149 protein-coding genes and 1 pseudogene (1 of these 150 running past the window's edge) are annotated in these 170,216 nt (G+C 63.6%); 71 read left to right on the forward strand and 79 right to left on the reverse strand.

All coding sequences use genetic code 11. The features are described from left to right. Both KIO74_RS10190 and KIO74_RS10195 read left to right on the forward strand, forming a co-directional pair. On the forward strand, nt 1-682 hold the 3' portion of the coding sequence (locus KIO74_RS10190; protein WP_213331888.1) for a DUF4214 domain-containing protein. Its footprint begins 1,415 nt before the window's first position; 682 of the gene's 2,097 nt are visible here — the last part of the coding sequence; its start codon lies beyond the left edge, outside the window; its stop codon occupies nt 680-682. An 82-nt stretch (nt 683-764) separates the two neighbouring features. Beyond that, nucleotides 765-1,166: a nuclear transport factor 2 family protein gene (locus KIO74_RS10195; protein ID WP_213331889.1), complete on the forward strand. Its 402-nt coding sequence runs from the start codon at nt 765-767 to the stop codon at nt 1,164-1,166. A 296-nt stretch (nt 1,167-1,462) separates the two neighbouring features. Here KIO74_RS10195 and KIO74_RS10200 read toward each other — a convergent pair whose 3' ends face one another. The 4 genes from KIO74_RS10200 to KIO74_RS10215 all read right to left on the reverse strand — a co-directional run bounded on the left by KIO74_RS10200 (nt 1,463) and on the right by KIO74_RS10215 (nt 4,874). Further along, the gene (locus KIO74_RS10200; RefSeq protein ID WP_213331890.1) at nt 1,463-2,137 is read right to left on the reverse strand and encodes a DUF4286 family protein; all 675 of its coding nucleotides are present in this window, start codon (nt 2,135-2,137) and stop codon (nt 1,463-1,465) included. 10 nt (nt 2,138-2,147) lie between these two features. Continuing rightward, entirely contained in the window at nt 2,148-2,897 is a 750-nt protein-coding gene (locus tag KIO74_RS10205; RefSeq protein ID WP_213334836.1) for an SDR family NAD(P)-dependent oxidoreductase, read from the reverse strand. Nucleotides 2,898-2,967: 70 nt separating this feature from the next. Then, entirely contained in the window at nt 2,968-3,957 is a 990-nt protein-coding gene (locus tag KIO74_RS10210; protein ID WP_213331891.1) for an ABC transporter substrate-binding protein, read from the reverse strand. Nucleotides 3,958-4,097: 140 nt separating this feature from the next. Then, nucleotides 4,098-4,874 (reverse strand): ABC transporter permease, encoded by a 777-nt coding sequence (locus tag KIO74_RS10215; RefSeq protein ID WP_249730935.1) that lies wholly within the window; start codon nt 4,872-4,874, stop codon nt 4,098-4,100. 166 nt (nt 4,875-5,040) lie between these two features. On the opposite strand from KIO74_RS10215, the gene KIO74_RS10220 reads away from it, so the two are divergent. The 3 genes from KIO74_RS10220 to msrB all read left to right on the forward strand — a co-directional run bounded on the left by KIO74_RS10220 (nt 5,041) and on the right by msrB (nt 7,450). Continuing rightward, nucleotides 5,041-5,886 (forward strand): ABC transporter ATP-binding protein, encoded by an 846-nt coding sequence (locus KIO74_RS10220; RefSeq protein ID WP_213331892.1) that lies wholly within the window; start codon nt 5,041-5,043, stop codon nt 5,884-5,886. Between the two features lie 2 nt (nt 5,887-5,888). Next, nucleotides 5,889-6,710 carry an IclR family transcriptional regulator gene (locus tag KIO74_RS10225; protein WP_213331893.1) on the forward strand — a complete coding sequence of 274 codons (822 nt, stop codon included), beginning with the start codon at nt 5,889-5,891 and terminating at the stop codon, nt 6,708-6,710. A 326-nt stretch (nt 6,711-7,036) separates the two neighbouring features. Next, on the forward strand, nt 7,037-7,450 hold the full coding sequence (gene msrB / locus KIO74_RS10230) for a peptide-methionine (R)-S-oxide reductase MsrB (RefSeq protein ID WP_213331894.1): 414 nt from the start codon (nt 7,037-7,039) through the stop codon (nt 7,448-7,450). A gap of 58 nt (nt 7,451-7,508) precedes the next feature. Here msrB and KIO74_RS10235 read toward each other — a convergent pair whose 3' ends face one another. From KIO74_RS10235 to KIO74_RS10245, 3 genes are all read right to left on the reverse strand, one after another. Next, the gene (locus tag KIO74_RS10235; protein WP_213331895.1) at nt 7,509-10,085 is read right to left on the reverse strand and encodes a DUF4214 domain-containing protein; all 2,577 of its coding nucleotides are present in this window, start codon (nt 10,083-10,085) and stop codon (nt 7,509-7,511) included. A gap of 247 nt (nt 10,086-10,332) precedes the next feature. After that, entirely contained in the window at nt 10,333-11,520 is a 1,188-nt protein-coding gene (locus KIO74_RS10240) for a mandelate racemase/muconate lactonizing enzyme family protein (protein ID WP_213331896.1), read from the reverse strand. Between the two features lie 23 nt (nt 11,521-11,543). Next, on the reverse strand, nt 11,544-12,269 hold the full coding sequence (locus KIO74_RS10245; protein WP_291979462.1) for a GntR family transcriptional regulator: 726 nt from the start codon (nt 12,267-12,269) through the stop codon (nt 11,544-11,546). 115 nt (nt 12,270-12,384) lie between these two features. Between KIO74_RS10245 and KIO74_RS10250 the strand changes: the two genes are divergently transcribed. The 8 genes from KIO74_RS10250 to KIO74_RS10285 all read left to right on the forward strand — a co-directional run bounded on the left by KIO74_RS10250 (nt 12,385) and on the right by KIO74_RS10285 (nt 22,242). Continuing rightward, nucleotides 12,385-13,422: a succinylglutamate desuccinylase/aspartoacylase family protein gene (locus tag KIO74_RS10250; protein WP_213331898.1), complete on the forward strand. Its 1,038-nt coding sequence runs from the start codon at nt 12,385-12,387 to the stop codon at nt 13,420-13,422. Between the two features lie 41 nt (nt 13,423-13,463). After that, nucleotides 13,464-15,002 (forward strand): ABC transporter substrate-binding protein, encoded by a 1,539-nt coding sequence (locus KIO74_RS10255; RefSeq protein ID WP_213331899.1) that lies wholly within the window; start codon nt 13,464-13,466, stop codon nt 15,000-15,002. Nucleotides 15,003-15,309: 307 nt separating this feature from the next. Next, nucleotides 15,310-16,254: an ABC transporter permease gene (locus KIO74_RS10260; protein ID WP_213331900.1), complete on the forward strand. Its 945-nt coding sequence runs from the start codon at nt 15,310-15,312 to the stop codon at nt 16,252-16,254. Continuing rightward, nucleotides 16,254-17,126, forward strand: a complete 873-nt coding sequence (locus KIO74_RS10265; RefSeq protein WP_213331901.1) for an ABC transporter permease — start codon at nt 16,254-16,256, stop codon at nt 17,124-17,126. The genes KIO74_RS10260 and KIO74_RS10265 overlap by 1 nt, the downstream gene beginning before the upstream one ends. Nucleotides 17,127-17,180: 54 nt before the next feature. Beyond that, a complete protein-coding gene (locus KIO74_RS10270; protein WP_213331902.1) occupies nt 17,181-18,683 on the forward strand; it encodes a M81 family metallopeptidase in 1,503 nt (500 codons plus the stop codon). Further along, the gene (locus KIO74_RS10275) at nt 18,680-19,858 is read left to right on the forward strand and encodes a mandelate racemase/muconate lactonizing enzyme family protein (protein WP_291979466.1); all 1,179 of its coding nucleotides are present in this window, start codon (nt 18,680-18,682) and stop codon (nt 19,856-19,858) included. Before KIO74_RS10270 ends, KIO74_RS10275 begins: the two co-directional genes overlap by 4 nt. Before the next feature lie 311 nt (nt 19,859-20,169). Next, nucleotides 20,170-20,472, forward strand: a complete 303-nt coding sequence (locus KIO74_RS10280; protein WP_249730936.1) for a helix-turn-helix transcriptional regulator — start codon at nt 20,170-20,172, stop codon at nt 20,470-20,472. Between the two features lie 174 nt (nt 20,473-20,646). Continuing rightward, a complete protein-coding gene (locus KIO74_RS10285) occupies nt 20,647-22,242 on the forward strand; it encodes an ankyrin repeat domain-containing protein (RefSeq protein ID WP_213331903.1) in 1,596 nt (531 codons plus the stop codon). A gap of 177 nt (nt 22,243-22,419) precedes the next feature. Here the strand turns inward: KIO74_RS10285 and KIO74_RS10290 are convergent, their stop codons facing one another. From KIO74_RS10290 to KIO74_RS10315, 6 genes are all read right to left on the reverse strand, one after another. Further along, nucleotides 22,420-23,259, reverse strand: a complete 840-nt coding sequence (locus KIO74_RS10290; protein ID WP_213331904.1) for an amino acid ABC transporter substrate-binding protein — start codon at nt 23,257-23,259, stop codon at nt 22,420-22,422. A gap of 164 nt (nt 23,260-23,423) precedes the next feature. Then, complete coding sequence (locus tag KIO74_RS10295; RefSeq protein WP_213331905.1) at nt 23,424-24,485, reverse strand: ABC transporter ATP-binding protein; 1,062 nt, start codon at nt 24,483-24,485, stop codon at nt 23,424-23,426. Nucleotides 24,486-24,488: 3 nt separating this feature from the next. Then, nucleotides 24,489-25,280 (reverse strand): ABC transporter permease, encoded by a 792-nt coding sequence (locus tag KIO74_RS10300; protein WP_213331906.1) that lies wholly within the window; start codon nt 25,278-25,280, stop codon nt 24,489-24,491. 70 nt (nt 25,281-25,350) lie between these two features. Then, complete coding sequence (locus tag KIO74_RS32210) at nt 25,351-26,250, reverse strand: ABC transporter permease (protein WP_213331907.1); 900 nt, start codon at nt 26,248-26,250, stop codon at nt 25,351-25,353. After that, on the reverse strand, nt 26,247-27,290 hold the full coding sequence (locus tag KIO74_RS10310; protein WP_213331908.1) for an ABC transporter substrate-binding protein: 1,044 nt from the start codon (nt 27,288-27,290) through the stop codon (nt 26,247-26,249). Before KIO74_RS10310 ends, KIO74_RS32210 begins: the two co-directional genes overlap by 4 nt. Nucleotides 27,291-27,343: 53 nt before the next feature. Further along, nucleotides 27,344-28,315, reverse strand: a complete 972-nt coding sequence (locus KIO74_RS10315) for a succinylglutamate desuccinylase/aspartoacylase family protein (protein ID WP_213331909.1) — start codon at nt 28,313-28,315, stop codon at nt 27,344-27,346. 190 nt (nt 28,316-28,505) lie between these two features. Between KIO74_RS10315 and KIO74_RS10320 the strand changes: the two genes are divergently transcribed. The 7 genes from KIO74_RS10320 to KIO74_RS10350 all read left to right on the forward strand — a co-directional run bounded on the left by KIO74_RS10320 (nt 28,506) and on the right by KIO74_RS10350 (nt 34,827). After that, entirely contained in the window at nt 28,506-29,270 is a 765-nt protein-coding gene (locus KIO74_RS10320; protein WP_213331910.1) for an IclR family transcriptional regulator, read from the forward strand. Beyond that, nucleotides 29,267-30,181 (forward strand): LysR family transcriptional regulator, encoded by a 915-nt coding sequence (locus KIO74_RS10325; RefSeq protein WP_213331911.1) that lies wholly within the window; start codon nt 29,267-29,269, stop codon nt 30,179-30,181. The genes KIO74_RS10320 and KIO74_RS10325 overlap by 4 nt, the downstream gene beginning before the upstream one ends. 143 nt (nt 30,182-30,324) lie before the next feature. Beyond that, on the forward strand, nt 30,325-30,804 hold the full coding sequence (locus KIO74_RS10330) for a DUF3830 family protein (protein WP_213331912.1): 480 nt from the start codon (nt 30,325-30,327) through the stop codon (nt 30,802-30,804). A 162-nt stretch (nt 30,805-30,966) separates the two neighbouring features. Next, the gene (locus KIO74_RS10335; protein ID WP_213331913.1) at nt 30,967-32,025 is read left to right on the forward strand and encodes an ABC transporter substrate-binding protein; all 1,059 of its coding nucleotides are present in this window, start codon (nt 30,967-30,969) and stop codon (nt 32,023-32,025) included. Between the two features lie 13 nt (nt 32,026-32,038). Then, the gene (locus KIO74_RS10340) at nt 32,039-32,935 is read left to right on the forward strand and encodes an ABC transporter permease (protein ID WP_291958193.1); all 897 of its coding nucleotides are present in this window, start codon (nt 32,039-32,041) and stop codon (nt 32,933-32,935) included. Then, nucleotides 32,928-33,731, forward strand: a complete 804-nt coding sequence (locus KIO74_RS10345; protein ID WP_213331914.1) for an ABC transporter permease — start codon at nt 32,928-32,930, stop codon at nt 33,729-33,731. Before KIO74_RS10340 ends, KIO74_RS10345 begins: the two co-directional genes overlap by 8 nt. Before the next feature lies 1 nt (nt 33,732). Further along, nucleotides 33,733-34,827 carry an ABC transporter ATP-binding protein gene (locus KIO74_RS10350; RefSeq protein WP_213331915.1) on the forward strand — a complete coding sequence of 365 codons (1,095 nt, stop codon included), beginning with the start codon at nt 33,733-33,735 and terminating at the stop codon, nt 34,825-34,827. A gap of 141 nt (nt 34,828-34,968) precedes the next feature. Here KIO74_RS10350 and KIO74_RS10355 read toward each other — a convergent pair whose 3' ends face one another. After that, nucleotides 34,969-36,081, reverse strand: a complete 1,113-nt coding sequence (locus KIO74_RS10355; RefSeq protein ID WP_213331916.1) for an anhydro-N-acetylmuramic acid kinase — start codon at nt 36,079-36,081, stop codon at nt 34,969-34,971. A gap of 372 nt (nt 36,082-36,453) precedes the next feature. Here KIO74_RS10355 and KIO74_RS10360 point away from each other — a divergent pair, with 372 nt between their 5' ends. Next, nucleotides 36,454-37,599, forward strand: a complete 1,146-nt coding sequence (locus tag KIO74_RS10360) for an acyl-CoA dehydrogenase family protein (protein ID WP_213331917.1) — start codon at nt 36,454-36,456, stop codon at nt 37,597-37,599. 353 nt (nt 37,600-37,952) lie between these two features. Here KIO74_RS10360 and KIO74_RS10365 read toward each other — a convergent pair whose 3' ends face one another. The 5 genes from KIO74_RS10365 to KIO74_RS10385 all read right to left on the reverse strand — a co-directional run bounded on the left by KIO74_RS10365 (nt 37,953) and on the right by KIO74_RS10385 (nt 43,403). Next, nucleotides 37,953-38,318, reverse strand: a complete 366-nt coding sequence (locus KIO74_RS10365) for a hypothetical protein (protein ID WP_213331918.1) — start codon at nt 38,316-38,318, stop codon at nt 37,953-37,955. Between the two features lie 124 nt (nt 38,319-38,442). Beyond that, nucleotides 38,443-39,597 carry an MBL fold metallo-hydrolase gene (locus KIO74_RS10370; RefSeq protein WP_213331919.1) on the reverse strand — a complete coding sequence of 385 codons (1,155 nt, stop codon included), beginning with the start codon at nt 39,595-39,597 and terminating at the stop codon, nt 38,443-38,445. Continuing rightward, nucleotides 39,594-40,688: an ABC transporter ATP-binding protein gene (locus KIO74_RS10375; protein ID WP_213331920.1), complete on the reverse strand. Its 1,095-nt coding sequence runs from the start codon at nt 40,686-40,688 to the stop codon at nt 39,594-39,596. Before KIO74_RS10375 ends, KIO74_RS10370 begins: the two co-directional genes overlap by 4 nt. Next, a complete protein-coding gene (locus KIO74_RS10380; protein WP_213331921.1) occupies nt 40,676-42,382 on the reverse strand; it encodes an ABC transporter permease in 1,707 nt (568 codons plus the stop codon). Before KIO74_RS10380 ends, KIO74_RS10375 begins: the two co-directional genes overlap by 13 nt. A gap of 28 nt (nt 42,383-42,410) precedes the next feature. Next, nucleotides 42,411-43,403, reverse strand: a complete 993-nt coding sequence (locus KIO74_RS10385; RefSeq protein ID WP_213331922.1) for an ABC transporter substrate-binding protein — start codon at nt 43,401-43,403, stop codon at nt 42,411-42,413. Nucleotides 43,404-43,789: 386 nt separating this feature from the next. On the opposite strand from KIO74_RS10385, the gene KIO74_RS10390 reads away from it, so the two are divergent. From KIO74_RS10390 to KIO74_RS10410, 5 genes are all read left to right on the forward strand, one after another. Continuing rightward, nucleotides 43,790-45,127, forward strand: a complete 1,338-nt coding sequence (locus tag KIO74_RS10390) for an NAD(P)H-dependent oxidoreductase (RefSeq protein WP_249730937.1) — start codon at nt 43,790-43,792, stop codon at nt 45,125-45,127. 59 nt (nt 45,128-45,186) lie between these two features. After that, on the forward strand, nt 45,187-45,804 hold the full coding sequence (locus tag KIO74_RS10395; RefSeq protein WP_213331924.1) for a sigma-70 family RNA polymerase sigma factor: 618 nt from the start codon (nt 45,187-45,189) through the stop codon (nt 45,802-45,804). Continuing rightward, complete coding sequence (locus tag KIO74_RS10400) at nt 45,788-46,549, forward strand: anti-sigma factor family protein (protein WP_213331925.1); 762 nt, start codon at nt 45,788-45,790, stop codon at nt 46,547-46,549. Before KIO74_RS10395 ends, KIO74_RS10400 begins: the two co-directional genes overlap by 17 nt. 23 nt (nt 46,550-46,572) lie before the next feature. Next, nucleotides 46,573-47,289, forward strand: coding sequence for a Bax inhibitor-1/YccA family protein (locus tag KIO74_RS10405; RefSeq protein ID WP_213331926.1), 717 nt, complete (start codon nt 46,573-46,575; stop codon nt 47,287-47,289). Nucleotides 47,290-47,529: 240 nt separating this feature from the next. Beyond that, complete coding sequence (locus tag KIO74_RS10410; RefSeq protein ID WP_291979477.1) at nt 47,530-48,135, forward strand: exopolysaccharide biosynthesis protein; 606 nt, start codon at nt 47,530-47,532, stop codon at nt 48,133-48,135. Nucleotides 48,136-48,294: 159 nt separating this feature from the next. On the opposite strand, the gene KIO74_RS10415 is transcribed toward KIO74_RS10410, so the two are convergent. Further along, a complete protein-coding gene (locus tag KIO74_RS10415) occupies nt 48,295-48,957 on the reverse strand; it encodes a TerC family protein (protein ID WP_213331928.1) in 663 nt (220 codons plus the stop codon). A gap of 304 nt (nt 48,958-49,261) precedes the next feature. Further along, nucleotides 49,262-50,527, reverse strand: a complete 1,266-nt coding sequence (locus tag KIO74_RS10420; protein WP_249730938.1) for an alpha/beta hydrolase — start codon at nt 50,525-50,527, stop codon at nt 49,262-49,264. A 288-nt stretch (nt 50,528-50,815) separates the two neighbouring features. On the opposite strand from KIO74_RS10420, the gene KIO74_RS10425 reads away from it, so the two are divergent. Beyond that, nucleotides 50,816-51,871, forward strand: coding sequence for an alanine racemase (locus KIO74_RS10425; protein ID WP_213331930.1), 1,056 nt, complete (start codon nt 50,816-50,818; stop codon nt 51,869-51,871). A gap of 248 nt (nt 51,872-52,119) precedes the next feature. Here the strand turns inward: KIO74_RS10425 and KIO74_RS10430 are convergent, their stop codons facing one another. Further along, nucleotides 52,120-52,989, reverse strand: a complete 870-nt coding sequence (locus tag KIO74_RS10430) for an NAD(P)-dependent oxidoreductase (protein WP_213331931.1) — start codon at nt 52,987-52,989, stop codon at nt 52,120-52,122. A gap of 126 nt (nt 52,990-53,115) precedes the next feature. Beyond that, entirely contained in the window at nt 53,116-54,348 is a 1,233-nt protein-coding gene (gene zigA / locus KIO74_RS10435; protein ID WP_249730939.1) for a zinc metallochaperone GTPase ZigA, read from the reverse strand. Between the two features lie 270 nt (nt 54,349-54,618). Between zigA and KIO74_RS10440 the strand changes: the two genes are divergently transcribed. Further along, nucleotides 54,619-55,959 carry a hypothetical protein gene (locus KIO74_RS10440; protein WP_291979478.1) on the forward strand — a complete coding sequence of 447 codons (1,341 nt, stop codon included), beginning with the start codon at nt 54,619-54,621 and terminating at the stop codon, nt 55,957-55,959. Between the two features lie 74 nt (nt 55,960-56,033). Here KIO74_RS10440 and KIO74_RS10445 read toward each other — a convergent pair whose 3' ends face one another. Together KIO74_RS10445 and KIO74_RS10450 are read right to left on the reverse strand one after the other, a co-directional pair. Beyond that, entirely contained in the window at nt 56,034-56,591 is a 558-nt protein-coding gene (locus KIO74_RS10445) for a hypothetical protein (protein WP_213331932.1), read from the reverse strand. A 69-nt stretch (nt 56,592-56,660) separates the two neighbouring features. Next, on the reverse strand, nt 56,661-57,458 hold the full coding sequence (locus KIO74_RS10450) for an enoyl-CoA hydratase/isomerase family protein (RefSeq protein WP_213331933.1): 798 nt from the start codon (nt 57,456-57,458) through the stop codon (nt 56,661-56,663). 293 nt (nt 57,459-57,751) lie between these two features. Here KIO74_RS10450 and nagA point away from each other — a divergent pair, with 293 nt between their 5' ends. The 7 genes from nagA to KIO74_RS10485 all read left to right on the forward strand — a co-directional run bounded on the left by nagA (nt 57,752) and on the right by KIO74_RS10485 (nt 66,229). Continuing rightward, complete coding sequence (gene nagA / locus KIO74_RS10455) at nt 57,752-58,954, forward strand: N-acetylglucosamine-6-phosphate deacetylase (protein WP_213331934.1); 1,203 nt, start codon at nt 57,752-57,754, stop codon at nt 58,952-58,954. Nucleotides 58,955-59,079: 125 nt separating this feature from the next. Beyond that, the gene (locus tag KIO74_RS10460; protein ID WP_213331935.1) at nt 59,080-59,775 is read left to right on the forward strand and encodes an AIM24 family protein; all 696 of its coding nucleotides are present in this window, start codon (nt 59,080-59,082) and stop codon (nt 59,773-59,775) included. Beyond that, entirely contained in the window at nt 59,775-60,851 is a 1,077-nt protein-coding gene (locus KIO74_RS10465; RefSeq protein WP_213331936.1) for a hypothetical protein, read from the forward strand. Before KIO74_RS10460 ends, KIO74_RS10465 begins: the two co-directional genes overlap by 1 nt. Nucleotides 60,852-61,482: 631 nt before the next feature. Then, nucleotides 61,483-61,986, forward strand: coding sequence for a tripartite tricarboxylate transporter TctB family protein (locus KIO74_RS10470; protein ID WP_213331937.1), 504 nt, complete (start codon nt 61,483-61,485; stop codon nt 61,984-61,986). An 11-nt stretch (nt 61,987-61,997) separates the two neighbouring features. Further along, the gene (locus KIO74_RS10475) at nt 61,998-63,497 is read left to right on the forward strand and encodes a tripartite tricarboxylate transporter permease (protein ID WP_213331938.1); all 1,500 of its coding nucleotides are present in this window, start codon (nt 61,998-62,000) and stop codon (nt 63,495-63,497) included. A gap of 50 nt (nt 63,498-63,547) precedes the next feature. Next, entirely contained in the window at nt 63,548-64,546 is a 999-nt protein-coding gene (locus KIO74_RS10480; RefSeq protein WP_213331939.1) for a tripartite tricarboxylate transporter substrate binding protein BugD, read from the forward strand. 279 nt (nt 64,547-64,825) lie between these two features. Further along, on the forward strand, nt 64,826-66,229 hold the full coding sequence (locus KIO74_RS10485) for an amino acid permease (protein WP_213331940.1): 1,404 nt from the start codon (nt 64,826-64,828) through the stop codon (nt 66,227-66,229). Nucleotides 66,230-66,396: 167 nt separating this feature from the next. Here KIO74_RS10485 and KIO74_RS10490 read toward each other — a convergent pair whose 3' ends face one another. The 8 genes from KIO74_RS10490 to KIO74_RS10525 all read right to left on the reverse strand — a co-directional run bounded on the left by KIO74_RS10490 (nt 66,397) and on the right by KIO74_RS10525 (nt 75,604). Continuing rightward, nucleotides 66,397-67,560 (reverse strand): saccharopine dehydrogenase family protein, encoded by a 1,164-nt coding sequence (locus KIO74_RS10490; RefSeq protein ID WP_249730940.1) that lies wholly within the window; start codon nt 67,558-67,560, stop codon nt 66,397-66,399. A gap of 389 nt (nt 67,561-67,949) precedes the next feature. Further along, on the reverse strand, nt 67,950-68,723 hold the full coding sequence (locus KIO74_RS10495; protein ID WP_213331941.1) for a ferredoxin--NADP reductase: 774 nt from the start codon (nt 68,721-68,723) through the stop codon (nt 67,950-67,952). Between the two features lie 716 nt (nt 68,724-69,439). Beyond that, the gene (locus KIO74_RS10500; protein WP_249730941.1) at nt 69,440-70,537 is read right to left on the reverse strand and encodes a hypothetical protein; all 1,098 of its coding nucleotides are present in this window, start codon (nt 70,535-70,537) and stop codon (nt 69,440-69,442) included. Then, complete coding sequence (locus KIO74_RS10505; protein WP_213331942.1) at nt 70,534-71,670, reverse strand: DegT/DnrJ/EryC1/StrS family aminotransferase; 1,137 nt, start codon at nt 71,668-71,670, stop codon at nt 70,534-70,536. Before KIO74_RS10505 ends, KIO74_RS10500 begins: the two co-directional genes overlap by 4 nt. Further along, nucleotides 71,667-72,683 (reverse strand): NAD-dependent epimerase/dehydratase family protein, encoded by a 1,017-nt coding sequence (locus tag KIO74_RS10510; protein WP_249731254.1) that lies wholly within the window; start codon nt 72,681-72,683, stop codon nt 71,667-71,669. The genes KIO74_RS10505 and KIO74_RS10510 overlap by 4 nt, the downstream gene beginning before the upstream one ends. A 61-nt stretch (nt 72,684-72,744) precedes the next feature. Next, a complete protein-coding gene (locus KIO74_RS10515; protein ID WP_213331944.1) occupies nt 72,745-73,998 on the reverse strand; it encodes a DegT/DnrJ/EryC1/StrS family aminotransferase in 1,254 nt (417 codons plus the stop codon). Further along, a complete protein-coding gene (locus tag KIO74_RS10520) occupies nt 73,995-75,068 on the reverse strand; it encodes a Gfo/Idh/MocA family protein (protein WP_213331945.1) in 1,074 nt (357 codons plus the stop codon). The genes KIO74_RS10515 and KIO74_RS10520 overlap by 4 nt, the downstream gene beginning before the upstream one ends. Next, nucleotides 75,065-75,604, reverse strand: coding sequence for an acyltransferase (locus KIO74_RS10525; RefSeq protein ID WP_213331946.1), 540 nt, complete (start codon nt 75,602-75,604; stop codon nt 75,065-75,067). Before KIO74_RS10525 ends, KIO74_RS10520 begins: the two co-directional genes overlap by 4 nt. 304 nt (nt 75,605-75,908) lie before the next feature. Between KIO74_RS10525 and KIO74_RS10530 the strand changes: the two genes are divergently transcribed. The 3 genes from KIO74_RS10530 (at nt 75,909) to KIO74_RS10540 (ending at nt 79,818) form a co-directional block, all read left to right on the forward strand. Continuing rightward, nucleotides 75,909-77,186, forward strand: coding sequence for a glycosyltransferase family 4 protein (locus KIO74_RS10530; RefSeq protein WP_213331947.1), 1,278 nt, complete (start codon nt 75,909-75,911; stop codon nt 77,184-77,186). A 62-nt stretch (nt 77,187-77,248) separates the two neighbouring features. Continuing rightward, entirely contained in the window at nt 77,249-78,562 is a 1,314-nt protein-coding gene (locus KIO74_RS10535; RefSeq protein WP_249730942.1) for a glycosyltransferase family 4 protein, read from the forward strand. Further along, the gene (locus KIO74_RS10540; RefSeq protein ID WP_213331948.1) at nt 78,559-79,818 is read left to right on the forward strand and encodes a glycosyltransferase; all 1,260 of its coding nucleotides are present in this window, start codon (nt 78,559-78,561) and stop codon (nt 79,816-79,818) included. The genes KIO74_RS10535 and KIO74_RS10540 overlap by 4 nt, the downstream gene beginning before the upstream one ends. Here the strand turns inward: KIO74_RS10540 and KIO74_RS10545 are convergent. From KIO74_RS10545 to KIO74_RS10570, 6 genes are all read right to left on the reverse strand, one after another. Next, nucleotides 79,767-81,119, reverse strand: coding sequence for an O-antigen polymerase (locus tag KIO74_RS10545; protein ID WP_213331949.1), 1,353 nt, complete (start codon nt 81,117-81,119; stop codon nt 79,767-79,769). The genes KIO74_RS10540 and KIO74_RS10545 overlap by 52 nt on opposite strands. Next, nucleotides 81,116-81,889 (reverse strand): YdcF family protein, encoded by a 774-nt coding sequence (locus tag KIO74_RS10550; RefSeq protein ID WP_213331950.1) that lies wholly within the window; start codon nt 81,887-81,889, stop codon nt 81,116-81,118. The genes KIO74_RS10545 and KIO74_RS10550 overlap by 4 nt, the downstream gene beginning before the upstream one ends. Nucleotides 81,890-82,094: 205 nt before the next feature. Then, nucleotides 82,095-82,928, reverse strand: a complete 834-nt coding sequence (locus KIO74_RS10555; protein WP_213331951.1) for a glycosyltransferase family 2 protein — start codon at nt 82,926-82,928, stop codon at nt 82,095-82,097. Further along, nucleotides 82,925-83,566: an LbetaH domain-containing protein gene (locus KIO74_RS10560; RefSeq protein WP_249730943.1), complete on the reverse strand. Its 642-nt coding sequence runs from the start codon at nt 83,564-83,566 to the stop codon at nt 82,925-82,927. The genes KIO74_RS10555 and KIO74_RS10560 overlap by 4 nt, the downstream gene beginning before the upstream one ends. Then, a complete protein-coding gene (locus KIO74_RS10565; RefSeq protein ID WP_213331952.1) occupies nt 83,563-84,768 on the reverse strand; it encodes a glycosyltransferase family 4 protein in 1,206 nt (401 codons plus the stop codon). The genes KIO74_RS10560 and KIO74_RS10565 overlap by 4 nt, the downstream gene beginning before the upstream one ends. Beyond that, the gene (locus KIO74_RS10570; protein WP_213331953.1) at nt 84,765-85,898 is read right to left on the reverse strand and encodes an MraY family glycosyltransferase; all 1,134 of its coding nucleotides are present in this window, start codon (nt 85,896-85,898) and stop codon (nt 84,765-84,767) included. Before KIO74_RS10570 ends, KIO74_RS10565 begins: the two co-directional genes overlap by 4 nt. A 316-nt stretch (nt 85,899-86,214) precedes the next feature. On the opposite strand from KIO74_RS10570, the gene KIO74_RS10575 reads away from it, so the two are divergent. Both KIO74_RS10575 and KIO74_RS10580 read left to right on the forward strand, forming a co-directional pair. After that, nucleotides 86,215-87,702 (forward strand): lipopolysaccharide biosynthesis protein, encoded by a 1,488-nt coding sequence (locus tag KIO74_RS10575; RefSeq protein ID WP_213331954.1) that lies wholly within the window; start codon nt 86,215-86,217, stop codon nt 87,700-87,702. A 75-nt stretch (nt 87,703-87,777) separates the two neighbouring features. Continuing rightward, nucleotides 87,778-88,632 carry a glycosyltransferase gene (locus KIO74_RS10580; RefSeq protein ID WP_213331955.1) on the forward strand — a complete coding sequence of 285 codons (855 nt, stop codon included), beginning with the start codon at nt 87,778-87,780 and terminating at the stop codon, nt 88,630-88,632. On the opposite strand, the gene KIO74_RS10585 is transcribed toward KIO74_RS10580, so the two are convergent. After that, the gene (locus KIO74_RS10585; RefSeq protein ID WP_213331956.1) at nt 88,589-89,638 is read right to left on the reverse strand and encodes a glycosyltransferase family 2 protein; all 1,050 of its coding nucleotides are present in this window, start codon (nt 89,636-89,638) and stop codon (nt 88,589-88,591) included. The two genes, KIO74_RS10580 and KIO74_RS10585, sit on opposite strands and share 44 nt — an antisense overlap. 403 nt (nt 89,639-90,041) lie before the next feature. Here KIO74_RS10585 and KIO74_RS10590 point away from each other — a divergent pair, with 403 nt between their 5' ends. Further along, nucleotides 90,042-91,061 carry a GDP-L-fucose synthase family protein gene (locus tag KIO74_RS10590; RefSeq protein WP_283772156.1) on the forward strand — a complete coding sequence of 340 codons (1,020 nt, stop codon included), beginning with the start codon at nt 90,042-90,044 and terminating at the stop codon, nt 91,059-91,061. A gap of 130 nt (nt 91,062-91,191) precedes the next feature. Here KIO74_RS10590 and KIO74_RS10595 read toward each other — a convergent pair whose 3' ends face one another. The 3 genes and pseudogenes from KIO74_RS10595 to KIO74_RS10605 all read right to left on the reverse strand — a co-directional run. Next, nucleotides 91,192-92,454 carry a polysaccharide biosynthesis/export family protein gene (locus KIO74_RS10595; RefSeq protein WP_213331957.1) on the reverse strand — a complete coding sequence of 421 codons (1,263 nt, stop codon included), beginning with the start codon at nt 92,452-92,454 and terminating at the stop codon, nt 91,192-91,194. Further along, on the reverse strand, nt 92,451-94,748 hold the full coding sequence (locus KIO74_RS10600) for a GumC family protein (RefSeq protein WP_213331958.1): 2,298 nt from the start codon (nt 94,746-94,748) through the stop codon (nt 92,451-92,453). The genes KIO74_RS10595 and KIO74_RS10600 overlap by 4 nt, the downstream gene beginning before the upstream one ends. Nucleotides 94,749-94,791: 43 nt before the next feature. Next, nucleotides 94,792-94,992: pseudogene (locus KIO74_RS10605) on the reverse strand (response regulator transcription factor); the annotation flags it as partial. Between the two features lie 73 nt (nt 94,993-95,065). On the opposite strand from KIO74_RS10605, the gene KIO74_RS10610 reads away from it, so the two are divergent. After that, a complete protein-coding gene (locus KIO74_RS10610; protein WP_213331959.1) occupies nt 95,066-95,890 on the forward strand; it encodes an IS5 family transposase in 825 nt (274 codons plus the stop codon). Here KIO74_RS10610 and KIO74_RS10615 read toward each other — a convergent pair. Both KIO74_RS10615 and KIO74_RS10620 read right to left on the reverse strand, forming a co-directional pair. Beyond that, on the reverse strand, nt 95,806-96,495 hold the full coding sequence (locus KIO74_RS10615; protein ID WP_213331960.1) for a response regulator: 690 nt from the start codon (nt 96,493-96,495) through the stop codon (nt 95,806-95,808). The two genes, KIO74_RS10610 and KIO74_RS10615, sit on opposite strands and share 85 nt — an antisense overlap. A gap of 532 nt (nt 96,496-97,027) precedes the next feature. Then, the gene (locus tag KIO74_RS10620) at nt 97,028-97,498 is read right to left on the reverse strand and encodes a helix-turn-helix domain-containing protein (RefSeq protein ID WP_213331961.1); all 471 of its coding nucleotides are present in this window, start codon (nt 97,496-97,498) and stop codon (nt 97,028-97,030) included. 1,704 nt (nt 97,499-99,202) lie between these two features. On the opposite strand from KIO74_RS10620, the gene KIO74_RS10625 reads away from it, so the two are divergent. Continuing rightward, complete coding sequence (locus KIO74_RS10625) at nt 99,203-100,063, forward strand: aldo/keto reductase (protein WP_502762046.1); 861 nt, start codon at nt 99,203-99,205, stop codon at nt 100,061-100,063. A 17-nt stretch (nt 100,064-100,080) separates the two neighbouring features. On the opposite strand, the gene KIO74_RS10630 is transcribed toward KIO74_RS10625, so the two are convergent. Further along, nucleotides 100,081-100,545 carry an Lrp/AsnC family transcriptional regulator gene (locus KIO74_RS10630; RefSeq protein WP_213331962.1) on the reverse strand — a complete coding sequence of 155 codons (465 nt, stop codon included), beginning with the start codon at nt 100,543-100,545 and terminating at the stop codon, nt 100,081-100,083. A 133-nt stretch (nt 100,546-100,678) separates the two neighbouring features. Here KIO74_RS10630 and KIO74_RS10635 point away from each other — a divergent pair, with 133 nt between their 5' ends. Together KIO74_RS10635 and KIO74_RS10640 are read left to right on the forward strand one after the other, a co-directional pair. Then, a complete protein-coding gene (locus KIO74_RS10635; protein WP_213331963.1) occupies nt 100,679-103,072 on the forward strand; it encodes a thiamine pyrophosphate-binding protein in 2,394 nt (797 codons plus the stop codon). 173 nt (nt 103,073-103,245) lie between these two features. Continuing rightward, the gene (locus tag KIO74_RS10640; protein WP_213331964.1) at nt 103,246-104,187 is read left to right on the forward strand and encodes a PfkB family carbohydrate kinase; all 942 of its coding nucleotides are present in this window, start codon (nt 103,246-103,248) and stop codon (nt 104,185-104,187) included. 515 nt (nt 104,188-104,702) lie between these two features. Here KIO74_RS10640 and KIO74_RS10645 read toward each other — a convergent pair. The 5 genes from KIO74_RS10645 to KIO74_RS10665 all read right to left on the reverse strand — a co-directional run bounded on the left by KIO74_RS10645 (nt 104,703) and on the right by KIO74_RS10665 (nt 110,213). Beyond that, nucleotides 104,703-105,764 (reverse strand): Gfo/Idh/MocA family protein, encoded by a 1,062-nt coding sequence (locus KIO74_RS10645; protein ID WP_213331965.1) that lies wholly within the window; start codon nt 105,762-105,764, stop codon nt 104,703-104,705. Further along, nucleotides 105,757-106,911, reverse strand: coding sequence for an ABC transporter ATP-binding protein (locus KIO74_RS10650; RefSeq protein WP_213331966.1), 1,155 nt, complete (start codon nt 106,909-106,911; stop codon nt 105,757-105,759). Before KIO74_RS10650 ends, KIO74_RS10645 begins: the two co-directional genes overlap by 8 nt. Nucleotides 106,912-106,914: 3 nt before the next feature. Next, entirely contained in the window at nt 106,915-107,733 is an 819-nt protein-coding gene (locus KIO74_RS10655; protein ID WP_213331967.1) for an HpcH/HpaI aldolase family protein, read from the reverse strand. Between the two features lie 138 nt (nt 107,734-107,871). After that, nucleotides 107,872-109,083, reverse strand: a complete 1,212-nt coding sequence (locus KIO74_RS10660) for an amidohydrolase/deacetylase family metallohydrolase (protein WP_213331968.1) — start codon at nt 109,081-109,083, stop codon at nt 107,872-107,874. Between the two features lie 266 nt (nt 109,084-109,349). After that, nucleotides 109,350-110,213, reverse strand: coding sequence for an IclR family transcriptional regulator (locus KIO74_RS10665; protein WP_213331969.1), 864 nt, complete (start codon nt 110,211-110,213; stop codon nt 109,350-109,352). A 104-nt stretch (nt 110,214-110,317) separates the two neighbouring features. Between KIO74_RS10665 and KIO74_RS10670 the strand changes: the two genes are divergently transcribed. Continuing rightward, nucleotides 110,318-111,463 carry a mandelate racemase/muconate lactonizing enzyme family protein gene (locus tag KIO74_RS10670; protein ID WP_213331970.1) on the forward strand — a complete coding sequence of 382 codons (1,146 nt, stop codon included), beginning with the start codon at nt 110,318-110,320 and terminating at the stop codon, nt 111,461-111,463. Nucleotides 111,464-111,491: 28 nt separating this feature from the next. On the opposite strand, the gene KIO74_RS10675 is transcribed toward KIO74_RS10670, so the two are convergent. Together KIO74_RS10675 and araD are read right to left on the reverse strand one after the other, a co-directional pair. Beyond that, complete coding sequence (locus KIO74_RS10675) at nt 111,492-112,559, reverse strand: LacI family DNA-binding transcriptional regulator (RefSeq protein WP_213331971.1); 1,068 nt, start codon at nt 112,557-112,559, stop codon at nt 111,492-111,494. A 59-nt stretch (nt 112,560-112,618) separates the two neighbouring features. Next, nucleotides 112,619-114,343: an L-arabinonate dehydratase gene (araD, locus tag KIO74_RS10680; RefSeq protein ID WP_213331972.1), complete on the reverse strand. Its 1,725-nt coding sequence runs from the start codon at nt 114,341-114,343 to the stop codon at nt 112,619-112,621. Between the two features lie 440 nt (nt 114,344-114,783). Between araD and KIO74_RS10685 the strand changes: the two genes are divergently transcribed. The 4 genes from KIO74_RS10685 to KIO74_RS10700 all read left to right on the forward strand — a co-directional run bounded on the left by KIO74_RS10685 (nt 114,784) and on the right by KIO74_RS10700 (nt 118,284). Then, a complete protein-coding gene (locus KIO74_RS10685; RefSeq protein ID WP_213331973.1) occupies nt 114,784-116,034 on the forward strand; it encodes an ABC transporter substrate-binding protein in 1,251 nt (416 codons plus the stop codon). A gap of 85 nt (nt 116,035-116,119) precedes the next feature. After that, on the forward strand, nt 116,120-117,058 hold the full coding sequence (locus KIO74_RS10690; protein WP_213331974.1) for a carbohydrate ABC transporter permease: 939 nt from the start codon (nt 116,120-116,122) through the stop codon (nt 117,056-117,058). Beyond that, nucleotides 117,058-117,870, forward strand: a complete 813-nt coding sequence (locus KIO74_RS10695) for a carbohydrate ABC transporter permease (protein ID WP_213331975.1) — start codon at nt 117,058-117,060, stop codon at nt 117,868-117,870. The genes KIO74_RS10690 and KIO74_RS10695 overlap by 1 nt, the downstream gene beginning before the upstream one ends. Nucleotides 117,871-117,879: 9 nt before the next feature. After that, nucleotides 117,880-118,284, forward strand: coding sequence for a carboxypeptidase-like regulatory domain-containing protein (locus tag KIO74_RS10700; RefSeq protein ID WP_213331976.1), 405 nt, complete (start codon nt 117,880-117,882; stop codon nt 118,282-118,284). 1 nt (nt 118,285) lies between these two features. On the opposite strand, the gene KIO74_RS10705 is transcribed toward KIO74_RS10700, so the two are convergent. Together KIO74_RS10705 and KIO74_RS10710 are read right to left on the reverse strand one after the other, a co-directional pair. After that, nucleotides 118,286-119,179 (reverse strand): SMP-30/gluconolactonase/LRE family protein, encoded by an 894-nt coding sequence (locus KIO74_RS10705; RefSeq protein ID WP_213331977.1) that lies wholly within the window; start codon nt 119,177-119,179, stop codon nt 118,286-118,288. 4 nt (nt 119,180-119,183) lie between these two features. Then, a complete protein-coding gene (locus KIO74_RS10710; protein ID WP_213331978.1) occupies nt 119,184-119,855 on the reverse strand; it encodes an SDR family oxidoreductase in 672 nt (223 codons plus the stop codon). 323 nt (nt 119,856-120,178) lie between these two features. On the opposite strand from KIO74_RS10710, the gene KIO74_RS10715 reads away from it, so the two are divergent. Both KIO74_RS10715 and KIO74_RS10720 read left to right on the forward strand, forming a co-directional pair. Then, nucleotides 120,179-120,664, forward strand: a complete 486-nt coding sequence (locus tag KIO74_RS10715; RefSeq protein ID WP_213331979.1) for an SRPBCC family protein — start codon at nt 120,179-120,181, stop codon at nt 120,662-120,664. A 192-nt stretch (nt 120,665-120,856) separates the two neighbouring features. Beyond that, nucleotides 120,857-121,207 carry a cupin domain-containing protein gene (locus tag KIO74_RS10720; protein WP_213331980.1) on the forward strand — a complete coding sequence of 117 codons (351 nt, stop codon included), beginning with the start codon at nt 120,857-120,859 and terminating at the stop codon, nt 121,205-121,207. Between the two features lie 173 nt (nt 121,208-121,380). On the opposite strand, the gene KIO74_RS10725 is transcribed toward KIO74_RS10720, so the two are convergent. After that, the gene (locus tag KIO74_RS10725; RefSeq protein ID WP_213331981.1) at nt 121,381-121,737 is read right to left on the reverse strand and encodes a DUF488 domain-containing protein; all 357 of its coding nucleotides are present in this window, start codon (nt 121,735-121,737) and stop codon (nt 121,381-121,383) included. Between the two features lie 423 nt (nt 121,738-122,160). On the opposite strand from KIO74_RS10725, the gene KIO74_RS10730 reads away from it, so the two are divergent. Beyond that, nucleotides 122,161-122,865, forward strand: coding sequence for a glutathione S-transferase N-terminal domain-containing protein (locus tag KIO74_RS10730; protein WP_213331982.1), 705 nt, complete (start codon nt 122,161-122,163; stop codon nt 122,863-122,865). A 104-nt stretch (nt 122,866-122,969) separates the two neighbouring features. On the opposite strand, the gene KIO74_RS10735 is transcribed toward KIO74_RS10730, so the two are convergent. Then, on the reverse strand, nt 122,970-123,668 hold the full coding sequence (locus KIO74_RS10735; protein ID WP_213331983.1) for an RraA family protein: 699 nt from the start codon (nt 123,666-123,668) through the stop codon (nt 122,970-122,972). A 90-nt stretch (nt 123,669-123,758) separates the two neighbouring features. Next, complete coding sequence (locus KIO74_RS10740; RefSeq protein WP_213331984.1) at nt 123,759-125,321, reverse strand: ABC transporter substrate-binding protein; 1,563 nt, start codon at nt 125,319-125,321, stop codon at nt 123,759-123,761. A 293-nt stretch (nt 125,322-125,614) separates the two neighbouring features. On the opposite strand from KIO74_RS10740, the gene KIO74_RS10745 reads away from it, so the two are divergent. From KIO74_RS10745 to KIO74_RS10765, 5 genes are all read left to right on the forward strand, one after another. Then, nucleotides 125,615-126,352, forward strand: coding sequence for a FadR/GntR family transcriptional regulator (locus KIO74_RS10745; RefSeq protein ID WP_213331985.1), 738 nt, complete (start codon nt 125,615-125,617; stop codon nt 126,350-126,352). A gap of 3 nt (nt 126,353-126,355) precedes the next feature. Further along, complete coding sequence (locus tag KIO74_RS10750; protein WP_213331986.1) at nt 126,356-127,297, forward strand: ABC transporter permease; 942 nt, start codon at nt 126,356-126,358, stop codon at nt 127,295-127,297. 120 nt (nt 127,298-127,417) lie between these two features. After that, entirely contained in the window at nt 127,418-128,347 is a 930-nt protein-coding gene (locus KIO74_RS10755; RefSeq protein ID WP_213331987.1) for an ABC transporter permease, read from the forward strand. A 102-nt stretch (nt 128,348-128,449) separates the two neighbouring features. Then, nucleotides 128,450-129,640 (forward strand): enolase C-terminal domain-like protein, encoded by a 1,191-nt coding sequence (locus KIO74_RS10760; protein ID WP_213331988.1) that lies wholly within the window; start codon nt 128,450-128,452, stop codon nt 129,638-129,640. A gap of 25 nt (nt 129,641-129,665) precedes the next feature. Beyond that, entirely contained in the window at nt 129,666-130,430 is a 765-nt protein-coding gene (locus KIO74_RS10765; protein ID WP_213331989.1) for an RraA family protein, read from the forward strand. Between the two features lie 82 nt (nt 130,431-130,512). Here the strand turns inward: KIO74_RS10765 and KIO74_RS10770 are convergent, their stop codons facing one another. The 7 genes from KIO74_RS10770 to KIO74_RS10800 all read right to left on the reverse strand — a co-directional run bounded on the left by KIO74_RS10770 (nt 130,513) and on the right by KIO74_RS10800 (nt 136,910). Then, nucleotides 130,513-131,232 (reverse strand): GntR family transcriptional regulator, encoded by a 720-nt coding sequence (locus KIO74_RS10770; protein WP_213331990.1) that lies wholly within the window; start codon nt 131,230-131,232, stop codon nt 130,513-130,515. A gap of 304 nt (nt 131,233-131,536) precedes the next feature. Continuing rightward, the gene (locus tag KIO74_RS10775; RefSeq protein WP_213331991.1) at nt 131,537-132,277 is read right to left on the reverse strand and encodes an aspartate/glutamate racemase family protein; all 741 of its coding nucleotides are present in this window, start codon (nt 132,275-132,277) and stop codon (nt 131,537-131,539) included. Then, on the reverse strand, nt 132,278-133,000 hold the full coding sequence (locus tag KIO74_RS10780; protein ID WP_213331992.1) for an ABC transporter ATP-binding protein: 723 nt from the start codon (nt 132,998-133,000) through the stop codon (nt 132,278-132,280). Between the two features lie 3 nt (nt 133,001-133,003). Further along, nucleotides 133,004-133,783, reverse strand: a complete 780-nt coding sequence (locus KIO74_RS10785) for an ABC transporter ATP-binding protein (RefSeq protein WP_213331993.1) — start codon at nt 133,781-133,783, stop codon at nt 133,004-133,006. Further along, the gene (locus tag KIO74_RS10790; protein ID WP_213331994.1) at nt 133,780-134,763 is read right to left on the reverse strand and encodes a branched-chain amino acid ABC transporter permease; all 984 of its coding nucleotides are present in this window, start codon (nt 134,761-134,763) and stop codon (nt 133,780-133,782) included. Before KIO74_RS10790 ends, KIO74_RS10785 begins: the two co-directional genes overlap by 4 nt. Before the next feature lie 4 nt (nt 134,764-134,767). Further along, the gene (locus tag KIO74_RS10795; protein WP_213331995.1) at nt 134,768-135,634 is read right to left on the reverse strand and encodes a branched-chain amino acid ABC transporter permease; all 867 of its coding nucleotides are present in this window, start codon (nt 135,632-135,634) and stop codon (nt 134,768-134,770) included. Nucleotides 135,635-135,707: 73 nt separating this feature from the next. Further along, nucleotides 135,708-136,910: an ABC transporter substrate-binding protein gene (locus KIO74_RS10800; protein WP_213331996.1), complete on the reverse strand. Its 1,203-nt coding sequence runs from the start codon at nt 136,908-136,910 to the stop codon at nt 135,708-135,710. A 192-nt stretch (nt 136,911-137,102) separates the two neighbouring features. Here KIO74_RS10800 and KIO74_RS10805 point away from each other — a divergent pair, with 192 nt between their 5' ends. The 4 genes from KIO74_RS10805 (at nt 137,103) to msrC (ending at nt 140,317) form a co-directional block, all read left to right on the forward strand. Next, complete coding sequence (locus tag KIO74_RS10805) at nt 137,103-137,516, forward strand: DUF3830 family protein (RefSeq protein ID WP_213334906.1); 414 nt, start codon at nt 137,103-137,105, stop codon at nt 137,514-137,516. Between the two features lie 6 nt (nt 137,517-137,522). Next, nucleotides 137,523-138,782, forward strand: coding sequence for a Zn-dependent hydrolase (locus KIO74_RS10810; protein ID WP_213331997.1), 1,260 nt, complete (start codon nt 137,523-137,525; stop codon nt 138,780-138,782). After that, nucleotides 138,775-139,689, forward strand: a complete 915-nt coding sequence (puuE, locus tag KIO74_RS10815) for an allantoinase PuuE (protein WP_213331998.1) — start codon at nt 138,775-138,777, stop codon at nt 139,687-139,689. The genes KIO74_RS10810 and puuE overlap by 8 nt, the downstream gene beginning before the upstream one ends. 130 nt (nt 139,690-139,819) lie before the next feature. Beyond that, a complete protein-coding gene (msrC, locus tag KIO74_RS10820; RefSeq protein ID WP_213331999.1) occupies nt 139,820-140,317 on the forward strand; it encodes a free L-methionine (R)-S-oxide reductase MsrC in 498 nt (165 codons plus the stop codon). Nucleotides 140,318-140,328: 11 nt separating this feature from the next. Here msrC and KIO74_RS10825 read toward each other — a convergent pair whose 3' ends face one another. The 5 genes from KIO74_RS10825 to cobF form a co-directional block, all read right to left on the reverse strand. Further along, nucleotides 140,329-140,958: a GntR family transcriptional regulator gene (locus KIO74_RS10825; protein WP_249730945.1), complete on the reverse strand. Its 630-nt coding sequence runs from the start codon at nt 140,956-140,958 to the stop codon at nt 140,329-140,331. A 177-nt stretch (nt 140,959-141,135) separates the two neighbouring features. Further along, nucleotides 141,136-142,137 carry a 4-hydroxyproline epimerase gene (locus tag KIO74_RS10830; protein WP_213332001.1) on the reverse strand — a complete coding sequence of 334 codons (1,002 nt, stop codon included), beginning with the start codon at nt 142,135-142,137 and terminating at the stop codon, nt 141,136-141,138. Nucleotides 142,138-142,212: 75 nt separating this feature from the next. Beyond that, the gene (locus KIO74_RS10835) at nt 142,213-143,508 is read right to left on the reverse strand and encodes an NAD(P)/FAD-dependent oxidoreductase (RefSeq protein WP_213332002.1); all 1,296 of its coding nucleotides are present in this window, start codon (nt 143,506-143,508) and stop codon (nt 142,213-142,215) included. A gap of 22 nt (nt 143,509-143,530) precedes the next feature. After that, complete coding sequence (locus KIO74_RS10840) at nt 143,531-144,427, reverse strand: dihydrodipicolinate synthase family protein (RefSeq protein WP_213332003.1); 897 nt, start codon at nt 144,425-144,427, stop codon at nt 143,531-143,533. Between the two features lie 202 nt (nt 144,428-144,629). Continuing rightward, on the reverse strand, nt 144,630-145,391 hold the full coding sequence (gene cobF, locus KIO74_RS10845; RefSeq protein WP_213332004.1) for a precorrin-6A synthase (deacetylating): 762 nt from the start codon (nt 145,389-145,391) through the stop codon (nt 144,630-144,632). A 184-nt stretch (nt 145,392-145,575) separates the two neighbouring features. On the opposite strand from cobF, the gene KIO74_RS10850 reads away from it, so the two are divergent. Beyond that, the gene (locus KIO74_RS10850) at nt 145,576-146,742 is read left to right on the forward strand and encodes a mandelate racemase/muconate lactonizing enzyme family protein (protein WP_213332005.1); all 1,167 of its coding nucleotides are present in this window, start codon (nt 145,576-145,578) and stop codon (nt 146,740-146,742) included. Between the two features lie 55 nt (nt 146,743-146,797). On the opposite strand, the gene KIO74_RS10855 is transcribed toward KIO74_RS10850, so the two are convergent. Beyond that, nucleotides 146,798-150,280 (reverse strand): ATP-binding protein, encoded by a 3,483-nt coding sequence (locus tag KIO74_RS10855; protein ID WP_213332006.1) that lies wholly within the window; start codon nt 150,278-150,280, stop codon nt 146,798-146,800. Continuing rightward, nucleotides 150,277-151,548 carry a metallophosphoesterase family protein gene (locus KIO74_RS10860; protein WP_213332007.1) on the reverse strand — a complete coding sequence of 424 codons (1,272 nt, stop codon included), beginning with the start codon at nt 151,546-151,548 and terminating at the stop codon, nt 150,277-150,279. Before KIO74_RS10860 ends, KIO74_RS10855 begins: the two co-directional genes overlap by 4 nt. Before the next feature lie 244 nt (nt 151,549-151,792). Here KIO74_RS10860 and KIO74_RS10865 point away from each other — a divergent pair, with 244 nt between their 5' ends. The 3 genes from KIO74_RS10865 (at nt 151,793) to KIO74_RS10875 (ending at nt 154,119) form a co-directional block, all read left to right on the forward strand. Continuing rightward, the gene (locus tag KIO74_RS10865; protein WP_213334923.1) at nt 151,793-152,344 is read left to right on the forward strand and encodes a Ros/MucR family transcriptional regulator; all 552 of its coding nucleotides are present in this window, start codon (nt 151,793-151,795) and stop codon (nt 152,342-152,344) included. Beyond that, the gene (locus tag KIO74_RS10870; RefSeq protein WP_213332008.1) at nt 152,341-153,567 is read left to right on the forward strand and encodes an FAD-dependent oxidoreductase; all 1,227 of its coding nucleotides are present in this window, start codon (nt 152,341-152,343) and stop codon (nt 153,565-153,567) included. The genes KIO74_RS10865 and KIO74_RS10870 overlap by 4 nt, the downstream gene beginning before the upstream one ends. A 108-nt stretch (nt 153,568-153,675) precedes the next feature. Continuing rightward, a complete protein-coding gene (locus KIO74_RS10875) occupies nt 153,676-154,119 on the forward strand; it encodes a Fur family transcriptional regulator (protein ID WP_213332009.1) in 444 nt (147 codons plus the stop codon). A 79-nt stretch (nt 154,120-154,198) separates the two neighbouring features. Here KIO74_RS10875 and KIO74_RS10880 read toward each other — a convergent pair whose 3' ends face one another. From KIO74_RS10880 to KIO74_RS10900, 5 genes are all read right to left on the reverse strand, one after another. Then, on the reverse strand, nt 154,199-155,047 hold the full coding sequence (locus KIO74_RS10880; RefSeq protein ID WP_213332010.1) for a metal ABC transporter permease: 849 nt from the start codon (nt 155,045-155,047) through the stop codon (nt 154,199-154,201). Then, nucleotides 155,044-155,901, reverse strand: coding sequence for a metal ABC transporter permease (locus tag KIO74_RS10885; RefSeq protein ID WP_213332011.1), 858 nt, complete (start codon nt 155,899-155,901; stop codon nt 155,044-155,046). Before KIO74_RS10885 ends, KIO74_RS10880 begins: the two co-directional genes overlap by 4 nt. A gap of 3 nt (nt 155,902-155,904) precedes the next feature. After that, complete coding sequence (locus tag KIO74_RS10890; RefSeq protein WP_291979487.1) at nt 155,905-156,804, reverse strand: manganese/iron ABC transporter ATP-binding protein; 900 nt, start codon at nt 156,802-156,804, stop codon at nt 155,905-155,907. Next, nucleotides 156,801-157,709 carry a metal ABC transporter substrate-binding protein gene (locus tag KIO74_RS10895; protein WP_213332012.1) on the reverse strand — a complete coding sequence of 303 codons (909 nt, stop codon included), beginning with the start codon at nt 157,707-157,709 and terminating at the stop codon, nt 156,801-156,803. Before KIO74_RS10895 ends, KIO74_RS10890 begins: the two co-directional genes overlap by 4 nt. 380 nt (nt 157,710-158,089) lie before the next feature. Then, entirely contained in the window at nt 158,090-159,439 is a 1,350-nt protein-coding gene (locus tag KIO74_RS10900; protein ID WP_502762047.1) for an esterase-like activity of phytase family protein, read from the reverse strand. A 339-nt stretch (nt 159,440-159,778) separates the two neighbouring features. Between KIO74_RS10900 and KIO74_RS10905 the strand changes: the two genes are divergently transcribed. From KIO74_RS10905 to hutC, 4 genes are all read left to right on the forward strand, one after another. After that, the gene (locus KIO74_RS10905; RefSeq protein WP_213334928.1) at nt 159,779-160,420 is read left to right on the forward strand and encodes a TetR/AcrR family transcriptional regulator; all 642 of its coding nucleotides are present in this window, start codon (nt 159,779-159,781) and stop codon (nt 160,418-160,420) included. Beyond that, nucleotides 160,417-161,601 (forward strand): efflux RND transporter periplasmic adaptor subunit, encoded by a 1,185-nt coding sequence (locus KIO74_RS10910; protein WP_213332014.1) that lies wholly within the window; start codon nt 160,417-160,419, stop codon nt 161,599-161,601. The genes KIO74_RS10905 and KIO74_RS10910 overlap by 4 nt, the downstream gene beginning before the upstream one ends. A 12-nt stretch (nt 161,602-161,613) precedes the next feature. Further along, on the forward strand, nt 161,614-164,772 hold the full coding sequence (locus tag KIO74_RS10915) for a multidrug efflux RND transporter permease subunit (protein ID WP_213332015.1): 3,159 nt from the start codon (nt 161,614-161,616) through the stop codon (nt 164,770-164,772). A gap of 331 nt (nt 164,773-165,103) precedes the next feature. Beyond that, on the forward strand, nt 165,104-165,877 hold the full coding sequence (gene hutC / locus KIO74_RS10920; protein WP_213332016.1) for a histidine utilization transcriptional repressor HutC: 774 nt from the start codon (nt 165,104-165,106) through the stop codon (nt 165,875-165,877). 139 nt (nt 165,878-166,016) lie between these two features. On the opposite strand, the gene KIO74_RS10925 is transcribed toward hutC, so the two are convergent. Both KIO74_RS10925 and KIO74_RS10930 read right to left on the reverse strand, forming a co-directional pair. Beyond that, on the reverse strand, nt 166,017-167,060 hold the full coding sequence (locus tag KIO74_RS10925) for a Gfo/Idh/MocA family protein (RefSeq protein WP_213332017.1): 1,044 nt from the start codon (nt 167,058-167,060) through the stop codon (nt 166,017-166,019). Next, nucleotides 167,057-168,127 carry a Gfo/Idh/MocA family protein gene (locus KIO74_RS10930; protein WP_213332018.1) on the reverse strand — a complete coding sequence of 357 codons (1,071 nt, stop codon included), beginning with the start codon at nt 168,125-168,127 and terminating at the stop codon, nt 167,057-167,059. Before KIO74_RS10930 ends, KIO74_RS10925 begins: the two co-directional genes overlap by 4 nt. A 350-nt stretch (nt 168,128-168,477) precedes the next feature. On the opposite strand from KIO74_RS10930, the gene KIO74_RS10935 reads away from it, so the two are divergent. Continuing rightward, nucleotides 168,478-170,046 carry a hypothetical protein gene (locus KIO74_RS10935; RefSeq protein ID WP_213332019.1) on the forward strand — a complete coding sequence of 523 codons (1,569 nt, stop codon included), beginning with the start codon at nt 168,478-168,480 and terminating at the stop codon, nt 170,044-170,046. Nucleotides 170,047-170,216: the final 170 nt, after the last annotated feature.

Raw genomic sequence — 170,216 nt, forward strand, 5'->3', positions numbered from 1 at the left:
CAACTACGAGATGGACGCCACCATAGACAGCGCTGGATATGATCCAGATACTGGCCATCTATACCTTGGCCCCGGCCACACTCCGAACGATTTCAGCCTTGTCAGGAATGACTATGCGGGGATCGAGCTCGGCTTGAAGGCCCACTACATCGGAAGCGGTGAGACCGTCGTGCGCAGTGTCGATGCAAGCGGACGCGTGCAGTTCACCGTTGACGCGGGCAGCCAAGTCGCGGGTCTGCATGGAGCAACAGAGACACGCAATGACCTCGCGGCCTGGTCGATCGATTTTTCCATTTTGACCGGCCTGGATGGCCATGCCGGACAACTTGAAGATTATCGCTTCACGCTCCAGATCGACGTTGATCTGAGTTTCAGCCGCAGCTTCGTCGATCTTGACCTCGCCGGGGCGAGTGGCATGACCGATTGGCTGGATCAAGCTGGTATTGTCCGTCTTGCTGACGCCGATGGCGATAACCCTCAGCTGGCACAGGGCACCATCAATATCGGCTCCGACTTCATCTTGAGCGAGATCAACAAGATCGCCCAAGGCTTTTATGGCGCGCCTCCATACAATTTCACGCCCTATACGGACTTCGATTTTGTACTCTCGGCTTATACTGCGGATGGTGTTCTCGTAGGCACCAACCACATTACCGTTGACGTGGCAGCGCCTGCAGTCTGAGGATCCGACTGTGCCCGCTCTTATATTGTATTTTGCAGGCGAGATCTTACCAGCCTCATCATGGTGAAAGGTTCAGTTTGTCATGGTCACCCAGCCCACCCGTCTCACCCGTGACGACGCCATCGCGCTTCTGGAGCATTACTTCCGCCGCGTGGATGGGAAAGACATGGACGGGCTGATGGCCATCCTGACCGAGGACTGTCGGTTTCGCATCGAGACCGACCAGCTCGACCATATCGGGCGGGACGTCGGCGTGCGCGCGATGTTCGAGCGGCTCTTCAGCCGCTACGCGACGATCTGGCACGGTAACTTCTCTTGGGTGTTCGACGCGGAGGCCCAGCGTATCGCCTGCCAGCTCGATGTCATCAACACCGAGCCCTGCGGCCGCGAGCACCACAAGCACAACGCGTCGTTCTACCATCTCAAGGACGGCAAGATCGCGTTCGCAGGGATTTACATGAGTGGAACGAACGCGTTGGTCTAAGACCAATCGATATTCATTGCGTCCGGCGGGATTGAGGCTCAGGAACCTCGGTGTCATCCCGGAAGCCGCGCTGAACTCGGGTGTTGCCGAGCTCAGCTATTTTGGATGAACAAGTCGGGTAGACCCGACTTGTGCGCGGCTGTCCAGGATCCAGAAACCCGCCGCTTCAGCAAAATGGCGCCTTGTGCGAGGGCTGATGGCCACTCACGGACCGCATCGGTTCTGGATCCCGGGCCCGAGCTTGCGCTCGTCCCGGGATGACCGACGCGGGCGCCGAACCCGGCTCATCTTCTCCCTCAGCGGGAGAAATCCGTGAGGCAATATTCCAGGCGATAGAGACCACGCACCGGTTCCTCGATCGCACCGTGCGCGACGAGCCCGCCGTGGAGCAGATGGTCCGTGGCGGCATCCACCGCCGCAGTCTCGGATCCCTCGATCATGATGATCCAGTTCGGCACGCCGACCTCGCGTCCCTTCTTCTCCGCCGTCTCGATGCCGCTCGCCGCCGCATCGGCGATGCACAGATGCACGCCGGAAATCGCATAGTGGCCAGCTACTTCGCTGAGACGCTTCTGGATATATTCCGAAAGCGGCTCGCGTTTATCCGCTTCGGCATCGAAGCGCAGGGTCATCATCACACCGCCATCACCGATGCCCTTTGAAAAAACGGTCTCACAGACGCCGCGCGTGGTGTTGCGGAAGGCGGACGTCGCCTCCTTGGTCCACCGCGTAGGACTGTTCAGGCGCTCGAGATAGTCCTTGCCGACGAGAACGCCCGCATCCTCCGCCTCGTAAAGCGTGTAATAGGCGGGCTCGCCGTAGTAGGCCTCATAGCGCCGGCCGCGCAGGAAGCCGGGGATCCCGACCCGCTCGGGAATGTGCTCGCGGTTGTGCCACTCGATGAAATTGGCCTTCCCCTCCGGCAGGATATCGTTCCAAATCGCGACAACCGCGCGCCCCAGCAATGCCATGACATGTACCTCAGTAAGTCGCCCGGCCGCCTGACAGGTCGAAGACGGCGCCAGTGCTGAAACTGCATTCGTCGGAGGCAAGCCAGGCGATCATCGCCGCCACCTCGTCCGGTTGGAGAAAACGACGCATCGGAATGCGCGACAGGATATCCGCCAGCCGTTCCGGCGGCGCATCGATGCTCATCGCGGTGAGCGAAGCCGCCGGCGTGATGGCATTGACGAGGATGCCCTCCTCCGCCAGTTCCTTGCCGAGGCTCTTGGTCAATGCGACGAGGCCGGCCTTGGCGGCACTGTAGGCAGCAGCGTTGTGCATGCCCTCCTTCGCCTGGATGGACGCGACATTGATGATGCGCCCTCGCCGCTCCGCCTTGTCCTTCGACAGCATCAGCGGCACGACGGCGCGACAGACGTGGAAGGCGCCCATGAGATTGACATCGACGATCCGCCGGAACTCCTCGACCGGAATCTCCCAGGTTCGTCGGACTTCGCCAACGATGCCGGCGTTATTGACAAGGATGTCGGGGGCGCCGAAACGCTTGGCAAAATCAGCGGCCGCAGCCTCGACGCTCGCCGCGTCGGTGACGTCCACCGCCTGCGTGGCATGAGAAAGATCGTCGGCTCGCGCGAGCGAGGCGGGCAAGTCCCACAGCACCGGGATTGCCCCGCATCCCCCGAGACGCGCGGCGATGGCCTTGCCGAAACCACCCGTGCCGCCGGTGATGATGGCGACCCGTCCCGTCAAATCATACTGTGCGACCATCGCGCCGACCGTCATCCATTCCAGTTCATAGAGGTAATCCGCCGCGCTGGTGACGCGGCGGATGGTGTTGCTACTTCTTGACGAATTCGTTCGTGTAGAAGCTCTCGGGCGTCATGGTCGTCGACACGTCCTGATAGGACTTCATCAGGTCGAGCGTGCGCGTCCAGTCGGCCGGCGCCATTTCGCCGATTGGCAGGTTGGGCGCCTCAGGCGAGGGGATCAGGTTGATCGAGGCGAGGAGCTGAGCCTTCAGCAGCGCCTTGTCGGCCTCGGGGCGGGCCTTGATGGCGGCAGCGACCGCCGCATCGGGGTCGGCCTTGGCGGCTTCCATCGCCTTCACCGTGGCGCGGACGAAGCGCTGCACGAGGTCCTTCTTGTTCTCGATGGTGTTGTTGCTGGCGACGATCGTCAGCCCTTGCGTGTTCACACCGAGCTCGGCGAAGGAGAACACCTTCTGGTCGAGCCCGCGCTGCTCCAGGATGATGACCTGTCCCTCGAGGCCGGCCAGAATACCGTCGGAGCGCTTCTCGAGAATAGCCACGAGCTTGCCCGGACCATCGACATTCAGGATGCGCACCTTGCTGGGATCGATGCCGTTGTTCTTCCAGATGGCGGGAAGAAGCGCCATGGAAGCCTCGCCGGCGGTGGCGCCGATGGTCTTGCCCTCAACGTCCTTGATGGTCTTGACGCCAGAGTCCGCCCGGAACGACATGCCGTAGGGCGACGTGTTCATGATGCCGAGCACGGACTTGACCGGCGCGCCGCGTGTCGCGGCGGCGATCACGCTGCCGCCATCGGCCACACCAAAGGTATCGCCGCCCGTCGCAGTGACCTGCACTGCGCGCGCCGAGCCTTGTCCCTCACCGATGGTGAGGTTGATCTTCTCATCGTTATAGAAGCCCTTGTCGACGCCGTAGTAGAAGATCGAATGAACGCCGCTGAGCAGCCAGTTCAGACGCAGGCTCACCGCATCCTGGGCAGAGGCCGGCGAGGCAGCAACCGCTCCCATGCCCAAACCCATGGCCAGCGCGATGATCCCGCGCCGTGTGTGCTTCATCATCCCCATAACGTTATCTCCCTGAAATTATAAGCTATTACCTTGAAAGATCGACCGCCTGTCGGGTCGTAAATCCCGCACGCGTCGCGGACGTCACGCCGTTTCCACTTGCCAGATGCCGGCGGCGCGGGCCGTCAGCAGCCTCACACCCCGCTCTTTCCGACCGTGAAATCGTCGCGACGCTGCGAAACGTGCCACGGGATGGCCCACCGCTCGATGAGCTCCACGACGCCATAGAGAATGAGCCCGAGCAGGCTGAGCACGAGGATGACGGCGAAGGTCATGCTCGTATTGAGATTGCCGTTGTAGTTCAGCAGCAGATAGCCAAGGCCATTGTCCGACGCGACGAACTCGGCGACGACGGCCGCGGTCGCGGACAAGGCAGCCGCCACCTTGAAGCCCGCGAACAGAGAAGGCAGCGCGCTCGGCAGCTCGACCCGCCAGAAGATCTTGAGCCGGCTCGCCCGATAGGATTTCGCGAGATCATAAACGTCGCTCTCGATGGATTTGAAGGCGACGATCGAGTTCACGACGATCGGAAAGAACGACAGCAGGAAGACGAGCAGGACTTTCGACGGCAGACCGAAACCCACCCAGATGATGAAAAGGGGCGCGATCGCGATCTTCGGGATGATCTGCAGCACCACGAGCAAGGGATAGAAGATGCGCTCGAACAGGTGCGAATAGACCACGAGCAGCGCGAGCAGAACACCGAGCACGACCGCGACAAGGAAGCCGAGCACCATGGGCTGCATGGTGTAGTAGGAGGCCGGCAGCACAGCCGCATAGTTCCGGAAGAGGTCGTACAGCACCTTGCTCGGCGCCGGCAGGATGTATTCCGGTGTTTTGAAGATGCGGACCGCCAATTCCCACGCCAGGACGGCGCCGACGAGGCTCGCCACCGTCTGCAGCTGGCGCATCCAACCACCCATCGCTTTCAACTTTTTCCTCCCAAGTTTTTCCTCCCAAGCGCGCCGTTTCGTGATCGAAGGGCTTGACCTATTGCTGGAACATAGTTCTGTTTGGAACAACGTTCCGTCAAGTTATTTTTCGCGGCGCAAGGTCGCGACCAAGGGAGGATAGTGGATGAGCGATGCCAGCACGCGTGATGCCACGACGAGCGCTGATTCAGCCCCCGCGGGCAGGACCTATCGCCCGGGCGTCACGCTCGAGGGGGTTACGAAAACCTTCGGCACGGCAGGCGCCCCCGTTGTTGCGCTCGAACGCGTCGATCTCACTATCGGCGACGGTGAGTTCGTCGCCGTCGTCGGGCCTTCGGGCTGTGGCAAATCGACCATGCTGCGGCTGATTTCCCGTCTATCCCTGCCCACCACCGGCAAGATCACCGTTTTCGACGATACCTCGACCAAACCGCCCTCTGGCATGAGCATCGTATTCCAGAATCACGTCCTGCTCGCCTGGCGCACGATCCTGGAGAACGTACTTTTTCCCGCCGACATGGTGGGCCAGAGCAAGGCACCGCTGCGCGCCAAGGCCTTGGAGCTCCTGAAAAGCGTGGGGCTCGCCGATTTCGTCGAGCGCTATCCTCACGAACTGTCGGGCGGCATGAAGCAGCGCGCGTCGATCGCGCGCGCCCTGCTTCTACAGCCGCGTCTTCTCCTGATGGATGAGCCCTTCGGCGCGCTCGACGCGCTGACACGCGAACAGATGCGCGTCGATCTGGAAGCCCTCTGGCTGAAGCATCGGATGACCATTCTGTTCATCACCCATTCCATCGACGAGGCCGTCCTGCTGGCCGATCGGGTGATCGTGATGACGCCACGCCCCGGACGCATCGAGCGCATCATGGAGATCAACATGGCGCGTCCCCGCGGATTGGCGGCGCGCCGTGATCCGGAATTCCTCGAGAAGACCGAGGAAATCACCGAGATCTTCCTGTCACGCGGCGTGCTTCACGGCGAGGCCCATTAGCGATGACGGCGCTGTCTGGAAAAACAGGCCTCTGGAAATCCGGCTCGATCCAGGATATCGGCCGAGATCCCCCGAGCGGACCGGTCGACCGCGTGCTCGCGACACTGGAGCTTCTGGCGCTGGCGGAAGAGCCCATCCGACTGTCGGATATCGCCCACCGCCTGAATATCCCGAAGAGCGCCGCGCACCGCATCCTGACGTCTCTCGTGGACAATGGCTGGGCCGACCAGAGCCAGGAAAGCGAGTGCTATGGCCTGACGCTGCACATGGCCCTCATCGGCCAGCGTCTGCTCGCCCATCTCGATCCGACGAACCTGCGCCAGCCGATCCTCGACGATGTCGCACGGCGCACCAAGGAACTCGTGCGCCTGACCACCGTGCAAAACGAGACCTTGGTGTGGACGGCATCCTCACGCGGTCGCCGTTCCGGCCTTGTCTACGAGCCCGATATGGGCGAGCGCATCGTTCCCTTCGCGACGGCGAACGGGAAGGTTTGGCTCGCGACGCTCTCCGCGGAGGACGCGGCGCGAATCGCTATCGCCTCGGGCCTCGGCAAATGGGCGGATGCACCGCCGAACACCATTCGTAATCTGGCCGATCTCACGCGCGAACTCGACGAAACACGGAGCCGAGGCTACGGCCTTGCCCGCGAGGAAGCCGAGGTCGGCGTTGGCGCTGTCGCGGTTCCGATCTTCCGCGAGAGCGTGCTTGTCGGCTCCATGAGCGTCGCCGCGCCGATCTCCCGTCTCCCGCCCGAGCGCATCACGTCCCTCGTCGGGGTCCTACGCAAGGCGGCGGCCGACATGGCGCTCGCCTGGTCATGACCTTCGGTCATCGGCCGTCATGAAAGAAGAGCAGACCTGAGGAACGCGCGTTACCGTCTGGCTCAATCCATGTTGAACAGCAGCCGGAAGACAGCGACGAAGCCGACGACGACCAGGGGAAGGCCGAGATAGAGTTCCCATTTCATGGCAGACGTACCCTGCAAGGTAATAGGTAGCGCGAGCGATCCGCCCGTCGGGCCACTCTCATACGCCTCTCGCAGACTGTTACCATGGCGCGATCCGCCGCAGGAGTGGCCGTCATTGCCAATTCGACCTCGGCATCCCAGATTGAGGGCACTTATCGGCAGCGCGCGAGGAGACATTTCATGGCGAGCACGCATTTCCCTGTAACGCGGACGGAGGCCGAATGGCGGGCGATGTTGACGCCCGAGCAATACTATATCATGCGCAGCCATGGCACTGAGCGCCCCGGCAGCTGCGCCCTGCTTCATGAAAAGCGAGCCGGCACGTTTTCCTGCGTCGGTTGTGACCAGCCCCTGTTCGAATCGAGCCTCAAGTTCGAGAGCGGCACTGGCTGGCCCAGCTTCAACGATCCCGTGCCGGGCAGTGTGGAAACCACCGTCGACCACAGCCACGGGATGACGCGCACGGAAGTTCATTGCGCGCGCTGCGGCAGCCACCTCGGCCACGTCTTCGACGACGGCCCGCCCCCGACCTACCTGCGCTATTGCATCAACGGCGTTGCGCTCAAGTTCATGCCGGCTCACGCGAGCGTCTGACATAAAAAGCCCGGCGGATCGGTGATCCGCCGGGCTTTCTCTGTGAACGCGATCCAAGTCAGATCGAGAAACCGAGCCCGTCGGCCAGCGTGTTGACGTTGTCAGGCGTCAACCAGCGTGTGATGCCGACGATGTTGTGGAAATACCACGTCTCCGAATCGAACTGACGGATCTCCACACCGTTGGGATAGTAACGGCCGAGCGCGTCATAGGATTCGCTGCCGGTCGAATCGATCACGAAATTGCCGCCGCCGCCCACAAGCTGCGCATAGTCTCCCGTCCAGGTGATCGCATGGCTTGCCTGACCGGGGGTTGCGCTGCTCGGATCCGTATTCACCGGCGTGGGCGAAATATAGAGGATGTCGCCAGGCTGGAGATTGGCCTCCAGGAAGGCCTGGATCTCGGCATCGGTGGCCTGCCCGTCTTCGCCGTAGATATCCGTTGACAGGGCGACCCGCTCGGCCGTCAGGGTCTTGCCGAGCCAGGCCACGTCGACGGTGAGCTGATTGGCCTGGATCTGGGTATCCGAATTGATCCAGAAACCGAAGGCGAAGTTGTAGTACCAGCTCGTGAAGTCGGTGCAGTCCACACCCTGGGTGTGGAAGCCCGATACACTTGCGCCCCAGGCCACCTGCGGCAGCATCGCAGCGTCGGATCCGGGCTCATAGCTGTACCACGTCGGCGCGTGGTGGTGTTCGTAGGCGACGCCGTAATTTGTGAAAATCGAAGCCATCACACGCGCCTGGAACAGCTCCTGCAGCGTTTCCGTCGCGCCCTCAGGTAGGCTGAAGTCCGGCTTGAACAGGTCCGCCGGCATGGCGTCGGAATTCAACGCACCGGGAGTGCCCGGTCCCCACGAGCTGACGTCGGACGTGGCATCGGTAATGTATTTCGCGTTCCACGCCTCGGTCGCCGCGAGAGCTCCCTGGTAATGAGACTGGAAATCGGACGTCAGCGAGGCGAGTTCGTCGGACGAGACCGATCCGAAACTGACCACATAGGGCGACTCATAGGAGACCTGCGCCACCTGCACCAAGCCGTATTTGCTCCGGGTTGCCGAATTCTGCTCGATGGCGCCGGGCCCCCAGGGATTGGTCCATGCGGTCTCCCCATCGACCACATTGCTCGAATTATCGACAGCGACCCAGGCGCCGCTCGTGCTGTCGTAGCTCAGCAGCTGGACGTCGGTTCCGCCGAAGCCACCCGTGACGAGAATGGGGGATGCCGAACCTCCGGGAAGCACGGGGTTGGCGCCGGCATCGGCGGGTGGTTGCGGGAACATGAAGCCGCCACCGGCAAAGACGGGAAGGGTCGTGCCGTCCCACGGGATGGACTGCGTGCTGCCGTCCGCCAGGATCTGCACCGGATTGGCTTCCAGTGCGTTGGCATGCACGATGAGCGCACCGGGAACGCCTGCGCCGCGCAGCAGGGCATCCGTCGGGCCCACGATGGGCAGAGCCCATTGGTCCAGGCTCGCCGACGTCAGCCCGTTCGGGAACTGGATGATCGTCTGCTGCGCGCTGATCGCGGTGGGGACTACGCCGCCCGTGAAGTCTGCGCCATAGGGCTGAAGGACACGCGGCGTCCCGACGATCGACCCGTCCTCGGGGTTGATCGTGAAGACCGCGAGATTGGCGCCGGAGAGATCGCCGAGGATGATCTCGCCATAGCCGTTGCCGTCGGTGTCGCCCATGGCCGCCGCAAGCCCATGGCCGGCCACATACCAGTCGCCGAGGAGGCCCGTCGGTGTCACGTCGGTCGGGGCGCCGGTGCGGCCAGCGTTGAGCTGCAGAAGCTGAACCGGCGACGTTTCACCTGAGGCCGGCTCGGTCTGCGTGAGAAGAATTTCGGCGCGGCCATCCGCGTTGAGATCGCGCACGGCGACCGACATCCCACCGCCGTAGGTGCCGGAAAAGGCGGCGAACGAGGTGAAGGTCAGATTGGGCGCGCTATAGGTGGAGCCCGTGTAAGCGTAGTCGGCACCGCCGAACAGCACCTGCACCTGCCCGCCGCCATTCGCGTCGGGGGAGACGGCGATGATATCGTCGAAGCCATCACCATCGACGTCGCCGCTGGCAACCTCCACACCGCCGACGTTATCGGCACCGAAGGGCAGCCATGTCTGGAGGACCGCACCGTTGTTGCCGTCGAAGACCGTGACATAGGAGAGAGGCCCCGCCGCCGAACCGACAATGAGCTCGGGGACGCGATCGGCGTTGATGTCGCTCAGCGTCATCGTGCCAAGGGCGGCCGACACGCTCGCCGCTTCCGAAGAAGAGGCAAAGGCCACCCCCACTTGCGATGCCGGCATGCCGGACTGCATCGCGTTCAGCCAGAAGGTGAGCCCCGCCTGATCCGGCGCGCGGCCAAATGTATTCTGGTAGAGCGCCGTCAGAAATACCGTGTTGTCCGTGTCAACGCCCGGATGCTGCTGCTGGAACTCCGCGCTTTCGAAAAAGGCGTTGGAAATGTCGTCGATGGACGTTCCATCGTTGTACAGATCCATCCAGAACGAAAGCCCGGCGGCATCCGGATCACGCCCGACATAGACGTTGTAAAGCCGCGCCACCTGCTCAACCGCGAGGATACCCGCGGGCGTTGTCAAATCGATCACGCCACTATCTGAAGTCGCCATTTGTCCGCCCCTGCCCCTATGTTCCCTATAGGAACCAACGGAACAGTAGTGGCAGAACATGACAGCGCGTGCAGCAGGAAAACTGCGCTCGCTGCAATATTAAGGATGAAAACAGGTCGTTCGCCACAATGGTTAACAAAAACGAACGACAGTGGCCGTCGTTTTTATAGAGATACACTTGTCCGGCGCGGCTTCGGCCCTTTCATCGGAAGTGGAACGGCGGGGCGTCCGCCCCGCCGTCTTCATCTCAGGCGAACAATGGCCGCACGTCCGGCGTATATCGGCCGAGCTTCTCGCGATCGATGGTGACGCCGAGGCCGGGCAGATCGGGAATCGTCAGCCAGCCCTCCGAATCGAGCACGAAGGGCTCGGCGAGGATGCCGTCGACATAGGGGCTGCCACCAATGAACTCGACGAGATCCGCGCTGGGGAACGCCGAGGCCATCTGCAAATCCGCAGCCAGACCAAGCGCGGTGTTCCAGCCATGGCCGATGTATTTGACGCCGAAGTCATCCGCCATCCAGGCGATGCGGCGCTGTTCGGAGATGCCGCCGACTTTGGTGACGTCGGGCTGCACGATGTCGATGGCGCCACGGGTGAGCCAGGGTATGAAAGCCTGGCGTCGTGTGATGACCTCGCAGCCGGCGATAGGCACCGGTGAGCACCGGCGCAACTCCCAGTAATCGTCGATCGCATCGGGGCGTACCGGTTCCTCGAACCAGCCCACATCAAACTGCGCCAGCATCTCGGCCGTGCGCTTCGCCCATTTGAAACCGTGCGGCCATTGCGCATCGCTGGCGCCGGCATCCACGAAAAGCTTGGCCTTGTCGCCGGCGCCCTCGCGCGCGGCCCTGACGATCGCCTCGTCAAGGCGCGTATCGAGCGCCCGGCCGAAGGGGCCCCAGCCGATCTTGAAGGCCGTGAAGCCCTTGTCCCGATAGCTCGCGATGACATCACGCATCACGGCAGGCTCCTCCATCAGGAGCGAACAATAGGGCTGCACCCGACGTCGATAGCTGCCGCCGAGAAGCCGCCCCACGCTGAGGCCTGTCGCCTGGCCAAGAATGTCCCACAACGCGATGTCGATGCCGCTGATGGTGTGGGTCAGCGTGCCGCCGCGTCCCATCCAGAATGTGTTCTGGTGCAGCTTCTCGCTGACGAATTCAGGGCTGAGCGCATCCTCGCCGAGAAACAGCGGCTCCAGTACCTTGAGGCCCGCCTGCACAAGGCGGCCATCCGTGAACGAACTGCCGTAGCCCGTCACGCCCTGGTCCGTATGGACCGCGATGATCGCATGGATCGAGTCGTCCGGCCGGATCTCGGCCGACCAGCCGCCTTTCGGGCTTTCGCCGAACAGGGGGGCGGCCTCGATGCGGGTGATCCGAAAGGGCGGCAGAGCTGCCGGGCGCGCTGCGGGTGTGGAAGGCACGGGCATGGAACGAGACGTCTCCCTGTTGGTCACTGTTCTTCCCTCTCGGCACGCCGGCGGGCGATGATCGCCTCGTAATCCATGGCGTGGTTCATCACGGTGATATGGTCGTCCAGCGTCGCGCTGATCGCCGCGATATCGCCAGCCTCGAAGATCGCGAGCAGTTCCTGGTGCTCCTCGACCACGCCGAACATCGGTTTGCCGAAGGTCGCGAGACCGAAAATGATGGTGAACTGGCGGGCCAGCGTTTCCCACAGGTCCAGCGTCACGCTGTTGCCGCCCAACAAACAAAGCGCCCGATGGAACCTGGTATCGGCGACGGCGACACCATAGGCATCGCCACGCGCCGCCATCAACTCCATCTCGCCGACGGCGCTGCGCAGTAAATCGAGATGCGCGCCGCGATTGCGCCCGCCCGAGACGGCGCGCGCGGTGGCGCTGGCCTCGAGCGCAATGCGCGCCTCGATGAGGTCCGACACGCGCTCGTTGGTCACTGGCCGCAGACGAATACCCTTGTAGGGCTCGTTGATGACCACGCCCTGGCTCTCGAGAAGCCGCAGCGCCTCCCGCACGGGAACCCGGCTGACGCCGAGCTTCCGCGCGAGTTCCGCCTCGACGATGCGATCACCCGGCAGGATGAGGCCGGCCGACGCCCCCGCGATGATCGCTTCAATGGCGAGATCCACAAGGGTTTGCGGCTGCAGCCGCTGCCAATCCGCACCGGCTGCTTCAGCGGCCCGCGTCGGCTCAATCACTGCGCTCGTCCTCGTATGTTGCATCTTATCCTGGCGACCACCGTGTTCGATGAGCTCACTTGACTTATCGTAGAATCGTATACGATGATACGATTATAAGAGCAAGGAGGGCAATGTGGGGACTTCCACTGAAAGCCGCATTCGATGTGACATTGATCTCGACGCATCCGGGAGACAGGCGGGTTACCTGAGGGCGCCGCTTTCGCGGAATACCTCCGGATGGGGCACCGTCGAAATCCCGATCGTATCCGTCAAGAATGGCTCAGGACCGACCGTACTGTTCACGGGCGGCGTGCATGGTGATGAATATGAAGGCCAGATCGCGGTCTCCCGGCTGGCCCGGTCGCTCGATCCCAGCACGATTCAAGGCCGCGTCATCATGATTCCGGCACTCAATATGCCGGCCGTCATGAATGATACGCGACTGTCACCAGTTGATAATCGCGACATGAACCGGTGCTTTCCAGGTAATCCGCGCGGAACATTCTCGGAGATGCTTGCCCATTTCGTGGACGCGCTCCTTCTTCCGCATGTCGATATCTCGGTCGATCTACATACAGCCGGGCATTCGGGCGACTCGGCCCTGTCCACAAACATGCATTATGTAAAGGACGGCGCGCTCCGCGACCGCACCATGGCGGCGGCATCGGCGTTCGGCGCCCCTTACAACGTGGTATTCTGGGGCGTCGACGAAGGCGCGACCCTCACCTCATCGGTGGAGCGGCGCGGCATCCTCTCGCTTGGCACGGAGCTGGGCGGCTGGGGACGCGTGAATGTCGAGGGCGTGCGCATCGCCGACCGTGCGCTCACCAACATTCTCAAGCATTTCGAACTCATGGACGGTCAGCCGGACACCCGCCAGCGCGACGGCTCGCCGCGAACCCGCCACATGATGGTCCGCGACGCGGCCGGCTACAGCTTTGCCCCGGCGAACGGGCTTTTCGAGCCGCGTCATGTCGTGGGCGACGTCTGCAAGGCCGGCGACCTCGCCGGTCTCCTGCATTTCGTGGAAGATGTCGACCGGGCGCCCATCGAGGTTCGCTACAAGCTCGACGGTGTCCTGTGGATGTCGGCAGGGCCGGGCCGCGTGCAGCGAGGTGATGCGGTTGCGGTCCTGATGGAGGATTACGACGAAGCCCGCGCAGCAGCTTGACGTCATCAGCACAATAATACGACGAGAAGGGGAACAGAAACATGAGAAGGCGAAGCATTCTCGGGGCAGCCGCCGTGGCGGCCATGCTCATGTCTTTCCAGACACTGGCGGTCGCGCAGACGAAGGGGGGCGATATCGTCATCGGCATCAGCCAGGCGCCGCCGTCACTTGATGCGCAGATTACATCGGCGCAGGCGGCACGAAATGTAACCTTGCACATCTTCGAAACGCTCTATGCACGTGACGAAAACGCCAAGCCTGTTCCGGAACTGGCGGAAGGCGTGACGATTTCTCCCGATGGCAAGACCTATGTCTTCCCCATCCGCAAGGGCGTGAAGTTCCACAATGGCAAGGAGCTCGACGCCAACGACGTCGTGGCCTCCATCGAGCGCTACCGCAAGATGGGCGCCTCACCGGCGCTCGTCTCGGCAATCGAAAGCATCAAGGCGACAGGCCCCCACGAAGTCACCATCACGTTGAAGAATGTTCAGGCCACGTTCCTGGACAATCTCTCCTCGCCACGCGCGCCGATCGCCATCTATCCCGCCAGCGAAGCGGCCAAGGAAGCCGGCAAGATCGAGATTATCGGCACCGGTCCTTACAAGTTCGTCGAATACAAGCCCGACAGCCATGTGAAGATCGCGCGCTATGACGGCTATAGCCCGAACCCGAAGGGAACGGGGCGCGATGGCTTCGCGGGCAAGAAGGAGGCCTTCCTCGACACCGTCACCTTCCGCTTCATGCCGGAGGCCGGCGCGCGGACGGCGGCGCTCGAGTCAGGAGAAATCCAGTTCAATGAGACCGTCGACGGCCCGACGGCGAAGCGTCTCGCGGGAGACAAGCGCTTCACGGTCGAGAAGGTGGTGCCGTTCGGCCTGCAGGTGATCAAATTCAATCAGGGCGCCGCACCGGGCAACGACAAGAACTTCCGGCTGGCCGTGCAGGCGGCCCTGAATATGGAAGATATAATGAGTATTGCCTACTCTGATATCTACCAGATGGATCCAAGCTGGCTCTATCCGGGCTCGGCCTTCTATACGACCGCCGGCAGCGACAAGTATAACAAGGGAGACCTGGAAGCGGCCAAGGCACTCCTCGCGAAATCCGGCTACAAGGGCGAGAAGCTGACCTTCATTGTCGACAACCTGCGCGCGAATATCGACACCGCGACCGTGCTGCAGGAGCGGCTGAAGGACATCGGCGTCAATGTCGATATTTCGGTGGCGGACTGGCCGACGGTGTCGAAGATGGGCTTCACGCCGCAAGGCTGGACCTTCTGGACCCACGGCTTCGGCATCGAGCCCTATGAAGGCCCCGGCTCCGTCATGGCGCCATGGGTCAACGGCCTCTCGCAGCAGGCGAAAGATCCCGTCATCGACGAACTCGCGGTCGCCTTCAACGCCGAAATGGACGAAGGCAAACGCAAGGCCATCTTCGAGAAGTTCCAGGCCCATATGTATGACAACGCGGTCGCCATGAAGGCCGGAAACTACGGCGTGTTCCAGGCGAGCACGTCAAAGCTCAAGAACTTCAAGCCTTACCGCATCCCGCGGATGTGGGGCGTCTGGCTCGAGCCGTAGGACAGGTGGACATTCGGACGCCACCCGCGCCGGTCGTCCCGGGGCATCGCGTAGCGATGAGCCCGGGATCCATGAACCAACCGGGGCATCGCCTGGCGATGAGCCCGGGATCCATGAACCAAGGCGCAAGGCAAGAAGGCGCGTCGGGCCGACACTCCATTGATCAGCGTCGTGTTCATGGGTTCCGGGCTCAGGCCTGCGGCCTGCCCCGGAATGACCACGGTGGACCAACCACGGAGGTTCCGATGGCTTCGCCACGGCAACTGTCCACACCGCCCCAGGCGGCCGCACCGACCATGAGCATATCATGACAGCTTTTCTCATCCGGCGGCTTGCGGGGGCGTTCGTCGTCCTCGCGCTCGTCTCGCTGATGTCGTTCGCCCTGATCTGGCTCGTGCCGGGCGACACGGCGGCCGCCTTCCTCGACGCCTCCGCGACGCCGGAGCAGATCGCCAAGCTGCGGACCGCGCTGGGGCTCGACAAGCCTCTCCCGCTGCAGATGATGGAGTGGTACGGGCGCGTGCTCAGCGGCGACCTCGGGCAGTCCATCCTCCTCAACAGATCGGTCACGGGCGCGCTTCTGGAGCGCCTCCCCGTCACCCTCGCCCTTGCCGGCTTTGCCCTGGTGATCGCCGTTGTTGCCGGTATCGCCGCGGGCGTCGCCGCCGCCGTCTACCACAATCGCTGGCCGGACCAGGCGCTGATGACGACGGCGCTGCTTGGGCTGTCCATCCCGGACTTCTGGCTCGGTCTTGTCATGGTGCTTGTCTTCGCCGTCTCGCTCGGCTGGCTGCCGAGCGGCGGCTTCACGCCCTTCACCACAGATCCGCTGGGCTGGCTCAGGACGGTCATCCTGCCGGCTTTGACGCTGGGGCTCGTCCAGGTCGGGTTCATCGCGCGGATGGCGCGGGCCTCGATGCTGGAAACGCTCAACCAGGATTTCATCCGCACCGCCGACGCCAAGGGCCTGTCGCGCCTCGCCATCGTGCTGCGCCACGGCCTGCCGAACGCCATGATCCCCATCCTCACCGTCATCGGCATCGTCGCCGGCGCCTTGCTTGGAGGCACAGTCATCATTGAACAGGTCTTTTCCATACCCGGCATCGGCCGCCTGATCGTCGGGGCCATTGCCTCCCGTGACTTTCCTGTGCTGCAGGGTGGCCTGCTTTTTCTTGCCGTCGTCTATCTGTCCATCAATCTCATCGTCGATATCCTCTACGCGGTGGTTGACCCGCGGGTGAGGCTGTCCTGATGGCTGAGATCGCCGTGCCCATCGAGCGGCCGAGCCTCAGCCCGGGTCAGGCGAGCCTGCGCCGCCTGCTGCGCAGCCGCTCCTTCATGGCCGGCGCGGCGCTTGTTATCCTGATGGCGCTCGTCGCGATCTTCGCTGACGCCCTCGCGCCGTTCGATCCCCTGCGCAGCAACGCCCGCATGCGGCTGACCGCGCCCAACAGCGTCTACTGGTTCGGCACGGACCACTTCGGCCGCGACATCCTTTCACGCGTCATTTTTGGCGCGCGCATCTCGCTGGCGATCGGCGCCATGACAGTGGTGCTGACCGGTGTCGTCGGCACGGTGATCGGCGCAATATCGGGCTTCTTTCCTCGCCTGGACAATCCGATCATGCGCCTCATGGACGCCCTGATGGCCTTCCCGTCCATCGTGCTCGCCATGGTGGTGAGTGCCATTCTCGGCGCCTCGCTCACGAATGTGGTCATTGCGCTGTCCATCGCGACCATGCCGCACACGGCACGCATCGTCCGCGCCTCCGTGCTCGTCGGCCGGGAACTCGACTATGTGGACGCCGCGCGTTCGCTTGGCGTGGCCGAACTCACCATTCTGTTCCGCCATGTGCTGGTGAATGCCACGGGGCCGCTGATCGTGCGCCTGACCTATGTCTTCGCCATCGCGATCCTTGCCGAGGCCGCGCTCTCCTTCGTCGGCGCGGGGCCGCCGCCACCCTCGCCATCCTTCGGCGCCATCATCGCCCAGGGGCGCGATTTCATGCGCGAGGCGCCGTGGATTACCGTCTTCCCAGGCCTAGCCATCATCCTCTGTGTGCTTGGCCTCAATCTTCTCGGCGATGGTCTGCGTGATGCCTTTGATCCTCGCTCGAAACTCTGACGCGCCCGGCGCCAAGACGCCGACGCTTCCCGCCGCCTATCCCGGAGACCGGTCATGAAACGTATTCTTGTGGCTGACTGCAAACAGGAAATCTCCTCCTTCAACCCCCTGCCATCCGGCTATGAAAACTTCCATATCCGGCGTGGTGACGCGCTCTATGAGCAGCGCGGCACCAATCAGGAACTCGGCGGCGCCTTCGCCGTCTTCGAGGCCAGGCCCGACATCGAGATCGTGCCATCCATCGGCGCGCGGTCGGGGAGCGCCGGCATCCTCTCCGCCTCGGGCTGGAAGCGTCTCTCCCAGGAGGTTCTGGACGCCATCTTCGCCAAGCTCGACGGGATAGACGGCATCTATTTCTCGCTGCACGGCGCCATGGGCGCCGAAGGGGAACTTGATCCAGAGGGCCATCTTCTGGAGAAGCTGCGCGAACGCGTCGGCCCCGACATGCCGATCGTCATCTCACTCGACCTGCATGGCATCCTGACGGACCGCATGTTGCGGCAGGTCAACGGTTTCACGATCTACTGGACCTATCCGCATGTCGACTTCGCCGATACGGGCCGGCGCGCCGCGGAACTCCTCCTGAAGATCATGGACAACGACCTCAAGCCGGTGGCGGCGCGTGTCGTCATGCCCACGCTCGTGCGCGGCGACGAACTCATCACCAAGAGCGGTTGCTACGGGGACCTCCTGCGCGACTGTCGCCGGCTGGAAGAGGAAGGCAAGGCGCTCGCCGCCGGCATCATGATCGGCAACCCCTTCACCGACGTGCCCGAACTCTGTTCCCAGGTGCTGATCCTGACCGATGGCGATGCCGCCACCGCCGAGCGCGAGGCCGTGCGCCTCTCGGAGGAATTCTGGCCGCAGCGCTTCCGCATGCAGGGCAAGCTCATCAGCCTCGAGCGGGCGATCGCCCAGGCCAAGGCGATGCCGGGACCGCTGATCTTCACGGATGCCGCAGACGCCACATCCTCGGGCGCGTCGGGAGACAGCAACGCCATCATCGCGGCGCTCAGCGCCGCTGGCTACGGCAAAAAGGTCCTGGCGCCGATCGTCGACGAGAAAGCCGCAGCCGCCGCCCATGCCGCCGGCGTTGGCGCGACGATCGAGGTCACGCTCGGCGGCACAATCGATCCCGGGCGCTTCACCCCCATGCCGGTGAAGGCGCGGGTGAAACTCTTGTCGGATGGCGAGGCACAGCTCGAGACCATGAAGGCGCCGCTCTCGGCCGGCCCGACCGCGGTGCTCACCTTCGGCAATTTCACGGTGGTGGTGATGAGCCGCTCGGTCAGCCTGTTCGACAGGGCGATGTACTACGCCAACGGCCTCGACCCGCTTGACTTCGACCTGATCGTCGTGAAGTCACCGCACACCGAATATCACATGTTCGAGGAGTGGTGCGAGCATAACTTCAACATTGATGCGCCCGGCGCCACCTCAGCCAATCTCAAGAGTCTTGGACATACCATCTGCGCCCGGCCGATGTACCCGATGGAGCCGGATGTGACGTTCTCCCCGAAGCCTGTCATCTATAATCTCAAAGGACAAAGCACGTGACGACGATCGACGCCGTCGACTTTTTCTATCTCTCCATGCCCGAAGTCACCGACGAGGCGGATGGCAGCCAGGACGCGCTGCTCGTTCGCGTCGTGGCCGGAGGGCATGTCGGCTGGGGGGAATGCGAGGCGGCTCCCCTGCCCTCCATCGCCGCTTTCATCTGTCCGATGTCCCACGGCGTTTGCCGGCCCGTCGCCTTCTCCGTGCTGGGCAAGCGGCTCGAGAGCCCGGCCGACATCGCGCGCATCTCCGTCGACGTCGCCTATAACTCGATGGACCTGCTGCAGGCGCCCCATACGCTGTCCGGAGTCGAGATGGCCTTGTGGGACGCCCTCGGCAAGATGCGCGGCCAGCCGGTCTGGCGGATGCTCGGCTACGACACCGGCTATGCCAAGACGCCCTATGCGTCCGTGCTCTTCGGCGACACCGCGCAGGAGACCCTGGAGCGCGCGCGCGACGCCCGGGCGCGCAACTTCCGGGCCGCCAAGTTCGGCTGGGGGCCTATCGGCCGCGGCAGCGTCGAGGCGGACGCGGAGCATTTCGCCGCCGCCCGCGAGGGTCTTGGCCCGGATGGCCTGCTCCTCGTCGACACCGGCCAGATCTTTCTGGAGGATGTCGAGCGCGCGGCCGCCCGTCTTCCGGCCATGGAGCAGGCCGGCGTGCTTTGGTTCGAGGAGCCCTTCCAGGCAAGCGCCATCGACGCCTATGCGGCGCTGGCGCGGAAAGGCTCCAAGGTACGGCTCGCCGGCGGCGAAGGCGCCCATAACGTGCATATGGCCAAACAGCTCATCGACCATGGCGGCGTCGGCTATGTGCAGATCGACTGCGGGCGCATCGGCGGCATTGGCCCGTCCAAGGAAATCGCCGACCACGCGGTCGCCAAAGGCGTGACCTTTGTCAATCACACCTTCACGTCCCACCTCGCCTTGTCAGCCTCGATCCAGGCCTACGCGGGCCTGAAAGACCACATGATCGCGGAATATCCAGCCATGCCGAAACCGCTGGCGCTCGCCTTCACCGCCAACCACATCGAGCGTGATGCCAATGGCGAAATCCACGCCCCGGATGCCCCCGGCCTCGGCATCGACGTTTCGGCGGAGGGCGCGCGTCCCTATCTCCAGGATGTCGAGATCAAGGTGAACGGCAAGGTGCTCTACGCGACACCGGCGTTTTGAGGATAAAGCCCATCGCGCGCCGCCGGGATGAGCCGGGGAACCGCCGCCACCGATCCCTCCCCTTCAGGGGAGGGTGGCCTCGCGCCAGCGAGGTCGGGTGGGGGCCGCGAGGTCGGGAGTGATGCGTCGCCGGCCAAGCAGCCATCGTCCGGCGGAAGGATATCAAGTCGCCCCACCCGGCGCCTGCGGCGCCACCCTCCCCCGAGGGGGAGGGATCAGCGCGGTGTCCACGGGGGGTAGCATGACGGGTCAAAAACTTGCCCCTGTCAGCATTATGTGCAAATGTCACCATCCAGTGACAGGAGCATATCTTGCCTACATCTTTTTTGACGGGCGCGCAGCTTCGGGCCGCGCGCGCGTTACTGAACTGGACGGTACGTGATCTCGCCGACCGCGCTCAGGTTCATCGCAACACCATTTCCGCCTTCGAAAGCGAAAAGACCTTCCCCAACACATCGACACTCGCGGCACTCGTCCGTCCGCTGGAACAGGCAGGCATCGTTTTCATGGAGGACAATGCTCCAAGCCCGAGCGGGGGCGCGGGCGTGCGGTTCAAGGCCAAGCCCGCCGGCTGGCTCAGGCCCGAGGAACTCTCCGCCGAGAACGACGGCTGATCGATGAAGCAGCGTCTATCTTGACGGCAGGCCGCGCCGCTGTGCTATGAATGGCTTGCGTCTTCGGGGGCGCATCCCGGTCCACGGACAGAGTTGAACTCACCCCGTAGCGATGATGCCATCCGGCTTTTTCCGAACCCTCCCAGTGGACCATGGGGTTATCGCGGAGAAAGCATGATGCCGACTGAACGCTCCCCCTTGCCCGCCGAAGTGCCTGAAGAAGGCCATACCGCCGCCCGTCGCGAGCCGACTGGGGACCGCTTCGATATCGACTATCTCAAGAAGGCCGCAAAAGACCTCAAGCGCGCCGCGCGTGGCGGCGATGCCCTCGCCCTTGCGCGGCTGGCGGCTGTCTGCGGTGACAGCGCCGAGCCCAAGCTGTCCAACTGTCTCCACGTCATTGCCGTCGAGGCGGGTTTCGCGAGCTGGCCACGTCTGCGTCAGGACGTGGAGATCCGTCAGGCGAGCCTCAAGCAATTGCGAAGCACGCTCGGATCCGCCCTCTATCACGGCCGTCTGCGGCAAGCCGCGCGCGTTCTCGCGGAGGCCCCTGGCCTTGCCGATACGTCTCTCGCGTTGCAGCTCGCGCTTTATGACGAAGCGCGGATCAATGCCAGGCTCGACGCGGATCCCGGCGCGCTGCTGGCTCCGCAAGAGGGGGTACGCGGCGGTGATCCGGTCTTCGATTGCCTGCCACGCCTCGTGACATCCCAATATTTCCGCCTGCGCCCAGACCTGCTCGACGCGCAGATCCGGCTTGTCAGGCGGTTCATCGCGCTCGGCGCCGACCCCAACGCGCGCTACCACGAGCCCGATGAGAACACGCCCCTGCCGTTGCTCTATGGCGCGATGCGCATCGCCGGCAATCTCGCCGTCGCCGAAACCCTGCTGGAGGCCGGCGCGGACCCTAACGACAACGAATCCGCCTATCACGCCTGCGAGATGGAGACGCTGGACGGACTCAAGCTGTTGATCCGCTACGGCGTGCGCTTCCCCGGCACCAATGCGCTTTTCCGCATGCTCGATTTCGACAATCTGGAGGGCGCCGCACTCATCCTCGCCCATGGCGGCGATCCCAATGAAGGCCTGCCGCATTCGGGCAACGCGCTGCACCATGCCATCCGCCGGGGACGGGACGCGCGCTTTCTCGATCTGCTCCTGCGCCATGGTGTTGACGCGACGGCCCGCGCCAACGGCCGTTCGGCCTATGCACTCGCGGCGGTCCACGGCAATCGCTCCATGATGGACGGGCTGGCCGCACACGACCTCGCTGGCGACCTGAACATGGCGGAGCGCTTTCTTCTCGCCGTCCTGTCGGGCGATCGCCGCGAGGCGCTCGCGCGTTGGGCGGAAGAGCCGGATATCGTGTCGCGGTTGTCTCGGTCCGAGCAATGCATGCATGTGGAGCTCGCGCGGCAACGCGGCCGTCTCGATGTGCTGCGCCTGATGGATGACGTCGGGTTCGATCCGCGAGCCGTGGACCGGGAAGGCATCACCCCACTGCAATCCGCCGCCTGGTATGGCTTCAGCGACTATGTCGCCTTCTATCTCGAACGACCGCACGACCTCACGCACCGCAATGCTTATGGGGGTACGGCGCTGGACACGACGCTGCATGGCGCCAAGAACTGCCCGCAGCGACCGCGTGGCGATTATGCGGAGACCGTGCGCCTGCTGCTCTCGGCGGGCGCTCGGCTCGACCCGAAACAACCCTTCTCCGCGATGGATGACGACGTCATCGAAGCCTTCGAGGACCAGATGGAGGCGTAAGGCCCGCGCCGCGCGGATCCCTCTCCCATCGGGAGAGGGTTGGGGTGAGGGGGACACCATCTCCGGCCAGCGTCCCCTCACCCGCGCCTGCGGCGCGACCTCTCCCCATCGGGAGAGGTTAGGCGCGGCGATCGTTTCGTACCCTGACCCTGCTCAGAGTACGGACGCATGAGAAGGCTATTTCGGCACACCGTTGATGACGAACAACGCCTTGATGAATTGGTCGGGTGGAAAGCTCCCGAAGCTCCGCGCGTAGATCTTCTTGACGCGGTCGGTGCGGTAAAGCTCAGCCAACGTGGCATCGGCGAGCAAGCGCAACTTGTCGTCTCCGCGCGGAAGGGCGAGAGCGTAGGTCTCGAAGGTGAAATACTGGTCGGAAAGCTTCAACCCAGCGGGGTTCCTGCTGTTCAGCAGATGGTAGTTCAGGATACCACGGTCGGCGAAATAGGCGTCGATCTTGCCCTCTGTCAGTTGGCGCACGCCGGAGGGATGATCGGTCATCGGCACGATCTCGGCCTCGATCCCCAATTGCGCCAGGGTCGTGCGCAAGGTCTCCTCAGTCGTCGTGCCTTGCAGCGCGCCGATCTTCTTGCCGCGCAGGTCTTCCAGGCGATGCACGTCGTTGACCCGATGAAGAACTCCGGCGCCATCGATGAAAGTCGGCAGTGAGAAGTCAACGACAGCCCGGCGCGACATGGTCATCGACGTCGGATCACACAGAATATCGATCTTGCCGTCGCGGAGCGCCTCAAAGCGCGTCCTCGACGTCACTTCGATATAGTCGATCTTAAGTGAAGGGATGTTCTGGGCGTTCTTTACGCCGGTCGCGACTTCCCGGCAGAGATCAACGATATAGCCTGACGGATCGCCGTTCGCAGCCCGATAGGAATAGGGTGGCGCATCAGCGCGGAAGCCCAGTCGCAGCGAGCCGGTCTCGCGTACTCTTTCCAACGTATCCGCCGCGAAGGCCGCGGATGACATCGCCATGGACAATACGGCGATCAAAAGCGCTCGCATGTCTTACCCCCTCTTTCGTCACGGGGGCGCACGATAAGCTAGTTTTATGCTGAGCGTAACTCAGAGAAATTCCATCAGCGCATGGCTTCAATGATCACGATACCCTGCGACGTGGCCGTCCCGGAAAGAACGCATAACTCCAGCTTCCCGGGGACGGCAGTTGCTCACGCCGCGAACAGCGTCAGATCCTGGGCCTTGACGTTGAGATCAACGGACTTGCCGACTTCCAGGCCGGCGAGCTCGCGACCATGGCGTTCGACGAGCATGGTGCGGTCGCCGTCGCGCAACTTTACGAAAATATGCGCGGACGATCCCTGATAGGAGATCGTCTCGATCGTTCCGAGCCCGGCTTCCACCGCCGCGGGATGGATGGCGACGCATTCAGGGCGAACCATGACGGTCACGGGCTTGCCCTTGTCAAAGGCCTGGCCTTCCGCCGGCAGCACCGTGACGCCCAGGCCATGGCGAAGCGTGACGACATTGCCGTCGCGCGCCTCGACGGTCGCGGGCAGGAAGTTCGCACTGCCGATGAAGTCGGCGACGAATCGCGTCTTCGGCCGCTCGTAGATGTCGACCGCCGCGCCGATCTGCTCCACCGCGCCGCCGTTCATGACGGCGATGCGATCCGCGATGGCCATCGCCTCGTTCTGGTCGTGGGTCACGAAGATCGATGTCAGGCCGAGCTCGCGCTGGATGCGGCGCAGTTCCAGGCCCGTCGATTCACGCAGCTTGGCGTCGAGGTTGGAAAACGGCTCGTCGAGAAGCAGGATCGACGGGTTGATGACCAGCGCGCGGGCCACCGCGACACGCTGCTGCTGCCCGCCGGAGAGCTGACGCGGCAGGCGATCGGCAAGTCCAGTCAGCTGCATGGTCGCGATCATCCGGGCCACGCGCTGCTCCCTGTCGGCCGCCGGCACACCGCGACGGCGCAGCCCAAAGGCTATGTTCTCGGCAACCGTCATATGCGGAAAAAGCGCATAGTTCTGGAAGACGAGACCCGTATCACGCTTGTGCGGCGGCAGTCCCGTGAGATCCCGGCCACGCACCACGATGCGCCCCGCCGATGGCTTGATAAAGCCCGCGACCATCCGCAGCGTCGTGGTCTTGCCGCAGCCGGAAGGCCCCAGAAGCGCGACCATCTCGCCCTTCTCGATGGTGACGCTGAAGTCGCGCACCGCATGGGAGTTGCCGTAGACCTTGGCGAGGTTGTCGATAACGATTTCCATGGGTTAATCCCTGACGGCGCCGAAGATGTGATAGATGACCATCAGCGCCATGGTCAGCAGAACAAGCAGCCCCGACACTGCCGCGACCGATGGATCGAAGCCGAGCTGCACGGCCGAGTAGATCGTGACAGGCAATGTCGGCGCGGACGGCTCGGCGAGAAACAGCGCCAGCACGACTTCATCGAAGGACGTGATGAAGGCCATGACCGCGCCGGCGATGATGGCCGGACGCACGACCGGAAGGAGCACCATCAGGAAGCTCTGCAGGGGTGTCGCGCCGAGGTTCTGGGCCGCTTCCTCCAAGGTCCGGTCGAACCGCTGGAAGACCGGCAGGCTAACGCGGATGACATAGGGCGTGCAGACGATCACATGCGAGGCGACGAGCCGCGCGGTGCCCGTCAACAGGCCGGTCCGGGAGAAGAAGATCGACAATCCCACCGCCAGAACCAATGTCGGCAGGATCAGCGGCGACAGGAACAGGGCCTCGATGAACTTGCGCCCGCGAAATTCATAGCGCGTGAGGCCGTGCGCCGCGAGGATCCCGATGACCGTCGAGACGATGGCGGTGATCGTCGCGACCTTAAGGCTGGTAAAGAAGCTGCCGACATAGCGCATATCGCCAACGGCCGCCTGATACCACTTCAGCGTCAATCCTTGCGGCGGGAAGGAGAGATAGCCCGTGCTGCCGAGCGGCGCGACGACGATGACGAGGATCGGCAGCAGGAGATAGCAGAACGCGATGATGGTCAGCGTCAGGAGAAGCGCCCCGAAGGGCGATTTCAGATCGATCGTCATGACCGCGCCTCCATCTGCTCATGCCCCTCCAGAATCCGGCCATAGACCAGCGCCAGCACCAGATCGACGGTCATGACCGCGCCTCCGTCTGTCCACGCCCTTCCAGAACCCGGCCATAGACGAGCGCCAGCACCAGCACGAAAACGAGCAGGATGGACGACAGCGCCGCGGCGAAGGGCCAGTTCAGAAGCTCGATGGTCTGCTCATAGATCGCCGTCGACATCACATGCGCGCGCGCGCCGCCGACGAGGCTCGGCGTGGCGAAGGTGCTGATGGCGAGCGAGAAGACGAGAAGCGATCCCGCCAGGATGCCGCCGCGCGCCAGGCGGAAGGTCACCAGCCAGAGCGCAAGCGAGGGCCGCGCGCCAAGGCTCATGGCCGCAAGCTCAAGGTCGCGATCGATGGAGCGGAACACGCCATAGAGTGTCAGCACCATTAGCGGCAGCAGGACCTGCGCCAGGGCGATGACGACGCCGCTCATGGTGTACATGAGCTGGAACGGCGGCGAGGCGAGCCCAAGCGCCACGACCAGCTTGCTGATGAGGCCATCCCTGAAGAACAACACCATCCAGCCGAAGGAACGCACGACCGCGCTCACCAGCAGCGGGAAGGTGGTGATGACGAGCAGAAAGCCCGCCCAGCGGGATTGCATCCGCGCCAGAAGATAAGCGACCGGCAGACCGAGAACGAGTGTAATGACAGTCGTTATCACGCCGAGAAACAGCGTGCGGCCCAGCAGCTCCCAGTAATAGCTGTCACCGAGAAAACGTTGATAATGCGCAATCGACCACTGGTTGCCATCGACGAAACTCGTCGCCAGCAGCGAGAGCTGCGGCCAGATGAACAGGATGGCGTAAATGATGAAGCACGGCGCGAAGAGAAGCACGGGCACGTAAGGGATAAGGCGCGGCGACGAAGCCGCCGCGCCATGCGTGCCCGGCGCGTCGAGGACCGGGCGCGCCGCGGTCACCGGGCGATCTCGCGGTTCCAACGCTCCGTCCAGGCGGCGCGATTGGCGTTGATCTTCGCACGGTCGAGCTGCGCGAGCTGCTTGACGTCGGGAACCTCTTTAGCGAGTTCCGGCGGCAGCTTCGTGTTGACGTTGGAGGCCGTCCAGCGCATGCCCTCGGCGATGGCGATCTGTGCTTCCGGCTTCAGGAGATAGTCGATGGCGCCGTTGGCGACGTCGGCATTCTTGGCGCCCTTGGCGATGCAAGAGGTGATCGGGACGGCCGGGCTGCCCTCCTGCGGAGCCGCGAAAGCAACCGGAAGGCCGCTCTGGGCCGTCTTGAAGGCATTGCCGGTGTCATAGGGTATGATCCAGATATCGCCCTGGCCGAAGAGGCCCGGGAGATCGGACGCCGCCTTGAAGATCGTCTCGTTCTTCAGCTTCGCCATGGCCTCGAAGCCCGGATCGATATTGTCCTCGCCACCGCCGAAGGTCCGCGCGAGCATCACGAGGAAGTCCATGCCGAAGCCGTTGGTGATGGCGGGGAAAGCGATGTGCCCCTTGTATTCCGGCTTGAAGAAGTCCTTGTAGCTGGTCGGCGGCGTCGGGATCTTGTCCTTGTTGTAGACGATGCCCTCGGCGATCACGGCCCAGGTCACCCAGTGCCCGTCGGGATCCTTGAGGCCATCCGGCACATTGGCGAGGTTCGGGACCGACTTCAGCGGTTCGGTCAGCCCCTCGCTCTTGGCCTGGGCCTCCTGCCCGCCCGAGAACTGGTACATGTCGATCTGTGGGTTTCCGGCCTCGGCCTTCATGCGCGCGAGCGCCGCGGCGGACTGCATCGGGACCTGGGTGCTCTTGGCGCCCGAGGCCGCATCGAAAGGATCGAAAGCCGCCTTCTGGATGATGTCCATCGTCGAGCCGCCAAAGCCCGACGACAGAAGCTGGCGTCCTTTGAAGCCTCCGTCCTGCGCCTGCGCGAAGGACGGCAGCAGCGAGCCGGCGCCGACAGCGGCGAGCGCCGCCATGAACGCGCGACGGTCCAATTGATCCATACTCATTGCAAACCCCTGTGTTTTTCTATGTTGGATATCCCGGACACCATTCTTGGCCCTCAGGCCTCGCGCGTCCCGACGAGTTCGAAGACCTGGTCGCCGTTGTAGATCGGCATGTGCGGACGGCGGATGGAGCCAACCCAGGCCCGCTCGATCGGGCAATGCACCGCCTGAACCACGTCACCATAGAGGTCCACAATATCGGCGATATGCTGGCCGCGCACGACATCGTCGCCGGGCGCCACGAATGGCAGGAACAATCCGCCGCGGGTCGCCTTCATGTGGATGGCGTCAGCACCGAGCCGATAGCGATCGAGCTTCGGCGGCTCGCCCGGCAGCATCTTCATTTCCTTCAGGACACCAAAGATCGCCTGGGTCAGGCGGGCGATGTCCTCTTCCGTCACACGGGCGCCGCCGCCGCTCTCGACGATGAGCGCCGGCTTGCCGCGCTTGGTATAGGCAGCGAAATGCGCGCCCGCGAGCGAGGGCTCCAGCGAGTTCCAAACGTTGGGCGTACCCGTCGCATAGGCGAGCCGTTCAGAAGCCGCGCCCTGCGGAGAACCGTCATTGTGGAACAGAGTGTAGTGGCAGGTGATGGTGAGATCACCACCAGAATGCAGATCAAGCATCGCGTCGCCCGTGGCGAGCGAAACCTCGAGAAGCTTGTGGGCGAGCTGGTAGCTGTAATGCCCTTCCGCGTCACCGGGAAACACGCGGTTGAGATTATAACCGTCCTGGGGGGTGAGACGGTTATAGCCACGGAAGCCGAGCGGATTGGCGAGCATCAGGCACGCGACCGTGCCCTTGAGCTGGCTGAGATCAATGGTCTTCAAAAAACGTTGGATAGCGAGCGGACCCACAACCTCCGGACCGTGGATGCAGGCCTGCAGCCACAATACCGGCCCGGACTCGGCGCCAGATGCGATGACAACAGGCGAACGGATCGCGCCATCGGGATACTCACCCAGGTCCAGATGCCCACGCGTGATCTTGCCACGCTCGCCAATTGCTGTACCGACCACCGTGCTCATGCTGACCTGCTCACCTGAAAAAAGGAAATCACCTGATCATGCCGTTATTTCACGAGGCCCAGTGCGGACGGTCGCCAGGCTGTTGGGACGCACGTCCCATCGACACCGCCAACTCTCCTCGATTGACGATCTATCAAAACGCGATGTATCACATGTGTCAACATCGTTCGCCTGAATGGAACGATCAGCCATGAGCTCGCTTGAGAACGGTCTGAAAATCTTGTCACTCATCACTGAGGATCGCACCGTCCTGCGCGTCAGCGAAGTCTGCCGTGAGCTCGATATCCCTAAGGCGTCGGTATCCCGTCTCCTGCGGACACTGGCGGATTTTCATCTGCTCGAACGGGACGAACGCGACAGCAGCTATGTGGCCGGCGGTCTCACGCTCGATCTCGCGCGCGCCTATCTGGCGCGGCACGGCCTCATGGACCTTGTCGAGGAAGCCGTCGTTGCCCTCGTCGAGGAATTCGGCTTCACCGGCCACGCCGGCATCGTGGTCGGCGACGAGCGCGTCCTGCTGGTCGCGCGCCAAGGGTCTTTTCCGCTCCAGCACATCGCAGGGGTGTCGGAGCGCCGCCCGGCCTTCCAGTCGATCATCGGTCGCGCGATCCTGGCGCGCGCTCCCGACGCCGACATCCTGGCGCAGCTGCAGTATCAGACCGCCGATGAAGTGCGCCACGGGTTCAGCGGGCACCAGATACTCGCAGAAGTCAGCGAGATCCGGCGCACGCGCATATCGCATTCAATGAGCCTGAGGACCCCCGGCATCGGCTCGATAGGAGCGGCGGTTGCCGATCCCGGCCGTGGGGAGATCATGGGCTTTTGTCTGTCTTTCCCATCAGCCGCCACCGACGAAGCACTCCGCAAGCGTATGGCCGAGACCATTTACCGCCATGCGAGCGCCATCGGGACAAAGCTGCGCGACCCGCACTGGACGAGTGACCCGCCGCCATGAAACTGGCCAATTTCGAGACGTTCGTTCTGCTCTCGCGGTTACGCCACTTCGGACGTACCGCCGACCAGCTCCACACGACCCAGCCCGCCATCTCCTCACGCATCGCAGCGCTTGAGCAAGAGCTCGGCGTCCGCCTCATCGAACGCGAAGGGCGAAAGTTCCACCTGACGCCAGCCGGGCATGCCGCGCTGACGGTGATCGAGAAACTGCTCATCGACTATGAGCGCCTCAAGGTCTCCTTCGCCGACCCCGACCAGTTCGCGGTAACGCTGCGCATCGGCGCCATCGACGCCATCGTGCAGACATGGCTGCCGAGCTTCTACCAGAAATTGCGTGACGTTTTTCCCCGCGCGCAGATCGACATCATCGTCGATACCACGACCAATCTTCTCTCCGGCATGCGCGATGGCGAGATCGACCTGAACTTCTGCCTCGATCCGGTGCTTGAGGAAGGTTATCGCAGCTTCGTCGTCTGCACATATTCTATGTCCTGGGTTGCGAGCCCGAAGCTCGCCAAGGCCGGCCGCGTCTATTCGGTCGCCGAGCTCGGCGCGATGCCGCTCATCACCTTTCAGAGGCACACGCCGCCGTATCGCGCCATCGCGCCCTATTTTCAGGACGAAAGCGTACTGGCCTCGCAGCTGTCCTTCTCGAACTCGCTGACGACGATGATCCGCCTGACGATCGACGGCTTCGGCGTGGCAGCGGTTCCCACATTGTGCGTCGCCAAGGACATAGAAGCCGGGCTTCTCATTGACATGAACGTCGCGAAGCCTCTTCCACCAATGCAGTTTATCGCCAACTATCACCCCACGCCCGGTGGTGTATTGATGGAACGCGTTGTATCCCTTGCGAAAGAGACCGCGTCCGGCTTCTGCGCGTCGATCGATCCGGCAAAAGCGTGGGTTTGATAACGGCATTTTTGATAGATAATTTTTATCGCATAAATAGAGAACAACGATTGGACAACAGGCACGGCACGGAGCAGTTTTAATATCCAGTTAACGATTACGGCCGTCGCAATGACACGGTCGTGATACTGGGAGCCCGTTTCATGGCATCTAAGCGTTTCTACCTGACCTTTGTTGAAAAGAATGTCCGTGGCATCATCGAGCCCTATTGGGACAATGCGCCGGTGACCTGCGAGACGATCTGGAACGCGCTCGCCAAGCCCATCCGCGTGCCCGCTTCCCATGCCATGTTCGCTGGCCCCGAGATCATGACCGGCCTCCCGAAGGAGGCGCAGAATTTCGATCCGCGCGGCGTTCCCGCCGAAAACCAGACCTGTTTCCCTATCGCGGGCGAGTGCCTGTGGTTCTATCAGGCGCCTAACCTGATGAAGGGGCTGACCGACGAGTTCTGGGAAATCGGCATGTTCTACGATAACGGCGGCCGCATTTTCGGGCCGCTCGGCTGGACACCGTGCAACATCTTCGGCCGCATGACCGAGGGCCTCGAGGACGTTGCCGAGGCCTGCCGCTCCATCCGCGTGGAAGGCATCAAGACCGTCGAGATCGGCCGCATCGAAGGCTGAGACTGACGATTGCATCTGGAAGCCGGGAGCTGCGAAACTTAGCTCCTAAGCCATCTGAAGACCTTCCCGTCCCAACAACAGGCGACTTGCTCTTGTTGGGTTGGGTTGGCCCCACGCCATGCACATCTTGCCTGAACGATAAACGAGAGGGGATCTTCATCGATGTCAAAGATTGTAGCGACGAGACGCGCTGTCCTGAACGCGGGCCTTGGCCTCACGGTGGCCCTGGCCGCGAGCGGCGTGATCTCCCCGGCCGCGGCGCGCGAGAAGCTCGTCATCAACTCCTATGGCGGCGCCTACGAGCAAATCCATCGCAAGCTCGTCATCGAGCCGTTTTCGAAGAAATACGACGTCGACGTTCAGGTCATCACGGCCTACTCGGCCGATGCCCTGGCGCAGCTGCGAGCCCAGAAGGCCGCGCCGCAGTTCGATGTCATCCATTTTTCCGGCGGTCAGGAAGTCGTCGCCGCACGTGAGGGCCTGATCGCGCCGATCAAGCCGGACGAGCTCACTACCGCCAAGGAACTTTATCCCTTCGCCATCGAAGGCCTTTCCCGTGGCGAGGGACCTGTCCATGCGGTGGCCGCCATCGGCCTTCTGTACAACAAGGAGAAGGCGAAGAAGCCGGAGAAATGGGCCGACCTCTGGAACGCGGAGTACAAGGACCATATCGTCCTGACGGACCTGTCGAACAGCTACGGTCTCCTTGGCTTCCTGATGATCAACAAGGTCAAGGGCGGCGATATCACCAAGGCCGATCCGGGTTTTGATGCCGTCAAGACGCTGCTCGACAGCGCCGTTGTCGTCGCGACATCGCCGGAAATGCAGCAGAACTTCGCGCAGAACGATGCGTGGATAGCCCCTTATGCGCAGGACTATGCCTATACGCTGCGCAAGGCGGGGCTGCCGATCGAATTCGTGCAAGGCGCTGAAGGAACTCCGGCGGTCTATCTCACCGCCAATCTGGTCGCGAACCGGCCGAACCAGGACCTCGCGAAGAAATTCATCGATTTCTCGCTATCCGCGGAAGTCCAGGCCGGCTGGGCGCAGGAATTGCGCTACTCGCCGACCAATAAAGCCACGAAGCTCGACGAGACAGTGTCTAAGGAAGTGATCTATGGGCCGGATGCGGTCGCCGGCCTCGTCCGGTTCGATCCCGTCGCGGTGGATGCCAACCGCGCGGCGTTGGTCGAGCGCTGGAAGAAGTTGATTGCAAAGTAATGTGGACCGCCGCGTGAGCTCGTCCACAGACAACGGAGTTGTCGGCACGCCCACCCTCCCCCCTCAAGGTGTGTCGACACGCGTCCTCGGCGGTATCGCCGAGGACGCTACCCTATCCGCGCCGGGTGTCTTCCTCATCGTGCTCGCCTTCATCCTGCCCATCGGGCAGATGCTGCTGCTAAGCATCGAGAACGCCGGCGGCGGACTCACCTCTGAGCACTTCACCCGTTTCCTCGGCGATAGCTATTATCTCGGCATCGTCTGGCGCACCCTGCGCCTGTCCCTTCTCATCACCGTCATTGCCGCCGCCATCGGCTTTCCGCTCGCCTATGTGATGGCGCATGTCGGACCCCGGCTCAGGCTGTGGCTGATCGTCCTCGTCATTCTCCCGCTGATGACGAGCGTCGTGGTGCGCACTTTCGGCTGGATGGTGCTGCTCGGACGCGGTGGTCTCGTCCCCTTCACGCTCTGGAAGCTCGGCTTCGTCAATCGCAACTTTACCCTGATGCAAACGGAGAGCGCGATCGTCATCGGCATGGTTCAGGTGCTCCTGCCCTTCATGACGCTCTCCGTGCTCGGCGTCGTCATGAAGATCGACCGGCGGCTGGAAGAAGCGGCGCGCACCATGGGCGCGAGCTTCCTCGCGACGCTGCGCACTGTGGTTCTTCCGCTCGCGATGCCCGGCATCGTCGCCGGTTCCCTGCTCGTCTTTACGCTATCGGTGAGTTCCTTCATCACGCCCTCGCTGCTGGGCGGCGTGCGCCTGCCCGTTGTGGCCGGCTCGATCTACGAGGCGGCGACCAAGACGCTGGAATGGAACTTCGCGGCCGCGCAATCCGTCATCCTGCTCATCGGCGTGTTCCTGGTGCTCCTGCCTTATCTCAAGCTGACGGGGCGCCGGCATGGTTAGAGCCGTCCCGAGCACCGTGCGCATCACGGCCTTTCTTTTCGTCGTGCTGACGCTTGTCTTCGTGCTGGCGCCACTCGTCGTGGTGGCGGGGGTGTCAGTCTCGGAGAGCCAGTTCATCGCCTTCCCGCCAACCGGCTTCAGCCTGAGGTGGTACAGCGCCATCCTCACATCGGGCGCCTATCTCGGCGCGGCATGGACCAGCCTGAAGCTCGCCGTTCTCGTGACGATCTGCGCTACCATCATCGGCGCGGGCGCCGCGATCACGTTGCATCGCCGGCGTCTGCCAGGTGCGGCCCTGCTTGCGGGCCTCTTCCTGTCACCGCTCATCCTGCCGACCATCATCTTTGCCATCGGCCTCTTGATGCTGTGGAGCGCCACCTTCGGTCCGGTGTCGTTCACCGCGCTGTGGATCGGCCACACGGTGGTCGCCCTGCCCTATGTGGTGCGGACCACGCTCGCCGTGCTCGCCGAATCAGATCCCTTCCTGGAGGAGGCGGCGGCGACCATGGGCGCGCGGCGCTGGCAGCGGCTTGTCTTCGTGGTGCTGCCCCAGTGCCTGCCGGGGCTCGCCGCCGGCGCCTTCTTCGCCTTCAACATCTCCTTCGACGAAGCCGTCGTCGCGCTCTTCCTGCGCACCCCGGACCTCGTGACACTCCCCATCCAGATCTACAACCAGCTCGAGTTCAGTCCCGACCCCTCGGTCGCGGCCGTATCGACCCTGATGATCGGCGTGACCATTCTGCTGATCGTGGTGATCGACCGCCTGCTCGGCATTCAACGTTTCACTGGCGCCTAAGATGACCCCGACAGCCTCCGCTGATGCCTCCCTTGCCGCCTCTCCCGCGGTCAGCCTCGCCGGCATCGAGAAGACCTTCGGCCGCACCAAGATCCTTCACGGCATCTCGCTCGACATCCCGAAGGGCACGTTCCTCAGTCTGCTCGGCCCCTCCGGCTGCGGCAAGACCACGCTTCTGCGAATCGTCGCGGGCCTGGAAAGCGCGACCGTCGGCCAGGTCACCATCGCCGGCCGGGACGTGACCCGGCTGCCGCCGGAGGATCGGGACATCGCCATGATGTTCCAATCCTACGCGTTGATGCCGCATATGAACGTCCGTGAGAACGTGCGCTTCCCGCTCAGGATGCGCCGCCGGGGCTCGCGCGAGGAACAGGAGGCGCGCGTCACCGCGGCGCTGGAGACGGTGCAGCTCGGCCATCTCGCCGACCGCATGCCCCGCCAGCTCTCCGGCGGCCAGCAGCAGCGCGTGGCGCTCGCCCGCGCCATCGTCTCCGACCCCGCCGTCCTCCTGCTCGACGAGCCCTTGTCCAATCTCGACGCGCGCCTGCGCGAGGACATGCAGGTGGAACTCATCGAGTTGCACCGCCGGCTCGGCCTCACCACCATCTTCGTCACACACGATCAGGAGGAGGCGCTCAGCCTCTCAGATCACGTGGTCCTGATGAATGCCGGCCGCATCGAAGAACAAGGGCCGCCGCTCGCCATCTACGAGACGGCCGGCTCGCGCTTTGCCGCGAGCTTCATCGGCTCCGCCAATGTGGTGCCGGTCGAGGTCGAGACCGCGGGCGGCGTGGTGACGGCTCGGCTGCCAGACGGCAGCAGGCTCGCCGTGGAGGCGCCTGTCACCCAGGGCGCCAACCATCTGGCGCTGCGCCAGGAGGACCTGACGCTCGATGGCGAGGATGCAGCCCCCGTCGACGGCCGCTCCTTCGCCGCCACGGTCGAAACCCGCGTCTTCCTCGGCGCCCGCGTGCGCTATGTCCTGAGGGTCGGCAATATCAGCCTGAAGGCCCTGGCGGAGCCGGGCCGCCTCTATGAGGCCGGCGACCGCGTCCTTGTCACCATCCCGCCCGGCAAGGCACGTCTGGTGGCGTGAGGTGAGACGCCTCAAACGGTTGAGGAACAGAGCGTTAACCGTCATCCCGGAAACCGCAAAGCGGTTATCCGGGATCCATGGGTCAGCATAACCCCTAACATACCGATAGAACGTCATATTCATGACGCAGTGAACGTCCCCTCACGCGGCGCGGTGCAGTTCGCCACCGGGCATGGGATGCGGTACGCCGGTGGTGGTCGGCAGGCTGAGCGGCAATCCGCGGCGTGCTCGCACGGCGAGATAGGCGAAAGCCTCGGCCTCCAGAAGATCGCCGTGCCAGCCAACAGCCTCGACCGGCTCGACGGCAACGCCGAGATGCTCCCGCAAACGCCGCATGAGATGGGCGTTGTGGCGGCCACCGCCGGTAACCAGCCAGCGCGCCGGTGGCGCCGGCACGTGGCGAAGGCTGGCGACCACCGATTCCACGGTAAAGGCGGCGAGCGTCGCCGCCCCATCGGCATCGGAAAGGGTCTCCACTCCAGCCGCGCGACGATGAAAGTCGTTCCGATCCAGGGATTTCGGCGGCCTGCGGGCGAAGAAGGGATTTTCCATGAAAGCCGCGACGAGTGCCTCGTCGATGCGGCCTGACCTCGCCAGCGCACCTTCCTCGTCATAACTCAAGCCGCGCCGGCGCATCACGAAATCATCGAGAAGCGCGCTCGCCGGGCCGGTGTCGAAGGCAATCGCCATGTCGCCATCGAGATAGGTGACATTGGCGACCCCACCGAGATTGAGCACCATCAGCGGCTGCGCCAGGCCGGACGCGAGCGCGCGATGATAGAGCGGCGCGAAGGGCGCGCCCTCGCCTCCGGCTTCGACATCCGCATGGCGAAAGCGATTGACGGTGTCGATGCCGAGCCGGCGCGCCACCTCGGCGCCGAAGCCGAGCTGACGCGTGAACCGGAGGTCCGGCCGGTGATAGACGGTCTGGCCGTGAAGGCCGATCAGCGACACTGTGCGACGATCGATGCCGGCATGGCCCATGAAGGTCTCGATGGCCGCGATATGCGCGTCCGTCACCGCCTGTTCGAGATCGGCCAAGGGCTCTTTCAGTGCCCGCTCCGCCTCCGCCACGAGACCGACCAGGGCGCTGCGCACGTCATCGGGATAAGGAACGGTCAGTCCGGCGCCCGGCTCGACCTTGAGGTCACCGTCCGTGCGCACCACGGCGACGTCGATGCCATCCATCGAGGTCCCGCTGATGACGCCGATTGCCGTGACCACGTCCGTTCCGCCCAAATCCATCCCACCCATATCTGCGCTCCAGCCGATCGTTAGCCCTCGGTCACGCCGTCGTCCCCTGAGGATAAGCGAATCACGCACCGTCCGCGCCGCCGCAGTCCACCTCAGGGGTAGCGCAAGCCACGAGGCTGGCCAACGGCAATCAGCGTCATTCGCATTTCCGATCTGGCGACACGTGCACCAAGGCGCCGAATCTGAGCATAATCCCCGGAGACGACTCAGCGTGTGCCGCCTTTGGCCAGACCGGCAGAGGAGTGTGTGCGGCACACGTAGCATGGGGACGGAGAAGTCCTCCAAGCTGTTTGGACCATGATCGCCGCGCGCCGGTGCGGTTTCTGATGTAAGGACCGGGATGAAGCGGGATCTGTTGAGTAGGACGTAGCGATGACCGCAGTTTCGCCGAAGATCCAGCAACCCGCGCCGCCGCCCTCCATCGAGACCATAGCGCAGAGGCTGTCGCTGCAGGCCGCGCGCCGTGCCGAGGATCTCGATGACGACGAGACCTTTCCGGCCGAGGATATCGCGGGCCTCGTCGCCAGTGGGATGATGGCGGCGCCCCTGCCGGAAGCGCTTGGCGGGCGCGACCTAGGTATTGGACGCGCCGGTGTCCAGCAACTCGCGACGGTGCTCAGCCTGCTCGGACGGGGCAATCTCTCCGTCGGCCGTCTCTATGAGGGACATGTCCACGCGCTGAAGCTCATCCTCGCCTACGGCACCAAGGCGCAGCGCGAAGCCGTCGCTGCGGACGCGCACGCCGGCCATCTGTTCAGCCTGTGGACGGTCGACGGCAAGGAGTCCGTGCGCCTCGGCAATCCCACCACCGGCGGCAGGCTCGCGGGCGCCAAGACCCAGGCACCCGGGGCGGGCTACGTCACGCGGCCGCTGATCACCGCCCTGCGCAGTGATGGCAGGACGCAGCTCGTTCTGGCGCGCCTGCCGCTCGGCGCCCGCGCCAGCCTTGCCAGTTGGCGCGCCCACGGCATGCGGGCGACGGCCAGCGGAACGGTTGATTTCACGGGTTTCGAGATCGACCGCGCGGCCCTCGTCGGCGAGCCCGGGGCCTTTGGCCGTGAGCCCCTCCATTCAACCTCGGCCTGGCGCATCGCGGCCGTGCAACTCGGCGGCATCGAGGCCTTGTTCGACGCGATGCGTCTCAGCACCAAGCAATCCAAAGGACAGGAAGCTCCGCTCCATCTGGCGCGTATCGGCGAAGCCGCGATCGCTGTGGAGACCGCGCGGCTCTGGGTGCAACGCGCGGCGCTGATGGCGGAAAATCCCGAGGGTGACGCGGAGACGAAGGTCGCTTATGTCCAGCTCGCCCGCCTCGCCATGGAACGGGCTGGCCTCGACGTGATCGAGCATGCTCACCGCGCGGTCGGCCTTGCCGGCTTCATGCGGCCGCATGCGGTTGAGCGGTTGACCCGTGACCTCGAAACCTACCTTCGCCAACCCGATCCCGATGGAGCGTTGACCCGCGCCGCCACGCATATCATCGCCAAGGACACGCCCGCCACAGCCCTGTGGCGGTAGGTATGCGCGGCTGGGTCATGCTGGGACACCGCGCAGCGGTGGAGCGTTAATTAATAAGCTTCAACAGTCACTTAAACGGCACCGGCGTGTTCATGGATCCCCTTCGCGTCGCCGGGGATGACACGCGAGAGGCACCCACGCTGATCCCTCCCCTTCAGGCGAGGGTGGCCTCGCGCCAGCGAGGTCGGGTGGGGTCACGCGGCCGACAGAGATGCTCCGCCGGCCATGCAAGTATTGCCTCCTAGCGGCCGTATCAGATCAGAGCGCACCCCACCCGGCGCCTGCGGCGCCACCCTCCCCTGAAGGGGAGGGATCAGTGCGGCGCCCTCCCGCGGGACCGGCGGCGGCCGATCCTATCCCCGCTTGTCCTTGAGATAGTCGACCAGACCGACATGCGTGAACTGGTCGAATTCCTCGGCTGCCTCAGTGAAGCGGTCCTGCATGGCGAGGAGCGCTCGCACGAGCTGGGCCGATTCCTGCGGGACGCCGAGACGCATCCAGGCATCAATGGTGCGGATCGGCAGTCCCACCGCATGGCCGAAGGCATGAACCGAGGGATAGCCGAGGGCAAGCGCCGCCGCTTCGAGTTCGGCAGGGGCCATGCGCGGCTCCAGCGCATGGGCGTGGATACGATCAAGCACATGACGGATGTCGCGCGGTTGGAAACCGAAAGCACGGTCGACGATCCTTCCGAGATCAGGCGGAAAATGGCTGGGCATCGGTTGTTCCTTCCGCGTCGGGCCGTCGAGCCAAGCCGCGACAGACGGATTTGCTCGCGCTGGCCTGACCTGAGTTTAGCTGGCCTGGACCACGCGTTAAAGAGCGCTCAGCGCAAGGCTCCCGTTACAGCGTTATGAGATCGCCGGTGCGGGCTTCCGGATCAAGCGTCGGCAGGCGGCCGGCCATGGCGACGAGCCCGGACCGGTCGCAGGAATGGCCGAGGCTGAGGCGCGCGCCGCTCGCCGTGACGATGGCAAGGTTCTCAGACCATGTCGGATGCGTCGGCAGGCGCAGCCAGTCCGCCTGTCCGGCCTGGCGGATAGCATGCGCCGGGCTTGCCGCCGGCACATGTCCGGTGAACAGGATCGGCAACCCGTCCCCCGCGGCGCGCGGCAGATGATCCGCCGCCGGCCCGCCGAGGCCCATGGCATCGTGAGTCAGGAGTGGTCGATCGGGCCAGCTCTCGCCTTCACTCCAGTTGACGGCTTCTTCGAGCTTGCCGGCTAGCCCGGCCTGCAGCCCCGGCCAGAGCCAGCGCGCGTCGGCGATCTGGGCCTTGAGCGCATCGCGCAGGCCCGGCGCCAGAGCGAGCGGCGGAAGCAGGGCGAGCAGTTCGAGCGAGCGGCCGGAGAGCGGCACCGGCAGAAGGCAGCGCGGATGCGCGGCGACCCAGTCGACGACGGCTTCGGACCGCACGGCCGCTGGCACGTCATCATCGCCATAGGACGCGTCGAAGAGCACCACGTCGGCGGGCGGTGGCGCGTCATAGGCGAAAACGCTGCTCTTCGGCACGACGTCGCCGCAATAGAGCACCCGCTGCCCTTCTCCGGTGACGAGGCACCAGACGCCGCCGACCACATGGCCATTGCGCCCGGTGGTGATGGTAAGATCGCCGATCGCGAACGCCTCGCCCGGCACGATGAGCGAGATCGGCGCGGCCAGGGCGAGGGCCGCGTCAGTGGGTTCGGCATAGTCCCTGAGGCAGGCAGGCATATCGGCGCGCGTTTCAGCGGTCATCAGGATGCGTCCGCGAAAGCCGTGGCGAAGGCACCAGCCGAGGCCGCCGAGATGATCCTCGTGGGCGTGGGTGATGATGAGGGCATCGGCGGCGACCAGATCCGCCGGGCTGATGGCGGGATGGTAAGCGCGCTCCCAATCGGCGTCGCGGGGAGCATTGGTGTTGATGCCGACATCGATGATCAGGCGTGTCGACGCGCTCTCGATGCCGAGGCTGGTACGGCCTTTCTCGCCGAAACCGCCGTAGAGCCTGAGCTTCATACTGCCCCCCTCCCGCCCGTCGTCGGTATCGCCCAACCCTGTCCCGGCTTCACCGTGATGATGACGGCGTCGCCGATCTCGACGGTCGCCGGTTCCGGCACGTCGAGCGACAGGTTCGGACCGCCCTCGGCCTCCACCGCCGCCTCGACGCGAAACAGGCCGCCGCGATAGACGACACGGGTGACGCGGCAGGCGAGTCCATCGCCTCCCGCGTTCGCCAAGGTGAGATCCCCCGCGCGCACGCACAATTCGCCCTGCCCGGCCGCGCGCTGGTCACGGGCACAGCGCAGCACCAGCTCGCGGCCGAACAGGCGCGCCCGTGCCCGTCCCGCCCCTTCGGGGAGGATATTGGTGAGCGGCAACACCATGCCGTGGCCTATAAAGGAGGCCACCATGGCGTTGGCCGGCTCGCGGTAGAGTTCACTCGGTGTGGCGAGCTGCATGAGGCGCCCATGGTCGATCACCGCGATGCGGTCGGCAAGCGCCATGGCCTCCGCCTGATCATGGGTGATGTAGATCATCGTGTTGCCCGTGCGGCGGTGAAAGGCCGCGAACTCATCCTCCATGGCGGCGCGCAGGTGAACATCGAGATTGGCGAGCGGCTCGTCGAGCAGCACGAGTGATGGCGCCGCGACAAGGCAGCGGGCCAATGCCACGCGCTGGCGCTGGCCGCCGGAGAGGTTAGCGGGACGGCGATCCCCGAAGCCCACGAGATCGACGAGCGCCAGGGCCTCCTCCACGCGCCGGCCCCTCTCCGCCGGAGATACCCCGGCGACGCGCAGGCTGTAGCCGACATTCTCCGCGACGCTCATATGCGGCCACAGCGCATAATTCTGAAAGACGATGCCGACCCGGCGCAACTCCGTCGCGACATGGGCGGCGGGTGACGAAACCACGCGCTCGCCGATGCGGATCGTCCCGCCGGTCACCTCGTCAAAGCCGGCGATCAGGCGCAGCAACGTCGTCTTGCCGCAGCCCGAGGGTCCTAGCACGGCGATGAACTCGCCATCGGCCGCATCGAGGCTGACCCGGTCGAGCGCCTTGAACGGCCCGAAGTCCTTCGTGACGGTGTCTATGGTCAGTCGCGCCACGGCAGGACTCCAGGGGGGATACGCTTGGCGAAGACGAGCGTCGCCAGCATCAGGGCCAGCGTGACCAGCACGGTGAGCATGGCGACCGCCGCCGCGTAGTTGGAATCGCCCGCCTGCTCGAAGGAAAAGACGATGACGCCGAGTGTCTCGGAGCCGGATGACCACAACAGGGCCGAGACGGTGAGCTCATTGAAGGCCGTGAGGAAGACCAGCAACGCGCCCGCCGTCGCGGCCGGCGCAACGAGCGGGAAGATCACGGTGCGTAGCCGGTAGACGAGGCCGGCGCCGGCCACCTGCGCCGCCTCCTCCAGCGCGCGGTCCACCTGATGATAGCCCGACATGGCCGGGCGCAGGCCAAGCACGAGGAAGCGCGCGAGATAGGCGAAGAGGATGATCCAGACGGTGCCGTAGAGGCTCACGCCGAGGACGGGCAGCGGCTTGAGGAAGATCAGGATCGCCGCGATGGCCAGCACCACGCCCGGCAGGGCATAGGGTAGTTCCACGATGACGTTCAGCGCGCGCAGGATGGGAGAGCGCCGCCATACGAGGAAATAGCCGAGCGGCACGGACAGGAGCATGATGACGACCGCCGCGACGGCTGACAGCGAGAAGCTGTTGACGAAGGCGCGCTTGGCCGCCGCGTGCTCGAACAGCACGAAGGCATAGTTGGCGAGCGTCGCGGTGGTCGCATTGAGCGGCACACCGAACGCCGGCACCAGCGATGTCAGGAACAGCCCGACCATCGGCAGGACGAGCACGACAAGCGCGATCCCCCACAGCGCGGCCTCGACGGGAAGCCGCCAGCGCCCCAGCGGGAAAGGCCGCGCGGCGATGGATGTCGTGGTGATGCGGAAGTCACGCCGGCGCACCATGACGTCCTGCAAAAGTATACCCGCCATGGCGATGACGCCGATGAGCATGGACAGAACCGCCACCTCCGACAGGACTGACGGCCCGAGGCCCGAGAGGCGCTGATAGATCAGGGTTGGAAGAACGACATAGCGGCCGGGAATGCCGAGAAAGGCGGGGATGCCGAAATTGCCGATCGAGGAGACGAAGGCGAGCGCTGTGCCCGCGACCAGCCCCGGCGTCATCAGCGGCAGGATGATGGTGCGCAGGATGAAGAAGCGGCCGGCGCCGGCCGCCCGCGCGGCCTCGGTGAGTTCGCGCGGCAGGCTGCGCAGGCCGGCGCGCAGCGTCAGGAAGACGAGCGGCGCATATTGGATGCCGAGGAGCAGAATGATGCCCTCGCGCGAATAGAGGGGGTTGCGCGCGCCGATGGGCGGGGCAAGGCCAAGGAGCTTGAGCAGCGGGCTCGCCGGCCCGACCACCTGCAGCCAGGCGAGCGCGGTGACCTGCGGTGCGATCATCAGCGGCAGCACGAAGCACAGCACGAAGGCGTTGCGGCCGCGCATGTCGGTGAGCGCGACGACAAGGGCCACGACGCCGCCGAGGATCACGGCGATCACCGTGCCGCCAATGGCGGTTTCGAGGCTATGGAGGGTGGCGGTCCAGGTATTGGCGCTGTCGAGGGTGGCGGTGAGGGCCTTGAACGAGGGCACGCCGCCCGGCGCGAAGGCCTCAAACAGAAGCCGCGCCAGCGGCATCAGGGACAGGAGCCCGATGACGACGCAAAGCGCGGCGAAGAGAATGCGATCCTGGCGACGTCCCGAATTGTCCGCAACCAGGCTCATGAACGAAAAGCGCCTCTCCAGTTGCCGGTCAGCCGCCGAACATGTCGGCGAAGCGCTTCTTATCGGCTTCGGTCGTGGAGAGCACGGCCTGAATGTCGATCGGCATCAGCTTGATCTCGGTGCCCTCCGGCAGCCATGACGGATTTGGGATGCCTTCCTTGGCCGGGATGTAGCCCTGCGACACCGCGAGTTTCTGGCCATCGTCGGACAGGATGAAATCGATGAAGGCCTTGGCCGCCTCGGGGTTCTTGGTGGCCTTGAGGATGGCGACCGGCTCGGTGACGGCCGGGGCGCCCTCCTTCGGGAAGACGAACTCCACCGGCGAGCCCTTGGCCTTGGCATTGAGAGCCATGAAGTCGACAAGCACGCCATAGGCCTTTTCGCCGCCGGCGACGGACTTGAGCACGGCGCCGTTGCCACGGACAGTGACGGCGTCGTTCGTCTTCAAGCCATCGAAGAACTTCCAGCCCAGGTCGGGACGCGCGGCGAAAGCCGACAGCATGATCGCGGCGGCGCCCGAATAGAGCGGGCTCGGCGCGACGATCTGGCCCTTCAGCGCCGGATCGGCGAGATCGGTCCAGGAGGTCGGCTTCTTGGCGGCAGCCGTGTTGTAGGCGATGCCGGTCGTGATCAGCTTGGAGCCGAAATAGGTCTTGTCCTTGTCGAAAGAGCCCGCGCGAAGGCCATCGACCTTGGCCGCGTCATATTTCATGAGGCGATCGTCGCGCTTCAGGGCCTCCATGGAGACAGCATCAGCGATCAGCAGGACATCGGCGCCCGGTTGGCCACCGGCAAACTCGGCAGCGAGCTTGGACATCACCTCGACGGTGCCGGAGCGAAAAATGTCGACCTCGACATTCGGGTAGGCCTTCTTGAAGGCTTCAACCGTCTTGGCCGCGTCGGCATCCGGCTGCGACGTATAGAGCGTGATCTTGCCCGACTGGGCCGAGGCGGTTCCAAGGCCCAACGCCAGGGAGCAGACAGCGACGGCCGCGAACAGGGCCGGAAATCTCAGCGACATGGATATCTCCCGTCATGATCGTGCCGCCTTATACGGCGTTTCGCATTACAGTTTGGCGACAGTCATCAGCTTGTCATTCAAGCCAAGGTGAGAATGGGGATTGGCGCTGAAACAGCCCGGTGATCGTCAACACCTAGCGGGTTTATACGGCGGTCTCCAGACCAATCGGCGCGAGACGCTCATTTGCGCCGGCTGAACATGCAGCTTGCACGACACCGGCTTTGCGTTGCCCTGCCCGTCGTGCCATGGCTGTGCTAAGCACGCAGGCCAACAGGGCCCGTCGGTCCGCGGCTGCGGATCACGGCATGCACGGACAAGGTGCGGACGCATACAAGGTGTAGACGGCATACAAGGCTAGACGCATGGGAAGCGCCATGGGGAGTGTCATGATCACGGGCAGAGCGGGAAAGCAGGGCGGCAGCAACGCGGACCTCACGACGGATCTGGCGAGACGCCAGGCCGAGGGACGGCCTGTACGCGTTGGCCTGATCGGCGCCGGCGAAATGGGCACAGACATCGTAACCCAGGTCTCATTGATGCCCGGCATCGAGATCGCCGTACTCGCCGAGACGCGGACCGACCATGCCTGGCAGGCGCTCGACGTCGCGGGCCTTTCGCGCGACACGGCGCGGGCCGCCGACGGCAAGGGCGCCGTCGAGGATGCCATCCGCGCCGGCCGCATGGCCATCACCGGGGACGGCACGCTCGCCTGTACCGCCGACCAGGTGGACGTGATCATCGACGCGACCGGCAACCCCGGCGTCGGGGCCGAGCTCGCGATGACCGCCATGCGCCACGGCAAGCATGTGGTGATGATGAATGTAGAGGCCGACGTCACCGTCGGCGCTTCCCTGCGGCGCGCGGCCGAAGAGGCGGGCGTCCTCTATTCGCTGGGCGCCGGCGATGAGCCATCGGCCGCCATGGAACTCATCCGCTTCGCGCAGAGCCTCGGCTATCCGATCATCGCGGCGGGCAAGGGCAAGAACAACCCGCTCAAATTCGATGCGAAGCCCGCCGAATATGTCGAGGAGGCCACCCGCCGCAACATGAACCCACGCATGCTCGTGGAGTTCGTCGACGGCTCCAAGACGATGATCGAGATGGCGGCCATCGCCAACGCCACCGGCCTTGTGCCGGACAGGCCCGGCATGCATGGACCGGCCGCGACCGTGCCGGATCTCGCCAGGACGCTCATCCCCATCGAGGATGGTGGCGTCCTGTCGCGCACGGGCGTCGTCGATTACTCCGTTGGCAAGGGTGTCGCCCCCGGTGTGTTCGTGGTGGTGAAGGCTCCGCACCCGCGCATCCACGAGCGCATGCGCGACCTCAAGATGGGGGATGGGCCCTATTTCACCTTCATGCGCCCCTATCATCTCACGAGCCTCGAGGTGCCACTGACGGCCGCCTCGCTCGTGCTGCATCATCAGCCCCATATGGTGCCGCTGGAGCGGCCGGTGGCGGAAGTCGGCGCGCTCGCCAAGGAGGACCTCGCCCCGGGCGTCACACTCGGCAAGATCGGCGAGGATCACTATCGCGGCTGGATCACCACCGTCGGCGCCGCGCGCGAAGACCGTCTCCTGCCGGTCGGGCTCGCCGAACGCGCTGTCGTGACGCGAGCGATCAAGGCCGGTGAATACCTGACCTATGACAATTGCCGGCCGGACGAGACCATGGAGATCGTCAAGCTGCGTCGCCGTCAGGATGATCTGCTCGGCACAGGTTGAGGCCATTCCCTCGCCTCCCCGCAAAAAAAATCTCCGCCCCACGGGATTAGAAGGCGGGGATGCTTCGTATATGGGGCATGACGCGCGATACCAACCGCATGAACGTCCTCAGCCTGTTGCCGGCGCTCCGGCGCTATGCCCGCGCGCTCACGCGGGACGCGGCGAGCGCCGAGGACCTCGTGCATGACACGCTGGTCAAGGCTTACGAAAAGAAGGGCAGCTTCCGCCCGGGCCGTAACCTGCGCACGTGGCTTTTCTCCATCCTGCATAACCATTTCGTCGACGGATTGCGCAAGACCCGCGCCGACACCTTGCGCATCGCCGGCGCCGCCGAGACGGCCGAAACCGTCGTTCCACCCGTTCAGGAGCATTCCGTGCGCCTGGCGCAGGTGCGGCAGGCCTTCATGGCCTTGCCAGATGAACAGCGCATGGCGCTCCACCTCGTCGCCATCGAGGGTATGAGCTACCAGGAGGCCGCGATGACGCTCGGCATCCCCGTGGGCACGCTGATGTCGCGCCTCGGCCGGGCAAGGGCCACCCTGCGCGGTTTCGAGGAGGGCGAGCAGTCAGCGGACAAGGCCATCCCCTCCGAAGGCAAGAGCCGCGGCGCCCCGGCAACGCCGGGACGCACTGATCATCTGCGCGTAGTGGGAGGAACAGATGATTCGACCCATTGACCCGGTCACGACCTATGACCTCAACGCCTATGTGGACGGCCAGCTCGATATGCACCGCCGCATCGAGGTGGAGGATCATCTGGCGCGGCATCCCGAGACCGCCGCGCGGGTGATGGCCGACATGCGCACCCGCGACGAACTCCGTCTCGCCTTCGCGGAGCATTCCTCCCTGGCTCGGCCCCAGACCACGGAGACAGCACGACGACTGGAGCGAGGCCTCGCAAGGGCCCGGGCACTAAGCCGCCTGCGTCGCTTCGCGACCGCGGCCGTCATCGCCGCCGCAGGCTGGATTGCCCACGCCGAGGTCACCGGCTCGTCGAGCACGGCCGCCCCCATACCGGCGGCCTTCGTGGATGACGCGGTCAAGGCCCACCGGATCGAGGCCGCCCGGATGGCCATGGCGGCCGCTCCACCGACCGCGACCTATGATCCTGCCGCGATCCGCGCCTCGACGGCGCTCGCCATGCCGATCCTGCCGGCCGGCTGGCGCGTCCTCGATATCCAGATCCTTCCCGCCGCTGCCGGCTCCAGCGTCGAGATCGTCTTCGACGCCGAGGATCTCGGGCGTGTCTCGCTTTTCGCGGCACGCGCGGACAGCTTCGCCGTCGTCGCGCCGGCGACGGCCCAGCGCAACACCGAAACGGTCGCCTATTGGCAGATGGGTGACATGGCCTATGCGCTGACCGGCCCCGCTGACCGCGAACTCGTCGCGGCGGCGCGGACGCTGGCCAACGCCCTTTATTGATCGGTTACCAGGAGACAACCGGAATGAACCCCAATCCCGCATGGCAGACCGGCGCAACCCGCGCCGGTGGTGCGATTTTCGACGAGGGCCTTCGGCAGCACATGCTGCGGGTCTACAATTACATGTGCATCGGCCTGGTCCTGACGGGCATCGTGGCCTATGTGGTTGGCACGACGCCGGCCCTCTACGTGCCGATCTTCTCGAGCCCGCTGAAGTGGGTGGTGATGCTGGCGCCGCTGGCCTTCGTGTTCTTCTTCTCCTTCCGCATCGAGAAGATGTCGGCGGCCTCGGCGCAAATGGCCTTCTGGGCCTTCTGCGCGGTCATGGGCCTCTCGCTCGCCTCCGTGTTCCTGGTATTCACCGGCACGAGCATTGCCCGCACCTTCTTCATCACCGCCGCCATGTTCGGCGCGACGAGCCTCTATGGCTACACGACGAAGCGGGATCTCTCGCAGTTCGGTTCGTTCATGATCATGGGCCTGATCGGCGTGATCATCGCGAGCCTTGTGAACATCTTCCTGGCCTCGAGCGCCCTGCAGTTCGCCATCTCGGTGATCGGCGTGATCGTCTTCGTCGGCCTGACCGCTTGGGACACGCAGTCGATCAAAGAGCGTTACGCCGAGCACTTCAGCGATGAATCCCGGCAGAAGATGGCCGTTTTCGGCGCCTTCTCGCTCTACCTGAACTTCGTGAACCTGTTTCAGCTTCTGCTGCAGTTCACCGGCCAGCGCGAAGAATAAGCGACGCATGCCATGCGATGCCTCGGGATCGTCAAGATCCCGGGCTATCGTCCATATCGCTTATCCAAATAGCGTCCTTCGGGATTTTGGGAGGCACCGCACGTTCGGTGCCTTTTTTGTGGGCGCGCCGCTGGCCGCGCCGGAGCACCCTTTTTGATGCATGACCTACGCCAGGTACCCCGTGACGAGCCCCGCCACCTGGACAGGCTGGTCCCCGTGCCCTTGGCCACGGACGCGTCCGTGGACGACGAACCGGTCCGCCTGTCGACCATTCTTCAGGAGATTGCCCAGGATACGTCGCGGGATCGCATTTCGCTGCGCGACCTTCTCACCATCGGGCGGGATCGGGCCTTCGGCGCACTGCTCTTCATCTTCGCCGTGCCCAATGTCATGCCGGCGCCCCCGGGCTTGTCCGCGATCCTCGGTCTCCCGCTTTTGTTCCTCTCCGCGCAGCTGATGGTCGGCTATTCACACCCCTGGCTGCCGAAGATCATCGCGGAAAGGTCAATGCGGCGGCAGGACTTCGCGGTGCTGATGAACAAGCTCGCACCCTGGATCGCGCGCTCCGAGCGCCTGTTGAAGCCGCGCCTCAGTTTTTTCGCGATCACTGAACGGTTCATCGGCCTCATCGCGCTCTGCCTCGCCATCATCCTGTTTCTGCCTATTCCGCTCGGAAACATGCTGCCGGCGCTGGCGATCTGCTTCTTCGCGCTGGGCATTCTGGAGCGTGACGGCATAGCCGTGCTGCTCGGCTATGCGACGACCGTCGTGTCTGTCGTGGTGGTATCGGGCGTGATCTATGCGCTCGTCATGAGCGCGATCTTCATCATAAGGAACGCCTTCTGATCGGGCGCCCCTCCCGTTGCGGCCAGGCGACCAGCGGCTCGCCGGGCATCGATGCCGTCCTATGGCCTCCAAAAGAAAACGGCGACCCGGTTATCCCGGATCGCCGTAGTCGATCTCAGCGATAGCCTTCGGGGCAACTCACGCCGCCCGAGAACTTCATCAGGTTGCCGCGCCGTTGACCAGCGGCCAGACCTCGAGGGCGCCGCGATAGATCATCTCAAGCGCGACATAGAGGATGACGGCAAGGCCGACATAAGCGATCCAGCGGAAGCGCTGCAGGAGATTGGCGATGAAGCTCGCGGCCAGGCCCATGAGGGCGATCGACAGCGCCAGGCCAAAGACCAGCACGCCCGGATGCTCGCGCGCGGCACCCGCCACGGCCAGCACATTGTCGAGCGACATGGAGACGTCAGCGATGACGATCTGCCACGCGGCCTGAGCGAATGTCTTGCGCGGCGCGCCGCCAGCGACGGTGCCGTCGGCGTTGAGATCCGCGTCGGCGAGTGCCTCGGCGGCCGCTTCCTCCTCAACATGGGGCGTGCGAAGTTCGCGCCACATCTTCCAGCACACCCACAGAAGCAGGATGCCGCCCGCCAGCAGGAGGCCGACGACCTGCAGGAGCTGAGTTGTCAAACCCGCGAATATGATGCGCAGGACGGTTGCGGCGATGATGCCTATAAGGATCGCCTTGGCACGCTGATCTTTAGGAAGGCCGGCGGCGGCCAGGCCGATCACAATGGCATTGTCACCAGCAAGTACCAGGTCGATCATGATGACCTGGAGCAGTGCGGTTAGAGCTTCGCCCGTAAAGAACTCACTCATCAATGGTTGTCCTCTTTCGCCTTGCTGGAAAGAGTAGCCAAGGATGAGGACGGCATCGCCACCGCCTGCGATCCTCGAAGCCGGGCGGACAGGGAAAACCCTAAGCCCTCACTGCTTGATACGTCGCATGAGCTGATGACGAATGTCTCAGGCCACTCCGTTCCGATGTCCAGTCCGACATCACAGTCCGTTCACGAACTGCCAGAGGGGCCCGGCCTGGTGGCGCAGCTTTAACGCACCGCGCGACGACTCTCAAGGGCCGGTCGCGCTCACAACGGGCGTCTGACGGCGATCGAAGCCCGAACTACCGGTTTTGGTGCAAGGCGTCAGCGGGCGCCTTGGTGAGAAGTTCGCCTGTCGATTTCGTCGTGTCGGAGATATTGTCACCGAGCGATTGCATGTGATTGCCGTAGTTTTCCCGGGTGTTGGCGTCGAGGATGGCAACGGGGGCGGATATCACCAGTCCCGCAGCCGTGCCCACCGTCGCCGCTGCGCCCGCCGTCATGCCGATGATGTGGTCACCCAGCCCCGCGCGGGAATCGGTGATCGTCTGTCCGGATGCAAGCCGCTGGCCGATGAGTTGCACAACCTCGGGGCTTTCGGCGAATTTTCCGTGGTTGAGACTATCCGATCCCTGCAGCTTCGTCAGGTCGAGCACCGTGAACTTGTAATCGGCGAATTCCTGCTTGTAGGGATCAGCCTCGGGATTGACGGCTCCGAGGCGATTGACGCTGCCCCACACGCGCCGCGACACGGCGAGAGCCTTGTCGTCCTGCGAGACGAACAGGGTAAAATTGGGCCGAGGTTTGCCCATGTCCACCATCTGGCTGCGGAACACATCGACATCGATATCCGGCGCGGCCAGCATCACGTTGCGGATCTTCGACGGAATATGACCGTTGCGGATGGCCATCTGCCGCAACGCTTCAAGCGTGACCCAGTTGCCCATCGAATGCGCGAGGACAGAAATTTCCCCCACGGCCGGATCGCGCGCGAGCCACTGCAGCAGATTTTCCAGCGCGTTGCGCGAATAGTTGCTGCTCTCGCGGTCATAGCCATAGGCGAGGATGCTGCCACGCGACGGCCAGGTGAACAGGACCGGCGTCACGTCCATATTGGAATCATGGATGATCTGCGCGAAGCGATATACCGCGTCTTCAAAGCGGTTGTTGAAGCCGTGAATGAAGACGAGAACACGCCGCTTGGGCGTCTTCTTCACCGAGCGGCTGAACCAGGCGATGGCTTCTTTCTGCGTCAGCTGCTCGGCCTGCAGCGTCACGAAATCCGTGGCGGGATTGCCGGGCAGACGACGGGGCCATTGCACCTCGCCGACCTTGCGGGCGCTCTCAGGCGGAATAGACACGGTGATTTCGGCGAAGGAGGCCATCGTGCCACGTTCACCGGTGAACATCGTGCCGGGGTCATTCGCCGCCTGGCGGGTCGTGGCGACGATCATCGATACTTTGGAAGCGCCCGGCACCGTTTCAGCCACAGGCGCGAGCACACCTCTCGGGGTGCCACAGCCAGCGAGGGCGACAGCGAGGCCGACCACGACACACAGGCCACGCAATGTGGTGATCGCGCCCCGCCGCGCATGTATCGGGGCAGGATGTCTGCCAGCCTCTGCGCAAACGGAACCGGTTCGATTACGTGTTGACACAATGCTGGCTGGCCACATGGCGGGTCGCACTCCACTCGTCGTCGAACAACTCGCAGGTTGGGCTGCCGAGATCAAGCCGCAAAGCGGAGTGGTCTGCGTATCTTCGGAGATGTAGCATACATGCTGCAGGGGTAGAGCGCACGACGCGAGAAGAAGCACCAGCTCACTTAGCACCACCCCGCCCCGGGAGATGGCCTCATGAATTTTCAACCGCATGCCGACGATACACCCATGCCCGTCGTCGATCTCGCCATCGTCGAGGCCAATCTGAAGCGCATGCAGGCCTATTGCGATCAGCACGGGCTGAAGCTGAGGCCGCACATCAAGACGCACAAGATGCCGGGGCTCGCCAAATGGCAGATGGAACTCGGCGCGGTCGGCATCACCTGCCAAAAACTCGGCGAGGCCGAGATCATGATCGACGCCGGCATAACCGACATCCTGATTTCCTATCCGCTGATCGGCCCGGTCAAGGCCGCGCGCCTCGCGGCGCTCGCCCGCAAGGCGAAGCTCGCCGTCGTCGCGGACAGCACGCTCGCCATTGACACCGCGGCCGAGGCGGCTGACGCGCCGATCAGCGTGTTCATCGAATTCGAGAGCGGCGGCCGGCGCGCCGGCGTGGGCTCCCCCTCCGAGGCGCTTGAACTCGCGAAACGGATCGCAAGTGCCCCAGGCCTCATCTTCGGAGGTCTGATGACCTATCCGCTCGGCCCGGAGGCGGCCGCGTTCATCGCAGCGGCGCAATCCCTGTTCGCAGCCGAGGGGCTCGCCATACCAACCATTTCGGCGGGCGGCACGCCGCGGGCTTTCCATGCCCATGAGGTCCCCGGCGTCACGGAACTCCGGGTTGGCACGTATATCTACAACGACCGCAACACCGTCGGCCAAGGTGCGGCGACCTTGGATGACTGCGCTCTCCATATCGAGGCGACCGTAGTCAGCCGGCCGACGGCCGATCGCGCCATCATCGATGCCGGCTCGAAGACGCTTTCAAGCGATCTGACGCCCGGCGGGGCGGCACGCGGCTACGGGTTGATGCGCGACTATCCCGAGGCCGTCATTGCCAAGCTCAACGAAGAGCACGGCATTGTCGATCTCTCGGCCTGTGCCCGACGCCCCGAGATTGGTGAGACGGTGCGCATCATCCCGAACCACGTCTGCGTGGTGGTGAACCTGCACGACGAGATCCTGATGACACGGCCGGGCGCGCCTGACGTCCTGATGCCGGTGGACGCGCGGGGCCGGTCACGCTGACCCCCCGACCGTTCGCGTATGGACGTGCTCATCCCGGACGGCTGAAAAGCCCGAGCCCTCACCCTGTCCCTCTCCCGGATGGGAGAGGGAACGCTCGCGGTTGACCTCGCGTTCGGGTGAACAGGGCTGAGACGACAGGCCTGAAACCCGGTGTCATCCTCGGCGGCGCGCAGCGCCGGGAAAAGGATCCATGAACACCGACGATCCTTTAGTGTTCGTGGCCGGTTAACGCCTCGTTTCCTCGCTCGTCACTTCCCCTTCGTCAGACGGGTGATCAGGCTCGACGTATCCCAACGGCTGCCGCCATTCTTCTGGACCTCGCCATAGAACTGGTCGACGAGCGCCGTGGCGGGCAGCGTCGCGCCATTGCGCCGCGCCTCGGACAGGCAGATCGACAGGTCCTTGCGCATCCAGTCCACGGCGAAGCCGAAGTCGAACTTCCCCTGGTTCATGGTCTTGCCGCGATTTTCCATCTGCCAGGAACCAGCGGCACCCTTGGAAATCACGTCGAGCACCGCCTCGACGTCGAGACCGGCGCTCTGGGCGAAATGGACGCCCTCGGACAGGGCCTGCACAAGGCCGGCGATGCAGATCTGGTTGACCATCTTGGTCAACTGTCCCGCCCCTGCCGGACCCATGAGCCGTGACGCGCGGGCAAAGCTGAGAATGGCCGGCTCGGCACGCGCATAAACTTCCGCGTCGCCACCGCACATGACGGTGAGCACGCCGTTCTCGGCGCCGGCCTGGCCACCGGACACCGGCGCGTCGATGAAGCCGATCCCCTTTTCCGCAGCCTCGGCCGCTATTTCACGGGCGACATCGGCGGAGGCGGTCGTGTGGTCGACGAGGATTGCGCCGGCTCTCATGGCCGAGAGGGCCCCGTCCGCCCCGAGGATCACGGCGCGCAGGTCGTTGTCATTGCCGACGCAGCTCATGACGATGTCCTGGCCGGCGGCGGCTTCCGCCGGGGTCCTGCCGAGACGGCCGCCATGGACGGCCACCCAGGCCTCCGCCTTGGCGAGGGTGCGATTGTAGACGGTGACCTCATGGCCCTTCGCCGCCAGATGGCGCGCCATGGGCGAACCCATCACGCCGAGCCCCAAGAACGCGATCTTCATGCTGCACTCCCTCGCTGTGGCGACCGGCGGCATCGCGATGCGCGCGGCCATCGTTGCCCCATCACTCGACCATGGAGGCGCATCAGGTCAAGCGATGGTTTCGCGGCAGTGTTCAGGTGACAGTGTTCAGGGGACTTCGGCCTGCCCCCAGAACGGAAAGGGATCGCGCAGCCGCCGATAGACGGCCGGATCGAAGCGGATGGGATTGGCGGGCCCGACGAGGCAATCGTCGAGGGCGGCGCGAATGGCCGCTTCATCCATCCCCGTTCCGATGAAAACGAGCTCCTGGCGGCGATCGCCCCAGACCGGGCTCCAGTGGCGCGCGAGCAGCGTCTGCCAGTCCGGATGATCCGGCCAGTGCGCCTTCGGGATGGCGGCCCACCAGTGGCCCATGCCGGTCACGCGGGCAATCGCGCCCGCCAGCGAGAAATCCCCCACCCATTGCGGACGGGTCGCGAGCCAGAAATGGCCCTTGGCACGGATCAGCCCAGGCCAGGTGCTGTTGATGAAAGCGCTGAACTTGGCGGGATCGAACGGCCGGCGGGCCCGATAGGCAAAGCTCTGGATGCCGTATTCCTCGGTTTCCGGAACATGCTCTGCAAAGCCGTAGAGCTCCTTGTACCAGAGAGGATGTTGCTGGGCCTTGTCCTCGTCGAACAGGCCCGTGTTCAGCACGGCGTCGAGCGGCACCCGGCCGAAGTCCGTCTCGATGATGCGCGCGTCGGCATTCAGGGCCGTCACGACCTTGCGGACGAGCCCCAACTGGTCACGCGAGACCTCGGACTTCTTGTTGATCACGACGATATCGGCGAATTCGATCTGTTCGACGAGAAGATCAACCAGCGTGCGGTCGTCGTCCTCGCCGGCAGTCTCCCCGCGATCGCGCAGGAAGGCGTTGGAGCCGTAGTCCTTCAGCAGATGCGCGGCATCCACCACGGTGACCATGGTGTCGAGCCGCGCCACGTCCGAGAGGCTCTGTCCGTCTTCGTCGCGGAAGGAGAAGGTGCTCGCCACCGGCAGCGGTTCGGCGATCCCTGTCCCTTCGATGAGGAGATAGTCGAAACGGCCCTCCGCGCTCAGCCGGCGCACCTCCGCCAGAAGATCGTCGCGCAGCGTGCAGCAGATGCAGCCGTTGGTCATCTCGACCAGCCTCTCGTCAGTGCGCGAGAGACCGGCGCCGCCGTCTCGAACGAGATCGGCGTCGATATTCACCTCCGACATGTCATTGACGATGACCGCGACCTTCCGTCCTTCGCGATTGTTGAGCACATGGTTCAGAAGCGTGGTCTTGCCCGCGCCGAGGAAGCCGGACAGCACGGTGACGGGCAGACGTTGATCGTTCTCTGCAATCATTTTCATGGGTTCATTCTTGAGGTTCGGTCTTGAGGTTCGGTCTTGGGTTCGATCCAGGCTCGGATCAGGAATCGATGTTGGCCGTAATTGAAATGTTATATCATAACAATTTATAGCGGGGCGCCGCTTGAGGGTCAACGCCCGCGGCTGGCATGGGATCACGTCCCGCCTCAGCCGCATACCAAGGGGATGGGGCTACGCAGCTATTGACTCTAATGTAATGTTATAGTGTTACGTATGCACCCTTACCAAGGCATTCCCTTTCAGGAGACCATTGTGATCCGACCTGATGTTTCCGCGCCGCTGGCGACCACCGCCCTGGCTGTCGCCTTCGCCTGCGCCCTACCGGCGGGCGCCTTCGCGCATGATCATGCCGCCAAGCGGGGACGGCTCGTCTTTGCCGACCATGAAAAGCCGGTCGTCCGTGTGCTCGATCTCGACACCGGCGAGGTCACCCACAGCTTCGATTTGTCGAGGCCTAATCCCGTGTTCGCGACGGCTGAAGACCGGCGCCACGTGGTCATCAAGACAGGTGACGATGCGGGAACCGTTCGCATCCTCGACAATGGCCTCACCTTCGAATCCCATGGCGACCACGAGGACGTCGACAAGGGCGAGGTCAAACTGCTCGATCTGACGTTCAAGGGCGACCGCCCCGCCCATGTGGTCTCCGAGAACGATTGGCTTGCCGTATTCTACGACGGCCTCCGGCCCTGGGAGGCCAAGAGCAATGCCAAGGCCTATCTCGTACCGCTCGACTCTCTCGGCGAGACCAAGCCGGAGGTCGCGGAGTGGCTGGGCCCGGCACCGCAGCACGGCATCGCGATCCCGCTCGGCCAAGAGCAATGGCTCATCTCGGTGACGAAGCCGGCCTATGCCAAGGGCGACAACCAGAAGGTCTCCTCACGCCCGGACGGCTACGAGATCCTCGACCGGACGAAGGGCTGGGCCCGCATCGCCTCGTTCAATGACACGAGCGACCCCGCGAAATCCTGCAAGGAATTCCACGGCCATGCCTCGCTCGCCAACACCCATGTCTTCGGGTGCAACCAGGCAATCGCCGGGGACGAACGCGGAGACGGTGGCGTGCTGGTGATCGGCCAAACGGCGGACGGCAGTTGGGGCGCGCGCAAGATCGCCTATCCCGACGAGCGGCGCTCCAGCACCATCAAGGCAGCGGCCGGCGGACAATATATGGTCGCCAACTACGGCCTGAAATCGCCCTATGACGCTTTCCTGCGCATCGACCCCAAGGCCGCATCGCTCTCCAAGGCCGACATCTTCGCCGTACCCGGCGGGCAGCCGACCTGCCAGTATGAAATCAGTCCCGACGGACGCCGGGTGGTCAATCTGACCCAGGACGGCAAGCTCAGGGTCTATGACATCGCACCGGAGTGGAAGGAGATCGCGACATTCGATGCCGTCGCGGCCTTCGATTGCGCTTTCGGCGCGGCGACACCGGTTCCCAGTCTCGCAATCATCGGCAACAGCGCTTTCGTGAGCGACCCTGAAAACAGTCGCATCCGCGAGTTCCACCTGAACACACTGAAACAGGGCCTCGACATCCCCGTCGATGGCAAGCCCGCCAATCTCGCGGGCGGTGGTGGCGCTGGCTGATCCAGAAATGCCCGCGCAGGGCGAGCGCGGCTCAACCGCCACGCTCGTCCAACTCCCCCTCGCCGCCAGAGCAATCAGTTGATCGTCGGGTAGGGAATAAACGTTGTCTGGCCAGCCTCATTGTCATAGGCAGCGCCATAGAGACGCCCGCCGATCTGCCGTAGCGTCAGCTTGCCGGGGGCGGCTTTCGCGGCGGCGAGAAGCGCATCGATGGAAGGCGCGATCTCCTTGGGCGCGAGCGTCGGCTCCAAGGTGGCGACGATCGCGTGCAGGTAGGGCGCGACCTTTGCGCTGTCGCTCATGCACGCATCGGGCACCGTCAGCGAGAAGGTCAGAAGAACGCCACGGCGCGTGGTGTGCCCCTGTCCCTTCACGCAATCACCGCCGGTGAAAAAGACGAGCGACGACCCGTCGGGCGCCGCCATGTTCTTGTCCACCGCGAAGGCGAGCTTGGCGTTCGCCAGGGCGGGCTGGGCATTCAGCGACTTGAGGAAGGCTTCAGCGTTCAGGTTGAAGCCGTCGTCGGCACGCGCTCCAGAGGCCGGCAGGGTCGCCACCGCGAGCCCCGCCGCGAAGATTGCCACGCGACAGAACCCGGTCCACGGGCCAAGCACACGAAAAGACGACGCCATTACGCAACCTCTGGACGATTCCGAGCGAGCCATGCCGGCCCGACGGCCTGGCAGGAGCACAATACAGATTTAGCGATCCTTGAAAACCGCCGCCCGCTTCTCGACGAACGCGGCGCAGCCTTCCGCCGCATCCTCGCTCGAGGAGACAAGCCCGAAGAGCTCGGCCTCGATCCGCAAACCCTCGTCGAGCGAGACGGAAGCCCCCCGTTCCACGGCGGCGCGCGCGAGGCTCTGGGAGGAGAGGCTGAACCCCGTGAATTCGCCGGCAAAGGCAATCGCCGCGGAAACCACGTCCTCGCTCGCGACACGGTTGACGAGGCCGAACTTGTCGGCTTCCGCGGCATCGATGAACCGCCCGCTCATGATCAGCTCAAGCGCGCGGGCTTCGCCGATGAGGCGCGGCAAGCGTTGCGTGCCGCCGAAGCCGGGAAGGAGCCCGAGCTTGACTTCCGGCAGGCCCATCTTGGCCGATGCCAGCGCCACCCGGAAGGTGCAGGCGAGAGCCAGTTCAAAGCCGCCGCCGAAGGCGAAACCATTGATCGCCGCGATGGAGGGGACATTGAGGCGCCCGAGCCTGGCGAAGGTCGACTGGCCAAGCTCCGCCCGTTCCTTCATGGCGAGGGGCGACTGGGCAATGAATTCCTTGATATCGGCGCCGGCGCAGAAGGCCTTGGGGCCCGCGCCCGTGATGATGAGCGCACGCACGGCGTCATCCTTCGCCACCGTGTCGATCGCTTCGCCGAGCGCGCGGAGGACTTCGGCATTCAGCGCATTGAGAGCTTCAGGCCTGTTCAGCCGCAGAATAGCGCAGGATCCCTGATTGTCGCGTTCGACTACAGCCACACCGGCCTCCGTATTGTCTTGCATCTGGTGCCCACGTCCTATCACGGCCGGCAGGCAACGTCTCGATCTGACGCATCCACCACCTCGACGCGGCAGCTCACGATGGCTCGTGTGCCGAAGCATAGGCACCGGCCGTGAGAATATCATCACATCGCGAGCAATCACGCAGCCCGGCTGATCAATCGCAAAGCAATGGAACAGACATGGCCCGAGCACCATTGCTGTTCATTATGATCGAGCGCGAACACAGGGAGATGTTGACGCATTGACAGGGATCGCGCATCCACAGGTTGTTAACGATCGCGGAGCCATGACCCATGACGGACGTCCCAACGCGTTTTGCACTCTCGGGCGCTGACGTTTTCGACGGCCGAACCCGCCACCGCAAGCATGCGGTGATCGTCGATGAAGGCCGCATCCGCGCGATCGTGCCGGCGCGGGAACTGCCGGGGAATATCGAGGTCGTCCACGCCGATGGCGGCCTCGTCACCGCGGGTTTCATCGATCTGCAGGTCAATGGCGGCGGCGGCGTGCTGTTCAACAGCCAGCCGACCGTCGACGGCATTCGCGCTATCGTGGCCGCGCATGCCCGCATGGGCACGACCGCCCTGCTGCCCACCGTCATCACCGACCATCCCGAAGTCACATACGGCGCCATTACCGCTGTGCGCCAGGCCATCGCGCAGGGGGTCGAGGGGTGTCTCGGCATCCATATCGAGGGGCCCTTCATCGCGTCCGCGAAGAAAGGCGCCCACGACCCGGAGCTGATCCGGGATCTGAATGACGGCGAGTTGCTGCGCCTGACCCATACGGGCCTGCGCCATATCATGGTCACCCTGGCACCCGAGGCCGTGAACAGCCAGCAGATCGCCGCGCTCATCAAGGCGGGCGTGACGGTGTCGATCGGCCATAGCAATGCCACCTACGATCAGGCCATGACGCTGTTCCAGGCCGGCGCGCGCTGCGTCACCCATCTCTTCAACGCCATGAGCCAGTTCGGCAGCCGCGATCCCGGCATCGTCGGCGCCGCGCTCGCCAGCGAGCAGGTGTGGTGCGGGCTCATCGCCGACGGACACCACGTGCATCCCGCCACCATGAACACAGCCATGCAGGCCAAGCGTGGCCTGCCCTTCTTCCTGGTCAGCGACGCCATGCCGACGGCCGGCTCGTCCGAGGACAGCTTCCTCCTGAACGGTCGCGAGGTGAAGCGCGTGGGTGATCGCCTGACGCTGGAGGACGGCACGCTCGCCGGCTCGGATCTCGTCCTCGTCGACGCCGTGCGCTTCATGGCTGACACGGTCGGTGTCGCGCTGGAGGAAGCGTTGCGCATGGCCTCGCTCTATCCGGCGATGGCGCTCGGCTTGACAGCGGACTACGGCCGGCTTGTGCCCGGCCGGCGCGCCGACATGGTGCATCTGACGGAAGACCTGAATGTCGAGGGCGTCTGGGTGGGTGGCCAGCCCGTCGGCGCGGAGCGGCGCGAACCCTCACCCGATGCCGACGTCAGCTCGGCGGCATGAGGCCGGAGGGATTATGAGGTCTCGTGAAATCACGAGCCCTTCGGATTAATGATACAGACGTAATTCTGTTTATCGCGGCGCCGGTTTGTATAACCTGCCATCACCTCCACATGATGGGCCCCGCGATGCAGACAACGATTACCGGCACGACGCTTCCCGTTCTGCAAGTCAACCTCGAGGCTGGCGAGAAGATCATCGCCGCGCCTGACCAGCTCTCCTGGCTCGCGGGCCCGGTCAAGCTCACGACCACCACGGCGACCGCCGGCTCAAGCGGCTTCTGGGGGGCGATGGGACGGGCCTTGACGGGCGGCGGCCTGTTCATGACGGAATTCGAGGCGGAAGGAGGCGCGGGGCTTGTCGCCTTCACCGCCCAGATCCCCGGCAGCCTGCACGAGGTGCAGGTGGGCGGCGGCCGCTCCTATTTCATCCACCACCACGGCTTCCTCTGCGCCACGGCCGGCGTCGAGCTTGGCATCGGCTTCCAGCAATCACTCGGCGCCGGGGTCTTCGGCGGCGACGGCTTCACCCTGCAGAAGCTCTCGGGAACCTGCACGGCCTGGGTCGAGCTGGGTGGCGAGACGGTGATCTACGATCTCAAGGAGGGCGAGGGCCTGCAGGTCCATCCCGGCCATGTCGGCATGTTCGAGGATACCGTCAATTTCCAGCTGACGACCATCCACGGCGTCAAGAACGTGATGTTCGGCGGTGACGGGCTGTTTCTGGCGCAGCTCACCGGGCCGGGCAAGGTCTGGCTGCAAACGCTGACGGCCCCGAAACTAGCGCACGCGCTGGCCCATTACCTGCCCAAGGCCGAACGCTGATGCGTCTGTCACCACTCAGTTTCGCGGCCCTGATCGCGGCGTGTGTGCTGCCCGCGACGGCGATGGCCGAGCCGCGCTACACCGACGAGGGCCGCGGGACGTTCCTGCGGTTTCTCGATGCGCCGGCGGAGGACGAGCCCCTGCGCCGCTCGCCGACGCTGCATCTTTCCTTCGGCGGGCCCGACTATCGGGCCGTGATGGATACGGGTTCGACCGGCATCGTGGTCGCGGCGAGCCTCATTCCCAATATCGACAGCCTGCCGGTGGCCGCACCCGGCGAGCTGACCTACACCAGTTCCGGACGCATCATGCGCGGGGATTGGGTGATGACGCCCGTGAGGATCAGCGGCGTCGGCGGGGATGCCATCACCACCCGCCCCCTGCCCGTTCTCGCCGTGCGCCGGATCGACTGTTTTGAGAACGCGCGCGACTGCCAGCCGACGGATGATCCCCGCCACGTGGTCATGCTCGGCGTCGGCTTTTCGCGCGAAGGCGACCGGCAGAGCCAAAGCACGCCGGACAAGAACCCCTTCCTCAACCTGCCCGAAATGGGCGACGCCAACAAACCCGGCCGCCTTCGGCGCGGTTATGTGGTGACGCGCCTCGGCGTACATGTGGGGCTCACGCGCACCAACACGGAGGGCGAGTTTCGCTTCGTGAAGCTCGCCAGGAAAGATGATGGCAGCGACTGGGCGCCTATTCCGGGATGCATCGGCATCGGCGGCGGCGAGCCCGCCTGCGGCACGGCCCTGATCGATACAGGCGTTTCCAAGATGTACCTGACGGTGCCTCCGGACCGGGAAGCTGGCTTTGTCACCCGGGGCGACCATGGCCGCACGCTCGTGCCGGGGACCGAGGTCACGGTCAGCTTCAGCGCGCGCCCTTCCAATGAAGCGCCCAGCTATCTCTTCACCGCCGGAACGGACAGCGACCCGCTCGCGCCATCGCGAATCATACTGGTCGGTGGGAAGGATCGTCCGACCTTCGTGAACACGAGCGTCCACGCCCTCAACGGCTTCGACTATCTCTATGATGCCGATGAGGGTTATGTCGGCTTCCGGCGGCTGGGGCGGTAGGTGCCGGTCTGATTGGACCGTTTCGCCTTTCGTTGTCATGGCAGGCTTGTCCCGGCCATCCCGACAAGTGAGGCCGGCGCCTTTCCAGTCGGGATCCCCGGCACAAGCCGGGGATGACGCCAGTGGCTATTCGTTTCGCATCGGCAAGCGCCGCAAGGCAAGCCACTCCGCCGCACCCCTGCATAAATCAAGAATAGACCCGCGAATTCAATATCTTATGTAAAATCGCACAATCCCGACCGAGCCACACTTGCTTGAGGTACGGCCCAAGCGGGGGTGAAGGGCGGCGCGATCAGCGCGGCCGCGACGGCAGCAAGAAAAACGAAGCGATAGCAGAGCCACCGGCGCGTAGCCCGCCCTACAGGCCCTCTATTTAAAAGATGACCCGCCGCGCCGCACTTTCAACCGTCAGGCTGCGAAGGACGAAAGGAGCGCGCGGATGCGAGGGATGCAGCCCCACGGCATCAGCCAAAGGTCGAAGTGCATAATTCTCCAATCCGTTTAGATAGGATCAGAAGGAATTGTTATCTCTATCATTACGGTTGAACTTGGCCGGCATAGCCCGATAGTGTGTGCGATATGGGTGTAAAATAGAAACACGACTGGGAAACGGTCAAACCCAGGGGGGAAGATGGCTCATCACGAGGAACGCCCAGCAGCAGGGACAGCGCGTCACCTCATCCGTGGTCCTCAGAATTTTGCAGCTGGCTTAAGCCTGATCGGCATCGCGATCCTCGCATTCTGGGCTTCCAGCGACCTTACCCAGGGATCTCTCAGGGCCATGGGGCCAGGCATGTTGCCGCGCACCATCGCAACCCTTCTTGCGCTTTGCGGCCTCATCCTCGTCGCCATTTCCTTCGTGAAGGACGGAGAAGCGCTGGAGCGCTGGAATCTGCGCGGGCCCTTCTTCGTGTGCCTCGGTCTCCTCGCCTTCGCAGCCACGGTGAGAACCGTCGGCCTCGCCGTCGCCGGACCTCTGCTCGCCATCATCTCCGGCTTTGCCTCAGAGGAAACGCGCATCAAGGAGCTTATCGTCTTCGCGATCGCGATGACGGCCTTCTCGATCGGCCTGTTCAAATACGGGCTCAACCTGCCGATCCCGGTCTTCATCATTCCCGGCGTCATTTATTACTGAGGGCGCCGACCATGGACATCATCGCCAATCTCGCGCTTGGATTCTCGACGGCACTGACGTTCCAGAACATCGGGCTGTGCCTGCTTGGCTGCCTCATCGGCACGCTGGTCGGTGTGCTGCCGGGCGTCGGGCCGATCGCGACCATCACGATGCTGCTGCCGATCACCTTCGGCATCGATCCGGTCGGCGCGCTCATCATGCTGGCGGGCATCTATTACGGCGCCCAATACGGCGGTTCGACGACCGCCATTCTCGTCAACATCCCGGGTGAAGCGACCGCCGTCGTCACCACGCTCGATGGCCATGAAATGGCGAAGCAGGGCCGGGCCGGCACCGCGCTCGGCATTGCCGCCATCGGCTCCTTCTTCGCGGGCACGGTGGCGACGCTGGTGATCGCGGCCGTCGCCGTGCCGCTGACAAAGCTCGCACTCCTCTTCGGCCCCGCGGAATATTTCTCGCTGATGGTGATGGGCCTCGTCTTCGCGGTGGTGCTGGCGCGCGGCTCGGTGCTCAAGGCCATCGCCATGATCCTCGGGGGGCTGCTTCTCTCCACCGTCGGCACGGATCTCGAGACGGGCGAAGAGCGCATGACTTTCGGCTACGGCCCGCTCGCGGACGGTATCGACTTCGCCATTCTGGCCATGGGTATCTTCGGCTTCGCCGAGGTGTTGCGCAATCTGGAAGTGACCGAACATCGCGACGTCGTCCGCAAGGCGATCGGCCGGCTGCTGCCGTCGCTGGCGGAACTCAGGCAGTCGGCGCCGTCGATCCTGCGCGGCACCGTCATCGGCGGCACCCTTGGGATCTTGCCCGGCAACGGCGCGGTGCTCGGGCCCTTCGCCTCGTACTCGCTGGAAAAGAAAATCGCGAAGGAACCACGGCGCTTCGGCCGCGGCGCCATCGAGGGCGTGGCGGGGCCGGAATCCGCGAACAACGCCGGCGCGCAGACGTCGTTCATCCCACTGCTCACCCTCGGCATTCCGCCCAATGCCGTCATGGCGCTGATGGTGGGCGCCATGACTATTCACGGCATCGTGCCCGGCCCGCAGGTGATGACCCGCAACCCGAACATGTTCTGGGGCATGATCGCGTCGATGTGGATCGGCAACCTGATGCTGCTCATCATCAACCTGCCCCTGATCGGCCTGTGGGTAAAACTGCTCAAGGTGCCCTACCGCCTGATGTTTCCGGCGATCCTGATCTTCTCGAGCATCGGCGTCTATTCGATCAACAATTCGCCAGCCGACGTGGTCTTCACCGCTGTCTTCGCCATCATCGGCTACGGCATTCTCAAGCTGGGTTTTGAACCAGCGCCGCTGCTGCTCGGTTATGTCCTTGGCAAGCTGATGGAGGAAAACCTGCGGCGGGCGCTCATCATTTCCCGCGGCGACCTGATGACCTTCGTGGAGCGCCCGGTCAGCGCGGTCCTTCTTCTGATCGCGGTGGGGCTGCTCGTCGTGGCGGTTCTACCGTCCATCCGTAAAAGCCGGGACGAGGTCTTCACCGAGTAGCTCGCCGGATATCTGTTTGAATGAATTGCATGAATTGGGAGGATCATTCAATGAACAAGACCATTTCGAGGCGCCTTGTGACGGGCCTCGCGGCCGCCGCAACCGTTGCCGCAGGCCTTGGCCTGTCACTGGTAAGCGCCGCCGCGGCTTATCCCGATCGGCCCATCACCATGATCGTTCCCTTCGCGGCGGGAGGCCCGACGGATGTGATCGCGCGTATTGTTGCCGAGAACATGTCGAAGACGCTGGGCCAGCAGATCATCGTGGAAAACGTGGCCGGCGCCGGTGGCACCACGGGCAGCACGCGCGCCGCCCAGGCCGCGCCTGACGGCTATACCCTGGTCATGGGCCATATGGGCACCCACGGCGCCGCGCCCGCGCTCTATCCCAACCTGAAGTATGATCCGGCCAAGGATTTCGCACCCGTTGGCCTCGCGGCGGGAACGCCGATCCTCATCGTCGCGAAGAAGGACTTCCCCGCCAAGGACCTCAAGGAGTTCGTGGCCTATGTGAAGGCCAATGCCGACAAGGTCAATCAGGCCCACGCCGGCGTTGGCTCGGTGTCGCACAGCACCTGCACGCTGCTCGACGCGCAGCTCGGCATCAAGCCGACGCTGGTGCCTTACGGCGGCACGGGCCCGGCGCTGAACGACCTCGTCTCCGGTCAGGTCGATTTCATGTGCGACCAGATCGTGAACCTGGTGCCGCAGATCCAGGCCGGCACGATCAAGGCCTATGCCGTGGCCACGCCCGACCGCTCGCCGTCTCTGCCGGACGTCCCAACCACCAAGGAAGCCGGCCTGCCAGAATATCAGGTGAGCGCCTGGAACGCGATTTTCGCGCCGAAGGGCACGCCTGAGGACGTTATCGCGAAGCTGAACAACGCGCTCGTCGTGGCGCTGGATGACGAAAATACCCGCAAGCGTCTGCTCGACCTCGGCGGCGTCATCGCCGACAAGCCCGGCCGGTCACCGCAAGCGCTCCAGGATCTCGTCGTCAGCGAAGTGGCGCGGTGGACACCCGTGCTGAAGGGTGCCAACGCCAAGTAACGCCCTGCCGGTATCCAGATAGACATCCGGGTAACAGAGACTTGCTTCTGTTACCCGGAAAGAATACTGAATATTGAAATAAACCGCATTCATTCGCCGTTTCATCATATTTCGCGTGTGGCCACCCAATACTACTCCTAACGTGAAAAGAATTCCCGCTCCCGCGCACGCATCATTTGCCATACCATCTACATAAGAGACACGACCGTTTACCTATCCGCCATCGGTGGCTTCACCTATCGAGGGGGCTCGCACCCTATCCATAGCGGGAGACGACTGATGAGTGGAGCGCGGAACGGCGAGCCAGCCTATACGCGTGGCCTCAAGCCACGCCATATCAAGCTTATCTCCCTGGGAGGCGTCATCGGCGTCGGCCTCTTCCTCGGCTCCGGACGCGCCATCGCAAAGAACGGCCCCGGCCTGCTCGCGGCCTATGCCGTCGCGGGTTGCGCAATCTACTTCATCATGCGCGCGCTCGGCGAGCTCATCATGTACCGGCCGGTCTCCGGCGCCTTCGCAACCCATGCCAACGAATTTGTCGGTCGCTGGGCCGGCTTCGTCACGGGCTGGTCCTATTGGTTCGTCTGGGTGACGATGGGCATGGCGGAGATCACCGCCATCGCCTTGTTCGTGCGCTACTGGTATCCGGACGTGCCGCAATGGCTACCCGCGCTCATCACCCTGACCGTGCTCTATGCCACTAACCGCCTCACCGTGCGGACATTCGGCGAATTCGAGTTCTGGTTCGCGATCATCAAGATCGTCACGATCCTGGCGTTGATCGGCATCGGCATCGCGGCGCTCTTCTTCGGTGTCGGGCCCCTGGCGCAGCAGGCACGGCTCACCAATCTCTGGGCGGACGGAGGCTTCTTCCCCCTGGACATGCTGGGCTTTGCCGTCACCCTGCAGCTGGTCGTCTTCGCGTTTCAGGGCATCGAGATCATTGGTGTGACCTCGGGAGAGGCGGCCGAGCCTCAGCGCACGTTGCCGCGCGCGGTGAACAGCGTCATATGGCGGATCCTGTTCTTCTACATAGGGTCGCTCGCGATCATCATGGCCCTGATCCCCTGGACGGAATTCGCGCCGGATCAAAGCCCCTTCGTCGAGGTCTTCGCGAGGAGCGGCATTCCATCGGCCACAACGATCGTCTACCTCGTCATCATCAGCTCGGCTGCCTCGTCCTGCAACAGCGGCTTGTTTTCCACGGGTCGCATGCTGCACGCGCTCGCCCAGAACGGCCAGGCGCCGGCGGCGTTCGGACGGCTGAGCGCCAAGCATGTACCGGCGGCGGCCATCACCTTCTCCGCCGCCATCATGCTGATCGGCGTCCTGCTCAATTATCTCGTGCCGGGCCGCGTCTTCGTATGGATCACCAGCATCAGCACCATCGGCGGCATCTGGACATGGGGCATGATCATGTGGACGCATCTGCGCTGGCGCCAGGCGGTCGCGGAGGGGCGTGTGCAGGGCGTTGCCTTCCGTATGCCCGGCGCTCCCTATGTGAACTGGGCCGTGCTCGCCTTTCTGGGTCTCGTGTCGATTTTCCTCGCTCTCGACGACGATACGCGCGTGGCCTTGTATGTCCTGCCATTCTGGGCATTGGCCTTGTGGCTGGGCTATAACGCCGCGAGCGCCGCGCCGCCGGTCGAGGAGCCCGATGCCCCTGCGCCCAGCACGTCCTAGAGCATCTCCGGCGAACTCCAGTTCACCGAAAATACTCTAGGTTTTGTTTTTACGCATTTTCTTCATGCGAACCGGTTTCCTCTTCGCTCGAAAATGCTCTGAAGCGTGCTGATGACGGCAATCCGATTGGATCGCCCCAAACGGTCAGCTCCCGCGCAGCGAATGGATCAATTCGGATCCGATCCGCGCGCATGGCGCACCAGGAGTTGCCCGGCCGAGGTGCCAAGGAAATCCTCCAGGCGCGCGTCCTCCTGCTTCAGGAACCCGCGCGCCGGCAGCCGGCCGGTCAGGAACAACTCGATCATGGCGACACAACCGGCGGCTGTGGTGAGCTGGATGGCGCCGAACTCGGCCGTGCTCTCATAGCGGAGGATGATGCTGTCCTCCTCCATCCGGCCCCGGCGCTCACCGATCCCGGTCACGAAGATGATCACCACGTCATTGGGCGTGAAGGGCGCGGCACGTTCGAGGATACGGCGCAGCGTCGGCCGATCCTCGGCGAGCGCCAGCCCCTGCAGCAGCAGCTTCATGATTTCCGCATGGCCGGGGTAGCGTAGCGTCTTGTACGACATATCGTCGACCTGGCCTGCCAGCGTCTCCGTCAGGGTGCCGAGGCCGCCGGATGTATTGAACGCTTCGTAGGCGACTCCATCGATCAAGACGTTCTCCAGGCCGTCAAGCGCCGGGACGCGTGTGATCTGCCCCGCATGAATGATCTCGCACGGGTTGCAATACTCGTTGATAAGGCCATCGATCGACCAGGTTACGTTGTAACGCAAGGCGTTGGTAGGGTAGCGCGGCAGGGCGCCGACACGCATGCTCAGACTGTGCGGGCGCTCGAAACGCCGGGCCATTTCCGCGCCCAGCACGCAGATGAAACCTGGCGCTAGGCCGCATTGCGGCATCAGGGCGACAGGCGCCGAGGACGCGAGCGTGCGGATGAACGCGGTGGTCGCGACATCTTCGGTGAGGTCGAAGTAATGCGTGTCCGTCTCAACGGCCGCCTGGGCGATGCCCCTGTTGAGGGTGTAGGGCAAGGCGCTGACGACGATGTCCTGATCTTTCAGATGCCGCAGCAGAGCACCCCTGTCGGCTGCGTCGATGCAGGCGCGCTTCAATCTCTTGCCACGCACCAGCGCGAGCTGCGCTTCGCTGGCGTCGGCGATCATCACAGTATGCCCCGCCCCCGAGAGCATCGTCGCGATGGTCGTACCGATGTGGCCCGCGCCCAGCACCGTGATGCGCCGCGACGGCGTCACCGTGACCTGTGCCGGCATCGAACGCACAAGGGATTGGACAGGCTGGGATCGGACAGGCTGCTGGATGGTCATGGCCGCCCTCCCCCGATCAGTGGGAAGCGCCGTTGGCCCCAGGCCCGAACGCCAGATGGCCCTTTGTCCGCGATCATTCGCCCGTTCACTGTACGCATCCTCCTTACACACCGGGGTGAAAGAAGTCGCCTCGCAACCGGTCCGCGGAATGGAACGCGCCAAACAGCCGACTACCGGCCCGAAGCATAAGCCGCGATCACGCACCCATCGAGGCTTCCTTATTGGAGGTCCCGCTGGGAGCATGCGTTACAGGCATAAGGAATAAGCGAAGTCCGTAAAGGAACCCTGTCGGATCTCGCGGACAATCCGGCTCATGGACTAACGATGGCCATCATCGCCTGCGTCTCATCTTTCACCCAGCGCACCCATGGGCGAGGCGCGCCGCCCGCCTACTTCTGGGCGAAGGCCTTCTCGATGACATATTGCCCGGGCTCGCCGTGATTGCCCTCGATGAATCCCCGGCCGTCGAGAAACCGCTTGAGATCCGCCAGCATCTCGGGGCTGCCGCAGATCATGACGCGGTCATGCTCCGCGTCGAGGGGGGCGAGACCGAGATCCGCCTCGAGCTTGCCGGCCTCAAGCAACGCCGTGATGCGCCCCTGGTTGCGGAACGGCTCACGGGTCACTGTGGGATAGTAGAGCAGCTTCGCCGTCACGTCCTCGCCGACGAATTCATCGCCCGGCAGTTCATTCAGGATGCGATCCTGGAACGCGAGCTCCGTCACATACCGGCAACCATGCACGAGCACGACGCGCTCGAAACGCTGGTAGCTCTCCGGATCCTTGATGACGCTGAGGAAGGGCGCCAGGCCCGTGCCGGTAGCCAGCAGGTAGAGATTGCGGCCAGGCAGGAGATTGTCCTGAACCAGCGTGCCTGTCGGCTTACGGCCGACGATGATGCGATCACCCGGCTTCAGATGCTGGAGCCGCGAGGTGAGCGGGCCATCCGGCACCTTGATGGAATAGAACTCGAGACTTTCCTCGTAATTGGCGCTGGCGATGGAATAGGCGCGCAGCAGCGGCTTGCCGTTGACCGGCAGGCCGATCATCACGAACTGGCCATTGAGGAAGCGGAAACCGGAGTCCCGCGTCGTCGTGAAGCTGAACAGCGTCGGTGTCCAATGCTGAACCGAAAGAACCTCTTCCTCAAAGAAATTGCTCATCGTCTCCGTCGCATCCCGTCATGCCACACTGCGTGAGATAGGCATTCCATTGCCCGTTCTCAATCATCCTTCACCCGATCCCGAGGTGCCGCGAACAGGCCGCCTTCCCGAGACCGGACACCGTCTACCAAGCCGCGCCCCTCAGCCATGGCGCGCGCCCCTCCTTCAGACACTGCGGACGGACTGAGGAAGCAGGCGACAATCCACCAGATCCCCGCTCCCATCGCAGCGAAAACCATCTCGCCCATGGCGGAGGAGAAGGCTTTGATAATTTACATAAACTATAACATAAAAATAAAAAATCACATAATAAATTTGTATTATAGTCGCATTTGCGCCGCCCCGGTTGCCCGGCACCAACCCCAGTTTGATCACGAAAGACGAAAAAGCGTCTTGCGGGATGTGCGCGTTTCCACAGAGCGACGTCAATAATCCAGATAGGTGCGCGGGGAAAGTGGAAATGCTCCCTATCGCATTGCGCGACCGGGCGATTGTATTCGCGCGGCTGATCGACAGCACGAGCAGACCGATAAAATGCAATTGCGCCATCATCGATGGTGACAGAGTATCCGAACGCTCAAAATCGAATTGTTACAATAAAAAACCGGTCCGGTAAGGCGGCAGCTTGCTTGGCCCGCCCCGGACAGGTGAAACAATTGTCTTGAAATTTGATGTTCTTGTGAAGATGGCTGTCTTTTCGCGGATACGCCACCTCGTCACACTATTTGCGCGAAGCCGCCCGGCACGGCGCCACCCCCGCGCCTGACCCACTCGGCAGCGCGCAGGCCGCCTGTCTGAAGCCGTACGATGGGTTCCGGCCCGAGCGCGCTGAGGAGGATGCCCATATGCCCGGGTCGGGGCGCCTGGCGCGGCCAGACCGTGAACCCCGCGTCACAAAAGGCGGCCCGGTCGATATCACCCCAGAACTGGGCAATGCAGGCTTCCGGCGCGAACTCCGCGAGGCGGCGCGCATCATGCTCATCAAGCCGCATCGAGGCAGATGGCCGTAGCGCGACGACGACGGCATCCCAATCAGCGGCGAACATGTCGCTCACGTCCGGAAACAGCCACGCGAAGCTTTCGGCATCGGCCAGCCCCTGCAGGATGTAGAGCCCGAAAGGATTATCGCAGACGACGGCGACCCGGCTTCCCGCCAGCGTCACGCCCGTGTCGCGCAGCAGCGCGGCCGCGAGCGGTCCCAGAAAGGCGAAGACGTCGATGGCCGGATGGCGCTCGTTGACACCGACGACGGGGATCCCCCGCGACCGGCAGGCATCGAGCGCCATATCGTCCGGACGGAATTCCCAGGCCTCGAACATCAGCGCGATCACCGCTTCAGGCGGCAACCGCTCAATGAGGTTTACGCCAAGAGGCCGGAGGTGCCCGCTGTTCGTCACGATGTCGATGCCCTCGAGCCGCTCCTCCGGCACCTGGTCGAGCAGCGAGATCCGTCCCGAAACGCCAGCTGCCTGAGCGAGCGCTTCAACGGTCGCGTGCGCGACGCTGACCGGGCCGTGGCGGCTCGGACGGGCCACCGCATGCACCTCACGCGCCCCGGCCATGGCCGCGATCACCGGCGTCACCGCGTAGGCGCCCGTCGCCGCCTCCGTGAGGACGGAGAGGCCCGTCAGGTCGAGCCCCGTCGCTGCGATCGATTGCTGCATGAGCGCAACGAGCCGCGTTGGGAGGAACTCGGCCTCGGACTTGACCCCGAACTTGGCCGGAGGCGTGGCGAGATGCGGAGGCAACATCGTGTCCCCCAGCATCGGGACGTCGCTCACGGCGGCGGATATCGGGGAATGAATGCTGTTCATGACAAAACCTCCCGAAGCGAGGCTACGACCTCTTCCTGCATATCCACCGTCATCTGCGGAAACAGCGGCAGCAACACGCATTCATCGCGTGCCTGCTCGGACGCTGGCAGGGGCAGGCGTTGTGGCAGGTTTGCGTAGGCAGGCTCCATATGGATGCACATGATGCCGCGACGCGTGGCGATCTGGCGGTCGAGCATCGCCTGCATGACGTCACGCTGTTTGGCGCGAGCCGGCAGCCTGACGCAGTAGCTCTGCCAGTTGGAACGCGCCCAGCGCGGCTCGGCTGGCGGCCGCAACCCAGGAATGTCCTGGAGAAGCGCGCGATAAGTTTCCGCCAGCTCCCGCCTCCGCTGGATGATCCAGGGCAGGCGCTTCAACTGCTGACGGCCGATCGCGGCCTGCACGTCGGTCAGGCGGTAGTTGAAGCCGATCGTCGGATAGTCCTCGACGACCACCCGCGCGCTCTGGTGGCGCGCCGCATCCGGAATGCTCATGCCATGCTGGCGCCACAGCCTGAACAGCCGGTCCCATTCCGGATTGCGCGTCGTGATGACACCCCCGTCGCCCACCGTCAGCACCTTGCGCGGGTGGAGCGAGAAGCAGGCAATATCACCGTGGGGCGCGCCGATCGGCTGCCAACGGCCGCCAAGCTCGATCTCCGAGCCGATGGCACAGGCCGCGTCCTCGATCAGCGGCAGCCCATAGGCGCGGGCGATCGGGAGAAGCGCGGCGAGATCGCAGGGCATGCCCATCTGGTGCACGCAGAGGATGGCGCGCGTGCGCGGCGTGATGGCCCCGGCCACCGCGCCGGGATCCATCGTGAAGGTTTCGGGTAGAATATCCACGAAAACCGGTATCGCACCGCATTGCCTGATAGCGTTGGCGGAGGCGATGAAGGTGTGGCTGACGGTGACGACCTCATCCCCCTCCCCGACGCCGAGCGCCATAAGCGCCAGATGCAGCGCGACCGTGCAGTTGGAGACCGCGCAGGCGTGCGGCGCATCGACGAGCGCCGCGAATTCGGCCTCGAAAGCCGCGACTTCAGGCCCCTGCGTAAGCCACCCCGACAGCACGACCTCAGCCGCTGCTTCCGCCTCCGCGGGCCCCACCATAGGGATGACGAGTGGGATCATGATACGATCTCCGCCCTCCACGCCGGCATGGCGGACATGGCTACATGGGCCCGCGCGGCGGCGAGTGACACGCACTCCGGCTGCTCCTGCCACCAGTTCACCAGCTCGCGCATGCCTTGCGCCAGGGGAACGTGAGCGGAGAAGCCTATCGCCTGGCGTGCCGCTGTCGTGTCGGCCAGCCGGCGCGGTACGGGGTTGACCGCGCGCTCCGCCTCATGGACCGCGGTGAGGTCGGATTGGCGCATGACCGCCGCCAGGACCCCCGCGAGCTCGAGAAGGGACGTCTCCTTGCCCGTCCCGACATTCAAGGCCACGTCCGTCGCATCCGAGGCCGCCGCCAGAAGATTGGCGCGGGCGACGTCACGGACATGCACCATGTCCATCGTCTGCAGGCCGGAGCCGAAGATGACCGGCGGCTCGCCAGCCGCCAACCGCTCCATCCAGCGGATCAGCACTTCCGTGTAGCGGCCATGGATATCCATGCGCGGCCCATAGACGTTAAAATAGCGCAGGGCGACATAGTCGAGGCCGTACATGTCATGGTAGGAACGGAGCATTCCTTCGCCGAAGGCCTTGGCTGCGCCGTAAAGCGTGCGGTTGCCGTAGGGGTGCTGCCGCTCGGTCGTCGGGAAACTCTCAGCCAGACCATAGACCGATGCGGAGGATGCCATGACGATCTTGCGCGTGCCCATCTGCCGGCAGCGGTCGAGAAGATCGAAGGTCGCATCGACCATCACCTCCATCGCGAGCCGGGGTTCAGCCGCACAATGGGTGATGCGCAGCGCGGCCTGGTGAAAGACGGTGTCCACACCGGACAGAAGGCTCGCCATCAGCGCGCGGTCGCGAATATCGCCCTCGATCAGACGCACGCGGCCGGACGCGAGCGCCGAGGCCAGATTCTCGGGGCGCCCCCGGATCATGTTGTCGATGACGACGACCTCGCTGCAACCGACCTTCAGAAGTCCATCGACGATATGAGAGCCAACAAAGCCGGCACCACCGGTGACGAGCATGCGGTGGCCGGCAAGGACCTTACAGGCCTCGGACAGGCACTGGGTCGTGCCGTTTGGCGTGTCATGCGGAACGTCGTGCATCGCGAACCTCATCGATGGCCGGATCGCAATCCGGAAGGCCGGGTGGGACAAATGCGGCGGCGACACCGGGACGCGCGTCGTCACGCCTTTCGGCACCGCGTCTGCGGTCCTCAAACGCGGGCCGCCGTGATACGGCACAGGCACGGCCGACCGCCGAGATGACATGATCAATCTGCTCAGGCGTGAGTTCCGGATAGATCGGCAGTGAAAGCGTCTCGCGCGCCACGGCCTCGGCGATGGGAAAATCCCCTTCGCGATAGCCGAGGTCGGCGTAGGCAGGCTGCAGATGGACGGGACAGGGATAATGGATGCCTGTCGCCACGCCCTGTCGCTGGAGGGAAGCCGCCTGCCCATCACGCGCCGGCGAGCGGATCGCGAATACATGGTGGACATGATCGAGGCCCGCCCGCGCGGGCAGCACGATCTCCCCGGCAGCGACCCCCGCGAGCCCCAGCCGATAGGCATCTGCGACACGGCGGCGTTCCTCCGTCCAACGCGGAAGGTGGCGGAGCTTCACGTCGAGCAACGCGGCCTGAATCGCATCGAGGCGCAGGTTGTAGCCCTTGCGGATGTGGTTGTACTTGCCCGCCTGCCCCCAGTCGCGCAGGCAACGCACGGCATTCGCGAGATCAGGGCGATTGGTGACGACGGCGCCGCCTTCGCCGCAGGCCCCGAGATTCTTGCCGGGATAGAAGCTGAAGCAGCCGATATCGCCGAAAGCTCCGGCGCGGCGGCCATCCCTTTCCGCGCCGTGGGCCTGCGCCGCATCCTCGATGACGACAAGGCCGTGGCGCCGGGCAATGGCGACAATGGCTTCCATATCCGCGAGCCGCCCATGGAGATGAACGGGCATGATGGCGCGCGTGCGAGGCGTGATCGCCACCTCGATCCGCGCGGGATCGAGCGTCAGGCTATCCGGATCGACATCGACAAGCACGGGCCGCGCGCCGCAGTATTGGATCGCGGCGACAGTCGCCACGAACGTGAAGGGCGTCGTGATCACCTCATCCCCCGCCCCCACGCCGGCCGCTTCCAGCGCGAGATGGAGCGCCGCCGTACCACTGCTGACACCGACGGCCTCGGGGACTCCGCAAAAGGCAGCGAAATTGCGCTCGAAAGCCTCGACGGTGGGGCCGAGCACATAGCCGCCGCTCCGCAGGACCGCGACGGCGGCGCTTTCGAGCTCGGCGGCAATCGTCGCGTATTGCGCCTTCAGATCGAGGAGTGGGATCATGACACCCTCCTCAGCGGCACGAGATCGACCGGATGCCCGCGCTGATTGAGGGACTGGCTCGCGTATTCGAGATAGGAGACGATATTGAGCCCGACCGCGCCGCTTGTGAGCGGGACGCGATTGTTGGCGACGCAATCGACGAAATGCTCGATCTCGGTGACGAGCGCCTCCTTCACCGAGGTCTGCGGGGCCCACATGTCGCCGATCCGGTAGGACACGCGCGCGTCGTAGACCCGCTGTTGCTCGGCGCTGATATCGACGCCGCGATCATAGACTTTCACCTTCTCGCTCGGCTCCAGATCGTCATAGACGATCATGCGCTGGCTGCCGCCGATCAGCGTGCGCCGCACCTTGACCGGAGCGAGCCAGTTGACGTTCAGATGGGCGATGGTGCCGCGCGAGAAATAGAGCACGATATGCGCCATGTTCTCGCGATTGCCGTGCAGATGGTCGGCGCCGCAGGCCGAGATGGCCACGGGCACGTCATCAAGCAAGAAATTGATGATAGAGAGGTCATGGACGGCAAGATCCCAGATCACATTGACGTCTCTCTGGAAAAGACCGAGATTTATACGGGTCGAGTCATAGTAATAAACATCGCCAACGATGCCTTGTACGACAAGATCACGTATTTTCTGGACAGCGCCTGTATAGACGAAGGTGTGATCGACCATCAGAGTGAGATTGCGCCGGTCGGCTTCCTCGATGAGTGCCGCCCCCTGCGCCGAGGTCTCGGTCATCGGCTTTTCGACCAGCACATGTTTGCCGGCCCGCAGCGCGGTAAGCGCCATCTCGTAGTGCTGGCGGACGGGGGTCACGACCGCGACCGCGTCAACGGCCGGATCGGCGATGACATCATGCCAGTTCTTCCAGAGATTTGCGCCGGGGTACATGCGGCCAGCACGGGCGAGAGCGTCGCTGGAGGCGTCGCCAATGGCGGCGACGTGACAGCCATCGGTCGCCGCGATGCAGCGCGCGATATTCGGCCCCCAGTAACCATAGCCGATAACCCCGATGCCGATGCTGCCGCCCTGCGCCCGCCGTGTGGCGCGCGGATCATGACCCTTCATGCGTGCCTCCCGGCGACACGTGGAGCGTGAATAGTGTGGGGACGGACATCGCCGCCGCCCCTCTCCTTCTCCCGGGCATCGCCGATCACGCGCGCGGGAACCCCGACAACGATCGTGTGATCGGGCACATCGCGCGTCACCACCGCGCCGGCGCCGACGAGAGCCCCCTCGCCGATCGTGATGCCGCAGACGATTGTCGCATTGGAGCCAATGGAGGCGCGTCGGCGCACCAGCGTTCGCACGAGCTCCCAGTCATCGTCGGTTTGCAGGACGCCGGCCTCAGTCGTCGCGCGGGGATAGATGCCGTTGGTGAACATGACACCGTGGGCAATCATGACTTCGTCTTCGATCGTCACACCTTCACAGATGAAGGAATGAGACGAAATCTTGCAGCGCGATCCGATGACACTGCCCTTCTGGATCTCTACAAAAGGGCCGATCCGCGTCCCGGCTCCGATACGGCAACCATAGAGATTGACGAGATCCGGCTGGAATATCGTCACCCCCTCCCCCAGTTCGACATTGACGATAGCCATCAGCCCGTCTCCCATCCGCGCCGGCTTTCCCGCGGCGCCCAACGTCACAAGCTAGGCCGAACGTGGCCGTGATGGAGCCTCCGAAAGCGGCGGATCCGGCCCCGAGGAAAAGCGTTACAGACGACGGTGACTATGAGGCTGAACTGTCACCCGTGAGGCGTAGACGGCAGTGGTAGCGCGGTGAGGCTGTACCTCTTTTGCACGCCTTGCCGGCACCCCTCGCGGGCGAGGACAATCAGCGGTACCCGGCCGCGCGCTCATCCGCGTCCCGGCGAGAAAAACCGCGGAGCGTGGAGGTATCGCGATGCAGATCATCCTGGCCAACCGCTATTTCTTCCCCGACGAGTCGGCGACCAGCCGCATCGCGACCAGCCTCGCCCAGGGCCTTGCCGAACGGTCCGCGGCGGCGGCAACCGATAGCGTGCATGTGTTGGCGAGCCAGCGCGTCCACAACGACGTGAGCCAGACATTGGAAGCGGAGGGAGGGATCGGCCGCGTACGGATCCACCGTCTCGCCACCACGCGTTTTGGCCGCGACAGGCTGGTCGGCCGTATGCTGGATTATGCCACCTTCCACGTCAGCGTCTTTGCCGCCCTCCTCAGACATGTGAAGCGCGGCGATATCGCCATCATCTGCACGGACCCGCCGATGCTGTCCGTTACCGCCATGGCGGCCGTGCGCCTGAAGGGCGGGATCATGGTCAACTGGATCCTCGATCTCTTCCCCGAAATAGCCATGGACCTCGGGGTGCTCGGCCGCGAAGGGCTCGCGACCCGCGTCGCGTTATGGCTGCGGGATCTTTCACTGAAGACGGCCCACCGCAATGTGGTGCCGATCGAGCGGATGGCGATGCATCTCGCCGATCGCGGCATACCTGTATCGAGCCTCGCCATCATCCACCATTGGTCCGATGGCGAGGCAATCCAGCCGATCACACCCGGAGAAGGATCGCTCAGACGCGAATGGGGCCTGACGGGAAAATGCGTCGTCGGCTATTCCGGCAATCTCGGCCGCGCGCATGAATTCGACACGGTGCTGGCCACCGCCGAACGACTCAAGACACGGGACGACATCGTGTTCCTGTTCGTCGGTGGCGGCTTTCGGCGTGCCGCCGTCGAGGCCGAGGTGGCGCGGCGCGGCCTGACCAACGTCCTGTTCAAGCCCCTCCAGCCTCGCGAGCGGCTGACCGAATGCCTTGGCCTGCCCGACGTCCATCTCGTCACCCTGCTGCCATCGATGGAGCCCTATATCGTGCCGAGCAAGTTCTACGGCATAGCGGCGGCAGGCAGGCCCACGCTGTTCGTCGGGGATACCGACGGCGAGATCGCCCGCGTTCTTGCGAATGCGGACTGCGGCGCATCGGTCGCCATCGGAGACGTCGATGGGCTCGAGCGCGCCGTGCTCGACCTCGCGCAATCGCCCGAACGCAGGCGGGAGTGGGGCATCAATGCGCGCCGCGCGTATGACGAGCGCTTCAGCGAAGCGCGCGGCATCGCGGAGTGGCGCCATCTCGTCGATGCGCTGGCGCCCGCGCAGGCCCGCACAGACGCGCCAGCATTGTCACGCGGCTTGCCGACATGAACGCGCTGCCGCAAGCCCCATCGTCATCCGGGGAAAGCCACGGAACCGGCGAATGGCCGGCGATGCAACGTCTGCAGGAGAGCCTCAATGGTGCGAGGCAGGGCGGCCCGCGCGAGCGGCTCGGGCCCGTCGCCGTCGTCCAGCTCGGCGCGCGGATGCATTATGCCGTGCCGCGCATGCTGGCCGCGCAGGGAGAACTCGCGCGGCTCTATACTGACGTCACCGCGGTCCAGGGGTGGCCGCGCCTCGTCGGCCGCCTGCCTCGCCGCCTTCTGCCGGGCGCGGTGCGGCGCCTCACCGGGCGTGTGCCGGACGATATCGATCCGCGCCGGCTAACGACCTTTCCGGGCTTCGGCCTCGCCCTGTCGCTCCGGCGCCTTGGGGCACGGACGCCCGAGCGCGAGACGGCGGCCGCGCTGTGGGGCGGGCGGGCGCTGGCGCGCCGCGTCGCCGCCCATGGTTTCGGCGAGGCGGCCGGGCTTTACACGTTCTCCGGCGAAAGTCTCGATGTTCTCAAGGCCGCCCGCGCGGCTGGCCTCTGGACCGCCGTGGAACAGATCATCGCGCCGCGCGGCATCGTCGAACGGCTTATCGCGGAAGAGGAAACACGCTTTCCCGACTGGCAGGCGCCGGGCTCCGCGAACCGCCTCGCCCCGCAATTCGCCGCCCAGGAAATCGCGGAATGGCGCGTTGCGGATCTGGTGATCTGCGGCTCCGCCTTCGTGCGCGACGCTGTGATCGCCACCGGTGGCGACAGCGCACGGACCGTCGTTGTTCCCTACGGCGTTGATCAGCGCTTCGCCTTGCCCCCGCGCACGCCTCACGGCGGGCCTCTGCGTGTGCTCACGGTGGGAGGTATAGGTTTGCGAAAAGGCTCGCCCTATGTGCTAGAGGCCGCAAGGCAGCTCAAGGGGCGCATGACCTTCCGCATGGTCGGCCCCTGTGCGCTTGCCCCCGCCGCCAGACAGGCGCTCGCCCGTGAGGTCGAGCTCCCGGGGGCGGTTCCGCGCGCCGAAATCCAGAGCCACTACGCCTGGGCGGATGTTTTCCTGCTTCCCTCGATCTGCGAAGGCTCCGCCACCGCGACCTATGAGGCGCTGGCGGCGGGACTGCCCGTCGTGACCACCCCGAATGCCGGCAGCGTCGTACGCGACAATCTGGAGGGGCATGTCGTGCCGATCCGGGATGTGGATGCGATCGTCACCGCGTTGCTGAACCTCGCCGGCAATCCACGCCTGCGCCAGGAGATGTCGCGCGCCGCCCGCCTGCGGGCCACCGAGCACGATCTCGCCCATTACGGACGGCGCCTCCGATCGGCGCTCGCCCAGGCCCGTGCGCTCCACGACGCGCATCTCACATCCCGAGAACGACCATGAGCATGCCATCAATCGACGCGCTGACGACCGCATCCCCGGCTAGGGCCGTACCGCTGCCCGCGCCTTCCAGGCCGCTGAAAGCGGGGATGCTGCTTGGCTCGGTCGCACCGACGGCGGGCGGCGTCGCGGCTTGCGTCCAGGCACTTGGGCTCGCCTTGCAGGCGCCCGCGCTGTCCCACCACGTGGAAATTTTCTCCCTCGCCGATCATGACGGCAGCCTCGATCTCAGCGGCTGGGGCGCATTGGACGTCAAGCTGTCCAGGACCACGGGGCCGCGCGGCTTCGGCTACGCGCGCGGATTGTCCACCGCGATGGCCGCCGCCGATCTCGATGTTCTCCATGTCCATGGTTTGTGGATGTACCCTTCGGTCGCCGCACGCCGGTGGGGGGCCGCGCGGCACGCGCCTTACGTCGTCAGCCCGCACGGCATGCTGGACCCCTGGGCGCTCGCCAACAGTGGCTGGAAAAAGGAAATCGCGACGCGCCTCTATGAGCGCGCGCATCTCACCCATGCCGCCTGCATCCACGCGCTTTGCGACCCGGAGCTGGAGGCGATCCGCGCCTTCGGCCTGCGCAATCCAGTCTGTGTGATCCGCAATGGCGTTTCGCCCCTGACGGGCGACGCTGTGGCACGCCCGGCCTGGCGCGTGGCGCTGCCGGCCGATGCGCGCGTGCTCCTCTTTCTCGGGCGGTTGACGCCGAAGAAGGGGCTGACGAACCTCATCCGCGCCTGGAGCGCGTTCAAGCAGCGGGCTGGGACCAGGGCTTCGGCCTGGCATCTCGCGCTCGCCGGCTGGGGAGCCGACAGCTACGTGGCCGGCCTTCGGTCTCTAGCGGCCAATCTCGCGCTCGGCGCCAGTGTGCATTTCATCGGCCCGCAGCACGACGCGGCGAAAGAAGCAACCTTCGACGCCTCAGATGCCTTCATTCTGCCCTCGGTCAGCGAGGGGCTGCCAATGGCGATCCTGGAAGCCTGGCAACACGGCCTGCCGGTACTGATGACGCCGCAATGCAACCTGCCGGAAGGCGTTTCCCACGGCGCCGCCGTCGCGGTGATGCCCGATGTCGACAGCTTGACCGCAAGCCTTGCCGATCTTGCCGCATGGCCGCCGACGCGGCTCGCGGCCATGGGCAACGCCGGCCGCGCGCTGGTCGCCCAGCATTTCAGCTGGCCAGCCGTGGCGCAGGAATTTTCCGCCGTCTATCAATGGATCTGCAGGGGTGGCGACAGACCAGACTGCATCGATGTCTGGTGATCCCTCGGCGCAGCGGGCGAAATTTCATCCCTCAGGACTTCATCCCACCGCTGGCGTGCATAGAGCAAGGCCGGCAGGAGGAAGATCGCCAGTTGCACCCAGGCGGACACGATCCACTGCGTGAAATGGGAAAAGGTGTGCATCGCCGGCACGACCGACAGGAGATAGACGATCTCCGCTCCGGTGCTGCCGCCCATCGCGGCGCGGTAGACCGCGCGCATGGCAAAGGCGATCAGGAAGAACTTGAGGGCGCCGAAGTACCAGAAGGAAGCGAAGGCATCAGCCATGCCTGTCTCGGTACTTCCAAGCAGTGGATCATACTCCCGATCATAACGCTGATCCACGTCGATCATCAGCGCGCCCTTCAAGGCCTGGCCGACGAGCTGGGCGGGAACGAAGGTATAGACCAGCATGTTCCAGTGAAACGCACCATAATCGAAGTCACTGCTGCGGTCGGTGGCCGCGATACGCAGGACCGCATTGTGCATTTCCGGCCCGCCTCTTTCGAGAATCTGATCGAAATTCTCAACGATATCGATCTGAGCGAGGGACGCGACATCCGGAATACCTTCGCTCCGCGTCAGCTCGCGATAATCATGGGTCGATCCCAGCAGCAAGGTTCCCGCCACCAGCCCTGTCAACATCAGGAAGCGCGGCGCCGCCCAGCCCCGGTGGAACCATAGCGCCAATGCGATCAGCATCAGGAACTCCATGGCCTCACCGCGTTTGCCGGTGATGATGATGCGATCGAGATAGAGGAGGCTTCCACCCAGCACGATGGCCCATGCCCATGCCGAGGGGCGTCGCGCGAGGCAGATGAGGCCCAGCGCCAGGCCATAGGTCAACATCCGCGAAAAGAACAGGTACACCACGGGCAACCCGCTGATCGTGGTGCCCACCGTCACATCGCGCGGCAGCCGGCTCAGCTGGATATAGAAGGACGCGCCCATGAGGGACAAGACGCCAGCCGCTATCAGCAGCCTGCGCTCGTCGAAGGTCCAGTCGAGGAGCCGCATGGGCCTGCGGCAGGCCCACCAGCCCATCTGACACATGGCCAGACAGAGCCCCGTGAAAGCAATTGCCTTCGCATAGCCACCCGCCGGCAGGAAGCGATCCGTTGCGAGGCCGGGCAGTTGCGGGAGAATGAAGGCGAAGGTTATGGCCGCTGCCAGGAAGGGAAATTCATAGATCTTGCCCGGACGGGTCATCGCCGACAGCAGCATGGCAATGGTGATGACCGCGACAATCGCGGTCCACATCCAGTTGTCCCATAGCCATCCGGCCTCGCTATAGGCGCTCATGACAGCTCCTCCCACGCATCGACGTCGTCGAATCCCGCGATATCAACGCCATAGCGCAGCATGTACCAGGCGACCTTCACGTATTCGAGGAGGATGCGGCCGCTATCGGGATCCTCCACGAGACGCCAGGATGGCCATTCCGGCTCGACAGGCGACGACACGAAGGCCACCCGCGGCGCCACCGCCCGAAAACAAGCAAGCGCGCGCCTGCTGTGGAACCAGCTCGTGACGATGACAGCCCGGCGCACCCTGGCCTGGATCAGCATGGGAACGGAGAAGACGGCGTTTTCCCAGGTATTGCGCGAGTGACATTCCATCTGGATCACGCCCGGAGGAACTCCGCGATCGATCATCATCTGCCGGATGAACTGGCAGTCGCCATCGCCCGCTATGATCACCTGTGGCGCAACGCCAGCACGATAGAGCGATGCGCCCCGATAGGCGCGTCGCGGGCCGTCCCCGCCCAGCACCACAATAGCGTCGGCCCGGCCGGCATCGGAACGCACGGTCAGCAATCGCTCGGCCGCCAACAGCCCAAAGGCCGGAGCTGCGATCATCGCGGTCACGACAAGCGCGGCGACAAGGAGACCCGTACCCGGCGAAAAGCCCGAGCGACCGCGTAAGCTCGGCCGATCCGGGGACAGAACTGGCCGCCAGCGTAGCGGGCCTGCCGAGAACCACGCGAACGCGGGACGCGGAGGAACCGGATTCTGCTGCATCAAAGCATCCCCTCGGCCCGTCGGCGCGTTGACACCAGGTTCGATCGACATGCAGCGCTCCCCACGCGATACAACCGTCATCACCGGGCTTGTCCCGGTGATCCCGATAGGAAAGCCGCCTCGCTCAATCGGGATGGCCGGGACAAGCCCGGCCATGACAGCTGGGAACGCTGATTGTCGATTGACCCTAGAGCATTTCCAGTAAACTCCACTTCGCTCGAAAGGCCCGTGCAATCCCTCATACAGGCAAGCCGGTTCATACTGGCAGGCCTTGGCGCCGTCGGCGGATCTCCGCGATCTTGATCACGATCATGTATTCGTAGGCGACGAGCAGACGGCAGTAGACATAACCTGCCCAACCGTCGAGAAATCCGCGCCTGACAAAGTACATGTAAAGAAACCGCAAGGTCGGCCGGCAAGGCAGGCGGAAGGACAATTCCTTCATCGCGCGGCGGCGGCGCGGCGCCTCCCTGCTGAAGAGATCGCTCATCCGGAAGCTGCCCCGCTCAAGGCTCATCAGGGATTCGCGCGCTTCATGCCACGAGTAGCGATTGTGCTTCTCGTACCAGGCATTGAGCCCCTTGTTGAAGCTATAGTGGGTGAAGTGTCCCTTGAGCCGGCCAACAGGCCCATCGACGACGCAGACCGAATTGATCTCGCGCTCGAAATGCGCCTTTTCCGGCCTGACGAGGCGCATGACCCAGGTGGGATAGAGGCTGCTGTGCTTGAGCCACTGGCCCATGAAGATGACCTTGAAGCGCACGCGGAACCCCGCTTCCGGGCAGTCCGGGTCGGCCACCGCCGCCAGCATCTCATCACGCAGGTCCGGCGGGGTGATTTCATCCGCGTCGGGAATGTAAACCCATGGATACTTGAAGGGTATTTCCTTCAGCCCGTAAGTATGCTGCGTGTGCTCATTGTCATAGGCGCGTTGATAGACCCGCGCCCCCGCCGCTTTCGCGATCTCGACGGTGCGATCCGTGCTGAAGGAATCGAGCACCACGACATCATCGCTCCACGCAACAGACGCGAGACATGACGGCAGGATGTTTTCCTCGTTCAAAGTCAGGATGAGAACAGAAATGCTCATGTCGCTTGTCCCCTGCGCTCGGCGCTCCGATGACCCGCGTGAGTGACTGCCACGGCGGGACGTCGCATGCGGATGGCTCGCGCGGGGTTGCCGGCGACCACGGTCCACGGGGGCACCGGGCGGAAAGCCGAGGCCCGCGCTCCCACCACCGCCCCCTCACCGATGGTCACGCCTGGCCCGACAAAGGCATCGGCCGCGATCCAGGCGTGGGCACCTATGACGATGGGCGCCGTCACGAGCGGCATGTCGGGCGCGTCGATGTCATGGCTCGCCGCGCATAGGAAGCTGTACTGGCTCACCGTTGCATAGTCGCCGACTGAAATCAGATCAACCGCATAGCAGTCGACGCGATGGCTGAGGCTGGCGCAGGTGCCCATCGTGAGGTTCCAGGGCGCCCAGATGCGCACTGATGCATGGATGACGGCGCCGGGGCCGATCTCGGCGCCGAACAATCTGAGCAGCATCCGCCGCCAGGCATGGAACGGCTTGGGGCTTGGCCGGAACAACAGGAACCACACACAACCCCAGGCCAGCCGCGCGATCTTGTTGGTGCGGCTGTGCGGGCTCGGCCGGTAGGCGCCGCTCGCCCTGAGCGGGCGCGAGTCTTGGCCTTGAAGGATGTGCCGGGCGCTCATCATGACACGGCCCGCTCGCGCAGGACGCGCAGAACATTCTTGATCGGCGACGGCAGATAGCTGCGCAGGCCGGGCCTCAGTCCGCCCGCCATGCGCCAGTGATCGAAAGACAGGGGCTTCGCGATGGGAGGGCGATCATGGGCCAGCCGGCGGATCAGCGTGTGATAACGTGACGCCATCAGATCGGCACGGAACCGTTCATGGGCCGTCCAACATCCGGCGGCGGCCAGTCGATGCAGCAACGGACGATCCCTTTCGAGACACAGGATCCCCGCAACGGCGGCGCGCCAGTCCCCCACCGGGAACAGGAGGCCGTCGGCACCATCCGTGATGATGGAATCGGTGACCCCATGGATCCGCGCGACGACAGGCACGCAACCGCGCGCCATGGCCTCCACCGCGGTGATCATGAAGCCTTCGAAACGCGATGGCGCGAGCAGAATATCATGGGTCTTCATCAAGGCGTCCACAGCATCGGGCCCTACTTCGCCGGTGAAACGGACGCGCGCTCCCAGGGGCATCGCGAGCGCGCGCAGGCGCTCGGCGTCGGGGCCGGTGCCGGCGATCGTCAAGGTGATGTCAGCCGGAAGTGCTTCAAGGATCTGCGGCAGCCAGAACACACCCTTGGCGACATCCTCGATCCGCCCCAGCGACAAAAGCCGCAGCGGCGCATGCGCCACGAATGGGCGCACCGCGGGCAGATGTTCAGCGAGATCCGTGCCATTGGGAATGGCCACCGTGTGCCTGTCGTCGAAACCGTAGGATCTGACGAGATCGTCCCGAATGCGCGGCGACACGCCGACAGTTGCATGGACGTGATCACGGATGGCACGCGCGGCGGCATAGGTCGCGGGGGTGATATTGTGCACGATCATGATGCGAAGCATCGGCGCCGCGAGATAGCGCATGGCGTTGGTCTGCGCCCTGTCCGCGAGCACGCTGACGATCACGCCGTCGAAACCGCCCGCCTCCAGCGCGTTGACAAGCGCGCGGGCTTGCGCCTGCTCGCCATCAGTGGCCATGCCCGTGACGAAGCCATGGGCCAGTTCCGCCGCGAAGGCAGGGTCGCGGATCGCGCGATGCGCAGCCTCGCCGGTGCCTATCCAGCAGAGCTCCGTCCCGAACGGCGCGAGCTCGTCGCGCAGGAGCCGGTAGACCGTGTAGGTGCCGCCACGATGCGGGAAGCCGAAATAGGCGAGTTTCATGACAGACGCTTTCGCACAGGCTGCGATGACATCACCGGATCCGCCGCCGGAGTGGCCGCCCCGGCGTTGCGCCGCGCCACACGGTGCTCGTGGTGGCCGACGAAGAACACGTGCAGGCCCACTACCAGGACAAGGCCGAGAACCATCACATGTGTGGACATGCCGAGCCACACGCCCAGCATGCCGATACCGCCGAGCAGGAACGACACCATGACGATCGTGGTCGTGGCAGCACGTGCCGAAAGCCCCGCCTCCAGGAGAAGGTGATGCAGGTGGCGACGATCGCTTGCCATCGGGCTTTGCCCGACCATAAGGCGCCGAACGATCAGGCTCAGTGTATCGATAGCCGGCAAAGCACAGAGCCAGAGCCAAGCCGGCAGCGGCGCCAGACGGGCCGGGCCGGTGGCGGCGTCGATCGTCAGAAACGCGATGCTCGCGCCGAGCATGGTAGAGCCCGCGTCGCCCATGAAGACCCGCGCGCGGGCCTGCCAGGGATGGCGCAGATTGAACAGCAGAAATCCCGCCGTCACACATAGCAGCAGGAGCGGAAGCGTGGCGCTGCCCGCGTCCGAGAAGGCGCCGGCCACCGCCAGCCAGAAGAAGGCCGACGCCGCGACACCGCCGGCGAGGCCGTCCAGACCGTCGATCATGTTGAGGGCGTTGATCACGCCGACCATGAAAATGAGCGTGAACGGCATGGCGAAGATGCCAAGCTCCAGCGCCCGCTCGCCTCCGGGGCTCGCTCCGAGACCGAACCCGATGACATCGCCGAGATCCGTGATGAGATGGCTGCCGGGCGCGACGATGATCAGGGCGGCCGTAATCTGCACCGCGAGACGCAGCGGGGCGCGCAGGTTGAAACGGTCGTCCATGACGCCGAGGCCAACCAGGATCGCCAGTCCCGCCAGCAGCGGCCAGCGCGTCTCAAGAAGCCCGTCGACCAGACAAGCTGTGAGAAGCAGGGCGAGGAACATGGCGATGCCGCCAACAACCGGCACACCGCCATGATGCTGCTTGCGGCTATCCGGCTTGTCGATCAGCCCGAGCGGCCAAGCGACCGCCCTGAGCAGCAGGATCAAAACGATAGCCAGGAGGAAGGCGTTCATCAGATGTGTGGCGTGCAGCGGCATCTCGAACTCCGCAGCCCGATTGTTCCGGGCATGTCCGTTATTTCAACGGTACCCGGGGGCAGTTTGATTGGCGCCAATCTGGCGTTCATCCAATGTTAACGAACGCCCCGATCGCGGCGATTCAGGATTTCAGGTGACACGTCGGGCCGCGACTGCTGCCGTCGGAGGTATTGGCCCGCCAAAGGGCAGCGGCCATCGCCACACCCGTCGCCCCCCATCCCTCCTTTTTCGTAGCCTGGGCTCCACCTTCGGATGAGGTCAGCACGCGGGTGACATGGCGTAGGCTCTGATACCGCGTCTTATCCTCAGGTGGTCGATGACAGGTCTGCGCCGCTCATTCGCCTTCTCATTCATCGAGCGCTATGCCACGAGCCTGATCAACCTCGGGATGACGGCGGCGCTGGCCCGACTCGTCAGTCCCGACGAGATCGGTGTCTTCGTCATCGGCGGTACCATCATCCTGCTGGGAGAGATCCTGCGCGATTTCGGGGCGAGCTCCTATCTGATCCAGGCCCAGGCGATCACGGCGGAGGGAGTGCGGACGACGTTCACCGTGACCTTCGCCCTCTCCGCCTTGGTCATCGGGCTTGTGCTCGTGACGGCTCAGCCCATCGCGACCTTCTACGGCGACGCGCGGCTGGCCGTCGTGCTGAGGATCGCCGCGGCGGGCTTCATGCTTGGCGCCTTCATCAACCCGATCCTGTCGCTCCTGCGCCGCGAGATGGCCTTCGACAGGATCGCGCTCATCAACACCATCGGCGCCTGCGTGAACGGCGGGGCCGCCATCGGCCTTGCCACGGCGGGCTTCGGCTACCGTAGCCTTGCCCTGGCCTATGTGGCGTCGGCGGTCGCGATCCTGGCCGCCGCGCTGGCGTTCCGCCCCGTCATGACGACCTTCCGGCCCGGCCTGGCCGACTGGCGGCATGTCTTTGCCTTTGGGGGATACGCCAGCGCCACGGCTGTCATCAACAACCTGTATCTGGCCTGGCCGCAGCTGGTGCTCGCGCGCATTCTCGGCTTCGACGCCGTGGGTCTTTTCAGCCGCGCGACCATGCTCGTGCAGATGCCGGAACGCTCCCTGCTCTCGGCCTTGCAGCCCGTGCTGCTGCCCGCCTTTGCCCGCGAGGTGCGGGCGGGCGGCGAACTTTCCGGCGCCTATCTCCACGGCATCGCGCTCGCAACCGCCGTGCAATGGCCGTTCCTCGTTGGCCTCGCGATCCTGGCCGAGCCGGTCGTCGCCATAGTGCTCGGCCCGGCGTGGATGGGAGCGGCCCCCGTCGTCAGGCTCTTGGCGCTCGGCTCCCTCTCGCTGTTCGCGGCCTTCCTGACCTATCCCGTCCTGGTTGCGGTCGGACGCATCAGGGATACGTTGACGGCAAGCCTCATCGTGCTGCCGCCATCAGCTCTCGTCGTCACGCTCGCAGCATTCCACGGCCTCGACGCGGTTGCCGCGAGCCTCTTCGTCACCGGCCCCCTACAGATGGCCGTCAGCTTCATCGTGATCCGCAGACATGTGCCCTTCCCCTGGGGCGCCCTCATCGAAAAACTCACACGGAGCGCCATCGTGACGGCGGGCGCCAGCGTGGCCCCCCTTGCCATCGCGGTCGCCAATGGCTTCACGCCGCACCCTGGCGCTCTTGCCCTGGTGGGCGCCGTCGCCGGCAGCGCGATCGGCTGGCTGGCCGCGTTGTCCGCCATGCGGCACCCCCTCATGGACCTGCTGCCGTCCCCAAGGGCCATCGTTGGCGCCATGCGCACACGCCTGGAGCGGCTTCCGGTCAGGCTGAACCAGCTCACGGACTAGACGTGCCTTGGACGCCGCCCTCTTTCAACAACTCGGAGCACAGGCTCTGGCGCTTCGTTTCCATGGAGGTGTCATGTGTCAGCCCTGGTCGAGCCTTTTCCGACAATCACCATCGATCGGACGCGCCAGCTTGCGCATTTTCCCGAGGGGCGCCCTCTGGCCGATAGCCTGGGGGATTACCTCCGCAAGACCGAGGCGAGTATCGCGGGCCGGCCTGTCGCGGACATGGTGACGGCCATTGTGCCGGTCTACAACACCGATCCCGCGATGCTTCATGTCGCGCTGGATTCTCTTTTGGCGCAGACGATGCGCCCCGCCTACATCCTCTTGATCGATGACGGCAGCGACCGCCTGGACACCCGCGCTTATCTCGCCGCGATCGACGACAGCCTGCTGATCGATGTGCTCTACAACCCGCGCAATATCTCGCTCGGGCCCACGATGAACCGCGCCCTCGAGGCCTGCCCCACGCCCTTCGCGCTCAAGCTCGATTCCGATGATGTGGCGGATCCCGGTCTCCTGGCGGCCTTCTGCGATCACCTCGACGGGCAACCGGCTCCCGACGTGCTCGGCTGCCAGTTCACGGCCTTCGGGGAGAGCCATTTCACGACCCATCATCCCCGCAAGGTCACCCGCGCCCATGTCGTGCATTCGGCCGGCTACTGGTTCATGAACCACACGGGCGTCATCCTGAACCGGGACAGCGTGCGGGCCGTTGGGGGATACCGCGCGATGCGCGGCCTGCCGGAGGACTATGATCTCTGGATACGGATGATGCGCGCGGGGCACAACCGCTTCGTCAATCTGGACGAAAGCCTCGTCGCCTACCGCGACAGCCCCTCCGCGCTGCATCGCAACTTCCGGCGCGGCATCGGCCGGCTGCGGCTCATTGCGGCGAAGGCGAGCGCCCGGCTTTTGCCGCCGTTCTGAACGGCAGCGCCCTCGCCCATCCCGTCTCGCTGAAAAGTGCCGCCAACCGGCGACTTGCCTGCGGCGAGCGCAGGAGATGCCCCACAGGGGGCGCCACCAGCAGCGATGGTCGCAGACGGCAGGCGAAACGCACGAGGTCACGCCCGCTCGCGGGGTTGCCACGCCAGCGCTGCGCCTGGCCGGTCCAGAAGGCCTGTTCGGCGAGGTGGCGCAAGGCGAGTGCCCGCAGGCGCGGCGCATCCGGCAGCGAAGCGCCCGCCCCCGCGAAGAAGGTCTCGAAGGCGAGCTCCCTCTGCTCGCAATCCCGCAACAGCACATCATCGGCGTGCAGCGACATGTTCTCGCCATGGACGCCGCGAATGCCCTGGACCGCATGTGTTTCAGCGACATCGCCATGCATGGCGAACCGCAACCACATCTCCATGTCGCCGGAATGCGTCAGCTCCGCCCGATAGGGCCCAACGGCCTTTTGTGTCGCGCTGCGCAGGATGGCCGTGACGGTCACGACGGGGTTGAGGGCCGTGGAGCAGGCTTTCCGGATGAAGCGCTCTCCGGGCTCGACGCGCCAGCCATGGATCCGGTCGCTTCCCTGCGCCGCGAGCGCCGACCACAACGGCCGATGGTCAGCGCCGGAGGGGAGCTCACTCCAGCCCCCATAGGTCAAGACCACCTTCGGATTGGCTTCCATGATCGCGATCGCGCGTTTCAGAGCGCCGGGGGCGAGGAGATCATCAGCGCTGAGGAGCAGCATGTAAGGGGATTCGACCCAGTCGATCCCCTCGTTGTAGGTGGCGATATGGCCCTGATTGACCGGATGGATGATGACCGTGACACGCCGGTCGCGCCAGGCGATCGCCTCAGCGACAGCAGCGCTGTCGTCCGGCGAAGCATCGTCAATGATGAGGATACGAATATCGTCCAACCCCTGATCGACAATACTCGCGACGCACCGCTCCAGGAAATTGCCGTAGCGATAGCAAGGCACGATGATATCGACGATCGCCATGGCCGAGTTCCTCCTCATGCCCCGTTGAGCGGGCAATAACAGCGCTGCGGCGGCATGCCGCCCCGCGCCATCATCAACCGGCCGGCGGTTTCGTCCGAGTTATCTTTCGGAGAGCCGGCCCTCCCGCGGATACCGCCTTTCGGCGATGACATGATCCACCGTCCTGCAAAGGCCTGCCCCTCAGCCACGCCCTTGGCGGAAGGGGTGGCAATTGGCTGGAAGCCCTTTGCCACCTTCGGGCAAGGTGAAGCGGACCATGCGTCGCCCTAAGCTATGCAGCGACGATGGTACGCGGCATCCGGAGTAGCGGCGCACCATCGCGGCCTGGGTATGATACCACGGAGGCAGCGCAATGACCGCAGCAGACAGTGGCTTTTCGCATCGAGACACACCAAGCGACATCATGCATCCCCACGGCGATGCCATGGCGTTATCCGGCCGGCGCATTTTCGTCGCCGGTCACAGGGGCATGGTCGGATCGGCGCTGACGCGGCGCCTCGCCCGGGAGGACTGCAAGCTCCTGACGGTTGATCGCACGGAGCTCGACCTCACCCGTCAGGCCGATGTGGAAGACTGGATGCTCAAGAGGCGCCCGGACATCGTTCTCGTCGCCGCCGCGCGCGTAGGCGGGATCGTCGCCAATGCGACATTCCCTGCCGAGTTTCTCTATGACAACCTCATGATCGGCGCGAATGTCATATCCGCCGCCCGGCGCGCAGGCGTGAGCAAGCTGCTCTACCTCGGATCAAGCTGCATCTATCCGAAGCTCGCCGCGCAGCCCATCGCGGAGACCGCCCTGCTCACCGGCGCCCTCGAACCAACCAATGAAGCCTATGCCGTCGCCAAGATCGCCGGCCTCAAACTCGCCGAGGCCTATGCGCGCGAGTATGGCTGCCGCTTCATCACCGCCATGCCGACAAATCTCTACGGGCCGAACGACAATTTCGACTTGACGAGTTCGCATGTCATCCCCGCGCTGATGCGCAAGATTCATGAAGCCAGGGAAACGGGAAAGCCTGTTGTCGAGATCTGGGGCTCGGGTGCGCCGCGACGCGAGTTCCTTCACGTCGACGATCTCGCCGATGCCTGCATCTTCCTGCTGAAGGCCTATGAGGCGCCGGAACCGATCAATATTGGCTCAGGCATGGAAGTGACCATCCAGGAGCTCGCCGGCGCCATCGCCGAGGTTGTCGGCTACACCGGCTCATTCGCTTTCGATCCATCGAAGCCGGATGGCGCGCCACGCAAATTGCTCGACACGACACGCCTCAGAGATCTCGGCTGGACCCCGCGCATCGGCCTCGACGTCGGCCTGGCTGATGCCTACGGCCATTGGCGCGCGCATGAAGAGGCGCTCGCCTTCAGCTTGCCGCCCCTCTCTCCGCCCCTTCCTGCCGCGTCCGCGCAAAGGGCTGTGCGGTGATCGTTCCGCGACGGCTGTCACAAAATGGGCCCGGTCGCGGAAACGGCCGGGCCCATCCTCTTCCGGGGGCTGGCTTGGCCGCCGCCCCCTCCCCTCTTCCTTTGAAGCCCGCCCGGAACGAAAGCAGCGGCTATCGCGCCGCGAGATCGCGCGGCGGGGCATGGGGCATGGTTGCGCCTTCACTGACCCGTCCCGGGCCGGGCACATCGATACGGAGAATATCGCGCGGCGCGATGGCATCGAGTTCGCCGATTGGCCGCGTGACGTAGCGCCCCTCCTCCTGCCGGGTCACGCTATACTTCGTCGTGCGCCTGTCCGCGTCCCGCATGCTGCTCGCCTGTCCACGCAACTCGCCAAGGGCGGCCACGAGGGAGCCGATCCTCTCGTCACGGCGGGCGGTGCTGATGTCGAGCTCCGCGAGCATCGTCGCGTTGTCGCGCACCCACTGATCACGCAATTCGGCGATCTTCTGATCGACCTCGAGCTGGCGCTGATGCGCTCTGGCGAGGAACGAGCGCAGCTCCAATGCATTGCGGCGCGTGGCTGACAACTCCCGCTTCACCGCGAGAAGCCTCGGCTGGACGGCGAGCCCCTTGTCGTACAGGCCTTGCTGCGTCCCAACCTCCTGCTCCAGAAGGCGCAGTTCCTCATCGTGAAGCTTGATGCCCTCCTCGAGCGACGCGATTTCCTGGTCATAGCTGGCGCGTTGCGCGGCAAGCGCCTTGTTCTGCTCGGCGAGTATCGTGCGCCTGACGCGGAACAGGGACACCTCGTTGTCGACGACAGACTGGCGCGTGCCGGCAGCAACAAGCTCCCCGCCCGCGATCGCCTCCTTGCCATCGAACTCTTGGCCCGCGATTTCCGCGCGGACACGGGTCTTGCGCACCAGCTCCGACCAGCGCGCGATCCTGAGATCAACCAGTTCCTGTTCGGTGGAGATGATCTGCAGCATCACGGATTCGCTGCTGGCGACGCGCCGCTCACCGCCACCGAGCGCTACCAGTTCCAACACCGTCATGTCCGGCCTGTACTGATAGGGTCCGGGCTTGTCGACATTTCCGATGACGAAGACGGGCGCGTATTCGACAATCTCCACGCTCGGCAGGCCGCTGGACGGTATGCGTTCCGCGAGCGCCGCCGCAATCCTCCGGCCGATCTCGATCGTCGACAAGTTCGCCACGGCGACCTCGCCGACGAGCGGATAGCTGATGGTGCCCGCCGGGCTCACGCGAAAACGCCCCGATAGCTTGTCCTCGCCATAGACGACCACGTTGAGCGTGTCGCCAGCACCCGCGCGATAGCCGCCATCGCCGGCAGCATGGGCCGGAAGGCCGGCCTGAAAGCCGATACTCGCGATGCCCACCACGATGAGCCCCATGATCCGCCGGGTCATGACCTGTCGCTCCCAACCTTGACGACGGCCGGGACGACCGTCGCCGCGCGCGCCGCCGCCGGAGAGGGCCGCGCCACGAGCCCCGGCTGCGGGCGGCCATGGCGCCGCGCCGGGCCGGCTCCGTCCTCGCCATTGTCGGCCGTGGGATTGCTGCCGTATTGCGGCAGCAGGCGCGGGTCGATCCCGCCGAGCACGAGGCTCACCCGGTCCAGACCGCACAAGCTGAGCTCGCGCAGGCCTGCAACCACCTCACGCGTCCCTGTCCTGCCCCACCGGACGATGAACAGGGTCGCGTCGGCGAAACGGCCGACCAAGGCGGCCTCCGCCGCGCTGAGGACGGGGGGCGTGTCGATGAGCACGATGTCGTAGCGCTGCCTGAGCTCGGCGATGCAGGCGCCAACGGCCTCGGAGCCTAGCGCCGATTGTGGCAGCCCCTCCGTCAGCCCGGGCGCGATGAAATGGACGCTCGACTGACGATCCACCTGCGCGCAATCGGCCAGGGTCGCGCCGCCGCGCATCACATCCGCCAGACCGGGCACCAGCGTTCCCCGCAGCATGGCAGCGACCGCCGGACGATGCCAGTCCGCGTCGATGATGACGACCTGCTCGCCGCCGCGCGCGATGGACCGGGCGAGCGATACGCAGGTGGTGGTCTTGCCATCGCCCGTCGATGCCGATGTGACCATGATGACCTTCGCGTTTCCTGTCTGCGGCGACAGGCGCAACGTCGCCTGCAGTTTGGCAAAAGCTCTTTCATAGGACGAGCCAGGCGGCATGATGGGCGACGTCACCGTCCTGCGGCGCATTGCGGGCACAAGCGGGACCTGTGCGAGCACCTTGGTTCCCGTCGCCTGTTCAAGCGCGGCCGCGTTGCGCACGCGATCGTCGAGATGCTCCATCATCATCGCCAAGCCAAGGCCGAAGCCCAGCCCACCAAGCAACCCGAACACCAGCACGGGCAATCGCGCGGTCGAGGGACGACGCGGCGGCTCGGCGCGGGAGACCAGCCGCGCCTCCGGCGCCGCCAGGCCATCCTGCTCGAGGGTCTGCTTGTAGCGGTTGAGAAAGCTCTCATAGACGGTCCGATTGGCATCCGCCTCCCGCTCCAGCTGCTTCACATGGATCAAGGCGTCGCTGGAGGCCGCATAGCTTGACTGCGAGGCATTGAACTCCGACGTGAGCGCATCCTCCTTGCGGCGCGCCACATCCACCTCGTTGGCAAGGCTGAGCAATACGCGTTCGGTCTCTGTCGCGATCTGCTGCTGGAGAGCATCGAGCTGCGACTTGAGCGCCGGGATCTGCGCGCTCTTCGATGCACCAGCATTCTCGAGGCTGGCGAGTTCGCGGCTGAACTGCGCCTGGTCCTTGCGCAGCAATTGAATGACAGGGGAGTTCAGCACCTCCGGAAAGGTCGCCGCGCTCGCGCCGGCGTCCTCCTGGGCCAGCCGGCGGGCCGTCGCCAGACGAGCCTCGGCACCCGCACGGTTGGCGCGGGCGATCACAAGCTCGCGGTTGAGGGCGTCCAGCCGCTGAACCTGGAGCGATGAGCCATTCGCCTCCACCAGACCGGACTTGCGGCGCAAGTCTTCAACCGCCATCTCGGAGCTTTGCAATGTGGAACGCAAGTCATCGAGCTTCTTGCCGAGCCAAGCGCTGGCCTGACGTGTGGCGCCGGTCTGCAGGCCCGTCTGCTGGTCCAAATAAGCTTCAGCGAAAGCATTGGCGACACGGGCCGCGTATATCGGGTCCTTATCAGTATAGGCAATGAAGATTGTATAAGATCGGCCATCATTACTGACGCGCAATCCATTCAAAAGTCTGTCGATGTCCGCCCGTCGACTACTGTCCGTCAATGGTTCCGGCTCGCCCGCTCGCGACCATGGCATATATCGCCATGGACTCAAGTATTGCCAAATGCCGGATGGAACCTCTGTCGACACCTGTCGATCCGGGGCAGCGACATCTGCGGCAGATCTCTCCTCGCCGAGCTTCTCCAGGGCTTTCTCCGCCAGAGAGCGCGAACTGATGACATCGAGCTCCGTGCGCAGCACCGGGCTGTCCTGGGGCAGACGCGAAACGACGGCATCCTGGAGGATCACCTGGACCTTGCGGGCCTCGAGCACGAGACTGGCCTCTGCTGTATAGCGGGCGGGCGTCAGGTTGAGGATGACGAGCGCCAGCGCCAATCCCAAGACAAGAGCTGAGAGTATGATGAGCCACCACCGTCGCAGAAGACCACGCCAATCGATCATGCGATCGCCAGGCTGACGGGGCGATGCAGGGCTCACGATCATCGTAATCTCCCATTTCTATACTTTGGGATTTCCCCAGTACGCGTCAGCCATCGTCACCTTTGAGGAACAGCTCGTGGGTCAACACCGCGACCTCTGTCCTGTTCTTGGCTTTCAGCTTCCGCATGATGTTGCGGACATGCACCTTGACCGTGCTTTCCTGCATGTTGAGCTCATAAGCGATACGCTTGTTCGCTTTGCCCTGCCGCAGGGCACCGACAACCGCTGCCTGACGCACCGTGAACAAGCTATTGCCGTTGTTCTTAGAGACCGTTTGAGAATGGGTTGATGTGACGGCTGGGTCATGATTCAAGCTTGGGATGTGGACCCGAGCGAGCCGTAGCCGGATGGCTGGATTTGAGAAGCGATCGAAGCGCTACCCGACCGATCTGACGGACGAAGAATGGCTGTTCGTTGAGCCGTTTCTACCACCGGTGGCCAAGCGTGGACGCAAGCCGGCGACGGACCTGCGTGATGTGCTTGATGCGCTTCGCTATCTGGCGCGCACAGGTGGTGGATGGCGGATGTTGCCGAACGACTTTCCGCCCTGGCAGACGGTGTATTGGTGGTTCCGCCGCTTCGTGCGCCGGCTACTGTTCCGTACGATCCACGACGTCACACTGATGCTCGACCGCGAGCGCGAAGGGCGTGAACAGAGCCCGACGGCCGCCGTCGTTGACAGCCAGTCCATCAAGGCACCAGCTGCGGAAAAGCGGGGCTTTGATGCCGGTAAGAAGGTGGTCGGTCGTAAACGGCACATTGCCGTCGATACCGATGGTAGGTTGCTCATGGTCAATCTGACCACTGCCGACATCTCCGACAGCGCCGGTGCTCAAACGATCGTCGCGGCCGTCCGCAAGCGATGGCCATGGCTCAAGCATCTGTTTGCCGACGGTGCCTACGACCGCACCCGCCTTATGGACGCCGCGGCATATCAGGACTTCGTCCTCGAGATCATCCGTCGCTCCGACAAGGAGCCGGGCTTCAAGGTGCTGCCCAGACGCTGGGTCGTCGAGCGCACCTTCGGATGGATGACGCGCTGGAAACGGCTCGTTCGCGATTATGAGAAGCGGATCGACGTTTCAGAGGCGATGATCCACCTCGCTCTCGGCAGCCTCATGCTCCGAAGAAGTGTCCATCCATGACCATTCTCAAACGGACTCTTAGCCGTCTGAGCGTGTTCCTCGATCGAGCGCCTGGATGAGATAAGGCTGCTCGCCGGCACGAAGACCCCGCCAGCCTTGACGAGGTGCAAAGCCTCGACCGCCACGTCAAGCGACATGCTTGTCGGAATATAACCACGCGCTCCATAATCCAGAGCATCGAGTATCTGCTCCGCCTCCTCGATATCCGAGAGCAGAACGACAGGCATGTGCTTGCAGCCATCCGGCAGTATACCGATCTCTTCGTCAATATCCTTGGGCTTCCGGCCCACCGGACACAGCAAGATTATGGTGTTCGGAGCAGGCTGGGGATCAGCCACGCGCCAGTCCTCCACATTCGCGAAAGCGAGTACCGTATCGCCGTTCGTGAGCGCCCTGAGGCTCTGCAAAAGGCAGTCGCGGATCAGGGTTCGTGGCTCGATGATGATAATTGTTGTGTTTGATGGTCGCACCGATAGCGACGGGGGGAGCATGGCATCCATTGTACTCACTCTATCCAGTGCGGCCGGATCCAGTGCGGCCGGCGAAAAATCCCCTCCAAAGGACCCGGCACCATGCGCCACCGGCGATAATATCTCAGCTGTCATGATGAAATTCCCCTCTAAATCCTGGGAAAATATCGGCTCAGATCGTTGTTATTCAGGTCGATATATCCCTATTCCTCTTCCGCCTCCTTCTATATTTACAATCTATTCGCATAATCGCCGTACCGATAATAAATTTCACGGGATACAACCGATTATCGCTTCTAAATTCACATAAGTCCGAGCATTTTCGCTTTTTCATCAAACTTGCGAAATATCCCGGTTTATTGTTGCTTGTGATTCCGGACGGTAAGGCGCGTCACATCTGCCGAGAAATCTCTTATGTCCCGAGACTCTGTCCCGACCTATTGTTTCTGGGCCGGCGACAGCGGGCGGAAGGCGGGATTACGATAGCGCGACGCCTTTCCGGCGGCCTCGTTTGCCGCCTTGATCGAGACAGCCTCTCAATCGCTTTGTCGAGCACAGGGCCTGTCCGAAAGCCGACTGACGTCTTTCGTCCCGATGGTCCATCGGCATCGCGGCATATCCGATGCCGCTCCGGAGCGCCAGCCAGCCCCACGCGCTGGCACGCCGGTTATGGATGAGAAGCAGGCTCGGCGGGCTCCGTGGCCATCGCAGCAGCCGTTGGCACGTTCCCCAGCCCGTCACGCAACAGGGCGCGCTGCTCCCGCGTGAGATCACGCCAGGCACGACCAACCATCGCTGGCGAGAGGCCCGTTTCCTTCGCGACCGTCCGGACGCTCCAAGAAAGCCGCCCGGGACAATCCTTTGACAATGTCTCGTTGATCAAAGAGATCAACTCATGACGCGAGAAGCGTCTCGGCTTACCGGAGCGGGGACGGTCGTACAGCCCGTTGATGCCCTCCAGCTCATAGCGTCGCCACCATTTCGCGATCGTCTGGCTTGCGACACCCAATTCACGCGCGACGTCCCGGCGGGGGTTCTTTTCGCTATCGAGCACTATCCGCGCTCTCAGCACCGCCATCGACGACGGATCGCCTCGTTCAACGATGTCAACCAGGCGCTGCCTATCGTCCTCAGTCAAAGTCAACCTCATTTGCCGCATGCTTACCTCCGGCAAATTTCCGATACGCAAAACAAGCTTGCACTTTTACGGATTTTAGAGACACCGCCCCTGGACACGCCCGCCCCCAACAAAACATAATGACACATTACCACAACAAACTGTGCAGTAAACTATATATTGGAACGGACGTGAACGCTTACGATCACCACAGGCCGGCGAAATCAATACCAGTATTTATTGAGCTTATCAGCCAACGCGAGCGAGCCTATGCACGTATATATATAAAAAACGGGGCACCTCTCATCGACTTAGAAAGAATCAAGATATGGTTAACGAGAATTACCCCATTGTTTTCCGATCGTTAAGCGGCCCGGGACCTTGCGCTTTCGCCTCGTGATGGCGGCGACTGTATCGCGTTATTCACCTCTATGTGTTCACGCCAGGGGAGTTCATGGGTGGAGACGGCACTATCCGATAGTGAAACCCCACCACCAAGACTTCTAAGTCGCCCACCTAAGACTCTTTAATTAGAGGATAAAGCCTAAGTGGTATAAGATAGCCCGCGAAACTTCCCGAATAGACTCGGATGGGTATCAGCATACAGCGCAATCTCGGCAGCATGCGGTGCAGTTTTACCTGGCAATACCCAAAGGCCCGGTGCCATGATGCTATACAACTTTCGTGAGCGCTTCCTGGCCGCTGAGTGTCACCTGAAAGGTCTCCACCTCCGCCTTGCCCTCACCCTTTAGTATACGTGCGACTAAGCCCTTGCGCGCTAATCGGCGCAACGTTGTCGTTACCCAGTTTCCGCGTGGCCAAGAAACCCCCATACGGAGACCCAGCACTTCTGCGGTATCGCCACTATGCAAATGTCGCAGCACGGTTATCTCAGCCTGCGTCAGATCTCGCATGCGTTGCCCCCCATACAAACGCATCAGGTATTGGTGGGACAGGCCGCCTACTTGCGGCGGCTGTCGGCACCGCGTCAAATGGCGGACAGCTTCGACTGGCAACCGCCCATGGTTGCTTGCCCAAATACCACCAGTAACCACGCGCCCGTACGAACTCTCCAACTTGTTGCGAACAATGAAACAGCGGCCGCGTGCGCCTTCTGCTCCTCTGCCCGGAGTAATCCAGCGAAGCCCATGCCAGAAGCGATACGCCGCTATGTAGATAACAGAAGCAGAGATTAACGAGTTTGGTTAATTGTGCTTGCCTGTTGCAACGCGTCACTCACATATTACAACTTGTCAGTTGTTCAGAAATCAGCCTGGGCTTGACCGCAAGACCATCAGGCCGCCTCCCGTAAATACCTGCAAGTGAGCACAAAAATTCGTGTCGCATGCAGACTGGAAAACAAACGACAGGTTGCTTCCCCGAAGTATTTTCCGGTACTTGAATGCCGCGTCGTGATGATGAAGCCTCGGGTCCCCGGGCTACAGGCGGAGAGTAGCGGCACTGACATGGCGGGCTAGCATCTCACTGCGAGCGTCCCCACCCTCCTGGGTATCGCCGGGATAGGCGGCACAAAATTGCGTCATTTCGGGACATGCACCAGAATGGGTCGTTCATTTTGGCACGGATATGACACGAGGGCATGTCGACATGAGGGCAATCGCGCGGGAATGAAGTCTCAACGCACCCGGACCCTGTCGCTTGCCAGCCGCGTTATGCAATAACCGTGAACAGGCCTCAAGGGGGCATCAAAGGCGAAGTCTGGTCATGAAGTCTGGTCATGGGGATGTTATGCGGCGGATCGGCTTGAGAAACGGCGAGGAGATTCCTGTCCTTGGGCAAGGAACATGGACGATCGGCGAGCGCGGCAACGACCTTCGCGCGGAAAAAGAAACGCTGATCGCCGGCATCGACCTCGGCCTGAGATTGATCGACACGGCGGAGATGTATGGCGACGGTGCGTCGGAAGAGCTTGTCGGCGCGGCGATCAGGGGGCGACGCCAGGACGTGTTCCTCGTCAGCAAGGTCTTGCCCAGCAACGCCTCTCGCACTGGCACGCGCGCAGCCTGCGAGGCCAGTCTGAGCCGTCTCGGCACGGATATCATCGATCTCTATCTGCTGCATTGGCGCGGCGGCATTCCACTGGCCGAGACCGTCGCCGCCTTCGAGGAGCTGAAGGAGGCCGGCAAGATCCGCCATTGGGGGGTATCGAATTTCGACACCGCCGACATGGAGGAGTTGCTGAAAATCGCCCCCGCTGGCGCATGCGCCGTCAACCAGGTCCTCTATAATCCCGACTATCGCGGCATCGAGTACGATCTTCTGCCGTGGCAAATGGCGCATGGCATTCCCCTCATGGCCTACTCTCCCCTTGGCCAGGGCGGCGAACTCCTCCAGTCGGGACCTCTCATTGATATCGCCACCCGCCACAACGCGACGCCCGCGCAGGTGGCGCTGGCCTGGGCGCTGCGCCAACCGGATTTGATCGCGATCCCAAAGGCAAGCCGCAAAGCCCATGTCGAGGCAAACGCGCGCGCCACGGACCTCCAACTGACGCCGGAAGACCTCGCCGCGATCGATGCCGCCTTTCCTCCGCCGCGCCGCAAGCGGCCCCTAGCCATGATCTGAGGCCTCACCGCAAGAACTCATCGCAGGGGCAGGGCCTCCGAACGCTTGACCTGTCCGAGCGCGAAACTGGTCTCGATGGACGCGACGCCGTCGAGACGGGTGAGCTTGTCCTTCAGAAATTGCTCATAGGCCTTGAGATCCTTCACCACGATCCGCAAGAGATAGTCGCGCTGCCCGGTCATGAGGTAGCAGTCGGCCACCTCCGGCCACAGCGCGACCGCCTTGGCGAAACGATCCAGGCTCTCCTCGCGCTGGCGTTCCAGCTTGATCGAGGCGAAGGCACTGACCGGCAACCCCACCTTGGTCTGGTCAATGATCGCCGTGTAACCCTTGATGACACCGGCCTCCTCAAGCAGGCGCAGCCGCCTGGCGCAGGGGGACGGCGACAGGCCGACCCGCTCCGCGAGTTCATGGGTCGTTATACGACCATCATTCTGCACGGCGGCAATGATCTTCCGGTCGATATCGTCCAACGCGCGCATTTGGCACATATCCGCCTATTTTCGAGCTAGTTTGGCTGATATCGCCATATGGCCATCGCAATGCAAGCGAGATTGGCTACTTTTGGCAAACATCCCAGTCTATCATCATGGAAATTCCTGTGGGGTAATTGTCATGACGGACGTCCGCTTGCCCGTTCTCGCCGCGCTCGAACGCAAGATTCTGTGGCTTGCCACCTGGACCATCCATAACGCCAACCACCTGCGTGCCAGCACGGACGGGCTGAAGGTTGGGGGACACCAGGCATCATCGGCGTCGCTCGCGACGATCATGACTGCGCTCTATGGCGCGGTGCTGCGGCCGGAAGACCGGGTCGCGGTCAAGCCGCACGCGAGCCCCATCTTTCACGCCATCCAGTACCTCCTCGGCAACCAGACCCGGGAGAAGCTCGAGAACTTCCGGGGCTACAAGGGTGTGCAGTCCTACCCCTCGCGCACCAAGGACACGGACGACGTGGATTTTTCCACCGGCTCTGTCGGCCTCGGCGTGGCGCAGACGCTCTTTTCCTCGCTGGTTCAGGACTATGTCCGTGCCAAGGGCTGGGGCAAGGACAGACCCGAGGGCCGCATGGTCGCGCTCGTCGGCGACGCCGAGATGGACGAGGGCAATATCTTCGAGGCCCTGCTGGAGGGTTGGAAGCACGGCCTGCGCAATACCTGGTGGATCGTCGACTACAACAGGCAGAGCCTCGATGCCGTCGTCCGCGAGGGGCTGTGGTCGCGCTTCGAGGCGATCTTCCGCAATTTCGGCTGGGACGTCGTCATCCTGAAATATGGCACGCTGCAGCAGGAAGCCTTTGCCGAGCCCGGTGGCGAGGCGCTGCGTCGCTGGATCGACGACTGTCCCAACCAGCTCTATTCCGCCCTCACCTTCCAGGGCGGCGCGGCCTGGCGCAAGCGCCTCACCGATGACCTCGGCGACCAGGGTGAGGTCTCGCGCCTCATCGACCGCCGCAGCGATGACGAACTCGCTGCCCTCATGGCCAATCTTGGCGGGCATGACCTGCCCTCACTGCTTGCCGCCTTCGAGGAAGCGCGCAGCCATGACCGGCCGGTGTGCTTCATCGCCTATACCATCAAGGGCTTCGGCCTGCCTCTCGCCGGCCACAAGGACAACCACGCCGGCCTCATGACGCCGACCCAGGTCGAGACGCTGCGGCAGAGCCTGAACATCCGCGAAGGCCATGAGTGGGACATCTTTGAAGGCCTCGGCCTGCCGGCAAAGACGCTGAAGAGCTTCCTCGCCTCGGTCCCCTTCGCCGCCAAGGGCCGCCGCCGTTATCAGGCACCGGAGGTTGACGTGCCGGCAGCGCTCAGCGTTCCCGCCCAACCGTCCATGTCGACCCAGCAAGGCTTCGGTCTGATCCTGCACGAGATCGCCAAGGGCGACACGGAACTTGCCCGTCGCATCGTCACGACGTCGCCGGATGTCACTGTGTCGACCAATCTAGGCGCCTGGGTGAACCGGCGCGGGCTCTTCGCGCGCGAAGAGATGGCGGACACCTTCAAGGCCGAGCGTATTCCCTCGACGTTCAATTGGAACTTCTCGCCGAGCGGCCAGCATATGGAACTCGGCATCGCCGAGATGAACCTGTTCATCATGCTCTCGGCGCTCGGCCTGTCCCATTCCATTTTCGGCGAGAGGCTGCTGCCGATCGGCACGCTCTATGATCCCTTCATCGAGCGTGGCCTCGATGCCCTGAACTACGCCTGCTACCAGGATGCGCGCTTCATTGTGGCGGCGACCCCGTCCGGCGTGACGCTGGCGCCCGAGGGCGGGGCCCATCAGTCCATCGCCACACCGTTGATCGGGATGGCGCAGGACGGGCTCGCCAGCTTCGAGCCGGCTTTCGTGGATGAACTTGCGACCATCCTCAACTGGTCCTTCGCCTATCTGCAGCGTTCCGGCGAGGCGGAGCCCGACGAGACGACCTGGCTGCGCGATGCGGTCGGCGGATCGGTTTACCTGCGGCTTTCCACCCGCAGCGTCGAGCAGCCGCAACGCGCGATGACGCCGGCATTGGCCGAGGACATCATCAATGGAGCCTATTGGCTGCGCAGGCCCGGTCCCAACGCCCAGGTCGTCGTGGCCTACACCGGCGCGGTCGCCCCGGAGGCGATCGCCGCCGTTGGACTGATGGGCGAGGATCGCCGCGATATCGGGCTGCTCGCCATCACCTCGGCGGACCGCCTCAACGCCGGCTGGACGGCGGCGAGCCGCGCCCGCGAGCGCGGCCTTGTCCATGCCCGCAGCCATGTGGAACGGCTCCTCGCCGAGGTGCCCTCCCATTGCGGGCTGGTGACGGTGCTTGATGGCCACCCGGCGACGCTGGCCTGGCTCGGCTCCGTCCATGGCCATCGCACGCGTTCGCTGGGCGTCGAGCACTTCGGCCAGACGGGCACCATCGCCGATCTTTACCGGCACCATGGCATCGACACCGACGCGATCGTCCAGGCGGCCTCGGCCCTCGTTCCCGGCCGCCCGATCCGTTATCTGCGTTCTGCCTGACGAAGCCCGCTCGCCGCGCCAAGAATAGTGCCAAGAACAACGTCCGGAACAGCGTCAGGAATAAACGAGCAAACGCACCGACTTGGATGGCATCGGATGTTTCCCTTCAAGTCGGATTTGCCCTATGGAGGGATGCCCTGGCGGGCCTCGCTTCTCTCAACCTCGACGGCCCGATGCCCGAACGAACCTCCGCTGACCTCACCGCGCTTGCCGCGCAGACGCGCGTCGTCTGTCTCGGCCATTGCGCGCTCGACCAGACCTGGCAGGTCGACAGCCTCCTCACTCGCGGCAACCAGAAGATACCGGCCCAAGGCTATCACGTCGTGGGGGGCGGCATGGCCGCGACGGCGGCCGTCGCCGTGGCGCGCCTTGGCGGGCGAGCGGTCTTCTGGGGACGCGCCGGCCAGGATCTCGCCGGCGAGGCCATGAAGCGCGAACTCGTCGCGGAAGGCGTTGATGTGGGCGGCCTTCGCCTCATCGAAGGTGCGCTGTCGTCGCTATCCGCCATCATCATCGACGCCGCCGGTGAGCGACAGCTCGTCAACTTCCGTGGCGACCTGCCCGATGACGCGGGCTGGCTGCCGCTGCACGAGATCGCCGGCGCCTCCGCCGCGCTCGTCGATCCGCGCTGGCCGACGGGCGCGCTCGCGTTGTTCCGCGCCGCCTGCGCAGCCGGCGTCCCGACCGTGCTTGACGGCGACGTCACCGAGACGGACGCCTTCCAGCACCTCTTGCCGCTGACCGACCATGCGATCTTTTCGGAGAACGGGCTTGCCCAGTTCACAGGGCTTGGCATCGAACAGGGTCTTGCGCACGTCGCAACCTATGGTTGCCGAATCGTGGCGGTGACCCGGGGCGAAGCGGGGGTCAGATGGCTGGAAGACGGCTGCCTCTACCACCAGCCCGCCTTTCCGGTTGTCGCCGTCAATACCAACGGCGCGGGCGATACCTTCCACGGCGCCTATGCGCTGACCGTCGGCGCCGGCCTTGGCTCCCACGCGGCCTTCTCGTTCGCCGCAGCGGCGGCTGCCCTAAAATGCACGCGACCCGGCACCCGCGCGGGCATTCCAACCCTCAGCGAATGCCTGGCTTTTGAGGCGGCCCGGTCGAGGTAGCTGTTGCTGGAGCATGGTTTGCGAGCCCACTTGAAACACAGGCCCTGCTCGCGTCATCCCCGGCCTTGTGCCGGGGATCCCGATCAGGAGGGTGCCAGCCTCACCGATCGGGATGGCCGGGACACGCCCGGCCATGACGGCTGGGGTTCGGCCTTCCCATTGAACGCCGTCAGTGATCCAAGGGCCGCGCCGTGTTCATGGATCCCCTTCCCGTCGCGGCGCGGCGCCGGGGATGACACAGTGGGGCACCGCCGCCGCTGATCCCTCCCCTTCAGGGGAGGGTGGCCTCGCGACAGCGAGGTCGGGTGGGGCACAGGGCCGCGAGCAATGCTCCGCTGACCATGCAGCTGTCGCCACCCGCTTCTGGGGCAGCTCAGGTCGCCCCCGGATCCCCACCCGGCGCCTGCGGCGCCACCCTCCCCTGAAGGGGAGGGATCAACACGGCGGATGAGAAAATGTAGTTCGGCGAATCGCGACTGACGTTATGATAGACGATGAGGCGCTGCGCGCTCACCTCAGGTATTACCGTTCAATTCGACCGCCCCACCGCCGCGAATACTTGTCTCGATGGCCAGACAGAGCCCAACTGCGGCGCGCGCATCGCGCGCGGGCATCACGCTTTCACCGGTCTGGAAGCCAAGCAGGGCCCGACGCATATTCTCCTCCAGCTCGAAGATCTCACCGGATTGCGGCACAGCGATCGTCACGGCCTCGTTTGAGCCGCGCCGCTGCACATCGAGCGCGAAACTGGGATGGGCCGTGCGGTCCTGGGCGCCCGACCACCATGTGCGGATGGCGCCGGCGTCGCCGGCAACCTCGAGGAGGGTGTGATGCTGGAAGCCCGCCAGACATTGCGTCACGAGGGCCGTCGAACCGTCCGCCCATGTCATGAGCACGGATACGGTGTCCGACAAGCCCGACGGCGATGTGGACTGGGCGAGAAGGCGGACCGGCGGCCCGTTCTCCCGCGCGTACCACAGGACGAGATCGACGAAATGGACGAGTTCCTCGAGTATCCAGGAGCCGACCCGCGCGGGGTCGCGCCGCCAGCCGCCCGAGCCCGGCCGAAAAGCGTGGCGGAACAGCGAGAAATGCTGGTGCGTTACCCGGCCGATGTCGCCCGCCGCGATCATCTCGCGCACCTTGCCCCATTGGTGGGAGACGCGCAGTTCATGGTTGACGGCGACCATCCTCCGAGTTGCCTCAGCCGCGCCGAGCACCGCGTCGCATTCTTCCAGCGACAGGCCGAGGGGCTTTTCCAGAAAGACATGATGCCCAGCCTTCAGCGCGGCCACGGCGAACGCGGCATGCTGGTCATTCGGAACCGCGATATTGACGACATCGAGCGCGCCCAGGGCGAGGAGCTCATCGTAGCGACGAAAAACCGGAACGCCGGGCGCAAGCGCAGCGGCAGCAGCGGCCGACGTATCGCCATGGCAATAGATCGCAACGAGTTCGGCCTCCGGGATCGCGGCAAGCGCGCGGGCATGCATCTGTCCCCAGGCGCCGAAGCCGGCAAGCGCAACACGGCTGCGCCGGCCGGTCGCCGGTTGAGGAGCTGATGCCGCGTCAGGCATGTATGGCTCCCGCTGTGGTGGCTCCCGCCGTGGCGGCATCGGCCTGCCCCTTGTCCGCGCGGACATGGGGAGCGCCGATAGCGCGCCCCGTTTCCGCATCGAACAGATGCATGCGGCGGAGGTTGCAGCGAAGCTTGACCGTCTCGCCCGGCGCGGGGCGCACCTCCGGCCGCACGCGCGATGCGACCGCATGATCGGCTAGGCTGGTGAAGACCAGGGTGTCCGCGCCAAGCGGTTCGACAACCTCGACGACGGCGGAGAGGTCGAAAAAGCCGGGCGGCGGCGGTCCCTCCTCCACCACCTCGACGTCTTCCGGACGCAGGCCGAAAACCACCCGCGCGCCTTCCTCGACATCCGCATTCAGCGGGACGATGGCATCGGTGCCGTCGAGCCTCAGACCCCGGCCCTCGACGCGGCCGGGAATGAGGTTCATGGTCGGTGCGCCGATGAAGCCGGCGACGAACAGGCTGGCCGGGGCGTGGTAGACTTCATCGGGCGTGCCGATCTGCTCGATATGGCCGCCGTTCATCACCACGACACGATCAGCGAGCGTCATCGCCTCGACCTGATCGTGGGTGACGTAGACGGTTGTGACACCGAGGCGCTGGTGCAGCTTCTTCATCTCGATGCGCATGGAGCCGCGCAGCTTAGCGTCGAGATTGGACAAGGGCTCGTCGAACAGGAAGACCTGCGGCTTGCGCACGATGGCGCGTCCCATGGCTACGCGCTGGCGCTGCCCGCCCGAGAGCTGCTTCGGCCTGCGGTTGAGATAGGGGTCAAGGCCGAGAACCGCCGCCGCCTCGCGCACCCGCTTGTCGATTTCGCGCTTAGGCACCTTCCGGTACTGCAGCGAGAAAGCCATGTTCTCGTAGACGCTCATATGCGGATAGAGCGCATAGTCCTGGAACACCATGGCGATGTCGCGATCGCGCGGTTCGACCTCGTTGACGACCCGGCCGTCGATGCGAATTTCGCCCCCGGACACATCCTCCAGGCCGGCCAGCATCCTCAGCGACGTGGATTTTCCGCAGCCTGACGGTCCAACAAGAACGATGAATTCGCCGTCATGGATCGCGAGATCGATGGCATGGACAACCTCGATCGCCCCATAGCGCTTGACGAGCTTGACAAACTCGACAGTCGCCATCGTTCAGTTCCTTCCGCTCGACTGCGCGACGACTTCACGAAAATGGGCTGCGGCCGCATCCGCTCGCTGCACGAGCATCACGAAATCATTCGCCACGGATACGAAATCGAAGCCGGAACGGATATGCCGCTCGGAAATGGCGTCGTTGGGGGCCAGCACACCAACAGCCTTGCCGGATGCGCGGCAACGCCTCAGGCCATCCTCGATGGCGGCCGTGACATCCGGGTGCGTTGCCTGACCGGGCAAACCCATGCTCGCGGCGAGGTCGCCTGGCCCGAAGAAGACCGCGTCGACACCGTCGACCGCCGCGATCGCCTCGCAATTGTCCAGCGCCTCCTTCGTCTCGATCTGGACGATGAGGAACAGCGTCTCGTCGGCCCGGCGCGCATAGTCCTTGATGCGTGAATAGCGGCTCCCCCGGTGCATGGCGGCGATGCCCCGCGCGCCACGGGGTGGATAACGCATCGCCCGCACAGCCTCGGCAGCTTCCTCGGCGGTCTGCACATAGGGCAGCATGATCGTGCCGATGCCGGCGTCGAGATGGCTTTTGAGCAGGAGCGGATCGTTCCACAAGAGCCTGACGATGGGGATCGTCGGCGTGCCCGCCACGGTGCGGCAGTGGGTCATCACGTCGTGCAGCGAGACCGGCGCATGCTCTCCGTCGATGAGGATCCAGTCATAGCCTGACCAGCAAAGCGCTTCGGTGGCATCGACGGAATTCAACATCGACCATATGCCGATGAGGGGGCGACCGCGCGAGAGCGCGGCGCGGAAGGGATTGGCGGGAAACGCATCAGATTCCAGCGTGCCGGCAACCGACATCAGCCATTTCTCCCCTTATTTTTGGCAGGCGGAACACACGGCCCGCTTCCCGAGGACGATAGGGTTCCGCCTGCATTTTGCAACTAAAATTTCATCAGTAGATACTTTGTATCATTGAATGAAACTTTCAACCGATCGTCACGCGGCATCCGGCTCGAAAGGACGCGGCGCAACCGCTTCCGGCTGTCCGGCCACGTACAGCGCGTGTGGCTTCAGCAGTTTCATGCCCTCGCGGCGATGGCCGATGACATCGACGAAGGGCACGGCCACCTCAACGAGATCGAGCACGCTGATGTCGGCCGCGGCTCCCACGCCGAGATGGCCAATGTGGTCACGGCTCATGGCTTTGGCCGGGGCATCGGTCACCATGGCGATCACATCGGTGACGCCGACACCGCAGCACATCAGCTTGCTCATGGTGTGCAGGAGATCATACGCCGGTCCCTTGATGGACATGACGTGCACATCGCTGGAGATCATGTCCGGCGGAAAGCCGTCGGCAAGCGCCGCTTCCGCGCTATCGAACCCGAAGGCCCCCATGCCGTGGCCGATGTCGAACAGCACGCCACGTTCCCGCGCCTCGCGCAGCGCGGGGAGTACGAGCCTCTCCCCATCCACCGGCGCGTTCGGCGCGGGGCGGAAGCAATGGGTCAGGATATCGCCAGACCGCATGCGCGCGAGAATGTCCTCATAGGACGGCGGTGGCCCGCCGATATGTGTCATCACCGGCAACCCGGTACGCTCCGCCGCGGCGATCGCGCGGTCAAGCGCCTCAAGTCCCACGTCGCCGGACGTCTTGTCGCCGATACGCACCTTGATGCCGACGACGAAGTCCTTGTGTGCCTCCACGGCTTCCACGCAGCGCCCGACATTGAGGAGGTCCCGCACCGTCGCCTCACCGACCGAGAAGGCCTTGTCGAAGGCAAAAATGCCGGGAAAGGAAATATTCACATAGGCCAGCAAGTTGAAGGCGGACCGCGCGGCGACGAAATCCTTGAGACCTTCGAGATTGCCCGCGCCCGCGCTGCCCGCGTCGACCAGTGTCGTCACCGCGGAGCGTCGCGCCACGGGATCAGGGTCCACGCTCAGGGAGGTCGCCTTGTGATAGACATGGGTGTGGATATCGATGAGGCCTGGCGTAACGATATGGCCGGCCATGTCGTCGACCGCTGCCGCGCCGGCGTCTAGCCGCTCCGCCACCGCCGCGATCCGGCCATCCCTGATACCGATATCCATGACGGCATCGATGCCATTGCGCGGATCGATCACGCGCCCCCCCTTGAGGACACGATCGAACGCCCCCTCACCCTCGTCCACACGCGACAGGCCTGCCCCGGAAGTCTCGACCACGCAAACTCTCCCCTATCATGACCCGTGCTCTCCGGCACGGAAACGCCGTTTATCCTTGGAGCAGCGACGCGACGATGCAACCCCAACCGGCGCGCTGCACTATATTCGCTTGAAGCCACCGGATTGTCCTGGAGGCACATCCTCACCGGAAAAAGGCCGGGTGGCGAGGCATCCGGATCCGGTGTCACAAGGGCTCCGATGTCACAAAAACTGTTGAGTTTATTCCTCGTGAGCGACGCGAACCAGGCCGATCTCGGAGTTTATCATCACCGCGACGCCTGGCTATGCCATCCCAGCAATTCGCCGATCCGCGCGGCCGTGTCCCGCGCGACGGCAATCAATTCAGCGAAGCGCGGGGAGCTCGCTGTCTGTCCGAGGCTGGAAATGCTCAACGCTGCGACAACCGTGCCCTCGCCATTGCGGATCGGCGCGGCGACACAGGAAACAAGGTCATTGTATTCGCGATCATCCACCGCGAACCCATCGGCGCGGACCTTGCCGAGGGCCTCATGCAACGCCTCCCCGCTGGTGAGCGTCCGGGCCGTGAAGGCCGGCATACCGGCTTCCTTGAGAATGGCATCCACCTCGGCCGGATCGCGATAGGCCGCAATCGCCTTGCCCAGCGCGGTGCAATGGATGGGCCGGCGTGCCCCGATCTGCGTGTTGAGTTTCAGTGGCGGATCAAGAGGTTCCACCTTCGCGAGATAGACGACGCTCGTATCGGGCAGAATGGCCAGCTGGACGGTCTCGCCGGTCTGGCTGCAAGCCTCCTCCATCAGCGGCCTCGCGAGCCCCGCCAGATCATGCCGCGCAATGCTGCGCGACCGTATGTCCAGAAACACAGGCCCGGGCCGCCAACCCTTGCCGTTGTGGCCGGCGGCGACGAAGCCGCCTTTTTCCAGTGTCTTGAGGAACCGCAGCACGGTGGACTTGTGAAGATCAACGCGCTGGCTGAGTTCGGTCAGCGTCATGGAATCCGTGCTGTCGGCCAGGACCCGCAGGATGCGCATGGTCCGATCGATCACGCGCACGGACGATGAGGCTCCGGCATCGGCCCCAGTGCTGTCAGAGGCGCCCAGGTCCGCTTGCACGTCGCCCAGCATATCGCTTTCGGGAACGAGGCTGCTCAAGATCGCTGGCTCCTATGGCCAAACTTGCTCTATGCTGCACATGATGAAACAGAATTTCATCTCGCGCAACATTATGCGCGCAAAGCGGGGGGGGGGGGGGACGGATGAGCGCGGACATCATAGCGATTGCGGAGATCGAAGCCGTTGCGGTGCGTGCGCCCATCGACACCCCGGTCCGCACCTCGTTCGGGACCATGACCGACCGACCCGCCGTGTTCATCGAGGTGCGCGACCGTGACGGTCACCGCGGGCTCGGCGAAGTCTGGTGCAACTTTCCGTCCGTCGGCGCCGAGCACCGCGCGCGTCTCGCGCTGGCGACGGTCGGACCGATGCTCCGGCACCTGTCCCCACTGCCGACGGGCGAGGTCTTCGCGCGGCTCATGCAGTCCCTGCACATTCTGGCGCTGCAATCCGGTGAATGGGGGCCCTTGCGGCAGGTGGCGGCGGGGTTCGACATCGCCTGCCACGATCTGGCCGCGCGCCGGGCCGGACTGCCGCTCCGTGCTTATCTCAGACGCGCATACGGTCTCGGCGCCCCTGACCAGCGGCGGGTGCGCGCCTATGCCAGCGGCATCGGCCCGGAACGACCCGCCGAGGTTGCCGCGGCGGAAAAGGCGCGAGGCCATCGCGCCTTCAAGCTCAAGGTCGGCTTCGGCGAAGAGGTCGACCGCCGCTCGCTTTCTTCCATCCGCGCGGCCATTGGCGATGAAGCGACGCTGATGATCGATGCCAACCAGGGCTGGTCGCGCGATGAGGCGATCCAATTCGGCCGCGCCTTCTCGCCCTATGATCTTGCCTGGCTGGAGGAGCCCCTTGCTGCCGACAGGCCGCTCAAGGAATGGCAGGCCGTCGCCGAGGCCATTCCAATTCCCATCGCGGCGGGCGAAAACATGAACGCGACCGACACGTTCGAAGCCGCGATCGAAAGCCGGACGCTACGCTTCATCCAACCGGACGCGGCGAAATGGGGAGGACTGTCGGGTTGCCTCGATGTGGCCCGCAAGACAGCCGACGCCGGCCTGACCTATTGCCCGCACTATCTCGGCGGCGGCATCGGGCTGCTCGCGTCGGCGCATCTCCTGGCAGCGACCGGCGGCGATGGCCTGCTTGAAATCGACACCAATCCCAACCCGTGGCGCGACGCTCTCATCGACGGATTGATGCCGCTGGCGGAAGGCCACGTCCATCTGAGCGAGGCGCACGGCCTCGGCCTTACGCAGGATCTGGATGCGCTGACCAGGCTCGCCTGAAAACCTGATCGTTGGGCCGTCATGGAGATCAGGTCGAACCACGGGCTACGAGTTCAAACCCGAGATCGAAGATCGTCTGCCTGGCAGGTTCACCCCCGAGACGGGACAGCAGAACCTCGACCACCTTGGTGCCGATCGCCCCGCGCGGCGGTCGCACGGTGGTGAGTGCCGGCTCGCTGGCCGCGGCGAATTCGAGATCGCCGAAGCCGCAGATCCGCAAGCGTTCGGGGACATGCCAGCCCTGCCGCTGCGCCTCGAACAAGCCGCCCAGGGCGAGAATGTCGTTGGTGCAGAAAACGGCGTCCACGTCCGGATGCCGCGTGACGAGGCCACGCAGTGCCTCGCTGCCACCGAGCGCGCTCGCCCTTTTCTCGAGGCGGTATTCCACAGGCGGCGCAAAACCCGCCTCGGCGGCCGCCTCGACAAAGCCCGCGTAGCGATCGACCGCACGGTAGTCACGATCGAGCATCGCGCCAATAAAGCCAAGCTTGCGCGCACCACGCTCGGCGAAATGGCGGACGACGACCCGGCCGGCAGCACGCTGGGAAAAGCCGACGATCATGTCGATGGGGTGGTCGGAAAGCTCCCACATCTCGACGATCGGAATGTCCGCATCGAGCAGCATTCTGATGGTTTCGCGGCTGTGACGGCGCCCGGTGAGCACGATCGCGGCGGGAGACCAGGCCATCACGGAAGCAACGAGTTGTTCCTCGACATCCATGGAATGGCGGCTGTTGCCGATGAGCAATTGATAGCCACTACCCTCCAGGCCCTCTTCCATGGCCTCGACCGTCGCCGAGAAGAAAGAGTTGATCATCGAGGGAATGATAACGCCGATCGTCATGCTGCGGGCGCTCGCGAGCGCGCCCGCCATGAGATTGCGCCGATACGACAGCCGCTCGACGGCCTCGCCCACGCGCGCCCGGACGGGGGGCGAGACCCGGTCCGGCTGGCGAAGCGTCCGCGAGACCGTCGCGGTCGACACGCCCGCCAGCCGGGCGACATCCTCCATGCGCGAACGCGTCGTGCCGAGCCGCTCCCGTGGTGCGGGGTGAAGGACGGTGGGCAGCATATCGTCCGGCGGGACTTTTGCCATTCGATCCAACTTCCTGGGGGCGCGTGGCTTGGAACACAGTTCTGGGAGATTGGGCCGGATCAGAAGATCTCAGGTTCGGGCGTAGCCGCGCCTGCCTCGAGAAAATCAAAATCACAGCCCTTGTCGGCCTGTGTGATGTGGCTTTCCACGATCACGCCATAACCGCGGCTGAACCGGCGCGGCGGCGGCCGCCAGTTCTCGCGCCGGCGTGCCAGCTCCTCATCGCTCACCAGCATCTCGAGCCGTCTGCCCGGCACGTCGAGCAGGATCTCGTCGCCCGTTCTCACAAGCGCAAGCGGCCCGCCCACATGGGATTCCGGCGCGACATGCAGGACGCAGGTGCCGTAGTGCGTCCCACTCATTCTGGCGTCGGAGATGCGCACGAGGTCGCGGACACCACGATCGAGCAGGCGCTTCGGCAAGGGCAGCGCCCCCCATTCCGGCATGCCCGGCGCCCCTACCGGGCCGGCGCCGCGCAGGATGAGTACGCTGTTCTCGTCGATCGCGAGCGCGGGATCATCGATGCGGGCGTTGAGCTCGGCATGGCTGTCGAACACGACGGCCGGGCCGCGATGAACGAGCAGATGCTCGCTCGCCGCCGACGGCTTGATGACGGCGCCATCGGGGGCGAGGTTGCCGCGCAGCACGGCGATGGCCGGACGGTCGACCACCGGCCTGTCGAGCGGCCGAATGACGTCATCGTCATCGACACGCGTCTTCGCCAGAACGTCGCCCCAGGCCACCCCGGAAGCGGTCATCGCGTCGAGATCGAGCCTGTCGGTGAGCCGCGACATGAGGCCGAGAAGTCCGCCGGCGAAAAAAAAGTCCTCCATCAAGGCATCCCCCGCCGGGAAGATATTCGCCAGAACCGGGGTCTGGCGGGCCGCCGCGTCGAAATCCTCAAGAGATATGGCGAGGCCTGCCCGCCGCGCGATGGCGACGAGATGGACCGCCGCGTTCGTCGAGCCGCCCAGCGCCGCATCGACATGCAGCGCGTTGCGGACCGCTGCCGGCGTCAGGATGTCGAGCGGCTTCACGTCGCTCCATACCATCTCGACGATACGCTCCCCGCAGGCCGACGCCATGCGCGGATGCGCGGCATCCATGGCGGGGATGCTGGACGCACCCGGCAACATCAGACCGAGCGCATCGGTGATCGACGTCATGGTCGACGCCGTGCCCATCGTATTGCAGGTTCCGGGCGACCGTGTGGAAATACCCTCGATCTCCACCATCTCCGCTTCACCGAGATGGCCGGCGCGATACTCGTCCCAATACTTGCGCGTGTGCGTCCCCGCGCCGACCTTGGTCCCGCGCCAACGACCGTTCAGCATCGGGCCCGCCGGGCAGTAGATGGCCGGGATGTTCATGCTGATGGCGCCCATGACGAGGCCGGGCGTGGTCTTGTCGCAGCCGCCGAGCAGCACAGCCCCGTCGATTGGGTGCTGACGCAGCAGTTCCTCGACCTCCATCGCCAGCAAATTGCGGTAGAGCATGGTCGTCGGCTTCACCATGACCTCGCCGAGAGACAAGGCGGGCAGTTCCACCGGAAAGCCGCCCGCGCGCAGAACGCCCCGCTTCACGGCCTCCGCCCGTTCGCGCAGATGCGCGTGACAGGGGCTGAGGTCGCTCCATGTGTTGACGACGGCGATGACCGGGCGCCCCATGAACTCGTCGCGCCGGAAGCCCATCTGCTGCATGCGCTGGCGATGGGCGAAGGCGCGCATCCCGCCCGCCGAATACCAGCGGGCACTCCGTAGATCACCGGGCTGGCGGCGAGACATAAGCCCCTCTCCCCTCATCGACTTTCTCCACTGCGGATGCGTGTCGAGTCAGTAAATCCGCAATATGTTGCACTCAATGAAATGTTGCACCAGATGAAATCGCTTGCATTTCAGCCGTTCGCGGCAATCGGAGCGTGCTCATAAGCCCGATAACTGCATGAAAACAGCGACTGTCACAATAAGCACCGGCAAGCTACGGTTGAGCGCTTGACCGCGCGCCTGCAAGCGCTATCATCAACCCAAGAATGAGCGTTGGCAACCAGAACAACACGCCCTACGCTCTTGCAAAGGGGACGGAAGCAAACCCGGTCGATCGAGCGGCCGTTGTGCATGTTTGCATATCGATTGCGTAACGCCTTGCAGCGGAGATGCGTTCTCGCGCCTTGCAGGCGCATGTGGCCACAGCAAAGCCGGATAACAAAAGTTCGAGGGAGGGCGGGATGGATCGCAGGACAGTGATCAAAGGCGGACTGGCGATGGCGGGTGTGCTTGCCGCCCCCGCCTATCTGAGGGCGCAGTCCAACAAGAAAATCAGCATGCTGACCTGGAATATCGCTGACCAGGAAGCGTTTTTCAAAGAACAGTTCGCGGACTTCATCAAGGACAATCCCGGCGTCGAGATCGAATGGCTCGACAAGAAGGGCCCTGAACTCCCAGCCTTCTATCAGACGCAGCTGGTCGCGGGCACGGCGCCCGATATCGTCGATCTCCAGGGGATGATCTGGGTGGAATGGGCCGCCAATGGCGCGCTCCTCGACATGTCGCCGATGCTGGAAAAGGAACCGGCCGTCGCGAAGCTCTACAATCCCGACTATCTCTCCGGTTTTGTCTACGACAAGAAACAATTCGCCATTCCGTTCTATGTCGCCAAGACGCTGCTCTACTACAACAAGACGATGTTCAAGGAGGCCGGACTATCGGCACCGCCGCAATCGTTCGACGAGATCATCAAATTCTCGGAGGCCATGGCGAAGGGCGAGAAGACGGGATTCCTGACCCTCAATTTCGACTGGCTCTACTGGCCGCTGATGCGGATGAACGGCGTCGAGCTGCTGAAGCCGGACATGCGCACGCCGGCCTTCAACACGCCCGAAACCGCCGCCGTGCTCGAGAAGCTCGCCAAGGCGACCTCCTCTGGAGGCATCAACAAGATTGCCTGGACGGGACGTTGGGTCGAGCCAAACGGCGCCTTCGCCGCAGGCAATGTCGGCATGCTCCAGGCGCATTCGGCCTCATATTTCTTCGTCAAGGGCCAAGGGCCGTGGGTCAACCCGGACACGCTTGGCGCGGCGCAGGCGCCGGGCAACTGGTCCACGCCGACCAACCACGCTTTCGTCATCTCGAAATCGTCGAAGAACCCTGAACTCGCATGGTCGCTCATCAAGCACATGACGGGCAACAAATGGGCCACGCGGTTCGCCTTGAGCCGGCGCATCCTCACCGGGAATATCGAGGCAGACAATTCGGTCCTCGCCAAGATGAAGACCGAGGACCCCCTCGCTCATGCTGTTCTTCAGACACAAATCGAGCACACCGACAAGATGACCGGCAACTGGCCCTTGCCCAATGACGCGCAGGTCAAGGATGCGTTCTGGCCCGAGATCCAGAACGCGGTGCTCGGCCGGAAGGATCCGAAAACAGCCCTGGCGGACGCCGAGCGCGCGGTCACACGCGTGATGCGACGCTCCTGACGGGCGCGTCTTGCTAAATGCAGCTTCCCGCTCGCAGCGGGAAGCTGGCCCTCGGTCGATATAGCGTGACAAGCGGAAAGACGTAATGGCGACAGCGGTTACCGAGGCGGCGCGGGACTACCGATCATTCTTCATTGCGCGCAAGAACACGCGGCAAGCCGTCCTGATCTGGTGCTTTCTGGCCCCGTCGTTATTGATATTTCTGCTTTACCGCATCCTCCCACTCGCCTGGAACGTCGTCCTGTCCTTTCAGGCATGGTCGCCGTTGCGGCCCGCGATCTGGATCGGCCTCGAGAATTACGACGAAATGCTGACCGACGAGGTGTTCTGGCAATCGCTCTTGAACACGCTCTACATCATCGGATCGGCGCCCATCGGCATCGCGATCGCCTTGGCCCTGGCACTTCTCGTCAATGCGGATATCCGCGGGAGGGATGTTTATCGAACAGCGATCTTTCTGTCCTACCCGCTGATGACGGTGGCTGTCGCCATCATCTGGCGGTGGATGTTCGACGAACGTGTCGGCCTGATCAACTATGTCGCACGATCGCTCCATCTCGTCGACTCGCCCATTCAATTCCTCAATTCCTTTACCTGGGCGCTGCCATCTGTCATCGCCGCCAACATCTGGCAGATGCTCGGCTTCTACATGATCATTCTGCTGACGGGATTACAGAATATCCCAAGCAACCTCTATGAGGCGGCCGAGATCGACGGGGCCAACGCATTCCGCCGTTTCCTGCGCATTACCCTGCCCTTGCTGAAACCGTCGATCTTTCTGTGCTTCGTCATCGGCATGCTCAACTCGGTCACGAGCTTCGACCTCGTCTATGTGATGACCGGGGGCGGGCCGGGCCGCGCCACGGAGATCCTCGTCACCTATATCTACAAGCTCGGTTTCGTGCAGACACGGTTTGATTACGCGGCCGCTGTGACGGTGGTCTTCTTCATCATGCTCATTGCCATTGCCTGGGCGGCCAATCGCTTTTCGGGCGGCAATGCAGGTGCGGTGGAGCGGGACTGATGCTTCGTTACCCGCGCTGGCCAATCCACGTCATCCTGCTCGCCGTTAGCTTCATCATGCTCGTGCCATTTTACTGGGTGTTCAAGACATCCGTATCTGGCGAGAATATCTTCACATATCCGCCGAATATCATTCCGCGCAATCCGCACATCTTCTATTACGTGGATGTCTGGTATGCGATCCCCTTCGCGCGCTATTTCCTCAACAGCGTGATCGTGTCGGTGTTGACGATCGCCGCCAATGTCATCTTCAATGCGATGGCAGGCTACGCGCTGACGCGGGGTTTTCGCGGCAAGAACCTCGTCCTGATGCTGTTTCTCTCCTGCATGATGGTGCCGTTCCAGGCCACGATCATTCCGGCCTATCTCATCACCGGCAAGCTCGGCCTGCTGGATTCGTATCTCGGCCTCGCGCTGCCCCAGTTCTCGACGATCATCTGCATCTTCGTCTTCAAGGCGAGTTTCGATGCGGTGCCGAAGTCCCTGATCGATGCCGCCAAGATCGACGGCCTCTCCGAATGGCGCATCATCTGGAAAGTCATGATGCCGCTCGCCAAATCCGCCATGGCGACCAATATCATCCTGTCGTTCATCTGGTCGTGGAACAACTTCCTCTGGCCTTTGATCATGACACGATCCGCCGACATGCAGACCTTGCCGCTCGGCCTCTCGCGGTTCCTGTCCTATCAGGAAGATACGACGGGCGCGCTCTATGCATTCTGTGTGATGGTTCTCGCACCCGGCATCCTGCTTTTCCTCCTGGCGCAGAAGGAATTCATCCAGGGGCTCACATCCGGCGCCACCAAGGGATGAGGTCGCATCGTGGACAATGAGGATTTTCAACGTCCCCGCTGGCGCAAGTGGTTGCTCAACCGCTTCGTGGTGACGCCGCTCATCATCGCCCTCATTGCCGGCGCGTGGGATCTCTACGCGAATATGCACAACAACGGCCTGGTGGAAGGCAGGGTCGTGGATGCGGGGGGCCGGCCCGTCACCGGCGCGGACGTGACTCTTTGGACGTTTAATTTCACGACCTTCAGTGAAAAGAGCCGCACCACGAGCGGACCTGACGGGCGCTTCACCTTCACCGACAACCCCTCGCATCATATCCAGGTCAGCGCGACAAAGCCGGGCGTCGGCACCTCCCAGCGCAGGCCGATCCGGCTCTTCTTCCAATCCCAGGACACGCAACTTGAAGAGCCGCTCGTCCTCGCGGGCGGCGCCTGAATCAGCCGGCGAATTTCGGCTCCGGGAGACCGTGCACGCCCAATCCGTGAACCGCGAAGACCGCACCAGCGTGCACAATGCTGGCACGCTCGGCCTCGGGCACCATCGAGGCCGCACTTGTCACGTAGAGGATATCGAGATCGGGCCCGCCAAAGGCACACATCGTGGGATGCTTGACGGGTAGATCGATGAGGCGATCGAAACGGCCCTTCGGATCGACCCGCGCGATCTGCCCGCCGTGGACGAGCGCGCACCAATAGAACCCCTCACTGTCGACGGTCGCGCCATCACAACGGCCTGGAATGTCCCTGGTCGAGAAAAACAGGCGTCGATTCGAAATCACCCCTTCGTCGATATCGAAATCATAGGCAAAAACGGACTCGGCGCGGCTGTCCGCGAAATAGAACGTGCGATCATCCGGGGCAAAGGCAATGCCGTTGGAGACGATGAAGCCCCGATCCATACAGGAAACATGCGAGCAATCGTCCAGACGATAAAGCGCGCCCGTCGGATGAGCGAGGTCTGCGTCACGGGAGCCGCACCAGAAGCGCCCGTGCCTGTCGCATTTGCCGTCGTTCAGAATGTTGAAAGGCCGCTCCGGCTCCGGATCGACAAGACGCTTCACAAAGCTCGTACCGCGGTCGTCGACGAGTTCAACGAGTGCGAAGCCTGTTTGCAGCGCGGCCACTATGCCGCCCTTGTCACGGAAACCGAAGGAGCCGATCACAGCTGGCATTTGCCAGGAGGCAATGTCGCCATCAGGCCCCATTCTATGCAGGGCCGGACGCAATGCATCCACCCAATAGAGCGCGCCTTCCTCCGCGTGCCAGCAAGGGCACTCGCCGAGCTGGTCACGACGGTCAACCACCACTTCGATTTCGGGAGCGTCCGTCATGGCCTTACCAGGGCAAGGGTTGGTCGTGATAGGTCTGGAAGATGCCGGTATGGTGCCGGCCGGCCCGGTGCAGCACGCCGCGCATTCCAGCAACGCTTTCGGCGACCGGCACACGCCCGCCAGGCTCCGTCGCCGCCCACCCGGGATGCAAGGCGATCACACTGATATGACGCGGCGCGAGGTCGACCGCCAGCGTCTTAACGACCATGTTGAGGCCCGCCTTGCTGGATCGGTAGGCATAGGAACCACCCGAATTGTTGAGCGTGATCGACCCCATGCGGCTCGACACGAAAGCCATTGTCTTGTGTTCACTGGCGGCGACATTCTCGACAAGGCATTCCGCCAGTTTCATGGGGCCGATCAGGTTCGTTTCAAGGATACGCCGCCAGTTTGGATAGTCGGTCTGCCCGAAGGGTGGATGTGGCCGGCCAATCCCTGCGTTGTTGAGGAGAATATCGACGGATGCACCGCCAAGGCTTTCCGCGAAAGCTTCGATTGCAGCATGATCCGTGACATCAAGCTTCGACACCGTGATGTCGCCAGCGATCGCCCGCGTCTCGTCAGCGGAGTGCGGATCGAGGCATGTAGCATGGACGCGGTGGCCCTCGGCCACGTATTGCCTCGCGAATTCAACACCTAGACCTGTGTCGCAGCCCGTAATGACGATCGTTGCCATAGGAAGACCCAGAAGCTGTGGGAGCCTGAACACTTGGCCTTTTGGCAAGGCTTGGCCTTTTGGTAGGGCCTGGTCCGAGACGCATGCCAAATCCCGCATGCCAGATCCCGTTAAAGTGCCAAGCGAGGAGGATGGAGATGAGGCAAAATCCCTATCAGGGGGAAAGAACGCACCCATCAGGGGTACGCGGACAATCGCAAACCATGGCATCGTGGCGCAGCCGGCGCGATAGATGCCTGAGGCGAGATCAATGATAGCGTTTACACTACGAAACGCAACTTGCCACCGACCCTACAAAAAACAGATCTAGCGAGGATAACGTTATGACATCGACTGCAACGACATCGGCCACCCACGAGCTTTCGCTCTCCCGCACGCTCGCGGCGCCCCGCCATGCCGTTTTCCGCGCCTGGACCGATCCCACGCTTCTGAAACAGTGGTTCGCGCCTCGCCCATGGAGTGTGAGCGAAGCCAAGCTCGATGTCCGCCCCGGTGGCTCGAACTTCATCGTCATGCGCAGCCCGGACGGCCAGGATTACCCCAACCGTGGAGTTTATCTCGAAGTCGTCGAAAACGAGCGGCTCGTCATCACGGATGCCTATAGCGAGGCCTGGGTTCCTTCAGAAAAGCCGTTCATCACGATCATCCTGACCTTCGAGGAAGAGGTCGGCGATCCCGGCAAAACCCGCTATACCGCACGTGTCCGCCATTGGACGGCCGAAGATCGTGAAACCCATGAAGGCATGGGGTTTCACGAGGGCTGGGGCCGCTGCACCGACCAGCTGGAAGAGCTGGCAGCGAGACTGTGAGTTAGGCCGACCCGCCGCGCGGATTTCCATGACCGGGGTCAAGACCGGCCGGCGCGACTTCCAGCTTATCGCGGCACATGAGAATCAGGCATAGGGGTCAGAGCGCATTTGCTAGGCCGGGTCGGGGTTATCCGACGGCCTGGCTGCAGCGCATCCATGTCCCGCGCATTTCGCAACCTGCAAGGAAAAGCCATGTCCCTCCTGAAGACCATTGCCACCAAGGCGCTCGGCGATGGAGCCCAATCGAAAATTGATCCCGATCGCCTGCTGGAGGGCGACCCAACCTGCACGACCTGGGAGCAGGACGCGATCGACGGCAAGGTGGAGACGGGGGTCTGGCAGATGACACCCGGCAAGAACCTCATGCGCAAGAGCGATATCTACGAGTTCTGCCATATTCTCGAAGGGGTGGTCGAACTGACCGAGGAAGGCAAGGAGCCCGTGACTTACCGCGCCGGGGATAGCTTCGTGATGAGGCCTGGCTTCGCCGGTACCTGGAAGACGATCGAGACTGTCCGCAAGATCTATGTGATCATCGACTGACCGGGCGAACTCAATCGCAAGCTCCGCGGCCCCGATCACCGGACACTCGTCAATACGAGGCCGTTGGTCGGGATCAGCTGGTAGCATCGCGGTTGCGCGCTCCCGTCCTATCCCATCCCATATCTATCCCTTTCGTCCCCATCGCTTGCGATACCCATGGGGCCGTTGCGGCGTCAATCGTGCCGCCTTTCGAGGTAATTCTTCAGGGCCACCGCATTATTGTGGGTCGTCTCCCGTGATGCATAGAGAAGCGTGACCGGCCCCTTCGCTACGAGTTCCTGCAACGGCTTCAAGGCCTCTGGATGCGCATCGAGCTCCATCGCATAGCGCCTGCAGAACTCATCCCAGAGCTCAAGCTTGCTATGAAACAGCGCGCGCAGTTCGTTGCTCGGAGCGATATCACGGAGCCAATCCGTAAGCTCGGCCGCGTCGCGACGGACACCGCGCGGCCATAACCGGTCGACGAGTACACGCGCGCCGTCGGAAGGGGATGGTGCCTCATAAATTCTCTTGGTCATTATATCTGTCATCGCAGCGCATTGGCGTTTTGACGCCATCCCTCCCTCGCTGAGGTAAAATCTCGGAAGAGTGATCTTCGCGCCGAAACCCGAAGTTCCCGAAGCTCAATTATGAGGTCTGATGAAGGGGCTCCGCAATCGCATCAAAGAGCGGGCGACGGGCCGCTGTGGAAACCCAAGTGCAAGCCTCATTGCCGCGTCCGACGCCGCAGGCTGATACGATGATAAGGCGGCCAGATACCGATCAATCGGCACGAATTAGGCCGCGCAGCGCGTCGCGCCAGCCCCCGACATCGCATGACGGACGGGGACGGCATGTTTCCAGGGTGGTTGCTCAGGTTATCGCCTGGCGCAACACTGCGGGCAGGAATCATCCCCAAGGGGTATTCGCCGCCGAGGCGGCCCTGTCCCCCCCGATACCGAGGAAAGCCCTTCATGCCCGATCTTTCCACATTTGCCATAACCGCTCGCTGGCCGGCGCAGCATCCCGAGCGTATCCAGCTCTACTCCTTGCCGACGCCCAACGGCGTCAAGGTCTCGATCATGCTGGAGGAGACCGGGCTCCCCTACGAAGCGCATACCATCAACATCGGCCAGAACGAGACCTGGACGCCGGAGTTCCTGTCGCTCAACCCGAATGGAAAAATCCCCGCGATTATCGATCCGGACGGGCCAGACGGCAAGCCGCTTGGCCTGTTCGAGTCCGGCGCCATTCTGCTCTATCTTGCCGAGAAGACGGGTCGCTTCCTGCCAAACGACGCCGCCGCGCGCTACGAGACGATCGAATGGGTATTCTTCCAGATGGCCGCGGTTGGGCCGATGTTCGGCCAATTGGGCTTCTTCCACAAATTCGCCGGTCGTGAAATTGAGGACAAGCGCCCGCTTGAGCGCTACCGGGCAGAATCCAAACGCCTCCTCGGCGTGCTGGAAACACGCCTGGCCGGCCGTGAGTGGATCATGGGAAGCGCGTATACCATCGCGGATATCTCGCTTCTCGGCTGGGTCCGCAACCTCGTCGGCTTCTATGGCGCGGGCGAGCTCGTCGACTACGCCAGCCTGACGAACGTGCCCCAGTGGCTCGAGCGCGGTCTTGCCCGTCCTGCCGTGCAGCGCGGCCTGGAGATCCCGGCGCGCCCTTGAGACCCTTGGCATTGGGGCCTCGCGGGAGGCTTCGTCGCTCAGAACAGAACGATCCCGGACGGCGCCGTCCGGGATCGTCGTCCGGCCCTCGCCTCGATGAAGAATCAAAGCTTCTTGTAGCGCCCGTAGACCTCCTCGGCATCATTGGCCGGATCGGCGAAATCGGCGCGGGCGCGCGTTTCCGTCGCCGCATGTTCCTCCGCCAGCCGTAGGACCTCCAGCGCCCGCTCCTTCGGGATCACGAGGACACCGTCGATGTCACCGAACATGAAGTCACCCGGATTGACCGTGACAGTCGCGCTCAGATTGCCGCGCAGCGTGATGGGCTGCTGCCAGCGATAGTAGCTCCAGCGCGCGACGGCCTCGACGGGCGAGTGATAGCGACGGAAACAGGGAAAGCCCATCTTGAGGATGAGCCCGCTGTCCCGAATGCCGCCATCGATGACAGCCCCGGTCACGCCCTTGGCGCGACCGAGCACCGCGTTCATCTCCCCATAATGAGCGACCCTCGCATCGAAACCGCAGTCGCGGACGTCGACGCAGGGATGGCGCATGTCGCCGAACATCTTGATGCGCCGCTCCCGAAGCCCGGGATCGCCGGTCGGGTCGGCGATCCCCTGCACGGTGAAGGCCGGCCCGGCGATGACCATGTCGTCCCGCAGCGGCCTGATGTCCGTGGCGAGCGCCTGGTTGGGCAGGCCCATCTCATCCATGATGTCATAGACAAGCCCGGTATAAAGTCGCTTGTATCGCTCAATGACATCGAGCATATCCGGCGCGCCGGACAACACATTGAACGTCATCCTGTCACTCTTATCTGTCGATTACACTGATAATTTTTACCCGCGAAACCAGTATCCGTTCCTGGAGCTGGATCAGCCCCTGGAACAGAATTAGCTCTTGGCTATCCAGGCTTCCGCCAACTGCCAGGCTCCGCCCGAATCCAGGATGATGTTCTGCAGTTCCTTGCGCGCGACGTGGCGCGCTTCCCGGAAGAACAGCCAGGAATAGTAATTGTTGGTGTTCAGCGCGGTCTGCAGCTGCTTGTAGATAGCCTTGCGCTTGGCCTGATCCGTCTCCTCACGCCCTTGATCCACCAACTTGAAGATTTCCTCATCGTTGATGCCGGACCAGTTCTGCGCAGCCGTGCGTCCGAAGAAGGGCCCGAAGACCTGATCCGGATCAGCGCGCGGCACGTTCACACGGCCAATGGCGATCTCATGTTGATGATCGAGAACCTTTGGCACCCAGGCCTGCCGTTCGAGGATCTCGATCTCAAGGTTGATCTTGAACGGCTTGAGTTGCGCCTGGACGATCTGCGCGACCTGAGTGTCGGGATCGCGCTGGATGATCGACAACTTGGCGTTGAAGCCGTTCGGCTGTCCACCCTCCTTGAGAAGCTCCTGCACCTTGGCCGGATTGAGGCTGGGCGCGGGCACACTCGCGTCAAAAGCCCAATCCGTCGGCGGCACCCAGGTGGGCGTTACAGCACCAAAGCCACGCGTGATGCCCTTCATCAGGACATTGCGATCGACGCCGTAGTTGACAGCCGCGCGTAGGGCCGGGTTGGTGAATATTCCTTTCTTGACGTTGAAGGTCATCCATTGCGCTATACCCGGCGGAACAGCAACAAGCTTCAGCTCGGGATTGGCTTGCACCTCCTCGAAATCACGCGGCGTCACGCCATCGACGAGTTGCACGCCCCCGGACTTGACCTCGACCATCTTGACGGCTGTCGTCGGGATAATGCGCAGGACCACTGCATCTGAATAGGGCAGCTTCTTTCCGTCCGCACCATCGCGCCAGTAGCGCTCGTTGCGCACGAAGCGGATATGGCTGCCGCCAACCCATTCCGCAAATTTGTAGGGTCCCGTGCCGACGGGCTGCCTGCCGAAATCCTGCCCCAGCTTCTTCAACGCGGCCGGCGAGCACATCATGCCCGCCTCCACCGCCAGCGACGCAAGGGCGGCGCCTGACGGCTTCTTGAGCTTGATGCGAACCGTCATGGGATCAACCGCCTCGGCGCCCGCGAGATCAGCGAGATCGGGCGTGCGCGGCGCCGTCGATCCCGGCGCGATCACGCGGGAGATATTCGCAATCACCGCATCCGCATTGAATGGCTCCCCGTCATGGAAAACGACATTCTCGCGCAACTTGAATACGATCGATTGCTTGTCTTCGGACCACTCCCAGCTCGTTGCGAGCGATGGTTGCAAATTGCCCTGCTCGTCAAACTTGAGAAGTCCCTCAAACATCTGAATCAATGCATAGCGATCTGAGGTCGGCGCGTCGCCCATGATGGGATCGAGGCTCTTAGGCTGCAGATCCATGGAAGCCGTTATGGTGCCCCCGCGAACCGGAGCACCCTGCGCAAAAACCGGAAGGCCGGAAAAGCCAGCCAGCAGACCAGCGCCCGAAGCACCTGCCAATAATCCACGACGTGAAATGATGGTCATGAAAGGTCTCCTCCAAACGGGCACGCGCGGCATCCGCGGCACCTCATTGAGACCTACATATCAGATATGTTGACGAAGGTGCAATAGGGTTTCATGGAGGCTATCACGGCAACCAAAGGCCGCGCGGGCGGTACATTTACGCAAGGCCTGCGACGGCCTCGTTACAATTTACTCATAAAAATCATTAATTTAATTGATCCAAAGCCGAGCGACGCCAAGAGCGCGAGACAATTTTCAACCTATCAGATAGGCAGCCGATTGACCGATTCGAACTATTAAGATATCTGTTAGGTATGTTGGAAACGTCCACGACAACAAACGATAAACAGCGCCTGACCGAAACGGTCACCCAATTCATCATCGATAGGGTGAGCCAGAAGGTTTTTCGCCCAGGGGACTCCCTGCCTTCCGAGGCCGATCTCGCGCGCCAGCTTAACGTGTCGAAGCCCGTCGTGCGCGAGGCGTTAGGTCGGCTCGCGGCCCTTGGCATCGTCCAGATTCAGCAGGGCAAGCCCACGACCATTCAAGGGCTGACCGTGGCGCCGCTGGACCAGTTCCTCCGGCTGGCCGTGCGCACCATCGACAACGGGCTGCGCGAAGCCATCGAGTTGCGGCGGGCCGTTGAAACGGAGATTGCCGCACTCGCAGCGGAACGGGCAACACCCCTGCAGATAGAGCAGGTCGAGATCGCCCTCGACAAGATGAAGCGCAATATCGACGGCAGTCTGGAGCAATGGCTGCAGGCAGACTTCGCCTTTCACGTGGCGCTCGCCCGCTGTTCCGACAACACCTTGTTTGAGCATTTCATGGAGGCGCTGGGCGATACGATCCGCTTTACGCAGCGTGCGCTTGGCCTGCAGCGTGACTTGCGTGATCCGGCGGCGACCTTTGCCCGCCATGAGGCGATCGTCGATGCCTTGAAGGCGAAAGATCCCGCGGCCGCCCGCGCCGCGATGATCACCCATTTCGCCTTCACCGATGCCGTCGTGGCAGAGATCGCGCGCGATCATCGCCGCCTTGACCGGTTCTGAGCCATGTTCAGCTATTTCTCGCGCAAGCTGATCCAGATGCTGCCTGTGGCGTTTTTCGTCACTGTCATCGTCTTCGCTTTGACCAATCTGTTGCCTGGGGACCCGACCGTCACCATTCTCGGCGAGCAGGCGACCGCGGAGCAGCGCGCGGCGGTGCGTGTGGAATATGGCCTCGATCAGCCCGCGCCCGTCCGCTACGTCACATGGCTCGGCCGCGTCGTCCAGGGCGATTTCGGCCGTTCACTGCGCACCCGCGAGGACGTGGGCGACATGCTCAGCGCGCGCATCCCCGTGACGCTCGAACTCGCCTTCCTGTCCATTCTGATCGCCGTTGCTATCGGTGTGCCGGCGGGCATCATCGCGGCACGTTTTCGCGGCACGCTCGTCGATGTGATGACCAGTTTTCTCGCGATGTCTTCGGTTGCCATCCCCTATTTCTGGATGGGGATACTTCTGATCATGCTGTTTTCACTGAAACTCGGTTGGCTTCCAGCGTCGGGATACGTCAAGTTCATCGACGATCCGGCGCAGAATCTCCGCCTGATGATCCTGCCGGCACTGACCATCGGCACCGCCTTCGCCGCGCTCGTCATGCGGCAGACACGCGCCTCGATGCTGCAGATCCTCTCGCTCGACTACATCCGCACGGCACGCGCCAAGGGTCTCAGCGAACTCATCGTGGTGCTGAGGCACGGCCTGCGCAACGCGTTGATCCCGGTCATCACCGTGATCGGCCTGCAGATCGGCGCGCTGCTTGGCGGCGCGGTGGTGACAGAGACCGTCTTCGCGCTACCGGGCCTCGGCCGCATGCTGGTGGACGGCATCTTTCAGCGGGACTTTCCGGTGATACAGGGCGCTATTCTGTTCATCGTCATCGCGGTCTTCGCGGTTAATCTCTGCACCGACTTCGTCTATCGCATCCTGGACCCGCGTGTTCAGGTGTAGACCGTTCAGATATAGACCGTCCGCCGCGTACAGTCTTCACCATTCGCGCTCGCGAACGCTTCGCGCCCTAGGGGCAGGCTAACGACAGAAGCCCGCGCGGACGTTCGAGGAAACGGGACGATGAGCGCATCGAATGAGGGTGGCACAGTGACCCACGTGAGCTCCATGGCCGAGATCCCATCCGCGGGACGCCCGCGCGCATCGCGGTCGCCCAGCGCGATCTTCCTGCGGCGTGTTCTCACATCCTGGCAGGGCGCGTTCGGCGTCACCGCGCTCGTGATCATTGCCCTGCTGGGGCTGCTCGCTCCCTGGCTATCGCCTTATTCGCCGATCGATATCGACCCTGACGCCTTCATGGAGCCGCCGAGTGCAGCCCACTGGTTCGGCACCGACGAGATCGGACGCGACGTGCTGTCGCGCGTGCTCTACGGGGCAACCGTCTCGTTGCAGGTCGTCGTTTTCGCCATCGCCATCGCGCTCGCCGCCGGCTCGCTGCTGGGGTTGATCTCCGGCTGGCTGGGCGGGCGCTGGGATGCGCTTATCATGCGCATCATGGATGCCTTCCTCGCTTTCCCGCTCCTTGTCCTTGCGCTCGCCATCGTCGCTGTGCTCGGCCCCGATCTCATGAACGCGATGCTGGCGATCGCCATAACCAAGACGCCGGGCTTCGCGCGGCTCGTCCGCAGCGAGGTTCTGGCGTTGCGCGAGATCGACTATATCAAAGCCGCGGAATCGGTCGGCGTCAGCAACGCGCGCATTCTTCTGCGCCATGTCTGGCCGAATGTCTCCGGCAATGTCATCGTTTACGGCTCCTTGTCTGCCTCCCAGGCCCTGATTACGGAAAGCGCGCTGTCCTTCCTCGGCCTCGGCGTGCAGCCGCCTACACCGAGCTGGGGATACATGGTGGCAACCGGTATTCAGTTCTACCAGTCCTGGTGGATGAGCTTCTTTCCGGGGCTCGCCATCTTCATCACTGTACTCGCCTTCAACTTCCTCGGCGATGCCGTCCGCGACGCACTCGACGCCCGGCTCGGCGGGCGCCGGGACTAGATTAAATCAGCATTTGGATAGCATCGGACGATACCAGTCGCCGCCCGGTCGCGCGTGATACTCGCCAGCCGGAGGGGCTCGCTCAACTGAGGACTCCAGTTCATGAAGATCATCGACATGAAGGTGCGCTGCGTGGCTATCCCGCTCAACGCACAGCTACGCCACAACACGGGTGTTCATCCCGGCTATCTCATGCGCACGGTGCTGGAGCTCATCACGGACGAGGGGATCGTGGGCCTCGGGGAAGTGGGCGGCGGCGATCAGCGCGGCGCCTTGATGAAACTGAAGCCGCGTATTCTTGGGATGGACCCATTCCATCTCGAATTGATCAAGCTGAAGACACTGCGCGCGATCTATTATCTCTCGAATGCTAGGCTCTATGCCGCGATCGAGATGGCCTGCCTCGACATTCAGGGAAAGGCGTTGGGGCGGCCACTCTGCGATCTTCTCGGCGGGCCGGTGCGTGACCGCATTGCGATGATCGCCTATCTCTTCTGGCGCTATGATCGCCCTGGGGGCGGCCATGATGACCATCCCGAAGACATGGCGGATCTCTGCCAGGAATTGCATGAGACGCTTGGCGTCAACGCCATGAAGCTGAAGGCGGGCGTGCTGGCTCCCGAGATCGAGGCGCGCGCCGTCGAGCTCTGTCGCGAGCGGATGGGACCGCAGTTCGGCCTGCGCATTGATCCCAATGGCGTGTGGTCCGTGCCAACGGCCATTCGCATCGGCCAGCGGCTGGAAGCCGTCGGGCTGGAATACCTGGAGGATCCCTCATGGGGCCTGGAGGGCAACGCGGCTGTGCGCAAGGCTGTCCGCATTCCCATCGCCACCAATATGTATCCGGCTAAATTCGATGATCTCGGGCCCGCGATCCGCATGGCAGCCGTTGATATCGTGCTCACGGATATTCACTATTGGGAGGGTCCGCGCGGCGTGAAAGATCTTGCCGCGATCTGCCGGACGTTTGGTCTCGGCGTCGCCATGCATTCCGGATCCGAATTCGGTGTCGAGCTCGCCGCCATGCTGCATACGGCGGCAACGATACCGGAGATGACCTTCGCCGGCGACGCCCATTACCACTACCTCATGGACGATATCATCGAGGGTGGGTTGATGCGCTACGAAGGCGGGGCGATCCGTGTGCCGACGGGCCCCGGTCTCGGCGTCACGCTGGATGAAGACAAGATGCGCCACTACGCGGCCTTCTACGAGGAGAAGGGCGACTACTACGCGCGCTTCCACCAGGACCCCTACCGGCCGGACTGGTATCCCGTCGTCGGCGGCCTGTGACATAGTCCACAAGGAGACAATCAGAATGACGACCTCAGCGGTCAAGACCGATACCGGTGCCCTCCAGCGTGAGGCTGCCATGATGAACCTGGAACAGTTGATCCGGGAGCGGGAAGTTGTCGATATCGTGCCGCTCTCGATCCCCGATGACGAGTTGCTCGCGCGATACGAACGGATCTACACGGGCGCGATCAGCGACGTCCTGCGTGAGCATTGCCTGATGGACCAGGCCTTGCCGGGCTCGCTGATACCGCTTCGGCCCGAGAAGACCGTGGCGGGCTTTGCCTTTACCGTCAAAAGCGCGCCCAGCACCAAGGTCTCGGGAGAACTGACCTTTCGCACCGGCATGCTCGACGCGATGTCCGCGGGGAGCTTCGTGGTCTGGGATACGTCAGGCGATCTCGAAGGAACGGCCTGGGGTGGCGTGATGACGGCGACGGCCGTCGGCAAGGGCATCCGCGCCGCTGTGATTGACGGCGGCATTCGCGACACCCATCAGATCCTCGACAAGGACTTCCCCATCTACTACCGGTATCGCAGCCCCAACGGCTCTCTGGGGCGCTGCCTGATATCCCATTACCAGATCCCGATCCGCATCGGCGCGGCGTGGATCAGACCCGGGGACGTCGTCGTCGGCGACATCGATGGCGTCATCGTCGTGCCGCGCAAGGTTGCCATCGCCGTTCTGCTGCGCGCCGAGGAAATCCTCACAAATGAGAAGAAAATCTTCGGCTGGGTCGCTGACGGCGAGAGCATCCAGTCGATCGCCGACAAGGGCGGCTATTTCTGATCGCGCCACGATTGGCCGGCGTCATCCCCGACGACCGCGCGCGCCTGCGCGTCGGGGATAGCCCCCTGCCCCATGCACTTCGTCACGGCTTGTCGATGGCCAGGACGTCGGCCAGCCGGGACGTTTCCTTTTTCTCGCGGCCGAGATCGAGCCCGGAGAGCAGATCGACGATGTGGCTCTTCATCAGCGCCGCCGCATCGCTCTCCGCGCCTTTGGCGAGAGCGTCGCACAAGGCCTGATGCGCGTGACGCTCGCAGGTCGTGTCGCGACGACGCCAATAAAGCGCGATGATGAGAGACGACCGCGAGACCAGATCACGCACGAAGCCCGTCAGGATCGAATGATCCGCGATTTCCGCGATATCGACATGGAAACGCGCCGATAGGGCAATGGCGTCAGCATCCCGCCCGGCATGCAGCGCCTCATGTTCCCGTTCAAGGTGCTGGCGCAGGCGGACGATATCGGCGGGTTTGGCAGCCGCCGCGGCCAATGCGGCGACCTTCGGCTCGATCAAGGCCCTTGCCTCGAAAATCTCGCGCGCTTCCTTCTTGGACGGCTCGGCAATGAAAGCCCCGCGATTGGGCTTCAACTGCACCAGACGGTCATGCGCCAAGGCCTGCAGGGCGGCCCTCACAATCGTACGGCTGACCGAATAGATTGAGGCGAGCTCATCCTCCGGCAGCTTTGTGCCGGGAGACAAGCGATGGCTGATGATCGCTTCGCGCAGGCTGTCATAAAGGGGCCGCCAGCCGGCGATGCGCGCGCTGTCCTGTTTCAACGACGTCTCACGCGTATAAGTCATGTATCATTCAGGGACCTAGTTCCGGAACCCTGCCGCCCGGTTGTACGCAAAGGCACAACCCACCGGATGCCTCCCCGGATCGGTGGTTCGACGCGCGCGTATCTCTCCCCATCCTCGCGGGCGTTAGATCACTGGTTCGGAGCAAGCAACATATTCCGACAGGAATGGCGCTTTCCACAAGCTGCACCCATTGCCACAGCCAGATGTGCGACGTCAATTCCCGGTTCAGCCGGAGCTTTCCATCTCCGGCCGATGTCTCGCCTCATGAACCTGACGGCTCTCGCCCCCATGCCCCTCCTCCCCCTCAGTCGTCCGAGCCTCCTGGTGAGGCCGGGGCGAAGATACCCCCGAAGGACTTATGCCCCGGTGAGGCATAGCCCCCGCGCTTCGAGGTTCTGAGCCCGAGGCTGACGAGCCCCTCCGCAAGCTTCACAGCGCAGGCCACACCATCGAGCACGGGCAAGCCGTGCTCCGCCGACAGGCGATCGGCGAGATCCGTCATTCCGGCACATCCCAGAACAATCGCCTCCGCACGATCTTCGATGATCGCCCGCTCGATTTCCGCCGAGATCGTGCGGCAGGCATCGGAGCCGGGACGCTCCAGTTCCAGCACGGGGATGTCCGAGGCGCGCACGCGGGCGCAGCGTGACGAGAGCCCGTATTTCACGAGATTATGTTCGATGGCCGGCACCGAGCGTGCCAGCGTCGTCACCACGCTGAAACGCCCCGCCAGAAGGCTCGCCATGTGGAATGCCGCCTCGCCGATGCCGATCACCGGCGCGCTGGTGACGCAGCGCGCGGCCTCGAGACCCGTATCGTCGAAACAGGCGATAACGTAGGCATCCATATTCGGAGCCTTGCGCATTTCCGCAAGCAAGCCTGGCACGGCGTAGACTTCGTCGAAATATCCCTCGATACTGGGCGGCCCATCGACTGGGTTGACGGCGATGATCTCCGTGCCCGCAGCTGCGACACGCTTGCCTGCCGTCCCGATCTTCTCCGTCATGGAAGCCGTCGTATTGGGATTCACGACCAGGATACGCACCTAAACCTCTCCACCAAGATACAATTCCTTGACACGACTATCCGACAACAAATCAGCTGAGTCTCCGCTCAATGCCACCCGTCCCGTCGCGATGGCATAGGCGCGCTGCGAGATGCGCAAGGCCATGCGCGAGTTCTGCTCTACCAGGAGGACGCTGACCTTGTCCTCCCTATTGATCGCAACGATGGAGCGGGCGATGTCCTGCACCAGCTTTGGCGCGATGCCGAGCGAGGGCTCGTCCAGCAGCAACAACCTGGGGCGTGCCATCAGCGCGCGGCCGATGACCAGCATCTGCTGTTCGCCGCCGCTCATTGTGCCCGCCGCCTGGGAATAGCGCTCCTTGAGACGGGGAAAGCGCGCCAGCACCATGTCGAGGCTGTTCCTCACCTCCCCCTTGTCCGAGCGCGTGAAGGCTCCCATCAAGAGATTGTCGCGCACCGTCATGATCGGGAAGACACGCCGCCCCTCCGGCACCATGGAAATGCCCATGCGGACGATCGCGTCCGGCCCAGCCTTGTCGATGCTGCGCCCATCGTAGTGGATGGAACCCGAGCGGATGCCCTTCAGGCCGGTGATCGCGCGCAATATGGACGACTTGCCGGCGCCGTTCGCGCCGATCAATGCGACAGTCTCGCCCTCCTGGACGTCGATCGACACGCCCTTCAAGGCATAGACATGATCGTAGTAAAGTTGAACATCCTTGAGGCTCAGGAGATTAGCCATCGGTCAAAGTCCAATCGATTCATCTTCGACGCCGAGATAAGCCTCGATGACCGCCGGATTTTCCTTGATCTCTCCGGGCGTTCCCTCGGCGATCTTCTGTCCGAAGTTGAGAACGACGATCCGGTCCGATATCGTCATGACGGCGGGCATGTCATGTTCCACCAGAAGGACCGTGACACCGCGTTCCCGCACACCCCGGACGATCTCGACCGCGCGTTGCGTCTCCTCGTGGTTCATGCCGGCGAAAGGTTCGTCGAGCAGGATGACGGCCGGGTTCGTGGCGAGGCCGATGGCAATTCCGAGCGCGCGCAAATGCCCGTGAGGCAGGTTGCTGGCGACTTCGTTGCGCATGGCCGACAGGCCGAGGAAGGCCAGTATCTCATCCGCCGACCGTCCGAACTCCACTTCATCCTGCCGCGCAATGCGGGTGCCCAGGAAGAAGCCGGCGAGGCTCGCGCGCGAACGCAGATGGTGCGCCGCGATAACATTGTCGCGCACCGTCATCGCCTTGAAGATCGTCGTCTCCTGAAAGGTGCGCACCACGCCCTTGCGGGCTGTCTGGTGCGGGGCGAGGCCCGAGATCCGCTCCCCCCGGAAACGGACCTCGCCCGAAGTCGGCGTGACAAATGAAGAAATCAGCTTGAACAGTGTGGACTTGCCCGCGCCGTTCGGCCCGATGACGGACAAGATCTCCTTTTCCCGCACGGTAAAGGAGACGTCCTTGACCGCGACAAGGCCGCCATAGCGTTTCGTGATGCCGGATACCGCGAGAATATCGTTCATGGCGAGACCTCGCCACGGCGGCGCGACAGGCGCAGGCTGAGTAGGCCGTTCGGCAGAACCAGCATCAGAGCGATGAGGATGATGGAAAAGACCAGCAACTGGAAATCGCCAAAACGGTAAAGCAGGTCCCACCCGAAGTAGAGCACGAAGGTCCCGAGTACGGGGCCGAAGACGTAGCCAAGGCCACCAAGAAAACAGTTCAGCATGAAGTTGACTGAATCCGCGACGGTGAAGCTCGAGGGGTAGATGGACTGGGTAATCGACGCGAAGATCGCACCGCCAACGCCACCCAGGAAGGACGAGATCGCATAAGCGATGACGCGGAGCCGCGCGATATCGACGCCGATCGACGAGGCCAGTTCCTCATTCTGCTGTAGGGATTGACAGAGATGGCCAATGCGCGAGTTGACCAGCCTGTACATGCCGACGAAGCACAGGAGCATGAGCACGACGGCCATGATGTAGAAGGCGAGCCGCGGATTTTGCAGTGTGGCGAAGTCCGGGATCAGCGTCAGACCGAAAATCTGCACCGCCCCGGGCAATGGAATGCTGACGATGCCCTTGGCACCGTTGGTAATCGGCAAGGCCAGCGCCAGAAGCCGTGCCACCTCGGTCAGGACCAGGGTGACCATCGCGAAATAAACGCCGCGCAGCCGCAGGATCGGCAGCCCGATCAATACGCTGGCGCCGGCGCAGAAAAGCCCCGCCAGCGGAAGGGTGAGCCAGAAGGAAAACCCGTAGCGCGTCACGAGCACGGCGGAGACATAGCCGCCGACCAGGGCATAGGCGCCCTGTCCGATGTTGATGCGGCCGATGTAAAAGGTGAGCCACACCCCGGCACTGATGATGCTCAACAGGGCTACAGACGTCAGCGTATAGTAAAGATCGGCTCTCCCCGTCGCGTTGATGGCCACCGGCACAATGACCAGAAGCAGGATGGCAGCAATGGCGACGGTGAGAACCTGGCGGACATGGGACATGCTCTCACCCCCAGGGCTTGCCCATCAGCCCGTTCGGGCGGATGCTGAGAAACACCATGAGAAGAACGAAAATCACAAGATAAGTGATGTCGCCGAACTCGCGCAGCACAGACAGTCCGACGGATTCCATCATCCCGAGAATGAAGCCGCCCGCGATGGCTCCGCCGACGACGCCCGCACCGCCGATCATCACCATCATGAAGGCCTTGATCGAGATCGGACCGCCAATACCGGAGTTGATGCCGGTGATCGTCACCAGGAGACCGCCCACGACACCGGCGAGCATCGCGCCGAGCGCGAAGCCAATCATCGAGTAGCGATCGACATTGACGCCCATGAGCTGGGCCGCGACACGATCCTGCGCGAGCGCCCGCATGGCGCGTCCCGTCTTGCTGTACTGCATATAGAGCACGAAGGAGAGAATCATCAGGATCGCGACGATACCCACGACGATCCGATCATAAGGCATGACGATCGTGTCGGAGAGGAAGACGCCATTGACGATTTTGGGCACGCCGCGCTGCTTTTCCCCGAACAACAGCAGGATGAGCGCGTCAAGCAGGAAGGCGATGGCCGCCGCGAGAAGCATGGTGCTCTCCTCGCGCTGGCTGCGGCGAATGACGGGCCGAAACAGGTACTTTTCGCAAAGGGCCCCGACAACCGCCAATGTCAATCCGGAACAGAGCAAGGCCAGTATGAATGGTAATTGCAGCTGCCCGTATATCGTATAGACGACGAATCCTCCAAGAACATACATCTGCCCATGGGCAAAATTCAGCACGTTCATCAGGGCGAATATCAGTGTAAGGCCAAGCGCGATCAAGGCATATTGGGCACCGAGGTAGAGCCCGTTAACGAGAACCTGTTCCATTCGGCGTAACCCCGCGTGCAGGAGACCCGGGGGTCTTATCCCCAGGTCCCGAAGGTGCATTGAGGCGGCCGTGTCAGTCGACCGAGCCGACGAACAGGGTCTGGAACTTCCCGTCCTTGAACTCTGTCACCACCATCGGCACGGAGACCTGGCGCTTCTGGCCGAAGGACGTCGTGCCGACATACTTCAGGGGATGTCCATCCTTGACGTAAGGATTGGGCGCGCTGAAGTTGTCCATCGTCTTCTTGTATTCCTCGACATTATCGATGGCCGCGGGATTGGCCTTCAGCGTCTCGATAATATAGTCGAGCGCATAGACCTTGGTATTCGACTCGTCGTTGTATTCACCGAACTTCTTCGTGTAGCGATCGATGAATTCATCCATAGCCTTGGAGCGAATTTCAGGCGTCGACGCGCCACCAACCGAGATAAAGCCGTTGGCAAGCGCTCCCGCGCCCTCCTGCAGCACAGTCGCGTCCTGGGCGGTCTCCGCGGAGATCAGCCCCTGATAGCCGAGCTCGCGCGCGGCGCGGATGAGGAGCGGCGCGTTCCCCGGCGCGACGCCCGACAGGACGAGCAGGTCCGGCTTCAGACGAACAATCGGCGTCAGCACGGGGGTGAAGTCACGCGTGTCGTTCTGATAGGTGTCGTTGGCCGCCACGACCTCGAGGCCTAGCGCCTTGGCGGCGGCAACGCCACCGTCGCGCTGGCTCAGCGGGTCGGACTCGTTGGCCGCGACAAAGGCGACTTTCTTCACGCCCTTGTTTTCTTTCAGATATTTGTAAATCTCGGGCGCGGACTGGTAATTCGCCACCATGCCGAGCACGGCGTTGGACGCCGGCTTCTCATAGAGGGTCTTCGGGAAGGCGTAGGGGAAATAGATAATGCCCTTTGACTCGGCGACAGGGCGGACCGCGGCCGCACCGTCATCGACATTCGGACCGACGACATAACGAATACCTTCCTGCGCCATCTTCTCCATGCCGGCGATCGCGCGGCGCGGGTCCTTCTGATCGTCGAAGGTCACAACCGTGATCTTGTAGGTGTCGTTGCCGATCTTCACGCCGCCCTGCTCATTCAGCCAGTCGGCGCGGGTCTGCATGGACCGCACGTTCGAGGTACCCCAGGCCGCAGCGGGGCCGCTCGTGACCCCGACGAAGCCGATCTTGAGCTCCTTGGTCTGCGCCAGCGCAGGCGTGAGCGCGCCGATAGCCAACGCGCCAACGGAGACAGCTCCCAGAGCCACGATCTTCAATGATGTGCGTCTTGTGATCATTGTTCGGTTCTCCCCTCTGTCGCTCCGCGTTTGATTGGGACGCCGATGTCTCGCGCCCAGCGGATGCCGCCAGTCTGCCCCCATGAAAGCGGATGATTGTTCACATTGCAAGAAGAACTCGTATACAATAATCTTCCAAATTGGATGTAAATTGTCGGCGGCTGATGCCGCTTGAGGCAGACCGAGGGACCGATGTCGAAAATTCGTATTACTGCAGGGCCTTACACGTTTGAAGCGGTGCTCGAAGAAGAGGCAGCGCCCAAAACTTGTGAGATCTTTCGCAAGCTCCTGCCGTACAAAGAAAGAATCATCCACGTTCGCTGGAGCGGTGAGGGCTGCTGGATTCCCCTCGGCGAGCAGGATTTCGGCCTGACCTTCGAAAACGCCACGAGCTTTCCCGCCCCCGGTCAATTCATCTTCTATCCCGGTGGCTACAGCGAGACGGAAATGCTGCTGGCCTATGGCGGCGTGCGCTTCGCGAGCAAGATGGGGCAGCTCGCCGGCAACCATTTCATGACGATCACCAAAGGCCAGGAAAACCTCGTGGCGCTCGGCAAGCGCACCTTGTGGGAAGGCGCCCAGGACATCCTTTTCGAGAGCCTGTGACCGACCATGCCTGACGCGTCAACGGCCAATCTCGCGATCAATGCCGAGCGGCTCTGGTCGAATATCATGACAACGGCTGCCTTCGGTGGCACGCCCAAAGGCGGCGTCCGTCGCCTGACCTTGTCGGCGGAGGACAAGCAGGTCCGCGATTGGCTGGTGGCGCGGGCGCAAGCCTCCGGCTACGAGGTCGGCATCGACCAGATCGGCAATATGTATGTGCAGCGACCGGGCCGCGAGCCCGGCCGCCCGGCCGTCGCCATCGGTTCCCATCTCGATACCCAGCCGACCGGCGGCAAGTTCGATGGCATCCTCGGCGTGCTTGCGGGCATCGAGGTGCTGGAGACGCTGGACGAAGCCGGCATCGTGACCGAGGCACCGCTCTGCGTCGTCAACTGGACGAATGAGGAAGGATCGCGCTTCGCGCCCGGAGAGCTCGGCTCGGAGGTCTATGTCGGCCATGTCACGCTGGATGCCGCGCTCGCCTGCCGCGATGCCGAGGGCGTGACTGTCGGTGAGGCTCTCGCCCGCATCGGCTATGCCGGTGCGGAAGTACCCGGCGCCCGGCGCTTCGCCGCGATGGTGGAACTCCATATCGAGCAGGGGCCGCTTCTCGAGGCGGAGGGCCTGACCATCGGCGTGGTCACGGCCGCGAAGGGACAGCAGTGGTACAACGGCGTGGTGAGCGGCCGTGAAAGCCATGCCGGCACCACGCCGATGACGCTGCGTCGCGATGCGTTGATGGCCTTCGCGGAGCTCGCGCTGGTTGCCGAGCACATAGCCCGCGCCCACGGCCCTGACGGGGTCGGCACCATCGGCATGGCCAGCGTCAGCCCCGGTTCGCGCAATACCGTGCCCGGCGAGGTCAGCTTCAGCCTGGAGTTTCGTCATCCAGACCGCGACCACTTCGGCCGCATGCGTACCGAGATGCGCGCGGAGGTCGAGCGCATCGCGGCCACGCGGGGCGTGGCCATCACGCTTGATCCGATCTGGAGCATGGAGCCGCTGTCGTTCTCGCGGGACGTCGCCGCCCAGATAGCCCAGGCGGCCGCCGAACGCGGATTGCCCTATCGGAATATGACGTCCGGCGCCGGCCACGATGCCTGCGCCGTCGCGTCAGCGGTGCCAACCGCCATGATCTTCGTGCCGTGCAAGGACGGCGTCAGCCACAACGAAGCCGAGAGCGCCACGCCGGAGGATTGCGCCGCCGGCGCCAATGTCCTTCTGCACGCCGTGCTCGCGCTCGCCGGAGTTTCCCACAATGACTGAAGCTTCCTATCCCCGCGATCTCATCGGCTACGGCCGCACGCCGCCGGCCGTCCAGTGGCCAGGGAAGGCACGTGTCGCCGTCCAGTTCGTCGTGAACTATGAGGAAGGCGGCGAGAACTCAATTCTGCATGGCGACCCGGCCTCCGAGGCCTTCCTGTCGGACGTGCTCGGTGCCCAGCCCTGGCCGGGGCAACGCCACATGAATGTGGAGAGCATGTTCGAATATGGCGCGCGCGCCGGCTTCTGGCGCCTACGCCGTATGTTCGATGAGCGCGGACTTAAGGCGACGGTCTTCGGCGTCGCGACCGCGCTCATGCGCAGCCCCGAGCAGGTCGCCGCCATGAAGGAATCCGGCTGGGAGATCGCAAGCCACGCGCTCAAGTGGATCGAATACCGCACCATGTCCGAGGCGGAGGAGCGGGCGCACATGCAAGACGCCATCCGCATCCATCGTGACGCGACGGGCGAGCGCCCCCTCGGCTGGTACACCGGACGCTCGTCCGAGAACACGCTGCGCCTGGTGATGGAGGAAGGCGGTTTCGCCTATTCCTCCGATTCATACGCGGATGATCTACCCTATTGGGTGTCGGGCCCACAGGGCGCGCATCTCATCATTCCCTATACGCTCGACGCCAATGACATGCGCTTCATCAACCCGCAGGGCTTTCAGGATGGTGAAGCCTTCTTCCGCTATCTGAAGGACAGTTTCGACGTCCTCTACGCGGAGGGCGCGACCCATCCGAAGATGATGACCGTCGGCCTGCACTGCCGCCTGGTGGGACGCCCCGGCCGCGCTGGCGGCCTCGCGCGGTTCCTGGATTATATCCAGAGTCATGAGCAGGTCTGGGTGGCGCGCCGGCTGGACATAGCTCGCCATTGGCAGGCACACCATCCGCCATCGGCATAAGGCGAGCCGTCTCCCCCCGGGGGCGAGTAGCTTCGATCCAGGCACCACCGCGCGCGCCCGCGATTGGACCTTGCGCCAGGCGCCTCATGCTGCCACTTCCTCTACGGACTGTGCGCATAGGGAGGCAGCGATGTTCGAGACGCGCGTCGTGGACAGCACTGACAAGGCGGCGTTCTATCGTGAGCTCGGTGAGCAACTGCAAGCGCTCCTCTCCGGCGAAACGGATGCCATTGCCAACGCCGCCAATACATCGGCGCTGCTCTTCCATCTGATGCCGGACCTCAACTGGGCCGGGTTCTACCTCATGCGTGACGGCGAACTTGTGCTCGGCCCTTTCCAGGGCAAGCCTGCCTGCGTCCGCATTCCCGTCGGTCGCGGCGTCTGCGGCACCGCGGTCGAGCGACGGAGCTCGGTGCTCGTCGCCGATGTCCACGCTTTCCCGGGCCACATCGCCTGCGACGCGGCCTCCCGCTCGGAACTGGTCGTCCCGTTGATCAACGACGGCGCGGTCATCGGGGTCATCGATCTCGACAGCCCCGATGAGGGGCGCTTCGACGCGCTGGATCAAGACGGCATCGAAGCCGTCGCGGCCATCTACCTGTCGGCCAGCGACGTTGGTCGAGGGTAACGACCCGCAGGCTATTTCGTGCGCACGAGCGCGTTGAGCGATGCCGACACATTGAGGATATGCGACGCCAGGAGCTTCGCGGCGGTCGCGAATTGCCGATCCTCGCATAGCCGGAGGATTTCACGATGCTCCTCCTCCGCGCGCGCTCTGGCGCCGGTCATGGACAGCTGGACGCGCGTATGGCGGTCGCACTCCTGCAACAGATTGAAGACAAGCCCCATCGAACGGGGTCTACCGGCATGCTGATAGAGAAGACGGTGGAACTCGGCATTGAGCTCGCCCCAGCGCCTCACGTTGGCCTCCTCAAGCTCCCGGTCATATTCGTCGAGCAGCGCACGCATGCGGGCGAAGTCTTCCCCGGTCAGCTTCGGAGCGGAGCGCTTCAGCAACATCGGCTCGATCGCGGCGCGCAGGTCGAACAGCTCGTCGATCTCCTCGCTTGTGAGCTCGCTCACGACAGCGCCCCTGTGCGCGTTGATCCTGACGAGGCCTTCCGCTTCCAGCTGCACCAGCGCTTCCCTTAAAGGAATGCGGCTTATGCCGAGTTCCTCCGCCAGCGCGGCCTGGCGCAATTGCTCTCCCGAACGCAGTTCGCCGTCCAGAATCCGACGGCGCAATTCATCGGTCGCACTCTGCGCCATTGTGCGGTGCTGTAGCGCTTTGCCAGAGCGAGGGGAGGCGATCGTCATACGCGAATTACCTGGATTGAAGCCACGGGCGCTTCTGTCTCACGCGTGGCCTTGAATGGCAAAGCGGTGGATGGGGAGAGCCCTCACCGGCGCGATGGTCCATGCGTCAGACCACCGAACTTCTGACTTTCAGAGGACCTGAAAGCCATGGGCATAGGGGTCCCGATCATCGATGAAGATGGTGTTGTAGCCGGTCGTCCGTGCCCATCCCGCAATGGAGGGGATGATCGCCGGCTTGCCGCCCACCGTCGTCGTCCGCTCCACCCGGCCATGGAAGAGCGAGCCGATGATGCTTTCGTGGATGAAGGCGTCCCCTTCCCTCAGCCGTCCCGTCGCCGCCCAATGCGCCATGCGCGCTGAAGTGCCCGTGCCGCAAGGGGAACGGTCGATGGCCTTGTCGCCGTAGAACACCGCGTTGCGCGCGGTCGCCTCGGCCTCGGTCGGCGCGCCTGTCCAGAGCACATGGCTGAGCCCCTGGATTTCCGGCTTTTCCGGATGGCTAAAGCTATAGCGCGCGTTGAGGGACTGGCGGAGCCCGCGGCTCATCTGGACGAGATCCGAGGCTGTGAAATCCGCCATGTCGCGATAGCGCTCCTGCGGTTCGACGATTGCGTAGAAATTGCCGCCGTAAGCCACATCGACGGTAATCTCGCCGAGAACGGGGCAATCAGCCGTGAGCCCCTGGGAATGAAGGAAAGCCGGCACGTTAGTGAGCCGCACCTCCTCGACATGGGCGCCCTCCTGTCGGTATTCAGCCACCACCAAGCCGGCTGGCGTATCGAGGCGCAGCACGCCGGGCTCACGCGGTGTGACGAGCCCGTGCTCGATCGCCATGGTGACCGTACCGATGGTGCCATGCCCGCACATCGGCAGACATCCAGAGGTCTCGATGAACAGGATCGCGACATCGCAATCCGCGCGCGTCGGCGGATAGAGGATTGAGCCGGACATCATGTCGTGTCCGCGCGGCTCGAACATCAAGCCGGTCCGGATCCAGTCATACTCGCGCAGGAAATGGGCGCGCTTCTCGATCATCGTGTCGCCCTTGAGGTTCGGCCCGCCGCCCGAAACGAGGCGCACGGGATTGCCGCAGGTATGACCGTCGATACAGAAGAAGCTGTGGCGAGCCATGGGGGCCTCCGCTCTTTTCCTGGAGTAATTCCGATCCATCGGATTACTCCAGGCCTTTGTTTCTACGCATTTTCTTCACGCGAACCGGTTTCCACTTCGCTCGAAAATGCTCTGGAAACGTTGCGGTGAAAAGGGAGCGATATCAAGCGCCGGCGCGCGACCCGCGATGAGATCCGCCACCAGCCGTCCCGTTCCGGCCGATTGCGTCAATCCGAGATGGCCGTGGCCGAAGGCATAGATGATTGTCCGCGCCGCGCGAGACGGCCCGATAACCGGCAGACTGTCGGGCATTGACGGGCGAAAGCCCATCCATTGGCGCCCGCCGCCCGTCTTCAAGCCGGGCAGGAAATCCGCGGCCTTGCGCAGCATCGCCTCCGCGCGCGCGAAATTGGGCGCCCGGGTGAGGCCGCCGAGTTCGACGGCTCCGCCCACGCGGATGCCCGACGACAAGGGTGTGATGACGAAGCCGTGGCTGCCAAAGATGAGCTGACGCCGGATATCGAAAGCCTCCAGCGGCAAGGTGGTGTTGTAGCCACGTTCGGTCTCGAGCGGCACGTCATCCCCCAGGGCGCGTGCCAAGGGTTTGGACCAGGCGCCGCAGGCGATGACGGCCTGCCGCGCCATGATGGTGCTGCCATCCCCGCAATCGAGAGCAACGCCGCCCTCGACGGGACGCACCCTGGCGATATCCTGTCGTGCGACGTGCCCTCCCCTACGAATGACGCGAGCGGCGAGCGCGCTGGCAAAATCGTAAGGGTCAGAGACGGTCTTCCAGCCGGGAACGAAGGTGCCCGCCACGAAGCGTGGCGCCAGCCCGGGCTGGAGATCGGCCATGTCAGCGCCGCGCACATGCTGGAAGGCGATGCCCTGCTTCTCGCGAGCCGTCCATCCGGCGATCGAAGCCGCAAGTTCCGCCTCGCTTTCGTAGAGTTCGAGAGATCCGTCCGAACGGATCATGCCGCCAAGATCAGCCGAGACGACGAGCCTGGCCATCTCCTGCGCGGCAAGGCGCATCATCGACGCCTGCACCACCATCGCGTCGCGCACGCGATCCGGCCAGCTCGCCCGCCAGAAACGGATGAGCCAGGGCAGGATCTGGGGCAGATAAGCCGGCGGGATGGTGAGCGGGCCCAGCGGATCGACAAGCCAGCGGGGCGCCTTGCGCATGATGCCCGGAGACGCCAACGGCAGGATGTCCGAGAACGCGAAGGCGCCGGCGTTGCCGAAGCTGGCGCCGTGAGCAGGCTCGCCCCGGTCGATCAGCAGAACATCGCGCCCGTCGTCCTGCAGGAAGGACGCCGCCGCTATGCCGATGATGCCGGCACCGACGACCGCGACATCCACTTCGCTTTCGACTGCGGGATGCGTCACGCCCCGATCTCCGTCTTTGCGCTCAGCCGAAGGCCGGCAGCGCGGGGCGAATCTCTAGCGCATTCCTGATGACCGATTCCACACGCTTGCGTGTCTCACCGGAAAGCGGTTGGCGCGGGGCGCGCACACGCTCGTTCGAGCCAATGGCCAACATCTCCGCCAGCTTGATATTCTGGACGAGATAGGTGCTCACATCGAGATCGAGCAGAGAACGGAACCAGCGGTAGAGCGCCAGCGCCTCGGCATGGCGGCCCTGCTTCATCAGGCGGTAGATGGCGACCGTCTCCTTGGGAAAGGCGCAGACGAGACCCGCGACCCAGCCCACCGCGCCGACCGCAAGCGCCTCGTAGGCGAGATTGTCCACCCCCGTCAGCACGGCGTAGCGATCACCCAGGCGATTGAAGATTTCGGTCGTCCGGCGAATGTCGTCGGAGGATTCCTTGATGGCGACGAAGCGCTTGTCCGAGGCGAGCTCCTCCATCAGGGCCGGCGTCACATCGACGCGATAAGCGATCTTGTTGGAGTAGATCATGATCGGCAGATCGCCGGCCTGGGCGACCGCCCGCAGCGTCGAGACCGTCTCGGCCTCGTTCGTCTGATAGACAAGGCTAGGCACCACCATCAGCCCATCAGCGCCCGCCTTGGCGGCGCGCTGCGCGATCTCACAGCTTTCGCGGGTGGAAGCCGCGGCGACCGTCATCAACACGGGCTTGCCGCCGCTGACGGACTTCGCCGTGCGCATGACCTCAATGCGCTCATCCAGCGTCATCATCGGGCCCTCGCCCAGCGAGCCGCAAACAATGAGGCCATCGCAGCCGGCCTCCATCTGCATGGCAAAGCAACGGGTCATCTCGTCATGATCGAGAGAACCGTCTTCCTTGAATTTCGACGTCACCGCGGGAAGGACACCAGACCACATGCCTTTTTCCTCCAAGAGCCAAAACCGATCAGACCGCAGGCAGAGTGAGCAACGACCAATGCATTGTCCGCTCCCCCGAAAACAAGCTGCGGGGAATCAGGAACGGGCTTGAGCCAGGGCGGGGCCACGCGCCACGCCATTCCTGAATAAAATATACAATATTCAATCCAGGGCAACACCGTACCGAAGCAGCGACCTGCGCTCAGCGCGTTTTGGGCCCACGCAGGAGATAGGTATCCATGATCCAGCCGTTCTTATCGCGCGCCTCCCGCCTCACACGATCGATCTCCCCGGCGACCTCATCGAGCGGGCCGGACACGAGAATTTCCTCCGGCGTGCCGAGATAGGCGCCCCAGTAGATCTCAAGATCCTGACCGACGAGACGCTTGAACGCCTGTCCACCGTCGAGCATCACGACCACCGTGTCTGCTTCGTCCGGCAAGGCCTCGCCCAGCTTTCGACCTGTCGTCACATGCACCGGTTCGCCGATCCGGTTGAGGGCGATGCGATGCTGCGCGGCCAGCGCCTGCACGCTGGTGATACCGGGAATGACCCGATAGTCGAACGGGAACGGGGCCTTCGCGTCGATCTCCTGGATGATGCGCAGCGTGCTGTCGTAGAGGGCAGGATCGCCCCACACCAGGAATGCCCCGGTTTCACCGTCGGCCAGTTCGCTCTCGAGAAGAGCCGTGTAGCGCGCCTCGATTGCCGCATGCCATGCCGCCACATCGGCCTTGTAGTCGTCGCTCTTGCCGCGCACCGGGACCTCGATGCTCACGAAGCGGTAACCAGGTCGGCGGATGAAGCGCGCGCAGATCTCCTCACGCAACTCACGGAGGGCGGCCTTCTCCGCGCCCTTGTCGGGAATGAAGAAGACATCAGCCTGGTTGAGGGCCTCTATCGCCTGAACGGTGAGATAATCCGGATCGCCGGCGCCTATGCCGATGATGAGAACTTTGCGCATCCGAACCTCGCTCCACCCAGTGTCTCCAAGCGAACCGGTTTTCCCTTCGCTCGAAAATGCTCCAGCCGTCCATGCGACGACATACAGCATGCCGGGGAATGTCGCATCCAGGACGGCCAGATGGGGAGACGAGGCGGAAAAGAATGCTACTGTCGCCCTTCGCCGGGACGACTGGGAGCTTTTCATGCGTATTGTCGACGTCCGTGAAATGACCGCGTCGATCGCCTCGCCGATCGCCAATGCCTATATCGACTTCTCGAAGATGACCTGCTCGGTGGTCGCCGTCGTCACGGATGTGGTGCGCAACGGCAAACCCGTCATCGGCTACGGGTTCAACTCCAACGGCCGCTACGGCGCTGGCGGCCTGTTGCGCGAGCGCTTCCTGCCGCGCCTCAGGGAAGCCGCCCCAGACAGCCTCATCACCGACGCCGGCGACAATCTCGATCCCTTCAAGATCTGGTCGACCCTGATGACCAACGAGAAGCCCGGCGGCCATGGCGAGCGTTCGGTTGCAGTCGGCACCATCGACATGGCCGTCTGGGATGCCGTCGCCAAGATCGAGGACCGCCCGCTCTATCGCGTGCTCGCCGACCGTTATCGCGATGGTGTCGCCGACGACAAGGTCTGGGTCTATGCGGCCGGCGGCTACTATTATCCCGGGAAGGATCTCGGCGCGCTGCAGGATGAAATGCGGAGCTATGTCGATCGCGGCTACCACGTCGTCAAGATGAAGATAGGCGCCGCCCCGCTCGACGAGGATCTCGCCCGCATCGACGCGGTGCTCGAGATCGTCGGCGAAGGCGCGCGGCTCTGTGTCGACGCCAACGGCCGTTTCGATACCGAGGCCGCCCTCGCCTACGGCGAGGCCCTGAAACCCTATGGCCTGTTCTGGTACGAGGAAGCCGGCGATCCGCTCGACTATGCCATCCAGGCCGAGCTCGCGGAGCATTATGACGGGTCGCTCGCCACCGGCGAGAACCTGTTCTCGCATCAGGATGCGCGCAACCTCATCCGCTATGGCGGCATGCGGCCCGAGCGTGACTTCCTGCAGTTCGACTGCGCGCTGAGCTATGGGCTCGTCGAGTATCTCAGGACGCTCGACGTGCTGACGGAGAATGGCTGGTCGAGCCGGCGGGTCGTTCCGCACGGCGGCCACCAGATGTCACTGAACATCGCGGCTGGGCTGCATCTCGGCGGCAATGAATCCTATCCCGATGTATTCCGGCCGTTCTGCGGCTTTGCCGACGGCATCCGCGTCGAGAACGGCTATGTCGGCCTCCCGGACGCTCCCGGCATCGGCTTCGAGACAAAGGCCGAACTTTTCGCCGTCATGAAGAAGCTCGCCGAGTGATAAATGTGCGGCGATGCCTGCAGGCCTCGCCGCACACATTATATATATAGCCAAGCTAGAGCTGGATGACGGCGGCAGCCGGCCCGAGCGCTCGGGAGGCGGCGGCGACCACGTGCTCATGGTGAGTGAAGACGATGACTTGGGTGATCTCGCCCAACTCCCCAAGCAGCCGGAAGCCCGCCTCCGTCCGTCCCTCATCGAAAGTCACGAAGAGATCATCGGCGAGGAAAGGCAGGGGCGTCGCCCGGCCCGCATGGTCGATGATCGCGGCAATCCGCAGCGCGAGGAACAGCTGGTCCGCCGTTCCCTCGGACAAGGCGTCGACACCGAGAAGCCGCCCGTCCCGCAGTGCGCCGAGACGCGGCGGGTCCTCGTCGTAGTCCACGGCGACGCCGCTCCATCGGCCGCCCGTGAGCCCCGCGAAGGCGCGCGAGGCGCGCTCGACGATCGGGCTCTGATGGCGCTGTCGGTAGCGCTCGATGGCGGCCGTCAGCAGTCGCGCCGCGACATAGTCGTGGGTGAAACGCTCCATCGCATCGGCGATTTCCGCCACGGCGTCCTGCTCGTCCTGCGCGGCGCCGGCCGCGCCCACCCTTCGCTCCAGCATCTCGACGGCGGCGCGCGCCTCAGTGTCGCGCTCCACGGCGCGGTCACGCGCGCCACGTGCCGCCTCGTGCGCCGCGGCCGCCTCCGCGATGACGCGAGCAAGGCTCTCATCATCCCGGTCACCAATCGCGCTCCGCATTTCATCTTCGCCTGGGGCCCCGCGGATATCGGCAAGGCGGGTGCGGGCCTCGGCGAGACGCGCCGTGGAGACCTCGGCCACTTCCAGTGTATCGAGAACGGCGGTCAACATCTCCGGATCCGCCAGCCCGGCGAGCGCTATCTGCTCGTCCAGAGCCGATTGCGCGCGCTCCAGCGCAATCTCGGCGGCGACGGTCGTCCTGTGCCGCGCCTCCAGCGCTTCCCGGGCCGTGTCGGCCTTCGTCCGCGCCAGACGGGCCGCCTCCAGCCGGGCGCGGAGTGATTTCGCGACGGCGAAGGCATCGTCCCGGTCCACCGCCACGCCCGCCTGCGCGGCAAGCGCCACGGCGCGATCGATGAACGCGTCCCGATCCCGGACAATTCCCGCGACGCGATATTCCGCCGTGCCGAGCGCCTCCGCGAGGGTAAGCGCGCGCCGCCACAGATCAAGCGCGGCGCGGGCCTCATCGACGGACGCTTCATCCCGGATGGCAAGCAACGGAAAGACAACGGCCGTTTCCTTCTCCAGCGCCTGCCTCTCACGTGCCAGTTCCTCGCTGCGGTGAGCGATATCGGCGGCTGTCTCACCGAGGCGCTGCAGGTCGCGTTCATGGTCACGCGCGCCAAGAAAACGCTGTTCGAGCTCGGCAACGGCGTGACGCAGTTCCGCCATGCAACGCGAAACGATCCCGGGCTGTTCGTCAGCCAGCGGAGCCAGGCCAAGATCCCGGCGTAGTTGCTCGATCTCGACGCGGTCGGCGCGGGCTGCCTCACGGATCGCCTCGCCATCCGCCGCCTCACGGCGCAAAGCCGCATAAGCCTGTCGGATCGACCCTACCTCTCGCAGCAGCGCGAGCGCAGCATCATCCGCCGCCGGCTCCAAAGCCACGGAGGCCCACAGGGCTCGCCACTCGGCGCGTTGCGTTTCCCCCTCGCGGACCGCATCCTCAATACGGCTCTCGGCGGCAGTGCATCCAGCCCGCAATTCAGCGATATCGAGCTCGGCCCGCGCGAGATCGGCAAGCCGCTTGGCCTCCGTCAGCCGCTCATCGGCCAACTGATCCGCTCCCGATACAGCCCGCTCGAAAGCGCGCGCGGCTTCCCTATCGGATGCATCCGCCCGACGTTCACCCGAGGTGAGCGGCCGGAGGCTACCCCATAGGTCATCCCGCTCGCGCCGAGCGGCGGCGATTGCCGCCTCTGTCGGCGCCGGCCGGCCGGCCAGCAGCAGCGCGAGACGCGCTTCCGCCTTCGCGAGCTGCTCATGAAGATCCGCCAGAGCCTGACGGTGCCGCGCGACACGCTCCGCCGCGCTGCCGGCGGCGCGCTGGGCGCTCTCCGCCACCGCGAGCTCGGGAAACGGCAAGCGGGCCAACGCATCGAGATCGGGAACGCCGATGCCGAGGCGCGACAAGCGATCCACGAGCTCAAGCCGCCCGGCGTCGAGGCGCAGCCCCAGCGACTTCACCGCCCGCTCGCGCTCCTCCGCGCCGTCGAGGGCTGCGACGCGGCGCTTGAAGGCCTGGGGATCGGCGACATGGCCGAGCTCCGAGCGGGCGTCTTCGACCCTGCGGCGTAGCTCGGCCATCTTCGCCTTGTCTTTCGCGAGAGCCCCCGCCAACGCCCCCCATGCGCGCAATCCATCGACCAGCTTGTCGGCCCGCGCCAGGAGAGGCGGCGCCGGCTTCAAGGCGAGCAGCGCCTCGTGGCTATCAAGGCCGAGGCCGAGCGCCAGTGTCTTCAGTGCGGCCTGGGCCTCCAGCACCTCCGCGCTTCGTTTCGGCAGGCTGGCGAGTTCACGCTGCACGGCGGCGCGCTCCTCATCACAGCCCGTCACCGCCTCGGCCAATTGCAGAATGTCGTCATCGAGCACGATGGCATTCAGGGCGGCCTGAGCCGCGCGCTTTTCGCCAACGGCACGATCCGCGACCGCACGGGCTTCGTCGAAGGCCGCCAGCAAGGAACGCGTTCGCCGGATGAACCCTGCGGGCACCACCAGCACCTCGCCCATCCCCGCCTGTAGCGCGAGCTCGGCATCGATGATCCGCAGTTCCCTCGCGCCGCGCCCCAGCGCCTCGGCGCGCTGGAGCGCCAAAGCCGCGTCGATCTCCGCTGTCACGGCCTGTTCGCGCAGGCGAGCGCTCTCATCGGCAGCATCGCGGACCTTCTTGACCTCGTCGACGCGCACTTCCTCGTCCCGCAGCCGCCGCTGGGCCTGGGACCGCTTGTCCACGGCGCGATAGAAGGCATGCGAGGCGTTGCGGCGATCCGGGTTGAAGATCTGCGCCGCGTTGCCCTTCATGCGATCGCGCAGGCTCGCGACCTGGCTGAGGCCGGGCGCCACCGCCAGCAGTGTTTCCGCCAGATCACCGCCGCCGGCGAGCAGCTTGCGCCCGCCCTCGCGTAGCCGCGCCTGATTGAGGCCGAAAATCTCCTCGAAAGCGCGCCGATCATAAGCGCCAAGAAAAGGCGCAAGGCCTTCGCCGGGGAGCACCGTATCGGTCTCAGGGTCAACCAATGTCTTGTCGCGCCGCTTCAACCGCGCGAACGACAATCGCTGGCCGTCGACGCCCTCCACGGTCGCCGACAATCGCATCAACTTGTATTCGTGGAGAAAATTGAAACGCGAACGTTCCTCTATACCGAACAGGACATCGGTGACGGCAGCGAGCGCTGTGGTCTTGCCGGCCTCATTCGCGCCTTGCACCACGACGACCCGCGCCGCGGGATCGAACTCCAGAACGCGATCCGTGAAGCGGCCATAGCGCTCCAGGCCCAACGACAACAGCTTCATGACGGCTCACCGTCATTGAGGGTGACGCCGCCGAGGCTTGCAAGAATCGTCTCTTCCGCCGCATTGATGGCGCGCGCGCCGATGGCCTGAGCTTCCTCGTCCGTCCAGCCGACAAGAGCTGCGGCATCGGAAGGCGCCTTCATGCGCAGATCCGCCAATGTCGTCGCGATTTCGGCCCGGAAGGCGGGGTCGGCGGCCGCGGCAGCCAGCACCTCCGCGAAATCGCCGAGCGCGGCGCGATCGGCCGCGTCCCGGGGACCGGTCGTCTCGATCCGGACTTTCTCGATCAGAATGTCCGGCCCGATCTCCCATGCCACAGCCTGCATGTCCTCGCTCACCTGATCGGCTTGCGCGTGAAGGGGAGCATGCAGCGGGGTTTGGCCGGAAAGCACGAGGCGCAACGCAAGCGGACGCCCGTCGGCGCGCTGTCGCGCGCGCGCGACAGCCTCACGCGCCGATGCCATGAACGCCGCCATGTCGGCGATGCCGTCGAGATCGATGGTCTCGCGATCAAAACGCGCGGCATCGAGCGTGAGCGCCTCGACGGCTGTGACACGCCCGTCGGTCACCGTGACAAGGGTCGCCCCCTTCTCGCCGGTCTCGCGGGCATGCCGGCCCTGGAGATTGCCTGGAAAGACAACAAAAGGATGCTCGAAGATAATCTCGCGTCTGTGGATATGGCCGAGCGCCCAATAGTCATAGCCCGCCTTCTGAAGATCCTCGATAGAACAGGGCGCGTACACATCGTGGCCGTCCCGGCCAGTCAGCGAGGTATGCAGTACACCGATGTTGAAATATCCGGCGAGAGCCGACGGATATGTCAGAGCAACGTTGTCTGGCACATGGCGGTGGGCGAATCCACGCCCATGCAGCGCAACGCGCAGAGGTTCGATTGTCGCCGTCGCAACAGAACGCACCGAGAACAAATAGACATTCGTGGGCAGGGGCAAATTCCGTGTGATGACCGAATCAGCATCGTGGTTGCCACGGATCAGAAACGCCGGAATATTCGCCTGCGCAAGCCGGCCCATCTGCCTGACGAAGAATTGACCGGTGGCATAGTCTCGCCAGTCGCCATCATAGATGTCGCCGGCAATAATAAGGAAGGCTACCCGTTCGGATATCGCGGCGGTGACTAGATTGTCCAGCGCCTGCCGCGACGCATCAACGAAGGCGCCAGCTAATTCCCCACGCCTTGAAAGTCCACGCAAGGGGCTGTCGAGGTGCAGATCGGCTGCATGGAGGAATTGAAAGGATGGCACTGACATGTTGTTATGATTAGGATTGTTTTGCGTCATTTTGCAATCTGCTGTCGCGTATCGTCGCAGGCACCTTCATTCTTGTAAGGCCCGCACCAATCTGATCACGATCAATGCATTTTGGCATAGGGGAGAAGAAAAAGCATTCTGGGGGCAAACTAATGTTTGAAATTTTCATAAAATCGGCGAAATAGTCCCTATATCCATCCGCAAGGACCACCCCTTAAATATCGAAGAGGATAGAACTTTGACCATGCCTACGGAGCAGACGGACACGAGCGATCTGGTGACGCTCTCCGCCGATGTCGTTTCGGCCTATGTTTCGAATAATCTCGTCCCGGCCGAGGAACTGCCGAAGTTGATCGGCGAGATTTATTCTGCGCTGATCGCGCTGAACGCGCCAGTCGCCGCCGCCAGCGAGCCAAAGCCTGAACCCGCGGTGCCGGTACGCAAGTCCATCACGCCAGATTTCATTATCTGCCTTGAGGACGGCAAGAAGTTCAAGTCGCTGAAGCGCCACCTCCAGGCCCACTACGGCCTGACGCCGGCTGAATACCGGCAGAAATGGGGTCTCCCCGCAGACTATCCGATGGTCGCTCCGAACTACGCCGCGACGCGCTCTGCGCTGGCGCGCGCCTCCGGCCTTGGCCAGATCCGTGGCGGCCGCGGCGCCGAGGCGGAAGTCGAGACGGTCGAGCCTGTCGTGGAAGCCGCTCCCAAGCGGACTTCGCGCAAGGCCAAGGCCGAGCCGGCAGTTGCTCCCGCTCCGGCCAAGCGTTCGCGGAAGACCAAGTCCGCTTCGTGAAGACCGGCGGTCTCGCCAGGATCAAAACCGGCTGCGCGATTGTCGGAGCCGGCCCCGCAGGTCTTATGCTGGGGCTTCTCTTGGCCAGAGCCGGGATTGACGTCATCGTCACGGAAAAGCACGGAGATTTTCTGCGTGATTTCCGTGGCGATACCATTCATCCTTCCACGCTGGAAGTGATGCATGAACTTGGCCTCCTCCAAGGCCTGCTAGCCTTGCCCCATACGAAAGCGGCCTCGCTTCACGCAGAGATCGATGGCAGCACTATCACGATCGCCGATTTCTCCCGCTTGCCGACGCAATGCCGCTTCATTGCCTTCATGCCGCAGTGGGAGTTTCTCAGCTATATCGCCTCGGAGGCTGCGAGGTTCAGCAATTTCCATCTCGTGATGAATGCCGAAGTGGAAGCATTGCGCGAGGTCGACGGCAAGGTCACCGGTATCCGCGCCAGAACACCGGACGGCGACCTTGAGATTTCGGCTGGACTCGTCATCGGTGCGGACGGACGAAACTCCCGCATACGCGAGTATGCGGGACTGGAAGTTGAGAATTTCGGCAGCCCAAGCGATGTCTTGTGGATGAGGCTGTCACGCCAGCCGGGCGATCCCGTGCAAGCCATGGGGCATGCCGGCCCTCGCCACGGTTTCGTCATGATCGACCGCGCCGACTATTGGCAATGCGGATATGTCGTGCGCAAGGGCAGCTTCGCAGACGTGCGCGAACGCGGTCTCGATGCCTTCCGCCAAGAGGTCGCGTCGGTATCGCCGCTCCCGGCCGGTCGCCTCGATGAGATCGCCTCCTGGGACGATATCCACCTTCTCAGCGTCCGTATCGACCGGCTGAAACGCTGGTGGCGCCCTGGTCTGCTCTGTATCGGCGACGCGGCCCATGCGATGTCGCCGATCGGCGGTGTGGGCGTCAATCTCGCAATCCAGGACGCCGTCGCGGCCGCCAACATCCTGGCGGGACCACTAAGCGAGGGAACCCTGACCAGTGGTAAGCTCGCCGCCGTCGAGGCACGCCGACGCTTTCCCACCCGCGCGACCCAGAAGCTTCAGTTGATGATGCGGCGCGACAAGCGCAAGCGCGAGGCTGACCTGAACCGGCGTTCGGGCCCACCCGCCTTTATGCGCGGCATCGCCCGCTGGCCCGCACTGGCGCATCTCGCGGGCCGGCTGATCGGGCTGGGTTTCCGGCCTGAACACGTCCGACCCCGGCCCTGAGCGGCATAGCTGGGGATCATCGAAGTCACCTTTTTGTCATTGCGGTGCGTTTGCGCTAAAGCAATGGCAATATGCAAATTCATGGTTCAAGAAGCTCTGCGGAATACAATGAAGTTCGGGACGGATATCGCCACGCTCTGCCGAGACAACGGACTTCGGCTGACGCGCCCCCGTCGGATCATCATGAAGGTTTTGTCGGAGACGACAGGCCATCCGGACGTCGTTGAGCTGCACCGCCAAGTCAATGCGATCGATCCCGGCATTTCGATTGCCACCGTTTATCGCACCGTCAGCCTCCTGCAGGACAAAGGTCTTCTCGAGCGCCACACCTTCAACGACGGACGCGCCCGTTACGAAGCCGCGGATCATGGTCACCACGACCATCTCATCAATGTCGAAACGGGTGACGTGATCGAGTTTCATTCAGACGAGATCGAACGCCTGCAGGAAGAAATCGCGCGTAGGCATGGCTATGCCATCGTGAGCCACCGGCTCGAAATCTATGTAAAGCCTCTCCCACGCAAGAAGGCGGGCCGCGGCGAGCAGCCTTGAGGATGCTCTCACGAACCCGCCTCACCGCCGCACGCGCTTGAGCAAGGCCGCCGGTGAGACGGAGTTCACCAGAATTGCTCTAAGCGCTCGCCTCGCCGGTTTCAGTGCGCGCCGCCTTGCGGGTAGCGATGAGGAATGCGCCGATGAAAAGGATGGTCATGATGAGCACGATGGTCGGCGCGGGCGCGCTGTCAATGAAGAACGACAGGTAGACGCCGCCGAACGAGGCCACCACGGCCAACACGACCGCGAGCAGCAGCATATGGCTGAATCGGCGTGTCAGTAGGAAGGCGATGGCGCCGGGCGCGATCAGCATGGCGATGGCGAGGATGATGCCCACGGCCTTGAGCGCGCCAACAATCGTCAACGAGATCAGGCACAGCAAGCCATAGTGCAGCAGCCGCACCGGCAGGCCGACCGCGCGCGCCTGGGCCGGATCAAAGGCATGCAGCAGGAAATCCCGCCACTTCACCGCGATGATGCCGGCCGTCACAGCCGCGATGACAGCCGTTTCCGCGATATCGCGCCAGCTGACGCCGAGCATGTCGCCGAAGAGGATGTGGTCGAGATGAACGTCGGACTGGATCTTGACGTACATCACAAGTCCCAGGCCGAACATGCCCGAGAAAACCACGCCCATCACGGTATCCTGCTTGACCCTGCTGTTGTCCTTCAGGAAGCCCGTCGCGACGGCACAGAACATGCCCGCGGCAAAGGCTCCGACGGCATAGGGAAAGCCGACGATATAGGCGATCACGACCCCCGGGAATACAGCGTGGGAGATCGCATCTCCCATCAGCGACCAGCCCTTGAGCACCAGGAAGCAGGAAAGCAGCGCGGCCGGCACCGCGACCAGCACGGAAATGACCAGCGCATTGATCATGAATTCAAACTGAAAGGGTGTAGCCAGCGTGGCAAGGACGCTCATGTGCCGGACTCCACGGCCTGCGCGGCGCGCCTGCGGGCAGCGAGCATGCCGTGCTTGGGTGCGAAGAGAAACGCCACCAGAAAGATCAAGGTCTGCAACACCACGATGATGCCGCCAGTAGCCCCGTCCAGATAGTAGCTCGCATAGGCACCGAAAAAGCTCGTCAATGCGCCGATCAAGACGGCGATGAGGAGCAGGCGCGGGAAACGATCCGTCAGCAGAAAGGCCGTTGCCCCGGGCGTCACGACCATACAGATCACGAGGAACGCGCCCACTGTCTGCAGAGCGGCGACGGTCGATGCCGCGAGCAGCGTGAAGAACATCACCTTGAGGGCGGTGGTATTGATGCCGATGGAACGCGCATGCGTCTCGTCGAAGAAGACGACCATCAGGTCCTTCCATTTGAGAAGCAGAAGCGCGAGCGAGACGAAGCCGATGATGGCGAGTTGCAGCGTGTCCTCCGGCGTGATCGCCAGAATGTTGCCGAGCACGATCGTCTGGATGTTCACGGCGGTCGGCGACAGCGAGACCATGAACAGGCCGAGACCGAAGAACGACGAGAAGATGAGGCCGATGATGGCGTCTTCCTTGAGCTTCGTTCGCTGGTTGAGGAAGAGCATCACGGCAGCCGCCAGTCCTCCCGAGAAGAAGGCACCGATCGAGAACGGCAAGCCCAGCATATAAGCCCCCGCGACCCCGGGCACGATGGAGTGCGACAGGGCATCGCCGATGAGCGACCATCCCTTCAGCATGAGATAGCAGGACAGGAAGGCACAGACCCCGCCGACGAGCGCCGAGACCCACATGGCATTGACCATGTAGCCATAGGTGAAGGGTTCCAGCATGATGTCCATTGGCTAGTCCCCATTCCGCTCGGCACGCTTGCGCGGAACAAGCTGCCCATCACGCAGCACCAGCGGCCGCTCGTCGTCGGTCAGCACTCCGACCGGCTTCTGCCGGCCATTCTCGCCCTCGTGCAGGACGAAATGGCGCAGGACACCACCGAACGTGCGTTCCAGATTGGCCTGCGTGAATGTTTCTTCCGTCGGGCCGTAGGCGAGAACGGTGCAGTTGAGCAGAACCGTGCGGTCGCAGAATTCAGGGACACTGCCGAGGTTGTGGGTGGAGACCAGCATCACCCGGCCCTCTTCCCGCAGCGAGCGCAAGAGGGCGACGATGGCATCCTCAGTCTTCACATCGACGCCGGTGAAGGGTTCGTCGAGCAGAATGACCCGACCGTCCTGCGCGAGGGCACGCGCCAGGAAGACACGTTTCTTCTGCCCGCCCGAGAGCTCGCCGATCTGCCGCTTGCGGAAATCGCTCATGTTGACGCGCGCCAGCGCGGCAGAAACGGCCTCGCGATCGGCCGCCCTGGGGATGCGCATGAGCCCCATATGACCATAGCGGCCCATCATGACGACATCTTCCACCAGTACGGGGAAGTTCCAGTCCACCTCCTCGCTCTGCGGAACATAGGCGACGAGGTTCTTCTTGAGCGCGGTATCAACCGGCTGGCCGAGGATGGAAATATTGCCCTTCGCCAGACGGACGAAACCCATGATCGCCTTGAACAGGGTCGACTTTCCCGAGCCGTTCACACCAACGAGTGCGGTGATCGTGCCGGTCGGGATCGCGAATGTCGCGTCGCGCAAGGCGGTGTGGCCGTTGCGATAGGTCACTGTCGCGGCGGTGACGGACAGCCCCTCGCCAGCGGCGGACGCCGCATTGGCAACGACACGGTGAGCGGGCGCATTCACTGGGTCAGCCCCTTGGCGATCGTATCGGAGGTGACGCGTAAGAGATCAATGTAAGTCGGCACCGGCCCGTCCGCCTCGGTCAGCGAATCGACATAGAGCACACCACCGTACTTGGCGCCTGTCTCGCGCGCCACCTGCCGCGCCGGTTTGTCGGAGATGGTGCTCTCGGAGAAGACGACCCCGATGCCGTTCTTCCGGACCGCGTCGATGACCTTGCGAACCTGCTGCGGTGTGCCCTGCTGATCCGCATTGATCGGCCAGAGAAAAAGCTCCTTCAACCCAAAATCACGTGCGAGATAGGAAAAGGCGCCTTCGCTCGATACCAGCCACCGCTTGTCCTCGGGGATGGCCGCTAGCTCGGCCTTGATGGGATCGATCGCCGCCTTGATCTTGGCCTTGTAGGCTTCGGCGTTCGCCCGGTAGGTCTCGGCGTTCTTCGGGTCGTATTTGGCGAAGGCATCGCGAATGTTGTCGACATAGATGAGCGCTGCAGACGGCGACATCCAGGCATGGGGATTGGGCTTGCCGGAATAGGGCCCCTCGCTGATGCCCATCGGCTCTACGCCCTCCGAGACGACAACGCCCGGCACATCTTTGAGATTCTGGAAGAACTTCTCGAACCAGAGTTCGAGATTGAGTCCATTCCACAGTATGAGCTTGGCACCCTGGGCCTTTTGAATATCGCCGGGCGTCGGCTGATAGTTATGGATTTCCGCCCCCGGCTTCGTGATGGATTCGACCACAGCCGCGTCGCCCGCCACGTTCTTGGCGATATCAGCAATGACGGTGAAGGTTGTCACGGCCTTGAACTTGTCCTCGGCCGTCGCCGCTGAGGCGGTGAGAAACGATGCTGCCGTGACGCCCAAAACTCCAGCCAGCACCGACCGCCTTACCCACCCCGTCATCGATCACTCCTTGTTGCGATTAAGTTGCAATATAAGATGAGCGATCCCGCCGCCTTTTGCAAGTGCGATCCATTCGCAATAAGATGGGAAGTGCTCATAAATCAGAATGATCGCCGATCACGCCGGCGCCAGCCTTGTTTTATCGACGCCGGTTGGACCTGGATGAGCCAGATGCCAGCGGGCTTCACCGGGCAAGCGATCAGGCCGCTCCTCGCCCTGAAGATTACGTCTTCGCGAGAAATCGGCACGGCCGCGGCTATGGGCCGTCGGGGGACGACCGCCCTGCATGTAGAGCCGCTCGGGATCGATGGTACAAAAGCAAAGAGCTTCCGGACAGCCCCCGGAAGCTCCTCAGGTTTTGAGTTAAAGATCGCAGTCGCTCAACGCGCTTTCAGAAAGTCCGTGACCTCGAGCAGGACGAATTCGTTGTCGTCCTGCACATTCGGTTCGCGGCTCGTCGAGAACGGCAGGTTGTTGTCGTTGCCGACGATGATGTGGCGATCATCGACCAGATCGACATCCTCGATGGTGAAGAAGGGGAAGGTCAGCACGTCGCCGTTCAACGGCTTGCGCGCCTTCTTGTTCGGATCGGCTATCTTCAAGAGATCGATATAGGCGACCTTGCGCGCGACGCCGTTGGCATTGGCGTCGTTGAGCTCAATCTTGTAGACGCGCTTGAACTTCGCGATATCCGCAAAGCAGTCGGGCCGCTTCTGGCCTTCGGGGCAAGCCTTGTCGGCGGTGCCTTCCCCATTGTCGCGCTCGATGATCAAGCCCATGGTCGGGTCGATCATGTTGAAGTCGCCGATGGCATTACCGTTCTGCTCAAGAACGAATTTCCAATGGCGGCCGGTCCACTTCTCCGCGGCAACATCGAACTCCAGGATACGGAGATACTCCTTGCCATCGGCGGTCTTTTCCCAATCCTTCGTCTCGGCATCCCACAAGGGACCCTCGAGAAGCGGATAAAGGAAGCGCCCGTCTTTCGACGCGGCCATGCCCTCATAGCCCTTCGAGCGGCGCACATTGAACGCGACCGGCTGGTTGGGGGCGGCCGGCGTCGTCACGGCGTAATGGTCCGGCGAACGCGCAGGCTTGCCATCGACCATCGTCTCGACGACGGCCTCGACCTTGCCGGTCATGTCCGTGCGGATGAGGTAAGGACCGAATTCCTCGCCGATCCAGATCTTGTCGCCGATGATCTGGAAGCTCTCGGGATCAAAATCCGAACCCGTGAGGTAGCGCTTGTCAGTCGCTTCATTCGCGATGCGGAACGGCACCTTCTTGTCGGGATCACTGAGGAAGACCGTCCCCAGGCGCTCGACCGTGCCCTTGTCCCAGTCGATGCGGTAGTGATTGAGATACAGCATGGAATCCGGGGAGTTCGCCCTGGCGCCCATGCCGTTGTCGGTCAACACCCAGAATGTGCCGTCAGCCATCTTCTTGATGCCGGAATGCCCCTGCAGCGGCTGGCCAGTGAACGGCACCTTCATGCCGGTGGGGCGCCCGTTCGAAAGACCCTCGACCGAGCCGATCGCCTCAACGCGCTTGCCAGTCGTGAACTTGCCCGATGTCTTGAGGTCGGCGGGAGCATCGGCCGGGGCCTCGACGAAGCTCTTTGCCGGCAGGATCGCGTGACCGGCGAGCGTGGCAGGCGCGGCCTGCTGGGCGAAAGCGGTTCCCGCGAGCACCACCGTCAGGGGCATCGCAAGCAAAAGACGGGCAATCATCATTGATCCTTCAAGGAGAGAAAACCGCCGGCAAGCTGACGCTTGCCGATGTCGCGGCGTTGACAACCCAATGACGGCTCGATGACGCCCTTCAAATGTGTGGCGTCAGGCGAACCTCCCGCCCGGCCACGGTCGCCTCGAATGTGCTGCAGCGCACAGCTCAAAAGTCCCACCTCCTTTCAATCTAGGCTTGGCAAAATAGAAAATCCCTTATTTTTCCGCCTATTACGGGAGCGTGCCACTCAAGCGCCCGTCCTTTGCATATCATCAACCGCTGTTGACAACGAAAGTCCGGCAATTAAAAACCAAACGGTCGGAAATTAATTTCGGTTGAATTCCATGTCGCGCCCGAGAGTTATCAACCAGGAGAGTATCCTGGATGCGGCCGAGGCCGTCGTCGTTCGCGATGGAGCCGCAAGGCTGACACTCGACGCCGTCGCGCATGAGGCGGGCATCAGCAAAACCAGCGTGCTCTACGACTTCAAATCCAAGCAAGCGCTGATAAAGGCGGTTATCAAACGCAGGTTCGCGGAAGAAAAAGACCGCATAACCGTTGCGACGAAGCAGCTTGGCGGCCTCCCCGACGCAAAGATTCACGGCCGCATCGCAGCAGCCAGGACGGTGCGATATCGCGATAGCCCGGCTGTCGCGATCAGCCTCTGCGCTGCTCTAGCGCAAGACACCGAACTACAGCTGACGCTGCAGAACGCCTTCCGCCAAGAACTTGCTGAAGTACTTGAGGCATCGAGCAACACCCGCGGCGCGTTGCTCGCCTTCCTCGCGCTTGAGGGCCTCATGGTACTCGAACATCTGGGGCTCCACTACTGGCCGGAGCCGACTCGCAGCGAGATCCTGAAGGAAATCGACGCTCTGGTCGATACGGCGCCGAGAAATCCACCACTGAATAAACGCATGCTCAATGAGCACGTTTCTCGCCACGCTGAGCTCGTGACTGAGCGCGAACCGGACCATACGCCATGAAATCTGCCTTCCTATCCGCCAGAATTCTGGCTGCCGCGATTTTTCTTCCGGTGGCTCTGTCGAGTGTCTCACTGCCCGCCGTGGCCCAGAATGGCGCGCCGCCGCCTTCGGCTGTCAGTGTGGTCGAAGTCGCCGCCGAGGCAATTCCGATCATCAATGAACTGCCGGGCCGCATCGCGCCCACGCGGATCGCGGAAGTGCGCCCGCGCGTGTCGGGCATCGTGACGGAACGCGTATTCGAGCAGGGCAGCCTCGTCAAACAAGGGGATGTGCTCTACCGCATCGACGCGGACATGTTTCGGGTCCGCGTGGAAAGCGCGAAGGCGACCTTGCAGCGCGCGCAAGCAACGCAGCTCCAGGCTCGCCAGCAGGCAGATCGCCAGAAGGAACTGCGCGACCGCAACATCGCCAGCGTGCAGCAACTGGAATCCGCCGTTGCGACGCTGGCCCAGGCCGACGCCGACATCGCCGCTGCAGAAGCTGGTTTGAACGAGGCGCAGCTCAATCTCCAGTACACGGAAGTCCGCGCGCCGATAGCCGGCCGCATCGGCCGCGCGGTGATCACAGAAGGCGCACTGGTGAGCAGCGCGGAGAACCTCGCGACAATCCAGCAGCTCGACCCGGTCTATGCGGACTTCACACAATCGTCGAACGAACTGCTGAAATTGCGCCAGGCTCTCGCCAGCGGGAGCTTGAAGGGCCCTGCCCCTGGCGAGGCTCGTGTCACTCTGCAATTCGACAATGGCCGCGTCTATGAGCATGCCGGCACCTTGCTGTTCTCGGAAGCGGCTGTGGACATCTCGACCGGACAGATCACCATGCGGGCTGAATTTCCCAATCCGGACGGGCAACTTCTGCCAGGCCTCTATGTGCGGGTTCAAATCGAACAGGGCATCCAGCATGATGCCGTGGCTGTTCCGCAGCAGGCCGTCCAGCGTGATGCCAACGGCAACGCGCAGGTCTTCGTCGTCAACGACAAGAACATTGCCGAGATACGTTCGGTCCGCGTGAACAGGACTGTTGGCGAGCGTTTCGTGATCGACAGCGGCCTGAAGCCAGGCGAGCGCGTCGTGGTCGAAGGCTTCCAGAAGATAGCCCCGGGCGCCACGGTTTCGGCCCAAACATGGAAAGCGGCGGACGCGAGCGCCGCAGCAACCCAGAAAAACACGGCTGTCGAATAAAGGTCGGTCATCATGGCGCAATTCTTCATCGGCCGTCCGATCTTCGCCTGGGTGGTCGCACTCTTCATCGTCATCGGTGGCATCATCGCCATTCCGATGCTGCCGATCGCGCAGTATCCGAATGTCGCGCCGCCACAGATCTCCATTCAGACGAACTACCCCGGCGCCTCCCCGGAGGAGATCTACCAGAGCGTCACCCGGCCGATTGAGGAAGAACTCAACGGTGTCCCGGGGCTGATCTATTTTGAATCGACGTCGGACTCATCAGGTCTTGTGCAGATTACCGCGACCTTCAGGCCTGGCACCGCGACCAGCCAGGCCTCGGTGGATGTCCAGAACGCCATTCGGCGCGTGGAGGCCCGCCTCCCCGAGACGGTGACACGCCAGGGCGTGCAGGTGGAGGAGGCCGGAGCCGGCTTCCTCATGGTCGCCGGGCTCATCTCAACCGACGGATCGATGGATGCCGTGGCGCTGGGCGACTATGTCAGCCGCAACGTGCTCGGCGAAATTCGCCGTATCGACGGCGTCGGTCGCGCTCAGCTGTTCGCCTCACAACGCGCCATGCGTGTCTGGATCGATCCAGACAAGATGGTCGGGCTCAACCTGACGACCGGCGACATAGCGGCGGCCATCGGCGCGCAGAATGCGCAGGTGGCGGCTGGCCGCATCGGCGCACAGCCCAACCCGATCCAGCAGCAGATTTCGGCGACCGTCCTCGTCAAGGGTCAGCTGACGACCCCGGATGAATTCGCGGCCATCGTGCTGCGCGCCAATCCGGACGGATCGACCGTTCGCCTGCGCGATGTCGCGCGTGTCGAGGTCGGCGCGGAAACCTACAACTTCAACACGCGCATCAACGGCAAGCCCGCCGCCGCCATCGGCGTCCAGCTTTCGCCGACCGGCAACGCACTCGCCACCTCCACGGCGATCCGCGCGAAGATGGAGGAGCTTTCCCGCTTCTTCCCGGCCAGCATCGAATACACGATCCCGTACGACACATCGCCCTTCGTCAAGGTTTCGATCGAGAAGGTTCTGCACACGCTGCTCGAGGCCGTCGCCCTCGTCTTCGTGGTCATGTTCCTGTTCCTGCAGAACTTCCGCTATACAATCATCCCGACGCTCGTGGTGCCGGTCGCACTTCTCGGAACCTGCGGCGTGATGCTGGCCACAGGCTTCTCGATCAACGTGCTGACCATGTTCGCCATGGTGCTTGCCATCGGCATTCTGGTCGATGACGCCATCGTCGTTGTCGAGAATGTCGAGCGCATCATGGCGGAGGAAGGGCTGCCGCCGCTTGAAGCCACCCGCAAGGCCATGAGGCAGATCTCTGGCGCGATCGTCGGTATCACGCTTGTCCTGACCGCCGTGTTCGTGCCGATGGCCTTCTTCCCCGGCGCGGTCGGCATCATCTACCAGCAGTTCAGCCTGACGATGGTGACATCCATCCTGCTGTCGGGCTTCCTTGCGCTGTCACTCACCCCTGCCCTGTGCGCGACCTTGCTCAAGCCGATCCCGCAGGGTCATCATGAGAAGAAGGGCTTCTTCGGCTGGTTCAACCGCAGCTTCGACAGGTTCACGAACAGCTACGCCGGAAGCGTGAGCTGGATCGTGCGTCGCGCGGGCCGCTTCATGGTCATCTACCTCGCCCTGCTCGTCGGGCTGGGATGGGCCTTCATCCGCCTGCCCACGTCGTTCCTCCCCAATGAGGACCAGGGTTATATCATCGTCGACATGCAGGCTCCGCCTGAGGCCAGCGGCAACCGCACGCACGCCATCATCGAGACAGCGGAGAAGCATTTCTCCGAGGAGAAAGCCGTCGATCGCATGGTCATGATCCAGGGCTACAGCTTCTCGGGGGCGGGCGACAACGCGGCGCTATCCTTCGTGACTCTGAAGGACTGGAGCGAGCGTGACGCCGGCAACTCGGCGGATGCAATCGCCGGGCGCGCCAATGGGGCCTTGTTCCAGATACGCGACGCGATGGCCTTCGCCCTGTCACCGCCGGCGATCACCGGTCTTGGCACCTCGAGCGGCTTCACCTTCCGCCTGCAGGACCGCGGCGGGCTTGGCCAGACCGCCCTCGTCGCGGCGGGCAAGCAGTTGATGGACGCAGCCGCCAAGAGCCCTGTCCTCGCCGGCCTGCGTGTCGAAGGCATGCCCAATGCGGCACAAGTCAATCTGATCATCGATCGCGAAAAGGCGAATACCTTTGGCGTGACCTTTGCCGACATCAACTCCGCCATTTCGACCAATCTGGGTTCGTCCTACATCAATGACTTCCCCAATGCGGGGCGCATGCAGCGGGTGACCGTGCAGGCCGATGCCGGGCGCCGGATGCAGACGGAGGACCTGCTGAAGCTGAACGTGCGCAATTCGGCAGGTGGCATGGTGCCCTTGTCGGCCTTCGCGCGGATCGACTGGCAGATGGGCCCAGCGCAGGTCGTCGGCTACAACGGATATCCCGCCATCCGTATCAATGGCGCGGCCGCCCCCGGCCATTCCTCGGGCGCCGCCATCGCGGAGATGGAACGGCTGGCCGGCGAGTTGCCGAACGGCTTCGGCTACGAATGGACCGGCCAGTCCCTGCAGGAGATCCAATCCGGCTCGCAGGCTCCGTTCCTCATGGGCCTGACCGTGTTGTTCGTCTTCCTTCTGCTGGCCGCACTCTATGAGAGCTGGTCGATCCCGCTCTCCGTGATGATGGTAGTGCCGCTCGGCGTGCTCGGATCGGTCGCGGCGGTCATGCTGCGCGACATGCCGAATGACGTCTACTTCAAGGTCGGCCTCATCACGATCATCGGCCTGTCGGCGAAGAACGCGATCCTCATCATCGAGTTCGCGAAGGACCTGCGCGCCGAAGGCAAGCCGCTGCTGGAAGCGACCATCGAGGCATGCCGGCTGCGGTTCCGGCCCATCCTCATGACGTCGCTGGCCTTCACCCTCGGCGTCGTTCCTCTCGCCATCGCGACCGGCGCCAGCGCGGCGAGCCAGAACGCAATCGGCACCGGCGTGATGGGCGGCATGATCTCGGCGACATTGCTGGCGATCTACTTCGTCCCGGTGTTCTTCGTCTTCGTGATGAAGCTGTTCGACCGGCGTGACAAGACGGCTAGCGAGACTGCACCTGACAGTCTCCCCCCCGTTACATCGACGCCCGCACATCCGCATTGACGCGGCTAGCGCCAGTATCGCGCCTCTCGAGAAATACCCGCCGGATTCCACCCATCCGGCGGGTATTTTTTCGGCCGTTTCTCGCTCTATCCGCGAAGACGGTCGTCTTTCAAAGATCTGTTGCCGCGGCCATCGTCAATCATGTGCGACGGTACGCGTAGCGCGCGCGATATGTTTGCTTCCATAAAAAGCAAACCACATGTCCTCGAAGTTTGTCGTCTCCAGCGTGTCCGAAATGCTGTCGTCAGCATCGGCGCTGGACGGACAACACCTCACTATCATATCTATAAGGGTGTGTTGTGATATCAGTTTCTTGGTCGACGAGGCCCGCATGAGCAATGCATTGCAGAGTTCCCTGCCGCTTTACGAACAGATCAAGTCCACAATCGAAAAACGTATTCGCGGTGATGTCTGGCCGGCGGATTTCCGCGTGCCCTCGGAGGAGACGCTCGCGGAAGAATTCGGGGCTTCATCACTCACAGTCCGGCGCGCCCTGCGGGAGCTGCAAACCGCGGGCATGCTGGTCAGGGTCCAGGGTCGCGGGACATTCGTGGTCGGCCCACGGATGCAATGCGCGATCTTCGAATTGCCTGATATCTCAGAGGAAATAGGAACCACCGGCGGTGTCCATACCAGCGAGGTCCTGTCCCTCGGTGTGGTGCCCGGCGACAGTCCGCTCATCAGCATGCTGCCCCACCCCTTCGACGGCATCATCTATCACTCACGCCTGCTGCACAGGGAAGATGGAACGCCGCTGCAGCTGGAGGATCGTTTCGTCAATGCTGAAGAGGCCCCAGATTATCTGAAGCAGGACTTCACGCGCATCACCCCTCACACCTATCTGCTGCGTGAGACCGAAGTCTCCTTTGTCGACAATACTATCCGTGCGATCCGCGCGGACGAGGAAAGTCGCCGCCTCCTGGAGATCGACAGCAACCAGCCTTGCCTTCTGCTTGATCGGCGGACCTGGAGGGAGGGCATCCCTGTGACACGCAGCCGGTTTCTCTACCCGGGAGACCGCTATCGGCTCCGCAGCTCCCACGAGGCGACACCAAGCCGGCCTCACGCGACACAGCCGAGCCATAACGCGAAGCGGGGGCGTTGAACGCCTTTCCCATGGAGCAAGGAAGCGAATTCCGGCTGCAGCCTTGGAGCGCTTCCTCTGGAATGGACATTCGAGCGAAGGGATCCGAGAGCGGACGGATCGCGCAAGCCGCGTTCCTTCCGCCAGGCATCGGAGGGCATCAAGCCTCAGTCGCTGACATCTCGACTGGCTCGACCCGGCCGCTTGCCACTGACCGATAGGCGGCGTCAATCATGGCGAAGGCCCGCAGGCCATCGTCGAGAGTGACCGGCATCGGCGCACCTTCCTTGAGTGCCCGTATGAAGGCCCAGGCGACATGCTCGTGGAAAATGCCAGTTCTGAAATGCGGCGTTGTGGGGGAGGACGTCCAATCCCCCATCTCACCCCGCCGCCGGAAAACGCGCAGGAACTCGCGATCCCGCGTCGGGCGTGACGCAATATCGACGCCGCTGAGCAAGATCGTTCCTTCGGTTCCGTAGATCTCGATCGATGTGTCCGCTGCCGCGAAGCACCAGCCCGTCGCAACCTCGGCGATCATGTCGTCGTAGCGGAACGTCGCGACGGCGGTGTCCTCAACGGCAAGGCCAAGCGTATGGGAGGACACCGTCGCAAAGACCGATCTCGGCTCGCCGAACATCCAGCGCAGAAAATCGGCCGCGTGAATGCCCTCATCCAGCAGGGTCCCACCGCCGGAACGCGCGGGATCGACGAACCAGGCCGACCGGAATGGCGCGTTCAAGCCATGGCTGTGGCCGTGACGTATCCGGCACAGCGTGACCTGGCCGATGGCCTTCTCTCTGAGCAGGGCCGCGATCTCGTCGTTGATCGGATCGAAGCGCTTCGGAAAACTCTGCATGAAGGGAATGCCGGATGCCGCGACGACGTCCTTGATCAGGAGGCAATCGTTCATGCTCGCCCCCAGGGGCTTCTCGCACAGGACGGGGCGCCGATGCACGGCGGCGGCTTTGACGAGCGGGAGATGATCGCAGGTTGCGGAGCCTATCGCCACGGCATCGCTTGCCATGATCAACCGGTCGAGGTTTGGCTCCACCGCGACCCCATGCTGCGCGGAGAATGCAGCCGCCCGGCCAGCATCGGAATCCCAGAGGCCGGACATCTCGGCGTCGGGACTATCCTTAATCGCCCTGGCCCAGAAGTTGGCGTGATAGTGCTCGCTCCCAAGGATCGCGATCCGTATCGTCACAATGCCCTCCCTCGAACGGCGATCGCTGCTTCCGCCAGCGTCCGGCGGCCGCTACGGGCCGCCTCGTAGATCGTCTCGGCGATCATCACCGACTGCAGGCCGGCCTGCGCGGTGTCGTCGCCAGGTGCGTCACCGCGAACGACCGCGAGCCAATGCAGATGGTGGGCTTGGCCGAGCGGCTCCTCAGGGAGCTTGGGCGCGACCCAGCCGTGCATGCCGGTCACGACCGGCGCGAATATGCCCGCCATCCCACGCTCGGTGCGGAGCCAGACGGTGCCGAGTTCCCCATAGACCTCCAGCCGAAATCGATCGCAGCCCTGCAGCTCGGTATAGCTCATCTCGTGGCTGACGCGGATACCATTGGCGAGGCGATAGAGCGCGAAGACATTGTCCTCGAGCGCCGTCCGCACCAGCCGTCCATCAGCCAGGGTCCTCTCGGGCCGCGCCGTCATCATCTCAGCGGACAATTCGGCGATCGGTCCGAAGAGATGCCGGCAGAGATCGATGCCGTGCACGCCAAGCTGCATGACGACGCCACCCGAGACATTGCCTGGCCTGAAAAACCACTCCGCCCAGTCGGCGCCCGGCGTCGCGTTGCGGAGGCGAACCGAATGGATCTCGCCAAGCCGTCGCTGCTCCAGCATCTCACCCAGCCAACGCACTTCCGGGAAGTAACGATGCATGAAGCTGACGGTGAGACGCCCCGTCGCGCCGCCTGCCGCCGCAATGATCGCACGGCACTGGCTGCTGTTGAGAGCCATTGGCTTTTGCAGGAGCACGGACTTGCCGGCTTCCAGCGCGTCGATGGCGATACGCTCATGGGTGTCGTCCGGCGACGCCACCACGACGGCGTCGATCGATCGATCGTCCAGCACACGACGGTAATCGGTCTCGATCCGGGCGATGCCCAGGGCATGCGCCTTCCTCTCCGTTGCCTCCCGTCGGCGGCCGACGAGCACAGCCACATCGGCCTCACCGGTCGCGGCGAGACCCCGCGCGTGATAGTCGGCGATGAAGCCCGCGCCGATGATAGCAACGACAACCCTGTCAGCTGTCAGACGCGGCATGCCCATCCCTCACGCGTCTCACGCCACGGAAGACCAACCGCCAACGGAGCGGCAGGCCGGAATCTCGGGATTTCCCATGTCCCCCCATCTCCGCGAGAGGCAGTACCGACCGCCTCCGCTATCGTTTCTGGCGTTGAAAGCCCCCACAGTTGCTTGTCCGTATTGTTGCACGTCCGCTTGGCAGCCACGAAACATACAGTACATAATATTTGTCCCAACAGAGCTGGACGATGCACCGCTGCGATACGTTTGCCCTCTCGGGACCGTCTACTTGGCCGTTGGATGACCCGGCCAGCTCGGGGCCAGACAGCGTTGTGTTCATATTAGAGGTCCATCATAGGTGAGGTCCAATGTCCACGGTTGAGCGTCTCCCACCACGGCTCACGCCCCTCGCCTCCCGCTTCGGGCTACGGCCGTTCTATGGCGACATTCACAATCATTGCGATATTTCCTATGGCCATGGCAGCCTTCCACAGGCCCTGAAGCGCGCCAGGCGCCAGCTCGATTTCGTCTCCGTCACGGGCCATGCCCATTGGCCCGACATGCCGGTCGATGATCCACGCGTGGCCCATATCGTCGATTTTCACGTGAAGGGCTTTGCCAAGCTGGACCGGGGCTGGCTCGCACATTTCGATGTTCTGGCAAGGGCGGATGAGCCAGGTATCTTCACTGTCTTCCCCGGCTACGAGATCCACTCCTTCGCGCATGGCGACTACACGATCGTCTATCGCGATCTTGAACCCCACCCTTTGATAAAGGCCGATACACCGGCGGAGCTGCATCAGCGGCTGCGCGATGCGCTCGGCGACGCCGCCTTCGCCTTCCCACACCACATCGGCTACCGGCTGGGCGCGCGTGGAATCAACTGGGCATCGTTCAACGAAAACCTGTCACCCGTGCTGGAGCTGACGTCGATGCACGGATGTTCCGAGACGTCCGTCATGGACAGGCCTTTCCTGCATTCGATGGGACCAAGTGACGGGCTTTCGACCGCGCGCGCGGGCCTCGATCGCGGCCTCAAGTTCGGCTTCCTCGGCAATACCGACCATCACAGCGGGTATCCCGGTTCCTACGGCCATGGACGATCCATCGTCTATGCGACCGAGAACAGCCGCTCGGCTCTATGGGAGGCGCTTCACCAGCGCCGCACAAATGCCCTGACCGGCGACAACAGCCATCTGTTCTTCGCGATCGGAAATATCCCCCAAGGTGGCCTAGTCGCCTCCCCTGGCGAACCGACGCTTGCTATCGAAGCCGTGGCTGGAAGCTTCATCGACACTATCGATGTCATCAGGAATGGCAAACTCGTCGCGCGTATAACCCCTGATCTGGAGCCAAGCGCCGTCGATCCAGGAGCCCTCGATGCAGGCGCCGCCGAGATCGAGACACTGCTCGTACTCGAGCTCGGCTGGGGCGCGCGTGGAGAATTCCACGACTGGAGCGGTTCCATAGAACTCATCGGCGGCACGATCCTCGCGGTGGAACCGCGCCTGCGCGGCCCCGAGATCGTTTCGCCGCTGGAAGGCAGCGGCGACGGGATGGATCAGGACCAGATCAGTCGAGACGACAATCGAATCGATTTCTCCATCCGCTCTTTTGCCAATCCCAACAACAGTACCAGCTCCACACAGGCGATTGCCGCGCGAATCCGCATCGGCTCGGACGCACGCTTCCTGCTGAGACTGGATGGTCAAGACTTCGAGACAAGCGCAACACGCCTGTTCGCCGGCGCGCTATCCGGCAATCTCGGTCCGATCGACAGTCCGGCCTTCCGGCTCCATCCGTTGCCCAAGCCCCACCAATGGCAATGGCGCGGGGCGATCCCGATCAATCCCCTGAACAAAGGCGATTGGGTCTACGTCCGCATGCGTCAGGCGAACGGCCAGTGGAACTGGGCGAGCCCGATCTTCTCAGTGTGAGCGGAAACCTGGAAACAGCCATGAGAGTCCGCGCATTCCAGCTTTGCGAAGCTTGTATTCCTTTAAGCACGTCCTTCAACGCAAAAAGCCGCCCTTCTGGGGCGGCTTCTAACTCGATATCTTTTCAACCCGCACTGAATGCATGGTCGCGCGTTGATCATTCATGAAGA

Source organism: Chelatococcus sp. HY11 (assembly GCF_018398335.1).
Classification (GTDB): Bacteria; Pseudomonadota; Alphaproteobacteria; order Rhizobiales; family Beijerinckiaceae; genus Chelatococcus.

Coding starts and splice junctions, on each gene's coding strand:
- KIO74_RS10195 (WP_213331889.1), top strand. CDS start 765: ATGGTCACCCAGCCCACCCGTCTCACCCGTGACGACGCCATCGCGCTT.
- KIO74_RS10200 (WP_213331890.1), bottom strand. CDS start 2,137: ATGGCATTGCTGGGGCGCGCGGTTGTCGCGATTTGGAACGATATCCTG.
- KIO74_RS10205 (WP_213334836.1), bottom strand. CDS start 2,897: ATGGTCGCACAGTATGATTTGACGGGACGGGTCGCCATCATCACCGGC.
- KIO74_RS10210 (WP_213331891.1), bottom strand. CDS start 3,957: ATGATGAAGCACACACGGCGCGGGATCATCGCGCTGGCCATGGGTTTG.
- KIO74_RS10215 (WP_249730935.1), bottom strand. CDS start 4,874: ATGCGCCAGCTGCAGACGGTGGCGAGCCTCGTCGGCGCCGTCCTGGCG.
- KIO74_RS10220 (WP_213331892.1), top strand. CDS start 5,041: ATGAGCGATGCCAGCACGCGTGATGCCACGACGAGCGCTGATTCAGCC.
- KIO74_RS10225 (WP_213331893.1), top strand. CDS start 5,889: ATGACGGCGCTGTCTGGAAAAACAGGCCTCTGGAAATCCGGCTCGATC.
- msrB (WP_213331894.1), top strand. CDS start 7,037: ATGGCGAGCACGCATTTCCCTGTAACGCGGACGGAGGCCGAATGGCGG.
- KIO74_RS10235 (WP_213331895.1), bottom strand. CDS start 10,085: ATGGCGACTTCAGATAGTGGCGTGATCGATTTGACAACGCCCGCGGGT.
- KIO74_RS10240 (WP_213331896.1), bottom strand. CDS start 11,520: ATGCCCGTGCCTTCCACACCCGCAGCGCGCCCGGCAGCTCTGCCGCCC.
- KIO74_RS10255 (WP_213331899.1), top strand. CDS start 13,464: ATGAGAAGGCGAAGCATTCTCGGGGCAGCCGCCGTGGCGGCCATGCTC.
- KIO74_RS10260 (WP_213331900.1), top strand. CDS start 15,310: ATGACAGCTTTTCTCATCCGGCGGCTTGCGGGGGCGTTCGTCGTCCTC.
- KIO74_RS10265 (WP_213331901.1), top strand. CDS start 16,254: ATGGCTGAGATCGCCGTGCCCATCGAGCGGCCGAGCCTCAGCCCGGGT.
- KIO74_RS10270 (WP_213331902.1), top strand. CDS start 17,181: ATGAAACGTATTCTTGTGGCTGACTGCAAACAGGAAATCTCCTCCTTC.
- KIO74_RS10285 (WP_213331903.1), top strand. CDS start 20,647: ATGATGCCGACTGAACGCTCCCCCTTGCCCGCCGAAGTGCCTGAAGAA.
- KIO74_RS10290 (WP_213331904.1), bottom strand. CDS start 23,259: ATGCGAGCGCTTTTGATCGCCGTATTGTCCATGGCGATGTCATCCGCG.
- KIO74_RS10295 (WP_213331905.1), bottom strand. CDS start 24,485: ATGGAAATCGTTATCGACAACCTCGCCAAGGTCTACGGCAACTCCCAT.
- KIO74_RS10300 (WP_213331906.1), bottom strand. CDS start 25,280: ATGACGATCGATCTGAAATCGCCCTTCGGGGCGCTTCTCCTGACGCTG.
- KIO74_RS10310 (WP_213331908.1), bottom strand. CDS start 27,290: ATGAGTATGGATCAATTGGACCGTCGCGCGTTCATGGCGGCGCTCGCC.
- KIO74_RS10315 (WP_213331909.1), bottom strand. CDS start 28,315: ATGAGCACGGTGGTCGGTACAGCAATTGGCGAGCGTGGCAAGATCACG.
- KIO74_RS10320 (WP_213331910.1), top strand. CDS start 28,506: ATGAGCTCGCTTGAGAACGGTCTGAAAATCTTGTCACTCATCACTGAG.
- KIO74_RS10325 (WP_213331911.1), top strand. CDS start 29,267: ATGAAACTGGCCAATTTCGAGACGTTCGTTCTGCTCTCGCGGTTACGC.
- KIO74_RS10330 (WP_213331912.1), top strand. CDS start 30,325: ATGGCATCTAAGCGTTTCTACCTGACCTTTGTTGAAAAGAATGTCCGT.
- KIO74_RS10335 (WP_213331913.1), top strand. CDS start 30,967: ATGTCAAAGATTGTAGCGACGAGACGCGCTGTCCTGAACGCGGGCCTT.
- KIO74_RS10345 (WP_213331914.1), top strand. CDS start 32,928: ATGGTTAGAGCCGTCCCGAGCACCGTGCGCATCACGGCCTTTCTTTTC.
- KIO74_RS10350 (WP_213331915.1), top strand. CDS start 33,733: ATGACCCCGACAGCCTCCGCTGATGCCTCCCTTGCCGCCTCTCCCGCG.
- KIO74_RS10355 (WP_213331916.1), bottom strand. CDS start 36,081: ATGGGTGGGATGGATTTGGGCGGAACGGACGTGGTCACGGCAATCGGC.
- KIO74_RS10360 (WP_213331917.1), top strand. CDS start 36,454: ATGACCGCAGTTTCGCCGAAGATCCAGCAACCCGCGCCGCCGCCCTCC.
- KIO74_RS10365 (WP_213331918.1), bottom strand. CDS start 38,318: ATGCCCAGCCATTTTCCGCCTGATCTCGGAAGGATCGTCGACCGTGCT.
- KIO74_RS10370 (WP_213331919.1), bottom strand. CDS start 39,597: ATGAAGCTCAGGCTCTACGGCGGTTTCGGCGAGAAAGGCCGTACCAGC.
- KIO74_RS10380 (WP_213331921.1), bottom strand. CDS start 42,382: ATGAGCCTGGTTGCGGACAATTCGGGACGTCGCCAGGATCGCATTCTC.
- KIO74_RS10385 (WP_213331922.1), bottom strand. CDS start 43,403: ATGTCGCTGAGATTTCCGGCCCTGTTCGCGGCCGTCGCTGTCTGCTCC.
- KIO74_RS10390 (WP_249730937.1), top strand. CDS start 43,790: ATGATCACGGGCAGAGCGGGAAAGCAGGGCGGCAGCAACGCGGACCTC.
- KIO74_RS10395 (WP_213331924.1), top strand. CDS start 45,187: ATGCTTCGTATATGGGGCATGACGCGCGATACCAACCGCATGAACGTC.
- KIO74_RS10400 (WP_213331925.1), top strand. CDS start 45,788: ATGATTCGACCCATTGACCCGGTCACGACCTATGACCTCAACGCCTAT.
- KIO74_RS10405 (WP_213331926.1), top strand. CDS start 46,573: ATGAACCCCAATCCCGCATGGCAGACCGGCGCAACCCGCGCCGGTGGT.
- KIO74_RS10415 (WP_213331928.1), bottom strand. CDS start 48,957: ATGAGTGAGTTCTTTACGGGCGAAGCTCTAACCGCACTGCTCCAGGTC.
- KIO74_RS10425 (WP_213331930.1), top strand. CDS start 50,816: ATGAATTTTCAACCGCATGCCGACGATACACCCATGCCCGTCGTCGAT.
- KIO74_RS10430 (WP_213331931.1), bottom strand. CDS start 52,989: ATGAAGATCGCGTTCTTGGGGCTCGGCGTGATGGGTTCGCCCATGGCG.
- zigA (WP_249730939.1), bottom strand. CDS start 54,348: ATGAAAATGATTGCAGAGAACGATCAACGTCTGCCCGTCACCGTGCTG.
- KIO74_RS10445 (WP_213331932.1), bottom strand. CDS start 56,591: ATGGCGTCGTCTTTTCGTGTGCTTGGCCCGTGGACCGGGTTCTGTCGC.
- KIO74_RS10450 (WP_213331933.1), bottom strand. CDS start 57,458: ATGCAAGACAATACGGAGGCCGGTGTGGCTGTAGTCGAACGCGACAAT.
- nagA (WP_213331934.1), top strand. CDS start 57,752: ATGACGGACGTCCCAACGCGTTTTGCACTCTCGGGCGCTGACGTTTTC.
- KIO74_RS10460 (WP_213331935.1), top strand. CDS start 59,080: ATGCAGACAACGATTACCGGCACGACGCTTCCCGTTCTGCAAGTCAAC.
- KIO74_RS10465 (WP_213331936.1), top strand. CDS start 59,775: ATGCGTCTGTCACCACTCAGTTTCGCGGCCCTGATCGCGGCGTGTGTG.
- KIO74_RS10470 (WP_213331937.1), top strand. CDS start 61,483: ATGGCTCATCACGAGGAACGCCCAGCAGCAGGGACAGCGCGTCACCTC.
- KIO74_RS10475 (WP_213331938.1), top strand. CDS start 61,998: ATGGACATCATCGCCAATCTCGCGCTTGGATTCTCGACGGCACTGACG.
- KIO74_RS10480 (WP_213331939.1), top strand. CDS start 63,548: ATGAACAAGACCATTTCGAGGCGCCTTGTGACGGGCCTCGCGGCCGCC.
- KIO74_RS10485 (WP_213331940.1), top strand. CDS start 64,826: ATGAGTGGAGCGCGGAACGGCGAGCCAGCCTATACGCGTGGCCTCAAG.
- KIO74_RS10490 (WP_249730940.1), bottom strand. CDS start 67,560: ATGACCATCCAGCAGCCTGTCCGATCCCAGCCTGTCCAATCCCTTGTG.
- KIO74_RS10495 (WP_213331941.1), bottom strand. CDS start 68,723: ATGAGCAATTTCTTTGAGGAAGAGGTTCTTTCGGTTCAGCATTGGACA.
- KIO74_RS10500 (WP_249730941.1), bottom strand. CDS start 70,537: ATGAACAGCATTCATTCCCCGATATCCGCCGCCGTGAGCGACGTCCCG.
- KIO74_RS10505 (WP_213331942.1), bottom strand. CDS start 71,670: ATGATCCCACTCGTCATCCCTATGGTGGGGCCCGCGGAGGCGGAAGCA.
- KIO74_RS10510 (WP_249731254.1), bottom strand. CDS start 72,683: ATGCTCGTCACCGGTGGTGCCGGCTTTGTTGGCTCTCATATCGTCGAT.
- KIO74_RS10515 (WP_213331944.1), bottom strand. CDS start 73,998: ATGATCCCACTCCTCGATCTGAAGGCGCAATACGCGACGATTGCCGCC.
- KIO74_RS10520 (WP_213331945.1), bottom strand. CDS start 75,068: ATGAAGGGTCATGATCCGCGCGCCACACGGCGGGCGCAGGGCGGCAGC.
- KIO74_RS10525 (WP_213331946.1), bottom strand. CDS start 75,604: ATGGCTATCGTCAATGTCGAACTGGGGGAGGGGGTGACGATATTCCAG.
- KIO74_RS10530 (WP_213331947.1), top strand. CDS start 75,909: ATGCAGATCATCCTGGCCAACCGCTATTTCTTCCCCGACGAGTCGGCG.
- KIO74_RS10535 (WP_249730942.1), top strand. CDS start 77,249: ATGCAACGTCTGCAGGAGAGCCTCAATGGTGCGAGGCAGGGCGGCCCG.
- KIO74_RS10540 (WP_213331948.1), top strand. CDS start 78,559: ATGAGCATGCCATCAATCGACGCGCTGACGACCGCATCCCCGGCTAGG.
- KIO74_RS10545 (WP_213331949.1), bottom strand. CDS start 81,119: ATGAGCGCCTATAGCGAGGCCGGATGGCTATGGGACAACTGGATGTGG.
- KIO74_RS10550 (WP_213331950.1), bottom strand. CDS start 81,889: ATGTCGATCGAACCTGGTGTCAACGCGCCGACGGGCCGAGGGGATGCT.
- KIO74_RS10555 (WP_213331951.1), bottom strand. CDS start 82,928: ATGAGCATTTCTGTTCTCATCCTGACTTTGAACGAGGAAAACATCCTG.
- KIO74_RS10560 (WP_249730943.1), bottom strand. CDS start 83,566: ATGATGAGCGCCCGGCACATCCTTCAAGGCCAAGACTCGCGCCCGCTC.
- KIO74_RS10565 (WP_213331952.1), bottom strand. CDS start 84,768: ATGAAACTCGCCTATTTCGGCTTCCCGCATCGTGGCGGCACCTACACG.
- KIO74_RS10570 (WP_213331953.1), bottom strand. CDS start 85,898: ATGCCGCTGCACGCCACACATCTGATGAACGCCTTCCTCCTGGCTATC.
- KIO74_RS10575 (WP_213331954.1), top strand. CDS start 86,215: ATGACAGGTCTGCGCCGCTCATTCGCCTTCTCATTCATCGAGCGCTAT.
- KIO74_RS10585 (WP_213331956.1), bottom strand. CDS start 89,638: ATGGCGATCGTCGATATCATCGTGCCTTGCTATCGCTACGGCAATTTC.
- KIO74_RS10590 (WP_283772156.1), top strand. CDS start 90,042: ATGCATCCCCACGGCGATGCCATGGCGTTATCCGGCCGGCGCATTTTC.
- KIO74_RS10595 (WP_213331957.1), bottom strand. CDS start 92,454: ATGACCCGGCGGATCATGGGGCTCATCGTGGTGGGCATCGCGAGTATC.
- KIO74_RS10600 (WP_213331958.1), bottom strand. CDS start 94,748: ATGATCGTGAGCCCTGCATCGCCCCGTCAGCCTGGCGATCGCATGATC.
- KIO74_RS10610 (WP_213331959.1), top strand. CDS start 95,066: ATGTGGACCCGAGCGAGCCGTAGCCGGATGGCTGGATTTGAGAAGCGA.
- KIO74_RS10615 (WP_213331960.1), bottom strand. CDS start 96,495: ATGACAGCTGAGATATTATCGCCGGTGGCGCATGGTGCCGGGTCCTTT.
- KIO74_RS10625 (WP_502762046.1), top strand. CDS start 99,203: ATGAAGTCTGGTCATGGGGATGTTATGCGGCGGATCGGCTTGAGAAAC.
- KIO74_RS10630 (WP_213331962.1), bottom strand. CDS start 100,545: ATGCGCGCGTTGGACGATATCGACCGGAAGATCATTGCCGCCGTGCAG.
- KIO74_RS10635 (WP_213331963.1), top strand. CDS start 100,679: ATGACGGACGTCCGCTTGCCCGTTCTCGCCGCGCTCGAACGCAAGATT.
- KIO74_RS10640 (WP_213331964.1), top strand. CDS start 103,246: ATGCCCGAACGAACCTCCGCTGACCTCACCGCGCTTGCCGCGCAGACG.
- KIO74_RS10645 (WP_213331965.1), bottom strand. CDS start 105,764: ATGCCTGACGCGGCATCAGCTCCTCAACCGGCGACCGGCCGGCGCAGC.
- KIO74_RS10650 (WP_213331966.1), bottom strand. CDS start 106,911: ATGGCGACTGTCGAGTTTGTCAAGCTCGTCAAGCGCTATGGGGCGATC.
- KIO74_RS10655 (WP_213331967.1), bottom strand. CDS start 107,733: ATGTCGGTTGCCGGCACGCTGGAATCTGATGCGTTTCCCGCCAATCCC.
- KIO74_RS10670 (WP_213331970.1), top strand. CDS start 110,318: ATGAGCGCGGACATCATAGCGATTGCGGAGATCGAAGCCGTTGCGGTG.
- KIO74_RS10675 (WP_213331971.1), bottom strand. CDS start 112,559: ATGGCAAAAGTCCCGCCGGACGATATGCTGCCCACCGTCCTTCACCCC.
- araD (WP_213331972.1), bottom strand. CDS start 114,343: ATGTCTCGCCGCCAGCCCGGTGATCTACGGAGTGCCCGCTGGTATTCG.
- KIO74_RS10685 (WP_213331973.1), top strand. CDS start 114,784: ATGGATCGCAGGACAGTGATCAAAGGCGGACTGGCGATGGCGGGTGTG.
- KIO74_RS10690 (WP_213331974.1), top strand. CDS start 116,120: ATGGCGACAGCGGTTACCGAGGCGGCGCGGGACTACCGATCATTCTTC.
- KIO74_RS10695 (WP_213331975.1), top strand. CDS start 117,058: ATGCTTCGTTACCCGCGCTGGCCAATCCACGTCATCCTGCTCGCCGTT.
- KIO74_RS10705 (WP_213331977.1), bottom strand. CDS start 119,179: ATGACGGACGCTCCCGAAATCGAAGTGGTGGTTGACCGTCGTGACCAG.
- KIO74_RS10710 (WP_213331978.1), bottom strand. CDS start 119,855: ATGGCAACGATCGTCATTACGGGCTGCGACACAGGTCTAGGTGTTGAA.
- KIO74_RS10715 (WP_213331979.1), top strand. CDS start 120,179: ATGACATCGACTGCAACGACATCGGCCACCCACGAGCTTTCGCTCTCC.
- KIO74_RS10720 (WP_213331980.1), top strand. CDS start 120,857: ATGTCCCTCCTGAAGACCATTGCCACCAAGGCGCTCGGCGATGGAGCC.
- KIO74_RS10725 (WP_213331981.1), bottom strand. CDS start 121,737: ATGACAGATATAATGACCAAGAGAATTTATGAGGCACCATCCCCTTCC.
- KIO74_RS10730 (WP_213331982.1), top strand. CDS start 122,161: ATGCCCGATCTTTCCACATTTGCCATAACCGCTCGCTGGCCGGCGCAG.
- KIO74_RS10735 (WP_213331983.1), bottom strand. CDS start 123,668: ATGACGTTCAATGTGTTGTCCGGCGCGCCGGATATGCTCGATGTCATT.
- KIO74_RS10740 (WP_213331984.1), bottom strand. CDS start 125,321: ATGACCATCATTTCACGTCGTGGATTATTGGCAGGTGCTTCGGGCGCT.
- KIO74_RS10745 (WP_213331985.1), top strand. CDS start 125,615: ATGTTGGAAACGTCCACGACAACAAACGATAAACAGCGCCTGACCGAA.
- KIO74_RS10750 (WP_213331986.1), top strand. CDS start 126,356: ATGTTCAGCTATTTCTCGCGCAAGCTGATCCAGATGCTGCCTGTGGCG.
- KIO74_RS10755 (WP_213331987.1), top strand. CDS start 127,418: ATGAGCGCATCGAATGAGGGTGGCACAGTGACCCACGTGAGCTCCATG.
- KIO74_RS10760 (WP_213331988.1), top strand. CDS start 128,450: ATGAAGATCATCGACATGAAGGTGCGCTGCGTGGCTATCCCGCTCAAC.
- KIO74_RS10765 (WP_213331989.1), top strand. CDS start 129,666: ATGACGACCTCAGCGGTCAAGACCGATACCGGTGCCCTCCAGCGTGAG.
- KIO74_RS10770 (WP_213331990.1), bottom strand. CDS start 131,232: ATGACTTATACGCGTGAGACGTCGTTGAAACAGGACAGCGCGCGCATC.
- KIO74_RS10780 (WP_213331992.1), bottom strand. CDS start 133,000: ATGGCTAATCTCCTGAGCCTCAAGGATGTTCAACTTTACTACGATCAT.
- KIO74_RS10785 (WP_213331993.1), bottom strand. CDS start 133,783: ATGAACGATATTCTCGCGGTATCCGGCATCACGAAACGCTATGGCGGC.
- KIO74_RS10790 (WP_213331994.1), bottom strand. CDS start 134,763: ATGTCCCATGTCCGCCAGGTTCTCACCGTCGCCATTGCTGCCATCCTG.
- KIO74_RS10795 (WP_213331995.1), bottom strand. CDS start 135,634: ATGGAACAGGTTCTCGTTAACGGGCTCTACCTCGGTGCCCAATATGCC.
- KIO74_RS10800 (WP_213331996.1), bottom strand. CDS start 136,910: ATGATCACAAGACGCACATCATTGAAGATCGTGGCTCTGGGAGCTGTC.
- KIO74_RS10805 (WP_213334906.1), top strand. CDS start 137,103: ATGTCGAAAATTCGTATTACTGCAGGGCCTTACACGTTTGAAGCGGTG.
- KIO74_RS10810 (WP_213331997.1), top strand. CDS start 137,523: ATGCCTGACGCGTCAACGGCCAATCTCGCGATCAATGCCGAGCGGCTC.
- puuE (WP_213331998.1), top strand. CDS start 138,775: ATGACTGAAGCTTCCTATCCCCGCGATCTCATCGGCTACGGCCGCACG.
- msrC (WP_213331999.1), top strand. CDS start 139,820: ATGTTCGAGACGCGCGTCGTGGACAGCACTGACAAGGCGGCGTTCTAT.
- KIO74_RS10825 (WP_249730945.1), bottom strand. CDS start 140,958: ATGGCGCAGAGTGCGACCGATGAATTGCGCCGTCGGATTCTGGACGGC.
- KIO74_RS10830 (WP_213332001.1), bottom strand. CDS start 142,137: ATGGCTCGCCACAGCTTCTTCTGTATCGACGGTCATACCTGCGGCAAT.
- KIO74_RS10840 (WP_213332003.1), bottom strand. CDS start 144,427: ATGTGGTCTGGTGTCCTTCCCGCGGTGACGTCGAAATTCAAGGAAGAC.
- cobF (WP_213332004.1), bottom strand. CDS start 145,391: ATGCGCAAAGTTCTCATCATCGGCATAGGCGCCGGCGATCCGGATTAT.
- KIO74_RS10850 (WP_213332005.1), top strand. CDS start 145,576: ATGCGTATTGTCGACGTCCGTGAAATGACCGCGTCGATCGCCTCGCCG.
- KIO74_RS10855 (WP_213332006.1), bottom strand. CDS start 150,280: ATGAAGCTGTTGTCGTTGGGCCTGGAGCGCTATGGCCGCTTCACGGAT.
- KIO74_RS10860 (WP_213332007.1), bottom strand. CDS start 151,548: ATGTCAGTGCCATCCTTTCAATTCCTCCATGCAGCCGATCTGCACCTC.
- KIO74_RS10865 (WP_213334923.1), top strand. CDS start 151,793: ATGCCTACGGAGCAGACGGACACGAGCGATCTGGTGACGCTCTCCGCC.
- KIO74_RS10875 (WP_213332009.1), top strand. CDS start 153,676: ATGAAGTTCGGGACGGATATCGCCACGCTCTGCCGAGACAACGGACTT.
- KIO74_RS10880 (WP_213332010.1), bottom strand. CDS start 155,047: ATGAGCGTCCTTGCCACGCTGGCTACACCCTTTCAGTTTGAATTCATG.
- KIO74_RS10885 (WP_213332011.1), bottom strand. CDS start 155,901: ATGGACATCATGCTGGAACCCTTCACCTATGGCTACATGGTCAATGCC.
- KIO74_RS10895 (WP_213332012.1), bottom strand. CDS start 157,709: ATGACGGGGTGGGTAAGGCGGTCGGTGCTGGCTGGAGTTTTGGGCGTC.
- KIO74_RS10900 (WP_502762047.1), bottom strand. CDS start 159,439: ATGATTGCCCGTCTTTTGCTTGCGATGCCCCTGACGGTGGTGCTCGCG.
- KIO74_RS10905 (WP_213334928.1), top strand. CDS start 159,779: ATGTCGCGCCCGAGAGTTATCAACCAGGAGAGTATCCTGGATGCGGCC.
- KIO74_RS10910 (WP_213332014.1), top strand. CDS start 160,417: ATGAAATCTGCCTTCCTATCCGCCAGAATTCTGGCTGCCGCGATTTTT.
- KIO74_RS10915 (WP_213332015.1), top strand. CDS start 161,614: ATGGCGCAATTCTTCATCGGCCGTCCGATCTTCGCCTGGGTGGTCGCA.
- hutC (WP_213332016.1), top strand. CDS start 165,104: ATGAGCAATGCATTGCAGAGTTCCCTGCCGCTTTACGAACAGATCAAG.
- KIO74_RS10930 (WP_213332018.1), bottom strand. CDS start 168,127: ATGCCGCGTCTGACAGCTGACAGGGTTGTCGTTGCTATCATCGGCGCG.
- KIO74_RS10935 (WP_213332019.1), top strand. CDS start 168,478: ATGTCCACGGTTGAGCGTCTCCCACCACGGCTCACGCCCCTCGCCTCC.